216 protein-coding genes, 1 tRNA gene and 2 pseudogenes (2 of these 219 only partly in view) are annotated in these 230686 nt (G+C 65.6%); 142 read left to right on the top strand and 77 right to left on the bottom strand.

Translation table 11 applies throughout. The features are described from left to right. The 4 genes from rfaE2 to ADBZ9K_RS12290 all read right to left on the bottom strand — a co-directional run. Positions 1–312, bottom strand: the beginning of a protein-coding gene (gene rfaE2 / locus ADBZ9K_RS12305; RefSeq protein WP_526620609.1) for a D-glycero-beta-D-manno-heptose 1-phosphate adenylyltransferase. Its footprint begins 1254 nt before the window's first position; 312 of the gene's 1566 nt are visible here — the first part of the coding sequence; it begins with the start codon at positions 310–312; its stop codon lies beyond the left edge, outside the window. A 9-nt stretch (positions 313–321) separates the two neighbouring features. Beyond that, complete coding sequence (locus ADBZ9K_RS12300) at positions 322–957, bottom strand: D-sedoheptulose-7-phosphate isomerase (RefSeq protein WP_526620607.1); 636 nt, start codon at positions 955–957, stop codon at positions 322–324. A gap of 391 nt (positions 958–1348) precedes the next feature. Beyond that, complete coding sequence (locus tag ADBZ9K_RS12295; protein WP_526620605.1) at positions 1349–2275, bottom strand: glycosyltransferase family 9 protein; 927 nt, start codon at positions 2273–2275, stop codon at positions 1349–1351. 471 nt (positions 2276–2746) lie between these two features. Beyond that, a complete protein-coding gene (locus ADBZ9K_RS12290; protein WP_526620603.1) occupies positions 2747–3931 on the bottom strand; it encodes a glycosyltransferase family 4 protein in 1185 nt (394 codons plus the stop codon). A 534-nt stretch (positions 3932–4465) separates the two neighbouring features. Between ADBZ9K_RS12290 and ADBZ9K_RS12285 the strand changes: the two genes are divergently transcribed. Continuing rightward, positions 4466–5542 (top strand): glycoside hydrolase 5 family protein, encoded by a 1077-nt coding sequence (locus ADBZ9K_RS12285; RefSeq protein ID WP_526620602.1) that lies wholly within the window; start codon positions 4466–4468, stop codon positions 5540–5542. A gap of 128 nt (positions 5543–5670) precedes the next feature. On the opposite strand, the gene ADBZ9K_RS12280 is transcribed toward ADBZ9K_RS12285, so the two are convergent. From ADBZ9K_RS12280 to ADBZ9K_RS12225, 12 genes and pseudogenes are all read right to left on the bottom strand, one after another. Then, on the bottom strand, positions 5671–7125 hold the full coding sequence (locus ADBZ9K_RS12280; protein ID WP_526620600.1) for a tyrosine-protein kinase domain-containing protein: 1455 nt from the start codon (positions 7123–7125) through the stop codon (positions 5671–5673). Between the two features lie 420 nt (positions 7126–7545). Beyond that, positions 7546–9291 carry a DUF4012 domain-containing protein gene (locus ADBZ9K_RS12275; protein ID WP_526620598.1) on the bottom strand — a complete coding sequence of 582 codons (1746 nt, stop codon included), beginning with the start codon at positions 9289–9291 and terminating at the stop codon, positions 7546–7548. Positions 9292–9509: 218 nt separating this feature from the next. Next, positions 9510–10010, bottom strand: coding sequence for a hypothetical protein (locus ADBZ9K_RS12270; RefSeq protein WP_526620596.1), 501 nt, complete (start codon positions 10008–10010; stop codon positions 9510–9512). 219 nt (positions 10011–10229) lie between these two features. Continuing rightward, the gene (locus ADBZ9K_RS12265) at positions 10230–11288 is read right to left on the bottom strand and encodes an alpha/beta hydrolase (protein ID WP_526620594.1); all 1059 of its coding nucleotides are present in this window, start codon (positions 11286–11288) and stop codon (positions 10230–10232) included. Positions 11289–11309: 21 nt separating this feature from the next. Further along, complete coding sequence (locus ADBZ9K_RS12260) at positions 11310–12521, bottom strand: RNA polymerase sigma factor (RefSeq protein ID WP_526620592.1); 1212 nt, start codon at positions 12519–12521, stop codon at positions 11310–11312. Next, positions 12522–13219 (bottom strand): annotated as a pseudogene (locus ADBZ9K_RS12255) (YciI family protein). A 170-nt stretch (positions 13220–13389) separates the two neighbouring features. Then, positions 13390–14283, bottom strand: coding sequence for a cyclopropane mycolic acid synthase family methyltransferase (locus ADBZ9K_RS12250; RefSeq protein WP_526620590.1), 894 nt, complete (start codon positions 14281–14283; stop codon positions 13390–13392). 140 nt (positions 14284–14423) lie between these two features. Next, a complete protein-coding gene (locus tag ADBZ9K_RS12245; RefSeq protein WP_526620588.1) occupies positions 14424–15308 on the bottom strand; it encodes a cyclopropane mycolic acid synthase family methyltransferase in 885 nt (294 codons plus the stop codon). A 139-nt stretch (positions 15309–15447) separates the two neighbouring features. After that, positions 15448–16365 carry an alpha/beta fold hydrolase gene (locus tag ADBZ9K_RS12240; RefSeq protein WP_526620586.1) on the bottom strand — a complete coding sequence of 306 codons (918 nt, stop codon included), beginning with the start codon at positions 16363–16365 and terminating at the stop codon, positions 15448–15450. Beyond that, positions 16365–17711 (bottom strand): ABC1 kinase family protein, encoded by a 1347-nt coding sequence (locus ADBZ9K_RS12235; RefSeq protein WP_526620584.1) that lies wholly within the window; start codon positions 17709–17711, stop codon positions 16365–16367. Before ADBZ9K_RS12235 ends, ADBZ9K_RS12240 begins: the two co-directional genes overlap by 1 nt. 95 nt (positions 17712–17806) lie before the next feature. Beyond that, the gene (locus ADBZ9K_RS12230; protein ID WP_526620582.1) at positions 17807–18400 is read right to left on the bottom strand and encodes a DinB family protein; all 594 of its coding nucleotides are present in this window, start codon (positions 18398–18400) and stop codon (positions 17807–17809) included. A 10-nt stretch (positions 18401–18410) separates the two neighbouring features. After that, the gene (locus ADBZ9K_RS12225; protein ID WP_526620933.1) at positions 18411–18923 is read right to left on the bottom strand and encodes a DinB family protein; all 513 of its coding nucleotides are present in this window, start codon (positions 18921–18923) and stop codon (positions 18411–18413) included. Positions 18924–18985: 62 nt separating this feature from the next. Between ADBZ9K_RS12225 and ADBZ9K_RS12220 the strand changes: the two genes are divergently transcribed. The 5 genes from ADBZ9K_RS12220 to ADBZ9K_RS12200 are packed head-to-tail and all read left to right on the top strand — an operon-like array spanning position 18986 to position 26559. Beyond that, a complete protein-coding gene (locus tag ADBZ9K_RS12220; protein WP_526620581.1) occupies positions 18986–19939 on the top strand; it encodes a helix-turn-helix transcriptional regulator in 954 nt (317 codons plus the stop codon). Positions 19940–19994: 55 nt separating this feature from the next. Further along, positions 19995–20762: an endonuclease/exonuclease/phosphatase family protein gene (locus tag ADBZ9K_RS12215; protein ID WP_526620579.1), complete on the top strand. Its 768-nt coding sequence runs from the start codon at positions 19995–19997 to the stop codon at positions 20760–20762. Positions 20763–20789: 27 nt separating this feature from the next. Continuing rightward, a complete protein-coding gene (locus ADBZ9K_RS12210) occupies positions 20790–24989 on the top strand; it encodes a glycoside hydrolase family 38 N-terminal domain-containing protein (protein ID WP_526620577.1) in 4200 nt (1399 codons plus the stop codon). After that, positions 24986–25621 carry a DUF7158 domain-containing protein gene (locus ADBZ9K_RS12205; protein WP_526620575.1) on the top strand — a complete coding sequence of 212 codons (636 nt, stop codon included), beginning with the start codon at positions 24986–24988 and terminating at the stop codon, positions 25619–25621. Before ADBZ9K_RS12210 ends, ADBZ9K_RS12205 begins: the two co-directional genes overlap by 4 nt. Next, positions 25621–26559 carry an ROK family protein gene (locus tag ADBZ9K_RS12200; protein WP_526620573.1) on the top strand — a complete coding sequence of 313 codons (939 nt, stop codon included), beginning with the start codon at positions 25621–25623 and terminating at the stop codon, positions 26557–26559. Before ADBZ9K_RS12205 ends, ADBZ9K_RS12200 begins: the two co-directional genes overlap by 1 nt. Before the next feature lie 34 nt (positions 26560–26593). Here ADBZ9K_RS12200 and ADBZ9K_RS12195 read toward each other — a convergent pair whose 3' ends face one another. Further along, positions 26594–27478: a type IV toxin-antitoxin system AbiEi family antitoxin gene (locus tag ADBZ9K_RS12195; RefSeq protein WP_526620571.1), complete on the bottom strand. Its 885-nt coding sequence runs from the start codon at positions 27476–27478 to the stop codon at positions 26594–26596. Positions 27479–27822: 344 nt separating this feature from the next. On the opposite strand from ADBZ9K_RS12195, the gene rplJ reads away from it, so the two are divergent. The 7 genes from rplJ (at position 27823) to ADBZ9K_RS12160 (ending at position 42679) form a co-directional block, all read left to right on the top strand. Then, positions 27823–28359: a 50S ribosomal protein L10 gene (gene rplJ, locus ADBZ9K_RS12190; protein ID WP_526620570.1), complete on the top strand. Its 537-nt coding sequence runs from the start codon at positions 27823–27825 to the stop codon at positions 28357–28359. A 35-nt stretch (positions 28360–28394) separates the two neighbouring features. Further along, positions 28395–28781 carry a 50S ribosomal protein L7/L12 gene (gene rplL / locus ADBZ9K_RS12185; protein WP_526620568.1) on the top strand — a complete coding sequence of 129 codons (387 nt, stop codon included), beginning with the start codon at positions 28395–28397 and terminating at the stop codon, positions 28779–28781. 199 nt (positions 28782–28980) lie between these two features. After that, positions 28981–30030 (top strand): ABC transporter ATP-binding protein, encoded by a 1050-nt coding sequence (locus ADBZ9K_RS12180; protein ID WP_526620566.1) that lies wholly within the window; start codon positions 28981–28983, stop codon positions 30028–30030. 30 nt (positions 30031–30060) lie between these two features. Beyond that, positions 30061–31515 carry a PE domain-containing protein gene (locus tag ADBZ9K_RS12175; protein WP_526620564.1) on the top strand — a complete coding sequence of 485 codons (1455 nt, stop codon included), beginning with the start codon at positions 30061–30063 and terminating at the stop codon, positions 31513–31515. Between the two features lie 101 nt (positions 31516–31616). Next, a complete protein-coding gene (locus ADBZ9K_RS12170; RefSeq protein ID WP_526620562.1) occupies positions 31617–34790 on the top strand; it encodes a lipocalin family protein in 3174 nt (1057 codons plus the stop codon). Positions 34791–35174: 384 nt separating this feature from the next. Further along, the gene (rpoB, locus tag ADBZ9K_RS12165) at positions 35175–38666 is read left to right on the top strand and encodes a DNA-directed RNA polymerase subunit beta (protein WP_526620560.1); all 3492 of its coding nucleotides are present in this window, start codon (positions 35175–35177) and stop codon (positions 38664–38666) included. Positions 38667–38725: 59 nt separating this feature from the next. Beyond that, complete coding sequence (locus ADBZ9K_RS12160) at positions 38726–42679, top strand: DNA-directed RNA polymerase subunit beta' (RefSeq protein WP_526620559.1); 3954 nt, start codon at positions 38726–38728, stop codon at positions 42677–42679. 53 nt (positions 42680–42732) lie between these two features. On the opposite strand, the gene ADBZ9K_RS12155 is transcribed toward ADBZ9K_RS12160, so the two are convergent. Then, complete coding sequence (locus tag ADBZ9K_RS12155) at positions 42733–44229, bottom strand: FAD-binding oxidoreductase (protein WP_526620557.1); 1497 nt, start codon at positions 44227–44229, stop codon at positions 42733–42735. A 109-nt stretch (positions 44230–44338) separates the two neighbouring features. On the opposite strand from ADBZ9K_RS12155, the gene ADBZ9K_RS12150 reads away from it, so the two are divergent. Further along, positions 44339–45091: a deoxyribonuclease IV gene (locus ADBZ9K_RS12150; RefSeq protein ID WP_526620555.1), complete on the top strand. Its 753-nt coding sequence runs from the start codon at positions 44339–44341 to the stop codon at positions 45089–45091. Between the two features lie 40 nt (positions 45092–45131). Here the strand turns inward: ADBZ9K_RS12150 and ADBZ9K_RS12145 are convergent, their stop codons facing one another. Next, the gene (locus ADBZ9K_RS12145; protein ID WP_526620554.1) at positions 45132–45467 is read right to left on the bottom strand and encodes a cupin domain-containing protein; all 336 of its coding nucleotides are present in this window, start codon (positions 45465–45467) and stop codon (positions 45132–45134) included. Positions 45468–45528: 61 nt separating this feature from the next. Here ADBZ9K_RS12145 and ADBZ9K_RS12140 point away from each other — a divergent pair, with 61 nt between their 5' ends. The 5 genes from ADBZ9K_RS12140 (at position 45529) to ADBZ9K_RS12120 (ending at position 50956) form a co-directional block, all read left to right on the top strand. Further along, on the top strand, positions 45529–47157 hold the full coding sequence (locus tag ADBZ9K_RS12140) for an acyl-CoA dehydrogenase family protein (RefSeq protein ID WP_526620553.1): 1629 nt from the start codon (positions 45529–45531) through the stop codon (positions 47155–47157). An 88-nt stretch (positions 47158–47245) separates the two neighbouring features. After that, positions 47246–48157 (top strand): enoyl-CoA hydratase/isomerase family protein, encoded by a 912-nt coding sequence (locus ADBZ9K_RS12135; RefSeq protein ID WP_526620552.1) that lies wholly within the window; start codon positions 47246–47248, stop codon positions 48155–48157. Further along, positions 48157–48894 (top strand): PaaX family transcriptional regulator C-terminal domain-containing protein, encoded by a 738-nt coding sequence (locus ADBZ9K_RS12130; RefSeq protein WP_526620550.1) that lies wholly within the window; start codon positions 48157–48159, stop codon positions 48892–48894. Before ADBZ9K_RS12135 ends, ADBZ9K_RS12130 begins: the two co-directional genes overlap by 1 nt. Before the next feature lie 8 nt (positions 48895–48902). Beyond that, positions 48903–49658, top strand: a complete 756-nt coding sequence (locus ADBZ9K_RS12125) for a crotonase/enoyl-CoA hydratase family protein (protein ID WP_526620548.1) — start codon at positions 48903–48905, stop codon at positions 49656–49658. Between the two features lie 191 nt (positions 49659–49849). Then, the gene (locus ADBZ9K_RS12120) at positions 49850–50956 is read left to right on the top strand and encodes a glycosyltransferase (protein ID WP_526620547.1); all 1107 of its coding nucleotides are present in this window, start codon (positions 49850–49852) and stop codon (positions 50954–50956) included. Positions 50957–50991: 35 nt separating this feature from the next. On the opposite strand, the gene ADBZ9K_RS12115 is transcribed toward ADBZ9K_RS12120, so the two are convergent. Next, positions 50992–51558 (bottom strand): SecDF P1 head subdomain-containing protein, encoded by a 567-nt coding sequence (locus tag ADBZ9K_RS12115; protein ID WP_526620545.1) that lies wholly within the window; start codon positions 51556–51558, stop codon positions 50992–50994. A gap of 1599 nt (positions 51559–53157) precedes the next feature. On the opposite strand from ADBZ9K_RS12115, the pseudogene ADBZ9K_RS12110 reads away from it, so the two are divergent. Then, positions 53158–54003, top strand: a pseudogene (locus tag ADBZ9K_RS12110) (hypothetical protein); the annotation flags it as partial. A gap of 36 nt (positions 54004–54039) precedes the next feature. On the opposite strand, the gene ADBZ9K_RS12105 reads toward ADBZ9K_RS12110, so the two are convergent. The 4 genes from ADBZ9K_RS12105 to secD all read right to left on the bottom strand — a co-directional run bounded on the left by ADBZ9K_RS12105 (position 54040) and on the right by secD (position 61989). After that, positions 54040–57567, bottom strand: coding sequence for a hypothetical protein (locus tag ADBZ9K_RS12105; protein ID WP_526620543.1), 3528 nt, complete (start codon positions 57565–57567; stop codon positions 54040–54042). 1311 nt (positions 57568–58878) lie between these two features. Then, positions 58879–59172 (bottom strand): hypothetical protein, encoded by a 294-nt coding sequence (locus ADBZ9K_RS12100; protein ID WP_526620944.1) that lies wholly within the window; start codon positions 59170–59172, stop codon positions 58879–58881. Beyond that, positions 59123–60028 (bottom strand): glycosyltransferase, encoded by a 906-nt coding sequence (locus ADBZ9K_RS12095; protein ID WP_526620542.1) that lies wholly within the window; start codon positions 60026–60028, stop codon positions 59123–59125. The genes ADBZ9K_RS12100 and ADBZ9K_RS12095 overlap by 50 nt, the downstream gene beginning before the upstream one ends. 461 nt (positions 60029–60489) lie before the next feature. Further along, positions 60490–61989 (bottom strand): protein translocase subunit SecD, encoded by a 1500-nt coding sequence (gene secD, locus ADBZ9K_RS12090; protein WP_526620931.1) that lies wholly within the window; start codon positions 61987–61989, stop codon positions 60490–60492. A 376-nt stretch (positions 61990–62365) separates the two neighbouring features. Between secD and ADBZ9K_RS12085 the strand changes: the two genes are divergently transcribed. Further along, positions 62366–64024 (top strand): tetratricopeptide repeat-containing glycosyltransferase, encoded by a 1659-nt coding sequence (locus ADBZ9K_RS12085; protein ID WP_526620540.1) that lies wholly within the window; start codon positions 62366–62368, stop codon positions 64022–64024. A 69-nt stretch (positions 64025–64093) separates the two neighbouring features. Here the strand turns inward: ADBZ9K_RS12085 and ADBZ9K_RS12080 are convergent, their stop codons facing one another. Both ADBZ9K_RS12080 and ADBZ9K_RS12075 read right to left on the bottom strand, forming a co-directional pair. Continuing rightward, positions 64094–64933, bottom strand: a complete 840-nt coding sequence (locus ADBZ9K_RS12080; protein WP_526620538.1) for a CgeB family protein — start codon at positions 64931–64933, stop codon at positions 64094–64096. A gap of 74 nt (positions 64934–65007) precedes the next feature. Next, positions 65008–65406: a DUF3060 domain-containing protein gene (locus ADBZ9K_RS12075; protein WP_526620536.1), complete on the bottom strand. Its 399-nt coding sequence runs from the start codon at positions 65404–65406 to the stop codon at positions 65008–65010. Positions 65407–65620: 214 nt separating this feature from the next. Between ADBZ9K_RS12075 and ADBZ9K_RS12070 the strand changes: the two genes are divergently transcribed. The 8 genes from ADBZ9K_RS12070 to ADBZ9K_RS12035 all read left to right on the top strand — a co-directional run bounded on the left by ADBZ9K_RS12070 (position 65621) and on the right by ADBZ9K_RS12035 (position 73333). Continuing rightward, positions 65621–66259, top strand: a complete 639-nt coding sequence (locus ADBZ9K_RS12070; RefSeq protein WP_526620534.1) for a TetR/AcrR family transcriptional regulator — start codon at positions 65621–65623, stop codon at positions 66257–66259. Positions 66260–66616: 357 nt separating this feature from the next. Further along, the gene (gene rpsL, locus ADBZ9K_RS12065) at positions 66617–66991 is read left to right on the top strand and encodes a 30S ribosomal protein S12 (RefSeq protein ID WP_036343468.1); all 375 of its coding nucleotides are present in this window, start codon (positions 66617–66619) and stop codon (positions 66989–66991) included. Next, a complete protein-coding gene (rpsG, locus tag ADBZ9K_RS12060) occupies positions 66991–67461 on the top strand; it encodes a 30S ribosomal protein S7 (protein WP_078017994.1) in 471 nt (156 codons plus the stop codon). Before rpsL ends, rpsG begins: the two co-directional genes overlap by 1 nt. An 82-nt stretch (positions 67462–67543) precedes the next feature. Continuing rightward, complete coding sequence (gene fusA, locus ADBZ9K_RS12055) at positions 67544–69646, top strand: elongation factor G (protein ID WP_526620531.1); 2103 nt, start codon at positions 67544–67546, stop codon at positions 69644–69646. 92 nt (positions 69647–69738) lie between these two features. Further along, positions 69739–70929 (top strand): elongation factor Tu, encoded by a 1191-nt coding sequence (tuf, locus tag ADBZ9K_RS12050; protein WP_526620529.1) that lies wholly within the window; start codon positions 69739–69741, stop codon positions 70927–70929. A 113-nt stretch (positions 70930–71042) separates the two neighbouring features. Then, positions 71043–71351: a hypothetical protein gene (locus ADBZ9K_RS12045; RefSeq protein WP_526620527.1), complete on the top strand. Its 309-nt coding sequence runs from the start codon at positions 71043–71045 to the stop codon at positions 71349–71351. Positions 71352–71443: 92 nt separating this feature from the next. Then, complete coding sequence (locus tag ADBZ9K_RS12040) at positions 71444–72295, top strand: SHOCT domain-containing protein (protein ID WP_526620525.1); 852 nt, start codon at positions 71444–71446, stop codon at positions 72293–72295. Between the two features lie 183 nt (positions 72296–72478). Continuing rightward, positions 72479–73333, top strand: coding sequence for a mycofactocin-coupled SDR family oxidoreductase (locus tag ADBZ9K_RS12035; RefSeq protein WP_526620523.1), 855 nt, complete (start codon positions 72479–72481; stop codon positions 73331–73333). A 26-nt stretch (positions 73334–73359) separates the two neighbouring features. Here ADBZ9K_RS12035 and ADBZ9K_RS12030 read toward each other — a convergent pair whose 3' ends face one another. From ADBZ9K_RS12030 to ddaH, 4 genes are read right to left on the bottom strand one after another with little or no spacing between them, the layout of a single operon-like run. Beyond that, the gene (locus tag ADBZ9K_RS12030; protein WP_526620521.1) at positions 73360–74241 is read right to left on the bottom strand and encodes a universal stress protein; all 882 of its coding nucleotides are present in this window, start codon (positions 74239–74241) and stop codon (positions 73360–73362) included. After that, positions 74238–75728, bottom strand: a complete 1491-nt coding sequence (locus tag ADBZ9K_RS12025; protein ID WP_526620519.1) for an amino acid permease — start codon at positions 75726–75728, stop codon at positions 74238–74240. Before ADBZ9K_RS12025 ends, ADBZ9K_RS12030 begins: the two co-directional genes overlap by 4 nt. Before the next feature lie 32 nt (positions 75729–75760). Further along, positions 75761–76993 carry an ornithine--oxo-acid transaminase gene (gene rocD, locus ADBZ9K_RS12020; protein WP_526620517.1) on the bottom strand — a complete coding sequence of 411 codons (1233 nt, stop codon included), beginning with the start codon at positions 76991–76993 and terminating at the stop codon, positions 75761–75763. Further along, complete coding sequence (gene ddaH, locus ADBZ9K_RS12015) at positions 76990–77835, bottom strand: dimethylargininase (protein ID WP_526620515.1); 846 nt, start codon at positions 77833–77835, stop codon at positions 76990–76992. The genes rocD and ddaH overlap by 4 nt, the downstream gene beginning before the upstream one ends. 124 nt (positions 77836–77959) lie before the next feature. Here ddaH and ADBZ9K_RS12010 point away from each other — a divergent pair, with 124 nt between their 5' ends. After that, positions 77960–78406 (top strand): Rv2324 family transcriptional regulator, encoded by a 447-nt coding sequence (locus tag ADBZ9K_RS12010; RefSeq protein ID WP_526620513.1) that lies wholly within the window; start codon positions 77960–77962, stop codon positions 78404–78406. A gap of 61 nt (positions 78407–78467) precedes the next feature. Next, the gene (locus tag ADBZ9K_RS12005) at positions 78468–79643 is read left to right on the top strand and encodes an NAD(P)/FAD-dependent oxidoreductase (RefSeq protein ID WP_526620511.1); all 1176 of its coding nucleotides are present in this window, start codon (positions 78468–78470) and stop codon (positions 79641–79643) included. A 126-nt stretch (positions 79644–79769) separates the two neighbouring features. On the opposite strand, the gene mftR is transcribed toward ADBZ9K_RS12005, so the two are convergent. Then, positions 79770–80399 (bottom strand): mycofactocin system transcriptional regulator MftR, encoded by a 630-nt coding sequence (gene mftR / locus ADBZ9K_RS12000; RefSeq protein WP_526620509.1) that lies wholly within the window; start codon positions 80397–80399, stop codon positions 79770–79772. A gap of 92 nt (positions 80400–80491) precedes the next feature. Between mftR and mftA the strand changes: the two genes are divergently transcribed. From mftA to ADBZ9K_RS11960, 8 genes are all read left to right on the top strand, one after another. Then, entirely contained in the window at positions 80492–80587 is a 96-nt protein-coding gene (gene mftA / locus ADBZ9K_RS11995; RefSeq protein ID WP_135426842.1) for a mycofactocin precursor MftA, read from the top strand. Beyond that, positions 80572–80904 carry a mycofactocin biosynthesis chaperone MftB gene (gene mftB, locus ADBZ9K_RS11990; RefSeq protein WP_526620506.1) on the top strand — a complete coding sequence of 111 codons (333 nt, stop codon included), beginning with the start codon at positions 80572–80574 and terminating at the stop codon, positions 80902–80904. The genes mftA and mftB overlap by 16 nt, the downstream gene beginning before the upstream one ends. After that, positions 80901–82127, top strand: a complete 1227-nt coding sequence (mftC, locus tag ADBZ9K_RS11985) for a mycofactocin radical SAM maturase (RefSeq protein ID WP_526620505.1) — start codon at positions 80901–80903, stop codon at positions 82125–82127. The genes mftB and mftC overlap by 4 nt, the downstream gene beginning before the upstream one ends. Positions 82128–82129: 2 nt before the next feature. Further along, complete coding sequence (gene mftD, locus ADBZ9K_RS11980; protein ID WP_526620504.1) at positions 82130–83323, top strand: pre-mycofactocin synthase MftD; 1194 nt, start codon at positions 82130–82132, stop codon at positions 83321–83323. A 125-nt stretch (positions 83324–83448) separates the two neighbouring features. Further along, positions 83449–84192, top strand: a complete 744-nt coding sequence (gene mftE / locus ADBZ9K_RS11975; protein ID WP_526620502.1) for a mycofactocin biosynthesis peptidyl-dipeptidase MftE — start codon at positions 83449–83451, stop codon at positions 84190–84192. Then, positions 84189–85601, top strand: coding sequence for a mycofactocin biosynthesis glycosyltransferase MftF (gene mftF / locus ADBZ9K_RS11970; RefSeq protein WP_526620500.1), 1413 nt, complete (start codon positions 84189–84191; stop codon positions 85599–85601). The genes mftE and mftF overlap by 4 nt, the downstream gene beginning before the upstream one ends. A 4-nt stretch (positions 85602–85605) precedes the next feature. Beyond that, the gene (gene mftG, locus ADBZ9K_RS11965; protein ID WP_526620498.1) at positions 85606–87042 is read left to right on the top strand and encodes a mycofactocin dehydrogenase MftG; all 1437 of its coding nucleotides are present in this window, start codon (positions 85606–85608) and stop codon (positions 87040–87042) included. 114 nt (positions 87043–87156) lie between these two features. Continuing rightward, entirely contained in the window at positions 87157–87813 is a 657-nt protein-coding gene (locus tag ADBZ9K_RS11960) for a TetR/AcrR family transcriptional regulator (protein WP_526620497.1), read from the top strand. Here the strand turns inward: ADBZ9K_RS11960 and ADBZ9K_RS11955 are convergent. Further along, positions 87779–89029: a cytochrome P450 gene (locus ADBZ9K_RS11955; RefSeq protein ID WP_526620496.1), complete on the bottom strand. Its 1251-nt coding sequence runs from the start codon at positions 89027–89029 to the stop codon at positions 87779–87781. The two genes, ADBZ9K_RS11960 and ADBZ9K_RS11955, sit on opposite strands and share 35 nt — an antisense overlap. A 141-nt stretch (positions 89030–89170) precedes the next feature. Between ADBZ9K_RS11955 and ADBZ9K_RS11950 the strand changes: the two genes are divergently transcribed. After that, complete coding sequence (locus tag ADBZ9K_RS11950; RefSeq protein ID WP_526620494.1) at positions 89171–90793, top strand: carboxylesterase/lipase family protein; 1623 nt, start codon at positions 89171–89173, stop codon at positions 90791–90793. Here ADBZ9K_RS11950 and ADBZ9K_RS11945 read toward each other — a convergent pair. Genes ADBZ9K_RS11945 through ADBZ9K_RS11925 form a run of 5 tightly spaced genes read right to left on the bottom strand, consistent with a single transcriptional unit; the run spans position 90790 to position 94419 of the window. Continuing rightward, positions 90790–91398, bottom strand: coding sequence for a TetR family transcriptional regulator (locus tag ADBZ9K_RS11945; RefSeq protein ID WP_526620493.1), 609 nt, complete (start codon positions 91396–91398; stop codon positions 90790–90792). The two genes, ADBZ9K_RS11950 and ADBZ9K_RS11945, sit on opposite strands and share 4 nt — an antisense overlap. Then, the gene (locus tag ADBZ9K_RS11940) at positions 91395–92183 is read right to left on the bottom strand and encodes an SDR family NAD(P)-dependent oxidoreductase (protein ID WP_526620491.1); all 789 of its coding nucleotides are present in this window, start codon (positions 92181–92183) and stop codon (positions 91395–91397) included. The genes ADBZ9K_RS11945 and ADBZ9K_RS11940 overlap by 4 nt, the downstream gene beginning before the upstream one ends. Next, positions 92167–92637, bottom strand: a complete 471-nt coding sequence (locus ADBZ9K_RS11935) for a VOC family protein (protein WP_526620489.1) — start codon at positions 92635–92637, stop codon at positions 92167–92169. The genes ADBZ9K_RS11940 and ADBZ9K_RS11935 overlap by 17 nt, the downstream gene beginning before the upstream one ends. Positions 92638–92640: 3 nt before the next feature. Further along, on the bottom strand, positions 92641–93702 hold the full coding sequence (locus ADBZ9K_RS11930; protein WP_526620487.1) for an NAD(P)H-dependent amine dehydrogenase family protein: 1062 nt from the start codon (positions 93700–93702) through the stop codon (positions 92641–92643). 54 nt (positions 93703–93756) lie between these two features. Next, positions 93757–94419 (bottom strand): hypothetical protein, encoded by a 663-nt coding sequence (locus tag ADBZ9K_RS11925; RefSeq protein WP_526620485.1) that lies wholly within the window; start codon positions 94417–94419, stop codon positions 93757–93759. Positions 94420–94814: 395 nt separating this feature from the next. Here ADBZ9K_RS11925 and rpsJ point away from each other — a divergent pair, with 395 nt between their 5' ends. The 26 genes from rpsJ (at position 94815) to rplO (ending at position 111574) form a co-directional block, all read left to right on the top strand. After that, complete coding sequence (rpsJ, locus tag ADBZ9K_RS11920; RefSeq protein ID WP_003883485.1) at positions 94815–95120, top strand: 30S ribosomal protein S10; 306 nt, start codon at positions 94815–94817, stop codon at positions 95118–95120. A gap of 19 nt (positions 95121–95139) precedes the next feature. Then, positions 95140–95793 carry a 50S ribosomal protein L3 gene (rplC, locus tag ADBZ9K_RS11915; protein WP_526620484.1) on the top strand — a complete coding sequence of 218 codons (654 nt, stop codon included), beginning with the start codon at positions 95140–95142 and terminating at the stop codon, positions 95791–95793. Then, entirely contained in the window at positions 95790–96443 is a 654-nt protein-coding gene (rplD, locus tag ADBZ9K_RS11910) for a 50S ribosomal protein L4 (RefSeq protein ID WP_526620483.1), read from the top strand. Before rplC ends, rplD begins: the two co-directional genes overlap by 4 nt. Beyond that, entirely contained in the window at positions 96443–96745 is a 303-nt protein-coding gene (gene rplW / locus ADBZ9K_RS11905; protein ID WP_526620482.1) for a 50S ribosomal protein L23, read from the top strand. The genes rplD and rplW overlap by 1 nt, the downstream gene beginning before the upstream one ends. A 30-nt stretch (positions 96746–96775) precedes the next feature. After that, the gene (gene rplB, locus ADBZ9K_RS11900; RefSeq protein WP_526620481.1) at positions 96776–97615 is read left to right on the top strand and encodes a 50S ribosomal protein L2; all 840 of its coding nucleotides are present in this window, start codon (positions 96776–96778) and stop codon (positions 97613–97615) included. Positions 97616–97628: 13 nt separating this feature from the next. After that, positions 97629–97910 (top strand): 30S ribosomal protein S19, encoded by a 282-nt coding sequence (gene rpsS, locus ADBZ9K_RS11895; RefSeq protein ID WP_003892827.1) that lies wholly within the window; start codon positions 97629–97631, stop codon positions 97908–97910. Further along, positions 97907–98416: a 50S ribosomal protein L22 gene (gene rplV / locus ADBZ9K_RS11890; protein ID WP_526620479.1), complete on the top strand. Its 510-nt coding sequence runs from the start codon at positions 97907–97909 to the stop codon at positions 98414–98416. Before rpsS ends, rplV begins: the two co-directional genes overlap by 4 nt. Beyond that, entirely contained in the window at positions 98416–99261 is an 846-nt protein-coding gene (gene rpsC, locus ADBZ9K_RS11885; protein WP_526620478.1) for a 30S ribosomal protein S3, read from the top strand. The genes rplV and rpsC overlap by 1 nt, the downstream gene beginning before the upstream one ends. Before the next feature lie 2 nt (positions 99262–99263). After that, the gene (gene rplP, locus ADBZ9K_RS11880) at positions 99264–99680 is read left to right on the top strand and encodes a 50S ribosomal protein L16 (RefSeq protein ID WP_078018035.1); all 417 of its coding nucleotides are present in this window, start codon (positions 99264–99266) and stop codon (positions 99678–99680) included. Next, positions 99680–99913 (top strand): 50S ribosomal protein L29, encoded by a 234-nt coding sequence (rpmC, locus tag ADBZ9K_RS11875; protein WP_526620476.1) that lies wholly within the window; start codon positions 99680–99682, stop codon positions 99911–99913. Before rplP ends, rpmC begins: the two co-directional genes overlap by 1 nt. After that, positions 99913–100209: a 30S ribosomal protein S17 gene (rpsQ, locus tag ADBZ9K_RS11870; protein WP_526620475.1), complete on the top strand. Its 297-nt coding sequence runs from the start codon at positions 99913–99915 to the stop codon at positions 100207–100209. Before rpmC ends, rpsQ begins: the two co-directional genes overlap by 1 nt. Before the next feature lie 114 nt (positions 100210–100323). After that, a complete protein-coding gene (locus tag ADBZ9K_RS11865) occupies positions 100324–102339 on the top strand; it encodes a hypothetical protein (RefSeq protein ID WP_526620473.1) in 2016 nt (671 codons plus the stop codon). 90 nt (positions 102340–102429) lie between these two features. After that, positions 102430–104778, top strand: a complete 2349-nt coding sequence (locus ADBZ9K_RS11860) for an arylsulfatase (RefSeq protein WP_526620471.1) — start codon at positions 102430–102432, stop codon at positions 104776–104778. Between the two features lie 21 nt (positions 104779–104799). Next, on the top strand, positions 104800–105510 hold the full coding sequence (locus ADBZ9K_RS11855) for a hypothetical protein (RefSeq protein WP_526620470.1): 711 nt from the start codon (positions 104800–104802) through the stop codon (positions 105508–105510). Between the two features lie 4 nt (positions 105511–105514). Next, a complete protein-coding gene (locus tag ADBZ9K_RS11850; protein ID WP_526620469.1) occupies positions 105515–106396 on the top strand; it encodes a formylglycine-generating enzyme family protein in 882 nt (293 codons plus the stop codon). 98 nt (positions 106397–106494) lie between these two features. Then, positions 106495–107067, top strand: coding sequence for a putative endonuclease domain-containing protein (locus ADBZ9K_RS11845; RefSeq protein ID WP_526620467.1), 573 nt, complete (start codon positions 106495–106497; stop codon positions 107065–107067). A 249-nt stretch (positions 107068–107316) separates the two neighbouring features. Beyond that, complete coding sequence (gene rplN, locus ADBZ9K_RS11840; protein WP_526620466.1) at positions 107317–107685, top strand: 50S ribosomal protein L14; 369 nt, start codon at positions 107317–107319, stop codon at positions 107683–107685. Continuing rightward, a complete protein-coding gene (gene rplX, locus ADBZ9K_RS11835; protein ID WP_135426876.1) occupies positions 107686–108003 on the top strand; it encodes a 50S ribosomal protein L24 in 318 nt (105 codons plus the stop codon). 5 nt (positions 108004–108008) lie between these two features. Continuing rightward, on the top strand, positions 108009–108572 hold the full coding sequence (gene rplE / locus ADBZ9K_RS11830) for a 50S ribosomal protein L5 (protein ID WP_526620465.1): 564 nt from the start codon (positions 108009–108011) through the stop codon (positions 108570–108572). 4 nt (positions 108573–108576) lie between these two features. Continuing rightward, a complete protein-coding gene (locus tag ADBZ9K_RS11825) occupies positions 108577–108762 on the top strand; it encodes a type Z 30S ribosomal protein S14 (RefSeq protein WP_047329118.1) in 186 nt (61 codons plus the stop codon). 85 nt (positions 108763–108847) lie between these two features. Then, the gene (rpsH, locus tag ADBZ9K_RS11820) at positions 108848–109246 is read left to right on the top strand and encodes a 30S ribosomal protein S8 (protein WP_135426878.1); all 399 of its coding nucleotides are present in this window, start codon (positions 108848–108850) and stop codon (positions 109244–109246) included. 13 nt (positions 109247–109259) lie between these two features. Then, positions 109260–109799, top strand: coding sequence for a 50S ribosomal protein L6 (rplF, locus tag ADBZ9K_RS11815; protein ID WP_526620463.1), 540 nt, complete (start codon positions 109260–109262; stop codon positions 109797–109799). Between the two features lie 3 nt (positions 109800–109802). Further along, the gene (gene rplR, locus ADBZ9K_RS11810; RefSeq protein WP_526620462.1) at positions 109803–110210 is read left to right on the top strand and encodes a 50S ribosomal protein L18; all 408 of its coding nucleotides are present in this window, start codon (positions 109803–109805) and stop codon (positions 110208–110210) included. Between the two features lie 25 nt (positions 110211–110235). Continuing rightward, positions 110236–110949 (top strand): 30S ribosomal protein S5, encoded by a 714-nt coding sequence (gene rpsE / locus ADBZ9K_RS11805; RefSeq protein WP_526620460.1) that lies wholly within the window; start codon positions 110236–110238, stop codon positions 110947–110949. A 2-nt stretch (positions 110950–110951) separates the two neighbouring features. After that, entirely contained in the window at positions 110952–111134 is a 183-nt protein-coding gene (gene rpmD, locus ADBZ9K_RS11800) for a 50S ribosomal protein L30 (RefSeq protein WP_167105928.1), read from the top strand. Beyond that, positions 111131–111574 (top strand): 50S ribosomal protein L15, encoded by a 444-nt coding sequence (gene rplO, locus ADBZ9K_RS11795; RefSeq protein WP_526620458.1) that lies wholly within the window; start codon positions 111131–111133, stop codon positions 111572–111574. The genes rpmD and rplO overlap by 4 nt, the downstream gene beginning before the upstream one ends. A gap of 46 nt (positions 111575–111620) precedes the next feature. On the opposite strand, the gene ADBZ9K_RS11790 is transcribed toward rplO, so the two are convergent. Beyond that, positions 111621–112547, bottom strand: coding sequence for an LLM class flavin-dependent oxidoreductase (locus tag ADBZ9K_RS11790; protein ID WP_526620457.1), 927 nt, complete (start codon positions 112545–112547; stop codon positions 111621–111623). Positions 112548–112606: 59 nt separating this feature from the next. Between ADBZ9K_RS11790 and sppA the strand changes: the two genes are divergently transcribed. After that, positions 112607–114415 carry a signal peptide peptidase SppA gene (gene sppA, locus ADBZ9K_RS11785; RefSeq protein WP_526620455.1) on the top strand — a complete coding sequence of 603 codons (1809 nt, stop codon included), beginning with the start codon at positions 112607–112609 and terminating at the stop codon, positions 114413–114415. Between the two features lie 74 nt (positions 114416–114489). Here sppA and ADBZ9K_RS11780 read toward each other — a convergent pair whose 3' ends face one another. The 5 genes from ADBZ9K_RS11780 to ADBZ9K_RS11760 all read right to left on the bottom strand — a co-directional run bounded on the left by ADBZ9K_RS11780 (position 114490) and on the right by ADBZ9K_RS11760 (position 119482). Beyond that, positions 114490–115458 (bottom strand): amidohydrolase family protein, encoded by a 969-nt coding sequence (locus ADBZ9K_RS11780; protein ID WP_526620453.1) that lies wholly within the window; start codon positions 115456–115458, stop codon positions 114490–114492. A 185-nt stretch (positions 115459–115643) separates the two neighbouring features. After that, positions 115644–116561 carry a class I SAM-dependent methyltransferase gene (locus tag ADBZ9K_RS11775; protein ID WP_526620452.1) on the bottom strand — a complete coding sequence of 306 codons (918 nt, stop codon included), beginning with the start codon at positions 116559–116561 and terminating at the stop codon, positions 115644–115646. Between the two features lie 161 nt (positions 116562–116722). Next, positions 116723–117646 (bottom strand): class I SAM-dependent methyltransferase, encoded by a 924-nt coding sequence (locus ADBZ9K_RS11770; RefSeq protein ID WP_526620451.1) that lies wholly within the window; start codon positions 117644–117646, stop codon positions 116723–116725. A 7-nt stretch (positions 117647–117653) separates the two neighbouring features. Continuing rightward, positions 117654–118559, bottom strand: coding sequence for a class I SAM-dependent methyltransferase (locus ADBZ9K_RS11765; RefSeq protein WP_526620449.1), 906 nt, complete (start codon positions 118557–118559; stop codon positions 117654–117656). After that, positions 118556–119482: a class I SAM-dependent methyltransferase gene (locus ADBZ9K_RS11760; protein ID WP_526620929.1), complete on the bottom strand. Its 927-nt coding sequence runs from the start codon at positions 119480–119482 to the stop codon at positions 118556–118558. Before ADBZ9K_RS11760 ends, ADBZ9K_RS11765 begins: the two co-directional genes overlap by 4 nt. A 271-nt stretch (positions 119483–119753) precedes the next feature. Here ADBZ9K_RS11760 and secY point away from each other — a divergent pair, with 271 nt between their 5' ends. From secY to map, 3 genes are read left to right on the top strand one after another with little or no spacing between them, the layout of a single operon-like run. Then, positions 119754–121079: a preprotein translocase subunit SecY gene (gene secY, locus ADBZ9K_RS11755; RefSeq protein WP_526620447.1), complete on the top strand. Its 1326-nt coding sequence runs from the start codon at positions 119754–119756 to the stop codon at positions 121077–121079. Next, positions 121076–121621: an adenylate kinase gene (locus ADBZ9K_RS11750; protein WP_526620445.1), complete on the top strand. Its 546-nt coding sequence runs from the start codon at positions 121076–121078 to the stop codon at positions 121619–121621. Before secY ends, ADBZ9K_RS11750 begins: the two co-directional genes overlap by 4 nt. A 6-nt stretch (positions 121622–121627) precedes the next feature. After that, positions 121628–122425 carry a type I methionyl aminopeptidase gene (gene map / locus ADBZ9K_RS11745; RefSeq protein WP_526620443.1) on the top strand — a complete coding sequence of 266 codons (798 nt, stop codon included), beginning with the start codon at positions 121628–121630 and terminating at the stop codon, positions 122423–122425. A gap of 87 nt (positions 122426–122512) precedes the next feature. Here map and ADBZ9K_RS11740 read toward each other — a convergent pair whose 3' ends face one another. Further along, entirely contained in the window at positions 122513–124462 is a 1950-nt protein-coding gene (locus ADBZ9K_RS11740) for an acetoacetate--CoA ligase (RefSeq protein WP_526620441.1), read from the bottom strand. Positions 124463–124778: 316 nt separating this feature from the next. On the opposite strand from ADBZ9K_RS11740, the gene ADBZ9K_RS11735 reads away from it, so the two are divergent. After that, the gene (locus ADBZ9K_RS11735) at positions 124779–126023 is read left to right on the top strand and encodes an FAD-dependent oxidoreductase (RefSeq protein WP_526620439.1); all 1245 of its coding nucleotides are present in this window, start codon (positions 124779–124781) and stop codon (positions 126021–126023) included. A gap of 168 nt (positions 126024–126191) precedes the next feature. Here the strand turns inward: ADBZ9K_RS11735 and ADBZ9K_RS11730 are convergent, their stop codons facing one another. After that, positions 126192–126836: a TetR/AcrR family transcriptional regulator gene (locus tag ADBZ9K_RS11730; protein WP_526620437.1), complete on the bottom strand. Its 645-nt coding sequence runs from the start codon at positions 126834–126836 to the stop codon at positions 126192–126194. Between the two features lie 260 nt (positions 126837–127096). Between ADBZ9K_RS11730 and ADBZ9K_RS11725 the strand changes: the two genes are divergently transcribed. The 6 genes from ADBZ9K_RS11725 (at position 127097) to ADBZ9K_RS11700 (ending at position 134056) form a co-directional block, all read left to right on the top strand. After that, positions 127097–128197, top strand: coding sequence for an LLM class flavin-dependent oxidoreductase (locus ADBZ9K_RS11725; protein ID WP_526620435.1), 1101 nt, complete (start codon positions 127097–127099; stop codon positions 128195–128197). An 82-nt stretch (positions 128198–128279) separates the two neighbouring features. Continuing rightward, a complete protein-coding gene (locus ADBZ9K_RS11720; protein ID WP_526620433.1) occupies positions 128280–129344 on the top strand; it encodes a 3-isopropylmalate dehydrogenase in 1065 nt (354 codons plus the stop codon). Positions 129345–129356: 12 nt separating this feature from the next. Next, complete coding sequence (locus ADBZ9K_RS11715) at positions 129357–130979, top strand: FAD-dependent oxidoreductase (RefSeq protein WP_526620432.1); 1623 nt, start codon at positions 129357–129359, stop codon at positions 130977–130979. Between the two features lie 16 nt (positions 130980–130995). Further along, positions 130996–131835: an alpha/beta fold hydrolase gene (locus ADBZ9K_RS11710; RefSeq protein WP_526620430.1), complete on the top strand. Its 840-nt coding sequence runs from the start codon at positions 130996–130998 to the stop codon at positions 131833–131835. Between the two features lie 93 nt (positions 131836–131928). Beyond that, positions 131929–133023 carry an NAD(P)H-dependent amine dehydrogenase family protein gene (locus ADBZ9K_RS11705; protein ID WP_526620428.1) on the top strand — a complete coding sequence of 365 codons (1095 nt, stop codon included), beginning with the start codon at positions 131929–131931 and terminating at the stop codon, positions 133021–133023. Positions 133024–133054: 31 nt separating this feature from the next. Continuing rightward, complete coding sequence (locus ADBZ9K_RS11700) at positions 133055–134056, top strand: LLM class flavin-dependent oxidoreductase (RefSeq protein WP_526620426.1); 1002 nt, start codon at positions 133055–133057, stop codon at positions 134054–134056. Between the two features lie 177 nt (positions 134057–134233). Here the strand turns inward: ADBZ9K_RS11700 and ADBZ9K_RS11695 are convergent, their stop codons facing one another. Then, entirely contained in the window at positions 134234–134743 is a 510-nt protein-coding gene (locus ADBZ9K_RS11695) for an Lrp/AsnC family transcriptional regulator (protein ID WP_526620424.1), read from the bottom strand. Positions 134744–134900: 157 nt separating this feature from the next. On the opposite strand from ADBZ9K_RS11695, the gene pdhA reads away from it, so the two are divergent. The 3 genes from pdhA (at position 134901) to ADBZ9K_RS11680 (ending at position 138407) form a co-directional block, all read left to right on the top strand. Further along, a complete protein-coding gene (gene pdhA / locus ADBZ9K_RS11690) occupies positions 134901–135998 on the top strand; it encodes a pyruvate dehydrogenase (acetyl-transferring) E1 component subunit alpha (RefSeq protein WP_526620422.1) in 1098 nt (365 codons plus the stop codon). A 77-nt stretch (positions 135999–136075) separates the two neighbouring features. Beyond that, entirely contained in the window at positions 136076–137044 is a 969-nt protein-coding gene (locus tag ADBZ9K_RS11685) for an alpha-ketoacid dehydrogenase subunit beta (protein ID WP_526620927.1), read from the top strand. A gap of 1 nt (position 137045) precedes the next feature. Then, positions 137046–138407 (top strand): 2-oxo acid dehydrogenase subunit E2, encoded by a 1362-nt coding sequence (locus ADBZ9K_RS11680; protein WP_526620421.1) that lies wholly within the window; start codon positions 137046–137048, stop codon positions 138405–138407. 7 nt (positions 138408–138414) lie between these two features. Here the strand turns inward: ADBZ9K_RS11680 and ADBZ9K_RS11675 are convergent, their stop codons facing one another. From ADBZ9K_RS11675 to ADBZ9K_RS11665, 3 genes are all read right to left on the bottom strand, one after another. Then, positions 138415–139908, bottom strand: coding sequence for a PPE family protein (locus tag ADBZ9K_RS11675; RefSeq protein WP_526620419.1), 1494 nt, complete (start codon positions 139906–139908; stop codon positions 138415–138417). A gap of 113 nt (positions 139909–140021) precedes the next feature. Further along, the gene (locus ADBZ9K_RS11670; RefSeq protein ID WP_526620417.1) at positions 140022–141755 is read right to left on the bottom strand and encodes an ABC transporter ATP-binding protein; all 1734 of its coding nucleotides are present in this window, start codon (positions 141753–141755) and stop codon (positions 140022–140024) included. Further along, the gene (locus ADBZ9K_RS11665; RefSeq protein WP_526620415.1) at positions 141752–143530 is read right to left on the bottom strand and encodes an ABC transporter ATP-binding protein; all 1779 of its coding nucleotides are present in this window, start codon (positions 143528–143530) and stop codon (positions 141752–141754) included. The genes ADBZ9K_RS11670 and ADBZ9K_RS11665 overlap by 4 nt, the downstream gene beginning before the upstream one ends. A gap of 225 nt (positions 143531–143755) precedes the next feature. Here ADBZ9K_RS11665 and ADBZ9K_RS11660 point away from each other — a divergent pair, with 225 nt between their 5' ends. Beyond that, positions 143756–144424, top strand: coding sequence for a TetR family transcriptional regulator (locus ADBZ9K_RS11660; RefSeq protein WP_526620414.1), 669 nt, complete (start codon positions 143756–143758; stop codon positions 144422–144424). After that, positions 144417–144815 carry a hypothetical protein gene (locus ADBZ9K_RS11655; RefSeq protein WP_526620412.1) on the top strand — a complete coding sequence of 133 codons (399 nt, stop codon included), beginning with the start codon at positions 144417–144419 and terminating at the stop codon, positions 144813–144815. Before ADBZ9K_RS11660 ends, ADBZ9K_RS11655 begins: the two co-directional genes overlap by 8 nt. 140 nt (positions 144816–144955) lie before the next feature. Here the strand turns inward: ADBZ9K_RS11655 and ADBZ9K_RS11650 are convergent, their stop codons facing one another. Further along, positions 144956–145615, bottom strand: coding sequence for an FMN-dependent NADH-azoreductase (locus tag ADBZ9K_RS11650; RefSeq protein ID WP_526620410.1), 660 nt, complete (start codon positions 145613–145615; stop codon positions 144956–144958). A 56-nt stretch (positions 145616–145671) separates the two neighbouring features. Next, positions 145672–146082, bottom strand: a complete 411-nt coding sequence (locus ADBZ9K_RS11645; RefSeq protein ID WP_526620409.1) for a nuclear transport factor 2 family protein — start codon at positions 146080–146082, stop codon at positions 145672–145674. A 425-nt stretch (positions 146083–146507) separates the two neighbouring features. On the opposite strand from ADBZ9K_RS11645, the gene ADBZ9K_RS11640 reads away from it, so the two are divergent. From ADBZ9K_RS11640 to ADBZ9K_RS11545, 20 genes are all read left to right on the top strand, one after another. Continuing rightward, positions 146508–147938, top strand: coding sequence for a protoporphyrinogen/coproporphyrinogen oxidase (locus ADBZ9K_RS11640; RefSeq protein WP_526620407.1), 1431 nt, complete (start codon positions 146508–146510; stop codon positions 147936–147938). Positions 147939–147993: 55 nt separating this feature from the next. Further along, the gene (locus ADBZ9K_RS11635) at positions 147994–149148 is read left to right on the top strand and encodes an alpha/beta hydrolase (RefSeq protein WP_526620405.1); all 1155 of its coding nucleotides are present in this window, start codon (positions 147994–147996) and stop codon (positions 149146–149148) included. Positions 149149–149191: 43 nt separating this feature from the next. Then, the gene (locus ADBZ9K_RS11630) at positions 149192–149821 is read left to right on the top strand and encodes a VOC family protein (RefSeq protein WP_526620404.1); all 630 of its coding nucleotides are present in this window, start codon (positions 149192–149194) and stop codon (positions 149819–149821) included. Beyond that, the gene (locus tag ADBZ9K_RS11625) at positions 149793–150350 is read left to right on the top strand and encodes a hypothetical protein (RefSeq protein WP_526620402.1); all 558 of its coding nucleotides are present in this window, start codon (positions 149793–149795) and stop codon (positions 150348–150350) included. Before ADBZ9K_RS11630 ends, ADBZ9K_RS11625 begins: the two co-directional genes overlap by 29 nt. Before the next feature lie 84 nt (positions 150351–150434). Next, entirely contained in the window at positions 150435–151655 is a 1221-nt protein-coding gene (locus ADBZ9K_RS11620) for an acyl-CoA dehydrogenase family protein (RefSeq protein WP_526620400.1), read from the top strand. A gap of 16 nt (positions 151656–151671) precedes the next feature. Then, complete coding sequence (locus ADBZ9K_RS11615; protein ID WP_526620398.1) at positions 151672–152211, top strand: flavin reductase family protein; 540 nt, start codon at positions 151672–151674, stop codon at positions 152209–152211. Positions 152212–152801: 590 nt separating this feature from the next. Then, positions 152802–153572: an MlaE family ABC transporter permease gene (locus ADBZ9K_RS11610; protein ID WP_526620396.1), complete on the top strand. Its 771-nt coding sequence runs from the start codon at positions 152802–152804 to the stop codon at positions 153570–153572. Beyond that, complete coding sequence (locus ADBZ9K_RS11605) at positions 153569–154417, top strand: MlaE family ABC transporter permease (RefSeq protein WP_526620395.1); 849 nt, start codon at positions 153569–153571, stop codon at positions 154415–154417. The genes ADBZ9K_RS11610 and ADBZ9K_RS11605 overlap by 4 nt, the downstream gene beginning before the upstream one ends. A gap of 4 nt (positions 154418–154421) precedes the next feature. Then, positions 154422–155792, top strand: coding sequence for an MCE family protein (locus tag ADBZ9K_RS11600; RefSeq protein WP_526620393.1), 1371 nt, complete (start codon positions 154422–154424; stop codon positions 155790–155792). A gap of 28 nt (positions 155793–155820) precedes the next feature. Beyond that, the gene (locus ADBZ9K_RS11595; protein ID WP_526620392.1) at positions 155821–156849 is read left to right on the top strand and encodes an MCE family protein; all 1029 of its coding nucleotides are present in this window, start codon (positions 155821–155823) and stop codon (positions 156847–156849) included. Beyond that, positions 156846–158216 (top strand): MCE family protein, encoded by a 1371-nt coding sequence (locus ADBZ9K_RS11590; RefSeq protein WP_526620925.1) that lies wholly within the window; start codon positions 156846–156848, stop codon positions 158214–158216. Before ADBZ9K_RS11595 ends, ADBZ9K_RS11590 begins: the two co-directional genes overlap by 4 nt. Continuing rightward, the gene (locus ADBZ9K_RS11585) at positions 158213–159553 is read left to right on the top strand and encodes an MCE family protein (RefSeq protein WP_526620391.1); all 1341 of its coding nucleotides are present in this window, start codon (positions 158213–158215) and stop codon (positions 159551–159553) included. The genes ADBZ9K_RS11590 and ADBZ9K_RS11585 overlap by 4 nt, the downstream gene beginning before the upstream one ends. Next, a complete protein-coding gene (locus ADBZ9K_RS11580) occupies positions 159550–160680 on the top strand; it encodes an MCE family protein (RefSeq protein ID WP_526620389.1) in 1131 nt (376 codons plus the stop codon). Before ADBZ9K_RS11585 ends, ADBZ9K_RS11580 begins: the two co-directional genes overlap by 4 nt. A gap of 1 nt (position 160681) precedes the next feature. After that, the gene (locus tag ADBZ9K_RS11575; protein WP_526620387.1) at positions 160682–162154 is read left to right on the top strand and encodes an MCE family protein; all 1473 of its coding nucleotides are present in this window, start codon (positions 160682–160684) and stop codon (positions 162152–162154) included. A gap of 32 nt (positions 162155–162186) precedes the next feature. Beyond that, positions 162187–162684 (top strand): Rv1363c family protein, encoded by a 498-nt coding sequence (locus tag ADBZ9K_RS11570; protein WP_526620923.1) that lies wholly within the window; start codon positions 162187–162189, stop codon positions 162682–162684. 284 nt (positions 162685–162968) lie between these two features. Continuing rightward, a complete protein-coding gene (locus ADBZ9K_RS11565; protein WP_526620385.1) occupies positions 162969–163613 on the top strand; it encodes a CAP domain-containing protein in 645 nt (214 codons plus the stop codon). A 164-nt stretch (positions 163614–163777) separates the two neighbouring features. Beyond that, positions 163778–164497, top strand: coding sequence for a siderophore-interacting protein (locus ADBZ9K_RS11560; protein ID WP_526620383.1), 720 nt, complete (start codon positions 163778–163780; stop codon positions 164495–164497). Between the two features lie 132 nt (positions 164498–164629). Continuing rightward, entirely contained in the window at positions 164630–165145 is a 516-nt protein-coding gene (locus ADBZ9K_RS11555; protein ID WP_526620381.1) for an RNA polymerase sigma factor, read from the top strand. After that, the gene (locus ADBZ9K_RS11550; protein ID WP_526620379.1) at positions 165142–165870 is read left to right on the top strand and encodes an anti-sigma factor family protein; all 729 of its coding nucleotides are present in this window, start codon (positions 165142–165144) and stop codon (positions 165868–165870) included. The genes ADBZ9K_RS11555 and ADBZ9K_RS11550 overlap by 4 nt, the downstream gene beginning before the upstream one ends. 14 nt (positions 165871–165884) lie before the next feature. Then, positions 165885–166382 (top strand): MarR family winged helix-turn-helix transcriptional regulator, encoded by a 498-nt coding sequence (locus ADBZ9K_RS11545; protein ID WP_526620377.1) that lies wholly within the window; start codon positions 165885–165887, stop codon positions 166380–166382. 9 nt (positions 166383–166391) lie between these two features. On the opposite strand, the gene mmsB is transcribed toward ADBZ9K_RS11545, so the two are convergent. From mmsB to ADBZ9K_RS11520, 5 genes are all read right to left on the bottom strand, one after another. Then, positions 166392–167261 (bottom strand): 3-hydroxyisobutyrate dehydrogenase, encoded by an 870-nt coding sequence (gene mmsB, locus ADBZ9K_RS11540; protein ID WP_526620375.1) that lies wholly within the window; start codon positions 167259–167261, stop codon positions 166392–166394. Between the two features lie 13 nt (positions 167262–167274). After that, positions 167275–168441: an acyl-CoA dehydrogenase family protein gene (locus ADBZ9K_RS11535; protein WP_526620374.1), complete on the bottom strand. Its 1167-nt coding sequence runs from the start codon at positions 168439–168441 to the stop codon at positions 167275–167277. 7 nt (positions 168442–168448) lie between these two features. Continuing rightward, positions 168449–169969 (bottom strand): CoA-acylating methylmalonate-semialdehyde dehydrogenase, encoded by a 1521-nt coding sequence (locus ADBZ9K_RS11530; protein WP_526620372.1) that lies wholly within the window; start codon positions 169967–169969, stop codon positions 168449–168451. 167 nt (positions 169970–170136) lie between these two features. After that, the gene (locus ADBZ9K_RS11525) at positions 170137–170865 is read right to left on the bottom strand and encodes a GntR family transcriptional regulator (protein ID WP_526620370.1); all 729 of its coding nucleotides are present in this window, start codon (positions 170863–170865) and stop codon (positions 170137–170139) included. Positions 170866–170908: 43 nt separating this feature from the next. Further along, complete coding sequence (locus ADBZ9K_RS11520; RefSeq protein ID WP_526620368.1) at positions 170909–171991, bottom strand: hypothetical protein; 1083 nt, start codon at positions 171989–171991, stop codon at positions 170909–170911. 232 nt (positions 171992–172223) lie between these two features. Between ADBZ9K_RS11520 and ADBZ9K_RS11515 the strand changes: the two genes are divergently transcribed. Genes ADBZ9K_RS11515 through ADBZ9K_RS11475 form a run of 9 tightly spaced genes read left to right on the top strand, consistent with a single transcriptional unit; the run spans position 172224 to position 179333 of the window. After that, a complete protein-coding gene (locus ADBZ9K_RS11515) occupies positions 172224–172793 on the top strand; it encodes a nuclear transport factor 2 family protein (RefSeq protein WP_526620366.1) in 570 nt (189 codons plus the stop codon). After that, positions 172790–173665, top strand: coding sequence for a fumarylacetoacetate hydrolase family protein (locus ADBZ9K_RS11510; RefSeq protein ID WP_526620364.1), 876 nt, complete (start codon positions 172790–172792; stop codon positions 173663–173665). Before ADBZ9K_RS11515 ends, ADBZ9K_RS11510 begins: the two co-directional genes overlap by 4 nt. After that, on the top strand, positions 173665–174102 hold the full coding sequence (locus tag ADBZ9K_RS11505; protein WP_526620362.1) for a RidA family protein: 438 nt from the start codon (positions 173665–173667) through the stop codon (positions 174100–174102). Before ADBZ9K_RS11510 ends, ADBZ9K_RS11505 begins: the two co-directional genes overlap by 1 nt. Beyond that, positions 174086–174496: a cupin domain-containing protein gene (locus ADBZ9K_RS11500; RefSeq protein ID WP_526620361.1), complete on the top strand. Its 411-nt coding sequence runs from the start codon at positions 174086–174088 to the stop codon at positions 174494–174496. Before ADBZ9K_RS11505 ends, ADBZ9K_RS11500 begins: the two co-directional genes overlap by 17 nt. Before the next feature lie 37 nt (positions 174497–174533). Then, positions 174534–175754: an aromatic ring-hydroxylating oxygenase subunit alpha gene (locus ADBZ9K_RS11495; RefSeq protein ID WP_526620360.1), complete on the top strand. Its 1221-nt coding sequence runs from the start codon at positions 174534–174536 to the stop codon at positions 175752–175754. Positions 175755–175784: 30 nt separating this feature from the next. Next, complete coding sequence (locus ADBZ9K_RS11490; protein ID WP_526620359.1) at positions 175785–176618, top strand: ABC transporter permease; 834 nt, start codon at positions 175785–175787, stop codon at positions 176616–176618. Positions 176619–176651: 33 nt separating this feature from the next. Continuing rightward, a complete protein-coding gene (locus tag ADBZ9K_RS11485; RefSeq protein WP_526620357.1) occupies positions 176652–177749 on the top strand; it encodes an ABC transporter substrate-binding protein in 1098 nt (365 codons plus the stop codon). Further along, a complete protein-coding gene (locus ADBZ9K_RS11480; protein WP_526620356.1) occupies positions 177749–178576 on the top strand; it encodes an ABC transporter ATP-binding protein in 828 nt (275 codons plus the stop codon). The genes ADBZ9K_RS11485 and ADBZ9K_RS11480 overlap by 1 nt, the downstream gene beginning before the upstream one ends. Then, on the top strand, positions 178569–179333 hold the full coding sequence (locus ADBZ9K_RS11475) for an ABC transporter permease (protein WP_526620354.1): 765 nt from the start codon (positions 178569–178571) through the stop codon (positions 179331–179333). The genes ADBZ9K_RS11480 and ADBZ9K_RS11475 overlap by 8 nt, the downstream gene beginning before the upstream one ends. A 12-nt stretch (positions 179334–179345) precedes the next feature. Here the strand turns inward: ADBZ9K_RS11475 and ADBZ9K_RS11470 are convergent, their stop codons facing one another. After that, on the bottom strand, positions 179346–180026 hold the full coding sequence (locus ADBZ9K_RS11470) for a response regulator (RefSeq protein ID WP_526620352.1): 681 nt from the start codon (positions 180024–180026) through the stop codon (positions 179346–179348). Beyond that, positions 180023–181555 carry an ATP-binding protein gene (locus tag ADBZ9K_RS11465; protein WP_526620350.1) on the bottom strand — a complete coding sequence of 511 codons (1533 nt, stop codon included), beginning with the start codon at positions 181553–181555 and terminating at the stop codon, positions 180023–180025. The genes ADBZ9K_RS11470 and ADBZ9K_RS11465 overlap by 4 nt, the downstream gene beginning before the upstream one ends. A 105-nt stretch (positions 181556–181660) precedes the next feature. Here ADBZ9K_RS11465 and ADBZ9K_RS11460 point away from each other — a divergent pair, with 105 nt between their 5' ends. The 4 genes from ADBZ9K_RS11460 to ADBZ9K_RS11445 all read left to right on the top strand — a co-directional run bounded on the left by ADBZ9K_RS11460 (position 181661) and on the right by ADBZ9K_RS11445 (position 186249). Continuing rightward, positions 181661–183034 (top strand): dicarboxylate/amino acid:cation symporter, encoded by a 1374-nt coding sequence (locus ADBZ9K_RS11460; protein ID WP_526620349.1) that lies wholly within the window; start codon positions 181661–181663, stop codon positions 183032–183034. Between the two features lie 377 nt (positions 183035–183411). Next, positions 183412–183485: transfer RNA gene (locus ADBZ9K_RS11455), tRNA-Leu, on the top strand. 597 nt (positions 183486–184082) lie between these two features. Then, entirely contained in the window at positions 184083–185327 is a 1245-nt protein-coding gene (locus tag ADBZ9K_RS11450) for a hypothetical protein (protein ID WP_526620347.1), read from the top strand. A 355-nt stretch (positions 185328–185682) separates the two neighbouring features. After that, a complete protein-coding gene (locus tag ADBZ9K_RS11445) occupies positions 185683–186249 on the top strand; it encodes a dihydrofolate reductase family protein (RefSeq protein WP_526620345.1) in 567 nt (188 codons plus the stop codon). 21 nt (positions 186250–186270) lie between these two features. Here ADBZ9K_RS11445 and ADBZ9K_RS11440 read toward each other — a convergent pair whose 3' ends face one another. Further along, positions 186271–186771: a hypothetical protein gene (locus ADBZ9K_RS11440; RefSeq protein ID WP_526620344.1), complete on the bottom strand. Its 501-nt coding sequence runs from the start codon at positions 186769–186771 to the stop codon at positions 186271–186273. A gap of 349 nt (positions 186772–187120) precedes the next feature. Here ADBZ9K_RS11440 and ADBZ9K_RS11435 point away from each other — a divergent pair, with 349 nt between their 5' ends. The 3 genes from ADBZ9K_RS11435 to ADBZ9K_RS11425 are packed head-to-tail and all read left to right on the top strand — an operon-like array spanning position 187121 to position 189018. Further along, positions 187121–187594 (top strand): MaoC family dehydratase, encoded by a 474-nt coding sequence (locus ADBZ9K_RS11435; RefSeq protein ID WP_526620342.1) that lies wholly within the window; start codon positions 187121–187123, stop codon positions 187592–187594. A 48-nt stretch (positions 187595–187642) separates the two neighbouring features. Then, positions 187643–188350 (top strand): esterase/lipase family protein, encoded by a 708-nt coding sequence (locus ADBZ9K_RS11430; RefSeq protein ID WP_526620340.1) that lies wholly within the window; start codon positions 187643–187645, stop codon positions 188348–188350. Beyond that, entirely contained in the window at positions 188350–189018 is a 669-nt protein-coding gene (locus tag ADBZ9K_RS11425; protein ID WP_526620338.1) for a flavin reductase family protein, read from the top strand. Before ADBZ9K_RS11430 ends, ADBZ9K_RS11425 begins: the two co-directional genes overlap by 1 nt. A gap of 24 nt (positions 189019–189042) precedes the next feature. On the opposite strand, the gene ADBZ9K_RS11420 is transcribed toward ADBZ9K_RS11425, so the two are convergent. After that, the gene (locus ADBZ9K_RS11420) at positions 189043–189942 is read right to left on the bottom strand and encodes a LysR family transcriptional regulator (protein ID WP_526620336.1); all 900 of its coding nucleotides are present in this window, start codon (positions 189940–189942) and stop codon (positions 189043–189045) included. A 205-nt stretch (positions 189943–190147) separates the two neighbouring features. Here ADBZ9K_RS11420 and ADBZ9K_RS11415 point away from each other — a divergent pair, with 205 nt between their 5' ends. After that, positions 190148–191632, top strand: a complete 1485-nt coding sequence (locus ADBZ9K_RS11415) for an NF038122 family metalloprotease (RefSeq protein ID WP_526620334.1) — start codon at positions 190148–190150, stop codon at positions 191630–191632. Between the two features lie 40 nt (positions 191633–191672). Here ADBZ9K_RS11415 and ADBZ9K_RS11410 read toward each other — a convergent pair whose 3' ends face one another. The 6 genes from ADBZ9K_RS11410 to ADBZ9K_RS11385 are packed head-to-tail and all read right to left on the bottom strand — an operon-like array spanning position 191673 to position 198140. Beyond that, positions 191673–192560, bottom strand: a complete 888-nt coding sequence (locus ADBZ9K_RS11410) for an ABC transporter permease (protein WP_526620332.1) — start codon at positions 192558–192560, stop codon at positions 191673–191675. After that, positions 192557–193519, bottom strand: a complete 963-nt coding sequence (locus ADBZ9K_RS11405; RefSeq protein ID WP_526620330.1) for an ABC transporter permease — start codon at positions 193517–193519, stop codon at positions 192557–192559. Before ADBZ9K_RS11405 ends, ADBZ9K_RS11410 begins: the two co-directional genes overlap by 4 nt. Beyond that, entirely contained in the window at positions 193516–194658 is a 1143-nt protein-coding gene (locus ADBZ9K_RS11400; protein WP_526620328.1) for an ABC transporter substrate-binding protein, read from the bottom strand. Before ADBZ9K_RS11400 ends, ADBZ9K_RS11405 begins: the two co-directional genes overlap by 4 nt. A gap of 50 nt (positions 194659–194708) precedes the next feature. After that, a complete protein-coding gene (locus ADBZ9K_RS11395) occupies positions 194709–195860 on the bottom strand; it encodes an ABC transporter ATP-binding protein (RefSeq protein ID WP_526620326.1) in 1152 nt (383 codons plus the stop codon). Then, positions 195857–197509, bottom strand: coding sequence for an amidohydrolase (locus tag ADBZ9K_RS11390; protein ID WP_526620324.1), 1653 nt, complete (start codon positions 197507–197509; stop codon positions 195857–195859). Before ADBZ9K_RS11390 ends, ADBZ9K_RS11395 begins: the two co-directional genes overlap by 4 nt. Before the next feature lie 4 nt (positions 197510–197513). Then, positions 197514–198140, bottom strand: a complete 627-nt coding sequence (locus ADBZ9K_RS11385; protein ID WP_526620322.1) for a helix-turn-helix domain-containing protein — start codon at positions 198138–198140, stop codon at positions 197514–197516. A 232-nt stretch (positions 198141–198372) separates the two neighbouring features. Between ADBZ9K_RS11385 and ADBZ9K_RS11380 the strand changes: the two genes are divergently transcribed. Both ADBZ9K_RS11380 and ADBZ9K_RS11375 read left to right on the top strand, forming a co-directional pair. Continuing rightward, entirely contained in the window at positions 198373–199275 is a 903-nt protein-coding gene (locus ADBZ9K_RS11380; protein ID WP_526620320.1) for an NAD-dependent epimerase/dehydratase family protein, read from the top strand. 63 nt (positions 199276–199338) lie between these two features. Continuing rightward, positions 199339–200157: a glycoside hydrolase family 16 protein gene (locus ADBZ9K_RS11375; RefSeq protein WP_526620922.1), complete on the top strand. Its 819-nt coding sequence runs from the start codon at positions 199339–199341 to the stop codon at positions 200155–200157. A 27-nt stretch (positions 200158–200184) separates the two neighbouring features. Here ADBZ9K_RS11375 and ADBZ9K_RS11370 read toward each other — a convergent pair whose 3' ends face one another. The 3 genes from ADBZ9K_RS11370 to ADBZ9K_RS11360 form a co-directional block, all read right to left on the bottom strand. After that, positions 200185–200916, bottom strand: coding sequence for a hypothetical protein (locus ADBZ9K_RS11370; RefSeq protein WP_526620318.1), 732 nt, complete (start codon positions 200914–200916; stop codon positions 200185–200187). Between the two features lie 101 nt (positions 200917–201017). After that, the gene (locus ADBZ9K_RS11365) at positions 201018–202334 is read right to left on the bottom strand and encodes a H(+)/Cl(-) exchange transporter ClcA (protein WP_526620316.1); all 1317 of its coding nucleotides are present in this window, start codon (positions 202332–202334) and stop codon (positions 201018–201020) included. A gap of 185 nt (positions 202335–202519) precedes the next feature. Next, the gene (locus ADBZ9K_RS11360) at positions 202520–203635 is read right to left on the bottom strand and encodes a PE-PPE domain-containing protein (protein WP_526620314.1); all 1116 of its coding nucleotides are present in this window, start codon (positions 203633–203635) and stop codon (positions 202520–202522) included. Between the two features lie 330 nt (positions 203636–203965). Between ADBZ9K_RS11360 and gjpA the strand changes: the two genes are divergently transcribed. The 4 genes from gjpA (at position 203966) to ADBZ9K_RS11340 (ending at position 206982) form a co-directional block, all read left to right on the top strand. Beyond that, positions 203966–205189, top strand: a complete 1224-nt coding sequence (gene gjpA, locus ADBZ9K_RS11355) for an outer membrane porin GjpA (protein ID WP_526620312.1) — start codon at positions 203966–203968, stop codon at positions 205187–205189. Between the two features lie 64 nt (positions 205190–205253). Beyond that, positions 205254–205748, top strand: a complete 495-nt coding sequence (locus tag ADBZ9K_RS11350) for a VOC family protein (RefSeq protein ID WP_526620310.1) — start codon at positions 205254–205256, stop codon at positions 205746–205748. A 68-nt stretch (positions 205749–205816) separates the two neighbouring features. Next, a complete protein-coding gene (locus ADBZ9K_RS11345) occupies positions 205817–206602 on the top strand; it encodes a hypothetical protein (protein WP_526620308.1) in 786 nt (261 codons plus the stop codon). Beyond that, on the top strand, positions 206599–206982 hold the full coding sequence (locus ADBZ9K_RS11340; protein ID WP_526620306.1) for a hypothetical protein: 384 nt from the start codon (positions 206599–206601) through the stop codon (positions 206980–206982). Before ADBZ9K_RS11345 ends, ADBZ9K_RS11340 begins: the two co-directional genes overlap by 4 nt. A 3-nt stretch (positions 206983–206985) precedes the next feature. Here the strand turns inward: ADBZ9K_RS11340 and ADBZ9K_RS11335 are convergent, their stop codons facing one another. After that, the gene (locus tag ADBZ9K_RS11335) at positions 206986–208011 is read right to left on the bottom strand and encodes an acyl-CoA dehydrogenase family protein (protein ID WP_526620304.1); all 1026 of its coding nucleotides are present in this window, start codon (positions 208009–208011) and stop codon (positions 206986–206988) included. 77 nt (positions 208012–208088) lie between these two features. Here ADBZ9K_RS11335 and ADBZ9K_RS11330 point away from each other — a divergent pair, with 77 nt between their 5' ends. Then, complete coding sequence (locus ADBZ9K_RS11330; protein ID WP_526620302.1) at positions 208089–209234, top strand: GDSL-type esterase/lipase family protein; 1146 nt, start codon at positions 208089–208091, stop codon at positions 209232–209234. A gap of 11 nt (positions 209235–209245) precedes the next feature. Here ADBZ9K_RS11330 and ADBZ9K_RS11325 read toward each other — a convergent pair whose 3' ends face one another. Next, positions 209246–210280, bottom strand: coding sequence for a CobW family GTP-binding protein (locus tag ADBZ9K_RS11325; protein ID WP_526620300.1), 1035 nt, complete (start codon positions 210278–210280; stop codon positions 209246–209248). A 155-nt stretch (positions 210281–210435) separates the two neighbouring features. Here ADBZ9K_RS11325 and ADBZ9K_RS11320 point away from each other — a divergent pair, with 155 nt between their 5' ends. Next, a complete protein-coding gene (locus tag ADBZ9K_RS11320) occupies positions 210436–211182 on the top strand; it encodes an SDR family NAD(P)-dependent oxidoreductase (protein WP_526620298.1) in 747 nt (248 codons plus the stop codon). On the opposite strand, the gene ADBZ9K_RS11315 is transcribed toward ADBZ9K_RS11320, so the two are convergent. Next, entirely contained in the window at positions 211179–211667 is a 489-nt protein-coding gene (locus tag ADBZ9K_RS11315) for a MarR family winged helix-turn-helix transcriptional regulator (protein ID WP_526620297.1), read from the bottom strand. The two genes, ADBZ9K_RS11320 and ADBZ9K_RS11315, sit on opposite strands and share 4 nt — an antisense overlap. A 178-nt stretch (positions 211668–211845) precedes the next feature. On the opposite strand from ADBZ9K_RS11315, the gene ADBZ9K_RS11310 reads away from it, so the two are divergent. The 12 genes from ADBZ9K_RS11310 to ADBZ9K_RS11255 all read left to right on the top strand — a co-directional run bounded on the left by ADBZ9K_RS11310 (position 211846) and on the right by ADBZ9K_RS11255 (position 224211). Continuing rightward, positions 211846–212637 carry a DeoR/GlpR family DNA-binding transcription regulator gene (locus ADBZ9K_RS11310; RefSeq protein WP_526620295.1) on the top strand — a complete coding sequence of 264 codons (792 nt, stop codon included), beginning with the start codon at positions 211846–211848 and terminating at the stop codon, positions 212635–212637. Further along, on the top strand, positions 212634–213740 hold the full coding sequence (gene galT, locus ADBZ9K_RS11305; RefSeq protein WP_526620294.1) for a galactose-1-phosphate uridylyltransferase: 1107 nt from the start codon (positions 212634–212636) through the stop codon (positions 213738–213740). The genes ADBZ9K_RS11310 and galT overlap by 4 nt, the downstream gene beginning before the upstream one ends. Beyond that, positions 213737–214855, top strand: a complete 1119-nt coding sequence (locus ADBZ9K_RS11300; RefSeq protein WP_526620292.1) for a galactokinase — start codon at positions 213737–213739, stop codon at positions 214853–214855. The genes galT and ADBZ9K_RS11300 overlap by 4 nt, the downstream gene beginning before the upstream one ends. 9 nt (positions 214856–214864) lie before the next feature. After that, positions 214865–215539, top strand: coding sequence for a cysteine hydrolase family protein (locus ADBZ9K_RS11295; protein WP_526620290.1), 675 nt, complete (start codon positions 214865–214867; stop codon positions 215537–215539). After that, positions 215532–215993: a nuclear transport factor 2 family protein gene (locus ADBZ9K_RS11290; RefSeq protein ID WP_526620288.1), complete on the top strand. Its 462-nt coding sequence runs from the start codon at positions 215532–215534 to the stop codon at positions 215991–215993. The genes ADBZ9K_RS11295 and ADBZ9K_RS11290 overlap by 8 nt, the downstream gene beginning before the upstream one ends. A 33-nt stretch (positions 215994–216026) precedes the next feature. Further along, positions 216027–216665 (top strand): pyridoxamine 5'-phosphate oxidase family protein, encoded by a 639-nt coding sequence (locus ADBZ9K_RS11285; protein WP_526620286.1) that lies wholly within the window; start codon positions 216027–216029, stop codon positions 216663–216665. 5 nt (positions 216666–216670) lie between these two features. Further along, a complete protein-coding gene (locus ADBZ9K_RS11280) occupies positions 216671–218431 on the top strand; it encodes an MOSC domain-containing protein (protein ID WP_526620284.1) in 1761 nt (586 codons plus the stop codon). 204 nt (positions 218432–218635) lie between these two features. Then, positions 218636–220597, top strand: coding sequence for a glycoside hydrolase family 2 protein (locus ADBZ9K_RS11275; RefSeq protein WP_526620282.1), 1962 nt, complete (start codon positions 218636–218638; stop codon positions 220595–220597). A 43-nt stretch (positions 220598–220640) separates the two neighbouring features. After that, on the top strand, positions 220641–220976 hold the full coding sequence (locus tag ADBZ9K_RS11270) for a hypothetical protein (RefSeq protein WP_526620280.1): 336 nt from the start codon (positions 220641–220643) through the stop codon (positions 220974–220976). A 105-nt stretch (positions 220977–221081) separates the two neighbouring features. After that, positions 221082–221366 (top strand): hypothetical protein, encoded by a 285-nt coding sequence (locus ADBZ9K_RS11265; RefSeq protein WP_526620279.1) that lies wholly within the window; start codon positions 221082–221084, stop codon positions 221364–221366. A gap of 183 nt (positions 221367–221549) precedes the next feature. Then, positions 221550–222308, top strand: a complete 759-nt coding sequence (locus ADBZ9K_RS11260; protein WP_526620920.1) for a DUF427 domain-containing protein — start codon at positions 221550–221552, stop codon at positions 222306–222308. 328 nt (positions 222309–222636) lie between these two features. After that, positions 222637–224211, top strand: a complete 1575-nt coding sequence (locus tag ADBZ9K_RS11255; RefSeq protein WP_526620277.1) for a hypothetical protein — start codon at positions 222637–222639, stop codon at positions 224209–224211. Positions 224212–224240: 29 nt separating this feature from the next. Here the strand turns inward: ADBZ9K_RS11255 and ADBZ9K_RS11250 are convergent, their stop codons facing one another. From ADBZ9K_RS11250 to ADBZ9K_RS11235, 4 genes are all read right to left on the bottom strand, one after another. After that, positions 224241–224663 (bottom strand): organic hydroperoxide resistance protein, encoded by a 423-nt coding sequence (locus ADBZ9K_RS11250; protein ID WP_526620275.1) that lies wholly within the window; start codon positions 224661–224663, stop codon positions 224241–224243. A 16-nt stretch (positions 224664–224679) separates the two neighbouring features. Next, positions 224680–225111: a MarR family winged helix-turn-helix transcriptional regulator gene (locus ADBZ9K_RS11245; RefSeq protein WP_526620273.1), complete on the bottom strand. Its 432-nt coding sequence runs from the start codon at positions 225109–225111 to the stop codon at positions 224680–224682. Positions 225112–225204: 93 nt separating this feature from the next. Beyond that, complete coding sequence (locus ADBZ9K_RS11240; protein ID WP_526620271.1) at positions 225205–226326, bottom strand: hypothetical protein; 1122 nt, start codon at positions 226324–226326, stop codon at positions 225205–225207. 119 nt (positions 226327–226445) lie between these two features. Continuing rightward, positions 226446–227093, bottom strand: coding sequence for a DUF3060 domain-containing protein (locus tag ADBZ9K_RS11235; protein WP_526620270.1), 648 nt, complete (start codon positions 227091–227093; stop codon positions 226446–226448). A gap of 121 nt (positions 227094–227214) precedes the next feature. On the opposite strand from ADBZ9K_RS11235, the gene ADBZ9K_RS11230 reads away from it, so the two are divergent. The 3 genes from ADBZ9K_RS11230 to ADBZ9K_RS11220 all read left to right on the top strand — a co-directional run bounded on the left by ADBZ9K_RS11230 (position 227215) and on the right by ADBZ9K_RS11220 (position 230679). Continuing rightward, the gene (locus ADBZ9K_RS11230; RefSeq protein WP_526620269.1) at positions 227215–228447 is read left to right on the top strand and encodes an MFS transporter; all 1233 of its coding nucleotides are present in this window, start codon (positions 227215–227217) and stop codon (positions 228445–228447) included. Between the two features lie 691 nt (positions 228448–229138). Further along, a complete protein-coding gene (locus ADBZ9K_RS11225; RefSeq protein WP_526620268.1) occupies positions 229139–230266 on the top strand; it encodes a YncE family protein in 1128 nt (375 codons plus the stop codon). A 23-nt stretch (positions 230267–230289) separates the two neighbouring features. Beyond that, positions 230290–230679, top strand: a complete 390-nt coding sequence (locus ADBZ9K_RS11220; protein WP_526620266.1) for a nitroreductase/quinone reductase family protein — start codon at positions 230290–230292, stop codon at positions 230677–230679. 3 nt (positions 230680–230682) lie between these two features. Here the strand turns inward: ADBZ9K_RS11220 and ADBZ9K_RS11215 are convergent, their stop codons facing one another. Then, positions 230683–230686, bottom strand: the 3' end of a protein-coding gene (locus ADBZ9K_RS11215; protein WP_526620264.1) for a hypothetical protein. It continues 311 nt past the right edge of the window; the window shows 4 of its 315 coding nt (coding positions 312–315); the start codon falls outside the window, past its right edge; its stop codon occupies positions 230683–230685.

The raw sequence follows: 230686 nt of genomic DNA, 5'->3' as shown, positions 1-230686 counted from the left end.
ACCGACGCACGCGACATCTGCGTCAAAGGCCGACACGTTGCGGACTACATTGCCGGCGCCACCGAGAGCCGTCATTTCGCTGCTGAAGCGAAGCACCGGGACCGGTGCTTCGGGCGAAATCCGTTGTGCGTCACCGTAGACGAAGCTGTCCAGCATCACGTCGCCTACCACCACGATGTGCTGATCTGGAAACCGGTCGATGAAGCGGGTGAGATGTCCGGCATCAAAATCCAAGAAACCCTGGCTGTCGGTCATTCCGCCGTGTCCGAGTGGACCGCTCTTGCCCGTCGCATGGGAACTACCAGCGCTCACGGGCGTACTCTAGACAAGTCCGAGCCGTTGCTCGAGCGCACCGCACAAGAGCTGTCCGAGAGTAATATGCATCTCCTGGATGCGCGCGGTATCAGTTGACGGCACCACAAGGAGAACATCCGTCTCATGTGACATCTCGCCGCTAGTGCCTCCCGTGAATCCCGCCGCCACGAGTCCGCGCTCGCGCGCGGTCCTCAGCGCCCGCAGAACGTTGGGACTTTTCCCGGACGTTGAGATGCCGAGCGCGAGGTCCCCGGGCCGACCGATGGCCTCGATCTGACGGGAAAAAATTGCGTCGAAGCCTATGTCATTGCCGGCGGCGGTTAACGTGCTGGTATCCGTTGTCAGCGCGAGGGCAGCAATGGCAGGGCGATCGGCGTGAAACCTGACGGTTAGCTCCGTGGCAAGGTGCTGGGCATCGCCCGCACTGCCCCCATTGCCGAAGAACAGAATCTTGCCACCACCGCGAATCGTGGTCTCCCACGCCCCTAGCATCTCGGCGAAGGGATCTGCGAGTCTGGTTCGCACCTCCTCGGCTACCGCAAGATGTGCTCGCATGCCTTCCTGGAAGTACTCGAGCAGAACCGCGTCTCCAGCCGTCGTTGGAACGGCATTTGCCTCCGCAAGTCGATCAGCATCTGCCATCGGAACCCCCTTCTCCACGCCCTAGTGGATAACGTGCTCACGGTAACCTGTTGCTGCTGCTCACCACTGGGATCTTGGCGCGCAGGCGATATGTCCTTAAGCTGAATTCGTCGTCCGTCCAAGACTGCGGCGCATACCACTTCAGCCTGGCTCGAACCGGGATCGCGCGAAGAATTGTTGCAGCGCCCTCTGCCCGCTGACCCTAATCTGGCGGCCATGACACGAGGTATTGCCGCGGGCACGATGTCGAGCCTATCCGACCGATCGCTGTCCGGCCTGTCCAGACTCGGCTACGCCATCGGAGTTGGTGAACCGCGCCAAAGGCAGAGTGGGTCGCCTTGCTCTAGTGCCCGAAGGTGACGGTCATAAGCGCAATCGAGCGATCTTCTCGCTACTCTCTTGGGGGCAGTTCGTCAAGAAACGTAGTCAACTCGGCTTCAATGTACTTCGCAGTGGGATCAATACCCATTTCCGTTAGAACCCTGACTGGGGTGGCGAATGGATTCCAGCTTCTAACGTAGCGATATGCAACACCCCCAAACCCGGCAGTATAGCCGCTCGACGTCCAGATCAATTGGGGCGTTCGACACAATGTTGCTAAATGCATTACCCCAGATGAGGGGCCGACACATAATCTGGAGCTTGCCAATACGGAACACAGGTACTCGGTTTCGATTCCTCGTAGGTCAGTTACATTTTCCGGACAGTAAGAAAGTTCGGGAATTCCTACAGCGGCAAGTCTAAGACCATCAAGACTCTGGCAAACTTCATCCCACCGGTCTTTAGGCCAGTTCCTCAGGTGCTTTTCCGTGTTGCCCGTCAACACGGGAATATCTCTCGCATGTATCACCACGTCATAGGCATTAGCTTGGCGGTACACGCCAAAGGGAATGAACGCCTGATCGAAATTACTCCGCAACTCAAGGCACCGATTGTCGGCGACTAACAGATCACTGTGGGGAAACTGTAGTGCCCACTCATTGTAGTTAAAACCGTGCAACTCGTACGCGTCTGTGTCCCACGAGGCGCAATCGACCGCGTTGAACTCCGATGCGAAATCTTGGTAAAAATAGTGGGATGAAGTTCTGCCGAATACAACCGTTTCGGTATAAAACTTCGCAAGCTGCCTCACATATCCCTGCCACTGCATTAGTTCCCAACCAAACTCACCGAGAAATGGTCCGGCGACGAGACGATCGCTGCCGGCTAGTCGGTTCAGGTCGAGGGGGGAGTCTTGAGACGGGGTCGGTATCTTTGTAACATCGTATCCGGCAAGCTGGATAGCCTTCTTTACCGCTCGCTTTATTGGCTGCGTCATAGTTCTGATTCCGTGTTGAGAGTCTCCGCAAACTTTGATGCGCGTTGTCGGGTACTGTACCTTATTATGGGTATCGCTGCGCTACTTGGGTACCCGTTCCGGCTTCGCGAAAGTCTAGCGCTTCAAAGATAGCAATGCCCAAACTATACGCCGACTGAAATTCATCGCTAGCTCAGCCCGCACCTCCTGTTATGCTTGACCGGCGGACTTCCAAGGGGCATTCCGCTCTGCTATTGCCGGCGATTAGTGTGGCCTATATCGAGCTCGCCATTCTCAACGAGCACTCCATTAACGCAAAGTGGAGCGCAACTCCTAGCATGCCCAGAACCCGCGGCCCCGGGGCAATCCACATGGGCTCTTCAACTTCCGTTGGTGTATGCTAAGTCGTTCGCGCTTTGCTGTATTTCGACGATAGTCAATTCTCTTGACGGAAATGCGGCTCTGGGCATCGCATTTCCGGCGTTGGTAGAGTCAATGATCCCAGTTTATGGCGGCAGTGTTTTCGACTATGCTTCTAATCTTCTCCACTGTTCGGTCTCCGTCTCCGAACCCCCGTCGAGACTGCTGACGGTCGGCCGCAGATCGTCCCAGTTCCTGAAATTTGCTGTCATCGGTGCCCAGGGAGACAAGCGCAGAAGTAAGCGCTTCGACCGATGGCTCGACCGCGATGCCGCCACCTGCCTCGAGGATCTCCGCTGTGCCGCCTGCGCGATAACCCAGAACAGGTGTACCAACAGACAACGACTCGGCAGTTACTCGCCCGTATGCCTCGTTTCGCGAGCAAACCAAACTGATGTCGGCCGAGGCAAAGACGCTCAAAGGATTCATGGTCACACCACGGTGGCGGATAAAATCGGCAGAGCCCAGGGATTCAATAAGGGAGTTCAATCTTTCGAGCTCCTGGGGGTCTGCATTCCCGTATAAATCAAACGTGAGCGGCACTCCTTCGTTTCGCGCGGCGCTCACGGCGCGGACGGCGTCTTGCTGGCCCTTCTCGTCCGACAAGCTCCCGAGCATGACCACCCGTCTCAATTGCTCGCTGCGATGCGCCCTATCAGTTCCGGTATCTCGCGGATCGCCAATGTCGGGCGGCTCGATGAGTGACGATCCTCCGTATTGATCTGCAGCGAATCTCGATCTTGCGACTGTCACGGTTGCCATAGATTTGACGAATTTGATGATCCACGACTTGGGTAACGTCGATTTTATCTCCGGGTTGTGCCGAATGCTCTCACTGAGAAACACCACTAATGGCGCTCTCGCCAACTTGGTGGCCAACATAGGAGTGGGAATTACGGTTGACATCACGTAAACCGCCGTGGGACGTGCTCGCGCGATCGCTGGCCACCATTGGACCGTCTGAACAAGCGCCTGGACAGTTTTTAGCAGGCCCCGCAAGCCGGCGTGATCCCAGCCCATCCACCACTGAGCCTTGAGGTACTTCACTTCGATGCCTTCGATGCCCTCGAGCAATTCTAGAATCGGTCCAGTCCATGGAAGGAAAACCGTCACACGTGCATGCTGCCTCCTGGCAGCCCGGATGAGTGCGACTGACGACCGCTCGACACCGACCACGCCGGCAGAATGAAAAACGAAGACAATATGCTCGGCGCCCTCTTTGATTGGGATCCGCTGTTGGATTTTCACATCACGCATCTGAGCCCTATATCGGTCGCTCCGCTCGAGCGGAATTTGTGAGTGGTCTAGCTTCTGGTATCGGTGTTCGAGACTGCACGCCCAGCCGCTGGCTTCACTCGGGCGTCATCGAGTAGTTCCACATCTCCCTCTAGATTCGATCAATTTACCCTCTTCGCTCGTGGAGGATGCGGGACGTCTTGAGCGTACGTCGATCCGCTGTGCCATCGGTGGAGAGACGCCGGTAGGCATTTCGATGGGCTATAGGGGAGGAGCTTTCGTCTCGAGAACCATCCGGAGGCCCACCTCCTCGCCGGGGCTACGTACTCAGCGTCGCCCAGCTGCCGCAACTCCCGCATGGTGAGAGCGGGGCTCGGCACCGGCCGCATGGACAATTCCAGCAATTGTGTGCCGCTATGCGTCCGCCATTCCCCGATCCAATCGGGGTCAGATACATCCAAGGTGACGCGGGTCACGCTGGCATACCGGCGGATAACGCCTGGAAGCAGATGTCAACACCGTGCAGTGTCCACCACCTGCTTTAGGCTGGTGTTTGTGCCTGTGCCGGAGATTAATCGTCGCAACATGCTGCTGATGACAGGAATTGGGACGCTGGCAGCCGCAATGGGCATGCCGGACGCGAGAGCGGACGGGGCGCGAACCTACTCATTGAGTGATCGGTTGCCCCCGACGGTCCGGTTGCGCGGATCGAACATCGTTTGCAACGCCAATCCCCTCGGCCGGCCGTGGAACACCTACGGTGACACTATATGGGCCGCCATGTGGACCGCATGGGACTGGGAGAATTGGATCAAACCGCAGATCGATGACGCCGCCGTCGTTGGTAACGCGGTTCGGCTATGGGGGAGCACTCAGACCTTCCTGTCGGGCAGCATCACGGAGGACACGTACTTCGCCCAGTGGCGCCAGATGTTGGATTACTGTGCGGGCAAGAACCTTTACATCCTTCCCGCCGGCAGCGACATACAAGATAATTTTGAGCACCCCCTAACCAGCGAAAAGGCAGTATCCCATTACGCCGTTTGGGCTGACATGCTCTCCGACTATCCCGGCGTGATCGGCCTGGACCTAATGAACGAAGCGTGGTCGCTGCCGATCAAGGATCACGTCGACTACGACTGGTTGCTCACGACCCTGCGCGGATGTGCCGACTCGGCGCATTCCTCCGGGTTACCTGTAACAGTGAGCTTCCCGCTCTTCGATGCCAGCGCGTGGTCGTGGAGTCCCACGGGCCCCAACCCTGCCGGTGGCATGTTCGCCAAATGCCCTGTCGACCCATTCTTCGAGTTGAGCGATTACCTCGATATTCACCTTTACGCCGCTGGTACCCCTGACGACCTGGCGTCGACCTACGAAAATTCCTGGGCCGCAGGTAAACCCATGGTCTTCGGGGAGTTCGGCATCGGGGCCGACAAGCCAGCTACCGAGCGATCCGACTTCTACGATATGGTCGAGAAGCTCGTGTCGGCGCATGATGACCATGCGGGGGCGATCGCTTGGTCGTGCTATGACGTCAACACCACGAGCAACGTATGCGGGTTGTATTCCGCACCTGGTGTGTTGCGTGATGACATTGCCGAGCCGTTCGCCACTTTCCCGATGTTCAGATAGCTCGTCCCGAGCCGGTTTGCTAACTTCCCAAGACCGGTGTCCGTCAAAACTCGGCAGTCGACGTTGGTTCACATGATGCGGCAGCGCATTGCAATCGCACGCAGTCCGGTACAGCGTTCCAGGCAGATCTACCGTCGATCTTCAGGCGACGCACGCAGGGACGGATCCGCGTCGGCAGACGCTACGGGGTTACCGTCCGGTCGATTCTCCGTCGGCTGCTTCGCTGAACCTTCCGCTGCGTAATAGCTGTAGCTATAGCCATACGAGTTCGTGCCGCGCGTGGGCGTTAACGTGAAGACGGCGCCGAGAAGTGGAGCGCCGACATCCCTGAGGCTCCTGACGGCGTGTGCCAGCTGGTCACGTCTGGTGTCGCCGAATCTGGCCATGATCATCACACCGTCCGCAGTCGCGGCCAGGACTGCCGCGTCGGTAACCGCAAGCAGAGGTGAGGAATCCACAATCACGTAATCGAACTGTGAGCGTAGTTCTCCTAGTAACTTCTGGGCCGCCAACGACCCCAGTAGCTCACTTGGGTTTGGAGGAATGGGACCCGAAGTTAGGACGCTCAGGCGGTCGAAACGTGTCTTCTGCAAGGCGTCGTTGATGGAGATCCCGCCGCTTAACACTGTGCTGAGTCCGACGGAGCCGACCACATCAAGGTATTTGTCGAGCATAGGCCGCCGCATATCACCATCGACAAGCACCACATTGTGCTGAGCCTCTGCCAATGCCAGCGCGATATTGATCGCAGTCGTCGATTTGCCTTCACCAGGCATCGGACTTGCGACGACAATTAGCCGGGGCGGGTTATCAACGGCCAGAAACTGAAGATTGGTCCGAAGTTTCCGAAATGCTTCGGCGATCCCGGAGTTATCGCTTTCAAACCGGATCGCAGGTTCCCTACGACGAACCTTGTCAAGCGGGATGCTGCCGACGAGGCCAACCTCCGTGACTTGTTCGAGTGTCTCTTGGCTGTTGACAGTGTTGTCCAGAATGTTGCGAAGAACTGCTAGTCCCATTCCCAGTAAGAGTCCCAAAGCTAGGCCGATGCCGATGTTACGCGCTGTCCTCGGGACCACTGGATGGTCGGGAACCGACGCACGTTGTTCCACGACAACGCGAGCATCGGCTTTTCCACCCTGGTTTGGGGTTTCCAACTCGCGAACCATGACCACAAATTCATCGGATAACGTATTCGCGATGTCGCGAGCACGAACAGGGGAGGTGTCAAGAACATCAACGTCGATGAGAACCGTATCTAGCTTTGCGCTAGCCCTAACCTTGCCCGCGAGCTCTTTGGCTGATATATCGAGCCCCAGCTTGTCGACAGTTCGCTGAGCTAACGTCTCTCCAGTGAGTAGTTCGGTGTACGACTTGACCCGCTCCTGGTAAAAGCGGTTCCCCTGGTAGATGTCAGATAGCGAAGAACCCGCCGAGGTGGAAACGAAGAGCCTTGTCGACGCTTTGTATAACGGAGTGGTCAACAAAGTCGTCACGATGGCGGCTAGTACCGTGACCAACATGGTCACCAACACGGTCACCCACCGAGTTCGCAGTACCTTGAGGTAGTCCTGCAGGTTCAAAGCCGCTCCTTTACTTGGCTGCTCAGCGGTCGCACATTTAAACAGCTAAACGATGCCGGCGAGCGGTGAAGAACTCGACAGGCATGCCTATTCATGTGGTGATCCACCGGTTGTGCAGCAGACTCTTGAAGTAATCAAAAGTTGCGAAGGCTACCGCTGGTCGGCGGTGTCCTTGCTCAATAATCAGGCACTCGATCACCCCTGTCGCTGCGGGCCGGACTACGGTCGAACGAAGCAAACGCGAAGCGCAGTTGTCATCGATGCAAGTCTGCAGCCCATCTACGAGGACGTTGCCTGGCCTCCGTGAAGTGAGTGATGCGGTCCGTCTAGAAGCCAATCTTGAGCGGGTAGCCCTGTCGGAAGTGTGGTCTCCGATTGCGCGAAATCGGGATCGCCCGTCGAGTGCGGTACGTCTGATAGCTACTTGTTGCATACCGGCACCGATACCTTCGGGACAACGTTGTCGGCCAGCGGCTGAACAGGAACCCGCGCCTCGCCTGGAGACGCCGGCTCGGAGAGTCGGAAGACCAGTTCAACTGTCTTGCCCGGGTGGATGCTCACCGGCGTATCGAAGCTCGGGTGCCCCCGTTCGGTTGCTCCGAAGACGGTGCTCCGCTTTCCGTCGATCAGGACGCTGAGTACCTTCGCACCCTGGGTTGTCAGAAGGCGGACTGTGGTGATCATGGTGCCCCGTGGATCGACAAGGGGGAACCCAGGAAAGAATCCCAAATGCCCCGCAACATAATCCGGCAAGCCCGCGGCGTCCTCGGGTGAGAGTTTGTTGGTCAGCCGGACCGTGACTGTGGACATACGAGTATCGCCATCGCAACCGTCCGCGACATATTCGATCTTGCGATCCAGGTAATAATCCATCTTGTTACCGGCGAGGTTGTTGAGGACGACCTCGGCATACGGGGACGGATCATCGGGAATGATATGAGCTAGCGGCGTCTCTTCCAGAAGCTTCTGGTCCTCCGGTGACGAGCTCCACATAGAGATCCTGCGCTCGCTGACTGCTCTTCCCAGGGCGTCGAGCAGCTTTCGCGGTGATTCCACCGGCTTGGTGATCTTCTTGACCACCTCGTCTGCAATTGTCTGCAGGAAGCGCTTCCGCGCAGGCTGATCGGTGGGGAAGCGGATATAGACGGTGGACTCGGTCAGTTGGACGACATTGTCTTTCGTCACCGTCTCGCCGTCTGCCAGCGTGATCGGCCCGGTGGCACCGAGGATGTAACTGAGAGCAATTGGGTCTAACGCGATGGCTCCATCGACGCGCATGCCGGACTGCTGCTCCCACATCGACTTCCAGATTTGGGCAGCGTAGGGGAAATGGGAGCTGGTATTGCTATTCCGGTAATCAGTGGTCGGGTTGAGGTATCCGTACTCTTGGTCGAAGTCGGGATTGATACTCATTGGTGTGAACGGCTTATTGAGCTCGGTGTTGGGTCCCAATGACTCAACACTCGGCTTGCCGTTGTCGAACCGGAGTACTCCGAACCCGCCCATCAGTCCGCCAGTGCCTCGGGCTTCGGCGTTGGTTTGGAATCCCATGAAATAGGTGCGCGGGCCGTCGGCGCCCATCAGCGATGGAGCCAGCTGTGCGGCAAGGGCCGTATTGCCCAGCACGTTTGCGATGTCAGATGCCTGCGACTGCAGTTGCGATCGGGCTTCACCCAACACGGCAACATAGCGTGGTTCGGGAATTGCTCGTGCGGCAGCGGCGAGGCGAGCCGCGTTTGCCGCGATCTTACTCAAGACGGGTTCTTCTGCTCGGAGTGCCTGCACGTCAAGCCGGCCGTTGGCGAGCAATTGATTCGGCGCGATCGTTGTGCCGGCGTCGGCGGCGGGTTTCAGGACATCCGCGGCCAGGCCGAGCACGACGTCCGCTATCTGTTGTCCGGTCAGGAAAGGGCTGCCCAACCACGGCAGAGACGAAGCGATAGCCCACGGGATAGAGTGTGTCGCGTCGCGCGCCGCGTGCGCATGAGCTTGCGCGTCGGCCGCAAAGCGTGATGCGTCCCCGGTGTTTCCTTGGAGCAGTGCATCTTTGGTTTGGTGGGCACTGGCACGGGCGCGCTCGAGGTTTGTCTTCGCGACGTGCGCTTCGAACCCGAGCCAGCACGCGGCGGCAACGATAACTCCGAGCACTGCGAGTGTGGACCACACGACACTGCGTCGCCTGAACCAGCGCTGCTCCCCGCTATCGTCTCCTTCGGTCTCGTCACGGGACGATCGCGGAGAAAAGAATTTCACTCAGTCAGTTCCCATGCTCCGGTGTGCGCTGCGCAAGCGGGGGCAGCGACAAGTACGTTGGCCAACACCAAAAACGGCTCACCGGCTGTTGGGTTGGCAACAACTGGCGAGCCGTCTTCCGAAGCTATGTATTAGACGTACGCCCCGTTGCCGGTGGCTTTGGCAACGGCGTCTGCGCCTTCTTTGATAGTTGCGCCGATCTGCGAGATGAAGTCGCCAAGTGGCCCGGGCAGAGCGTCACCGATCGCCGTGACGACGCCGGCTGTGATCGCGAGTGTGACCCACACGACCGCGCCGCCGGCTTGCACCAATCCGACAACGACCGATTCCGCACCGCTTGCGATCCCTTGGACCGCCAGCCGCAAGGCGCAGGCGATGGTTTCCGTGTCGCAAACGGGAGTCGATGCGTTAGCAGAAGCAGCTGCCTGCGGTATCGGGCGTGCCACGACGACGGGCTGGAGCAATTGCTCGGCGGAATTGCCGATACCCTCGGCGAACGACACCAGGCTCGGCGCCGCATGGGCGGCCACCGGCGTGATCGTGGCGGCGGTAGCGATTGCGAGGGCTGCAGTGCCCACCTGAAACTTCGTCGACATCGCCGAAAACTTGCCGGCGTAGGCTGCAGTGCTCATTAGCTCCCCTTGAGATTCGACCCAAAATCTAGTTCCATGGTGCGACATAACGAACGTATGGAACCTGAGAATTCCGATACGAAAACTATGGCATACGGGTGAGGTCATGTCAACGCGAAAACTGCCTTTCGCCTGGCTTTTTCCGGTCGAACGGTCGGTTTCGCACGCCGGCCGAGTGACTGGCCTCCTCAGGTTTCACGCGCATCCCTAAGGTCCCTATCATCCCAGCGACCACGCAAATCCCACTATATCCCGCACCGTCGCGCCGAAGATCTCCGGCATCGCCGCCGGGAACAGCAGGTCACCGCCGTGGCAGGTCCCCACGACGATCCGACCCGCCGCCGGCACCCCGGCGGCAAGCAGGCGACGGTAGTACAGGAGCCCCTCGTCACGCAGCGGATCCAATTCGTTCACCGAGATCACATGTGGTGGTAGCCCGACCAGGTCGGCATCGGTGGCCACGCCGGCCCAGCACGTCGGGTCGTCGACGTGCGCCTTGTCCGGGTCATAGATCGACCCCAGCAACGCAGCCTGCTGGCAGCTGATGAAGTAACCGTCATTCTCCCGCAGCGACGGCAGCTCCTCCGGATAGTCCAGCCAGCGGTTGGAGATGTACGGGCATTGGGCGTACGCCCCGGCGATCTCGCCCAACCACCCCTCTCGCTTGGCCTTGTGGACCACGGTCAGCGTCAGGTTCCCGCCGCCTGACTCGCCGGCCACGATCAGGTGGCTGACGCCGAGCTCCGCGGCATTGGCGTAGACCCATCTGGTGGCTGCTGCGCAGTCGCTCAGCCCGGCGGGGTACGGGTGGACGCCCAGCCGACCGCCGGAATTGCGGAACTCCACCCCGACGACCACCAGCCCGGTGGCGGCCAGGCTCTCCCGCAGGTGCCGGTACGCCGCGTCGGCGGCGCTGCCGATCGCCATCCCGCCGCCGTGGAAGTGCACGACCGCCGGCAGCGGGCCGCCCACCCGGTCCGGCCGGCTGATGAACAACGTCAGCTCGTCGCCTTCCCCGCCCGGGATCGTCACCGTCGTCGAGGTGACCCCGGTCGGTGCCGGAGCGGCCAGGGCGAACACGTCGAACACCCCGCCGATCGCCTCCTCGGCGGCCGCGGCATATGCCAGCCGGTCGGCCAGGGGTGAGTCCAGGGTCAGCGGCGCGTCGGGTAGGACGTCGGCCAACCCCAGTGGGGCGAACGCCGCCACCATCCGCGGGTCGGACCGGGGATCGGTCCCCAGCGTGCACGTCGGGTCGGCGAGACGGCCAGCAAGCATGAGCCAGACCCTAGCCCTCGATCACCCGCCGCATTCGGTGATTCGCCGACGGAGGAATTCACTCCCGGGCTCAGAGCCGTTGAGTTCCAGCGCCTTCCGATACCACTGGACCGCCTCGCCGTGGCGTCCGGCCCGGCGCAGCAGATCCGCGCGCACCGTCGGCACCAGATTCGACTGGGACAGCCTCGGGTCGCGTGCCACGTTCTCCAGCTCGGCCAAGCCAATGTCCGGGCCGTCGCGCAATCCGATCGCCAACGCCCGGTTCGCCCGAACCACCGGCGAGTTCGTCAGCTGCAGCAACCGGTCGTAGGCCCGGCAGATCGTGACCCAGTCCGTGCGCTCCCAGCTCGGCGCCGTCGCGTGCACCGCGGCGATCACCGCTTGCGGAAGGTAGGGACCCGACGCCCGCTCGGCCTGACGCAGTTCATCCAGCCCGCGCGCGACCTTGCTCCGGTCCCACCGCCGCCGGTCCTGCTCCGGTAGCGGCACCAACGCACCGGATGCGTCCACCCGGGTCGAACGCCGCGAATCATGCAGCAGAACAAGCGCATACAGGGCGTGAGTCTCGGGTGAATCAGGCATCAGCGAGCGCAATTCGCCGGCAAGCCGAACCGCTTCGTCGCATAGTTCGTCGCGGATCGCCGACGGGCCCGCCGTCGACCAATATCCCTCGGTGAACACCGAATAGATGCACGACAACACGTGTGGAGTGCGCTCGGCCAGCAGTTCCGGCGGCGGTACCCGCAGCGGGATGTTGGCGTGGCGGATCTTGTATTTGGCCCTGGTGATCCGCTGAGCCACCGCGGCCTCGCTGACCAGCAGCGCCCGCGAGATTTCGGGAACTGTCAGACCCGATACCAGCCGCAGCGTCAGTGCCAGCTGGGAAAGGCGTTCCAGCGAAGGGTGCGCGCAGGTGAACATCATTCGCAACTCGTCGTCGCGCACGCGGTGTGGGGCCTCGCCGATGCCGGCTGCGGCGATCATTTCAGCCGCCAATTCCTTGCCGGGACGGGCCAACTCGCGCCGCAGGCGATCCCTGGCCCGGTTACGGGCCACCGTCACCAGCCACGAGCCGGGGTTGTCCGGCACCCCGTCGCGGGGCCAGCTGCGTAGCGCCTCGGCGCAGGCCTCCTGGACGGCGTCCTCGGCGACAGTGAGATCACCCGACCACCGTGCCAGCGCGGCAACCGCCGGACCCCACTCCCGTCGAAAGACCCCGTCCAGGGAACCCATCTACAGCCCGGACACACCCGCCAGTCGGCGCAGGTACACCGCCGTTGCGGGGATCATCGACGCGACCTTCGTGGCCTCGTCGCGGTCGGTGGCGGACAGAACATAGAACCCGTTGGCCACCTCGGCGCCCTCGGCGTACGGCCCGTCAGTCAACAGCACCTCGCCGTCGCGCACCCGCACCGTCGTCGCCGTCGACGGCAGGTGCAGCGGCGCCCCGCCGAGGATGTGCGATCCGGCAAGCTGCCCGAACTCGACATGGCGGCGGGCCCCGGCCTCCCATTCGTCGCTACCAGGGGCGACCACGCGATCGGCCGGTTCGAGCAACAGTGCGAACCAATCAGCGTCCGTCGTCGCACGCCCGATCGGATTCCAGTGCACCATCGGCCACACTTCGACACAGCCGTGCGTGGCGGCCGGGATCTGACGGGCCAGTTCCAATGCCTCGTCGAGGTTGTCGGCCTCGAACACGTAATAGCCACCGCCACCTCGGCACCTTCGGCGTACGGGCCGTCGGTGACCACCGGTGCGTCGGCACCGCCGCTGATCCGCACCCCTTCGGCGGCCGAACCCAGCGCGTCACCGGCAAGGACCGCGGCTGCCTCACGAGCGTGGAAGTCGCCGTAAGCCTGCACCTCACGCGCGGCTTCTTCGGCGGTGAGAGCGCGCTCTTCTCCTTGGAGCAGTGCGAAGTAATACATGACGATGTCCCTCCCAGGGCAGGGGAGCGAAACCCGGCTGGTTGCGCTCTCTACCTGTCTGACGAACAGGGGCCCCGCAATCCGACATGAGCGCCGAGATCGACGTTGTGGCGCGTCTTACTCGAACTAATTCTGCCGTTTGTCGGTTTGGGCGCAGAGGCACCGCACGGTTACGTGACTGCGCCCGGCTTCAGGTACGTAACCAAGCTGACGTCGATCGATTCGTCGAGGTAGTAGTACTGGCAACCGGTCAGGTACCGCATGTAGTTGTCATAGCTCTCGACCCCGGCCGCCGCGATGGCCTCGTCCTTGTGCTGCTCGAGGCGCGCGGCCCAGATACCAAGCGTTTTGATGTAGTGATTGCGCAGGGACAGCGGTTCGGGCACGACGAATCCGGCCTTCTCCCCGTGCGCGACCAGCATCTTGGTGCTGGGGATGCGGCCACCCGGGAAGATCACGTCGACCATGAACTTGGCGAAGCGGGCCAACTCGAACGTCAGCTTCCTGCCACGGGCAATCAGGTCGTCCGGGTGGTAGCCGCAGCTGCTCTGGATGGTCATGCGGCCGTCGTCGGGCAGGATGTCGAAGCACCGCTGGAAGAAGTCGTCGAAGCGCTCGAAACCGAAGTGCTCGATGGCCTCGATCGAGACGATCCGGTCCACCGGCGAATGGAACTGCTCCCAGCCCTCGAGCCGCACGTCGAAGGTGCGATCGCTGTCGATGCCGGCCAGCAGCTGATCGCAGTAGGCCTTCTGGTTCTTCGACAGGGTCAGCCCGATGACGTTGACGTCGTACTTCTCCATCGCGCGCCGCAGCGTCAGTCCCCAGCCGCAGCCCACCTCGAGCAGGGTCATCCCGGGCTTGAGGTCCAACCGATCGAGGTGCTGGTCGACATTGGCGACTTGGGCTTCCGACAGAGTGGCATTCGGGCCGGTGAAGTATGCGCAGCTGTACTTGCGGGTCGGATCCTGAAACACCCCGAAGAAGTCATCCGAGAGGTCGTAATGCGCCTGGATCTCTTCGAAGTGGGGCCGCATGTCCTTGGTTTCAGTTGCCTCGGGCATGAGTGATTACGCCTTCCTGATGGTTCTTTTTCTCTCTTCGCACCACGGCCCCCGCATGTGGTGGCATTTGCGCGCCAGTATGCACCATGTGATCTGGACCATACCGTCTTGCCCTGACGGAACAGCCGCCAAACCGCCCGTTAACTGGACGTTTCTTTCGGCTGCTTCTCCAACGTGAACTGATCGACGTCGATGTAGCCGACCCGGAATCCGCGCGCACATCCGGTGAGGTACTTCATGTATCGCTCGTAGACCTCCTCGGACTGCACATGGATCGCCTGTTCGCGGTTGGCTTCCAGCGCTTCGGCCCAGCAGTCCAGTGTGCGCGCGTAGTGCGGCTGCAGCGACTGAACCCGGGTCAGCGTAAAGCCGGCCCTGGTCGCATGGTCCTCGACCTTCTCGACCGTCGGCAACCGGCCGCCGGGGAAGATCTCGGTGAGCATGAACTTCGCGAAGCGGGCCGCCTCGAACGTCAGCGGAACCTTCTTCTCGGCCATCTGGTCAAACGTGAAGGACGTGATGGTGTGCAGCAGCATCACTCCGTCGTCGGGCAATGCCTTGGTGGCCATGGTGAAGAAGTCGTCGTACCGGTCGAAGCCGAAGTGCTCGAACGCGCCGATCGAGACAATCCGGTCGACCGGCTCGTCGAACTCCTCCCAGCCCTTGAGCTCGATCCGCTTGGTTCGCGAGCTGTTCGAATCGGCGAAGACCCGCTCGACGTGGTCACGTTGGTTCTTGCTCAAGGTCAGCCCGATGACGTTGACGTCGTAGTTCTCCAGGGCGCGCAACATGGTTGCGCCCCAGCCGCATCCAACGTCGAGCAGCGTCATGCCGGGCTGCAGGCCCAGCTTGCCCAAGGCTAGGTCGATCTTGGCCAGCTGGGCTTCTTCCAAGGTCATGTCATCGCGCTCGAAATAGGCGCAGCTGTAGGTCTGGGTGGGATCGAGGAAGAGCCGAAAGAACTCGTCGGACAGGTCATAGTGGGCCTGGACATCCTCGAAGTGAGGTGTGAGCCGTTTGGGCATAGAGGTGTGCCTTTCGCATCGAATGCTTCAGGCAGCAACCACGTATCCCCCCCGACGGGATTGGCGATCACCGCGTTTGCACAATCGATGCTAGCTCGTCGTGCGGAGCGGTGGAAACGCCAAAACGGACGGAAATTAGCTAGCTGACCTCGGCAAACGTGGTCTTGAGCTCACCGACGATGTCGTCCCACAAGGCTTCGGGGAGGTCATGAGCCATACCGTCGTAGAGGGCTAGCCGGGCATTCGGAATTGCCGAGGCGATCGAACGTCCACCCGAGGGCCGCATCAGCTTGTCGGCGCGGCCGTGGATGACGACGGTCGGTGCGCTGATCTGACGGTCATAGCCTTTCAGGCTTCCGCTGCCCAACACCGCGCCGAAGTGCCGTGCGATGCCTTGTGGGTAGTGCGCTCGCTCGTAGGCCTCGATGGCATCGGCGCGCGCCTGCTCTTCGGATACCGGGTAGCCCGGGCTGCCAATGATCTTGCCCACCTTGATCGCGTTCTCGATGATCACCTCGCGCGGCGAGTCCGGCGACGGGCCGGTGATCAGCGACAGCAGCGCCCGCGGCGCCGGCGGAGGCAGGAACGCAGAGTTGTTGGAGGAGAAGATGATTCCCAGAGCATTCGTCCGGTGGCTGTGTCGGGCCGCGAAGATCTGAGCGATCATCCCGCCCATCGACGCGCCGACCACATGGGCCCGATCGATGTCGAGGTGATCCAACAACCCCGCGGCGTCGTCGGCCATGTCCTCGAGCGTGTACACCGATTGGCTGGGCCGGCCGAGGAAGGACCGCGCCAGATTGGGCACCAGCGCCCCGTCCGCGCGTCGGCCGTGCAGCTTGGACGACAACCCAACGTCCCGATTGTCGTAGCGGATCACCCGGTAGCCCTGGTCGATCAACTTCTCGCAGAAACCGTTGCGCCACAACAGAAGTTGCGCACCCAACCCCATCACCAGCAGCACCGGCGGGTCGCCGGGGTTGCCCAGGTCTTCGTAGTAGATCTCCAGGTCGTCGCCGTGCCAGGTGATCGGTGCGGTGCCGGTGCGGATGTCCATCAGACCTCGACGTCGCTCTGGTGTTCGCGGCTGACCTCGACCATGAAGTTGGCGAAGTAGCCGGAGAACTGCGGATCGCTCATCATCTGCCAGTTCGGCGCCAGCAGCTTCATGTAGCGCTCGACGTAGAGGAACTGCTTGCCGATCAGCACCAGCTCGCGCGGCAGCTTGACGTCATAGGCGTCGGCCAGCGTCGAAAGCTGCTTGCCGATATCGGCGTAGGACATGTCACCGAGCGTCTTCAGCGTCAGCGGGGTGGCGAACGCTTCGAGGTCCTTGGCTGCCTGCGCTTCGGGCTTGACCGTTCCCACGGCACCCAGCAGCACCACGATCTTGCCCGCGGCGGCATGGTCCTTCTTGACCAGCAGGGCATAGATCAGCTCACGGAGCAGCCAGCGGGTGCGCGGGTCGACGCGGCCCATGATCCCGAAGTCGAGGAACACGATGCGGCCGTCGTCGTCGACCAGAAGGTTGCCCGCATGCAGGTCGCCGTGGAACAGGCCGTGCCGAAGGCCACCCTCGAAGGTGGAGAACAGCAGCGCCTTGACCAGCTCGGTGCCGTCGAAGCCCTTTTTGCGGATCTCCTTGACGTCGTCGATGCGCACCCCGTGCACCCGCTCCATCGTCAGAACCCGCTCGCTGGTGAACTCCCAGTGCACCTGCGGGACCCTGATGTTGCGGCCCAGCGGCGAGCCGTGCAGACCCGACACCCACGCTTCCATCGACTGTGCCTCGATACGGAAGTCGAGTTCTTCGGCAAGGTTGTCGGAGAAGTCGGCCACGACGTCCTGTGCCGAGAGCCGGCGACCCAGTTTGACCAGCTCGACGACCTGGGCGAACCGCTTCAGGATCTGCAGATCAGCGGCGACGCGGCGGCGGATTCCGGGGCGCTGGATCTTGACGACGACGTCCTCACCGGTGTGCAGCGTGGCGAAGTGCACTTGGGCGATCGACGCCGACGCGAAGGGCTCCTCTTCGAACGTCGCGTACAGCTCGGCCGGCGTGGCGCCGAGTTCCTGCTTGAACAGCCGGTGCACCTCGGCGGTGTCGGCCGGCGGAACCGAGTCGAGCAGGCCGCGGAACTCCCGGCTCAACGGCTCGCCGAACGCCCCCGGGCTGGAGGCGATGATCTGACCGAACTTGACATAGGTGGGGCCGAGGTCGGCAAAGGCCTGCGGAATCTGTCGGATGACCTTGTCCTGCCAGCGGCCACGGCCGGACAGGTTGGTGAGCACACGTGCACCGGTGCGGGTGAGCTGCCACCCTGTGACTCCAATGCGGGCCGCCTCGACCGGCAACGGAACGCGATCGAGCTTGGCTACTTCGCGGTGTTTGGTCGAACTCATTCTTGCCAGTGTGCCAAACCGGTCGTCAATACCACCAATTTTGCGCTGGCGCAGCGATGCCGGTCACAGCGTGATGTTTGCCAACGAGCCCGCTGTCACGCCGGAGTCCACGGCGTCAGCCACGGCTGTGGAGCCATCTTCTCCGCGGCCGCCACCAGTTCGTACATCGTCGCGCCGTCGATGCTCTCGCGAATGATGTCGGCATGCCCGGCGTGCCGGGCCAACTCGGTGATCAGGTGTCCCAGCACCCAGCGCACCGACCACGCCTCGACATCGCTGGGGAACCACGGTGCATCCCGCGGCACCGGTACCGCGGCGTCGAGGTCGGCCGTGTCGATCAGCCGCAGCGTCGCGACGTTCTGGGCTTCAAACGCCTCCAGGAGCTGCCCGAGGGTTTCGTCGGGCAGCATCACGTACTCGTCCTGGTACTCCTGCACCCGCTCCTCGAACGGGCGGCCGTCGGGTGGCGGCGCCTGCGGTGCCGACGCGACCCGTTCCGCCCAGCTGCGCTGGACCCCGGTGGCGTGTTTGAGCAGTCCGCCGATCGAGAGTGCGCTGACCGTCGGGGTGGATCGGGCCTGCTCGTCGGTGAGGCCGTAGGCGACGGCGACGAAGGCGCTCTGGTGGTAGGCCAGGAACTCGCGTAGGGCATGGCGCTCGTCGCGGACGGGTGGGGCAAGCGTGGGCATAGGGTTTCCTCTACTTCGAGTGGGTGTATAAGTCACGCAGACAAGCGATTTCGGCGCCGTGGTGAATGACCTCGCGGTTGATGTGCAGGATCAGCTCGGACAACGCGTAGTCGGCGTAGGGCCCCTCGGCCGGCCCGCAGGCTCGGCTCAGCTCGTCGTCGCTCAGCGCGGCGACGCCGGTGATCCAAACCCGGTATGCCTCATCGAGCTGGGCCAGTGCCGTGCCGGCATCGGTGGCGTAGGGCCAGCTCTGATAGTCGGCGGGCGGGCCGCCGAAGTGCGAGCGGTTGCGCATCGCGAGCACACCGACGATGACGTGGGCCAGCCGCCAGGCGATCGTGGTGAACGGCGCGGGCTGCGGGGGCGGGTAGGCGAAATCGACGTGCCCGCCGGGGTGCACGCTCCAGCAGCCGGCCACCGGCTCCCAGAAGTACTCGTCGTCGGTCAGGCCGTCCAGGCGCGGCCGCAGCGCGGTGCGCCAGTGCCAGTCGAGCTGGTCGGCAAGTTGGGTGGTCCACCTCATGGCATTCACACTGTCACCTATTGCGGACAGTTTCTGTCCGCAGATTGGAGGAGACTGCAGGGATGGCGCAGACGACGAGCCGGGTGCTCCAGCTGCTGGGGCTGCTCCAGTCCCGGCGGGTCTGGTCCGGCCCGGACCTTGCCGAGCGGCTCGGCGTCACCACCCGCAGCGTGCGCCGCGACATCGAGCGGCTCCGCGACCTCGGCTACCCCGTGCACGCCAGCACCGGGCACGGCGGTGGCTACCAGCTCGGTGCCGGCGCGGCCCTGCCGCCGTTGCTGCTCGACGCCGACGAGGCGGTCGCGATGGCGGTGTGCCTGCGGCTGGCCGCCGGCGGCAGCGTCGCCGGCGTCGGGGAGTCGGCGCTGCGGGCGCTCAGCAAGCTCGATCAGGTGATGCCGGCGCAACTGCGCACCCAGGTCGCGGCCGTTCATGACGCCACCGTCACCCTGACACCCGCCGCCGAATCGCCGGTCGACCCGGAGGCGTTGATGACGCTGGCGCGGGCCTGCCGCGACCGGGAGCACGTCACGGCCGACTACGTCGACCGCGCCGGCGCGCCGAGCAGTCGCCGACTCGAGTGCTACCACCTCGTTACCACCGGGCGCCGCTGGTATCTGCTGGCCTACGACCGCGATCGCGAAGACTGGCGCAGCCTGCGGCTGGACCGGATGGCCGAGGTGCGGGCCCGCGGCACCACCTTCACCCCGCGACCGGCCCCCGACGCCGCCGAGTTCATCGGCCGCGCCATCACCGTCTCGCCCTACCGTCACGTCGCACGCGTTCGTTACCAGGCATCCAAAGATGTTCTGGCTCAGCATTTCTGGCCCACGACTGCAACCGTCGAAGCGGACGGATCCGACGCCTGCATTGTGGTTGCCGGGGCCGATGACCCGTCGCAGCTCGTGGCGCATCTGGCCATGCCCGGCATTGCGTTCGAGGTGCTCGAACCCGTGGCGGTCGCCGACGCCGCGGCGGCGATGGCCCAGTTGTTGAACCGCTCGGTCCGGCGGTGAGGACGAGCGAGCGATCGCAGGGCTTCAATCGGACCCATGCGGGTACCTGGTAGCCATGCGGCTGGCCACCTTCAACATCCTGCACGGGCGCAGCCTGCACGACGGCCAGGTGAACCTGGTGCGATTGGCGGAGTGCATCCGCCGGCTCGACCCCGACGTGCTGGCCCTGCAGGAGGTCGACTGCGAGCAACCGCGCTCGTCGCTGGCCGACCTCACCGCGATCGCGGCCGCGGCGATGGGCGCCAAGGCGCATCGGTTCGTCGCAGCGATCGCCGGCACGCCCGGCGCGACGTGGATGGCCGCAACCGGGAGTGAGCAGCCGGGCACGTCGGCCTACGGGATCGCGCTGCTGTCGCGTTACCCCGCGATCTCGTGGCAGGTGCTGCGGTTGCCGCGGATACCGGTTCGCTTCCCGCTGTATCTGCCCGGCCCCCGTCGGGTGCAGCTGGTTGACGAGGAACCCCGCGCGGCAATGGTCGCCCAACTGGACACCCCGTTGGGGGTGATCACGGTGGCCAACACCCACCTGTCGTTTGTCCCGGGCTGGAACCGCAGGCAGCTGTATCACCTGATGCGCGACCTGCGCGGCCTGCCGGGGCCACGGGTGCTGATGGGTGACCTCAACATGTCAGCAGCCGGATCGATCCGCTGGACCGGGCTGCGGCCGCTGGGCATCGCGCCGACGTTCCCGGCGCAGTGCCCGAACCGCCAGCTCGACCACATTCTCACCGACGAGGACGGCCTGGTCGCCAGCCCGGTGGCCACACCGTTGCTGTCGATCTCCGATCATCGTCCCCTCGTCATCGACGTGTCGCTCCGCTGAACCGTGGCTGGGCCGTACATTGCTCGCGTGCGTGTGACCTCCGCGGAGTCGACGGAGCTGTTCGTCGGGCCGCCCGACGCGCCGCTGCAGCTGGTGCGGGTCGGTTACCGCGGGGCCGCCGGAACCGAGGCCGTGCGGGTCTACGGGGACGGGTTGGGGTCCGACGAAACCGTGGTGCGTCCCGGCAGTGGGGCCGTCGAGGTCGCGGTCCGGGTCACCGGGCCGGTCGTCGGCCAGCGGCGCGCGGCGCGGGTGGCGGTCGGCTCCGCCGAGCTCGGTTTCGAGTTCACCGACGCCGAGCCGGGCTGGTCGATGTACATGATCAGCCATTTCCACTACGACCCCGTCTGGTGGAACACCCAGGGCGCCTACACCAGTCAGTGGACCGAGGACCCGCCAGGGCGGGCCCGGCAGAACAACGGCTTCGCCCTGGTGGCCGCGCACCTCGACATGGCCCGTCGCGATCCGGACTACAAGTTCGTGCTGGCCGAAGTCGACTATCTGAAGCCCTATTTCGACACCCACCCCGAAGACCGGGCCGACCTGCGCGGGCTGATCGCCGACGGGCGCGTGGAGGTGATGGGCGGGACCTACAACGAACCCAACACCAACCTGGTCGGCGCGGAGACGGCGATCCGCAACTTCGTGCACGGTGTCGGCTATCAACGCGACGTGCTGGGCGCCGATCCGGCCACCGCGTGGCAGCTCGATGTGTTCGGCCACGATCCGCAGTTCCCGGGGATGGCCGCCGACGCTGGACTGACGTCGAGCTCGTGGGCCCGCGGTCCGCACCACCAGTGGGGGCCGATGGCTTCCCACGACGGCCACGCCGGTGACCCGAGGCGGATGCAGTTCCGCAGCGAGTTCGAGTGGATCGCACCCTCTGGTGTCGGGCTGCTGACCCACTACATGCCGGCCCACTACTCGGCGGGCTGGTGGATGGATTCCGCGGCGTCGCTGGCCGAGGCCGAGCAGGCGACCTACGAACTGTTCGCCTCGCTGAAATCGGTGGCACTGACCCGCAACGTGCTGCTGCCGGTCGGCACCGACTACACCCCGCCCAACACGTGGGTCACCGAGATCCACCGGGACTGGAATTCGCGCTACACCTGGCCGCGGTTCATCTGCGCACTGCCCCGGGAGTTCTTCGCCGCCGTGCGCGCCGAAACATCCGAACGCGGACTGACGCCCTCGCCGCAGACCCGCGACATGAACCCGATCTACACCGGCAAGGACGTCTCCTATATCGACACCAAGCAGGCCAACCGTGCCGCCGAGGACGCGGTGCTGGGCGCCGAGCGGTTCGCGGTATTCGCGGCGCTGCTCGCGGGGGCGCGCTACCCGGAGGCCGCGTTGGCCAAAGCCTGGGTGCAGCTGGCCTACGGAGCTCACCACGACGGCATCACCGGCTCGGAGTCCGATCAGGTCTACCTCGACCTGCTGACCAGCTGGCGGGACGCATGGGAACTCGGCCGCACGACGCGCTCCGCCGCGCTGCGCCTGCTCTCGCAGGCGGTCGCCGCTGATCCCGGGACGGTCGTCGTATGGAACCCGTTGGGGCACAGTCGAACCGATATCGTCACCGCGCAGCTGCCGGAACCGATCGGTCCCGGCGCTGCGGTGCTGGACGCCGCCGGCCAATCGATTCCCGCGGTCGTCTCCGGCGACGGCCACCAGGTCAGCTGGCGGGCCGCCGACGTCGCGTCACTCGGCTGGCGCAGCTACCGGCTGATCCCGACCGACGAGGCCACCGGATGGCAACCGGTCGACGGGCTGCAGATCGCCAACGGCCACCACCGGCTGCGGGTCGATCCCACCCGCGGTGGCGGGGTGGTCTCGCTGGTCGAGCTGGCCGCCGACCGCGAGCTGGTCGCCGCGGGCCGGGTCGGCAACGAGCTCGCCGTCTACGACGAATACTCGGCGCACCCGCAGGCGGGGGAGGGGCCGTGGCATCTGCTGCCGGCCGGGCCGGTGCTGTGCTCCTCAGCCGCCGCCGCGGAGTCGGTTCAGGCCTATCGCTGCCCGCTGGGTGAGCGCCTCGTCGTGCGCGGCCGCATCGGTGAGGTACTGAGTTACACCCAGGTGCTGACCCTCTGGCACGGTATCGACCGGGTCGACACCAGCACCACGATCGACGAGTTCACCGGCGTCGACCGGCTGGTGCGGCTGCGCTGGCCGTGCCCGATTCCGGGCGCCCTGCCGGTCAGCGAGGTCGGCGACGCCGTCATCGGGCGTGGCTTCGGCTTGCTGCACGAGCACGATTCGGGCCAGGACGTCGCCGTCGACTCCGCGAAACACCCATGGACGCTGGACAATCCAGCGCACGGTTGGTTCGGGCTGTCGTCGGCCGCGCGGGTCCGAGTCGGTGAGCGTTGCCGTGCGATATCGGTGGCCGAGGTTGTGGTTCCGGCCGAGGACACGACCTGGGCCCGTGAGCTGATGGTCGCGTTGGTGCGGTCCGGGGTCACCGCCACCTGTAGCAGCGCCGTCCAGCCGCGCTACGGCCACCTCGAGGTCGACTCCAACCTGCCCGACGCACGGATCGCGCTCGGCGACCCCGACGACAACGCGTTCACCGCCGCGGTGCTCGCGGCCGCCGATGACACCTACACCGTCGAACTGCACCGCCAGCTCTCGGCCACCGGGCAGGCGCGGGTGTGGGTGCCCGCCGCCGAACCGCTGGAACGGGTGTGGCGTCCCGACGCCGACCTGCGCGACACCCGCGCCCTGCCGGTGCTCATCGTCGCCGGGAACGGGACCTCCGGACTGGCCGACGCGATCCGCGCCGTCGTCGCCGATCTCGACGACGCGCAGATCGAGGTCAGCCAGGACGCGCCCGCGGGCCTGGGGGAATTCGAGTCGCGCACCGTCGCCCTGCTGAACCGGGGGGTGCCCGGATTCGCGATCGAACCCGACCAGACCCTGCACAGCTCCCTGATGCGCTCCTGCACGGGCTGGCCGTCCGGAGTGTGGATCGACCCGCCGCGACGCGCGGCCCCCGACGGGTCCAATTTCCAGCTACAGCACTGGACGCACACCTTCGACTTTGCGCTGGTAAGCACCCCGGGTGACTGGCGATCGGGCGGAATATCAACGCGCAGTGCCGAATTCAACCATCCCCTGGTGTGCGTTGTGGCTGCCGACGCAGCCGGTGCGCTGCCTGCCGACGGCTCGCTACTGCGTATCGAACCCGCCGGCGTGGTGCAGCTGGCGGCCCTCAAGATCGGCGGCAACCCCAGCGCCACCGGCAGCTCGGCGGCCGTCGACCCCGAAGACGTCACCATCCGGCTGGTCGAAACCCGCGGCGGCCCAGCGGAGGTCGGTATGACCTGCGGGGTCGGTACGGTGTCGGCCGTGGTGTCGGCCGACCTGCTGGAAACACCGCGCGGCAACGGCGAGCCGCCATTGCGGATGCACGGCTACCAGATCGCCACGCTGCTGGCCCGGCTGGATGTGCCGACCGTCCTCGACGCGGACGGCGCGGCCCTGGCGCCCGACAGCGAGGAGGCCCAACCGCTCTACGCCCGCTACTGGCTGCACAACCGCGGACCGGCCCCGCTCGGCGGGCTGCCCGCCGTCGCGTATCTGCACCCCGAGACCGTCACCGCCGAACCGGGAGAGACGGTGCGGCTGCGGCTCACCGTGGCCAGCGACTGCAGCGATGCGACGCTGGCCGGCACCGTACGGCTGCGCGGCCCCCGCGGATGGACCGCCGGACCCGGCGAGCTGGCATTCGAACTGCCCACCGGCCACCACCGTGAGGCCGACATCGTCGTCACCGTCCCACCCGACGCGGCACCCGGCGACTATCCGGTGCGCGCCCAGCTGAGGCTGGCCGGGGACGTGCCGGCGGCCTGGCGGCAGACCGTCGAGGACGTCTGCATCGTCTCGGTCGGTGCCCCCGGCGAACAGCTGGTGCGGCTGGTCACCGAGCCGTCCGATGTCGTCGTCGCGGCCGGCGACCGCGCCCGGTTGGCCGTCACCGTCGGCAGCGAGGCTTTCGCCGACCTCGCGCTCGAAGCGCACCTCATCAGCCCATGGGGCACCTGGGAATGGGCGGGCCCCGCGGCGCGCGGAGCGGTGCTGCGGGCCAGGTCCAGCGTCGAGGTGGCCTTCGACATCGCCCCGCCGCCGTGGGCGATGCCGGGCCGGTGGTGGGCGCTGATCCGCATTGGGTGCGCAGGCCGGCTGCTCTACACCCCGGCCGTGGCGGTGACGGTCCGATGAGCCTGGCCGCCACCGTCGCCGGGGTGGGCGTCGACGCCGGCGAAGTCGACGCCCGCGAGGCCGCCCTGCGGGCCGCGCCCCAGGTCGCGGCCCTACCCCGGCCCGGCACCAGCCAAGGGCGGCAACTGCGGCGCTGGCTGACGCAGCTGGTGGTCACCGAGCGGGTGATCGCGCATGAGGCTGCGGCGCTCGGCGTCACCGTCACCGCCGCCACCCCCGATGAAGCGGACCTGCTGCCGGATCCGGCCGCGCGGCTCGAGATCGGCAGCGTTGCCGCCGCGGTCCTGGCCGATCCGGTCGCCCGTGCGGTGTTCGCCCACGTCACTCAGGACATCGACGTCGACGAGGAGACCGTCGCGGCCTATCACGCCCGCAATCCGCGCCGATTCCAGCGTTTTACCGCCGGAGCCGCACGCGTCCCGGCATCCGGGGCCGCCGGCGGCTGGCGGGTGGCCGCCGTTACCGAGCTGGCCGAGGTGCGGCCGCTGATCGCCGCCCACCTGCGCGGGGCGGCCCGCCGACGCCGCTTCCGGATGTGGCTCGACCAGCGCCGCGCCGACCTCGTCTGGCTGGCACCGGGCTACGAACACCCCGGCGACCCGCGCCAACCCGACAACACCCACCAACACTGATGAGCGTCCTGGTTCTCGACATCGGAGGCACCAAAATCGCCGCCGGTCTCGTCGACCGCGACGGCCAGCTGCGCTTCGAGACCCGCCAGCCCACCCCGCGCACCGACGACCCCGAGCAGGTGTGGGCCGCCGCCCGACGCACGATCACCGACGCGCTCGCCGAGGCCGGCGGCGCCGTCGACGGCGTTGGCATCTCCTCGGCCGGCCCTATCCACACCGCCGACGGCACCGTCAGCCCGGTCAACATCACCGCGTGGCGAGGCTTTCCGATCCGCGACCGGGTGGCCGCCACCGTCGGGGATGTCCCGGTCCGCCTCGCCGGGGACGGGCTGTGTATGGCGCTGGGTGAACACTGGCGCGGCGCCGGAGAGGGCGCGGCGTTCCTGCTCGGCATGGTGGTCTCCACCGGAGTCGGCGGGGGACTGGTCCTCGACGGCGCGCCCTATAGCGGACGGACCGGGAATGCGGGCCACGTGGGGCACGTCATCGTCGACACCGACGGACCGCCGTGCAGTTGCGGCGGCCGCGGCTGCGTCGAGGCGATCGCCAGCGGCCCGCACCTGGCGGCCTGGGCGCGCGAGCAGGGCTGGACCGGCACCGACGCCAAAGAACTGGCCGCCGCCGCCGCGTCGGGCAACCCGGTTGCCCGGCGCGCCTTCGACCGGGGAGCACGCGCGATCGCGGCCATGATCGCCTCGGTGGGCGCGGTGTGCGACCTGGACCTCGTCGTCGTCGGCGGTGGAGTCGCCAAGGCCGGACCGGTGCTGTTCGACCCACTACACGAGGCCCTGCACGCCTACGCCGGGCTGGACTTCCTGTCCGGCCTGAGCGTCGTGCCCGCCGCACTCGGCGGGGAGGCCGGGCTGGTCGGTGCCGCCGCGTTGCTGCGCGGCCCGGTCAGTTATCCCCGCGAGCAGACGCACAATCGCACTGGCTGAGCAATTTTCGTGCGAGTCTGCGTCTGCTCGCGGGTCAGGCCACGCGCGCTCGGTCGAGATGGCGTGCGATCCGCTGGGCCAGGCGTTCGGGCCGGCGTCGTACGTCATTGACGACAATGGGCACTACCGTCCAGCCGACTTCCTGCACACCGGCCAGCCTGGACTTGTCCCTGAGCATTTCAGTCCTGCCAGCGTGCCATTCGACGCTGTCATATTCAGCCGCGACTTGAGCATCCGGCCAGGCGAAATCGACTCGCCATCGCTGTCCGTCGGCACCGTGGATCGTGTACTGCAACTCCGGTATCGGCAGACCGTGGTCGATCATGGCGAGCCGGGCTTCGCTTTCCATGGCGGACTCTGAACGCGCGTCGGCGAAGGGAAGCAACCCACGTGCTGCCGCGATGCCGCGTCGCCCCTGCTGACCCCGAACCGCGCGGTCGAGGTCGTCGCGGGTGCACCAGCTCGAGCGCAGCGCGGCGTCGAACGTGGCGAGCGCCCGCGGTCGGCTCAGCTGGCGTGCCACCTCGACGGCTGTCCACGCCGGGGCGGTCGCCGACCGGCTGGCGACCCACTGCACCGGTGCGCCGGTTCGCTGGTGAACCACCAAACCCGTGGTGGTTCGCATCCGAACGCCTGGATCCAGAACGTGAACCGATGTTGTGTTCTCGGTGTCGAAGCCGTACAGCGCGGCGGCGGTGCCCATGCAGGCCACCGCTGCTTGCCCCATGAGCAGGTCCAACGCAGCCAGCCGGCCGAGTAGATCTGGCCTGGTGTGCGCATAGACGCCGTACCAAACGCGGAACAGACTGCCCTTGCGAACCTGCACGTCAAGCTGCTGACGGGTCATTACCGCCAACAGCTGCGCGGTCGTGGCGAGGCCACCATTGCGGTCGAAAACGTCGGCGACGCCAGGTTTCACAGAACGAGCATCGGGCGGCGATCCGATTCAGGTTTGCACCCTGACGCTGGTCCTGTGGATAGTTTGCTCGCGCCGCGGGGCGCATGGGCGGCGGGGACCGCGTTTTGGCTGATCGCGGGAGCCACGCTATCCTTGTCGAGTTCCACCGAAGACCGTCGGTCACCGAGCAATCGGTTGAAGGTCCGGGATATCCCGGCGACCCACGCAGGAGGACGAGGCTCGACCGCTGCGCGTCAGCGGTTATCTGCACGCCCCGGCCATTCTGCGTCCGGGGCGTTCGTCATTTCCTGGCCCGGCCTGCGTTCGAGGTGGTGCACCCCTGTACCCACCACAAGGAGGCATGTATGGCCAAGGCTGACAAAGCCACCGCGGTTGCCGACATCGCCGAACAGTTCAAGGCCTCGACGGCCACTGTCGTCACCGAGTATCGCGGCCTGACCGTGGCCAACCTGGCCGAGCTGCGTCGCTCGCTCGCCGGCAGTGCCACCTACACGGTCGCCAAGAACACGCTGGTCAAGCGTGCCGCGGCGGAAGCCGGGATCGAGGGGCTCGACGAACTGTTCGCCGGTCCGACCGCCATCGCGTTCGTCAACGGAGAGCCCGTCGACGCCGCCAAGGCGATCAAGAAGTTCGCCAAAGAAAACAAGGCCCTGGTCATCAAGGGCGGCTATATGGACGGCCGGGCGCTGACCCTCTCCGAGGTGGAGCGCATTGCCGACCTGGAGTCGCGCGAGGTGCTGCTGGCGCGTGTCGCCGGTGCCCTGAAGGCAAAGCAGGCCCAGGCCGCAGCACTGTTCGCGGCGCCCGCGTCCCAGGTCGCCCGCCTGGCCGCAGCTCTGCAAGAGAAGAAGGCCTCGGAAAACTCCGAATCCGCCGCCTAAGAACCCCACCACACCGATAAAGAAAAGGAACCACCATGGCAAAGCTGTCCACCGAAGAACTGCTCGACGCGTTCAAGGAACTGACCCTGCTGGAGCTCTCTGAGTTCGTGAAGGCCTTCGAGGAGACCTTCGACGTCACCGCGGCCGCCCCGGTCGCCGTCGCCGCCGCCCCGGGTGCCGCTGCCCCGGCCGAGGCCGCCGAGGAGCAGTCGGAGTTCGACGTCATCCTCGAGGCCGCCGGTGACAAGAAGATCGGCGTCATCAAGGTCGTCCGCGAGATCGTCTCCGGTCTGGGCCTCAAGGAGGCCAAGGACCTCGTCGACGGCGCTCCCAAGCCGCTGCTCGAGAAGGTCGCCAAGGAAGCCGCCGACGACGCCAAGGCCAAGCTCGAGGCCGCCGGCGCCACCGTCAGCGTCAAGTAGTTCTGACTACGCAAAATCCCCCGCGGGCACACGGTGCCCGCGGGGGATTTTTCGTTCGATCGGCTTCCATGTCCGGCCTCCGGGATTGTCGATCACAGGTCGGCGCACAAACTCCGTGGCGCCAATCGGCGTGCGCTACAGTGACTCAAACCACAGGCCAACGCGGCGGTGGTGATCGGTGTGGGCGGAAGGATCTCGCGTGGGCATTGGTATTCAGGTCGAGGGATTGACCAAGTCGTTCGGATCCCAGCGCATCTGGGAGGACGTCACCCTGGACATCCCCGCCGGCGAGGTCAGCGTGCTACTTGGTCCGTCCGGTACCGGTAAGTCGGTGTTCCTGAAGTCCTTGATCGGTCTGCTGCGCCCCGAGCGCGGCAAGATCATCGTCGACGGCACCAACATCATCGAGTGCTCGGCCAAAGAGCTCTACGAGATCCGCACCCTGTTCGGCGTGATGTTCCAGGACGGTGCGCTGTTCGGCTCGATGAGCCTCTACGACAACACCGCGTTCCCGCTTCGTGAGCACACGAAGAAGAAGGAAAGCGAGATCCGCCAGATCGTCATGGAGAAGCTGGACCTGGTGGGTCTGGGCGGGGACGAGAACAAGTTCCCCGGTGAGATCTCCGGCGGTATGCGCAAGCGCGCCGGCTTGGCCCGCTCGCTGGTGCTGGACCCGAAGATCATCCTGTGCGACGAGCCGGACTCCGGTCTGGACCCGGTGCGTACGGCCTACCTGAGCCAGCTGCTGATCGACATCAACGCCCAGATCGACTGCACCATTCTGATCGTGACGCACAACATCAACATCGCCCGAACCGTGCCCGACAACATGGGCATGTTGTTCCGCAAGCACCTGGTCATGTTCGGCCCGCGCGAGGTGCTGCTGACCAGCGATGAGCCCGTCGTCAAGCAGTTCCTCAACGGTCGCCGCCTCGGCCCCATCGGCATGTCCGAGGAAAAGGACGAGGGCACGATGGCCGAGGAGCAGGCGCTGGCCGATGCCGGTCATCATGACGGTGGCGTGGAAGAGATCGAAGGTGTGCCGCCGCAGATCCAGGCCACTCCGGGTATGCCTGAGCGCAAGGCGGTCGCCCGCCGGCAGGCGCGGGTGCGCCAGATCCTGCACACCCTGCCCCCGGTCGCACAGCAGGCCATCCTCGACGACCTCGAAGGCACCCACCAACTGCCCACCCACACCTTCGTCGGCGAGCCTGCTCACGCCGTCCACCACGAGGACGGCGACAAGTAGCTCCGAGCTTGACGACCTCGAAGGCGCCCAGTGCTCGCTGACCGGCGGGTGTGGTGGGCGGCGGTGGCCGTCTTCGCCGGGATGGGTGCGGCCCTACTCTGCGGGGCCGGCAGCGCGATGGCCGACACCGGCGGCGCCCAGCATGCCGGGGATTCCGGGGGCTCGACGTCGGAACCCTCGACCCCGTCAGGCACCTCGTCGCCGGCCAAGGCCGCGACCGGTAAGCGCCGCGCCGAACCCGCCGCCGTTGTCTCCGGGTCCCGCAGCCCCAAGCCCATCGCACGGGCAGCGGCCACGGTCGTGGCGCCGACAACCGGGAAGGTGGCACCGAGGAGCGCTCTGACCCCGCAGGTCACGGCGCCAATCACGCCACCGCCAGCGGTGGGCACCAGCGCGCGGGCCGCGGCGTCGATCAGCACCGCCCAGGCGGTGGTGACGCCGCCGGGCACCAACGGCGTCACCGGCGTCAAGGTCGGCCATTCGACGCTGACGATCCCGATCGGATCGGGCTTCCAGGCGCCGGCCGACTGGTACTTCCCGACCCAGGCCGACGGCAGCGTGCAGGCCAATGGGGTCATCTGGCTGCAGCACGGCTTCCTCGCCGACAAGGCCTACTACTCCGCGTTGGCCACCACCCTGGCCAACGACACCAACAGCATCGTGGTGGCGCCGACACTGCCGTCGTTCCCGTCGCTGACCTGTGGCGGCTGCACGCTCTACGGCGCACCCCTGCAACAGGCCGCCGCGACCATGTTCCTCGGCGAGCGGCCGGAGCTGAACATCAGCGCCAGCCAGGCCGGCTACCAGGGCACCCTGCCGCAGGACTTCACCCTCGCCGGGCACTCGGCCGGCGGCGGCTGGTCGGTCTCGGTCGGCGGCTACTACGTCGACGCGCTGGCGCCCGGCGAGGACAACCACCTGCTCGGGGTGGTGATGTACGACGGCGTCAACATGAATGGCACCCTGCCGCAGGCGATCACCAGCCTGGACAGGCTCGACATCCCCGTCTACCAGATCGCCGCCCCCGCCCAGGTGTGGAACACCTTCGGCACCACCACCGATCAGTTGCTCGCGCTGCGACCCGATCAGTTCGACGGCGTCGTGCTGACCGACGGCTCGCACGTCGACTCGATGCTGGGCAGCAACCCGATCGTCGACTTCTTCGCCCAGCTGGTCACCAAGCCCTCCCCGGCCGGCAACACCGCGGCAGTCGGCACGCTGAGTGCGGGCTGGATCAACGACTTCTACGCCGGCGCGGGACCCCAGGCCCCGCTGTACGGGCTATACGGGACGGCCGGTCAGCCGATCATTCTGGGCGACGCGTCCGCAGTCGTTCTGCCGACGCCGCTGGCCAGCCAGCTCGGACCAATCGAAATGCTGATGAAGGCCTGGACGGCGTTCGTCATGCCCCTGCTGTTCGGCGGCTCCTCGAGCACTGCCCCGATGGCCTCCGCACCGCCCGCCGCGACCGCCGTCGCTGCCTGACGAATCGGTGACGTCCCGCTCCGGTTGACCGGATTCCGCGGACGGCCCGGCCGGTCACTGAGTACGTTTTGCCGATCGTCACTACGGGAAGCGGGTCGAGGATGACGCAGCGGCAGGTTGTGTTGGGCACGGGTGCGATGGTCCTGGGTCTGGGGGCGGCCCTGCTGTCCGGGCCGGCGCTGGCGCACGCTGACAGCGGGGGAGCAGACGACGGCTCCGGTGGGGCAGCAGCGTCGTCCGACACCTCGAGCCCCGCGCGCGGAAAAGCGACCGCAACCAGCCGCCGCGCGCAGGCCGCCAACCGCTCGGACAGCACGGTGGCGGGCGCGCGCCCGGGGCGCTCCTCGGCCAACCGCGCGACCGCGAAGGCCACCGCGGCGACCCGCGCTACACCCAGCTCGACGGCGAGCCCGGCAGAGGCCACGCCCGAACCTGCCGCCGTCACCGAGACGGCGACCACCGCGACGGCGACCACCGAGGCGTCGGCCGCCGCGTCCGCGCCGAGCGCCCCCACCGAGCCGGCATCGGCGGCCTCCGGGTTGGGGGTGTCGCGTCGCGCCGCCGTGGCCGCCGCCCGTCAGGCCCAGATCGACCAGCTGATCGCCTCGGCCGGCTCTGCCACCGCGGCATCGGGTGCGCTGCCCGCCACCGGCCTGGCCGCCGCCGCGCTGCTCAACCTGCTCTCCGGGGTGGCCGTCCAGACGCGTGAGGTCGAGTCCGCCGCCGCGCCGGTGGCCAGCACGGCGACCTTGCCCGTCGAACCCACCAACGGGGTGACGGGTGTGCAGGTCGGCCACTCCCAACTGGAGATTCCCGGCGCGTTCATCGGCAACACCGTCGCCACCGACTGGTACTTCCCGACCCAGGCCGACGGCAGCGTGCAGGCCCAAGGGGTGATCTGGCTGCAGCACGGCTTCGGCGCCACCAACACCTTCTACTCCGCGCTTGCCACGAATCTGGCCTTCACCACCAACAGCATCGTGGTGGCCCCCACGCTGTCGTCCATCCCGATCACCTTCTCCGGTGGCTGCCTCACCTGCACCTCGACCCAGCAGGCCGCGGCCGCCATGTTCGAGGACCCGACCCGATCAGCACTGACCGACAGCGCTGTCGCGGCCGGATACACCGGCGCCGCGCTGCCGACCCGCTTCGTGCTGGCCGGCCACTCCGCCGGCGGTGGGTTCGCGACCGCGGTCGGAGCGGACTTCCTCACCGACAGCCCCGACATCGAGGACGCCAACCTGCTCGGCGTGGTGATGTTCGACGGCGTCTCCAACGGGGCCCTCGACGGCACGTTCGCTCAGCAGGCGGCCGAGCTGGGCGCGGCGGGCAAGCCGATCTATCAGATCGCGGCACCGGCACAGAGCTGGAACCTGTTCGGCGCGACCACCAACGTGCTCGCCGCGACACTGCCCGGCGACTTCATCGGCGTCGTGCTGCAGGGCGGCTCGCACGTCGACTCCATGCTCGGCGTCAACCCGCTGTTCGACGCCGTGCTGCAGCTGGTGACCAAGCCCGTGCCGGCCGGCAACACCGCCGCCACCTACACCCTGAGCACCGGGTGGATCAACGACATGTACGTCGGCGCGACCCCGCAGGCGCCGCAGTACGGCCTCTACGCCGCGTCCAACCAGCAGATCATCATGGGGCCCACCGCGGCCGTCGGCCTGCCCGCCGCACTGGCCAACCAGCTCTCCTTCGGCGACAAGATCGTCAAGAGCCTGATCGACGCCGTCGGCGGCCTCTTCGGGTTCCAGCTGCCCGAACCGGTCAACAGCGGCGACAACGGGTTGAACCCGAACACTCCCGTCGCGGCCGTGGGCAACGGCGTCACCGGGGTGCGGACCGGCTCCGCCGTTCTCGATATCCCTTGCGGCCCTAACGGTTACGCCGCCCCGGCCAACTGGTACTTCCCGACGCAGGCCGACGGCACCGTCGCGGCCAACGGCGTCATCTGGCTGCAGCACGGCTTCCTCGGCTTCAACGACTGGTACGGCGACATGGCCCAGCAGCTCGCCCAGGAGACCAACAGCGTCGTCGTCGTCCCGAACATCTTCTGGTTCGACACCCCGCTGTGCCCGGGCTGCTACCTGGGCGGAGCACCGATGCGCGAAGCCGTCGCCTCGATGTTCGAGGGCAGCCGCTCGGCGCTGAACATCAGCGCCAACGCGGCCGGGCTGCAGGGGACGCTGCCGGAGAAGTTCATCCTCACCGGCCACTCCGCGGGCGGGAACTTCGCCACTGCGGTCGGCGCGCTGATCACCGAGACCGATCAGGTCGACAATCTGCTCGGGGTGGTCATGTTCGACGGCGTGTCCCGCGACCCGTTGTTCACCGATTCCCTGACCGCGCTCGACGGGGCGGGCATCCCGGACTACCAGATCGCCGCGCCGCCCCAGCAGTGGAACGCCTACGGGACGGCCACCGAACTGATGTACGGGTTTTACGGTCCCGACCGGTTCTACGGCGTCCAGATCGACAACGGCTCGCACACCGACGTCATCGAAGGCGACAACCTGTTTGCGTGGCTGGGTGCGATCGCCAGTGCGATCATCGTCAAGCCGTCTCCGCCGGGAGCCAAGGATGCGGTCCGGACCTTCGCCACGGGCTGGGTCAACGACATCTATGCCGGCAAGGGGCCGACCGACCCGGTGTATGGCATCTACGGCAGCCCCAATGACGGCACCTACGTCCCCAACCAGCCGATCGTGCTGGGGCCGGCCGGGGCGACCACGTTGCCCGCCCCGCCGCCGGTGACGGTCAATCCCAGCCTGCCGCCGGACCAGAACTACCTGGGGACCTGGTACGAGCAGGGCAGCGTGCGGCAGTTCTTCTCCATCGGGCTGGTGAACACCAAGGCGCAGTACAGCCTCAACACCGACGGCACCATCCGGGTGCAGAACTCCGGTAACTACTTCGTTCCCGACGGCCCCGCGGTCAACATCGTCGGCCAGGCGGTTCCGGTCAATGCCTTCAACACCCGGCTCAACGTCGGCTTCTTCTTCGGTACACCCAGCAGCGCCGAACCGGGCAACTACTGGATCCTCGACTACGCCCCCGACTACAACTGGGCCATCGTCAGCGACCCGAGCGGTTACAGCGGTTACATCCTGACCCGTGAGCAGACCATCACCGATGCCGAGTACGACGACTTGGTGGCGCGGGCCAGGCAGCTGGGCGTGTGGGGCGCGATCCTGCGGACCCAGCAGTATCCGACGACCACCGCTGCGTCGCTGCTTGGACCCGCGGACGTGCCGGCAAGCGTTGCGGTGTGACGAGCAAACCGGACTGGCGTGGATTTCCCACGCCAAATACCGCGTCAACGCTTGACGGAAAGCCGCAAACGGGTCAGTCTGTTGACCAGCATGTGTGTACGGGTAGCTAGATCGCCAGCCAGCGTCAGTGCTCCCAGCACGCGGTTGTTGAGGAATGCGCCGTTCTGCGCTATTGTTGGACGTTGCGCTGGCTGCCTCCTGCCCACCTCAACCTGCACCTGACACCGCGGTCCCTAGCCTGAGCCTGACTTTCCAGCTCAGAGACCTATGTGCGTGTCGTGTGTTCGGGGACAGGGCCTCGAGTAGGCCAGCCGAACCGACGCAGATATCGCGGCCATACGGACCATGTCCGGACAGTCGCATTAGGTGCTGGAAGGATGCATCTTGGCAGTCTCTAGCCAGAGCAAAACGACTACTACTTCTAACTCCGTTCCCGGAGCACCAAAACGAATTTCGTTCGCCAAGCTGCGCGAGCCCCTGGAAGTACCCGGGCTTCTCGACGTTCAAACGGAGTCGTTCGAGTGGCTGATCGGCTCGCCGCGCTGGCGCGGAATCGCCGAGGCGCGCGGTGACATCAACCCGGTGGGTGGCCTCGAAGAGGTCCTCGCCGAGCTGTCGCCGATCGAGGACTTCTCGGGGTCGATGTCGCTGAGCTTCTCCGACCCGCGTTTCGACGAGGTCAAGGCTCCGGTCGACGAGTGCAAAGACAAGGACATGACGTACGCGGCCCCGCTGTTCGTCACGGCCGAGTTCATCAACAACAACACCGGCGAGATCAAGAGCCAGACGGTCTTCATGGGTGACTTCCCGATGATGACCGAGAAGGGCACCTTCATCATCAACGGCACCGAGCGTGTCGTGGTGAGCCAGCTGGTCCGTTCGCCGGGTGTGTACTTCGACGAGAGCATCGACAAGTCCACCGAGAAGACGCTGCACAGCGTCAAGGTGATCCCCGGCCGCGGTGCGTGGCTGGAGTTCGACGTCGACAAGCGCGACACCGTCGGTGTGCGCATCGACCGCAAGCGTCGTCAGCCGGTCACCGTGCTGCTCAAGGCGCTCGGTTGGACCAACGAGCAGATCCGGGAGCGCTTCGGCTTCTCCGAGATCATGATGTCGACGCTGGAGAAGGACAACACCGCCGGCACCGACGAGGCGCTGCTGGACATCTACCGGAAGCTGCGACCGGGCGAACCCCCCACCAAGGAGTCGGCGCAGACCCTGCTGGAGAACCTGTTCTTCAAGGACAAGCGCTACGACCTGGCCCGGGTGGGTCGCTACAAGGTCAACAAGAAGCTGGGCCTCAACGCCGGCCAGCCGATCACCAGTTCGACGCTGACCGAAGAGGACATCGTCGCCACGATCGAGTACCTGGTGCGCCTGCACGAGGGCCAGACCACGATGACCGCCCCCGGCGGCGTCGAGGTCCCGGTCGACGTCGACGACATCGACCACTTCGGCAACCGTCGCCTGCGGACCGTCGGCGAGCTGATCCAGAACCAGATCCGGGTCGGCCTGTCCCGCATGGAGCGTGTCGTCCGCGAGCGGATGACCACGCAGGACGTCGAGGCGATCACGCCGCAGACCCTGATCAACATCCGTCCCGTCGTGGCGGCGATCAAGGAGTTCTTCGGCACCAGCCAGCTGTCGCAGTTCATGGATCAGAACAACCCGCTGTCGGGTCTGACCCACAAGCGTCGTCTGTCGGCGCTGGGCCCCGGTGGTCTGTCCCGTGAGCGTGCCGGCCTCGAGGTCCGCGACGTGCACTCCAGCCACTACGGCCGGATGTGCCCGATCGAGACCCCGGAAGGTCCGAACATCGGCCTGATCGGTTCGCTGTCGGTGTACGCGCGGGTCAACCCGTTCGGCTTCATCGAGACGCCGTACCGCAAGGTGGTCGACGGTGTGGTCACCGACGAGATCCACTACCTGACCGCCGACGAGGAGGACCGCCACGTCGTGGCGCAGGCCAACTCGCCGATCGACGAGAACAACCGGTTCACCGAGAACAAGGTGCTGGTCCGCCGTAAGGGTGGCGAGGTCGAGTACGTCAGCGCCATCGAGGTCGACTTCATGGACGTCTCACCGCGCCAGATGGTGTCGGTCGCGACGGCGATGATCCCGTTCCTCGAGCACGACGACGCCAACCGCGCCCTGATGGGTGCCAACATGCAGCGCCAGGCCGTTCCGCTGGTGCGCAGCGAGTCACCGCTGGTGGGCACCGGTATGGAGCTTCGCGCCGCGATCGACGCCGGTGACGTCGTCGTCTCGGAGAAGGCGGGCATCGTCGAGGAGGTCTCGGCGGACTACATCACCGTGATGGCCGACGACGGCACCCGGCACACCTACCGGATGCGCAAGTTCGCCCGCTCCAACCACGGCACCTGTGCCAACCAGCGTCCGATCGTGGACGCCGGGCAGCGTGTCGAGGCCGGCCAGGTCGTCGCCGACGGGCCGTGCACCGAGAACGGTGAGATGGCACTGGGCAAGAACCTGCTCGTGGCGATCATGCCGTGGGAGGGCCACAACTACGAGGACGCGATCATCCTCTCCAACCGTCTGGTTGAAGAGGACGTGCTCACCTCGATTCACATCGAAGAGCACGAGATCGATGCCCGCGACACCAAGCTGGGCGCCGAGGAGATCACCCGGGACATCCCGAACGTCTCCGATGAGGTGCTGGCCGATCTCGACGAGCGCGGCATCGTGCGCATCGGCGCCGAGGTCCGCGACGGCGACATCCTGGTCGGCAAGGTCACTCCGAAGGGCGAGACCGAGCTGACCCCGGAGGAGCGGCTGCTGCGTGCCATCTTCGGTGAGAAGGCCCGCGAGGTTCGCGACACCTCGCTGAAGGTGCCGCACGGCGAGTCGGGCAAGGTCATCGGCATCCGGGTGTTCTCCCGCGAGGACGACGACGAGCTGCCCGCCGGCGTCAACGAGCTGGTCCGCGTGTACGTGGCCCAGAAGCGCAAGATCTCCGACGGCGACAAGCTCGCCGGGCGCCACGGCAACAAGGGCGTCATCGGCAAGATCCTGCCGATCGAGGACATGCCGTTCCTTCCGGACGGCACCCCGGTGGACATCATCCTGAACACCCACGGTGTGCCGCGTCGTATGAACATCGGCCAGATCTTGGAGACACACCTCGGGTGGGTGGCCAAGGCCGGCTGGAAGGTTCCCACCGATGGCGGGGCCACCCCGGAGTGGGCGGGCAATCTGCCCGAGGATCTGCTGGAGGCGCAGCCGAACAGCATCGTCTCCACCCCGGTGTTCGACGGTGCCCGCGAGGAGGAGCTCCAGGGTCTGCTCGGGTCGACGCTGCCCAACCGTGACGGCGAGGTTCTCGTCAACGCCGACGGCAAGGCGCGGCTGTTCGACGGCCGCTCCGGCGAACCGTTCCCGTACCCGGTGACGGTGGGCTACATGTACATCCTCAAGCTGCACCACCTGGTGGACGACAAGATTCACGCCCGCTCGACCGGACCGTACTCGATGATCACCCAGCAACCGCTGGGCGGTAAGGCGCAGTTCGGTGGTCAGCGGTTCGGTGAGATGGAGTGCTGGGCCATGCAGGCCTACGGCGCGGCGTACACGCTGCAGGAGCTCTTGACTATCAAGTCCGACGACACCGTCGGCCGGGTCAAGGTCTACGAGGCGATCGTCAAGGGCGAGAACATCCCCGAGCCGGGCATCCCCGAGTCGTTCAAGGTGCTGCTCAAGGAGCTGCAGTCGCTGTGCCTCAATGTCGAGGTCTTGTCTAGCGACGGTGCCGCGATCGAAATGCGTGACGGTGATGACGAGGACCTGGAACGCGCTGCCGCGAACCTGGGAATCAACCTGTCCCGCAACGAATCTGCATCCGTCGAAGATTTGGCCTGATCGCGGCGCGGCCGCGGCTTTAGTTAGTTTTCTAGTCCCGAAAGGGGAAAGGGAGTTACGTGCTAGACGTCAACTTCTTCGATGAACTCCGGATCGGCCTGGCTACTGCTGACGACATTCGTCAGTGGTCCTTCGGCGAGGTCAAGAAGCCGGAGACCATCAACTACCGCACCCTCAAGCCGGAAAAGGACGGCCTGTTCTGCGAGAAGATCTTCGGACCGACTCGCGACTGGGAGTGCTACTGCGGCAAGTACAAGCGGGTCCGCTTCAAGGGCATCATCTGCGAGCGCTGCGGCGTCGAGGTCACTCGCGCCAAGGTGCGTCGCGAGCGGATGGGCCACATCGAGCTGGCGGCTCCCGTCACGCACATCTGGTACTTCAAGGGCGTTCCGTCGCGGCTGGGGTACCTGCTGGACCTGGCCCCGAAGGATCTCGAGAAGATCATCTACTTCGCGGCCTACGTGATCACCGCGGTCGACACCGAGATGCGCCACAACGAGCTCTCCACCCTCGAAGCCGAGATGGAGGTCGAGAAGAAGGCCGTCGCGGATCAGCGTGACGCCGACCTGGAGGCCCGGGCTCAGAAGCTCGAAGCCGACATGAAGGAACTCGAGGACGACGGTGCCAAGTCCGACGTCAAGCGCAAGGTGCGGGACGGCGGCGAGCGTGAGATGCGTCAGCTCCGCGACCGGGCCCAGCGCGAGCTGGACCGGCTCGACGAGATCTGGACCACCTTCACCAAGCTGGCCCCCAAGCAGCTCATCGTCGACGAGAACCTTTACCGCGAACTCGTCGACCGCTACGGCGAGTACTTCGAAGGTTCGATGGGCGCGGAGTCGATCCAGAAGCTCATCCAGAACTTCGACATCGATGCCGAGGCCGAATCGCTGCGCGAGACGATCCGCAGTGGCAAGGGGCAGAAGAAGCTTCGTGCCCTCAAGCGGCTGAAGGTCGTCGCGGCCTTCCAGACCAACCGCAACTCGCCGATGGGCATGGTGCTCGACGCGGTTCCGGTGATCCCGCCGGAACTGCGCCCGATGGTTCAGCTCGACGGTGGCCGCTTCGCCACCTCCGACCTCAACGATCTGTACCGCCGCGTCATCAACCGCAACAACCGCCTCAAGCGACTGATCGACCTCGGCGCGCCCGAGATCATCGTCAACAACGAGAAGCGGATGCTGCAGGAGTCGGTGGACGCGCTGTTCGACAACGGCCGTCGTGGCCGGCCGGTCACCGGCCCGGGCAACCGTCCGCTGAAGTCGCTGAGCGATCTGCTCAAGGGCAAGCAGGGCCGGTTCCGTCAGAACCTGCTCGGCAAGCGCGTCGACTACTCGGGCCGTTCGGTCATCGTGGTCGGCCCGCAGCTCAAGCTGCACCAGTGTGGTCTGCCCAAGCTGATGGCACTCGAGCTGTTCAAGCCGTTCGTGATGAAGCGTCTGGTCGACCTGAACCACGCGCAGAACATCAAGAGCGCCAAGCGGATGGTGGAACGCCAGCGTCCGCAAGTGTGGGACGTGCTGGAAGAGGTCATCGCCGAGCATCCCGTGCTGCTGAACCGTGCACCCACCCTGCACCGCCTGGGTATCCAGGCCTTCGAGCCGCAGCTGGTGGAGGGCAAGGCCATTCAGCTGCACCCACTGGTCTGCGAGGCGTTCAACGCCGACTTCGACGGCGACCAGATGGCGGTTCACCTGCCGCTGAGCGCCGAGGCGCAGGCCGAGGCCCGCATCCTGATGCTGTCCTCGAACAACATCCTGTCGCCGGCGTCGGGCAAGCCGCTGGCCATGCCGCGTCTGGACATGGTCACCGGTCTGTACTTCCTGACCACCCTCATCAAGGGTGAGAAGGGTGAGTACACCGCGGCTGCCACCGACACACCGGAGAGCGGTGTGTACAGCTCGCCGGCCGAGGCCATCATGGCGATGGACCGCGGTGTGCTCAGCGCTCGGGCCCAGATCAAGGTGCGTCTGACGCAGCTGCGCCCGCCGCACGATGTCGAGTCCGAGCTGTTCGGTGAGAACGGCTGGCGCCCGGGCAATGCCTGGACCGCCGAGACCACGCTGGGTCGGGTGCTCTTCAATGAGCTTCTGCCGCAGGGGTATCCGTTCGTCAACGAGCAGATGCATAAGAAGGTCCAGGCCCGGATCATCAACGACCTGGCCGAGCGCTACCCGATGATCGTGGTCGCGCAGACCGTCGACAAGCTCAAGGATGCCGGTTTCTACTGGGCCACCCGCTCGGGTGTCACCGTCTCGATGGCCGACGTCATCGTGCCGCCGGAGAAACAGGAGATCCTCGAGCGCTACGAGGCCGAGGCCGAGAGCATCGAGAAGAAGTACCAGCGCGGTGCTCTGAACAAGCAGGAGCGCAACGACGCCCTGGTCGAGTTGTGGAAGGAAGCCACCGAAGAGGTCGGTAAGGCCTTGGAGGAGCACTATCCGGAGGACAACCCGATCATCACGATCGTGAAGTCCGGTGCTACGGGTAACTTCACCCAGACCCGCACCCTGGCTGGCATGAAGGGTCTGGTGACCAACCCGAAGGGTGAGTTCATCCCGCGGCCGATCAAGTCCTCGTTCCGCGAGGGCCTGACGGTGCTGGAGTACTTCATCAACACCCACGGCGCTCGAAAGGGTCTGGCGGACACCGCACTTCGTACCGCTGACTCGGGCTACCTGACCCGTCGTCTGGTGGACGTGTCGCAGGACGTGATCGTCCGCGAGCATGACTGTGGCACGGAGCGCGGCATCATCGTCGAGCTCGCCGAGCTGCAGGGAGACACCCTCATCCGCGATCCGCACGTCGAGACCTCGGCGTACGCCCGCACGCTGGCCGCTGACGCGGTCGACGAGAAGGGCAACGTGATCGTCGTGGCCGGACACGACCTCGGCGATCCGGCGATCGACGCCCTGCTGGAGGCCGGCATCACCTCGGTCAAGGTCCGCTCGGTGCTCACCTGCACCAGCACCTCGGGCGTGTGCGCGATGTGCTACGGCCGCTCGATGGCCACCGGCAAGCTGGTGGATATCGGCGAGGCGGTCGGCATCGTGGCTGCCCAGTCCATCGGTGAGCCCGGTACTCAGCTGACCATGCGCACCTTCCACCAGGGTGGTGTGACCGGTGGCGCCGACATCGTCGGTGGTCTGCCCCGTGTGCAGGAGCTGTTCGAGGCGCGTGTTCCGCGGAACCGCGCACCGATCGCCGATGTCGCGGGACGGGTGCAGCTCGAGGAAACCGACAAGTTCTACAAGATCACCATCGTTCCCGACGACGGGAGCGAGGAGGTCGTGTACGACAAGCTCTCCAAGCGGCAGCGGTTGAAGGTCTTCAAGCACGACGACGGGACCGAGAAGCTGCTGGTCAACGGCGACCACGTCGAGGTGGGCCAGCAGCTCCTGGAGGGCTCGGCCGACCCGCACGAGGTGCTTCGTGTCGAGGGCCCGCGCAAGGTTCAGATCCACCTCGTCAAGGAGGTGCAGGAGGTCTACCGGGCGCAGGGTGTGTCGATCCACGACAAGCACATCGAGGTCATCGTTCGCCAGATGCTGCGTCGCGTCACGATCATCGATTCGGGTGCGACGGAGTTCCTGCCCGGCTCGCTGACCGAGCGCGGCGAGTTCGAGTCCGAGAACCGTCGGGTGGTTGCCGAGGGCGCAGAGCCCGCGGCCGGTCGTCCGGTGCTGATGGGTATCACCAAGGCGTCGCTGGCCACCGATTCGTGGCTGTCGGCGGCGTCGTTCCAGGAGACCACTCGCGTGCTGACCGATGCGGCGATCAACTGCCGCAGCGACAAGCTGCAGGGTCTGAAGGAGAACGTGATCATCGGCAAGCTGATCCCGGCTGGTACCGGTATCAACCGGTACCGCAACATCCAGGTGCAGCCGACCGAGGAGGCCCGGGCCGCCGCGTACACGATCCCGTCCTACGAGGATCAGTACTACAGCCCGGACTTCGGCCAGGCCACTGGTGCCGCGGTTCCGCTGGACGACTACGGCTACAGCGACTACCGCTAGTCAGTCAAGGAAGGAGCCCCCGCATTCGCGGGGGCTCCTTTCTTGTTTGCTTGTCACTCCGGGATGCTCTGGGCATATCTGAACAGACCCTTCGGGTCGTACTTCCGCTTGACCTGGCGTAAACGGTCGAAGTTCGCACCGTAATAGGCTTGTTGCCAATCCTTCTGGGCCGAATACGGCCAGTTCTGAAAGCTGCCTGGTCTGGTGAAGCCCGAGATGAAGTTGAATGTCTCCTGCGTCCAGTCGAGCAGGTCACGCTGCATGGAGCGCGGCTGATCGTGCCACCAGACTGCGGGACGGAGGAGGTGGTTGTCGGAGCGATGTACATATGCCATCGCATTGGGCGCGACGCGATTTGCCTGCCCGCCGCTCCAACACATCAGCCGCACTTCGGCATTGGCATCGTCCGTCCCGCCGGGCGCGGACGCCACCCGATCGACCAGGGCCGCCAGATGGTCGAGCGAAATCGGCGCATCGGTAAATCGCGAGCACTCCTCGAGCCCATGCTTGCCCATCTTGGGGACAGCCAACCAGTTGAGTTGGGCGTCCCAGTAGTCCATTTCATCTACGGTCACGTCGGTCGGGCGCTGAGTGAGGACCGGTGCAAGCAACTCCCGCGCTGTCTTCGCGTCACCCTGGAAGCATCCGACGATCGTCAGTTCCGGGAATGCCACCGGATTCCCAGGGGTCGGCTCGTTGTCAGGGCCGAGCCGTCGTTTGTTGGTGACGCCGGTGAAGCCGGACAGCTCGTCGGGTGCGGTGAGCATGAGCCGGTCGAAGGCGGACCAGGCGGGCACGATTGCCTCCTTACCGCTGAACTGCATGCTGTAGACGGTGATGGTCTTCTTCGGTATCTCCAGCAGTTGGAACGTCAACGATGTGTTGATGCCGAAGTTGCCGCCGGCCGCACCACGTAGCCCCCAGAAGAGATCGGAGTTGGCCGTGGCGCTGGCTTCGACGATCTCACCGTTTGCAAGGACGAGTCGGGTCGATTCCAGGTGGTCGCACGTCAGTCCCGCCCAGCGGGTGTTGTCGCCAATACCGCCGCCCAGGGTCAGTCCGGCGACACCAACGGTCGGGCAGGTACCGATCGGCAGCATGAGAGGACCGCCCTGCAGAGCTGAGAGCAGGTTGCTATTCAGTGCTCCCGAATCGAGTGTGACCCGCTGGGCCTTGGAATCGACGGTGACCTTGTTCATCGCGGTTGTCTTGATAAGCAACCCCTCGGTGGTCGAGGCGCCGATGTAGTTGTGTCCACCCCCGCGAGCAACAGGCTGCACACCATTTTCGACGCACCACTGGACACAGGTCCGGACATCTTCTGGAGTCCTGCACAGGGCGATCGCCCGGGGAAGCACCGATTCGTAACGATCATTGGCGGGCAGGTTCTCTCGCGCGAACCTGGAGTCGAACGGCTCGATCACAGACCCGGTAAGTCGGCGCTTGAGATCTTTGATGTCCGGTGGCGAGGAGTCTGAGCAGCCGGCGAAGGCGAGGCCCGCTCCGACCGCGGTGCTAGCGGTGAAGAACTGCCGGCGAGTCACATTCATTCTGCCGCCGCCTGTCGCGTAGTGGTTCGTGTGCGGCGATCGTCGCAGAAATTGTCGCCGGCGTCAGGGGCAACCGCAATTTGCATCCGCCCGGCCTAGACTGGGCGGCGTGCTGATCGGTTCTCATGTCCGCTCTGAGGACCCGCTGGCGGCTGCGCTGGGCGAGGATGCCGAGGCGGTGCAGTTTTTCCTCGGCGATCCGCAGAGCTGGAAGAAGCCCGAGCCTCGGGAGGATGCCGAGTTGCTGCGCGCGGCACCGATCCCGCTCTACGTCCACGCGCCGTATCTGATCAACGTGGCCTCGGCCAACAACCGGGTGCGCATTCCGTCGCGCAAGATCCTGCAGGACACCTGCGACGCCGCCAGCGAGATCGCCGCGACGGCGGTGATCGTCCATGGCGGTCACGCCGACGACAACGATATTGAGGCCGGCTTCGAGCGCTGGGCCAAGGCACTAGCCCAGCTGCAGACCGACGTCCCGGTGTACCTGGAGAACACCGCCGGTGGTGATCATGCGATGGCCCGCCACTTCGACACCATCGGCCGGCTGTGGGAAAGCATCGGTGACACGGGCATCGGGTTTTGCCTCGACACCTGCCACGCGTGGGCGGCCGGCGAGGAGTTGGTCGACGCCGTCGAACGGATCAAGGCGATCACCGGCCGCATCGACCTTGTGCACTGCAACGACTCCCGCGACGCCAAGGGATCGGGCGCCGACCGGCACGCGAATTTCGGTGCCGGACAGATCGATCCGCAGCTCTTGGTGGCTGTCGTCGAGGCGGCCGATGCCCCGGTGATCTGTGAGACGGCCGACGAGGGCCGCAAGGACGACATCGCCTTCCTGCGCGGACATCTCGGCTAACCGGTGCGGCCCCGGTGGAGCTTCTAGGGCCGACTCCCGGCTAGGTCAGATACACCTTCCGCAGCGTCTCGGTGACTGTCCACACCGTCTTGGTACCTGCCGCAAAGCGCACCACGTCGCCGCGCGCGAGCGTCAGAGTTGGACTGCCGTCGTCAAACTCGACCGTCGCTGCCCCCGAGAGCACCACGAACAGCTCCTCGGCCTCGACGTCGCTCATCACCCCGGGGGTCATCTCCCACACCCCGACTTCGAGCCCGCCGAACTCTCCGAGTGTGGCCACCCCGGTGCGCGGTTCGCCGGCCACGGTCTGATCAGCGGACACGGGCTCGTGCTCGAGCCACTCGATGGCGGCATGGACGACAGAGTTTTGCTTCACGAGAGCAGGATGCCATATTACGGATCTTGTGCAACTGTTGGAAAAGTGTAACAGTGGTGTCATGTCGGACACCCATGTCGTCACCAACCAGGTCTCGCCGCTGCTGGACCACAACCCGGCAACGTCGCCCGTCTTGGTCGAGGCACTCATCCGCGAGGGCGGACAGTGGGGCCTCGACGAGGTCACCGAACTTGGCGCCCTCTCAGGCAGCGCCCAGGCCCAGCGCTGGGGCGACCTCGCCGATCGCAACTTGCCGATCCTGCACACCCACGATCGCTACGGTCACCGAATCGACGAAATCGAGTACGACCCCGCCTATCACGAGCTGATGCGCACGGCCATCGCCCACGGCTTGCACGCCGCGCCGTGGGCCGACGACCGTCCCGGTGCCCACGTGGTTCGCGCGGCCAAGATGTCGGTGTGGACCCCCGAGCCCGGGCATGTCTGCCCGATTTCGATGACCTACGCCGTCGTGCCCGCGCTGCGCCACAACCCTGAGCTGGCTAAGGTCTACGAGCCGCTACTCACCAGCCGCGAGTACGACCCGGAGCTGACGGTGCCGGCCACCAAGACCGGTATCACTGCCGGCATGTCGATGACCGAGAAGCAGGGCGGATCCGACGTGCGGGCCGGAACGACCCAGGCCATCCCCAACGGCGACGGCAGCTACAGCCTCACCGGCCACAAGTGGTTCACCTCGGCGGCGATGAGCGACATCTTCCTGGTGCTTGCGCAGGCCCCGGGTGGGCTGAGCTGCTTCATGCTGCCGCGTGTGCTGCCCGACGGCACCCGCAATCGGATGTTCCTGCAACGGCTGAAGAACAAGCTCGGCAACCACGCCAACGCCTCCAGCGAGGTCGAGTACGACGGTGCAATCGCGTGGCTGGTGGGTGAAGAGGGACGCGGTGTCCCCACGATCATCGAGATGGTCAACCTCACCCGGCTGGACTGCACCCTGGGCAGCGCCACCAGCATGCGCAGCGGACTGACCCGTGCGGTGCATCACGCCCAGCATCGAAAGGCGTTCGGCGCCTATCTGATCGACCAACCGTTGATGCGCAACGTGCTGGCCGACCTCGCCGTCGAGGCCGAGGCGGCCACCATTGTGGCGATGCGGATGGCCGGTGCCACCGACGGTGCCGTCCGTGGTGATGAGCGGGAGACCCTGCTGCGCCGGATTGGGTTGGCGGCTGCCAAATACTGGGTGTGTAAGCGTGCCACCCCGCACGCCGGCGAGGCGATGGAATGCCTGGGCGGCAACGGCTACGCCGAAGACTCCGGCATGCCGCGGCTCTACCGGGAAGCCCCGCTGATGGGCATCTGGGAAGGCTCGGGCAATGTCAGCGCACTGGACACGTTGCGCGCGATGGCAACCCGGCCGGAATGCGTCGAGGTCCTCTTCGACGAGCTCGTTACCACCGCCGGCCAGGATGCCCGGCTCGACGGGCATGTCGCCGAATTGCGCGCGGAGCTGCACAACACCGAGGCCGTCGAGTACCGGGCCCGCAAGGTCGCCGAGGACATCACGCTGGCGCTGCAGGGCTCCCTGCTGGTTCGCCACGGCCACCCAGCGGTAGCCGAGGCGTTCCTGGCCACCCGAATGGGCGGTAACTGGGGTGGCGCGTTTGGCACACTGCCCACCGGGCTGGACTTGGCGCCGATCCTTGAACGCTGCCTGGTGAAGGGATGATGTCCGCGCCGCGAGTGTGCGCTCTGATCCGCCCCGGGCGGCGTGTTGCGGATGAAACCGCACAGTCGACGTGGAGGGGGAGGCCGGCGTGACCGAGGAGCTCACGACGATGACCTACGAGGTCACCGATCGGGTTGCGCGGATCACCTTCGACCGCCCCGACAAGGGCAACGCAATCGTCGCCGACACCCCGCTGGAGTTGGCGGCACTCGTCGAGCGGGCCGACCTTGACCCCAATGTCCACGTCATCCTGGTGTCCGGCCGGGGTGAGGGGTTCTGTGCGGGATTCGATCTGAGTGCCTATGCCGACGGGTCCTCCTCGGCCGGTGGAAGCGGCCATGCGGGTACCGTTCTCGACGGCCGGACGCAGGCGGTCAATCACCGTCCGGACCGGCCGTGGGATCCGATGATCGATTACCAGATGATGAGCCGGTTTGTGCGCGGCTTCTCCAGCCTGATGCACGCAGACAAGCCGACCGTGGTGAAGATCCACGGTTACTGCGTGGCCGGCGGTACCGATATCGCGCTGCACGCCGACCAGGTGATCGCCGCGGCCGACGCCAAGATCGGCTATCCGCCAACCCGGGTGTGGGGTGTGCCCGCCGCCGGCCTGTGGGCCCACCGGCTCGGTGATCAGCGGGCTAAACGTCTTCTGCTGACTGGGGATTGCATCACCGGCGCGCAAGCCGCCGAGTGGGGCCTGGCGGTCGAGGCGCCCGACCCAAAGGATCTCGACGAACGTACCGAGCGGCTCGTCGAGCGCATCGCGGCCATGCCGGTCAACCAGCTGATCATGGTGAAGCTCGCCATGAACACCGCGCTCTACCAACAGGGCATCGCGACCAGCCGCATGGTCAGCACGGTGTTCGACGGCATCGCGCGGCACACCCCGGAGGGCCACGACTTCGTCGCCGATGCGCGCGCCCACGGGTTTCGTGCGGCGGTACGCCACCGCGATGAACCGTTCGGCGACTACGGCCGCAGCGCGTCTGGAGTGTGATGGCTCCCGAGGCCTTGTCCAAGATGACCGCCCGCTCGGTGGTTCTGAGCGTTCTCCTGGGCGCCCACCCGGCGTGGGCGACCTCGGCCGAACTATTGCACCTGACAGCGGATTTCGGCATCCGCGAGCAGACGTTGCGGGTGGCTCTGACGCGGATGGTCGCCGCAGGTGACCTGGTGCGCTCCGACGACGGCTATCGGCTCTCGGACCGGCTGACCGACCGGCAGCGCCGCCAGGACGACGCGCTGAACCCGCGTACGCGCCACTGGGACGGAAGCTGGATAACCTTGGCCATCATCGCAGTGGGCATGGATGCGCGGGCCCGCGCCGCGATGCGGAACACCCTGCAGATCAAGCGGTTTGGTGAGCTGCGCGAAGGCGTCTGGTTGCGACCTGACAACCTCGACGACGAGCTCCCGGCCGAGGTCATCGACCGGGTGCGGGTGCTGCACGCGCATGATGACGACCCGGGTGAGCTAGCGCAACGGCTGTGGGGCCTGGGCGGCTGGTCGCGCACCGGCCAAGGGCTGCTCGTCGGCATGGCAGCCGCACGAGACATCCCGCAGCGGTTCGTCGCGGCCGCGGCGATGGTGCGCCACCTGCTGACCGACCCGGTGCTGCCGGATGAGCTGCTGCCGCCGGACTGGCCGGGCGCCGAGCTGCGCAAGGTCTACGCAGATTTCGCCGCCGAACTGGGTGCGCGGCGCGACGAGGCTCGACTGGTGGAGGCGAGATGAGCGCGGATATGACATCGGTGAGAGTCGAACGCAATGGCGCGGTGACGACGGTGATCCTGGACCGGCCGCATGCCCGTAACGCCGTCGACGGCCCCACCGCGATGGCGCTGTTCCACGCGTTCGAGGAGTTCGACCGCGACGAGTCGGCCTCGGTGGCGGTGCTCTGGGGTGATCACGGAACATTCTGTGCGGGAGCAGATCTGAAGGCAATCGGCACGCCGGACAGCAATCCGACGCATCGGACCGGCCCCGGACCGATGGGGCCCAGCCGGATGGTGTTGTCCAAGCCGGTGATCGCCGCGGTCAGTGGCTACGCCGTGGCCGGCGGCCTCGAGCTGGCATTGTGGTGTGACCTGCGGGTGGCGGAGGAGGATGCGGTATTCGGGGTGTTCTGCCGCCGCTGGGGGGTGCCGCTCATTGACGGCGGCACCGTGCGTCTGCCGCGACTGATTGGGCATAGCCGGGCGATGGACTTGATCCTGACCGGCCGGGCGGTCGACGCCCAGGAGGCGCTAGCGATCGGGCTGGCCAACCGGGTGGTGCCCCGGGGGCAGGCGCGGCGAGCCGCCGAGCAGTTGGCCGGCGAGCTGGCGGCGCTGCCACAAGGGTGCCTGCGCTCGGATCGCCTGTCGGCGCTGCATCAATGGGGGCAATCAGAGTCAGAGGCCATCGACTTCGAGTTCGCCAGCCTCTCGCGGGTGGCAGCCGAGTCGCTCGCCGGCGCAAAGCGGTTCGCCGACGGTGCAGGACGACATGGCCAATAGGGTTAGCCGAGGGTCATCTGGACGGGGCGCGGTGTTCGCCCACCGCCAGATGGTGCCCACCATAATCAGATCGACCTTGTAATCTGTCCGATTCAACTTCCTTTAGTGAGGTGGGTATGGGACCCGAAGTTGGATCATCGAACACAACCCCGCCGGCAGGCGGGAGTCCTCACCCGGCGATCTGTCTCAACATGATCGTCCGCAACGAGGCGCACGTTGTTTGTGAGGTCCTCGACGCGGTGGCTCCATTCATCAGCTATTGGGTCATTGTGGACACCGGTTCCGGCGACGGAACCCAGGAGCTGATCCGTGCCCACATGGCAGACCTCGGGATAGTCGGTGAACTGCACGAGAGGCCGTGGAAGGACTTTGGCCACAACCGGTCTGAGGCCCTGGCTCTGGCACAGGGCCACGGTGACTACATCTGGGTCATCGATGCCGACGACATGGTGGTCGGGACGCCAGACTTCAGCGATCTGACGGCCGATCTGTACAACCTGGCGTACGGCGAAGTCTTCCGCTACTGGCGCCAGCAGTTGTTCCGTGATGGCCTTCCCTGGCGGTATGTGGGTGTCGTGCACGAGTACCCGGCATGTGATGCCCCGTTCGTCGAAGCGCGCTTGGAGGGCGCCTATCGAATCGAGTCTCGTCGCTTAGGCAGTCGCAATCTCGACCCGAAGAAGTACGAACGAGACCGCGATCTACTGCTGGCCGCGGTGGAGCGCAACCCCGATGATGCACGCGCGGTGTTCTATCTGGCCCAAACGTATTTTGATCTGGGCGATTTCGGTAGTGCCCGGTACTGGTATGCCCGTCGGGCGCAGATGGGCAATTTTGCCGAGGAGGTTTACTTCTCGTGGTTCCGAGTCGCCGAAGCGATGCAGTGTCTGGGCGCACCGTGGCCTGAGGTCTTGGACGCCTACCTCAAGGCATGGGCGTGTCGCCCCACGCGGGCAGAGCCGTTGTACGCGATTGCCCGTCGGTACCGCACTGAGGGGGAGTATCAGCTGGGCTATTTCTTTGCCGAGAGTGCGGCTCGTATCCCGTTGCCAACACAGGATGCGCTGTTCATCGGGGCCGACGTCTACATGTGGCGTGCGCTCGATGAGCAGGGCGTTTGTGCATCGTGGATCGGCAGGAATGCTGAGGCGTTGGCCATCTTCGACCGCTTGCTAGCCGGAGATTTCCTTTCGGACGAGCAACGCGCGCGGGTTACGGCCAACCGTGACTTCTGCATCAGGCAGTTGGCCGCGTCCGACGATGCTGCGCGCCATGAGGCGGCAGATGTCTCATACTGAGCGGCGCGTTGTCGGCCCACCTCGCGTGTGTTTGATCAGCTGGCGTCGCGCAAGGTGCGCGCCATCTGTTCGGCTTGCTGAGGTGTCAGGTCGCCGAACAGCTGAAGATCTTGGCTTTCGAGCGGAGCGGAGATCTTGGCGGCCCACACGACCGCGCTGCCTCTGACGAAGGCCGCCTGCGTGCCGATGTGGTCGGCGCTGAACTGGCCGAGTTGGCTGGCGGATGTCGGGGTCATGGTTACCTGCACCAGTTCGACGCCGGTTATCGGATTGCGTACGGAGGCTACGTTGGTCAGGTCGACGCTTAGTGCCTCGGGCCCGAGTTCGTAGATCGACGTTCCGGCAAGATCGCATACCCGCAGCGGCTGTCTCGGTAGGACTTGATGTGCCGGCGGGCACTGGGGCGGCGCAATGGCCGAGGTGCTCACCACCGGACGCACCGACAACGGCTTGAAGTTGGGCAGTGGTGCGGTCGTCGAGGCTGCCGCTGATGTGGCGTGAAGGTCGCGGGTATCGAGCGCTGAGACCAGTCTGGTGAATTGAGGTGAAAGGGTTGCGACAATGGACAACACAGCCATGAGGGCGAAGAAAACCCGCCACATGCGATGTTGTGTAGCCCGCGGCACCTCTGCACGCTACATCTACGACAGCAGGAAGTGCGCTTGATCCGTGACACGGTGGTGTCGCGGTCGCAGATTCTCGGACGGATCACCCGACGGTAGGTGGTGAACGACGGTAGGCATCGCCGAGCCGGCAACGGACTTCCTGATGCCTGTCCGCGGCGGGGTGTCGGCAGGTGGGTCGGCATTCGCCCGACATGCTAAGTGGCGTAGCCGACTTCGTTGGAAATGACAATATGTCATTTATGTGGTCTACTTCTAAATCGCGAGCGCTGTTTTGTCGGTTGGTGCGACGTACGGGGTGAGGGGTATTGGTGCACGATCTGAGCCGACCGGCGTTGTGCTCGGCCCGCCGCGCCATCTCCCGTTTGGGTGTGCGGAGTGTCGCACTGTCTTTTGTTCGGCAGCCGGCGAAATGGTAGGGAATTGGGCTGAAATTCAATCGAAGCGAGTCCGACGCATTTCAGCGCGGGGGCGGCAACATCGCCGTGCGCACCCTCTGATCGGCTGCCCATCCAGTTGGTCAGTCTTGGCCAAAAGCTCTGTAGGGCAGGCGCGCCGACCCTGGGGCAAATCTCGAGCCATGGGGGTTGCGCGCCGGATCGAGACGCACGCCGGAGCGCGTGCCGAAGGACTCGCTTCCGTCGGCCGCCGCCGCTGTGTTGTCGCACTGTCCTGCCATTGGGTCGAAGAAACGCAATCGCCGAATAATAACGCAGACGCTAATTACGTGGTCTAATTTTGCCTCGGGCCTTGTGCTAGGGGTCCGCAGGGTGCACGGGGTGAGGAGTGGCGGTGCCTGATCGGGTTTCGTCGGGAGAAGAAATTTCGGGTCGTTCGGGTGGTGCCGCGGGGACGCGTCCACCCGGTGAGGGGCACCGCAGGCTGTCGGCAGGTGGCAGTGCGGCGCGGTTCGTGGGTCGTGTTGGCGCGCTGGCTGTCGCGTTGGGTATTGGGTCGGCGATCGTCGCGGTCCCTGTCGTCGTGGCCGATCCGACGGGAACAGGTGGTTCCTCGGGGTCGAACTCCGGCCCGGCGAATCCGGGTTCTTCGCGGCAAGGAGACGCCAAAGGCTCACGCCGCCAGCCCAAGCCCCCGTCTGCCCGGCCCGGTCCGGTAGCCGGATCGCCCGGTCGTGGCCCGTCAGGGGCGGATGCGGGTAACACGGACTCGTCGGATTCGCCACCGGCAGCGGGAGGGTCGACTGGTCCCGCATCCACTGGCGGGAGTTCGGCCCGGACCGCACATCACCCTGCCCGTGGTGTCGATGAGGGTAACTCTTCTGCGGCAACGGATTCGACATCGCCGGGTGGCGGGGCCGTGCCGGCGCCCTCGGGGAGTAGGCCCACCTCTGCGGCGGTGATGATTCCCACTCCGAGGCCTGGGAACGCCGGCGGCGGGGATCAGCCGGGACCCGAGCCGTTGATGTGGGCGGCGTTGGCGGTGGCCCGTCGGGAATTGGGAGGGCAGGAATCACCCGCCAAACCGGCGGCGGTGTCAGGTACTAGTGAGCCCCTTGACCCGGTGGCAAAAGTTACCAGTGCGTCGGCGGCGGTGGCGTCTGATCCCGTCTCCAGTTTCATCCGGATTTTTATCGGTAATGGGACTGCCGATAACCCCAATGCGGGCATCTTGATTGGAAATGGTTACTCGTGGACGTCGCAGACTTGTACGACCGGTTCGTGTAACGGTGGCTCGGCTGGGCTGATCGGCAATGGCGGCGATGGCTACAACGGTGGCAACGGTGGCTCGGCGGGATGGTTCGGCAACGGTGGCGCCGGGGGCGCAGCTCTAACTCCGGGCGGTACCGGCGGTGCCGGCGGTCGGGGCGGGTTGTTTTCTGGCAGCGGCGGTGCTGGCGGTGCCGGCGGTGATGCGGAGGAGACCGGGAACGGCGGTACCGGTGGTGCCGGCGGGGGTACTGGGCTGCTGTCCTTGTCGGGTACCGGCGGCAAGGGTGGAGCCGGTGGCGCCGGGTCGGCGAGCGGCGTTGGTGGAGCGGGTGGTGACGGCGGTTCCGCCGGATTCTTGGCGATTATCAGCGGCGGTGGTGCTGGCGGCAACGGCGGCAACGGAGGTGTTGGCGGCACTGGTGGCGCTGGCGGGTCGGCCGGTTGGATCGGCAACGGTGGGGCTGGCGGCGCCGGTGGTGCTGGTGATGCTGGCGGCGCTGGTGGCAATGGTGGTTCAGCAGACTGGTTCGGCAATGGTGGGGCTGGCGGCGTGGGCGGTGCCGGCGGTGGAGATGGCGGCCGTGGCGGCCGTGGCGGACTTCTCCTCGGCGACGGTGGTCCTGGCGGCAACGGCGGTACCGGCTCAGCCGGGCAGGCAGGGGCTACTGGCGCTGGCGGTGCGGATGGCAACGGCGGTGGCGGCGGCGGTGGCGGCGGCGTAGGCGGCAATGGCAGTCCCGGTGAGCCGGGTGGCCGGGGCGGCGCAGGTGGCGACGTTGGGCTGTTGAATCTATTCGGCAGCGGCGGCAGCGGCGGCAGCGGCGGCACAGGGGGTGCTGGTGGTGCCGCCGGAAACGGCGGACCCGGTGGAAGCGGGGGCCCCGTCGGTGCCAACGGCGGCGCGCCAGGCAACCCTGGAGCCGGTAGTGCGGGCGGCGCAGCGGGTTCGGCCGGCCGGAGTGGCGTTTTTGGGCGTCCTGGCACCGCAGGCACAACCGGCGGACGAGGCGCTACTGGTGCAAACGGAACGCCCGGCACGACCGGTGCAAGTGGTCCTCCCGCCCCCGCCGGGCCGACGGGTGCGACTGGTGCCACGGGTGCCACGGGTGCGACGGGTGCGACCGGTGCGACGGGTAACACCGGCGCTACGGGTGCGACGGGTAACACCGGCGCCACGGGCGCCACGGGCGCCACGGGCGCCACGGGTGCGACGGGTGCCACCGGTGCCACGGGTGCGACGGGTGCCACCGGTGCCACGGGTGCTGTGGGTGCCACGGGCGCCTCCGGCGCCACGGGTGCGACGGGCGCCACCGGCGCCACCGGTGCCACGGGTGACACGGGTGCCACGGGTGCTGTGGGTGCGACCGGTGATACCGGGGCCACCGGTGCTGTGGGTGCCACGGGTGATACCGGGGCCACCGGTGCTGTGGGTGCCACGGGTGATACCGGGGCCACCGGTGCTGTGGGTGCCACGGGTGATACCGGGGCCACCGGTGCTGTGGGTGCCACGGGTGATACCGGGGCGACGGGTGCTGTGGGTGCGACCGGTGATACCGGGGCGACGGGTGCTGTGGGTGCCACGGGTGATACCGGGGCGACGGGTGCTGTGGGTGCGACCGGTGATACCGGGGCCACCGGTGCTGTGGGTGCCACGGGTGATACCGGGGCCACCGGTGCTGTGGGCGCGACGGGTGATACCGGGGCCACCGGTGCTGTGGGTGCGACCGGTGATACCGGGGCCACCGGTGCTGTGGGTGCGACCGGTGATACCGGGGCCACCGGTGCTGTGGGTGCGACGGGTGATACCGGGGCCACGGGTGCTGTGGGTGCCACGGGTGATACGGGCGCCACGGGTGCTGTGGGTGCGACCGGTGATACCGGGGCGACGGGTGCTGTGGGTGCGACCGGTGATACCGGGGCGACGGGTGCTGTGGGTGCCACGGGTGACACGGGCGCCACCGGTGCTGTGGGTGCCACGGGTGATACCGGGGCGACGGGTGCTGTGGGTGCCACGGGTGATACCGGGGCGACGGGTGCTGTGGGTGCCACGGGTGACACGGGCGCCACCGGTGCTGTGGGTGCCACCGGTGATACCGGGGCGACGGGTGCTGTGGGTGCGACCGGTGATACCGGGGCCACCGGTGCTGTGGGTGCCACGGGTGATACCGGGGCGACGGGTGCTGTGGGTGCGACGGGTGATACCGGGGCGACGGGTGCTGTGGGCGCGACGGGTGATACCGGGGCGACGGGTGCTGTGGGTGCGACCGGTGATACCGGGGCCACCGGTGCTGTGGGTGCCACGGGTGACACGGGCGCCACCGGTGCTGTGGGTGCGACCGGTGATACCGGGGCGACGGGTGCTGTGGGTGCCACGGGTGATACCGGGGCCACCGGTGCTGTGGGTGCCACGGGTGATACCGGGGCGACGGGTGCTGTGGGTGCGACCGGTGATACCGGGGCGACGGGTGCTGTGGGTGCGACCGGTGATACCGGGGCCACGGGTGCTGTGGGTGCCACGGGTGCGACGGGCGCCACCGGCGCCACCGGTGCCACGGGTGATACCGGGGCGACGGGTGCTGTGGGTGCCACGGGTGACACGGGCGCCACCGGTGCTGTGGGTGCCACGGGTGATACCGGGGCCACCGGTGCTGTGGGTGCCACGGGTGATACCGGGGCGACGGGTGCTGTGGGTGCCACGGGTGATACCGGGGCGACGGGTGCTGTGGGTGCGACCGGTGATACCGGGGCGACGGGTGCTGTGGGTGCCACGGGTGACACGGGCGCCACCGGTGCTGTGGGTGCGACCGGTGATACCGGGGCGACGGGTGCTGTGGGTGCCACGGGTGACACGGGCGCCACCGGTGCTGTGGGTGCCACGGGTGATACCGGGGCGACGGGTGCTGTGGGTGCCACGGGTGACACGGGCGCCACCGGTGCTGTGGGTGCCACGGGTGATACCGGCGCCACCGGTGCGACGGGTGATACCGGGGCGACGGGTGCTGTGGGCGCGACCGGTGATACCGGGGCGACGGGTGCTGTGGGCGCGACGGGTGACACGGGCGCCACCGGTGCCACGGGTGATACCGGGGCGACGGGTGCTGTGGGCGCGACGGGTGATACCGGGGCCACCGGTGCTGTGGGCGCGACGGGTGATACGGGCGCCACCGGTGCTGTGGGCGCGACCGGTGATACCGGGGCGACGGGTGCTGTGGGTGCCACGGGTGACACGGGCGCCACCGGTGCTGTGGGTGCGACCGGTGATACCGGGGCGACGGGTGCTGTGGGTGCCACGGGTGACACGGGCGCCACCGGTGCTGTGGGTGCCACGGGTGATACCGGGGCGACGGGTGCTGTGGGTGCCACGGGTGATACCGGGGCGACGGGTGCTGTGGGTGCGACCGGTGATACCGGGGCGACGGGTGCTGTGGGTGCCACGGGTGACACGGGCGCCACCGGTGCTGTGGGTGCCACGGGTGATACCGGGGCGACGGGTGCTGTGGGTGCGACCGGTGATACCGGGGCCACCGGTGCTGTGGGTGCCACGGGTGACACGGGCGCCACCGGTGCTGTGGGTGCGACCGGTGATACCGGGGCGACGGGTGCTGTGGGTGCCACGGGTGATACCGGGGCCACCGGTGCTGTGGGTGCCACGGGTGATACCGGGGCGACGGGTGCTGTGGGTGCGACCGGTGATACCGGGGCGACGGGTGCTGTGGGTGCGACCGGTGATACCGGGGCCACGGGTGCTGTGGGTGCCACGGGTGCGACGGGCGCCACCGGCGCCACCGGTGCCACGGGTGACACGGGCGCCACGGGTGCTGTGGGTGCCACGGGTGATACCGGGGCCACCGGTGCTGTGGGTGCCACGGGTGATACCGGGGCCACCGGTGCTGTGGGTGCCACGGGTGATACCGGGGCCACCGGTGCTGTGGGCGCGACCGGTGATACCGGGGCCACCGGTGCTGTGGGCGCGACCGGTGATACCGGGGCCACCGGTGCTGTGGGCGCGACCGGTGATACCGGGGCGACGGGTGCTGTGGGTGCGACCGGTGATACCGGGGCCACGGGTGCTGTGGGTGCGACCGGTGATACCGGGGCCACGGGTGCTGTGGGTGCCACGGGTGCGACGGGCGCCACCGGCGCCACCGGTGCCACGGGTGACACGGGCGCCACGGGTGCTGTGGGTGCCACGGGTGATACCGGGGCCACCGGTGCTGTGGGTGCCACGGGTGATACCGGGGCCACCGGTGCTGTGGGTGCCACGGGTGATACCGGGGCCACCGGTGCTGTGGGCGCGAACCGGTGATACCGGGGCCACCGGTGCTGTGGGCGCGACCGGTGGATACCGGGGCCACCGGTGCTGTGGGCGCGACCGGTGATACCGGGGCCACCGGTGCTGTGGGCGCGACCGGTGATACCGGGGCGACGGGTGCTGTGGGCGCGACCGGTGATACCGGGGCGACGGGTGCTGTGGGCGCGACGGGTGATACCGGGGCGACGGGTGCCACGGGTGATACCGGGGCGACGGGTGCTGTGGGCGCGACGGGTGATACCGGGGCCACCGGTGCTGTGGGCGCGACGGGTGATACCGGGGCGACGGGTGCTGTGGGTGCCACGGGTGACACGGGCGCCACCGGTGCCACGGGTGATACCGGGGCGACGGGTGCTGTGGGTGCCACGGGTGATACCGGGGCGACGGGTGCTGTGGGTGCGACCGGTGATACCGGGGCGAACGGGTGCTGTGGGCGCGACGGGTGACACGGGCGCCACCGGTGCCACGGGTGATACCGGGGCGACGGGTGCTGTGGGCGCGACGGGTGACACGGGCGCCACCGGTGCCACGGGTGATACCGGGGCGACGGGTGCTGTGGGCGCGACGGGTGACACGGGCGCCACCGGTGCCACGGGTGATACCGGGGCGACGGGTGCTGTGGGCGCGACGGGTGACACGGGTGCCACCGGGGCGACGGGTGCCACGGGTGATACGGGTGCCACCGGGGCGACGGGTGCCACGGGTGATACGGGTGCCACCGGGGCGACGGGTGCCACGGGTGATACGGGCGCCACCGGTGCGACAGGTGCAACGGGTCCGCAGGGTGATACCGGTCCGCAGGGTGATACCGGTCCGCAGGGTGACACGGGTCCGCAGGGTGACACGGGTCCGCAGGGTGATACCGGTCCGCAGGGTGACACGGGTCCGCAGGGTGATACCGGTCCGACGGGTCCGCCAGGTAGCTCGGGTCCCTTCGGGTAGTCGCCGCGAATAGGGGAGTCAGTGGTTATTGACGCTGGGCGGTGAAGGCTTGCGGTGTCGGATTCGGCACCGAAGCTTCACGCCCGGCGTCGCCACGAGACTGGTTTGGTCGGGCGACCATCATTAGCCGTTGGGTCGATTCGATTCGCTGCCGACTTCAAACTGGATGTCCTGCAGCACCTTTGCGCGCAGTCCGGGGCGTCCACCCGTCGCCGGTAACTCTGCCGCCGACCCGCGCTCGGCAATGCACAACGACGCTCTGCCAGAGCCGACACGCGCGGGAGGTGCCCTGGGTGTGGGGTGTGCCGCTGTCGAGGAGCCAATGTGACTGCGGATGTACCGCGATCGTGTGCGGTGGTTCGGGTGGGTTGCGGCTCAATCTGGCCGCTTGGATGAATCACGTTGATCGCGCAGTTTCATCTCAGCGAGCTCCAGATTCTTGCGCAGTCGCGGATTATCTGGTTCTAGCTCCAGCGCCTTTGCCGCGTATTCGCATGACCTCTCGTAGAGGCCGAGCCAGTAGGTCGCAAGGGCGCCAAGGTCGTAGGGGCTGTTTCCCCAAGCCCCCATTTCCTGCAGGTATCCAGCTCTGCCCCGGTCGTTAATTGGCAGCATTTTCTCAACCATCAGCAGCACCAATGTCCAATCGGACGACAAATAGCCCAGCATTGCCATGTCGTAGTAGGGCTCTCGAGAGTCGGGGCACTCCGCAATCGCTCGGTAGAGCCAACACTCGGCTTGTTTCACATCCTTTTTTGGCCCGACAACTCCTGGCGATGAAGCGCATCGCCGCACAGCGCTCCACGTCCCATTGCTCGGCCAGACTCAAATAGCGTTCCATGGTGGCAATAGCGTCATCGTGCCGTTCGTGGAAAAAATACTCTCGCCCAAGCCAGAAGATGGTTTGCCCATCAGTGGGATTCTCTTCCGCGGCTAGCTCCAGGAGCGGAAGGTATTGCGATCGGGACTTTGTTCGATCGGGATAGTGGTGAAGCACCACACCTTCGGCCCAGATGCTTGCCTCCGGTTCTTGTCCCTCGAACCTGAGCTTTTCGTGTACTGGAGAGACCCACCTGTAGCCTCTCCGGCTGTGTATTTTCTCCTTGAAGGAGGTCTTCCCTGGAGACCCATCTGAGGCGTGATCCCAGACATAGCTATACCGCGCGCGTCTAGTGTCCGGCTGCCACGCTTCGACGAGCTTGTCTCGCCAGCCAGGTTCGAAGACCTCGTCTAGGTCAATACAAACGCACATGTCAATATCGCCCGGTATGTAGTCCAAGGCGAGATTGCGAGCAGTATCAAACCGCCAGGGGTCTACGACAGCCTCGTAGACGTGCGCGCCGCGACTTCGGAGTTTCTCGACTGTGGTATCGGTTGAACCGGTATCGACAACGATCACCAGGTCCGCTTCTTGCGCCGCGTCCATCCAGCGGTCGACAAATTTCTCCTCATTCTTGCATATTGCATATATGCAGACCCTGTAGTCGTTAATGAGGTGCCTCCTTTGCAAACAAATCCGTTCCATCGTTGGTTCTCGAACCGAATCCGTCAGATGAAATTACCGCGGCCATATGGCGCAACACGGTTCGGTGTGTCGACTCTGCTTGAAGCCATGACCGCGCGATCATGCGGAGCCCATCACAACTCCTGAATGTGGCCGCAGTCGCCGCCATTGACAGAGCGAACCTCGTTGGGTGGGTACTCCGACTTCGGCAGTAATCGATCGATCCGTCCCCGTCCCGTTCGTAGGCTGCCGAGCCAGGTGGCCCGGTGAGGGCCGGGATGGTTGCTGGCCCGTACCGCCACAGCCGGTGGGCGCTCGCGGTGTGGTGCTGCGCGGTGCCCCCCGGCTGACTGACATTCATAACCAACTTCCCAACCCTTGCGTGATGCACCGGGTATCGGCTGGGGCCGGCGATGCCCGGTGATGGCGACGGAACTTGGATTCCAGCATGAAGTACTCGGGCAACGCCGTTCATCTGCCACTTAGTGCTTCCGATCTGTGGCGGTGGTGCGAAATCGCGAAATCATGAGCATCAACGGCGCTGTGACCGTGGAGACCACGACGACGTCAATGACGGTGGTGAGGCCAAGGGTAAAAGCGAAGCCTCTCACCTGACCTACTGCCAGAACGTAGAGGACGACAGCGGCGAGGAAAGTAACTGCATTACCCGACAGGATTGTCTTGCGGGCACGAATCCAGCCGCGTGGCACGGCTTCCCAGAAGGTAGTGTTGCGCCTGCGCGTCTGGTCCTTGATTCGTTCGAAGAGGACCACGAATGAGTCAGCCGTCGTGCCGATACCGATGATCAAACCTGCGATCCCGGCCAAGTCGAGGGTGTAGTTGATGTATCTACCCAGCAGGACCAGGATGCCGAACACCAGGGCGCCGGAGACGACGAGGGAAAGCACCATCAACAAGCTCAACACCCGGTAATACAACAGCGAGTAGGCCATGACGAGGGCCAGCCCGATCGTGGCCGCGACCAAACCTGCACGCAGGGACGTCAAACCCAATGTGGGTGAAACGGTTTCAGCTTCTGACGTCTCAAAGGAGAGTGGTAGCGAGCCGTACTTGAGGATGTCGGCGAACTGTTTGGCTGACTCCGCCGTGAACCCTTTGCTGCCGCTGTCGATCTTGGTATGCCCATTGGTAATGGGCACGCGGATCTGGGGCGCGCTGACAACCCGCGAATCGAGGGTGAACGCTACAAGCTTGCCCACGTTGTTGGTGGTGAAGTTGGCCCAGGTAGCGGTCGCCTCCGGGTTGAACGTCAGGCTGATGGCATAGGCCCAGATGTCTTGGTCGAGTGAGGCGCTCGCGTTCGTGATCTGCTCACCACTGATCATCGACGGGTCGAGAACGTAGACCTCCTTGTGGTCGGCCGAGCAGGTCACCAGAGGTAGTTCAGGATCGTCACGCCCCGCGAGTATGTCCTCTTGGTCGCATCTACCGGCCATGTACCGGACCGCCAGTTTCTGGACGTCCGGGTCAGAGCTCTGGCGTAGTTGCATCTCGTGTTTGATTCGTGCGGTGAGGTTTTCGCGCGTCTCTGCGTCGGTAGAGGGTGGGCCGCCGGGAGGTGACTTCTGGGGTGCCGCTGCGGGGGTGGGTTGACCGATAACCGGCCGGATGTAAAGGCGGGCAGTCTGCCCTAGGTTGCGGACTTCGCTGCCGCCTTCGCCGGGAACAGTGATTACCAGGTTGTCGCCGTCGATCACGACTTCTGATCCCGCCACGCCAAGGCTGTTCACCCGCGCACTGATGATCTGCTGGGCTTGTCGCAGAGCTTCCCGGCTGGGTGGGCTTCCCTCGAGGGTGCGCGCCGTCAGGGTGACACGGGTTCCGCCCTCGAGGTCGATACCGAGCTTGGGCGTGGGTTGTCTGTCGCCGGTAAGAAACACCAGGAGATAGATTGCGACGAGCACGGTCACAATAAGCGTCAGATAGTGATGCGGCTTGAGCGACAACGGGGTCGGCACCACAGCGTCATTGGACGCTAGATCGCTGTCGGTGGGGATTTCTGCTCCAATCGTGACCAGGTGTACCGGCGAACTCATTGGCGCCTTCGCGCACAGGCTACGCGGGCACGGGCCGGGGCCTGCAGCGTTACAGCAGACGTTGCTGCACCTGAACGCTGCAAGCAAGGCCAGGCCGACGTGTGTCGCATGTCAACATGCGTAGGACAGGCCCTGGGCAATGCCTGTGCCCGGCTGTGTCGGGTGGCATCACACATCAGCTATCGCAAACTGATTGTCGATGACGCGGAACGCCCCGGTGCCCTTGTAGCATGACCCTGCTACGGGCTCCGATCTGGCTGGACGGGGAAAAATGGCCAAAGCTCCCACGGTGTGTTTGAACATGATCGTGCGTAACGAATCACATGTCATCCGTGAACTGTTCGATTCGATCGCGCCATTCATAACGACGTGGGTGATCGTCGATACCGGGTCGGACGACGGTACCCAGGAGCTGATCCGCAGTTACTTCGCCGAGCGTGGAATACCAGGTGTCCTGCACGAGCGGCCGTGGTGCAACTTCGGCGCCAATCGCACCGAAGCGTTCCAACTTGCCCAGGGGCACGCCGACTACATCTGGACAGCGGATGCCGACGACGTTGTCGTCGGCACGCCAGATCTGCGCAATTTGACCGCTGATAGCTACAAGGTGCCCATCAAGTACGGGGGCATGTTGTATCACCGACGACACGTGTTCCGTGCCAGGCTGCCGTGGCGTTGGGTGGGAGTGGTGCACGAATACGTCACCTGCGACTCCCCGGTCGTCGAGGCTCGATTGCCGGGAGGCTTCTGGATCCAAGCTCGCACAGCGGGTGCACGCAGCCGTGACCCCGAGAAGTACCTGCGCGACGCCGAGCTGCTGCTGGCCGAGGTGCAGCGCAATCCGGCCGACGCTCGATCGGTGTTCTATCTGGCTCAAAGTTATCGCGACTATGGCGATTTGCGATCAGCACGGCAGTGGTACGCCAAGCGAGCCGAAATGGGAGGCTGGCCCGAAGAAGTCTTCTGGTCCCTGCTTCGCATTGCGGAATGTATGGCCCGACTGGACGAACCGTGGCCTCTCGTGCAGGACGCCTATCTCAAAGCCTGGGCCTACCGGCCCGTCCGAGCCGAGCCGTTGTGTGCCATCGCCACGCACTATCGCTCCAACCGGGAGTGGCAGTTGGGCTATCTCTTCGCCAAAGCGGCCAGCGAGATTCCGCTGCCAGACGACATCCTGTTCGTTCGTGAGCGCGTCTACGACGTCACGGTTGTCGACGAACTGGCGATATGCGCCTCCTGGTTGGGTAAGCACGAGGAATCCTTCTCTGCCTGTCAACGATTGTTGGCCCGCGACGATCTCGACGACAGGACGCGTAATCGTGTGGTCTCCAATCGCAGCTTCGCTGTCCCTGCCATGCTCGATCGCGCCAAGGCGTACCCGAAGACGCTGGCGCACAGCCTGATCCCCGGCTCTGCGGAGTCCGAGGTCACCGCAACGGTCCTCGCCGGGGACGACCGCATCGAAACGGAACTCACCCTCAACTCGTTTCTCAACTGCTGCACCGACATCGACCGGGTCGGCCGCTTTTTGCTAGTCGATACTGGCCTCAGCATGGCCGACCGCACCTGGCTGGCCGAGCGCTATCCATTCCTGGAGATAACGCCAGGCCGCGTCGTCGACCCAGCAGCAATTCACACCGCGATCGGAAGCCGCTTCTGGCTCGATCTTGGCCAGGGCTGGCAGTTCTTCGCTCCGGAGCCCCTTGTCGGCCGACTTACCGCCATCCTCGATACCGAGTCGGCTCTCTACCAGGTCGGCCTTAACTTGGGTGACGCCAGCACACCCGACAGCAAGTCGGCGCCGCAGAGCATCGTGCGCAGCCAACCGGACACGGGCCGCTACACGCTGACGGACAATCCTGCGACCGGCCCCGCGATGTATGACACCAACCGAATCGCGGACCCCAACCGCACTACCGCCACTTTGGCTGAGATCATCGCCGCCAAGCAACAGCGCTGAGCAGTGATGCGCCAAGAACCGCGAAGAACCGGGACGAACAAGGTTGTCCGGCCACGAGCAGCCGTGACCTCAGCCGATGTCTGCGGTCACGATCGGTCGCAGGATGTCGGCCTGGCTGCGAGCGGAGAAAATTCGGTGTCCCTGTTCGGCAAGCTCGCGTCGGGCTCGTTCGTCGCCAAGCAGCGCAGCGCAGCGATCGACTAGCCGGTCGTAGTCGGCGAACGCCACCCCCGATTCGAGGCTGTGCTCCTGCGCCAGATCGGCGCCGCGTTCGGAGACCACCGCACGCTTGTTCGCAAGGAGGTAGGAAACCCGGACTATTTCGAAGACCTTGGCCTCGAAATAATGGATATTGATAATGATCTTTGAGCGGGCGATCCACGCATCCCGGGCGGCACCATAAACTCCGAAAATCGATTCGACGCGAAAACCCCGTGCTCGCAATTCCTGCAGGACAGCAAATCGACGTTCGTTGGTCGAGCCGTAGAAGAGCACGTCGATGTCCTCGGGCTCGGGGGTGATCCGGGCCAGTTCGGGGACGTACCCGATCGGAACGTGCGTAGGCCGGGGCACGCCCCTGGCGACGAGCCGTTCGATGTTGGCCTGGCTGTAGTCCCAGACTGGGTGGTGCTTGAACAGCTCGAACAGCGAACTCGTCATCCATACCGAGTCGTCATCGACCTGTTCGAGGTTGTACAGAATGGCCCCTTCGGGAGGTTGCAAACCAAATCTGTTCAGCAGGTTGGAGCCGAGCACAATGGTACGGCGATCGACGAGATCGAGACGATCGGTCAGAATGCAGTCATGGCCAAGAGCCAGCAGAGCGTAGTGCAGTCCCTCCGCGACCTCAGCAAACGCTCCGCTATGTGCGTAGCCGGGCGCTGACACCACCGCGACCGCAAATTTCACACGCTGCAACTTAACAGAATGTGCAAGTGGCCTCTATTGGCATGGCCCTAGGTCACCGGCACCGCCCGAGCGCTTTAACTCTTGTTGATGGTGTTGCCGGAGCCGAGGTTGTTGACCTTCGGATCGCCTTTGTAGGTGACGGTGTTGTTGAGGCCGACAACGGAGAGCTCGTTGTCGATCTTGTCGAAGGTGATCTTGTTGTCCGCGCCGCCGATGTTCACCGATGCGCAGGAGCCCTTGACCGTCAGGGTGTTGTTGGACCCGCCGACGTTGAGTGACTTGCCGTCGGCGCAGTCGATCTCGGTGGTGGTGCCGAACGAGCCGTAATTGATCGTGTTGCCCACTTCGACCTGAGCGCCCGACTTCCCGGCGGTGGCCGTCGGTGAGGTGCTGTCGTTGCTGGTGGATCCGCAGCCTGCCAGTGTGAGGGCGGTCAGAACGCCGATACTGGCGATCAGGGTGGGGGAGTGCATCGGAGAACTTCCTTCGGTGTCACGTGGTGTCACGCCGGACCGTCTGATCCTGACCGTTGACCGTGCTGTCGTCCTCGACGTTATCGGCGATCACCGTGGGTGTCACCGTTCTCCGGTGCGTACCCCCGGCTGCCTCGAGCTGGGCTGGAGGCCACGGGCGTGGCCCTCGGTCAACTACAGTTCTTCGACGATCCACATAGTGAAGGGCTTATCGATGCCATCTCAGCCGGAAGCGGACGCGGCGGGCGGCCGGCCGCGCGCCGGGGGCCGAACGCCGGCGAGGTCCGCCAAGCTCAGCCGCGACGTCATCGTCAATGCGGCGTTGACGTTCCTGGACCGTGAGGGCTGGGACGGGTTGACCATCAACGCGTTGGCCAACCAACTGGGCACCAAAGGCCCGTCGTTGTACAACCACGTGCACAGCCTGGAGGACCTGCGTCGCACCGTGCGGATGCGCGTGGTCGACGACATCCTGCAGATGCTGTCCACCGTCGGTCAGGGCCGGACTCGCGACGATGCGGTGATGGCCATGGCCAGTGCTTACCGCAGTTACGCCCACCACCACCCGGGCCGCTACTCGGCATTCACCCGGATGCCGTTGGGCGGGGACGACCCCGAATACACTGCCGCCTCGCACGCCGCCGCGGCGCCGGTCATCGAGGTGCTGGCGTCCTACGGGCTGGCCGGCAATGCCGCGTTCTACGCCTCGTTGGAGTTTTGGGCCGCGCTGCACGGGTTTGTGCTGTTGGAGATGACCGGGGTGATGGATGAGGTGGATACCGACGCGGTGTTCTCCGACATGGTGCTGCGCCTGGCCGCGGGCATGGCGCACCGCGACGGCGCCAGCGGCTGAGGCCCCCGACGAGACTCCCCGCGGACGACGGCGACGGGCACCCGATAACCGTGCTGTTGGGAACCACTCCCGCCATTCACGCGTTGACCTGCGGTAAGGCCCGGTGAGAGCCCCGTACGCCGAGTTTGGAGGGGCGTGCCGCGCCTGGTATCGTAGAAGCTCGTGCCTGGCCAATAGGGGCGCAAGCGGGGACGCATGCGCGCACGCCGGGCCAATTCGCATGTCCAGTATGCATCGGATTCGACCGATGCACAGTGCGTGCGACACGCCCGGCCGCGGGGGACGCGGTGGGGCGGAAACTGCAGTACAGAGACTTGAAGATCGCTGAAAGACGAACGAGAGACAGAAAGCCGGTACATGCCAACCATTCAGCAGCTGGTCCGCAAGGGTCGCACCGACAAGGTCGCGAAGGTGAAGACCGCGGCCCTAAAGGGCAGCCCGCAGCGCCGCGGCGTGTGCACCCGCGTGTACACGACCACCCCGAAGAAGCCGAACTCGGCGCTTCGCAAGGTCGCGCGCGTGAAGCTGACGACCGGCGTCGAGGTGACCGCCTACATCCCCGGTGAGGGCCACAACCTGCAGGAGCACTCCATGGTGCTGGTGCGCGGTGGTCGTGTGAAGGACCTCCCCGGCGTCCGTTACAAGATCATCCGCGGCTCGCTGGACACCCAGGGTGTCAAGAACCGCAAGCAGGCCCGTAGCCGTTACGGCGCGAAGAAGGAGAAGAGCTGATGCCACGCAAGGGCCCCGCTCCCAAGCGTCCTCTCGTCAACGACCCGGTCTACGGGTCTCAGCTGGTCACCCAGCTGGTCAACAAGGTGTTGCTGGACGGCAAGAAGTCGCTGGCTGAACGCATTGTCTACGGTGCGCTCGAACAGGCCCGCGACAAGACCGGCACCGACCCGGTCATCACCCTCAAGCGTGCGCTGGACAACGTCAAGCCGGCCCTGGAGGTCCGCAGCCGCCGCGTCGGTGGTGCCACCTACCAGGTGCCCGTCGAGGTTCGTCCGGATCGCTCCACCACGCTGGCCTTGCGCTGGCTGGTCAGCTTTTCCAAGGCGCGCCGCGAGAAGACCATGATCGAGCGGCTGGCTAACGAGATCCTCGACGCCAGCAATGGCTTGGGTGCCGCAGTCAAGCGGCGTGAGGACACCCACAAGATGGCCGAGGCAAACCGGGCCTTCGCGCACTACCGCTGGTGATTACCCCGCCGTCGGCATGCGCAGAGGCTTGCGCGCGGCGACTTAACACCGAACTAAGAAGCGAAAGAGTGGGAATTTAGCCGTGGCACAGGACGTGCTGACTGACCTGAACAAGGTCCGCAACATCGGCATCATGGCGCACATCGATGCCGGCAAGACGACGACAACCGAGCGCATCCTCTACTACACCGGTATCAGCTACAAGATCGGTGAGGTGCACGACGGTGCCGCCACGATGGACTGGATGGAGCAGGAGCAGGAGCGGGGTATCACCATCACCTCGGCTGCGACCACCTGCTTCTGGAACGGCAACCAGATCAACATCATCGACACCCCGGGACACGTCGACTTCACCGTCGAGGTGGAGCGCAGTCTGCGCGTCCTCGACGGTGCCGTGGCCGTGTTCGACGGCAAAGAGGGTGTGGAGCCGCAGTCCGAGCAGGTCTGGCGGCAGGCCGACAAGTACGACGTTCCGCGTATCTGCTTCGTCAACAAGATGGACAAGATCGGCGCGGACTTCTACTTCTCGGTGAAGACCATGGAAGACCGGCTCGGCGCCAACGTCATTCCGATCCAGATCCCGATCGGCTCCGAGGGTGACTTCGCCGGCGTCGTCGACCTGGTCGAGATGAAGGCCAAGGTGTGGAGCGCCGAAGCCAAGCTCGGCGAGAAGTACGACGTTGTCGACATCCCGGCCGATCTTCAGGAGAAGGCCGACGAGTACCGCACCAAGCTGCTCGAAGCCGTCGCCGAGACCGACGAGTCGCTGCTGGAGAAGTATTTCGGTGGCGAGGAACTCTCGGTCGACGAGATCAAGGGCGCGCTGCGCAAGCTGACCATCAGCTCGCAGGCGTACCTGGTGCTGTGTGGCAGCGCGTTCAAGAACAAGGGCGTGCAGCCCATGCTCGACGCGGTCATCGACTACCTGCCCTCCCCGCTCGACGTGCCCCCGGCCGTCGGCCATGCGCCGGGCAAGGAAGACGTCGAGGTCATCCGCAAGCCGTCGGTCGACGAACCGTTCTCGGGGCTGGCGTTCAAGGTGGCCACGCACCCGTTCTTCGGCAAGCTCACCTACGTCCGGGTGTACTCCGGCAAGGTCGATTCCGGCGCCCAGGTCATTAACGCGACCAAGGGCAAGAAGGAGCGTCTGGGCAAGCTGTTCCAGATGCACTCCAACAAGGAGAACCCGGTGGATACGGCCTCGGCCGGACACATCTACGCGGTGATCGGTCTGAAGGACACCACCACGGGCGACACCTTGTGCGATCCGAACGATCAGGTCGTGCTGGAGTCGATGACGTTCCCCGATCCGGTTATCGAGGTCGCCATCGAGCCCAAGACCAAGAGCGACCAGGAGAAGCTGAGCCTTTCGATCCAGAAGCTTGCCGAGGAGGATCCGACCTTCAAGGTGCACCTGGATCAGGAGACCGGCCAGACCGTCATCGGCGGCATGGGCGAGCTGCACCTGGACATCCTGGTGGACCGCATGCGTCGCGAGTTCAAGGTCGAGGCCAACGTCGGCAAGCCGCAGGTGGCCTACAAGGAGACCATCAAGCGCCCGGCCAAGAACGTCGAGTTCACGCATAAGAAGCAGACCGGCGGCTCGGGCCAGTTCGCGAAGGTCATCATCGATCTGGAGCCGTTCGTCGGCGAGGATGGTGCGACCTACGAGTTCGAGAACAAGGTCACCGGTGGCCGCATCCCGCGCGAGTACATCCCGTCGGTGGATGCTGGTGCGCAGGACGCCATGCAGTACGGCGTGTTGGCCGGCTACCCGCTGGTGAACCTGAAGGTCGTGCTCCTCGACGGTGCGTACCACGACGTCGACTCGTCGGAAATGGCATTCAAGATCGCCGGTTCACAGGTCTTGAAGAAGGCTGCCGCGCAAGCACAGCCGGTCATCCTTGAACCGATCATGGCCGTCGAGGTCACCACACCCGAGGACTACATGGGTGACGTGATCGGCGACCTGAACTCCCGCCGTGGTCAGATCCAGGCCATGGAGGAGCGCAGTGGGGCTCGCGTCGTCAAGGCGCAGGTGCCGCTGTCGGAGATGTTCGGCTATGTCGGCGACCTGAGGTCGAAGACACAGGGCCGGGCTAACTACTCCATGGTGTTCGACTCGTACGCCGAAGTTCCGGCGAACGTGTCGAAGGAGATCATCGCGAAGGCGACCGGTCAGTAGACCGGCGCCTTGGCGGACCACACAACTGAACACTCAATCACTGCAATACATCTGCTTTTACAAAGCACCAACAAGTCCAGGAGGACACAGAAGTGGCGAAGGCGAAGTTCGAGCGGACGAAGCCGCACGTCAACATCGGGACCATCGGTCACGTTGACCACGGCAAGACCACGCTGACTGCAGCAATCACGAAGGTTCTGCACGATAAGTACCCCGATTTGAACGAGTCGCGCGCATTCGACCAGATCGACAATGCGCCCGAGGAGCGTCAGCGCGGTATCACCATCAACATCTCCCACGTGGAGTACCAGACCGAGAAGCGTCACTACGCGCACGTCGACGCCCCCGGTCACGCTGACTACATCAAGAACATGATCACCGGTGCCGCCCAGATGGATGGCGCGATTCTGGTGGTTGCCGCCACTGACGGTCCCATGCCGCAGACCCGTGAGCACGTGCTGCTCGCTCGTCAGGTCGGTGTGCCCTACATCCTGGTCGCCCTGAACAAGGCCGACATGGTCGACGACGAAGAGCTGCTCGAGCTCGTCGAGCTGGAGGTCCGCGAGCTGCTGGCCGCCCAGGAATTCGACGAGGACGCCCCGGTGGTCCGGGTGTCGGCACTGAAGGCCCTCGAGGGTGACCCGACTTGGGTCAAGAGCGTCGAGGAACTGATGGACGCGGTCGACGAGTCGATCCCGGATCCGGTCCGCGACACCGACAAGCCGTTCCTCATGCCTGTCGAGGACGTCTTCACCATCACCGGCCGTGGCACCGTCGTGACCGGTCGTGTCGAGCGTGGCGTGATCAACGTCAACGAAGAGGTCGAGATCGTCGGCATCCGCCCGGGTGTCACCAAGACCACCGTCACCGGTGTCGAGATGTTCCGCAAGCTGCTCGACCAGGGTCAGGCCGGCGACAACGTCGGTCTGCTGGTCCGTGGCGTCAAGCGCGAGGACGTCGAGCGCGGTCAGGTTATCGTGAAGCCCGGCACCACGACCCCGCACACCGAGTTCGAGGGCAGCGTCTACATCCTGTCCAAGGACGAGGGCGGCCGGCACACGCCGTTCTTCAACAACTACCGTCCGCAGTTCTACTTCCGCACCACCGACGTGACCGGTGTGGTGACGTTGCCGGAGGGCACCGAAATGGTGATGCCCGGCGACAACACCGACATCTCGGTGAAGCTGATCCAGCCCGTCGCCATGGACGAGGGCCTGCGTTTCGCGATCCGCGAAGGCGGCCGTACCGTCGGCGCCGGCCGGGTTACCAAGATCATCAAGTGATCTCCAGCTAGACACGACAGCGGCGCTCACCTTCGGGTGGGCGCCGCTTTCGTTTGTTCGCGGGGCCGACGACGGGGCTGTTATGCTCTGGCATCTTCACAGCGGGTGGGCAGATGGACGACGATTTTCAGCCACGGCCGTACCCGCCGTCGGTTGTCGCCGGCGGCGCGGCACTGGTCGTCGTCCTCGGCGCGATCGTGGTGTCGGTCCTGATGGTCAGCTCCGCGAGCGTCGATGTTCCTCGCATATCGCCGCAGGCCCGCACCCCGCAACCCACGTCGACGAGCGCCGCCGTTCCGGCCAGTCCGACTGCGGCGGCCGTGGCCGGACAGCCGGCGGCCCCGACCGGTTCGGACGGTTTCTTGGACGACCTGATCCCGAAGTTCCCGGCACTGGATCGGCTGACGCTCCCCTCGCCGTGAACCGGCGGGACGCATCGGTCATCGGGTCCGAAGTCAGGGCGTTGGCGTTACCCTGAGTCCGGGCGTGTGCGGCTCGAGAAGGGGCATGGCAAATGTTGGGTCGCTATCTCAAGGCGCAGCTGACGGTGCTGCTGTTCGGGGGACTCGTCGGTCCGATCTTCCTGATCGTCTATTTCGCTCTCGGCCCGATGGCACGTCCCTACCTGAACTGGATGTTCTGGGTCGGGTTGCTGATCACCGCCGCGGACGTGCTCGCCGCCCTCTGGCTCACCAATGCCGGGGCCAAATCGGCAGCCAAACACGAGCAGCTGACCCAGCGCGGTGTGCTGGTGCTCGCGCAGATCACCGGGATCTCCGACACCTCCTGGTTCGTCAACGATCAACAGATGATCAAGGTGAACCTGCACTTCGACGTGCCCGGTCAGCCGGGCTTCGAGGCACAGGAGACGATGGCCTCCAGCCCGGTTCGCATGCAGATCCTCAACGCCCACAAGGTGGTGGCACTCGTCGAGCCGGGAACGCAGAAATATGAAATTGATTGGAATGCAAGCGCTTTGATTGCCGGAGTGGTTCCCGCGCAGTTCACCCTGGCCGAAGACAACAAGACCTACGACCTGCGCGGGCAGGTCGGGCCGCTGATGGAGATCATGCAGATCCTGCGGGCCAACAACGTGCCGATGAACGGCACCATCGACGTCCGGTCCAACCCGGTGGTGCGCCGGCAGGTGATGGACGTCGTCCGTCGTGCCGCGCCCGCCCAGGCCGCCCCGCCCGCCGCCACACCGGCGCCCGCTCCGCCACCGATGCCGCAGCCCTATCTGCCGCAGATGCCGGAGCTTTCCACCGCGCAGCGCCTGCAGGAGCTCGAGACGCTGCGTGCCACCGGCACGATCACCGAGGCCGAGTACACCGCCAAGCGCCAGCAGATCTTGTCCGAACTGTGATCGCGGCCGGCGGTATGAGCCGCCCCGCCCAGGCCTACGGGGTTCGGCACGCTTGCCGTTGGGACTCGGTCGACTTCTGGCTCCGGCGTGAGGTGGGGACATCTAGAACGCGTTCCAGTTCGGCTGCTAGCCTGACGACGATGCGGGCCGTCGGCGGCCTGAGGACGAGTACAGGAGTGGTCAATGGGAGCATCGTCGGGGACGCTTGACGGACGAGTGGCATTCGTGACTGGGGCCGCCCGCGGCCAGGGGCGGGCGCACGCGGTGCGCCTGGCCCAGGAGGGTGCCGACGTCATCATCTCCGACATCTGCGCCACCGTCAGCGACACTGTCCCTTATCCCGGAGCCACCTCCGAGGAGCTGGCGGAGACAGTGCGGTTGGTGGAGGAGCAGGGCCGCAAGGTCCTGGCCCGCGAGGTCGACGTCCGCGACGACGCCGCACTGCGCCAGCTGGTCGCCGACGGTGTCGAGCAGTTCGGGCGGCTCGACGTGCTGGTCGCCAACGCTGGTGTGCTGTCCTGGGGCCGGCTGTGGGAACTCACCGATGATCAATGGAACACCGTCATCGACACCAATCTCACCGGCACGTGGCGCACCCTGCGCGCCGTCGTCCCGGCGATGATCGAGGCGGGCAACGGCGGCTCGATCATCGTGGTGAGCTCGTCGGCGGGGTTGAAAGCCACGCCCGGAAACAGCCACTACGCCGCGTCCAAGCACGGTCTGACCGCGCTGACGAACTCCCTTGCGCTGGAAGCTGGTGAGTACGGAATCCGGGTCAACTCCATCCATCCGTACTCGGTGGCCACCCCGATGACCGAAAACGACGCCATGATGGGGGTTTTCGCCGCGCATCCGAGCTATCTCCATGGGTTCGCGCCGATGCCGTTCCTGCCGACCGGTCAGAGCGCGACCGGCAAGCGCTCCGACTTCATGAGCGTCGAGGAGGTCGCCGACGTCGTGGTGTGGCTGGCCGGCGATAACTCCGCGACGTTGTCCGGTTCGCAGATCAGCGTCGACCGCGGCGTGATGAAGTACTAGCGGCTACGTCGGCGCTGGCGATCGGCTCAGCCCGGCAACACCAGGACCGGAACGGGACTGTGCCGCATGATCTTCGAACCGCGCGAGCCGAGGAATACCCGGGCGACTTCGCCGCGCGGTGAGGTGCCCAGCGCCAGGACCTCGCCGTCCTCCCACTCGGCGGCATCGAGCGCCTGATCCCACCCGTTGCCGCTGACCACCTGCAGCACGGTGTCTTCGCCTACCACGCCATCGTTGCGCATCTGCGCCAGCAGCTCGCGGGCCTGGGTTGCCCACGCAGCCAGGATCGAATCCTCGGCGTGCAGGCCGACTTCCGGCGGGTACATCGTGCGGCCCCGCACCGCGAAGGTGATCACCCGCAGCGGCACGTCGAACTGCGTGGCCAGGTCGGCGACTCGCTTGACGACGTGCACCCCCTCCGGCGTGCCGGGGAAGGCGCAGGTGATCCGGGTGAGCCTGCCCGAGCGGGCGCCCCGGTAGCCCCGCGGGGCGATCGCCACCGGTACCGGCGACGAGTGCAGCATCCGGTCGGCTGTGGACCCCACCACCACCTGACCGAGCTGGCCGTTGGAGGAGGAGCCCAGCACCAGCAGCTCTGCTTCGAGTTCCTCGACCACCTCGACGAGCCCGCCGGACACCGAACGGTGTGCGTGGCTGTGATAGTTGATGGTGAGGTCGTCGGAGAGGTTCGCCAGGTAGCGCCGTGCCTCGGCGGCCGAATCAGCGGCCAACTGATCGGCCCACGCGGCGTATTCGGCGTCGATGCGGGCCGGCGACGGTGTGGTCCACGGTTTGGGCACGATCGTCGCCACGGTCAGGGACGTGCGCATGGTCCGCGCCGCGCCGACCGCCAGATGCAGGGGGGCGGTGCCACTCTTACCGGCCAGGTACCCGACTACCACCGTCATGATGCGTCCCGGGGCGGGGTGATGACCTCGACGTCTTCGATTCCGGCACTGGCGATCACGCCGTCGCCACCGCCGTTGAGTGCACTGTGGTGCCGTCCCCAGACGAAGTAGAACACCAGCACCACTGCGACCCAGCCGGAGAACGCGATCCAGGTGTACCAGTGCAGGCTGAACAGGATGTAGGCGCAGGCCAGCACCGACAGCACCGGGGTCACCGGATAGCCCGGCACCCGGAAGCCGCGCGGCAGATCGGGTTCGCGGACCCGCAGGATGACCACACCGACCGAGACGACGATGAAGGCGACCAGGGTGCCGATCGACACCATGTCGGCTAGGTAGTTCAGCGGCACGACGCCGGCGAGGATGCTCACCACGATCGCCACGATGACGGTGTTGTTCACCGGGGTCATGCTGCGGGTGTTGACTTGGGCGAACATCGACGGCAGCAATCCGTCGCGGCCCATGGCGAACAGGATCCGGGTCTGGCCGTACAGGGTCACCAGGGTCACCGAGAAGATCGAGATCACCGCGCCGGCTGCCAGCACGGTGCCCCAGTAGTGGCCGTCGGTGACGGTGTCGAGGATGGTGGCCAGGCCCGCTTCCTGTCCCTCGAATTCGGTCCAGCTCTGTGCGCCGAGGGCTGCCACGGTAACCAGGATGTAGACCGAGGTGACGGTCACCAGCGCGGCGAGGATGGCCCGTGGCATGGTCTTCTGCGGGTTCTTGACCTCGTCGCCCGCGGTGGACACGGCGTCCAGGCCGATGTAGGAGAAGAAGATCGTCCCGGCGGCCGAGCCGATCCCGGCGACGCCCAGCGGGGCGAAATCGGCGAAGCGGTCGATATCGAAGGCGGTGAACGCGATCACCGCGAACATGACCAGCACCCCGAGCTTGATCAGCACCATCACGGTGTTGACGGTGGCCGACTCGCTGGCTCCCCGGATCAGCAGCAGCGCGCACATGACGACCAGGACCACCGCGGGAAGGTTGACGACGCCGGGCGCGGTGTCCCAGGGCGCCGCTGAAATTGCTTGGGGCAAATGGTGTCCGAAGAAGTTGTCCAGCAGCTTGTTGACGTACTGACTCCAGCCGACGGCGACGGCCGCGGTGGACACCCCGTATTCGAGCAGCAGGCAGGCGGCTACGCCCATGGCCACCACCTCGCCCAGGGTGGTGTAGGCGTAGGAGTAGGTCGAGCCGGACACCGGAACCGCCGAGGCCAGTTCGGCGTAGCACAACGCCGCCAGACCCGCCGCGATCCCGGCGATCAGGAAGGACACGACGACGCCGGGCCCGGCTTCTGGAACCGCCTCGGAGAGCACGAAGAAAATACCGGTACCCACGGTGGCGCCGACGCCGAACATCGTCAGCTGGAAGGTGCCGATACTCCGCTTGAGGTTGTTGGAGGCGCCGTGTGCGACCGGGGCGCCGAGGACGGGCCGTCGTCGCAGCATCTGCTCGGTCAGGTTGATCGGCGGGGCCGACATGTGCGCCTCCTAGGTGGCGAAGATTTAGCCGATTATGAGCCCGCCTCGGCTAATACGCTCGCGAACTGGTCAACAGCCCAGTCGATCTCCTCGGCGGTGATCACCAGTGGGGGAGCAAACCGCAGCGTCGAGCCGTGGGTGTCCTTGACCAGCACACCCCGCTCGGCCAGCGCCAGGCTGAGCTTTTTGCCGCTGCCAAGACGGGGGTCGATGTCGACGCCGGCCCACAATCCCATGCCGCGTACCGCCAGGACGCCGCGGCCGATCAGCGAACGCAGTCGGGAATGCAGGTGTAGGCCGAGTTCGGCTGAGCGGGACTGGAATTCACCCCGGCTGAGGATGTCGACCACGGTCGAGCCGATGGCCGCGGCGAGCGGGTTACCGCCGAAGGTCGAACCGTGTTCGCCGGGGTTGAGCACCCCGAGCACGTCTCGGTTGGCCACCACCGCCGACAACGGAACCACGCCGCCGCCGAGGGCCTTGCCGAGCAGGTAGATGTCGGGCACCACCGCCCAGTGGTCACAGGCGAAGGTGTGCCCGGTGCGGGCCAGGCCGGATTGGATTTCGTCGGCGATCAGCAGCACGTTCTGCTCGGTGCACACCTGGCGCAGTCGCGGCAGGTAGTCGTCGGGCGGCACGATGATCCCGGCCTCGCCCTGGATCGGTTCGACCAGCACCGCGACGGTGTGCTCGTCGATGGCGGCCGTGACGGCGTCGACGTCACCGAAGGGCACCGAGCGGAATCCCGGGGTGAAGGGACCGAACCCGCCGCGCGCGCTGGGATCGGAGGAGAAGCTGACGATGCTGATGGTGCGGCCATGGAAGTTGTTGTCGGCGACGATGATGTTGGCCATGCCCTCGGGGACGCCCTTGATGTCGGCGCCCCACTTGCGGGCTACCTTGAGACCGCTTTCCACGGCCTCGGCGCCGCTGTTCATCGGCAACACCATGTCTTTGCCGCACAGCCCGGCCAGTGCGGCACAGAACGGGCCGAGTTGGTCGGAGTGAAACGCCCGGCTCACCAGGGTCAGCTCATCGAGCTGACGGTGGGCGGCGGCGACGATCTCGTCGTTATGGTGGCCGAAGTTGACCGCCGAGTAGGCGGCCAGGCAGTCGAGGTAGCGGCGACCTTCGACATCGGTGATCCATACGCCCCTGGCGCTGGTCGCCACCACCGGCAGCGGTGAATAGTTGTGCGCCACATAGGCGTTGTCCAGGGCGATGGCGTCGGCCGTTGCACTCGTCATGGCGTCGGCAATCGTCATGAAAACACCTCCAGTGTGCAGCATTTGACCGAGCCGCCGCCCTTGAGCAGTTCGGAGAGGTCGACACCGATGGGGTCGAAGCCCGCTTGGTGTAGTTGCTCGGCGAAACCGGTTGCCTGGGCGGGATGAACGACATGCTTGCCGTCGGACACCGCGTTGAGGCCCAGGACATAGGCATCGGTGCTGGAGACCTCGATGGCGGTGGGGAAGAGCTCGCGCAGCCGGGATTGCGCGTCCTCGGTGAAGGCCGGGGGGTAGTAGGCGATGGTGGTGTCGTCGAGCACGGTCAGCGCCGTGTCGAGGTGGTAGAAGCGTGGGTCGACGAGCTCGAGTGAGATCACCGGCATTCCGGTGATCGCGGCCACCTCGGCGTGCGCGTGGTGGTGGGTGCGAAAACCGGTGCCCGCCAGAATCGTTGCGCCGACGACCAGGAGATCACCCTGTCCTTCGTTGACGTGGCTGGTGTGCACCGGTTGGTGGCCGCGCTGGTCCATCCAGGCGGCGTAGGCGGCCGACTCACCGTGGCGTTCGGCGTGTTTGAACCGGGCGACGATCGCGCAGCCGTTGATGATCAATCCCGCGTTGGCGGCGTAGACCATGTCGGGCAGGCCCGGCACCGGGTCGACGAGGTCGACGGAGTGGCCGAGCCGGCGGTAGGTGTCGCGCAGGTTCTCCCACTGCGCGACGGCGAGTTCGACGTCGACCGGGGTGGTGGTGTCCATCCACGGGTTGATCGCGTACTCGACGGTGAAGTAGGTCGGCGGGGTCATGGCGTAGTGGCGAAGTCGCTGGGCGCGCGGTGTCGTCGTCGACGGTGCGGCGACATCGGGGGATATCGTCATGAATCAACGATATGGGGCAGTCTGCACGCAAACAATCGACAGTCATTGCGTGTCTATGGTCGATTTCTTGCGTCACAGCTAGCATAGCGGTGATTTGTTGCGCCGCGACCGGAAGGGTTGCCGAATGGACCGGCTGGACGACACCGACGAGCGGATTCTGGCTGAGCTGGCCGAGCATGCGCGCGCCACGTTCGCCGAGATCGGAGCCCGGGTGAACCTGTCGGCCCCCGCGGTCAAGCGCCGGGTGGACCGCATGATCGATAGCGGGGTCATCCGCGGCTTCACCACCGTCATCGACCGCAGCGCGCTCGGCTGGAACACCGAGGCCTACGTCCAGGTGTACTGCCACGGCACGATCGCACCAGATCAATTGCGCCAGGCCTGGATTGACATCCCGGAGGTGATCAGCGCCGCCACCGTCACCGGCACATCGGATGCGATCCTGCATGTCCTGGCTCGTGACATGCGCCATCTTGAAGCAGCCTTGGAGCGGATCCGGTCCAGTGCCGACATCGAGCGCAGCGAGAGCATCGTGGTGCTGTCCAACCTGATCGACCGTTCGCCGGCATGAACCCGGCCGGTAAGGGCGGGCTGGGCGCCACTTTCCGGCGCCAATCGTGTAAGAACACCACGTGAGCGAACATGGGATCGTCATCGTCGGCGGCGGCCTGGCCGCGGCCCGGTCTGCCGAGCAGCTGCGCAAGTCGGGATACACCGGCCCGATCACTCTGATCAGTGACGAGACGCACCTGCCCTACGACCGTCCGCCGCTGTCGAAGGACGTGCTGCACGCCGACCTGGACGACGTGGCCCTCAAGCCCGCCGAGTTCTATGCCGAGAACGACATCACCGTGCGCCTGGGCAACGCGGCACGATCGCTGGACACTGCCGCGCGTACGGTGACCCTCGCCGACGGCTCGGTCGTGGGCTATGACGAGCTGATCATCGCGACGGGCTTGGTGCCCAAGCGCATTCCGTCCTTCCCCGATCTCGACGGCATCCGGGTGCTGCGCAACTTCGACGAGGCGCTGGCGCTGCGCGCCCACGCGGCCTCGGCCCGGCGTGCGGTGATCATCGGCGCCGGCTTCATCGGCTGTGAGGTCGCCGCCAGCCTGCGCAAGCTCGGGGTCGACGTGGTGCTGGTGGAGCCGCAGCCGGCGCCGCTGGCCTCGGTGCTCGGCGAGCAGGTCGGCAATCTGGTGACCCGGCTGCACCGCGCCGAGGGCGTCGACGTGCGCACCGGCGTCGGGGTGGCCGAGGTCCGCGGCGATGGCGGCCGGGTGAGCGCCGTCGTGCTCTCCGACGGCAGCGAGCTGGCCGCCGACCTGGTGGTGGTCGGCATCGGGTCGCGCCCGGCCACCGAATGGCTGGACGGCAGCGGCGTCGAGGTCGATAACGGAGTGGTCTGCGATGAAGCCGGCCGCACCAGCGCGCCAGGCGTGTGGGCGCTCGGCGATGTCGCGTCGTGGCGTGATGCCACGGGCCATCAAGCGCGGGTGGAACATTGGAGCAACGTCGCCGAGCAGGCCCGGGTGATCGTCCCGGCGATCCTCGGACAGGAGCCGCCGTCGGTCGTCGTGGTGCCCTATTTCTGGAGCGATCAGTACGACGTCAAAATCCAGTGCCTCGGTGAGCCCGAGGCCACCGACATCGTGCACATCGTCGAGGACGACGGCCGCAAGTTCCTGGCGTTCTATGAGCGTGACGGCGTGGTGGCCGGTGTGGTCGGCGGCGGCATGCCCGGCAAGGTGATGAAGACGCGCGCCAAGATCGCCGCGGGCGCGCCGATCGCCGAGGTGCTGGGCTGAGTCTCGACGCCATCGACTGTGTAAGCGCGGCGTCGACTGTGTAAGCGCGGCGTTGACTGTGTAACCAGGGCGTCGGAGTCGACGAAATCCCGCCACAGGCGCACAGTCGACGCCGTCACCGCACGGTCAGGAATCTTCTCCGCGGCCGCCCACACCGTCGATCCCGTGCGCGACGGCGTCGAAGGCGTTGCCGAGGGCTTGCGGCAGGGACACCGCGTCGTTGGCCAGCCAGTACTCGTAGGCCGAGAGCGCGACCCCGAGCATGAGCCAGCCCACCGATTGGGGCACCAGGTCGCCGGCTCCGAAACCGCTGCGCGTCGCCACGAAGTCCGCCACGACCCCGCGCCAGCCGGCATACATGGTCATCGAGTACGCCTGCAGTTCGGCAGTCTGCAGGATCACCCGCATCCGCTGGCGGTGCCGTTCGGTTTCGGACTCGTCAAAGGTGTTGAACGCCAACAGCGCTGACCGCAGCGCCGCGCTCATCGGGGTGTGCGGGTCGGCCCGGTCGAGCAGGTCGCGGAAATGCTGGAGGTGGGTGTCGAAGTCCCCCCACGGGATCGCGTTCTTCGACGAGTAGTAGCGGAACAGGGTGCGGCGGGCGATACCGGAGGCCTGGGCGACGTCGTCGACGCTGACCGAACCGAAACCATAGGTCGCAAACAGGTCCAGCGCGACGTCGGTGATGTGGTCTTGGGTGGTGGATCGGCGCCGGCCCACCCGCGGCCCCGGTACAGCGGTCGGACCATTCGTCATCGACCCACCTCTTCCTTTTCGGCACTCGATGCCATATTCTTGCGATCTCGATCACAATTGTCGAGAACCTAGGCAACGAAAGGGTGCTTTTCATGGAGCCGAGCCACGCAGCCGAGACCGAAACCGAGCTGGTGACCGAGACGCTGGTCGAAGAGGTCTCCATCGACGGGATGTGCGGGGTCTACTGACCGTGCCCGCCCACACTGTGGGCGATCCAGCTGTGGCCGGGTCGGGATTCGACCCGGCACTCAGCTGGCGTCTGCATCCACAGGTGGCGGTGCGCCCAGAGCCGTTCGGCGCGCTGCTGTACCACTTCGGCACCCGGAAGCTGTCGTTCCTCAAGAACCGGACGATCCTGGCCGTGGTGAACTCACTGTCCGACCACCCCGACGTGCGTTCCGCACTGCGGTCCGCGGGGGTCGACGAGCCCGACGAGGCGCCCTATCTGCACGCCCTCGGCGTGCTGGTGACCTCGAACATGTTGATCTGCAAGGATTCCCAATGACTTCGGTGGCACCGGTACCCCGGCTGATCGAGCAGTTCGAGCGTGGCCTCCAGGCCCCGATCTGCCTGACCTGGGAACTGACCTACGCCTGCAACCTGGCCTGCGTGCATTGCCTGTCGTCCTCGGGCAAGCGCGATCCCCGCGAGCTGTCGACCGACCAGTGCAAAGCGATCATCGACGAGCTCGAGCGCATGCAGGTCTTCTACGTCAACATCGGCGGCGGCGAGCCCACCGTGCGCCCGGACTTCTGGGAGCTGGTGGACTACGCCACCGCCCACCACGTAGGGGTCAAGTTCTCCACCAACGGGCTGCGGATCACCCCGGAGGTGGCGGCCCGGCTGGCCGCCAGTGACTACGTCGACGTGCAGATCTCACTCGACGGGGCCACCGCCGAGGTCAACGACGCGGTCCGCGGCGAAGGCTCGTTCGAGATGGCGGTGCGCGCGCTGGAGAACCTGGCCGCGGCCGGCTTCGCGGACGCCGCCGAGTCGACGATGCCGTCGAGGTACGAGACGGAGGAGGAGCGAGGCAGAAGGCCGAAGATCTCGGTGGTCGTCACCCGGCACAATGTCGACCAGCTCGATGACTTCAAGGCGCTAGCCGACCGCTACGGCGCCACCCTGCGCATCACCCGCCTGCGCCCCTCCGGACGCGGCGCCGACGTGTGGGACGAGCTGCATCCGACGCCCGAACAGCAGGTGACCCTCTACAACTGGCTGGTCGCCAAGGGGGAAGGAGTGCTGACCGGTGACTCGTTCTTCCACCTATCCGGGCTCGGCGCACCCGGTGCGCTGGCCGGTCTGAACATGTGCGGCGCGGGCCGGGTGGTCTGCCTCATCGACCCGGTTGGTGACGTCTACGCCTGCCCGTTTGCGATCCACGACCGATTCCTGGCCGGAAACATCGCCCGCGACAACGGTTTCGACAACGTCTGGAAGAACGCACCGCTGTTCCGTGAGCTGCGTGAGCCGCAGTCGGCCGGCGCCTGCGGCAGCTGCGGGCACTACGACGCCTGCCGGGGCGGCTGCATGGCCGCGAAGTTCTTCACCGGACTTCCGCTCGACGGCCCCGACCCGGAGTGTGTCGAGGGGTATGGGACACCCGCCCTGGCCCTCGAACGTGACAAGCCCCGGCCCAGCGCCGACCACTCCCGCGGCAAGCCGATCATGCTGACCCTGTCCACCCGGCCGCCGGCCAAGCCCTGCAACGAAAGTCCGATCTAGTCATGGCACGTGACATCTGGTTCGAAACCGTCTCGATCGCGCAGCAGCGCGCCAAGAAACGGCTGCCCAAATCGGTCTACCTGGCCCTGATTGCGGGCAGCGAGAAGGGCCTGACCGTCTCGGACAATGTCGAGGCCTTCGGTGAGCTCGGGTTCGCCCCGCACGTCATCGGCGCCTGCGAAAAGCGGGACCTGGCAACAACGGTCATGGGCCAGGAGATCTCGCTCCCGGTGATCATCTCCCCGACCGGTGTGCAGGCCGTACACCCCGACGGCGAGGTCGCGGTCGCCCGCGCAGCCGCCGCCCGCGGCACCGCGATGGGACTGTCCTCGTTCGCCAGCAAGCCGATCGAAGAGGTCGTCGCCGCCAACCCCAAGACCTTCTTCCAGATCTACTGGCTGGGCGGCCGGGACGCGATCGCCGCTCGCGCCGAGCGGGCCCGGGCGGCCGGCGCGGCGGGCCTGATCGTCACCACCGACTGGAGCTTCGCGCACGGCCGGGACTGGGGCAGCCCGAAGATCCCCGAGCGGATGGACCTGCTCACCACGGTGAAGATGATGCCGGAGGGCCTGGCGCGACCGCGCTGGTTCCTGGAATGGGCCAAGACCCTGCGTCCACCGACGCTGAGCGTGCCCAACCAGGCCGGGCCGGGCGAGGCCGGTCCGCCGTTCTTCAACGCCTACGGCGAGTGGATGGGCACCCCACCGCCCACCTGGGAGGACATCGCCTGGCTGCGTGAGCTGTGGGGCGGGCCGTTCATGCTCAAGGGTGTGATGCGCGTCGACGACGCGAAACGTGCTGTCGACGCGGGTGTTTCGGCAATCTCGGTGTCCAATCACGGCGGCAATAACCTGGACGGCACCCCGGCCTCGATCCGGGCGCTGCCGGCGATCGCGGAGGCCGTCGGCGACCAGATCGAGGTGTTGCTCGACGGCGGTGTGCGCCGGGGCAGTGACGTGGCCAAGGCGGTGGCGCTGGGCGCCCGCGCGGTGATGCTCGGGCGGGCCTATCTGTGGGGCCTGGCCGCGGCTGGGCAGACGGGTGTCGAGAACGTCCTGGACATCATGAGCGGCGGTATCGACTCGGTGCTGCGCGGTCTGGGGAAGGCATCGATCCACGACCTGACACCCGAGGATGTCCTCATGCCGGACGGCTTCACCCGCGCGCTCGGCGTGCCCGGCGGCGGGGCGCACTGACCCGCACCCCCGCGGTCCCGTGGGGCTGGCGTGACTGACGGGACGGCGGTAAACCCGCGGACGGGTCGGCTCGTCCCGAATGCGAAAGAAATCCGTCTACTCCTCGAACAATTGGCGCACGGCAGGTGAATTCGGCCTACCATCGGCGCGTGGCTTTCCGGAGCGAGTTGGGCGCAAAGACGTCGAGGCAGCTCCGCGATACCGCGCCGACGATCTTGATCCCGGTCGGTTCAACCGAGCAGCACGGTCCGCATCTGCCGTTGGACACCGACACCCGGATCGCGACGGCAGTGGCCCGTGCCGCCGCCGATGAGCTGAACCGGCCCGATCACGATCAGTACCTGCTGGCCCCCGCCATCGCCTACGGCGCCTCCGGTGAGCACGAGGGCTTCCCCGGGACGGTCTCCATCGGCACCGAGGCGCTGACCACCGTGCTGCTCGAGTACGGCCGCTCCGCATGCGGCTGGGCCGGGCGGATCGTCTTCGTCAACGGGCACGGTGGCAATCTCGAGGCGCTGCGCGCTGCGGTGGTCCGGCTTCGGGTCGAAGGCCGCGATGCCACCTGGTGCCCGTGCCTGGCCGCGGGCGGCGACGCGCACGCCGGTCACACGGAAACGTCGGTATTGCTGCATATCTCACCGGCAGAGGTGCACACCGATGCCTGGTGTAGCGGTAATCGTGCGCCGCTGGCTACCCTTTTGCCGCAGATGCGGCACGGGGGGGTGGCCGCGGTAAGTGAGGTGGGCGTGTTGGGCGATCCGACGACGGCGACTCCGGTGGAGGGTGCGCGGATCTTCGAGCAGATGGTCGATGAGTGTTGGCGACGGATCGACCGGTGGGCACCGGCCGATGACGGGATGCTGACATGACGCAACCCCGGTTACCCGACGGCTTCGCCGTGCAGGTCGACCGCCGGGTTCGCACATTGGGAGCCGGCTCGGCCCTGCTCGGCGGTTCCCCGACGCGGCTGCTGCGGCTGGCGCCGTCGGCCCAGACATTGCTGGACGGCGGGCGCCTCGAGGTCCGCGACGCCGTGAGCGCCCAGCTGGCCCGCACCCTGTTGGACGCGACCGTCGCGCATCCGCGCCCGGCCGGCGGTCCGTCGCACCGTGATGTCACCGTGGTCATACCGGTGCGCGACAACCCTTTTGGGCTCTATCGGCTGGTGATGTCCTTGCGCGGCATGCGCGTCGTGGTGGTCGACGACGGCTCGAGCACCCCGGTGCAGCCGGGTGACTTCGCCGGTGCCCGCTGTGAGGTCGAGGTGCTGCGGCACTCGCGCAGCAAGGGCCCCGCGGCGGCCCGCAACACCGGACTGCGGGCATGCGGCACCGATTACGTCGCGTTCCTGGACTCCGATGTCGTCCCGCGGCGCGGCTGGCTGGAGGCCTTGCTCGGCCACTTCTGCGACCCGGCGGTGGCGCTGGTCGCCCCCCGCATCGTCGGGTTGGGCCACAGCGATCAACTGGTGGCCCGCTACGAGGCGGTGCGCTCGTCGTTGGACCTGGGCGAGCAGGAGGCACCCGTCGTGCCCTACGGGCCGGTGTCCTATGTGCCCAGCGCGGCGATCATCTGCCGGCGATCCACGCTGCTCGAGATGGGCGGCTTCGACGAGACGCTGTCTGCCGGTGAGGACGTCGACCTGTGCTGGCGGCTCATCGAATCGGGGTCCCGGCTGCGCTATGAGCCCATCGCGCTGGTCGCCCACGAGCACCGCACCCAGATGCGGGCGTGGCTGGGCCGCAAGGCCTTCTACGGAAGCTCGGCCGCCCCCCTGTCGATCCGGCACCCGGACAAGACGGCCCCGGTGGTCATCTCGGCCTTGAGCCTGCTGGTGTGGTTGCTGATGGCGCTGGGGTCGGTCTCGGGTTACCTGGCGTCGCTGGTGTTCGCCGGGGTCACCACCCGGCGGACGGCCAAGGCCATGCAGAACACCGACGCCGGCATCGCCGAGGTGGCGGTCCTGGCGCTGCGCGGTATCGGTGCGGCCGCACTCCAGCTGTCCTCGGCGATATGCCGGCACTACTGGCCGCTGGCCCTGGTGGCCGCGCTGGTCTCCCCGCGCTGTCGCCAGGCGGTGCTGGTGGCCGCTGTGGTCGACGGCGTGCAGGACTGGATCAGCCGCAACCGCAACACCGACGCCGAGGGCAAACCGATCGGCCTGCTGGCCTATCTGCTGCTCAAACGCCTCGATGACCTGGCCTACGGGGCCGGGTTGTGGACGGGTGTGATCCGGGAGCGCACGCTGCGGCCGCTCAAACCGCAGATCAAAACCTGATCTGGTGGCCGAGGACACCCACCACAGCGACGTTCTGATCGTGGGCGCCGGTAGCGCCGGATCCGTTCTGGCCGAACGTCTCTGCGCCGATCCGGCCCGTCGCGTCACCGTCCTGGAGGCCGGACCTGGTCCGGCCGCGCCGGGGGTTCGCGGGTTCACCAGCAACGGGCTCCAGCTACCGATCGGGGCCGCCAGCCCATTGGTTCAGCGCTACCGCACCCGGCTGACCGACGACCCACCCCGGCCCGCCGAGATCGTGCGGGGCGCGACCGTGGGTGGCTCCGGGGCGGTCAACGGTGGTTACTTCTGCCGCGCCCTGCCCGCGGACTTCGACGAGCCCGCGGTGCCGGGCTGGTCCTGGTCGGAGGTGCTACCGCATTACCGGGCCATCCAAACCGACCTCGACTTCCCCGAGCAGGCTGACGGCGGGCCGATCACAATCCGGCGCACACACGAACTCGTCGGCAGCACAGCGGCTTTCGTTGCCGCCGCACGTGCGGCGGGCCTGCCCTGGCTCCCGGACCTCAACGCCGAGCCGATCGGTGACAACGCGCCGCCCGGCGTCGGTGCGGTGCCGTTGAACATCGTCGACGGTGTTCGGGTCGGCCCCGGCGCGGCCTTCCTGGAGCCCGCCATGCCCCGGCCCAACCTGAGCGTGCTGCCCCGGACCCGGGCGCTGCGGGTGCTCATCGCGGGTAACCGTGCCGTCGGCGTCGAGGCGATCGGGCCGGGCGGGCCGGTGACCCTGACCGCCGACCGTGTCGTGCTCTCGGCGGGCGCCGTCGGTTCGGCGCACCTGCTGATGCTCTCCGGCATCGGGCCGGCGGCGGCGCTGCGCAGCGCAGGCGTCCCGGTGCTGGCGAACCTGCCGGTGGGGCAGCGGACGTCCGATCACCCCGAGTGGGTGATCCCGACGACGTGGAGTGTCGCGGCCCAGCGTCCGGTGCTCGAGGTGGTCCTGGTGACCGGCGGGCTGGAGATCCGGCCGTACACAGGCGGTTTCATCGCGATGGTCGGGGACGGGACGGCCGGCCGTCCGGACTGGCCGCATCTGGGGGTGGCCCTGATGCGGCCCCGCTCCCACGGCAGGGTGGCGCTGCTGTCGGCGGATCCCCAGGTGCCGCCACACATCGAACACCGCTACGACAGCATCGCCGACGACGTGGCGCAGTTGCGCCGGGGTTGGCGGATGGCCACGGAATTGCTCAGTAGCACAACCGAACTCGGTGAACCGATGTGGTCGACGTCGCAGCATCTGTGCGGCACCGCCCCGATGGGCGGCGACGGCGACGAGCTGGCCGTCGTCGACCCGCACTGCCGGGTGCGGGGGATCGACGGGCTGTGGGTGGTGGATGGTTCGGTGCTGCCCCGGATCCCCGGGCGTGGTCCACACGCCACCATCGCGATGATCGCTCATCGTGCCGCGGAGTTCATCGGCTAGCCGTTCGGCCGCCGGGCGAGACGCGGCCAGGATGGCGGTCGGTACCCTGGTCGGGCCGGATCAGGGTGTCCAGCCGGGTGCGGCATCCGAGGAACCTGACGGAAGGGCTGGGGTATGACGGGCCGACGCAGCGATCCGCGACCTGCGCGGTCACGCGCCCGGCTGCTGGACGCGGCAACAGCATTGCTGAGGTCGGGCGGTCCCAGCGCGGTCACCGTCGATGCGGTCACACGTGGGGCGAACGTCGCGCGCGCGACTCTGTATCGGCATTTCCCCAGCGGCAACGACCTGCTGGCGGCGGCGTTCCACAGCCTCATCCCCCCGGCGCCGATGCCACCTGAGTCCGGTTCGCTGCGGGACCGCCTGGTGGCGCTGGTCCAGGCGCAGGCCGATCTGATCGCCGAGACGCCGGTGCTGTTGACGGCTACCTACTGGCTGGCGCTGGGCCCGGACATGGAGCGGTTGCCTGGTACGGCGGACGGCGCCGAGAGTCCGGAGGTGCGTACGCTCCGCGAACGGGTCGCCCAACAGTACGGCGCACCGTTCGATGCGATCTTCGACAGCCCGGACGCGCAGGCCGAACTCGTCGAGGTGGACCGTGCCCAGGCCATGATGCTGTTGATCGGCCCGGTGGTCGCCGGCCGGATCAGCACCCTGGCCGACTTCGACTACCGCGACTGCGCGCGAGCCGCGGTGGACGGCTTCCTGGCCGTACACCGCAAGCCCGCGGCCGCGATCACCTCAGTTCGACCCGAATCGGCAGGTGCTTGAGGCCGCCGACGAAGGTGGTGGCCATCAATTCGGGCTCGCCGGCCAGTTCGATGGATTTGATCCGCGGGATCAGTTCGGTGAAGAAGCTGTTCATCTCCATCCGGGCCAGCGAGGCGCCCAGGCAGAAATGGACGCCGTAGCCGAACGACAGGTGCTTGTTCGGGTCGCGGCCGACATCGAATTTGTCGGCGTTGGCGAACACCTCTTCGTCGCGGTTGCCCGAAACGTAGGTCAGGTGAACGGCTTCGCCCTTGGCAATCTTCACGCCGCGTACTTCGGTGTCCTCCTGCGCGGTGCGCATGAACTCCTTGACGGGCACCACCCAGCGGATCATCTCCTCGACCGCGGTGCCCATCAGCGACATGTCGTTTTGCAACCGGGCCAGCTGGTCGGGGTGCTCGAGCAGCGCCCGCAGGCCACCGGCGATGCCGGCGCTGGTGGTGTCGTGTCCGGCGCTGGCCACGATCACGTAGTAGGACAGGGTGTCCATGTCCGACAGTGGCTCGCCGTTGATCTTGGCGTTGGCGATCGCCGAGGCGAGGTCCTCGGTGGGATTCGCGCGGCGTGAGGCCGTCAGTGCCGAGAAGTAGTTGAAGAAGTCCATCAGTACCGCGAGCATGTCGTCGACGTCGCCGCCGCGCTGGAACTCCTCGTCGTTGCCGCCGAACATCTCCTGGGTGAGCTTGAGCATGCGCGGGAAGTCGGAGTCCGGCAGGCCGAGCATGGTCAGGATGATGTAGAGCGGGTAGTTGACCGCGATCTCGGTCATGAAGTCGAGTTCGGGGCCCTTCTCGGCCATCTTGTCGACCCAGATCTTGGCGAGCTCGTCGCAGCGGGCCTTGAGTGCTTTGAGCACCTTGGGCCGAAACCAGTCCGCGCCGACCTTGCGCACATCGCGGTGGTGCGGGTCGTCCATGTGGATCAGGGTGCGCAACCCGGTGCCGGCCTCGAGGTCGCGCAGCAGCTTGTCGTCGGCCTCGGTGATGGCCAGCAGCGGGCGGGGATAGTTCGTGAACAGGTCGTTCTGCCGCTCGATATCCATGATGTCGGCGTGCTTGGTGATCGCCCAGAACGGCCGGTAGTCGTCGACCTCGACCCAGGAAACCGGAGCATGGGCGCGTAGGTGAGCCAGCGCTTCGTGGAGCCGCTTCTCGTCGGTGTAGGCCTGCGGGTCGGCCAGAACACGGGCAGCGGGGTCCATGATCCGGGTGGTCATACAGGGTCTCCTCAGCTCACTGATCCAAAACTTGACGGGTGTCAGGTTAGTAGTGTGGGTGATCGCCACCCAGAGCGGAAGGCATTTCGGGCGATTGGGGTCGGAAGTCCCTGCCCCGGCTTCCGCGTACCCTCGGTTCCTGTGCCGTCCCGTGTGTCTCGTCGAATCCGGGCGGCCGTTGCGGTCCTGGTAACACTGTTGTTGGTCGCCGGCTGCGCCCGGGGTGATGGCACATCTGAACCTGCGCAGGCCGCCACGTTCGCGCCCCAGCCGGCCGTGGTGCACACCACCGGCGGCGCGGTTCGCGGCGTCGCCGCCCCGGGATACCGGGCTTTCGACGGCATCCCGTATGCGGCGCCGCCGGTGGGGCCGTTGCGGTGGCAGCCCCCACAGTCTGCCGCGCCGTGGCCAGGGGTGCGCGACGCCACCAAGCCCGGCCTGCGCTGCCCCCAGGACATCCGCAACGACCCCGACTACGGCCGGCCCACCGGCGAGGACTGCCTCAATCTCAACGTCTGGACGCCCGACGGTGCCACCCCGTCGAACCGGCTGCCAGTTCTGGTGTGGATCCACGGCGGCGGATTCCTCAACGGCAGCGCCGACATCTACGACGCGCGGTGGATGGCGACGCAGGGGCGCATCGTCGTCGTCACGGTCAACTACCGGCTGGGGACGCTGGGCTTCCTGGCGCACCCGGCGTTGAGCCCCGGCCGCGATATCGGCAACTACGGCCTGGCCGACCAGCAGGCCGCGCTGCGGTGGGTGCGCGACAACGTCGCCGAATTCGGTGGCGACCCAACCAAAGTGACCATTGCCGGTGAATCCGCCGGTGCGATGTCGGTGTGTGATCACCTCGTCGCGCCGGAATCGGCGGGCCTGTTCCGCGCTGCGATCCTGCAGAGTGGGCCCTGTCAGGCCCAGGCCGCCCGGCCCACCGCCGAGCGGGTCAGCTCCGAATATGCGGTGGGTGTCGGCTGCACCGATCCCGCGACGGTCGCGGCGTGTCTGCGGGCGCTGCCGGCCCGCGCTATGCAACGGCCGCCGTTCTACGTCGGCTTCGGTCCGGACGAACTGACCGGGCCCGTCACCGGAACCGCCCGGCTGCCGGTCGACCCGATGACCGCGTTCGCCGGGAACCAGCTGCCCCGCATACCGGTGCTGATCGGCAGCAACGGTGACGAGTTCGCGATGTTCGCCGCGATCCAGTACCTCAAGGAACGTCGACTACGTCCGTACCGGGAGCTGCTCGCCGCTGCCTTCGGCGCCCACGCGGCCGCGGTGGCCCAGCGCTATCCCGTCGAGCGGTTCGGCGGCAGCGTCGGCCTGGCCTACTCCGCTGCGGTCACCGACAGCGTATTCGCCTGCCCGGCAGACCGAGTCGCCTCCGGCCTGGCGCACACCGGGCCGGTGTACGCCTACGAATTCAACGACCGGACCGCGCCGGCCCCCGATCCGCTGCGACTGGCGCCGTTCCCGGTGGGGGCCAGCCATTCGCTGGAGTTGCGATACCTCTTCGACGTCGGCGGCGCGCCCCCGCTCGATCCGGCGCAGCGCCGGCTCTCCGACCAGATGATCGCCTACTGGAGCCAGTTCGTGAAGACCGGCGCGCCCGACGTGGTGGGGGAGCCCGCCTGGCCCCAGCTCGGTACCGACCCGAGCACCGCCGAGCGGATGTCGCTGCAGACCGGAAAGCTCTCGATCACCACCGATTTCAGCGCCCGCCACCAGTGCCCGTTCTGGGCGTCGCTGGCGGGGCTCCGTTAGCCGCTCCAGCGCGGGTGGGCGACGACGGCCAGTGCCTCGGCGACATCGGCGGCCAGTGCCCGGCGTCGCGAATCGCGGATCCACTGCGCAAAGGCGAAATCAGCAGCGGCAAAGGACAACTGGACCAGCAGTCCCGGCCGGTTGTCCTCGGCGGGATCCACCCCCATCCGGGTGGCGACCAGCTCGACCAGCCGGGAGCGGTCGGCCGCGGCCAGCAGCGTGGCGCGGTCGAGCAACTCGGGAGCGGTCAGCATCGCCGCCCGCCACGTCTGCAGCTCGGCGTCGTCGAACGAACCGACCCGGCTTACGATCGCGGCGCTCAGCGCCGCCTCGGGTGCTTCGTCGGCCGGTCGCCGTGCCAACAGTGCTGCGATCGCGGCGTTTCCGCGCTGGACCGCGCCCAGCAGCAGGTCCTCCTTGGCTGCCACGTGGCGAAAGAACGTCCGGGGCGACACCGAGGCCTCGGCCGCGATGTCCTCGGTGGTGACGTTGGCGAATCCCCGAGCCGCGAAGAGGCGGTAGGCAGCCGCATGGATGTCGGCGCGCACCTGGGCCCGCTGCCGGTCACGCAGAGTCGGCGGCCGCTCGGCGGGCGGGGTGCTCACCGGAACGATCCCATCCCGCCGTCGATGTGGATGGTCTGTGCGGTGAGGTAGGACGCGTCGGCGCTGACCAGGAAGGCCACCACCGCACCGATGTCGGAGTGGGTATCGCCGATGCGCCGCAACGGAATACCCTTCACGATCTTGCCGTAGACATCGGGGAACTCCGCACTCCAGTTCGCGACGCCGTCGGAGCTGGCGAACGGGCACACCACGTTGACCCGGATGTTGTCGCGGCCCCATTCCAGGGCGGCGACTTTGGAGATGCCGCGGATCGCCTCCTTGGCTCCCGCGTAAGCGCCAAACGTTTTCTGGCCGCCGGTGCCGCTACCGGATCCGAAGTTCACGATGGATCCGCCGCCGGCGGCCTTGAGTATCGGATAGGCCGCCTGCATCAGAAAGAACGTGGCTCGTGCCCCGGTGTCGAAGACGAGGTCGAAGTCATCCTGGGTGATCTCGCCGAAGAGCTTGGGCTCATTGGTGGCGATCGCGTTGTTCACCAGCGCGTCGAGCCCGCCCAGCACCTCGACTGCCCGGTCGATGATGCGCTGGTAGCTGGACCGGTCACACAGGTCGGCCACCAGGGCAGTGGCGCGTTCGTCGGCGTCGAACGCCGCGGCCACATCGGTCACCGCCTGATCTCGGTCGACCAGCAGCACTGCCGCGCCGCGTTCGAGCAGTGCCGCGGTGATGCCCTTGCCTACACCGCGTGCGGCGCCGGTCACGATCACCCGCAAGCCGGCCAACGATCTTGCGTGCCAATAGGTGTGATCACCGTGTGGGGCCACGATGCAACTCCTCCGGTGTTCGTGCGGCACCGGGGAATTCGATGAACTCCACGGCGGTGCCGTCGGGATCCTTGACGAAGAACATTCGCACCCCGGCGATCTCGAACGGCGCCTGGTCGGGGTGGTAGCCGGCCTCCTGAACTCGGCGGTACGTGGCGTCGAGGTCGGTAACCGACAGCGAGATGTTCTGGTTGCCGATGACGGACCGGCGGGTCGGCCGGCTGTCGGGTCCCAGCGACAGCAGCTCGAGCATGACCCCGCCGACCAGACCTCCGACGACGCGGCCCTGGTGTCCGGCATCGCCGCCGAGCGCGTGATCGAAGGGGGCACCCGCCATGGACTGGTCGAAGACCACGTCCATGCCGAGCAGCCCGCGGTAGAACTGCAGCGATCGATCCATGTCGGTCACGCCGACCACCAGGTGGGAAAAGCGAAGGTCACCAAGGGTTTCCACGGCTTACCTGGCTAGGTCGGGGGCGGCGCGGCCGGCGATCAGTGGCAGGTCCAGGTAGGTCTTGATGCCGGGGCCGGCCTCGCAGACGTACGGAATGGCGCTGATGCAGTGGTTGGCGGTGACCACCACACCCGGGTTGCGCTCCAGACCCTCGGCGACGGTCTCGGGTTGCAGCCCTTTGAAGGTCAGTAGCACGTCGGGATCGCCGGTGACCTGTACCTCGAAGCGTTCGCCTTTCTCGCCGATCGTCCACGGCGGGTCGAGTTCGACTTCGCACATCAACCAGTTGACGGCGGCGGTGACCACCGGTTTGTCGTCGACGATGGCCTCCCACCGGAAGCGGCGTGCGGCCACCGTGCCGGCTTCCATCGGGACAACAAGTTCGTCGGTTCCGGTGACCGCGACCGCCACTTCCTGGGTCGAACGGATGCGGGGCTCGCTGCGAAAGCCGAGTTGGTCGGCGACCATGCGCACCGACTGTTTGAATCCGGCCTCCAGCAGGGCGGCCATCGGGCCGCTCATCGCCTGCTCAGGAGTCAGGCCGAATCCCATCACCTCGCGCACCACCAGCGGTGCGTTATAGGTGCGGATGTCGGAAAACTCCTCGGCGCGGACGTGGGTGATCGCTGACGTCAGCGCCGAGATCATGAGCGGGAAGCGCTCGGTGATGCCGCCCGGGTGTATCCCGGAGCCGTGCAGGGTGGCGTTGCCGGCCGCGCAGGCTTCCTCGAGGGCCTGCACCGCGGGGCTTTGCCGGTCCGGATAGACCCAGCCGACCGGGGTCACCACGTTTTTGCCCGACCGCAGGATCTTGGCGACGACCTGCTCGTCGGGCAGCAGGGGGGAGTACATGACGCAGTCGGCGTCCAGCGCCAGCAGTTCGTCGATATCGGTGGTCGCCGCGACCCCGGTGGGGGCCTCGCCGATCAGCTCACCGACGTCGCGTCCGTTCTTGTCGGCGCTGTGCACCCAACAGCCCACGAGCTCGAGCTCGGGATGTCGCAACACCCCCTGGATTGCTGCCTTACCCACACCGCCGGTTGCCCACTGAATCACGCGATACATCTCGGCATCGTATGCCGAGTTGGCAGTGACTGTCAGAAGAATGCATGGGGATCGCTATCCCTGGACCGGTCCGTCGATGAAGCGCTGGAACCGGTAAGGCCGGTCGAAATACGCCCGCTCTTCGTCGGTCTGTTTGGTGATGATGACGCAGTTCTGGCCATAGCTGACCGTGGAAATCCCCAGCCGGTTGTTCCCGCCGGAGAACTCCGCGTTGACCTGGTCGATCAGCCTGGTGGACGCCTCGATGGCGTTGAAGAAACCGATCCGGTACCCATATACGGCGGAGTCTGGATGCCAGTAATTGCATTCGACATCTTCAATGATGTAGACCCCGCCCGGTTCGAGCAGGTTCGCGAAGAGGTAGTGGAAGCATTCGAACTGGTGGACGGGGTGGTGGCTGCCGTCGTCGACGATCAACCGGGCCGAGCCCACCACTGCGGCGGTCCGCTGCAGATCCTCGCGGTTGCTCTGGTCACCCTGCACGACCTCATGGCGCCCGAACGTGCCCGAGGTACTGATATCCATGGCGACGATCCGGGCCTGGGGGAAGTACTCCTCCCACATGCGGGCCGACTCGCCGCGGTGGTAGCCGATCTCGAAGACGGTGAACGCCTGCTCGCGCAGCGGCTCGAGGAAGCGCGGGTAGAAGTACTGATAGCCGTGGTGGCTGACCTTGTCGGTTCCGTGCTTCCTGCCCAGTTCAGCGAAACTTGACACGGGCCGATCCCCGGCGGAATCGCTATCGTGGGATTCGCCGAAAGCACCAGCGCTGGCGGTGACGGTCGGATTTGGTTCGCGGTCCACTCTCAGGCATACTATTCGGGTTGCCTTGAGCCGGGTTCGCTTCCCATTCGGGAGCGTGCCGCCCAAGGTGTACGACCGGCGCCCACACGGGCGCGTCCGGTCCCATCCTCGGAGCGCGACGGATTTTCTCCGCCCCTGCGAGGCTGCGTGAGGGCGACACACCCGACCGCGGGGGCCGGTGCACCAGGACAGGTAAAGAGCGGCGGCGACAGCCAGCGCTGGGTGTTTGGCCAGACGGCCCGACACACGCAGCGCATGACCACCGTGTCCCCTTGCGGGGACCAAGCAGGAATGAAGGTAGGAGAAGCGTGGCGGGACAAAAGATCCGCATCAGGCTCAAGGCCTACGACCACGAGGCCATTGATGCCTCGGCGCGCAAGATCGTGGAGACGGTCACCCGAACCGGTGCGAGCGTGGTTGGTCCGGTGCCGCTGCCGACGGAAAAGAATGTGTATTGCGTTATCCGCTCCCCGCACAAGTACAAGGACTCGCGGGAGCACTTCGAGATGCGCACACACAAGCGACTCATCGACATCCTCGACCCGACGCCGAAGACCGTTGACGCACTCATGCGCATCGATCTGCCGGCCAGCGTCGACGTGAACATCCAGTAGTAGGGGAGTCGACGAACAAATGGCGAGAAAAGGCATTCTGGGCACCAAGCTGGGCATGACCCAGGTGTTCGACGAGAACAACCGGGTTGTCCCGGTCACGGTCGTCAAGGCCGGACCCAACGTGGTGACCCGCATTCGCACGCCCGAGCGTGACGGCTACAGCGCTGTGCAGCTGGCCTACGGCGAGATCAGCCCCCGCAAGGTGAACAAGCCGGTCAGCGGCCAGTTCGCCGCCGCCGGGGTCAACCCGCGCCGGCATCTGGCTGAGCTGCGTCTCGATGACGAGGCCGCCGCTGCCGAGTACGAGGTCGGCCAGGAGCTGACGGCGGAGATCTTCGCCGACGGCGCCTACGTCGACGTCACGGGCACATCCAAGGGCAAGGGCTTCGCCGGCACCATGAAGCGTCACGGCTTCCGCGGCCAGGGCGCCAGCCACGGCGCGCAGGCCGTGCACCGCCGGCCGGGCTCGATCGGTGGCTGTGCCACCCCGGGTCGTGTCTTCAAGGGCACGCGGATGTCGGGCCGGATGGGCAGCGACCGTGTCACCACGCAGAACCTGTTGGTGCACAAGGTCGATGCCGAAAACGGTGTGCTGCTGATCAAGGGCGCTGTCCCCGGTCGCACCGGCGGACTCGTGGTAGTTCGCACGGCAGTCAAACGAGGTGAGAAGTGACTCTGAAGATTGACGTCCACACTCCGGGTGGCAAGAAGGACGGGAGCGTCGAGCTACCGGCCGCCCTGTTCGACGTGGAACCCAACATTGCGCTGATGCACCAGGTGGTTACCGCGCAGCTGGCGGCCAAGCGTCAGGGCACGCACGCGACCAAGACGCGTGCGCAGGTCTCCGGCGGCGGCAAGAAGCCCTACCGGCAGAAGGGGACCGGTCGTGCCCGTCAGGGTTCGACCCGCGCCCCGCAGTTCACCGGTGGCGGTGTCGTGCACGGCCCGCAGCCGCGCGACTACAGCCAGCGCACCCCCAAGAAGATGATCGCTGCCGCGCTGCGCGGCGCGTTGTCGGACCGGGCGCGCAATGAGCGGATCCACGCGGTGACCGAGCTGGTGAGCGGGCAGACCCCGTCGACCAAGAGCGCCAAGGCGTTCCTGGCGACGCTGACCGAGAACTCCAAGGTGCTGGTCGTGATCGGCCGCAGCGACGAGGTCGGTGCCAAAAGCGTGCGCAACCTTCCCGGTGTGCACGTGATTGCGCCGGATCAGCTCAACACCTACGACGTGCTCAACGCCGACGACGTGGTGTTCAGCGTGGAAGCGCTGGATGCCTACATCGGCTCCAACACCAAGCAGGAGCAGGAGGTTTCGGCCTGATGGTGAACATCACTGACCCCCGCGACATCATCCTGGCGCCGGTCATCTCCGAGAAGTCCTACGGGCTGATCGAGGACAACGTCTACACGTTCATCGTTCGCCCCGACTCGAACAAGACCCAGATCAAGATCGCCGTTGAGAAGATCTTCAAGGTCAAGGTCGACTCGGTGAACACCGCCAACCGGCAGGGCAAGCGCAAGCGCACCCGGGCCGGATACGGCACGCGTAAGAGCACCAAGCGCGCGATCGTGACCCTGGCCCCCGGCAGCAAGCCGATCGACCTCTTCGGAGCACCGGCCTAAGCCGGCAACGAAAGAACTCAGGACTAGAACATGGGAATTCGCAAGTACAAGCCGACGACCCCCGGTCGCCGCGGTGCCAGCGTCTCCGATTTCGCCGAGATCACTCGCTCGACTCCGGAGAAGTCGCTGATCCGTCCGCTGCACAGCACGGGTGGACGTAACGCGCACGGCCGAATCACCACCCGGCATAAGGGCGGTGGCCACAAGCGTGCCTACCGAGTCGTCGACTTCCGTCGCCACGACAAGGACGGCGTCAACGCCAAGGTCGCGCACATCGAGTACGACCCGAACCGCACCGCGAACATCGCGCTGCTGCACTACCTGGACGGCGAGAAGCGCTACATCATCGCGCCGCAAGGTCTCAAGCAGGGCGACATCATCGAGGCCGGGGCCAACGCCGACATCAAGCCCGGTAACAACCTGCCGCTGCGCAACATCCCGTCCGGCACCGTGATCCACGCCGTCGAGCTGCGTCCCGGCGGCGGGGCCAAGCTGGCCCGTTCGGCCGGCTCGAGCATCCAGCTGCTGGGCAAGGAAGGCGCCTACGCCTCCCTGCGCATGCCCTCGGGTGAGATTCGCCGCGTCGACGTGCGCTGCCGCGCCACCGTCGGCGAGGTCGGTAATGCCGAGCAGGCCAACATCAACTGGGGCAAGGCCGGCCGCATGCGGTGGAAGGGCAAGCGCCCGACCGTCCGTGGTGTCGTCATGAACCCGGTCGACCACCCCCATGGTGGCGGCGAGGGCAAGACCTCCGGTGGTCGCCACCCGGTCAGCCCCTGGGGTAAGCCTGAGGGCCGTACCCGTAAGCCAAACAAGCCGAGCGACAAGCTCATCGTCCGACGCCGGCGCACCGGCAAGAACAAGCGCTAGGCGGGAGTAGAAGATGCCACGCAGCCTGAAAAAGGGTCCGTTCGTCGACGACCATCTGCTGAAGAAGGTCGACGTTCAGAACGAGAAGAACACCAAGCAGGTCATCAAGACCTGGTCGCGTCGTTCGACCATCATCCCCGACTTCATCGGTCACACCTTCGCCGTCCACGACGGGCGCAAGCACGTGCCGGTGTTCGTCACTGAGGCGATGGTCGGCCACAAGTTGGGCGAATTCGCCCCGACGCGGACGTTCAAGGGTCACATCAAGGACGACCGGAAGAGCAAGCGCCGATGAGCACCACTGTTACCGAATATCCGTCTGCGACCGCCGTCGCGCGCTTCGTGCACGTCTCGGCCAGCAAGGCGCGCCGGGTGATCAACCTGGTGCGCGGCAAGTCGGTCGAAGAGGCGCTCGACATCCTGCGGTGGGCGCCGCAGTCCGCCAGCGAGCCGGTCGCCAAGGTGATCGCCAGCGCGGCGGCCAACGCGCAGAACAACAACGGCCTGGATCCGGCGACGCTCGTGGTCGCCACGGTCTACGCCGACGAGGGCCCGACCGCCAAGCGCATCCGGCCGCGCGCGCAGGGTCGCGCCTACCGGATCCGCAAGCGCACCAGCCACATCACTGTGATCGTGGAGAGCCGTCCGGCGCGTAATGAGCGTGCGTCGACTTCGGCCAGTGCCGCTCGCTCGCGGCGCGCCCAGGGCAGCAAGGCCGCTTCGGGCAGCGTGAAGAAGGCGGCCGCCAAGGCTCCCGCCGCCAAGAAGACGGCCGACCAGACGAAGGAGGGCTCGGAGTAGTGGGCCAGAAAATCAATCCCCACGGCTTCCGGCTCGGTATCACCACCGACTGGAAGTCCCGTTGGTACGCCGACAAGCAGTACGCGGACTACGTCAAGGAAGACGTGGCGATCCGGCGGCTGCTGGCCACCGGTCTCGAGCGCGCCGGCATCGCCGATGTGGAGATCGAGCGCACCCGTGACCGGGTTCGCGTTGATATCCACACCGCGCGTCCGGGCATCGTCATCGGCCGCCGCGGCACCGAAGCCGACCGCATCCGGGCCGACCTGGAGAAGCTGACCGGCAAGCAGGTTCAGCTCAACATCCTCGAGGTCAAGAACCCCGAGTCGGTGGCACAGCTGGTCGCCCAGGGTGTGGCCGAGCAGCTGAGCAACCGCGTGGCGTTCCGCCGTGCGATGCGCAAGGCCATCCAGTCGGCCATGCGCCAGCCCAACGTCAAGGGCATCCGCGTGCAGTGCTCGGGCCGCCTCGGTGGCGCCGAGATGAGCCGCTCGGAGTTCTACCGTGAAGGCCGCGTGCCGCTGCACACGCTGCGCGCCGACATCGACTACGGGCTGTACGAGGCCAAGACGACGTTCGGCCGCATCGGTGTGAAGGTGTGGATCTACAAGGGCGACATCGTCGGTGGCAAGCGTGAGCTCGCCGCTGCCGCACCTGCCGCCGATCGTCCGCGCCGCGAGCGTCCGTCGGGCACCCGCCCGCGCCGCAGCGGTGCATCGGGCACCACCGCGACGAGCACCGAAGCCGGCCGCGCCGCTACTGAGGAGACCGCGGAGTCCGCGGTTCCGATGACGGCGGAGGCTCCGGCTGTCGAGGCGCCCGCCGCTGAGAGCACGGAGAGCTAGACATGCTTATTCCCCGCAAAGTTAAGCACCGCAAGCAGCACCACCCCAAGCAGCGTGGTATTGCCAGCGGCGGCACGTCGGTGACGTTCGGCGACTACGGCATCCAGGCACTGGAGCACGCTTACGTCACCAACCGGCAGATCGAGTCCGCTCGTATCGCCATCAACCGGCACATCAAGCGTGGCGGCAAGGTGTGGATCAACATCTTCCCGGACCGTCCGCTGACCAAGAAGCCGGCTGAGACCCGCATGGGATCCGGCAAGGGCAGCCCCGAGTGGTGGGTGTCCAACGTCAAGCCGGGCCGCGTGCTGTTCGAGTTGAGTTACCCCGATGAGAAGATCGCCCGGGAAGCACTGACCCGCGCGATCCACAAGCTGCCGATCAAGGCACGCATCGTGACCCGAGAGGAGCAGTTCTGATGGCCGTGGGCGTCAGCGCCGGCGAACTGCGCGAACTGACCGACGACGAGTTGACCGACAAGCTGCGCGAGTCGAAGGAAGAGCTGTTCAACCTGCGCTTCCAGATGGCCACCGGGCAGCTGGACAATAACCGTCGACTGCGCACCGTGCGTCAAGAGATTGCGCGCATCTACACGGTGCTGCGTGAACGTGAACTGGGTCTGGCCTCCGGACCCGCTGGTGAGGAATCGTGATGGCAGAGACTAAAGGCCCCAACTACACTCCGCGGACCGAAAAGCCCCGTAACCGTCGCAAGACGGCGATCGGCTACGTCGTGAGCGACAAGATGGAGAAGACCATCGTTGTCGAGCTCGAGTCGCGCGTGCAGCACCCGAAGTACGGCAAGATCATCCGCACGACCAAGAAGGTCAAGGCGCACGACGAGGATGGTGTCGCCGGTGTCGGCGACCGCGTCTCCCTGATGGAGACCCGTCCGCTGTCGGCCACCAAGCGCTGGCGCCTCGTGGACGTTCTCGAGAAGGCCAAGTAACTCCGCAGCACCCAAAACCTACCGCCGGCTTTGTCCGGCGGTAGGTTTTCATTACGCTGGCGTAAATTACTGGTTCGCGGATGTCAGGAGATCGAACTGCCTACGATTCGTGCGATGCAGTGGTCAGCACTACGCCGACTCGGGGCGGTCACCGGTGTTGTCGCGACGTTGCTGTGCACGGCACCGGGCGCATTCGCTGAGCCAGGCCCGCCGCCCGTCGACATCGGGGGCGCAGTCCTCGACGCGCCGACGTTGTCGTTCACCGATCTGGGCGCGCAGAGCACGGTGTCGTTTTACGGCGGCACGAGTTCGGCCGAGGTGTCCTTTCCGGTGCCGGCCGGCCTGACGCCGACCGCGCTGAACGTGACCCTGGACCTCCCGTTCACCATCCGCTCCGGCCAGGTCACCGTGAGCCAGGGCGACCGGCTGGTCAGCAAGCAGGGGTTGCCGGTGGTTGACCTGGCACCACTTGTTATTCCGCTGTCCGGGGTCGAGGTCGTCGGCAACGTGGCCACGGTGACGCTGACGCTGACGGCCCTGCCGGAGGACGGCTATTGCCTGGATCGGCTCAATCCGATCGACCTGATCAATGGCTCGGTCACCTTCGCCGGCGCCGAGACCCCGCCGGGTACCGTGGCCGACTTCCTGCCGCCGCTGCTGCGCAAGCTCACCATCGGGGTGCCGGCCAGTCCGTCGCGGGCGGAGTCCGATGCCGCAGTCCAGCTGGCCGCCGCGCTGGTGAAGCGGTACGGAAGCCAGCTGGCCGACGTCGAGGTGGTCTCGCTTCTTGACGGGGCGACGACGGTTCCCGTCCCCGGCGCGCCGCTGGAACGCCAGGTCGTCATCAAGGAAGGCCCCGACGAAGCCGTCGCGCTGTCGGGCACCGTGGGTGTTCCGCAGCTGGTGATCTCCGGCCCCGCCGACAAGCTCACCGATGAGACCCGACTTCTCACCGACGGCGCACTGAACTTGGCGGCGGCGCCGCGCGTGGTCCCCGAGAACCTGGGATCGGCTCGGTTGGTGCGGCTGCCCGGTGACCAGACGACGGTGGCGCAGCTGGGCCAGACCAATCTGACCTCGACCGGGGTGTCTCCCCAGGTGAACATCGGGCTGGATCAAACCCGGTTCGGCCGCGCGGTGCAGGGGATTCGGGTGCACGTGACGGGTACGTACACCCCGTTGCCCAACACGTACGGGGCGCAGGTCAGCGCCGCCGTCAACGGCGAGACCATCGATTCGTGGCCCACCGACGCGGCCGGCGCCATCGACCGCTGGATCGACGTACCCGACCGGCTGTTGACCCGCTATACCGAGCTGCAGGTGTCGGTGAACACCACCGGCAACATCGGCGGGTGCAACGACTACCGGCCGATGACGCTGGCCATCGCGGGCAGCAGCGTCGTGCAGACCACCCCGGCCGTTCCGCCCATCCCGCCCGGCTTCGGCTCGTTGCCGCAGGCGCTGATGCCCACCATCGAGGTCGGCATCGGCAAGGACGCGTTCGCCGACACCGTGCGCGCCACGCAGATCCTCGTCGGTCTGCAACGGCTCAGCGCACTACCGCTGCGCACGGCGGTAACGTCGCTGGATCAGGCCCGTGCCGGCCAGGACCCGGCCGTCCTGATCAGCGCCGACGGGTGGACGGACGGCTCCATCACCCTGCCGGTCAGCGCCAATGCGGGTCGCATCACGCTGGCGGGTCAGGGCCCCGAGGACGAGGCCACGCTCAACCTCGACCCGGGCGTGCAGTTCGGGTCGCTGCAGACGGTGTTCGACGGACGTCGCTCGCTGCTCATCGCAACGTCGAACGGTGCCCCGGGTCAGCTCGACGAGCTGTTGCGGTGGATGAATGCCGACCGGTCCCGGTGGCCGCAGTTGCGGGGCAGTGCCATCGTCGCCATCGCGGGTCGGACCCCCGCCATGGTCGCGGGTCGCTCCCCGGTCAGCGTGTACGGTCCGGCCACGCCGGCACCCGAGTCCAGCGCGACGGCATCCGGGCGCTACCGCTATGACTCGGCGTGGTGGGTGGCCGCGGCTGTGGTCGGCGTGGCCGCCGTGGGGGCCGGTGCGATCGTGCTGAGCGCCCGGCGCTCACCGGACGCCGAAGCCAACCACCGCCGGGACGGCTGACCCTCCGTCGGCCGGTGTTTCGACACAGCCGGCTATGAGCTGGCGCAGGTATTGTCCGTGTCCGGGCGACTCGACGACTGAGGAGAGCGTATGACGACGGAGTTCAACGGCAAGATCGAACTGGACATTCGCGATTCCGAGCCCGACTGGGGCCCGTACGCCGCACCCAAGGCTCCCGACGATGCGCCCAATGTGCTCTACCTGGTCTGGGACGATATCGGCATCGCGACGTGGGACTGCTTCGGTGGCCTGGTGCAGATGCCGGCGATGTCCCGCATCGCCGAGCGGGGGGTGCGGCTGTCGCAGTTTCACACCACGTCGCTGTGTTCGCCGACCCGCGCGTCGCTGCTCACCGGACGCAACGCCACGACGGTGGGCATGGCGATGGTCGAGGAGTTCACCGAGGGTTTCCCGGGCAACAACGGCCGCATTCCCGATGACACCGCGCTGATCTCGGAGGTGCTCGCCGAGCGCGGTTACAACACCTATTGCGTCGGCAAGTGGCATCTGACGCCCATCGAGGAGTCCAACCTCGCCGCCACCCGGCGGCACTGGCCGCTCTCGCGCGGTTTCGAGCGGTTCTACGGATTCCTGGGTGGGGAGACCGACCAGTGGTACCCCGAGCTGGTCTATGACAACCATCCCGTGGAGGCGCCGGCGACGCCGGAGGAGGGGTATCACCTCTCGAAAGACCTGGCGGACAAGACGATCGAGTTCATTCGCGACTCAACGATGGTCGCCCCGGACAAGCCCTGGTTCACGTATCTGTGCCCCGGTGCCGGTCACGCGCCGCACCACGTCTTCAAGGAGTGGGCCGACCGCTACGCCGGCACCTTCGACATGGGCTACGAGCGGTACCGCGACATCGTGCTGGAGAACCAGAAGAAGCTCGGCATCGTGCCGCCCGACACCGAACTGTCCGCCGTGAATCCCTACGGGGACGTCACCGGCCCCAACGGCGAACCGTGGCCGCTGCAGGACACCGTGCGCCCGTGGGATTCGCTCTCCGACGAGGAGAAGCGGCTGTTCGCCCGGATGGCCGAGGTGTTCGCCGGCTTCTTGTCCTACACCGACGCCCAGATCGGCCGAATCCTGGACTATCTGGAGGATTCGGGTCAGCTGGACAACACGATCATCGTGGTGATCTGCGACAACGGCGCCAGCGGTGAAGGCGGGCCCAACGGGTCGGTCAACGAAGCCAAGTTCTTCAACGGCTTCATCGACACCGTCGAGGACAGCATGCGGCTGTTCGACGAACTGGGCGGTCCGACGACCTACAACCACTACCCGATCGGGTGGGCGATGGCGTTCAACACGCCCTACAAGCTCTACAAGCGGTACGCCTCGCATGAGGGTGGCATCGCCGATAGCGCAATTGTGTCCTGGCCCAACGGTATTCCCGCCCACGGCGAGGTCCGCGACAACTACGTCAACGTCTGCGACATCACCCCGACGATCTATGACCTGCTGGGCATCACCGCGCCCGACGCGGTGAAGGGTATTTCCCAGAAGCCACTGGACGGCGTGAGTTTCAAAGCCGCACTTGAGGATCCGGTGGCCCAGACCGGTAAGGAAACCCAGTTCTACACCATGCTGGGCACTCGTGGCATCTGGCACAAGGGCTGGTTCGCCAACACCGTGCACCCCGCCGCCCCCTCGGGCTGGTCGCACTTCGATCAGGATCGCTGGGAGCTCTACCACATTGCCGAAGACCGAAGTCAGTGCCACGACCTGGCCGCCGAGCATCCCGACAAGCTCGCCGAGCTCCAGGCGTTGTGGTTCTCGGAGGCCGAGAAGTACAACGGACTCCCGCTTTCTGACCTCAACGTCTTCGAGATGGTCGGGCGCTGGCGCCCCGGCCTGGCCGGCGATCGGAGCAGCTACGTCTACTACCCACACACCGCTCCGGTGTCGATGGGTGCCTGCGTCATGATCGGCGGCCGCTCGTTCTCCGTTCTGGCCGAGGTGAGCATCGACGGCCCCGATGTCGAGGGCGTATTGCTTAAGCAGGGCGCCGGCCATGGCGGGTACGTGTTGTTCGTGGCCGACGGCCGGCTGCAGTTCGTCTACAACTTCTTCGGCGAGCTGGAGCAGCGACTGATCGCACCCGACCCGCTGCCGATGGGCCAGCACATCCTGGGCGTCGGCTATGCCCGCACCGGGGTGGAGGGCACCCACACCCCCGTCGGCGACGCCACCCTCTACGTCGACGGCACTGCGGTCGCGACGCTGCCGGGCGTCAAGGCCCACCCGTTCACCTTCGGGCTGGCCGGTGGTGGGGTCAGCGTCGGCCGCAATCTGGGACAGCCGGTATCGGTGGCCTACCAGGCGCCGTTCAACTTCCGCGGTGGATCAATCGCGCGGGTGGTCGTCGACGTATCCGGCAGCCCCTACGTCGACGCCGAGCGTGAACTCGCGGCGGCCTTCGCCAGGGACTGACAGCCACGTCATACTGGGGGAGTGACTCGGCTGGTGTGGACCGCTGCGGCGGTGGTCTTGCTGGCCGCTCCCGGTGTTGCCTCATGTGCGCGCGACAGCGGCGGAACGCCGGTGCGGGCCGAATCATCCACGTCGAGGACCACGTCGAGCACCCTGACGTCGAGCACCCCGACCTCGGCCGCATCGACCGACGCCCCCGAATCGGCGGAGCCGGGTGTGCTGGAAACCACCCGCGAACCCGTGCCGCCCGACGCGCTGGTGTGCCTGCAGAAGGCAACTGGCCCGACGGCGGTGGCCACCGTCGCCGACCCGGCTGCGCCCCGGGTCACGGTGGCGGTGCCACCGGGGTGGTCGACGAGCCCGGGCAGCGGTGACGTCGGCGCGCTGCTGGCCGGTCCCGACGACATGATCGCCCAGGTGACGATCACGGCCACTCCGCTGGACGCGGCCGCCGCCTTCACCCGCTACTCCGACGACGTGATGGGCAAGTATCCGATCAGCACGCTGAGCCTGCTGCCCGGCGACTTCTGCGGATACAGCGGGCAGAAGCTGATGGGCACGTGGGCCCAAGATCCCGACCAGTCCTTCGAGTACCGGGACCGCATCGCCCACATCTGGACCAACAGCAAGAACTATCTGGTCGCCGTCCATGTCGAAGCGCCTTCGGGCACAGCGGGTTTCGACACCGCCGCGTCGGTGTTGACCGGCGAATTCAGCATCGTCATACCCTGAACCCATGCTCACCGCGCTCGTTGAGGTGCCTGGCGGGTCGTTCCGGATGGGATCGACCAGCTTCTATCCCGAGGAAGCACCGATCCACACCGCGAGGGTGAATCCGTTTGCGATCGAGCGCCACCCGGTGACCAATGCGCAGTTCGCCGAGTTCGTCGCCGCGACCGGCTACGTCACCGTCGCCGAGCGGCCACTCGACCCGGCGCTGTACCCCGGCGTTGCCGAAGCCGATCTGCTGCCCGGCGCACTGATCTTTCGCCCCACCCCCGGCCCGGTCGACCTGCGCGACTGGCGGCAGTGGTGGGACTGGGCCCCCGGCGCACACTGGCGCCGACCGTTCGGTCCCGGCAGCGGCATCGAGGACAAGCCCGAACATCCCGTCGTGCAGGTGGCCTACCCGGACGCGGCGGCGTACGCGGCGTGGGCCGGGCGCCGGCTGCCCACCGAGGCCGAGTTCGAGTACGCGGCGCGAGCCGGCGCCGACACCACCTACGCCTGGGGAGACGAGCCGACCGTCGACGGTCAGCTGATGGCCAACACCTGGCAGGGGCGCTTTCCCTATCGCAACGACGGCGCGCTGGGCTGGGTCGGCACCTCACCGGTGGGCACGTTCCCGCCGAACGGCTGGGGCCTGATGGACATGATCGGCAACGTGTGGGAGTGGACGACGACGCCGTTCTCGGCGCACCACCTCGGAGAGCAGGCCAACTCCTGCTGCCCGCCGCCGGCCAACCCGGACCCGAGCGTCAGCCAGACCCTCAAGGGTGGCTCGCATCTGTGCGCCCCGGAGTACTGCCACCGCTATCGACCGGCGGCGCGCTCGCCGCAGTCCCAGGACAGCTCGACGACGCACATCGGTTTCCGCTGCGTGGTCGACCTGAGCTGAGTCCAGCCTGTCGTTATCGACACGTCCACTCGTCGCACTTTCGCTCGATAACTACAGCCTCGGCACGATGTGTCGGTACCGGTTGCGAACATTCCGCCATGCGCAAGCTCATCGTCGGCAGTCAGGCCCAGCAAGCGGGAGTCGTGACGGAGTATGAGCTGCGTCGGGGATACGTGCGTATGCACCGCGATGTCTATGTGCCCAAGGGATATTCGCCAACTCTGGTCGATGCCATCGACGGTGCGTGGTTGCGTTCCGGCCGAAGGGGCGTGGTCGGTGCCGCCTCCCCGCAAGAGACTCGTTTACGGCTGCTGTATCTCGACGCGGGGTTTCCCCGGCCGACCACACAGATCGCTGTGTTCGAAGACCGGTGGAAGGTTCTGCGCACCCTTGATATGGGCTGGGAAGAATTCATGGTTGCCGCCGAGTACGACGGTGATCAACACCGAACTGACCGCGTGCAATACGTCAGGGATCAACGTCTGATGCCGAAGGTTGCGCGGCTGGGCTGGGATGTCATCCGGGCAATCAAGGAGGATCGCGACGTAGAGATCCTCGACTGCACATACTTGTCCCTGGTCCGGCGCGGGTGGAACGGTCAGCTGCTCCGGCCCCGGCGGAACCGCTGGTGGCGACCACCGATGGCACTGCGAGATGCGGCGAACCTGTAGTTGGCGAGGGCTCCGCCCCCGCACTTCGCCTCGGTAACTACAGTGTCGCCGGCGGGGCTGAACTGCACTGATTTGGAGCTTTCCCGCTCGTCACCTAGTATTTAGGGGTTGCCTAGGGCAGACCTCGGCTGACGGTTGACCGTTGGCCCCGCGTGCTCTTGGGTGACAAAGACCGCGCACGACAGGTTCCCTTTGGGTTGCCTAGAAGGATTTTGCCGTGCACACAGTTACCAGATCCAAGGAGATCTAGTGATTCAGCAGGAATCGCGGCTCAAGGTCGCCGACAACACGGGTGCCAAGGAGATCTTGTGCATCCGTGTGCTGGGTGGCTCGTCTCGGCGCTACGCCGGCATCGGTGATGTCATCGTCGCGACCGTGAAGGAAGCCATCCCCGGCGGCAACGTCAAGCGCGGCGACGTGGTCAAGGCCGTGGTCGTTCGCACCGTCAAGGAGCGTCGCCGCGCCGACGGCAGCTACATCAAGTTCGACGAGAACGCCGCCGTGATCATCAAGAACGACAACGACCCGCGTGGTACCCGCATCTTCGGCCCGGTCGGGCGCGAGCTGCGCGAGAAGCGCTTCATGAAAATCGTCTCGCTCGCCCCGGAGGTGTTGTAAGTGAAGGTCCACAAGGGCGACACCGTGTTGGTCATCGCCGGTAAGGACAAGGGCGCCAAGGGCAAGGTCCTCAAGGCATACCCGACCCGGAACCGGGTGCTCGTCGAGGGCGTCAACCGGATCAAGAAGCACACCGCGCAGTCGGCCAACGAGCGCGGCGCATCCTCGGGCGGCATCGTCACCCAGGAAGCGCCGATCGACGTCTCCAACGTGATGGTCGTCGACTCCGACGGCACACCGACCCGTATCGGCTACCGGGTTGACGACGAGACCGGCAAGCGGGTCCGTATCTCCAAGCGCAACGGCAAGGACATCTGAAGGCGATGACGACTGTAGAAAAGGTTCAGCCCCGGCTGAAGACGCGCTACCGCGAGGAAATCAAGGACGCGCTCAACAAAGAGTTCAACTACGCCAACGTGATGCAGATCCCGGGCGTGGTCAAGGTCGTCGTGAACATGGGTGTCGGTGACGCCGCCCGCGACGCCAAGCTGATCAACGGCGCGGTCAACGACTTGGCGCTGATCACCGGCCAGAAGCCGGAGATCCGCAAGGCCCGCAAGTCGATCGCTCAGTTCAAACTGCGTGAGGGCATGCCGATCGGTGCGCGGGTGACCCTGCGCGGCGACCGGATGTGGGAGTTCCTCGACCGGTTGGTCTCCATCGCGCTGCCCCGTATCCGCGACTTCCGCGGCCTGAGCCCCAAGCAGTTCGACGGGCACGGCAACTACACCTTCGGGCTCGCCGAGCAGTCGGTGTTCCACGAGATCGACGTGGATTCGATCGACCGGCCCCGCGGCATGGACATCACCGTCGTCACCTCGGCGACGAACGACGACGAAGGTCGGGCGCTGCTGCGGGCGCTGGGCTTCCCGTTCAAGGAGAACTGAGCAGATGGCAAAGAAGGCGCTGGTCAACAAGGCCAACAAGAAGCCGAAGTTCGCCGTGCGGGCGTACACCCGCTGCAACCGGTGCGGTCGTCCGCACGCCGTGTACCGCAAGTTCGGCCTGTGCCGAATCTGCTTGCGTGAGATGGCCCATGCCGGCGAACTGCCCGGCGTGCAAAAGTCCAGCTGGTAACAGACCACTACAGAACAGGTGCGCAGCAGGCCCGGCGGAAATTCACCGCAGGGAACCGTTGCGAGGAAGGTAGACAGGCCCAGTCATGACCATGACGGACCCGATCGCAGACTTCTTGACACGTCTGCGCAACGCCAATTCGGCGTATCACGACGAGGTGACCCTCCCGCATTCGAAGATCAAGGCGAACATCGCCGAGATCCTCAAGAAAGAGGGCTACATCAGCGACTTCCGCACCGAGGATGCCCGGGTCGGTAAGGCGCTGGTCGTTGAGCTCAAGTACGGCCCCAACCGGGAGCGCAGCCTTGCCGGGCTGCGTCGGGTGTCCAAGCCCGGTCTGCGGGTGTACGCGAAATCCACCAATTTGCCGCGGGTTCTCGGCGGGCTGGGCGTGGCGATCATCTCCACGTCTTCCGGCCTGCTGACCGACCGCCAAGCCGCCCGCCAGGGCGTCGGCGGCGAAGTCCTCGCGTACGTGTGGTGAGGGGATAGCAGACATGTCGCGTATTGGTAAGCAGCCGGTGGCGATTCCCGCCGGTGTTGATGTGACGATCGACGGTCAGAACCTGTCGGTCAAGGGTCCCAAGGGCACCCTGGAGTTGGCGATCGCCGAGCCGATCACCGTGGCGCGCAACGACGATGGCGCGATCGTGATCAGCCGGCCCGACGACGAGCGGCGCAGCCGTTCGCTGCACGGACTCTCGCGCACCCTGGTGTCCAACCTGGTGACCGGTGTGACCGAGGGTTACACCACCAAGATGGAGATCTTCGGCGTCGGTTACCGCGTGCAGCTCAAGGGCAACAACCTCGAGTTCGCGCTCGGATACAGCCATCCCGTCGTCATCGAGGCCCCCGAGGGCATCACCTTCGCGGTGGAGACGCCCACCAAGTTCTCGGTCTCGGGTATCGACAAGCAGAAGGTCGGCCAGATCTCGGCCAACATCCGTCGGCTGCGGCGCCCTGACCCGTACAAGGGCAAGGGCGTGCGCTACGAGGGTGAGCAGATCCGCCGCAAGGTCGGAAAGACAGGTAAGTAAGCCATGGCTCAAGCACAGAAGGCAGCCACCGATCGCACCCCGGTCGGCACGAGCGTCTCGGCCGCGCGCCGGGTTTCGCGCCTCCGGCGGCACAACCGGCTGCGTAAGAAGGTCGTCGGTACCGCCGAGCGGCCCCGCCTCGTGGTCAACCGCTCCTCGCGGCACATCCACGTGCAGCTGGTCAATGACGCCGAGGGCACCACGCTGGCCGCTGCGTCGTCCATCGAGGCCGATGTCCGCGCCGTCGAGGGTGACAAGAAGGCCCACAGCGTCCGTGTCGGACAGCTGATCGCCGAGCGCGCCAAGGCCGCCGGCATCGAGGCCGTCGTGTTCGACCGCGGTGGCAACACCTACGGCGGCCGCATCGCGGCGCTCGCCGACGCGGCTCGCGAGAACGGACTCAAATTCTAATGATGAACAACGGAAGGACCGCATGATGGCGGAGCAGACCGCAGCCGGCAGCGCGCCGGACACCGGGGCCCCCTCAGCCGGCACCCGTACCGACGTACAGCGCAGTGGCGGACGTGGCGACCGCGGTGGACGTGGTGGCCGCGACGACCGCGGTGACCGCGGTGGACGTGGTGGCCGCGACAGCGGCGAGAAGAGCAACTACCTGGAGCGCGTGGTCACGATCAATCGTGTCTCCAAGGTGGTCAAGGGTGGCCGCCGGTTCAGCTTCACCGCGCTGGTCATCGTCGGCGACGGCCACGGTCTGGTCGGTGTCGGCTACGGCAAGGCCAAAGAGGTTCCCGCCGCCATCGCCAAGGGCGTGGAGGAGGCTCGCAAGAACTTCTTCCGAGTGCCGATGATCGGTTCCACCGTCACGCACCCGGTTCAGGGTGAGGCTGCCGCCGGTGTGGTCATGCTGCGTCCGGCCAGCCCGGGCACCGGCGTCATCGCCGGTGGCGCGGTGCGCGCGGTGCTGGAATGTGCGGGCGTGCACGACGTGCTGGCCAAGTCGCTGGGCAGCGACAACGCGATCAACGTGGTGCATGCCACCGTTGCCGCGCTCAAGCTGCTGCAGCGTCCCGAAGAGGTGGCCGCCCGGCGCGGACTGCCGATCGAAGATGTTGCGCCGGCTGGCATGCTGCGCGCACGTCGGGAAAGCGAAGCGCTGGCCGCTGCGGCCGCGCGTGAAGGAAGCGCATAACGATGGCAGAGCTGAAGATCACTCAGGTGCGCGGCACCGTCGGCACACGCTGGAATCAGCGTGAGAGCCTTCGGTCGCTGGGCCTGAAGAAGATTCGCCAATCGGTGGTTCGCGAGGACACCCCGCAGACGCGCGGACTGATCAAGGTCGTGCACCACCTCGTAGAGGTCGAGGAAGTCAAATGAGCGTTATCAAACTCCATGACCTGAAGCCGGCGCCCGGCTCCAAGACCGCCAAGACCCGCGTGGGCCGCGGCGAGGGCTCCAAGGGCAAGACGGCCGGTCGCGGAACCAAGGGCACCAAGGCGCGCAAGAACGTGCCGTCCACCTTCGAGGGCGGGCAGATGCCGATCCACATGCGGCTGCCCAAGCTCAAGGGCTTCCGCAACCGGTTCCGCACCGAGTACGCCGTGGTCAACGTCGGCGAGATCGACAAGGCCTTCCCCGAGGGCGGCACCGTCGGTGTCGGCGACCTGGTGGACAAGGGCCTGGTTCGTAAGAACGTGCTCGTCAAGGTTCTCGGCGACGGCAAGCTGTCGGCCAAGGTCGACGTGACGGCGCACAAGTTCAGCGGCAGCGCCCGCGAGGCCATCACCGCCGCAGGCGGTTCGGCCACCGAGCTGTAAGCACTCGATGAAAAAGCCCCCGCCTCGGCGGGGGCTTTTTTCGTTGTCAGCTCAGCTGCGGAATGACCTCGGCGGCAAGGCGTTCCATCTGCTCGCGGTCCTCGGCGACATCGACGCCGACCGGGTGCAGCAGCAGCGTCTGTGCTCCGGCGTCGATCACCTCCCGCAGACCGCGGACGACATCGGCCGGTGTCCCCGACACCGGAGCGGCTTCGAAGCCGGTGGTCGTTCCATAGATCCGGTCGAGCCCGGCCATGACGCGCTCGCGCGCCCGGGCGGCGTCGTCGTCGACGATGAGGTACACCCGCTTGCCGATCCTGAACCGGGCCGGATCCTTGTGCTGCTTGGCTAGTTCGGTACCCAGCGTTTGGACGGCGGCGGCGAACGCCGGCGTGCTCGACGCGCCGGCCCCCATGAACGCGTCGCCGTGGCGGACGGCGCGGGCTAGCGAGCGGGGCGCCTTGCCGCCGAACCAGATCGGCGGGTGCGGACGCTGCACGGGTTTCGGTGCGATGGGCAGATCGTCGACGGTGCGAAAGCGCCCGTGGAATGTCACCCGTGGCGCATCCGACCAGGCTGCCTTCATCAGTTCCAGGCCCTCGGTGAATCTGGTGACGAAGGTGGCCGGGTCGACGCCGAAAGCCTCGAAGTCGTGCCCGCCCCCGCCGGTCGCAACCCCCAGTTCGAGGCGGCCGTGGCTGAGCCGGTCGACCGCGGTGACCGCCGACGCCAGCTGCAGGGGGTCGTGTACGGAGGTGATCAGCACGGCCACCCCCAGGCGCAGGATGGTGGTACCGGCCGCCGCCCAGGCGAGCAGCTCCAGCGGGGCGATCATCGGTGCCGAGCCGATGACTTCTTCCATGACCCAGCCGCCCTCGAACCCGAGCTGTTCAGCGCGGGTGAGGTAGCTTCGCAGCCCGTCGGCGTCGAAGCCGTTGGCATCGAACTGCGGGATCGAGATGGAGAACTTCACCGCTCCACCCTACGAGTGGGCCGACGGGTACCGGCGGCAGCGCCGGTAGCCTCGACAGTATGTTCGCCTTCCTGCCCGGCATCCCGGGTGCCGACGACATCCGCGACGCGCTGCGACGCATCGACACCGCCCGCCACCACGGTGTGCCCGACGGCTGCATCCTCGAATTCGATGTGCAGTCCGTCCCGCCGGAGACCGGCGGCTTCGATCCGCTGACGTTCATCACCGGCGGTGGACGCCCGCTGCTGCTGCGCGACGCCGTTGCCGCGCTGCACCGGGCGGCCGAGGATCCGCGGGTGGCTGGGCTGGTGGCCCGGGTGCAGCTCGCGGCCGCCCCGCCCGGGCCGGTGCAGGAGCTGCGCGCGGCGATCGCCGCCTTTACCGCGGCCAAGCCGGCGGTGGTATGGGCCGAGACCTACCCCGGCACGCTGTCGTACTACCTGGCGTCGGCATTCACCGAAGTGTGGCTGCAACCGTCGGGCACCGTCGGCCTGGTCGGCTTCGCCACCAACGCGCTGTTCCTGCGCGACGCGCTGGACAAGGCGGGTATCGAGGCGCAGTTCATCACCCGCGGCGAATACAAGTCGGCGGCGAACCTCTTCACCCAGGACCACTACACCGACGCCCACCGCGAGGCCGATTCCCGGCTGATCGAAAGCCTGCACACCCAGGTGTGGCAGGCCATCGCGGAGTCGCGGCACATCGACGTCGCGGCGGTGGATGAACTGGCCAACCGAGCGCCGCTGCTGCGCGACGATGCGGTCACCGGACACCTGGTCGATCGCATCGGGTTCCGCGACGAGGTATACAGCCGGATCGCCGAACTCGTTGGTGTGCAGGGAATTTCGCCGGAGACCGGTGACGCCGACACCGCCGACAACGCTCCGCCCCGGCTGTACCTGTCCCGGTATGCCCAGATCCGCAAGAGCGGTTCCCCGGTGCCGATGCCGGCGCTGCCGCCCCTCCCGGGCCGCAAGAAGCGCCCGAAGATCGCGGTGGTGACGGTCGCCGGATCGATCGTCAGCGGCCGGGGCGGCCCACAGGGGCTGCCGCTGGGGCGCCCCAGCGCCGGTGGCGACACGATCGCCGCGGCGCTGCGGCAGGCCGGGGCCGACGAGGACATCGCCGCGGTGGTGCTGCGCGTCGACAGTCCCGGCGGAGCGGTCACCGGCTCGGAGACGATCTGGCGAGAGGTGACGCGGGTTCGGGCCAAGGGCAAGCCGGTGGTCGCCTCGATGGGCGCGGTGGCTGCCTCGGGCGGCTATTACATCGCGATGGGCGCCGATGCGATCGTCGCCAACCCCGGCACCATCACCGGGTCGATCGGGGTGTTGACCGGCAAGCTGGTTGCCCGGGAGTTGAAGGACCGCCTCGGGGTTGGCTCGGATAGCCTGCGCACCAACGACAATGCCGACGCCTGGTCGGTCAACGCGCCGTTCACCCCGGAGCAGCACGCCCTGGTGGAGGCCGAAGCCGACCTGTTCTACACCGATTTCGTGCACCGGGTGGCCGAGGCCCGCCACATGTCGGTCGAGGCGGTCGACGCGGTGGCGCGGGGCCGGGTGTGGACTGGGGCCGACGCGCTGGAGCACGGACTGGTCGACGAGCTCGGCGGCCTTCGGACAGCGCTGCGGCGGGCCAAGGTGCTTGCCGGCATCGACGCCGACGCCGACGTCGAGCTGCTCGGGTACCCCTCGAACTCGCTGCGGGATTTCTTGCGGCCCAAGGAGTCGTCTCAGCCGGCGGCGGCGTCGCTGCCGGAAGCCGTTGCGGCCGTGCTCGGCCAGTCGGTCCGGGGCGTGTTGGACCAGGGAGAGCGGGCGCTGACCGGCACCAGCGTGCTGTGGCTGGGAGACAGCCGCTTTTAGGGGTCGGATCCGGCATGCGCGCCGGTGGCATTCCGTTGCCGGCCATCGACCTCCGTGGCCACGGCCACCTGGTGTCACTGGTGCTGAGCGGCGGCGAGCCGGGGGAACAGAACAGAAGTTGCGGCGTCGGGTACCAGGGCGAATTCCGCTTCGGCCAGGGAGGGAGCCTGCGCGAGCGCGCCTGCAAGGGCGATCGCGGCCGGAGCCGGGGTGAAGGGAAAATCACTGCCGTAGAGCAATTGTCGGGAACTGGCCACCGCCAACAACGCTGGCAGCGCGACGGGCAGTGGTATGCCGGCCAGATCGTAATAGAGCGAGCCGAGCACCTCTGGAACATTGATGGGAGTCGAACCGGTGACCGCGGAGATGGCCGCGACTCGGTGTGCCACAACCGGCAACACCGCACCTGCGTGTGGCACGATCCAGCGAATCTGCCGATACCGTTGCACCGTTCCGGACAGGATGAGATCGACCACGCAGCGGGTGGTGTCGAAGAGGAATTCCAACATGGGCCGCGGTCTCCCGAGCGCGGTCACCTCCCACGCCGGCGGAGATGTCGGATGCAGCAGGACCACAGCTGCCCGGGCGTCCAACTCGGCCATCACCGGAGTAAACGCTGTGTCGCTGAGGTAGCGGCCGTGGTAATTCGTCTTCAGCGCAACGGCATCGGCACCCAGGTCGTCGTAGGCACGGGTCAGCTCTAGCAGTGCCCCGTCGAGGTCGGGAAGGGGAAGTACGGCGGCCAACCCGAAGGTCGCTGGACGTCCTGAAACAATATGTGCACCAGCATCATTGACGTGGGTCGCCAGCTCGCGCGCCGCGGCGTTCATGCCGAGCTCGTTCGCGCCGAAATGTACGCCTGGCGATGAGATGGACAACACCGCGGCCGCGGTGCCGCTTTGGCCCATGACGTCAACCGCCGCCTCGACGCTCCATTCGGGGATTGCTGGCATACCGTCGGGATGACCATGACCGGCCATCTGGCATTCGCGTCGGTACCGGGGTGTCACGTAATGTGCGTGGACGTCCAGCCATCCGGACATGCCGGCTCCCTTGCTTCACCCGACTACGTTGACTGCGATCATGCCATGAACCGCCGAGCTGACATCAGTGTCGAGAGCCGCGAGCGCCTGTTGGTCGCGGGCTGAAGCATGTTCGCTCGATAGTCAACGGGCCGGCACGGCCAAAGGGCCGTCCAGCGACGCGACGCCGGCCTGCCGTGGACCCCTCAGCCCAGTGTGGCGCTGACGTAGACGATCTCGCCGAACGGGTTGTTGTCGTCGTCCTGTTTGGGCGGAGTCGCCAACCCGTACCGCACGAACAGCTCATCGTTCGGGATGCCGGTCACATCCCATCCCTTGCCGCGCAAATACTCCATCACGTGGCTACGCGGTCCGGCGTACACCAGGGATCCCATGTCCAGATCAAGTCCCTGTTCACGGGCCCTGGCCGTCATCTCAGAGCCCTTCTCTGGGTCGAAATCCATGATCCCCGGCACATATTCGGTCGCTACGGTGCTGCTTGGCGCGCTCAGAGTGGTGATGGTGTCGAACAGACGGTCTTGAGCCTCGGGAGGCAGATACACCAATAGGCCCTCGGCCACCCATGCGGTGGGCGCGCTGGAGTCGAAGCCCGCGGCGCGCAATGCGGCGGGCCAGTCCTCGCGTAGATCGATGCCGACAGTCTGGCGTTGTGCGGTCGGCTGGGCGCCGAGACCATCGAGCACACCGGTCTTGAAGTCGATCACTTGCGGTTGGTCGATCTCGTACACGGTGGTGCCGGCCGGCCACGGCAGCCGGTAGGCGCGGGCGTCCAGCCCCGAAGCGAGGATCACAGCCTGCCGGATTCCGCTACCGGTCGCCGAGATGAAGTACTCGTCGAAGAACTTCGCGCGCACGGCCATTCCGTCGATCATCGCCTGCACCCGCTCGGGGCTGACATCGTCGAAAAGTGACGCGTCGAGCTTGCCGTCGATCATCTTGATGAAGAAGTCGATACCCACCGCCCGGACCAGAGGATCGGCGAACGGGTCGTCGATGAGGTGGCGGGGGTCCTTGGTGGCCAGGGCGCGCCCGGCGGCCACCGCTGTTGCGGTGGCGCCGACGCTCGAGGTCAGGTCCCAGCTGTCGTTGTCGGTGCGGGCCATGAATGCTCCTACTGCAGGTGTGCGCAGATGTACTGCATGCCGGTGAACTTCTGTGCCATGTCGTCGTCGTGATGTTCAAAACTGTCAAAGCCGTTGTCCGCGAGCAATCCTGGTCGTCGATGAGAGTCCCAGGTCCCAGGTGTCTGCGTTCGTCCGTGCCATCACTCGGTCCCGGTGAGGTGCGCCGTAAGGTATCCGCTGGTGTCGCTGAACTGAGCCAGCATCGCATCCTCGGGAAGCTCGAAGCCGTTGTCGGCGTAGGCCTCCCGGGTGGTCCGGGTGCTGATCTTCCAGCCCCGTTCGGCCAGGTAGTCGCCGGCGGCGTTGCGTTCGCCGGTGTAGAACAGCGCCGGTAGGTCGATGTCGGAGCCGATCCGCGTCGACCAGTCCTTGAACCGTTGCACCAGGCTGTTCGGCAGGGTAGTGCCCGCGGCCATGAACTCGGTGGCGAACCGGCTGCCGGGTGCCGACAGGTCGGTGACGCTGTCCAGCAACCGGTCCTGGGCATCGGGCGGCAGGTAGATCAACAATCCCTCGGCGATCCACGCGGTCGGCTGGGTGGTGTCGAAACCGTTGTCGCGCAGGGCCGTGGGCCAGTCGTCGCGCAGGTCGATACCGATGGCGCGGCGCTGCGCGGTCGAGGTCGCCCCGAGGTCGGCCAGTACCTGGGTCTTGAACTCGATCACCTGTGGTTGGTCGAGTTCGAAGACGACCGCGCCGGCCGGCCAGCTCAGCCGGTAGGCCCGGGTGTCCAACCCGGAGGCCAGGATCACCGCCTGGCGCACCCCGTCGCGGGCGGCGTTGGTGAAGAAGTCGTCGAAGAAGCGGGTCCGCACCGCGATCTGTTCGGTCATCCGCTGCCGGCTGAGCATCGGATCGTCCTCGACGCTCGCTTCACCACTGGCCAGCCGGATCAAGGGTTCCACCCCGACGGCCTTGACCAGGGGATCGGCGTACGGGTCGTCGATCAGGGCGTCGGGTCCACGGGAGGCCAGCGCCCGGGATGCCGCAACGGATGTCGCGGTGGCTCCCACGCTGGAGGCCAGATCCCAGGTGTCGCCGTCGTGCCGGATCGAGTCGCTCATGGTGGTGTCACTTCCGAATCGCGGTGACGGACAGCGAGTTGCGCAGCCCGGAGCTGAGCTCGCCGTCGGGGAACGTTCGGCCGTAGGTGGCGAACATCTCGGGACGCGTTCGCGCGCCGACGTCCCAGCCACGGGCCTGCAGGTAGTCCACGACGGCATTGCGTTCACCGGTGTAGAACAGGTCGGCCAGGTTGAGGTCCAGCCCCAGTTCACGCCACCGGTCGCTGACCCTGTTGCTCCGGTCGGCCAGACCCGCCCCGGCGTCGGGGTGATACTCGGTGGCCAGCCGGCTGCCCGGCGCGGACAGGGCGGTGATGCTGTCGAACAGCCGGTCCTGCGCCTCCGGCGGCAGATATACCAGCAGGCCCTCGGCGCTCCACGCGGTTGGGGCGGTCTCGTCGAAGCCGTTGGCACGCAGCGCGGCCGGCCAGTCTTCGCGCAGGTCGATGCTCACGGTGCGCAGCTCGGCGGTGGGGGAGGCGCCGAGCCCGGCCAGCGTGTGCGTCTTGAACTCGATGACCTTGGGCTGGTCGATCTCGAAGACCACGGTGCCCGACGGCCAGTTCAGCCGGTAGGGCCGCGAGTCCAGCCCGGAGGCCAAGATCACGGCCTGTCGCACGCCGGCCTCGGTCGCGTCGGTGAAGAAGTCGTCGAAGAAGCGGGTGCGTACCGCCATCACGTCGGTCATCGTCCGCGCGGTGCCCTCGGGGTCGACGGCGGCCAGGTCGATCTCGCCGTCCACCATTCTCGTGAACAGCTCGATGCCGACCGCGCGCACCAGCGGCGCGGCGAACGGGTCGTCGATGATCGCGTCGTCCTCCCGGCTGGCGAGGGCGCGCGCGGCCGCCACCATGGTGGCGGTGGCACCCACGCTGGAGGCCAGGTCCCAGGAGTCGGCGTCGGCGCGGGTCATCGGGCACCGCCGAAGGTGGCGCTGATGTAGGAGAGCTTGCTCATCGGTTCGTCCTCCTCGAAGGTGTCCCGCCTGCCGGCGCTCAGCAGCTCATTGACCGAGGCGTTGCTGACCTGCCAGCCGTGGGCGGCCAGGTAGGTCCCGGGCTCGTTGCGATCGCCAAGGTAGACGAGGTCGCCGAAATCCAGGTCGAGCCCCTGGTCGCGCCAGTGGGCGGTGATGGCTTCCATCTGCTCGCGGGACTCGTCTTGCTCGTCCGGGCTCATCGGGGGTGCGCAGTCGATGGCGACCCGGCTGCCCGGTGCGGACAGTTCGGTGATGGTGTCCAGTAACCGGTCCTGCGCCTCCGGCGGTAGGTAACCCAGCAGCCCCTCGGCGCTCCACGCCGTCGGCGCCTGCGGGTCGAAGCCGGCGTCCTGCAAGGCGGCAGCCCAGTCGTCGCGCAGGTCGACGGCGACGGCGCGGCGGTCGCAGGTCGGGGCGGAGCCCTGGGCGGCGAGCGTTTCGGTCTTGAACGCGATGACGTCGGGCTGGTCGATCTCGAAGACGACCATGCCGGCCGGCCAGTTCAGTCGGTAGGCCCGGGCGTCCAGGCCGGAGGCCAGGATCACGGCTTGCCGGACTGCGGCGTCGGCTCCGGCGAGAAAGAACTCGTCGAAGAATTTGGTCCTCACCGCCATGTTGTCGGTCAACCGGCTCGCGCCCATGGCGGTCTGGTCATCGGCGGCGGGGAGGTCGCCGCTGGCCATCCGGGTGAAGAAGTCGACCCCGACGGTACGTACCAGAGGCTCGGCGAAGGGGTCGTTGATCAGGGGGTCGGGTTCCCGGCTCGCCGCGGCTCGGGCGGCGGCCACCAGGGTCGCGGTGGCGCCTACGCTCGAGGCCAGATCCCAGGTGTCGTTGTCGGTCCGTGTCATCGTCAGCCCTCGCTCCAGCGATTTTGCTTAGCTTGTATAACCAGTATCGACTGTACGCCCTTCTCGCTGTGTTGCTGCTGTGAGCGGGAGCGGCGGCGGGACGGTGCGCGGATTGCCGCCCTGCCTGGGCCAACTGTTACTCTCGTAGACTGTTTGAACGCGTGATGCCGCAGGTGAGAAATTGGCGGCGATCAACGCAAGGCAGGAATACCCGAACGCTGGCCAGTCCAGCCCCATTGGCACGCTGAGACTCCAGTCCGGCTGCCCAGGAGGAAGAGTGCTCTCGGCTTTCATCTCTTCACTCAGGACGGTCGACCTGAGGCGGAAGATCCTGTTCACCCTGGGCGTCGTCATCCTTTATCGGGTCGGCGCGTCCCTGCCGTCCCCGGGTGTCAACTACCGGAACGTCCACCAGTGCATCGAGCAGGTGAGCGGTGGCGCCGGGGCTCAGATCTACTCGCTGATCAACCTGTTCTCCGGCGGCGCCCTGCTGCAGCTGACGGTGTTCGCGGTCGGCGTCATGCCCTACATCACGGCCAGCATCATCGTGCAGCTGCTGACGGTGGTGATCCCGCGCTTCGAACAGCTGCGCAAAGAAGGTCAGGCCGGTCAGGCCAAGATGACCCAGTACACCCGCTACCTGGCGATCGCGCTGGCCATTCTGCAGGCCACCAGCATCGTGGCGCTGGCCGCCAACGGTGGCCTGCTGCAGGGCTGCACGCTCGACATCATCCCGGACCAGAGCATCTTCGGCCTCGTCATCATCGTGCTGGTGATGACCGCTGGTGCCGCCCTGGTGATGTGGATGGGCGAGCTGGTCACCGAGCGCGGCGTCGGCAACGGCATGTCGCTGCTGATCTTCGCCGGCATCGCCGCCCGCATCCCGGCTGAGGGCAAGAGCATCCTGGACAGCCGCGGTGGCCTGGTGTTCGCCGCGGTCTGCGCGGCAGCGCTGATCATCATCATCGGCGTGGTGTTCGTCGAGCAGGGCCAGCGGCGCATCCCGGTGCAGTACGCCAAGCGCATGGTGGGCCGGCGGATGTACGGCGGCACCTCGACCTATCTGCCACTGAAGGTCAACCAGGCGGGCGTTATCCCCGTCATCTTCGCCTCGTCGCTGATCTACATCCCGCACCTGATCACCCAGCTGATCCAGAGCGGGCGCAGCACACCTAGCAACGGGTGGTGGGACCGATTCGTCGCCAACTACCTGACCAACCCGGCCGACCCGGTCTACGTCGGCATCTACTTCGGCCTGATCATCTTCTTCACCTACTTCTATGTGTCGATCACGTTCAACCCTGACGAGCGTGCCGATGAGATGAAGAAGTTCGGTGGCTTCATCCCCGGTATCCGTCCGGGCAAGCCCACCGCCGACTACCTGCGCTATGTGCTGAATCGGATCACCCTTCCCGGCTCGATCTACCTGGGTGTCATCGCCGTCCTGCCCAACGTGTTCCTGCAGATGGGCAACGGCGGCGGCGTCCAGAACCTGCCGTTCGGCGGTACCGCGGTTCTGATCATGATTGGCGTCGGTCTGGATACCGTGAAACAAATCGAGAGCCAGCTCATGCAGCGCAACTACGAAGGGTTCCTGAAGTGAGAATTGTTTTGCTGGGACCGCCCGGGGCGGGCAAGGGCACTCAGGCGGTCAAGCTGGCTGACAAGCTCGGGATCCCACAGATCTCCACCGGCGATCTGTTCCGGCACAACATCAGCACCGGCACCGAGCTGGGCCTGGAAGCCAAGAAGTATCTCGACGCGGGCGACCTCGTCCCAGCGACCCTGACCAATGCCCTGGTCGACGACCGGCTCGATCAGGACGACGTCGCCGGCGGGTTCATCCTGGACGGTTTCCCGCGTTCGGTCGAGCAGGCCGAGGCGCTGAAGCAGATGCTCGAGCGACGCGATCTCAAGCTGGACGCGGTGGTCGAGTTCAGGGTTCCCGAGGACGAGCTGGTCGAGCGCCTCAAGGGCCGCGGCCGCGCCGACGACACCGAGGACGTCATCCGCAACCGGTTCAACGTCTACCGCGACGAGACCGCCCCGCTGCTGGACTACTACCGCGATGAGCTCAAGACGGTCGACGCCGTCGGCAGCCTCGATGAGGTGTTCGCACGGGCATTGCGCGCACTCGGTCGCTGATTCTCGATGGTCTCGCTGCCCGGCCTGCGTAACCGCAAAACCGTCCCAGCCCGCACCCCGGGTGAACTGGATGCGATGGCCGCCGCCGGCGCGGTGGTGGCCGCCGCGCTGCGCGCGGTCCGCGAAGCCGCCGGCCCCGGGGTGTCCACCAAGGACCTCGACGACATCGCCGAGACGGTGATCCGCGACGCCACGGGCATCCCGTCCTTTCTGGGCTACCACGGTTTTCCGGCCAGCATCTGCTCGTCGGTCAATGACCGCGTGGTGCACGGCATTCCGTCGCCCGACGAAAGGCTGGCCGAGGGCGACCTGGTGTCCATCGACTGCGGTGCGATCATCGACGGCTGGCACGGCGACGCCGCGGTGACCTTCGGGATCGGCACGCTGATCGAGATGGACGAGGCGCTATCGGCGGCCACCAAGCAATCGATGGAAGCCGGCATCGCGGCGATGGTGCCCGGCAACCGTCTCACCGATGTCTCGCATGCGATCGAGATGGGCACCCGCGCGGCCGAACGGACCTACGGCCGGCGGTTCGGCATCGTCTCCGGCTACGGCGGACACGGCATCGGGCGGCAGATGCACATGGACCCGTTCCTGCCGAATGAAGGCCAGCCCGGACGCGGCCCGCACCTGGTGGTGGGCTCGGTCCTGGCGATCGAGCCGATGCTGACCCTGGGCACCACCAAGACCCGGGTGCTGGCCGACGAGTGGACCGTCGTCACCGCCGACGGAACCCGGGCGGCGCATTGGGAGCACACCGTGGCCGTCACCGACGACGGCCCGCGCATTCTCACGGTCTGATCTGCACCGAGCCCCGGCCTAAGTTGCATCTGAGCGCCGGGCTTGTAGTGGGAATGAGGCAGGGGGGCTCGCCCTGGCTCGGCTGACTTACCACTGGTGCTCCTGCCCTTGCTGCCGGTACCAATCGATGATGTCCGGAATGTCGATTGACTGCGGGTCCAGGGAGACATCGGCATGTCCAGCGAGGATCGCGGTGATGGGCACTTCGAGCTTCTTGCCTGTGCGTGTGCGTGGGATACCAGGTGCCTCGATCACCTCATCGGGAACGTAGCGTGGTGACAGGTTCGTCCGGATCGTCTGACGGATCTTCTCGCGTAGTCGGTCGTCAGCCCGGATTCCCTGCGCCAGCGTGACAAAGAGCGGCATCCAGTAGGCCCCGTTGGGGCCGTTGACGCCGAGAACGAGCGCATCGTCTATCTCGTCCAGAGCTTCCACGATCTCATAGATGTCGGCTGAGCCCATCCGGATGCCCTGGCGGTTCAACGTCGCGTCACTGCGGCCATGGATGATCAGGGAGCCATGCTCGGTGATCTGAACCCAGTCCCCGTGACGCCACACATTCTGCGCTTGCCCGTCAGCCCACTCGTACTCGAAATACGCAGCGCGATAACGCGCCCCGGAATCGTCGTCCCAGAATTTGACCGGCATGGACGGCATCGGCTGAACCACGACCAGCTCGCCGACCTGGTTGACGCGTTCTGTTCGTTGCGGCGACCAGCTGTGCAAGTCCACGCCCAAGAAGCGAGCTGGCAACTCGCCGGGCATTGCGGGAACACCGGGCGTTCCACCGGCGAAAGCGGTGCAGACGTCGGTTCCTCCACTGATGGACGAAATCGCCACGGTATCGCTAACCTGTGTGGTGATCCACTGGAAGAGGTCTGGAGGTAGGGGCGAGCCTGTGCTTCCAATGGTTTTCATCCTGCTGAGGTCGTGACTGGTGCCAGGAAGGAGGCCAGCCTTGCACGACGCCTGCAGATAGGCCGGACTGGTGCCGAAGTACGACACTCCCAAGTCGGCGACGAGTTGCCATAGCCGCTCTGGTCCCGGGGACAGCGGGTTGCCGCTGTAGCAGACAACTGTGGAACCGACGAGCAGCCCGGCGGCCCGGAAATTCCACATCATCCAGGATAGCGCCGTCTGCCAGAAAAACCTGTCACCTTCGCCAAGATCGCCGTGCAGCGCAACAGCTTTGAGGTGTTCAAGCATGATTCCGCCGTGGCCGTGCACAATCCCCTTGGGGCGTCCAGTCGTACCTGAGCTGAACAGCACCCAGAGCGGGTGGGCGAAGGGTACTTGCTCTACCTGAAGTTTGGTGGGGTTGGAGAACAGTTCGGTGTATGTCTGTTCGATACCAATGGCCTTCGGCGCGTTGGGAAGAAGCCGTTGAAGCTCGGCGTTGTCCGATCGCTTGTCGATCCAGCGGTTCTTGTAGCGATACCCCACCGAGGTGAACAATGCTCTCGGCTTGAGTTGCGCCAGACGAGCGGCCGCGCCTTGTGGAGCGTAATCTGCGCCGCACGCGGACCAAATAGCACCGATCGCCGCGGTCGCGAGGAAGGCGACGATCGCCTGGGGAACGTCTGGAAGGTAGGCGGCGACCACGTCGCCGCGTCTCACGCCAGCTGCACGTAAGATTTCGGAAACCGCCGCGATTCGAGAAGGCAAGTCGCACCAAGGGATTTCGGTACGACCGCCGTCCTCGTCAATGCCGATGATCGCGGGTCCAGATAGGTTGGTGTGGCGCAGCACGAGATTGACATAGTTGAGATCCACGCCGGGGAACCACGATGCCCCCGGCATGGTGGCGTCGGCGAGAACCCCCTTCCGGCCGTCCAGCGGTGCTGTAGCGGGTATGGCGAAGAACTCCCAGACGGCGCGCCAAAATGCGGGAATCTGCTGAGTGGACCAACGCCACAAGTCGTCGTAGCTGGCGTTCGCCGGCGCGTCGTATCGGTCCGAGGCAAAGGAAGCAAACCGTGACAGCTGGCTGCCATGTGCGCATCGCGCGCCATCCAACGACGCGTAGTTGCTGGTCACGTCCCTCCCCTAGGTAGGTCTCGCCGGTGGAGAACATCTGTCTAATACAAAACGATCACACAGATGTACTAGTTGCGTGTCGGATCGTAGTTGAGCGATGCGCGATGAGCAACGGTCTTTGGTGAGGCGCGTAGCGGGAGAATTTCTTGCCGCGGTTCGCAGGCTGGGTCATCGCCGGGCTCTGACGTATCGGGGTTCGCGGGCAAGTCCCGCGGGGTGGTGATGCCGCTGGGTGCCGGCGCTCGCCGGGTTGGAACACAGTCGTCTTACACGAATGCCTTGCACAAACGTTCTAGGCTTGTGTAACGTCGCCCACATGAGTGATACGCCAGCCGGTCGAGGCACAAGGGTTCTCATCGTCGGTGCAAGTATCGGGGGGCCGGCCCTGGCTCACTGTCTGCATCACTACGGCTTCGACGTCACGGTCATCGAACGGGCCACGGAATTGCGGCCAGGAGGCCAAGCGGTCGACTTTCGCGGTGTCGGTTACGATGTGCTGCGCTACATGGAACTGTTCGACGCAGTCTGGCAGGCGCGGACGCGGACCGAGAAGCTCATCTACGTTACCGCTGACGGCAAGGAATTCGCCACTCAGCGAGCTGATGACTTCGGCGGGAACGGCTTCATCGCCCCGTTGGAGATCTTGCGCGGGGACCTTGCCGCCGTCTTCTATAACGCCACACGCGACAAAGTGAACTATGTCTTCGGTGAACAAGTCGCAGAGCTGCATCAAGACGCGACCGGCGTGGACGTGACGTTCCAGTCCGGTGCGCAGGACCGTTTCGACCTGGTTGTCGGAGCTGACGGACTGCACTCCGGCATTCGTTCGTTGGTGTTCGGTCCCGAAGCGAACTTCGTGAAGTACCAGGGCACCAGTATTGGGTTCTTCAGCTGCCCGAACTACCTTCATCTCGACAGCGTGATGGTGGCCTACAACGAAATCGGAATGGGCGGCGGCCTTCGTGCGATTCAGGACAACGACCGCGCATCGGCGTTGTTCGCCTTCCAAGGTGACAACACCGAATATCGCCTTTCCCGCGAGGAGCAGAAGGCGAGGGTGCGGGAGCGCGTCCAGAGTTCGTCATGGATCGAGACATCTCGGATGCTCGACGAAATGGACGCATCCGAAGACTTCTACCTCGATTCGGTCAGCGTCGTAGAGATGGATCGCTGGTCCAAGGGACGGGTCGTGCTGCTGGGCGACTCAGCACACTGCGCGTCACCGGCCTCTGGACAGGGCACCAATCTGGCGGTCGTGGGTGCCTACATCCTGGCGGGTGAACTGGCCTTGGCCCGAGGAGACCACCAGCGCGCATTCGCCAACTACGAGCGCCATTTGCGGCCTTGGGTATTAGAGAATCAAAAAGAGGGTAAGAGCAACGTCAAGTTCCTCACCCCGCGCAATCGTCTTGACGTCGCCCTGCTCTACGGAGTCCAGTGGTTGCTGCCGAAGCTGCCTGGCCGGACCTGGTTGATGACGCAGATTATCAACAAGAACGTCCAGGCAATTGAGCCGCCCAATTACGATCGACTGCTTCCTCGGCAGACAACCACGACGTGAGTGCGTAGAGGGCTCGTGGGCACAGAGCCCATGGAGCATGCTGGATCCACGAGGGCGATCCGCTACGGAGGTGATCGTCGCTGATCGCGCCACTGTGTGATAGCGGTCCGGCCACCGGACGGTGGCGCGCCAACTGAGACGAGCGCCAACTGAGACGAGCTGAGTGCGCTACGAAGCAGATCGCGTAGTTCGGGACCGCTTGCGCTTTGACGAGGGATCATCGGCGTGATGATCGCCTTGCGCTTGCGCCGCGAGATGGCGTAGGCCGCGGGCGAGCTGCTCGGGTGTGGGAGCAGTGTCCGGGTCGAGCAAGTACTGCAGCATGACGCCAGCGAGAAGCGCGTAGTAAAGCGAACCTTCGGTCTTGATCTGTTCTTCGTCGACCCGGTCTTCGTCTACGCCGTCGAACGCAGTCACCAACCCGAGCCGGGCCAGCGCCGCTGTCTTCATCAACGTCGGCTTCAGCTCAGGGACGTGTTCGACCTGTGACAGCAAGTCGACTGAGGCCGCCCACAGCTCACGTTCACTCCGTAGCGATTCCGTCACGCGTGTGAAGGTGTCGGTGAAACGCTTGATAAACGACTCGCCGGGGCGCACGTCGTCCTTCAAACGCAGTAATGCCTCCCGGCACCAATGTTCCTGGGCGGTGAAGACGGCTTCATTGAGAAGCTGCTGGACGGTGCCGTAGTGGTATCCGATAGCGGCCAGGCTGGTGCCCGCTTCGGCCGTGATGTCACGGGCGGTCGTCCGGGCGTACCCCTTTCGGGATAGGCAGGTGATCGCGGCGTCGAGAAGCGCCTCTTTGTTTCCCACCTTAGGAAGGATAGCACAGCTGTCTCACACTAAACGATTGTCTGACACAATTCGCTTGCACAATTGTACTAGACCTGCGTAGTGTGCATCACACAGGCAGCGTCGTCCGGCGAATCCCATCTTCAGGAACCCCGCGTCAGCGCCTGACTTGATGATCTCGATGGAGAGGACACCGTATGCCTGCCGAGGATCTCTGGGTTGATGTACCGATCTTCCACAGCCGCTATCAGCCTCTGAGCGCCACTGCGGAAGTTGCTCGGATGCTGTACGACAGCGGTGCCGTCGACTCGGTCGCCATTCACGATCAGATGGTGTTCTTCGGCCCGCCCTCGCTATGGACTGCCGACACCGCGCCGCTGGCGGCCGTGTTGCCCGATCTGGATTCCTGGGCTGACCCGTACCAAGCGCTCGCATACATCGGTGCAAGAGTGCCCGGGCTCGGTCTGTGCACGACGAGTGACGCAGTGCGGCGCGGGCCTGCGGAGTTCATGCAGTCATTGCTGACACTGGCTGATGTCAGCGGCGGCAAGTGCATAGTTCAGATGGGTGCGGGAGAGATCAAGCAATGTAAACCCTATGGGCACAAGAGATCCGAAGGCCTCAAGCGACTGGAGGATATGATGGGGATCTACCGCAAGTTCCTTGATTCCGAGACTCCGATCGACTACGACGGAAACATCTGGAAGTTGCGGAACGCGTGGATCGGTGGAGCCCGGGCAAACCGACCCCAACTGTGGGCGCTCGGTGACGGTCCCAAGCTGCGCGATATCGCGACCAGTTACGCCGACGGGTTCTGTTCGGTAACCCCCTTTGGAATCCCCAGGCCCGAATTGGCGGCCAAAGCGATTACTGAAATGAAGCAACAGTTGGAAGACAAGGGCCGCGACCCCGAGAAGTTTGGGTTCGGCGTCTGGTGCCCGACGTTGCTCCACGAGGACCACGACGTCATCCGCCGCGGCCTCGAGGTTCCGTATCTGAAGTGGATGTCGGCAGTGCTGGGTCGGATGAATCAGGCCGCGTGGGCCGACGAGGGTCTGCCCTCTCCGATGGGCGACAAGTGGCACTACGCATTGCACTTGCTCCCGCTGGAGTTCACTCAGGCTGAGATCGACGACGTGCTGAACCGAACCACACCCGAGCATTGCTGGCGATCGTGGTTGACCGGCAGCCCCCAGGAAGTAGCCGCGACGATCCAGCCCTACCTTGAGGCGGGTGTGAATTACGTTCAGCTGGTTGATGTCATGCCGATGGCACTCGAGCCCGAGGAGGCTCCGCAATCGTTGGGGCGGACCATCGAGCTGGCCCAGCGGCTCAAAGCCAGTGCTTCGGCCAACGTCCTGGCCGAGACGGCGGCCATGTGATCGTGGGTGGTACGCAGATGACCTGCAGGGATCGGGTCGCCGGTGCCATCGGCGCTGCGGCCCAACGGACTGGACGAATCTCGTGAACATCGGTGTGCTTCCCGGGGACGGTATTGGCCCGGAGGTGATGCGCCAAGCGCTACAGGTACTTGCGGCTGTGCGCCCCGACTTAGATACCACCACCTATGATTTCGGAGCCGATCGGTATCTACGGACCGGAGAACTGCTGCCGGGCAGTGCGATCCGAGACCTCAAACAGCACGATGCGCTGCTCCTCGGTGCTGTCGGCGACCCGTCAGTGCCCAGTGGGGTACTGGAGCGGGGACTGCTTCTCAAGCTGCGCTTCGCACTGGATCATCACGTCAACCTTCGCCCTGCCAAACTCTTCGCCGGCGCGCCCGGCCCACTGGCCGGACACCGCGACATCGACCTTCTGGTCGTGCGCGAAGGAACTGAAGGCCCTTACACCGGTACCGGCGGATCTATCCGGGTCGGCACCCCGCACGAAATCGCCACCGAAGTAAGCACCAATACCCGATATGGTGTTGAACGGGTCGTTACCTACGCCTTCGAGGAAGCCGCCGCCCGGCGAGGGCATCTGACGCTGGTGCATAAGACGAATGTCCTCCGATTCGCCGGCGAACTCTGGACGCGAACCGTCGATGACGTTGCCGCGAGGTATCCTGCCGTAGCGGTCAGGTACATGCACGTAGATGCAGCGACGATCCATCTCGTCAACCGACCGTCTCAGTTTGACGTGATCGTCACCGATAACTTGTTCGGCGACATCCTCACTGACCTGGCCGCGGGAATCACCGGGGGGATCGGGCTAGCGGCGTCGGGCAATATCGATTCGAGCGGCGCCAATCCGAGCATGTTCGAGCCGGTGCACGGCAGCGCACCCGATATCGCAGGGCAGAACGCCGCCGATCCCACCGCCGCGATCTTGTCGGTGGCGCTGATGCTCAGACACCTCAAAGACACGGTCAACGCGGAGATCATCGAGGACGCGGTGACTACCGACCTAGCAACAGCGGGCCGAAGGTCCGGAGAACGCACTACCGTCCAGATCGGCTCGGCGATCACGGAGTTAGTCGGGGAGCGACTGAAATCTGCTGCAGGCCAACCTGTCCAGAGTCGCGGATAGGGCGACCAAGCGATGAGTAGTGTCATCGAGACCCCGGTCCTGATCGCCGGGGGTGGCCCCGTTGGGATGGCGCTCGCCCTGGATCTGGACTTCATGGGGACCGCCTGCTTGATTGCGGAGCGCGAGTCCGCGACAGCTGCGGTACTGGCCACCAAGGCGGCCATGGAAAACGAGCGCACCATGGAGTTCTGCCGTCGGTGGGGACTGGTCGATCAGATCGCGTCGGCATTTCCGGCCGACTACCCCCGTGACAACATCTTCATCACGGGCGGGATCAACGGCCGCCTCATTGGCCGGACACCGGTTCCCTCGGCCAACGAACGCGGAGTCCCGCACACCGGACCGGAAATGCTGCGGTTCTGTGATCAGCACGTATTCGACCCGATTCTGGCCAACGCGGTCAAGGCCTCCGAGCACGCGACGATGCGATACAGCGCTCGGCTCGAGAGTTTCACCCAGGACGATGGCGGGGTCACCGCGACGCTCGTCGACGATACGACTGGGCAGTCGTTGACGGTGCGATCCCAATATCTGGTGGGCTGCGACGGCGCGGCGAGCGCGGTACGGAAGATGCTGGGCATCCCTTTTGCTGTGATCGCGCAGATGGACTTCTCGTTGAGCATTCTGCTGCGGATTCCGAACCTCGAGCAGCACCACCCGTACGGCCCCGTTGAACGATTCATCATGATGGGTTCTGAAGGCGCATGGGCGAATCTGACCATGATGAACGGTGTCGACCTGTGGCGCCTCACGGTTGTGGGAAGCGAAAATGCGCTGGATGCGCAGAGCTACGACTACGAGGCGGCGGTCCGCCGTGCCCTCGGCGATGGCGTCCCCCACGAGGTGCTGCGTCTGGTGCCATGGCGGCGCTCGCAGAGTCTGGCCGGCAGCTACCGCATCGGCCGAGTGCTGCTTGCCGGCGACTCGGCGCACACCACCTCGCCCACAGGTGGGCACGGGCTCAATACTGGCATCGCCGACGCCACTGACGTGAGCTGGATGCTCAACGCACTAATCGACGGGTGGGGCGGTGACCGTCTGTTGGACGCCTACACCGCCGAACGTCGACCAGTGGCCCTACGCAACTTCTCCTCCGCAACGCAAAACTACCGGATCTGGCGCTCGGACAACCTCATCCACATTGATGATCCCGACGCTCGCGGCGAGGCGACGAGGCGCAACATGGCTGACATCTTCGCGGTGGGGCTCCAGCAGGAATGGTTCTCACAAGGAATCGCCATGGGCTACAACTATGCTCAATCGCCGATTGTCGCCTCTGACGAAACGCCGGAGCCACCTGACCACCCGAGTATCTACGTTCCGACGGCCCGGCCGGGGCACCGCGCCCCGCATGCCTGGCTGCCCGATGGGCGGTCGACGTTGGATCTGTACGGGCGTGGCTTCGTCCTGCTCCGCTTTGGCGGAGACGGCCCGGACGCCGCGGTTCTACAGGGCGCCGCAGCCGCGCTCGGTGTGCCCTTGACGATTGTCGACATCGACCAGCCTGAGATCGCCACGCTGTACGAGCGGCGCCTGGTCCTGGTCCGGCCCGATGGCATGGTCGCCTGGCGAGGCGATTGTCTACCCGGTGATGTCACCACATTACTCAACACCGTCCGAGGATGGTCAGGCTAGACCGCTGGAGGTCTTGGTGCAGGAAGCGCAGAAATTTCTCGATGTCGATGGCATCACCACGTGCTACTACGAAGCCGGTGAGGGGCCGGTGGTCGTGTTGCTCCACAGCGGAGAGCACGGGGCGAGCGCCGAAATCACCTGGGAGAGGAACTTTTACACGCTCGCGAACGAGTATCGGGTGATTGCGCCGGACTGGCTCGGCTACGGCAAGACTGACAAACTCTATGATTTCGTCAGCGGGACACAACGGCGCATCAATCACATGCAGAGCTTCTTGAGGGCGATGTCGGTGGACACTGCCCACTTTGTGGGCAGTTCGATGGGCGGTGCGATGTTGCTGAAAGCCCTTTCCGACGAACCGGGGAGCTTTCCCGCCGCATCGTTGACCCTCATCGGTGCCGGCGGCGATTCGCCCGATAGCGCGGCCCGGCGCGCCTTGATCGACTACGACTGCACCTTCGACGGCATGCGCAGGGTTGTTGAGGCACTGTTCGAAGATCCGGCAATCACCAAGGACGAGAGCTACATCCGGCGCCGTCTGCAGCTCAGTCTGGAGCCCGGCGCATGGGAGTGCGCGGCCGCGGCCCGACTGAAGAACCCTCTCGTGCCACCGCGGAAAGATACCGGGCAGATTGACACCACCCGATATGAGGCGCTGACGTTGCCAGTGCTTGTCATCGCCGGTGACAACGACAAGATCAAAGAGAAGGGTTACGGGCCCAAGGTCCTCAGCAAGCTCCCCGATGGAGAGCTCTATACGGTCCCAGGCTGCGGCCATATGCCGAACATCGAGAGCCCCGAGCTGGTGAATCGCCAGCTGCTGCAATTTTTCGAGCGTGTCGATGGCGCACGATAGCTCATCGATGTCGAGACGCATGCAAAGGCCAGAACCCCGTTCGATGAGCTATGCGGTGTTCGAAGCAGTGTCAACGTCGAGACAAAGGAGTGCATGTTGACGAAAAAGATCAAGGTGGCAGTGTGGGGGGTCGGCGGCATCGGGGGGTGCGCGGTCAGAGAGCTCGTCCGGATACCTGACGTCGAGCTAACGAGCGTGCTTGTCTACAGTGACGAGAAAGACGGCAAGGATGTCGGCCTGCTGGTGGGCCTTGACGCGGTCGGTGTCGAAGCGACCAAGGATGTATCGCGCTTCCTGGCCGACAAGCCCGATTGTGTCTTCTTCGCGGCCCGCGACTTCGGCGACTTTCGTGGTGATGCGGACATCCTGATGCTCTTGGAGGCCGGGATCAACGTGATCACCCCCCTGCCGTATCAGTACCCCGATATTCGTGGAAAAGCGGTCGCCGAGAAGTTCGAAGCCGCGGGGAGAAAAGGTGACGCGACTCTGTTCGGCACCGGCATCAACCCGGGCTTCATGTTTGAGCGGCTCGGGGCCGCGATGACCTCACTCTCGCATGAGATTAGGTCTGTTCGTCAATGCGAGTACTTCAACTGCCAACACATGGAGAATCCTGCCGAGACGCTCAAGATCATCGGATTTGGCACAACTCCGGAGGAGTTGGAACACAACGTCGACGGTGTCCAGTTTCCCGACAACTATTTGCGGCAGGAAATTGCCCAGATGGCTGACCATCTGGGCATCGAACTCGACCGCATAGAGCGCACACCTCACCACGTTTTCTCCGAGGAGGCCTTCGACGTTCCGGGAATATTCCCAATAGCGCGGGGAACTGCAGCGGTAATCTCCTACCGGTGGACGGGCTACACCCGAGGGGAACCGTGCCTTTCAACCCAGACGGTGTGGTACATCCACGAACGCGTTCGTCCAGCAGCGGCAATCAGCGATGATTGTTGGATTATCGATATCGAGGGCCGGCCGTCGTCCCGGGTCGTCATAGACCTGAAGGGGTCGTTCGAAGATGACCTCGCCTTGCTCCCAGACAATCCAACTCCCACCGGGTTTTTCGCGACGGTGGTCGCGATGGTCAATGCAATTCCACGTGTCCTTGCTGCGGAACCTGGTGTCCTGACCCTCGCGCCACCGGAAATCGGTTGGCGAGCTTCAGGATTGAATGGGAGATCCTAGCATGTCCAAAATTGGCGTGACAATGCCTGGGTTGAACCAGCCGATCGATGCATTCCCCAAGATGGCGAAAATGGCAGAGGATGCCGGATTCGACTCGGTTTGGGATTACGAGTTCTACCGGAATCCGTTCGTGATTCACGGAATGACTGCTCAGGTGACCAGTCGCATCGCGCTGGGAACCGGACTTGCCGCTGCGGCCGGGCGAAGTCCCTTCGAGATGGCCAATGCCGCGGCCGATGTCGACGAAGCGTCTGGTGGACGCGCGATACTTGGTGTGGGCATCGGTGCTGGTGCCTTTACCGACCTGCTCAATGGCGCTGACAGCACTAGTCCGGCCGCACGCATGCGTGAGTACGTCGAGCTGCTACGTCGAGTCTGGGCCTGGAGCGACGGAGAGGGAGCGGGAGGCGAGTCATATGGAGGGCGGTACTACAGCTTCACCGCGCCTGAGATCAATCCCTTCGGCCGACGTGCACTGACGCGTCCGCGCATCCCGATCTATCTCGGCGCGCTGCGGCCAGCGATGGCAGGGCTTGGAGGTGAGATCGCCGATGGTGTGCTGGGTTTCATGCTTCCGCCCAAGTACCTGCGAGAGGTGTTCTTACCCGGTGTGGCAGCTGGTGCACGTAAGGCCGGCCGGAATCCGAATGACATCGACGTGGCGAGCGAGACGGTGTGCAGTGTGTCCGAGGATCGTGACGAGGCCTATCGCCGCGCCCGCTTCCAAGTTGGTATCTACTTCTCACACCCGGTATGCACCCCGATGGCCGCGCACATGGGTCTCATCGACAAACGCGACAAGTGTCTCGAGGCCTTGATGACGAAGGGCCCGGAGGCACTCGTGGATGTCGTCGACGATGACCTCGTCGATACGTTCAGTATCACGGGAACACCAGACGAATGCCGCAGCAAGATCAAGGACTTCGAGGATTGCCTACCTCATATCCTGCTGCACCCTCCTTACATGCCGGTGCTCTCCACCGAGGAGACCACGGATGCCTTTACCAATATCGTGAACACCTTCGGACGCTGAGATGGTGACGGCCAGGCGGTCCTGAGGTCAGCACCGGCTTTCTGGGCCGGCGCCGACAAGGCAGATTGTCAGCGGAAGAGGATGAAGTCGACGCTGTGGTAGTAGCGGTCGTGGCCGCGCTCGACATCTGTCCCTCGTCGATACGCCGGCCGGCAACGGTCGCCGTGACCACCTGCCCTACGTGAGGTCGGGGGATGGGGTTGAGCGGCCCCACCCCGACTCTCGTGTGGCGTTGTCGAGTAGGGGGCCCACCCGGAAGGGCAACGGCGTGGTAAGAGCAAGTGTGGTGCTGGAATGGGTCACGCCCGGGATCGCGGTGACCTGCAGGATCAGCTGTTGCAACTCCGCCTGCGTGGCGGTAGCTACCTGCACCAATAGGTCCTCGCGGCCGGTTGTCGCGTGCACCTGTAACACCTGCGGCAATTCGGCCAGGTCGTTGACGACTGCCGGCAAGCTGCGCTGCTCGATCTCCAGAGCCAAGAACGCTTGGACCGCGAATCCGCCTTCGGACAAGTCCAGCGCGACGGTGTATCCACGCAGTAGCCCGGAGGCCTCCAAGCGGCGCAGCCGGGACTGCACGGTATTTCGCGAAACGCCGACCATCGCCGCCATCTCGACGACTCCGACTCGTGCATCGCGTTCCAACATCGCAAGCAGGCGGGCATCGAGTCGGTCGAAACTGATCATTGCAATCACCTCCCCAAGCCCCAGAACACGTCAGCGTGTCCGAATGTCTAGTTGTAGCCGATTCTGTTGACCCAAGCGTAATGGCAAGTCACGCTGAGAGATACATATTGGTACGCCGCAGATCGCCGAAGCGTAGACCGACGTGAGGAGCAGAGGAATGTATGCCGAGGCCACGCTTGACGCCAATGGGATCGACCTGCTGCCCGTCACCCACATCGCGCCGGACGGATCGGCCACCGAGGACAACCGTTACCGTCGTGACCTTCCCGAGGAAACTCTCTGCTGGATCTACGAGATGATGTTCGTGACAAGAGAAGTTGACGCGGAGTTCGTCAATTTGCAGCGTCAAGGTGAGCTCGCGTTGTTCCCGTCGTGTCGCGGGCAAGAGGCCGCACAGATAGGGGCGGTCGGTGCACTGCACAAGACGGACTGGCTCTTTCCGCAGTACCGTGAACTCGGCGCGTTCCTGATACGGAACATTCCACCGTCGAGTGTTGCTGCGGCATGGCGTGGAACGTGGCACGGTGGATTGTATTTCACCGATAAGTACTGTGCGCCTATGTCGGTGCCGATCGGCACGCAAGTTCTGCACGCGGTTGGGTCGGCCATGGCTTCGACTCGGCTCGGGGACGATAGTGTCTCGGTGGCGTTCCTCGGTGATGGAGCCACGAGCACAGGCGACGTACACGAGGCGATGAACTTCGCGTCGGTCTTCAAGGCTCCTTGCATCTTCTACGTTCAGAACAATCACTGGGCAATCTCGGTTCCGCTAGCCAAGCAGATGGCCGCACCGTCGATCGCTCACCGCGCGATCGGATACGGAATTCCCGGAGTGCGTGTAGACGGGAATGACCCACTGGCGTGCTACGGGGTAACCGCGCACGCCGCCGCCCGGGCGCGCGCAGGTGGGGGACCCACTCTGATCGAGGCAGTCACCTATCGCCTGGCTCCGCACACCACCTCTGATGACCCCAAGCGCTATCGGAGCGAGTCCGAAGTCGAACAGTGGCAAGCGCTCGATCCGTTGCCTCGATACCGTAGCTATCTCCAGCACCGCGGAATCTGGTCGGAGAAACTAGAAGGTCGGGCTAAAGCTCGTGCTCAAAGGTTGCGGAATGAGCTTCGCGACAACACATTTGCACGCGATGATTTTTCCCTGACAGATGTCTTCGATATGACCTATGCCGAGCCGCCGTTGAGCCTTGTCAAGCAACGTGATGAGTTGCTCGCCGAACTCACGAAGGAAAGTGCATGACCGAGACGATTGCCGCCCCACGGATAGGTTCAGCGGCCCAGGAACCAGATCCGGCCCCGTCGACCATCACGACGACGATGGTCGGTGCCATTAACCGCAGCCTCCACGACGCGCTGGCCAACGACGAGCGCGTTGTGGTCTTCGGTGAGGACGTCGCGATCCAGGGTGGGGTTTTCCGGGTCACCGAGAACCTCGCGTCCGACTTCGGCCCGCAACGCTGCTTCGACACGCCCCTGGCTGAATCGGCCATCATCGGCGTGGCGATCGGGATGGCGACGCGGGGTCTGCGTCCGGTCGTGGAGCTGCAGTTCGACGGCTTCTCGTACCCCGCGTTCGATCAGATTGTGAGCCATCTGGCCAAGTACCGGCTTCGTACCCGAGGTGCCGTCGGCATGCCGGTGACCATCCGCATACCGTCGTTCGGTGCGATAGGCGCAGCAGAGCATCACTCCGAGTCGACGGAGACTTACTGGGTTCACAGCGCTGGACTCAAGGTCGTCGCGCCCTCCGATCCAGCGGACGCTTACTGGTTGCTCCGCCACGCCATAGCGAGCGACGACCCGGTGATCTTCTTGGAACCCAAACGCCGGTACTGGCGCCGCGGCCCAGTCAATCTCCATGATCCGGCACCGCCGATCGGGCAGGCCACGGTTCCTCGGGTCGGTGATGATCTGACTGTCATCACCTACGGCGGACTCGTCGTCACCGCGCTTGAAGCCGCCGAGGTCGCCGCCCGGGACATGCACTGCAGTGTGGAGGTTATCGATTTGCGGTCCCTGACTCCGTTCGATATGGACACTGTGGTTTCCTCCGTTCGAAAGACGGGCCGGTGCGTGGTGATGCACGAGGGGCCAAGAACTCTGGGTTTCGGCGCTGAGGTTGCGGCACGGATTCAGGAAGACCTCTTCTACGAGCTCGAGGCACCGGTGTTGCGCGCAACCGGCTTCGATACGCCGTATCCGCCGGCGCGTCTGGAAAAGCAATGGTTGCCCGGGGTCGACCGGCTTCTGGACTGCGTGGAATCAGCTATGGCGCATGGGAACTGACATGACTGACAGCATTCGCACGTTTCTCGTTCCTGACCTCGGTGAAGGACTCGAAGAGGTCACCATCGTCGAGTGGGACGTCTCCGCCGGCGACACAGTCGATCTCAACCATCAGCTCTGCACGGTCGAAACAGCCAAGGCCGAGGTGGAAATACCAAGCCCTTACGCCGGGCAGGTGGTCGAGCGCTTCGGCGACCCCGGCGATACACTCGAGGTCGGAACACCGCTGATACGGATTGATGTAGCGCCGGCCCAATCTCCCGCAGCATCGTCGGTCGACGAGGCCACCGCGGCGGCTACCGGTAGCGGCAATTCCTCGCCGTCCCCGGACGGCAGCACTGAGTTACCCACCCACAGCACACCCTCTGAGGTCGGAGGTGAAGTGGCCCCGTCGGCCGAAGGCGAGAAGGCGGAGCACAACAGCCGTACCCCTTTGCTCGTCGGATACGGGGTCGATACGGACATCGACGTCAGCCGGCGCAGCAAGCGTTCTCCGACGACGGCCCGACCGAGGGCGAAGCCGGCGGCGCGGCAGTTAGCACGCGATCACGGAATCGATCTCACGCAGCTGACCACTGGCTCAGGCATCGATGGCGCGATCACGCGTACCGATGTGGAAACTGCCATCAACGGAAGTGTTCCGGCGCCGCGGGTCGCCGATGAGCCGGCTGCAGTTATCGAGGTGCGAGGTGTCCGTGCGCGGATCGCCGATCGAATGACGTTGTCGCGTAGCACGATCCCCGATGCACACGCCACGGTCGAAGTCGACTGTTCTCAGCTGCTCGAATTGCGATCGGCTCTCGCGGAGGGTTCGAACGGGATCAAACTGTCCCCGTTCACCCTCATCCTCCGGCTCCTGGTCGGGTCGCTGCAACGCCACCCGCTGCTCAATGCCCGTTGGAGCGACGTTGATGGGCAAGTTGCTATCCTGACCCAACCCTCGATCAATCTCGGGTTCGGGGCGGCGACCCCTCGTGGTCTGATCGTTCCCGTGGTCGCACATGCCGAGCGCCTGTCCACTGCCGAACTCGCGGTCGAAGTTCAACGCCTCGTCCTCGGCGCGCGCGAGGGTTCGCTTCGTCCGACCGAGCTCACCGGATCCACCTTCACGGTTTCCAACTTCGGTGCGCTCGGGCTGGACGACGGAGTGCCGGTGATCAATTACCCCGAAGCGGCAATCCTCGGCCTCGGAGCTATCCGCGATCGTGTTGTCGCCGATCAGGGAACGGCAGTCGTCCGCCCGATGATGACTATGACGTGCGCTTTCGATCACCGAATCGCCGATGGCGCCGACGTCGCGGCATTTCTGGTCGATCTGAAGACGCACATCGAAAGGCCCGAGCTGGCACTGCTGCACCTCTGAGCAGACATCAGTCGTTGCGGCCGTTCGCCGAAGGCTCACCGGGGTGCGCTTCCCCCCAGGTCGTGGGGAGAACGGGCATCGTGTGAATGCGGTCGTCGCCGGCTGCGCGTTCGATCAGGCCGGCGGCGGGCGCGGCAGACGTGGTGCTGGGAAGAACTCCTGCGGCTCCGAGATGGCCGGCGCCATGAGCGCTGCCCGCGCGGGCCTTTCCGAGTTCACCAGCGCATCCGGTGGATTCGGATGTCACGGCCGAGTCCATGCCGATCGACTGTGGTGTCGGGTCATTGGCCCGCCGTCGCCGACGCCGGGCGCTAGACCGAGACTCGGTAGCTGTGCTCGCAGCGGGCCACACTCCTGACGCTGGTGCCCGGGACGTACTGCCCTCACTGAGAGTAGGGCCGAAGGTGGCGGCGGGTGGTTCGTCTCCTGCGGTCGCCGCGAGGTAAGGCAGGAGGGTCGTTGTGGTCACTGGTGATGGTGCTGGCGCGGAGCCTGGCGCAGCGGATCCTGTGGTTGTGGTCGTGGCGGTACCGGGGGATGCCGAGGCGACCGGGGCTTGCCAGTTCGGGCGGTCTACTCTGCCGGTGTCAACGCCATGCTGCATGCCGTCCTCGGCGTGTGCCGGTCCGTCGGATACTTCCGGAACTTGCAGCACGGCTCCCACCACGAAAGGCAGCCAGATCGCCGTCGATCCGAGGATCAGCGCCCAACTGATGGAACCCCCGATGCTGTGTGCGGTGAAGTACACAACAAACAACAGGAGTAACAGCGGCCCCCATGTGACCAGAGCGCCAAGAGGATTCATTGCGATGTCGGTGAGTATTCTTCGGAGCGTGCCCAGCGGGTCACGGAGGAAGTTCTCTAGTTGGCTGGCAATGCTGTCGCTGGTGTTCAGAGCCGAACCTTCTGCCGCGCCCTGGGCTTGTGCCAGCAGGCTGGCAAAGCCGATTCTCGCCGCGTCAAGTGTCACGATCAGCGGTGCTGGAACGACGGGCTGCGCCGACGCCATCGCCGCGGTTGAGACCTCCTGGTAGACGTCCATCGTGACTGCGGCCTGGATCCACATCCGTGCGTAATCAGCTTCGTTCACGGCAAGTGGAATCGTGTTGATGCCAAAGAAGTTGGTAGTCAGTAGTGCGCCGTGGATCGCGTGGTTTGCCGCCAACTCGCCTAGGGTCGGCATCGTGGATACAGCGGTGGTAAATGCGGCCGCACACGTTTCGAGCAGTGTCGCATTGTTAGCACTTGTCGCGCTCATATGATCCAGCCATGCGAGGAACGGGGTATGGCTGGCGACGTATCGAGCGGCACTTGGTCCCTGCCAGGCGCCGGCCTGCACTGTGCCCAGGATGTCCGCCAACTCCCTTGCTGTATCAGAGTATTCGCGTGACAGTTGCTGCCATTGCGCTGCGGCCGCACCGAGCGGTCCGGCACCCGGCCCGGCGGCGAGGAGCGTTGAATGTACCTCCGGTGGAGATGCCATCCAGATCGGTCCGGTCATGCGATGCTCCCTGCGGCGAGGCGGGTCATCGACAGAGAATGAGCTTCGGTCTGGTAATTCACGGTGACAGTTACCCTCTCGGAACGAAACGTCGGTTGGTGAGATCCGGGCAGTCAGTGGGGCTTGACCAGTCGCCAGCCTCGGGCGCGGTCCAGTTCGCGCCAAAAGGACGCGTACTTTCCGTCGAGGGCGAGAAGGTCCTTGTGGTTGCCGCTTTCAGTGATCCGTCCCTCATCGAGCACGAGGATGTGGTCCGCCGCAGCGATCGTCTGCAGGCGATGTGCGACGACGATCAACGTGCGATCGGACGTCAGGGCACTGAGGGCTTCCTGGACGAGTGCCTCATTCTCGGGATCAAGAGCAGCCGTGGCTTCGTCGAGCAAGACGATTGGGGCGTCCTTGAGGATTGCCCTGGCAATGGACACGCGTTGGCGCTCACCCCCGGAGAGGGCCGAGCCGCCCTCGCCCACCTGGCAGTGGATACCTCCCGGCATCCGCTCGATCATCTCGTCGACGCGGGCCAGCGCCACCGCCCGATCGAGCTCCTGCTGGCTCGCCTCGGGTTTGGCCAACAGGATGTTGTCACCGATGGTGCCCGAGAAGAGATAGACATCCTGGAAGACGAACGAGAGTTGGCTCATGAGTTGGTGCGGGGTCAAACTGGCGATGTCCACGCCACCGATACGAATGGCACCGGCCGTGGGGTCCCAGAAGCGTCCGACGAGCCGGGTAATCGTCGTCTTGCCCGAACCGGAGGGTCCGACCAATGCTGTCATGCTGCGCGCAGGCGCACGGAAGCTGACATCGCTCAGCACCGCGCGGTGATCATCGTACCGAAAGGTGACATGGTCGAATTCAATGGTGGAATCGGTTGGCACCGAGACTGATCGGCCATTAGTCGGGAGCGGCTGTGTCGCAAGGATGTTCTCCATGCGTTGGAGGTTGTTGCGGATGACCCGCAGGCCCGCGGAAAGATCACCCGCGTCGAGCATTGGCTGGACATACCTGGTGGTGAGGACCAGCAGGGCAATGAACCACGACGGCTCCAGGGCGCGGCAGAGCATCAGCGCTATTCCGGCGAGCAGGATGACAGTGAACGCAGCCTGCACGATGAGTCCAAATCCGAATTGGGCCAGGGTTACCCGAGTGACCATTTGGCGGTCGGCATCGCGCTGTGCGAGCAGTGCGTCGTCGAGAAGGCGCAGACCGTCGCGGCGACGACCGAATGCGCGCAGCACGGGCTGGGCTTGCGCGAACTCGACCAAGCGATTGGCGGTTTCGACTGCGGCATCGTGGGTGCGGGAGTCAGTGGAACCCAGTAGCCGGCCCGCGGAGAAGTAGGCAAGGGCGATCACGGGTGCGGTGAGACCGGCAACGACCGCTAGGCGCCAGTCGAAGAAGAACATCGACACGACGACGACTGCCGGGGTGACGAAGGTATCGACCAGGGGTCGCAGAAGATTCGTCGGGAATCCCATGACGTCCAGAACACCCGACGATACAGTTTTCGCCGTTAGCCCGACACGGCCGGGAGTGAACCAGCCCAGCGGAAGTTGAGCGATATGGTCACCCAAACGCTGCCACAGATTGACGGCCATGAGCCGTGAGGCGTCGACGGACGCCAGTTTCGTTCGGTAGGTCACGACTGCATAGATGGTGAGTAGGACGATCTCCGCCACGAACCACCGCCATACCGTGGGCCAGTCCGCCGCGATGAGAGCGGTGAGCAGCGGCACGATCAGTGCGAACGCCAGTCCCTGTACGGCGGCGCCGGCCACTAGTCCGGCCAATAGCTTTCGCAAGGCGCTGGCGTCAGGTCCGAGGATGCGGAGAAGCTGGCGAATCATGCGAAGATCCCTTTCGCCGAGGTGTTTTCAGTGGGGCGATTGGGTCTTAGGTCGGCTCGGGAGTGACTGAGCCACATCCGGGCGTAGACCCCATTGCGTCGGAGTAGCGAGTCGTGGGTGCCACTCTCGGCGAGTCGTCCGTGATCGAGCACAATGATGTTGTCGACGTGTTCGATGGTAGAGAGGCGATGGGCGATCACGAGCAGCGTACGGCCGGCTACCAATTCGGCGAGGGCGTCCTGAATCTGAGCCTCGGACTCGGGGTCGGCGAACGCTGTTGCTTCGTCCAGGACTAGGATCGGCGCATTGGCGAGTAACGCCCGTGCAATCGAAATACGTTGTGCCTCACCGCCGGAGAGCACCGCATCTTCGCCGACAACGCTGTCGTAGCCGCGGGGTAGCTCCATTATCCGATCGTGGATCTGTGCAGACCGCGCTGCTTCGTACACGGAATGCATCGTGGCGTCTGGGCGAGCGATCCTCATGTTGTCCAGCACGCTTGACCGGAGCAATTGCACGTCCTGAAACACGAAACTGATGTGTCGGAACAGCTCGTCGGAACTGATGCGGCGGATGTCGACGCCGCCGAGCATGATCTGACCTTGGTTCGGATCCCAGAATCTAGGGATCAACCGCGAGATTGTCGACTTGCCCGACCCGGAGTGCCCGACCAGCGCGGTCGTCGTTCCCGGCCTCATCTGGAAACTGATGCGGTGGAGGGCCTGATGCGCTCCGTCGTAGCTGAAACCGACGTCACGTAGTTCCAACACCTCACCTGCGGGCAGGGTGGTCTCTTCAGGTTCTTCCAGAACTGGGGTCTGCAGCAGCTGCTGCACCCGGATAGCGGCGGCTTGGGCCTGCTGCGTTGCCGTCAGCGCGAACCACATCCCGAACAAGGGGCCGGTGATGCCAAGGCCGAGAATTGCAAATGCGATGACATCGGCGGCGTCCGCCCATCCGAGTTGGGCCAGGAGGGTTCCGCTCCCGACGACGACGACCAGGGATGTGATCGGAGCGAGCGTGACATCGCCGGCGGTAGTGGTCTTACGCGATCCCATGACCATGCCCCAGAAGAAGTCGACGAAGGATTGTGTGCGATCCCGGAATCGCTGATAGGCGCGGCCTGTCTGACCGAAGGTCTTCACCACCGAAATGCCTTGCATGAACTCGACACCGGCCGTCGAGACTTGCTCCATTGCCGTGGAGTATTGATCCAGCTGGCCTTTGCCTGCCGACAGTTGCCGGGAGTACAGGTAGAAACCCAGGAGGAGAGGAATCAGTACCGCCAGGGTCAGCGCCCAGTTGACCGAGAAGAGATAGGCGAGGGTCGCCAACGGCACGACGATCGCGTTGGTCAGTTCCAGCTCTGCGTGGGAGACCAGGTGATGCATGGCCGCCACGTCGTCGGCCACGCCTTTCTTGATTGCACCGGCACTGCGTTGGGTGAACCATCCCAGTGGTGCGCGTTCGAGCCGCGATGCAAGCCTGCGTCGCAACAGGTACTGCAGGTCGTTGTCCGCGTAGTGGGTGAGTGCCCCTGCCGCTAGTGTCGCGATTGCGCGCACCAACAGTGCGGTCAGCGCGATGGTGCTCCAACGCCACAACTCGTCCGGCCGAGACAGGCCCTGTTCGACGAGGGATCTCGACAGCGACGCGACCGCGATAAAGGGCACCACGGATGACGCGGCGGCCACAGCCTGGATCGCGATGGCGACGACGAGTTGGACCCGGATCGGGCGGAGTAGACCCAGTAGTGCTTTGACCTGCTCCGTCACCGTGGGATTGCCTGCCTGCGACGAAACGTGCGGTGAACGAGACCTGGCCATGAAGAACCTTCTTACTGACATACTGAACGTTCAGGATGTAAAGTAGGTTAGGCTATGCATACTAGGACGGCAAGGGCTTGGTTGGGCGTCTCAACCGGCACCGTGCCGGCATCTCCGATTCACGGAAGGGCGTCGATGACTAGACGGGATCAATCGGACCGCACCAAACTGCTAGTGATCGCCGCCGCGGCAGAGGAGTTCGATGCCAACGGATATGCGGGGGGCAGTATCGGCGGTATCGCGGCGCGACTCGACATGACCAAAGGCGCAGTCGCCTATCACTTCGCGTCGAAAGCCAGCCTTGCGGCTGCAATTATCGATGAGGAAGTCAAACAGATGCGTCAGATGGTCGACGACATCGACGGGCGCGGTCTCCGGGGGGTCAATGCCCTGGTCGCAGCGGTACGCAGCATTATCGCTCGAGCCGATACGGATGTCGTGTTCCGAGCGGCTTACCGCTTGAACAGAGAACACTCGGCGATCGACACACATCTTCGTCGTCCACACCTGCTTTGGATCGGCCACATGGAACGGTTCCTCGATCAAGCCAAGGCCGACGGCGAGGTGCATAGCGACCTGGATGTTGCTCATGCTGCACGTGCGGTAGCGGCGATGTTCCTCGGCGAGTATCAACTTTCCCGCGAACTCGACCGGCTCGGAAAGAACTCCGACGACATGGCTTCCGCGTGGACCTACCTGCTGGCTAGCTTTACCGTTGACCCCCGCCAGATTCGCGCGCTCGTCGACGCGTACGACCTTCGAACAACTGAGGCTCGCGCTCACCAGAACCTTTGCGACGCAACGATGTTGTCGATGCAAGCGCAGCCTGCCAGCCATGGATAGCGAGCAATCGTTTGCGCGCTGGCCGACAGTCGAACTGGACGTCACGCATAGTAGCCCGGAGTTGGTCGCCCAGATCGTCTTCGAAACATTGCGCGAAGCGACTCGACGTCGGCAGCCGTTTGCCGCTCTGATCGCAATGCCGAAGATCACTCGACCGCCGAGGCCGGTCGGTGGCGTCGGCCAGTTCTTCCGGATGCTCACCGAACTCAGGCCGGGCGTGAGGCGGTACTGCCGCGGTGTCGCATTCGTGATCTCGACCGATGCTCACGCCGTTCATCTGAAAAGCATTGGTGCCGCGGGCCGATTGTGGGGAATTGCGACAATGGGAACCGATGACGTGATGGCAGCTAGGGCGTGGATCGACGCGCAACTTGTCGAACGCAGGTCGTAATCAGTGCCGACGGCTGACATCTGGTCCGCCGCATTCGTGGCCGGTAACGGGAGGGCGCAGCGATCGTCACCAGGTGGGCCTGCTGTGTCACCGGGTGACGGCGGGTCGGGTGTTACTGGCCCGATGACACAGCAGGCAGATCACACAGAGGGCTGTGATGCCAGCCAGTCCGCGATGTTCTTCGCCTCGGCACGCGCGCTGCGGTGTGCGTAGGCAAGCGATGCCTCGTAGTTCTCGCGGAACCCAGCCAAGTGCGGATCAACGGTTGCCATCGTCATTTCCGGAAGGATGGTCCGCATGTCCAAGCCCAGACATTGGGAACTGCCCAGGATGGCGGCCAGGGTGGGCACGACGAAATCCATGCCATGATTCGGAGTCCCCGCGCCGTATCCGCCGCCGCGTGCGGAGATGACGACCGCTGGGCGGCCCGCCGCTGGCGGGCCGGTTTCGCCGAGGGACACCGTGCGCCCGACTGCCACAACCTGATCGATCCATGCTTTGAACACCGATGGGACCGAGAAGTTGTACATCGGAACGGTAAACAGATAAGCGCCGGCACCGAGAAATTCGCCGATGAGCTCATCTTGAATCGCTGCGGCGGCGGCCTGTTCGGGCGTGAAGCGGTCTCGGTCCACCATCCGGGCGCTGATACCTGCGGCGCTCAGATGTGGTGCAGGCGTCACCGACAGGTCCCGGTGCACGACGCTTCGCGGCCACGTGGCCAGGAAACTACCGGCCACCGAACGCGAAACCGACGTGTCGGGACTGGATGACGAGTCGATGTGAAGGAGATAGCCCACCGATAGCTCCTCTGCCGGGTTGAGCCCGTCGCCGATTGACGGTTATCGGACAGTGATTAGGACTCCGCGGGCTGGGCGAAGGTTCGAGCCGCGAGGTCACTATCGAAATAGTCGCGGAAAGCGATGATCTTCCCGTCGCGGATTTGCAGCGCCCAGTGATAGGTGTTGTTGTAAGGGCGGCCATCGATCGTGCGGGCGCTTCCCACGCCCTCGATATGAACGCGATCGTCTTCAGCGGTAACCGACCGTAGGGAGAATGAGACGCCACCGGGAATGACTTGCTGCATCGACGGTAGTTCGGCTGCCAGGTCCGCCTTGGACTTCTTGCCGGCGATGAAATGCTCGCCAGGAGTTTCGAAGTCGACGTCATCGGCCATGTAACTCAAAAATTTCTCGGTGTCGAGTCTGCCTAACGCCTCGATCGCGTCGCGGGCAATTTGCTTGTTCACTTCCAGTGACGATGACATCTCCAGACTTCCTTTCGATATGACGATCAGTGACGTGCCTGTGGATCCGGCAGGCCGGTCACCGCCTCACGGCAGCGCTCGGGCCGGTGGTCGGGCGGTGAAGCCTGCGTCAAGGCAGACGCCTCGGTTGCTCCCGGCGCCATGTCGGCCGCACGCTCTCGCATCTGGGCTGCGATCCCGGACCACCGTGACGGACACTAGCACATATGTCTCACACGACTTGTTCAAACGTTTAACTGACACATCCGTTCCATGGCGGAGGCGGGGCGGCTGCTGCTCTAGTAGAGATGCCGACCCGCCGACCGGGGCGAACGCACGCAACGTGCGAGTCCGGGCAAACCGTCGGCGCGCTGCTATGCGACAAGTACAACTGTCTGACACAGAACACTTGCACATCCGTTCTAGCGGGGTGTAACGTCCGTCTCATGCGCGATGATGCCGAGGCAAGGGTTCCACTGAAAGCAGTCGTCAGCACCAAGGATCACGCCGGGGTGCGGGGCATCGGGCCTGCCGACACTCGACCCGCAAAGACTGCGGCGGTCATCGGTGCCGGACTGTCGGGACTGACTGCCGCGTATCGACTGCAGGAAGCCGGGTGGCATGTCGATGTCTTCGAATCCGAGAGCGAAGTCGGCGGACGCACGAAAAGCGTGAGAGCACAGGGGTATTTGGTCGATACTGGCGCTTCGGCGCTGCCGGAGAGTTATACCGCTTACATTGACCTGACCAGCGATCTGGGCGTACGCGATCGGGTGGTGCCCGCCTCGCCTTACATCGGCATTCTCCGAGACGGACATGTCCACCTGCTGGATCTCGGCCACATGGTGCGTTCTGGCCTTTCGACCAAGCTGCTGTCCTGGCAGGCGAAGGTGAAATTGGGGCGATTGGGCAAAGACCTCATCCTCGCCAAGTCTCGAGGACAGCTGGTCGAGGGAGATCTCAGCAAGGCGGCTCCCCTGGATACCGAAACTGCGCGCACCTACGCGCTGCGCGCGCTCAGCGAGGAAATCGACAGCTATCTCTGCGAGCCGATCGTGCGGACGATGCTGATCGCCAACACCGACAAAGTGAGCAAGGTGGAGTTGTTCAACGGGTTGGCCAACGCATTCAACGCACGGATCTACGCCGTGGAGGGGGGCGTCGGCTACGTGCCGCATCTGTTGGCCAGTCACCTCAACATCACGTTGGAGGCCGAGGTCACGAATGTTTCTGAGCGGGGATCCAAGGTCGTCCTCGAACTCAACCACGAAGGACAGAATCAAGTCCGCGACTACGACGTTGCTGTGATCAGCACGCCATTGCCCATCGCGACTGCGATCTGCCCAGACCGCGCAGACTTGCTCAACCCGCTGAATCAGGCGCTGGGCTACACCCAGGCGATTACTGTCGGAGTGGGAACGAGGGTACGTCCGGACAACCCCGCGATGCTGCTCCAGCTGCCTTCGGTTGAAGACCCTGAGATCGGATGTATATTCCTGGAGCACAACAAGGCTCCTGACCGCGCCCCCGCCGGGCGCGCACTGTTCGGATGCTGTTGGGAAACCAGTGCGTCCGGCAAGTGGATGTCGGCATCGGACGAGCAGATCGTAGAGCAGTCGGTTCGGTCTCTGCATCGCGCATTTCCCGAAATCACCAGCGAGACCGTCGAGTTCAGCCATGTCACACGGTGGAATAGAGCGCTGGTGTTCACCAAGATGGGTGCCTATCGGCGCATTGGTGAATTCCACGCCGCACTCAACCCGCACGACCGCATTCAGTTCGCAGCAGATTACATGTCCAACCCTGGCCAGAACACCGCAGTGGTGTGGGGTAACCGGACCGCAGAGCGCGTGATCGCTGCGCACGGTGTCCGATGAACAATCTGCTCAGGCGCACACCTGTGATACGTCAGCAACGAGGGGGCACGGTCCGATGACCGCCAACGACCTGCAAGACCGACTCCTCGGTATCCCGATGTACGCATCCAGCGGCGTCGATGTGTATTCAGGTGTCGCTCGCGCCTCGGGACGGATCTGGGGTCGCGAAGTTCGCGCCATCGGTCCTCGCCCGTCGACAGCCGTTGTGTTGGTTCATCCGACGTCGAATTTCCTTGGGCACTACCTGCTCGAGCGCTTGGCCCCCCAGGGCGTAGCGGCAATCGGACTCTGCACTCGGTACGTCGGTAACGACAGCACGTTACTCATGGAGAACTGCGTTCTCGACGTCGCCGCGACGGTGAAATACCTGCGCGAGGACGGCTACGACAACGTTGTGTTGCTTGGCAACTCGGGTGGTGGAGGTCTGGCACCCCTGTATCAGTCGCAGGCTCGCCATGCGACGATCACCGCCGCTCCGGGGGGAGGCGGGCCGGACCTGACCAAGGCCGACCTCTCGCCGGCGGATGCGTTGATCCTGCTGAACGCTCACCCCAGTCGTGCGTTGCTCCGCACGGAGTGGCTGGATCCGGCCATCACCGACGAGAGCCAGCCCTTCGATCGTGATCCAGAGCTGGACATGTTCGACGAGCGTCACGGCCCACCCTTCTCCGACGAGTTCATGAAGCGGTTCCGGGCAGCGCAAGTTGCACGCAACCATCGCATCTCGGCGCAGGCGAGGCTGTGGCTCGAGGAGGTCGACAAGCGATTCGACGGGCAGCTCAATGACTTTCCCTTCGTGGTGCACGGCACCACTGCCGATCCGCGGTTTCTCGACTTGAGTATCGATGCCAATGACCGCGCCTACGGCGCGACGTTCTGGGGACCGCCGGCAGCATCAAACTACCTGCCGGCGTCCCTGGGACACTACTGCTCGGCGCGCTCGTGGCTGAGTCAATGGAGTCTGCAGGACTCACACGCCGGCGTCCACAACATCAAAGATGTTGAGGTTCCCGTTCTTCTCATGACGGGTACCGGCGACCCGAGCGTCCTACCGTCGCACGTCGCAATGTTCGAGGAAGCGCTGACTGGGTCGGACTACCAACGCGTCGACATTCCCAAAGGCACCCACTACTTCCAGGGCCAACCGGAACTCATGGATCTCGTCGCCCAGGAGATCGGCGGCTGGCTGCGTAGTCGACGCCTCGCATGAGTACTGGTGCACACGGACCGCAACACGGAATCGGAGGACTTACATGACGATCTTAGAAACCAATCCTGCCGCCGACGCAACGGCGACCGAGGTCGGCGAGGCTCGAATGCCGAAGATGCTGAGTCATCTGGCATACGTCACACCGGATGCCAAGGCGACCGCAGACTTCTACACAAATGTCATGAAGATGGAGTATGTCAACGGTCTGATCGACGACAACGTCACCTCGACCGGCGATCCAATCGTCTACTTCCACATCTTTTTTCGAATGGCTGACGGATCGACCGTCGCGTTCTTCGAAGCCCCGGATCTGCCGGCACGAGCGCAACCTGCGCACCCCGTCTACCGCCTCTTCGACCACCTGGCGCTGCAGGTCGAGACTCCTGCGGATGTCGATGCCTGGAAAGTGCACCTAGAACAGCACGGCATCGAGGTGGTCGGGCCCACCGACCACGAGATCATCTACAGCATCTACTTTTACGACCCGGTCAACGACATCCGACTGGAGATCACGGCGCACACCGACGACTCGTGGAACAACAGTGGTGACCTAGCCGCACAGCAGATGGACGTGTGGGAGCGCGCCAAGGCAGAGGCCCGCGAGCTGGGGTTGCCGGCGGCGGCCCGGATTCAAGCGATGCTCGATGCGCGCCGCACCAAGTCCCCAAAGTGATCACCCCATACCGTCAGGAGAACAACCAGTGATTTGCCATGTATCAGTCGAAGCAGACAACCCCCGGGAAGTCGCCGAGGCGCTCGCCGAAATCTGGGCAGGTGTCGCAACACCCTTCCCCCCAGTAGTCGAAGGTGCCTGGATCGCCATGGCCAAAGGAAACCTCGGCACTGCCGTCGAGGTCTATCCCCGCGGCACCGATCTCACCCGGCAAGACGACGATGCCCCGCCGGAGTCGATTCGGTCAGCCTTCTACGGCATCCCCGGTGAACGGGTAGGGCCGAGTAACGCGACGCATCTCGCAATCAGCACCGACCTGGATGAAGACGCGGTCTTGGCGTGGGCACGCCGCCAGGGGCTGGACGCCAATGTTTACCGCCGCGGCGGCGCGTTCGGGGTGATCGAGGTGTGGATCGAGGATCGACTGATGGTCGAGATCCTCACTCCCGAAATGCAGGCAGAATACCGCGCATTGATGAACATCCCAGCGTGGACAGGACTGCTCAAGCAAATCGGAGTCAGCAGCTGATCGGCTGCGCTTCCTCCGCGGCACATGGTCCCGCGGGCACAGAGAACCGTCCACCAGTATTGCCCCGGAAGGGAACGAAGTTACATGACGATCACCGATGACGTGACTCGCGGCGATAACAGTAAGCAAGCCTCATCGGCTGACCTTGAGCGGTTGGTTGCCGCCGCGCGGGAGATGCGACCGCGGCTTCTCGAACGTGCCCCGGAAGCCGAGCGGCAGCGTCGGCTTCCCCAGGCGACGATCGACGAATTACACGACAGCGGGCTCGTCAAGTATTTCACCCCGGCTCGTTGGGGTGGCTTCGGCGGCGACGTACGGGGTCAGTTGGCGATCAGCACCGAACTGGCGAAGGGATGTCCGTCGACGGCTTGGGTCTACACCTTGCTGTGCTACACCACTGCCTTCGCTGGTTCGTTCCTGGGGGAGGAGGGTGCTGGTGCGGTGTACTCCTCAGAGCGACCGACTGTCTGCGGGGTGGCTGCCGCGACAGGCCAGGCTGTCCCGGTAGACGGCGGCTATCGGGTCACCGGCTCATGGGGATTCACCAGCGGATGCCTGCATGCCGAGTGGATCATGGTCAACGCCGAAGTGGTGAACGACGTCGGCGAGGCGGTCGATCAGGTCGTGCTCTTCATGCCAATGTCTCAACTCACCATCAAAGACACCTGGTACGTGGTCGGAATGCGGGGCACCGGATCGAACACTGTCGTTGCCGACGACCTTTTCGTACCATCGTCGATGTCAATGCTCCTACGGGAACGCATTGCGGCGGAGGCCAACCACCGCCCCGATGTCGAGGCCGTGGACCGGATACCCTTCGCCCTGCTGTTCAGCGTTGGACTGATGGGTCCCACACTGGGAATGGCCGCGACGCTCCTCGAGTTGGTGTCGGCGAACGCCCACAAGCGCGGAATCTCGTACTTCAACTTCGACAAGCAGACGGATAGCGCGGTGACCATCGAAACCATCGGGGAAGCGGCGATGCAGATCGATACAGCCTCGCTGCATGTCCAGCGTGCGGCAACTGTTCTCGATGTTGATACGCGCCACGGTCAACTGTCGTTGCCCGTCCGCGCCCGCTGCCGCGCTGATTCGGGACATGCCAGTGAGAACCTCCGCCAGGCGGTGGGAACTTTGATGTCGATAGCGGGCGCCTCGGCGTTCGCCGAATCCAGTCGGCTGCAATCGCTTTGGCGTGATATCAACGTTGCCAGCCGGCACGCATTTGTCAACACAAAACCCCTCTACGAGACCTATGGTCGGGCCTTGCTCGGGGTTGAGCCCAATATCACCAACTTTCTTTGATGCGGGGAGCACGTCTATGGCTGATACCACGCATACGACGGCTTCTACGGTGTTGACCGAGGGCGAACGCGGCGCCTGCCGCGATGCAAGGACGTTGCGCAGCGCCTTTGCGCTGTTCCCCAGTGGGGTCGCGGCCATCTGCGGTATCGTCGATAGTTCGCCAGCTGGTCTGGTGGTAAGCTCGTTCACCTCGGTATCGCTGGACCCGCCGCTGGTCTCGGTGTGCATCGCACACACGTCGACTACTTGGCCAAAACTACAACTCTTGGACAAGCTTGGCATCAGCATCCTGGCCAGCGAACACACGAGCGTGGCAGTGGATCTCGCATCTCGGGCCGTTGATCGCTTCACTCGTGTCGACTGGACACCGACGGATGAGGGCGCTGTCTTCATCAACGGTGCCACGCTGTGGATCGACGCCAAAGTGGTCGACCGGGTCGCGGCGGGAGATCACGACATCATCATCTTTGGCGTCCATGCCGTGCGAAGCAACGCGATGCCAAACCCACTGGTGTTTCACCGAAGTCGGTATCACGACTTGCCATCAGCTGGCTGATAGCCGATAGGGGGCGGGTTTAGCCACGGCACGCCGCCCGTCTAATCGCCAAACATGGCGGGCGCTAGGCCCGCTGCGCCCGCATCGATGTGGCGTTGGGACCTTCGCCGTCACGTATGCCATCGGCAGCGCTGCAGCGCTGCAGCGCTAGCGAAAGAATCTGTGCGGGTTGCGCATCCGAGAAGTCATCCAGGCTGTCTCCTGCCCACCTTGGTCAGGTACCACGAAATTCGATTGAATCAAACATTCGTCTTACACAGTGTGCTTGCACATTCGTTCTACACGGGTGTAACGTGCGTCACCATGACGAGGAAGGGTGTCTCAGCGCATATGGACGAGAGTTTGCGCGGGGTCGGTCAGCGCGTGAGGGCAGCTGTTCGGATCGCCGTCCTTTCCCGGGACGATGTGCACTATCCGCCACCGTCGCGCGGGGCCAGCGAACGGGCCGTAGGTAGCCAGCTCTTCGCCGCGCATTCGTGTCGCGCACGTGCAGAAGGACGCCAGCTCGGAAGTAACTCTTGCGCAGCCAGTCCGAGTAATCCCACGAGATCCGAGTCGGCGTCCGGGCACGACCGCGCCAAGGTGTGCGTATGAGTTTCTATGGGCTCACGAAACCCATGTGGGGCATCGGCCAGTTCTTTGCAATGGCGTACGAGACGCTGATAACGCTGTTTCGAAAGCCCTTTGCGTGGCGGGAATTCGTGTTGCAATCATGGTTCGTCGCGCGGGTGTCACTTCTGCCTGTGGTACTCCTGGCGATTCCCTTCACTGTATTGCTGGTGTTCACCTTCAACCTGCTGTTGGCTGAGTTCGGCGCTTCCGACCTCTCGGGTGTGGGTGCTTCGGAGGGCTCAGTGACCCAAATCGGCCCTATTGTCACCGTTCTGGTGGTGTCCGGCGCTGGCGCGACTGCAATGTGCGCCGATCTGGGCGCACGAACCATCCGTGAGGAGCTCGATGCGTTGCGGGTTATGGGCATCGACCCGATTCAGTCACTGGTTGTTCCCCGTGTGCTGGCAGCAACATTTGTCGCCGTGATGCTGTCCTCGCTGGTGATTCTCGTGGGGATTGTTGGTGGCTTCGTGTTTTCGGTGTACGTCCAGAACGTCACACCCGGTGCGTTCGCGGCTGGTATGACATTGATCACCGGCCTCGCGAAAGTGGTGGTCGGGATGGTCAAGGCCGCCCTCTTTGGGTTGGCTGCGGGTCTGATCGCCTGCTTCAAAGGGATTTCGGTGGGTGGAGGTCCCGCCGGGGTGGGCAACGCTGTCAACGAGACCGTCGTCTACACCTTCGTGGCGCTATTCGCGATCAACATCGTCATTACATCGATCAGCGTGCAGGTGGTGGGAACGATATGAGCGTTCCGACCGGCGTTCACCCCCGTGCCGCGCGTATCGTCCGCAGTTGGATCGACGGCTGGAATCACATCGGTGTCCAAACGTCCTTCTACGTCCAGACCCTCCGTTCGATCGGAGACGCACTAGTCCACTACAAGGTTGAAGTACTGCGTTTGATAGCTCAAATGGGCTTGGGCGTGGGCGCTTTGGCCATCATCGGTGGCACCGTGGTCATCGTGGGATTCCTGACCATCGCGACGGGGTCGTTAGTCGCCGTCCAGGGTTACAACCAGTTCTCCGAACTCGGCGTTGAGGCCCTCACGGGCTTTGCGTCGGCATTCTTCAACGTCCGGCTGATAGCCCCTGTGACTACCGGAATCGCTTTAGCGGCAACGATAGGCGCTGGATCGACCGCTCAGCTAGGCGCAATGCGGATCAGTGAAGAGATCGATGCGTTGGAGGTCATGGGGATTCGCTCGGTCGCCTACCTTGCTGCCACGCGTCTCGTCGCCGGCATGATTGTGGTTGTCCCGCTGTATTGCGTGGCGGTTTTGATGTCGTTCTTGGCGGCTCGATTTGGCACCACCTTCATCTACGGACAGTCGACCGGCGTGTATGACCATTACTTCAAGACATTCCTCAATCCAGAGGACCTGATCTGGTCTTTTCTCGAGGCGCTCGCCATGGCGGTGGTGATCCTGCTGGTTCACACCTACTACGGGTTCACTGCATCAGGAGGGCCGGCTGGTGTGGGTGAAGCCGTCGGCCGCGCGGTCCGCACGTCAATGGTCGTTGCGGCTGTGGTGACGATGCTCGTTTCGCTGGCTATCTACGGTCAGTCTGGCAACTTCCACCTGTCCGGCTAGCGGCATGCACTCACCTAAGCGTCACCTCGCCCCCGCATGGTGGACAGCGATTCTCGTAGCGTTCTGCTGTGGACTAATCGCGGTCTGTGCCGCCGCCTTCGCCGGCACATTCCGGTCCTTCGTCCCGGTGACCGTCATGTCGGACCGAGCTGGCCTGGTCATGGAGCCCGGTGCAAAGGTGAAGATGCGTGATATCGAGGTCGGCCGCGTCGCCGGTGTCACCTCGACTCCCGCCGGAACGGCCGGCCTACAGCTCGAGATCTTTCCCGATCAAGTCAGGTTCATACCGTCGAACGTCGAAGCCGAGATCAGGGCGACCACGGCGTTCGGTGCGAAATACGTTGATCTGATGGCGCCGAGTAATGCTAGTGCGCAACGCATTACGGCTGGCGAGGTCTTGCAGTCGCGTAATGTCACCGTCGAGGTCAACACCGTCTTCGAGAACCTCACACAAGTGTTGCGGCAGATCGACCCCGCCAAGCTCAACGCAGTACTCAGCGCGTTTGCCGACGGCCTGCGCGGACAGGGGCAGCGCATCGGTGAGGCGACGACTGACACCACTGAAGTCCTGGCGGCGATCAACCCTCGTATGGATACCGTCGACAAGAACTGGCAGTCGCTGAAGGGGTTCGCCGATACCTACAGCGTTGCCGCACCGAACATCATCGCAACCTTGCGGGCCGCCACGACTACCAGCAACACGGTGAACGCGCATGCGTCACAGTTGGATGCACTTCTGTTGAGCACTGTCGGCTTCTCGCAAGCGGGTATCGATCTGCTGGTACCCAACGCAAGCCAGATCGTCGACGCTGTCGATCTGTTGCTGCCGACCACGGATCTGCTGATGAAATACAACCCTGAATACACCTGTCTGCTGACCGGCGCGAAGTTCCTCGTCGACAACGGTGCACGAGCGGCCGTCGGTGGAAACGGAAAGTCGATCATCCTCGACGGTGGGATGCTCTTTGGCGACGACCCATATCGGTATCCCGACAACCTCCCGATCGTCGCGGCCAAAGGCGGCCCAGGAGGCAAACCTGGATGCGGATCACTGCCCGACGTTGCGCAGAACTACCCAGTGCGCCAGCTGATCACCAACACTGGGTGGGGCACCGGACTCGATGCCCGCCCGAACCCGGGTATCGGGCATCCATGGTGGGTGGACTACTTCCCCGTCACACGAGCTGTCCCCGAGCCACCGAGTTTCCGTGGCGAAGGGCCGCCGGCGATCGGACCGGTGCCCTACCCGGGAGCGCCACCCTATGGCGAATCACTGTATGCGCCTGACGGCACACCGCTGTGGCCGGGTTTACCGCCGGCACCGCAAGCGTCGCAAGCAAATCCGCCAGATCCTTCCGCCCCGCCCACACCATGACGGAACCACGATTGCAAGGAACGTGCCAATGAGAGGTAACCTGCGGGGCGCCGCCATTCGACTGGCGATCTTCACGTCGGTGTGCGCGTTGGCTATCTTCTCCATGGTCATGGTTTATGGTCAGCTCCGTTTCGACAACGACCGCTCGTACCGGGCCGCCTTCACAAACGTCAGCGGGTTGAAAGACGGCGACTTTGTGCGTATCGCCGGTGTCGAAGTGGGCAAGGTCGAACATCTCGCGATGAATGACGCCCACGAAGTTCTCGTCGACTTCACCGCTGACGAGACTGTCGTGCTCACCGAAGGCACCAGAGCTGTCATTCGATTCGACAACCTGATCGGCGGTCGCTATCTGGAGCTTCAGGAAGGCGCTGGAGGTCTCAAACGGCTCGCCCCCGGTGCCACTATTCCTCCTGACCGCACTGCACCCGCACTGGATCTCGATGCGGTCATCGGGGGATTTCGCCCGCTGTTTCGCGCGCTCGAGCCTGACCAGGTCAATGCGTTGACAGGGCAGCTCATCGCTGCCGTCCAAGGCCAAGGGCCCACGATCAACTCGTTTCTGGCCAGCACTGCGACGCTCACCAGCACCCTGGCCGACCGGGATCAGCTGATCGGACAGGTGATCACCAATCTCAACACCGTGCTCGGGTCGCTCGCCGATCAGAGCGGCCAGTTCGCCAAGGCCGTCGATTCGCTGTCCCAACTTGTCCACGGACTCGCGGCGCGCAAGAGCGATCTGGTTAATGCGATCGCCCACACCAACGCCGCAGCCAGCAGCGTCGCCGATGCGCTTGAAGAAGCACGGCCACCGCTCGCCGAGACCGTGCATCAGACCGACAGGACCGCGGGAAACGTTCTGGCCGATCACGAGTATCTCGACCACATCATCAACACACTTCCCGACACGTATCAGATCCTGGGTCGGCAGGGGATTTACGGCGACTTCTTCACGTTCTACATCTGTGATGTCTTGGCGAAAGTGAACGGCAAGGGCGGAAACCCAGTGTTCGTCAAGCTTGTCGGCCAAGACACCGGGCGGTGCGCGGCGAAGTGAAAACCTACTCCAATCGCAAACTGCTGGCCATCGGGATCACTGCGATCCTGCTGATCGCCTTCGCCGTCTGGCTGCCGTTCAATTACACCAAGGTTCCTCTGCTACGCCCGGGGAAGGACTACGCTGCCTACTTCGCTGAGGCGAGCGTCCTGAAAGCTGGCGAGCCCGTGCAAGTGTCGGGCATGCAGGTCGGCAAAGTCTCCAGCATCGAGCTTGACGGCAACAGAGTGATCGTCCGATTCGACGTCGACAAGCACATCCGGCTCGGCAACCGAGCCGAAGCGGCAATCAAGACGCGTGGCCTGCTGGGGGCCAAAGTTCTCGAGATCACGCCGCGTGGTGAGGGCGAGTTGACGGGGCCGATTCCCGTGGAACGCACCACACCCGCGTACGAGTTGCCCGACGCGCTAGGCGAGTTATCCACCACACTCGGTGATCTCAACACCGGGCAGCTCTCCCAGTCCTGGCAAGTACTCGCCGACGCCTTCAAGGACACCCCACCGGAGCTCCGCGATGCTACCGAAGGCGTCGCACGTCTCTCGAAGACGCTCAACGCGCGAGACGTCCAGCTGCGCGACCTGCTGGCCAGGGCCAACAGGGTGACCGGCGTTCTAGCCCAGCGGACCGATCAGGTGGTGAGCTTGATCGCTGACACGAACGCGTTGCTCACCGAACTGAACAGTCAAAGTGCTGCGGTCGACAACATCTCGGGCAACGTCTCGGCGCTGGCACGGCAGCTCAGCGGCCTCATCAACGACAACAAAGGACAGCTACGCCCAGCACTGGAAAAGCTGAACGGCGTTCTGGCGATCCTCGACAACCGCAAAGACCGCATCACCAAAGCCATCAAGATGCTCAATACGTACATGATGTCGCTCGGCGAGTCGCTGGCCTCGGGCCCGTTCTTCAAGACCTACGTGGCCAACCTGCTGCCCGGACAATTCGTGCAGCCATTTGTCGACGCGGCCTTCTCCGATTTGGGCCTTGACCCGAATGTGCTTGCACCATCGAAACTCAACGATCCCCAGGTCGGTCAGCCGGGGACGCCCGCACTGCCGGTCCCGTATCCCCGCACCGGGCAGGGCGGCGAGCCGAGGATGACGATTCCCGACGCGATCACCGGCAACCCTGATGACCGCGGCTGCGGGCCAGCGGGGATCCCGCTGCCTGGTCCCACCGGCTGTTATCCCTACCGGGAGCCCCCTCCGGCGCCACCCCCCGGCGGACCACCTCCGGGTCCACCTGCCGTCTCCCCTGGCGAGGAGAACACGCCCGAGCCAACACCGAGCCCGGTCTACGTCCCAGCGCCTAACGAGGTGTCCGCGCCGCCAACGACATCGCAACCGGCACAAGGAGGACAGCCATGACGGCGGGCAAGCTTCGGGTTGGTCTGGCGATCGCACTGGCTGCGCTCCTGGCGTGCGGGCTGGTGCTGGCTACCCGTTCGGTGAGCCAGGCCGGCCGAGTCCACGTGATTGCCTACTTCGACAACAGCAATGGGATCTACCCGGGCGATGATGTGTTGATCCTCGGGGTTCCCGTCGGCAAGATCGACTCCATCGAGCCTCAGCCGATGCGTGCCAAGATCAGCTTCTGGTTCGACAGCAAATACCAGGTTCCCGCCGACGCAAACGCGGTTATCATCTCACCGCAGTTGATCACCGCACGCTCGATCCAGCTGACTCCCACCTATGCCGGCGGACCGTCGATGATCAACGGCGCGGTGATCGAGCAAAACCGCACTGCCGTACCGGTGGAGTGGGACGACCTGCGTCAACAGCTCAACAAGTTGACCGAATACCTGCAGCCCACTGAGCCGGGCGGTGTCAGCACGTTTGGTGCGTTGGTCAACACCGCGGCAGGAAACCTGCGCGGCCAGGGTGCCAACATCCGTGACACCGTCATCGAACTCGCCCAGGCGATTTCGACGCTCGGCGACCACAGCGGTGACATCTTTACGACCATCAAGAATCTCGCCACCTTGGTCAGTGCGTTGCACGACAGCGCCGGTCTGATGGGCGAACTCAATACCAACCTCGCCGCAGTCACCGCGTTGCTGGCCAATAGCCCCAATGAGGTTGGACAGGCCGTCTCGGACATCAACACCGCGATCGGAGACGTCGACAGCTTTCTGGCCGAGAACAAGGACGCGCTGGGAACGACATCGGACAAACTCGCCGCGGTGACATCGTCGGTCGTCGGCAGCCTCGATGACATCAAGCAGACGTTGCACGTCGCGCCGACCACGATCGCCAATGCCGTCAACATCTTTGAGCCTGCTCATGCTGCGATGACCGGGGCGCTTGCGGTGACCAACTTCTCCAATCCCATCATGTTCCTCTGCGGCGCGATCCAAGCTGCATCGCGTCTCGGTGCTGAGCAGTCGGCGAAACTATGTGCGCAGTATCTGGCGCCGATCTTCAAGAACCGTCAGTACAACTTCCCGCCGATTGGTCTCAATCCGATCGTCAACAACCAGGCGCGCCCCAACGAAATCACCTACAGCGAAGACTGGTTGCGTCCCGATTACGTCCCACCTGCGCCCGCGCAGTCGTCGGTGTCTCCACCCGACCAAGGTGCGCTCCCACCGGCTGAGCAAACGCCGCCGCTGTCGGCAGAAGCGCCCCCGCCTGGTGACGCTTCTGGTGGCGATCCCACAGCCGGATTACGCGGTTTGATGCTCCCTCATGGGAGCGGATCATGATGCGAAGTGCACGGCAGCTCATCACGCTCCTGATGCTTGCGGCCACGATGTCGACCGGGTGCGATTGGCGCGGTGTCAATTCACTGTCCCTTCCCGGCACTGCCGGGGGCGGCCCGGGGTCCTATGAAGTACAGGCGCAGCTACCCGACGTGACCAATATCCAGCCAAACTCGCGCGTTCGGGTTGGTGACGTGATGGTGGGCAACGTCACCAAGATCGAACGTCAGGGCTGGCACGCCTTGGTCACGATGCGTCTCGATGGCGACGTGAACCTGCCCGAAAATGCCACTGCCAAAATAGGCCAGACAAGTGTGTTCGGCTCGCTGCACGTCGAGTTGGCTCCGCCGGCCGGCGTGGTGCCGCAAGGCCGCCTGCATAACGGCTCCTTGATCCCTTTGGCTTCCACCGGGGCGTACCCCAATACGGAGCAGACGTTGGCGGCGGTGGCGATGCTGCTGAATGGCGGCGGGTTGGGGCGTGCGCAAGAGATCACGAAAGAACTCAGCACCGCTTTTACTGGCCGCGAACAGGACTTGCGCAGTCTGTTGGATCAGATCAACCAATTCGTCGGGCATGTCCGTGACCAGCAGGATGACATCATCGCGGCGTCGGACAGCCTCGACCGCGTTGCTGGCCAATTCGCTGCCCAACAGCCTGTGATGGACGCGGCGGTCCGCAGCATTCCCGACGCCCTTGCGGTGCTGAATCACCAGCGCGACAAGTTGGTCGAAGCCTTCGACCGGTTCGGCAAGTTCAACGCCGTCTCGCAAGATCTCATCAGCCGAACTCGAGACAAGTTCGTCCAAGAGCTCAAGGACCTCGGGCCAGTGCTTGATTCGTTGGGCAACGCGGGCCCTGCCCTGACTCGATCGCTGAGCGCTTTCACGACTTACCCGTGGATCAACGAGACCGTCCCCAACTGGTTCCGCGGTGACTACGCCAACCTGACTCTGATCCTCGATCTCACCCTGAGCCGGTTGGATACGTCCTTCTTCACAGGCACTCGATGGGAGGGCGACCTGACCAGACTGGAGATGCAGTGGGGCCGAACCATAGGCCAGCTCCCTAGTCCGGCCACGATCGGCAATCCGCTGGTAGTCCCCTATCACCTCAACCAGGGGCCGTGACGTGCATCTGAACTCGCGCATCAAGATCCAGCTGGCAATTTTCACCCTTATCTCCGTCGTGGCGGGGGGCGTCATGATCTTCGGCTACATCGATGCACCGGCAATGGTGGGTCTGGGCCGGTATCGTGTGACGGTCGAATTGCCCAGTGGCGGTGGTCTTTACCACCGTGGGAATGTCACCTACCGCGGTACCGAAGTTGGTTACGTCGAAGACGTCCGGCTCACCGGCACTGGCGCCGAGGCGGTACTTTCATTGAAGTCGGGCACTCGCATTCCGGCAGACTTGACTGCTCAAGTGCACAGCGTCTCCGCTGTCGGGGAACAGTACGTCGCACTTACTCCGCTAAGTGCGGATGGGCCGGACCTCGCGAACGGTGACGTGATCCCGCTGAGCCGCGCGTCGGTGCAACCGCAGGTCAGCACGTTGCTCGACGACGTCAACCGGGGATTACAAGCGATTCCTCAGGACGACCTCAAGACGGCAATCGACGAAAGCTACACCGCATTCGGGGGGCTGGGCCCAGAGCTCTCGCGGATCGTCAAGGGCTCCACATCATTGGCCATCGATGCCCACGCAAACCTGCAGTCGCTGCTCACCGTCATCGACGAATCCGGGCCGGTGCTGGACTCTCAGACCGGCACTGCCGACGCGGTCAACGCGTGGGCGGCACATCTCGCCACGATCAGCGATCAGCTTCATACCAACGACGCTGCGGTCGCCGGGATTGTGGAGAAGACAGGTCCAGCAGCTGAGCGGGGGCGCCAGCTGTTTGAACGCCTGTCGCCCACTGTGCCCGTCATCATGTCCAACCTGGTGAGCGTAGGCAAGGTCGCGGTCACTTATCAGCCGGCGATCGAACAGATCCTGGTTCTGGTTCCCCAGGCCATCGCCAACTCTCAGGCCGGTTACGTCGCGAGTCGAAACACCAAACAGGACATCACCGGCCCGATGCTCGACTTCAACCTGAACCTCAATCTCCCCGCCCCCTGCACCACCGGGTTCTTGCCCCCTCAACAGCAACGCTCGCCGAGCTTGGTCGACTACCCCGACCGGCCGGCCGGTGATCTGTATTGCCGCATACCGCAGGACGCGCCCAACGCCGTGCGCGGCCTGCGTAACCTGCCCTGCCTCACCCGTCCCGGTAAGCGCGCCCCCACGGTGAAGATGTGCGAAAGCGACCAAGAGTATGTCCCACTCAATGACGGCAACAATTGGAAGGGAGATCCCAACGCAACACTGACCGGGCAGGGTGTTCCGCAACTGCCGGTGGACCGATCCGCGCCCCCCAGCAGCGCGCCCGCACCGGTGCTGCCCAGTGCAGCAACCCCACCGCCGGTCGCGGTGGCACCCTACGACCCGGCGACCGGCGCCTACGTCGGCCCGGACGGACACGTCTACACCCAGGCTGACCTGGGACCCGCGAAGGAGAACCAAACGTGGCAATCGATGCTGACACCAGCGTCGGCGCCGTAGCCGACACGTCTTCGGCGTTGCCGACCGCGTCCATGGGGTCGGGATGCTTTGCACCGGAGGATGATCCGTTCGATTCGGGACTTGATGATTCTGGTTCGGTCACCGAAGTCTCCCCGAAGGGCGACGGATCCGGAAGCTCCTTGGTGATCAGTTCTCCGCGGCGCTCACCGCTGCGAGCCACAGCCTGTTTCGGTGGTCTGTCAGTGATGGCATTGTGCGGGCTGACGAGCTGGTTGAGAATCCTTGCGTACCAGCAGCATCAGCAACTCCAGCAGCGGGCACTCTTTCTGGAGATCGCCCGCCAGGGAGCGGTGAATTTGACCACCATCGACTGGCAACATGCCGACAGCGATATCCAACGCATCCTCGACTCATCCACCGGATCCTTCCGGGAGCAATTCGAGCGGCGGTCCGACGCGCTGATCGACGTGGTCAAGCGGGCGCAATCGAAGTCGCAGGGGGCGGTCAGAGAAGCCGGAATTGAGTCTGTGATCGGGCAACTGTGCCCGCGGCGGCGTTGGTGTCGATGACTGAAAAGCGCGCTGTTGTATTGGTTTTCGTCGATCAGACGACACATCGGTAATTGCCCGCATACCAACAGCGCCTCGAGTGTGCGCGTGTCTCTGGACAAGGTCGGTGAAAAATGGCTCATTTCACAGTTCGACCCGCAGTAGGGGAGTACCCGAGGTGCTACGCGGACATGCCACGGCCAACGGCAGGCGCTCTCGGCAGGAGCCGCCCCGGCGTTGCTCTGGCATTGAAGCAATTCGGCTAGTGATCGTCGACCGCAGAGGCCTTGACCGAAGGAGAACCTATGGCTATCAACATTTCCTGGCGTGTGGTCACTGGCTCGACGGTGGCGATCACACTAGCCGCAATCTGGGCAGGACCGTCGATTTCGCTCGCACACGCGGATAACAAGCGACTCAACGACGGTGTGGTGGCGAATGTGTACACCATGCAACATCAAGCTGGTTGCACCAACGGCGTGATGATCAACCCGCAATTGCAACAGGCTGCGCAGTGGCATGCCCAGGACATGATGAATGACCGTGCGCTGGATGGCGATATCGGGTCTGACGGCTCGACGCCGCAGAGTCGCGCCACCGCCGCGGGCTTCCACGGTACGGTCGCCCAGACGGTCGCGGTCAACCCGGCGCTAGCCATGAGCGGGATCGAACTTCTCAACCAGTGGTACTACAACCCGGCGTACTTCGCGATCATGTCCAACTGCGCCAACAATCAGATCGGGGTGTGGTCGGAAAACGGTCTTGACCGCACTGTGGTGGTCGCTGTCTATGGTCAATCTGATCCGCCGGTGGACGTTCCCGATAACAAGAGCGGCGGCATAGATCCGAATCCGGACTACGACGCCAGTGACGAGATCGAATACGGCCTGACGTGGCTTCCGTGGATCTTGAGGGGCGTCTATCCACCGCCGGCCTACCCGCCCCAGTAGTGCAACAAGCTCAGTGTCTCGAGCAGGTGTGCCGGTGCTACTGAGGTTGGCCGTCGGGGAACGGAATGTCATGCGCATTGCCGCTTACGGCTTGACGGGTGCCTGGTAATCAGACAGCCTAGATAGTGTTAGGATAGGCTAACCTATTTACGAGGAGAATTTCGATGGTCGCGCTGACTGCCCGCGTCGCGGATCTCGTGAGCGATGTGTTGCTGACATCTGCTGGTGTGACACATGTCGACACGCTGGCATCGAATATCGTCAGGGTCGAGTTGAAAAGCGATGCTTTCCGTGGCGCCGTTTGGGTTCCGGGATCAAAACTGCAGTTCCGTCCGGCCCGGGGCGCTTTCCAGATGCGCACGTACACGCCGACCCGGTGGGATGCGGAGAACGGTCTCACTGAAATCATCGGCTACACGCATGGAGAGGGACCGGCTTCTGGCTGGTTCCGCAAGGTTTCTGTGGGTGACGTCTGCGAAGTCTTCGGGCCCCGGCATTCGATCGATCTGCGCGACCTCGCTGGAGAGGCGGTGTTCGTCGGCGACGAATCCAGCCTGGGCCTGGCGTGCGCGCTGCGCACCATGCATACCGACGCTCACATCATCCTCGAGTCGATCAACCCGTCAGCATTGATCGCCGTACTGGACGAACTGGGTTTTCGCAGGCAGCACTGTGTCGTGGTGCCCACGGAGGAGAGCCGAGAGGCGCTACTGCAGGCCGCGGCAGATGCGGCCCACAGCTGCCGCGCGGCATTCGATCTCGTTGTCAGTGGTGATGCGGCATCGGTGCACGCAATACGGCGCGGTGCGCGGCAGTGGGTCACCAAACCCCGAAAGGTAAAGGGCAAGGCCTACTGGGCGCAGGGTCGCACCGGTTTGGAATGAGCAGGACGCGCCCGGCGCGGACCGTCACATCGAGGGCGCGAGAACCCGGGCAGCTTGCAGCATTGTCGGCCGGCACCAGACACTTGAACCAAGCGTACGCATATTTCGTGTCTCCTCCGGAGGTGTCTTCCCATGGACGATCCGGAGGCCGGGCTGATGCGAGTGCTGTACCGCGATCACGCCGCTGCGCTGTGGCGCTACGCGGTGCGGCTCACCGGCGACCCGGTGCGCGCAGAAGACGTGGTCCAGGAGACCCTGCTGCGAGCCTGGCAGCATCCCGAGGTGGCCGAGAACGCTGAACGTTCGGCGCGGGCGTGGCTGTTCACCGTCGCCCGCAACATGGTCATCGACGAGCGCCGCAGTGCCCGCTTCCGCAAGGAATCCGACTCGCTGGACGTCCCCGGCGCACCCGACCGGGCGGGTCCCGACGAGGTCAACGCGGCGCTGGACCGGCTGCTGCTGGGCGACGCCCTGGCCCAGCTCTCCGCCGAGCACCGCGCCGTGATCCGACGGTCCTACTATCTGGGCTGGTCCACTGCACAGATCGCGGCGGATCTGCAGATCGCCGAGGGGACGGTCAAGTCGCGGCTGCACTACGCCGTGCGTGCCCTGCGGCTCACCCTGCAGGAGATGGGGGTGACCCGATGACCCACGCCGACCCCTACGAATTGTGGGATGCCGCCTACGTGCTGGGCTCGCTGTCGAGTAGCGAACGCCGGGAGTACGAGGCGCACCTGAGCGGATGCCCGCTGTGCCGCGCGGGGGTCTCCGAGCTCAGCGGGATGCCCGCGCTGCTGGCGATGCTGGGCCCGGACGAAGTCGCGTCGATCGACGAGGGTGGTCTGGAGCCGCCGCCGATCCGCGCCGAACTCCTCGACGAGGTGCTGCTCAAGGTGCGCAGTCGCCGCAGTCGGGCCCGTTGGGTCACCTGGGCGGTCGGGCTGGCCGCCGCCGCCGTGCTGGCCGTGGGGATGGTCCTGGCGATCAGGCCCGCCCAGCTCGGGGTGACCCCGAACGACGCGGGCAGCAGTGCGGTCGCGCTCGATATGACTCCGACGGCGACGCCGTCGGAGTTCGATGCCACGGTGGTGCTCCGCAGCGAGGGTTGGGGCACCCACGTCGAGATGACGTGTACCTACCGCGAGGAGCTGGGTGCCCGCGGGGCAGACGGGGGCGACGAGCTGGCGATGTATGCGGTCGGGCGGGACGGCACCCGGGTCCAGCTGGCGACCTGGATGGCGGTGCAGGGCGCTACCGCCTCGCCGTCGGGGAGCACCTCGATGCCGATCGGTGAGATCGCTGCGGTGCAGGTAGTGTCGGCCGACACCGGGGATGTGCTGTTACAGCGCAGCCTGTTTAGGCCGCGGGCGTAGGGCACTATTGGCGGATGCCAGCCGAAAAGCGGGATCCGATTGCCTCGGCGCGCGCCAACTGGGAGCGGGCCGGCTGGGGTGATGTTGCCGAAGGCATGGTCGCGGTCACCTCGGTGATGCGGGCACACCAGATTCTGCTGGCCCGTGTGGAGACCGCGCTGCGGCCCTATGACCTGAGCTTCTCCCGGTTCGAGCTGCTGCGGCTGCTGGCCTTCAGCCGTACCGGTGCGCTGCCGATCACCAAGGCCTCCGACCGCCTGCAGGTCCACGTCACCAGCGTCACCCATGCCATCCGCCGGCTGGAGGCCGACGGGCTGGTCAAGCGGGTGCCTCATCCGACCGACGGGCGCACCACACTCGTCGAGATCACCGACCTCGGGCGCTCGACGGTCGAGGACGCCACCGCCACGCTCAACGAGCAGGTGTTCGCCGAGATCGGGATGTCGCCGCAGCAGGCACAGGCGCTGGTGTCCTCGATCGAGACACTGCGCCACCACGCCGGCGACTTCTAAGCTGCCGTCTCAGCGCAGCGTCTCGATGACGGCGCTGAAGTCCAGGTCGGCGTGCTCTTGGGCGAACTTCGCGTAGATCTCGGCGGCGTGGGCGCCCAGCGGAGCCGAGGCGCCGGTGGAGGAGACCGCGTCCATGGCCAGGCCCAGATCCTTGTTCATCAGTGCGGTGGCGAATCCGGGCTTGAAGTCGTTGTTGGCCGGGGAGGTCGGAACCGGTCCTGGCACCGGGCAATTGGTATGTACCGCCCAGCAGTTGCCGGTGGCGCCGGTGATCACGTCGAACAGTGACTGCGCCGACAGGCCCAGCTTCTCGGCCAGTACGAACGCCTCACCGACGGCGATCTGCTGCACGGCCAGGACCATGTTGTTGCACAGCTTGGCGGCCTGGCCCGCGCCGGAGGCGCCGCAGTGGATCACCTTGCTGGCCATCGGATCCAGCACCGGTCGCGCGTTGTTCAGGGCGTCGGTGTCGCCGCCGACCATGAAGGCCAGCGTGCCGGCGGTCGCGCCCTTGATGCCACCGGAGACCGGGGCGTCGAGCTGGGTCATACCGGCGGCCGCGGCTTGGGCGTTGACCTCGCGGGCGTCGGCCACCGAGATGGTGGAGGTGTCGATGAATAGCGTGCCAGGTTTGGCAGCCGGAAGGGCTTGGGCATAGCAGGATTTCACGATCGCGCCGTTGGGCAGCGAGGTGATCACCACGTCAGCGCCGGCAACGGCCTCGGCGCCGGCGTCGAACACCGTCGCCCCCTTCTGCTCGGCGGCCGCACGCAGCTCGGGCACCGGGTCGAAGCCGCGGACGGGGTAGCCGGCGTTGACCAGGTTGGCCGCCATCGGGCCGCCCATGTGGCCCAGCCCCAGGAACGCGATCGTCGTCATCGGGTCTCTCTTCCTATGTCGATGCGCGCACGCGGACGGCCTCGGCCCGCCCGATGACCACGCGCATGATTTCGTTGGTGCCCTCCAGGATCCGGTGCACCCGCAGGTCGCGGACGACCTTCTCCAGCCCGTACTCCCGCAGGTAGCCGTAGCCGCCGTGCAGTTGCAGCGCCTGGTCGGCCACCTCGAAGCAGGCGTCGGTGACATAGCGTTTGGCCATCGCGCACAGTGCCACCTTGTCGGGTTCGCCGTTGTCCAGTGCAACTGCCGCGCGCCACAACATCAGCCGCGAGGTCTCCAGCGCGGTGGCCATGTCGGCCAGGGTGAAGCGGATCGTGGGTTCGTCGAGCAGCGCGGCGCCGAAGGCCTGCCGGTCGGCCAGGTAGGCGCCGGTCTTGTCGTAGGCGGCCTGGGCGCCGCCCAGCGAGCATGCCGCGATGTTGAGCCGGCCGCCGTTGAGGCCGTTCATTGCGATGCCGAAGCCGGTGCCCTCGCCCTCGGGGCCGCCGAGCATCGCCGACGCCGGCACCCGTACTCCGTCCAGGATCACCTGGGCGGTGGGCTGGACGTTCCAGCCCATCTTCTCCTCGTTGGCGCCGAAACCCAGCCCCGGCGTGCCCTTTTCGATGATGAACGCCGAGATGCCCCGTGGACCGTCGGCACCGGTGCGGGCCATCACCACGTACACGTCGGAGACGCCCGCCCCGGAGATGAACTGCTTGACGCCGTCGAGCACGTACTCGTCGCCATCTCGGACGGCCTTGGTGCGCAACGCCGCCGCGTCCGAGCCGGCACCCGGCTCGGTGAGGCAGTAGCTGGCAATGGCCTCCATCGACGCCAGCCGGGGGATCCACGACGTGCGCTGGTCGGCGGTGCCGTAGGTGTCGATCATCCACGCGCACATGTTGTGGATCGAGATGAAGGCCGCCAGCGCCGGGTCCGCACCCGCGAGCTGCTCAAAGATCCGGACCGCGTCGATGCGCCGCAGGCCGCTGCCCCCGACGTCGTCGGCGCAGTAGATCGCCGCCATCCCCAGCTCAGCGGCCTCGCGGAGCACCTCGACCGGGAATTGCTTGGTGTGATCCCACTCCAAGGCCTGCGGGGCAAGGCGTTTGGCGGCGAACGCGGCCGCCGTCTCGGCGATGACCCGTTCGTCGTCGTCGAGGGCAAAAGGACTCATTGCCCCTCTATTTCATTGTGGGGATGACGAACTCGGCGCCGTCCTTGATGCCCGACGGCCAGCGTTCGGTCACTGTCTTGGTCTTGGTGTAGAACAAGATGGAGTGCGGGCCGTGCTGGTTGAGGTCGCCGAAGCCGGACCGCTTCCAGCCACCAAAGGTGTGGTAGGCCACCGGAACCGGGATCGGCACATTGACCCCGACCATGCCGACCTGGACCCGGGAGACGAAGTCGCGGGCGGCGTCGCCGTCGCGGGTGAAGATCGCCACGCCGTTGCCGTATTCGTGCTCGGTCGGAAGCCGAAGGGCGTCTTCATAATCGGCGGCACGCACGATGCACAGCACGGGACCGAAGATCTCGTCGGTGTAGATCGACATGTCGGTGGTGACGTGGTCGAAGAGCGTGGGGCCGATGAAGTAGCCGCCCTCGAGGCTTGCGTCGCCGAAGGTCAGCTCGTCGGCGCCCTTCTCCCGCCCGTCGACGACGATCTCGGCTCCGGCGGCCACGCCGGCGTCGATGTAGCCGCGGACCCGCTCGAGTGCGGCCCCGGTGACCAACGGGCCGTAATCGGCCTTCGGGTCCAGGGAATGCCCGACGCGCAGGTTGTTGATCCGCTCGACGAGCCTGGCTCTCAAGCGGTCCGCTGTTTCTTTGCCGACGGGCACCGCGACGCTGATCGCCATGCAGCGCTCACCGGCGCTGCCGTAGCCGGCGCCGATCAGGGCGTCGACAGCCTGGTCCAGGTCGGCGTCGGGCATCACGATCATGTGGTTCTTGGCGCCGCCGAAGCACTGCGAGCGCTTGCCGTTGGCCGCCGCGGTGGAATAGATGTACTGCGCGATGTCCGAGCTGCCGACGAAGCCGACGGCCTTGATGTCGGGGTGGGTCAGGATGGCGTCGACGGCTTCCTTGTCGCCCTGCACCACCTGGAAGACACCGGCGGGCAGGCCGGCTTCCAGGAACAGCTCGGCCAGGCGGACCGGCACCGAGGGATCGCGCTCGGAAGGCTTGAGGATGAAGGCGTTGCCGCAGGCCAGGGCCGGGCCGGCCTTCCACAGCGGGATCATCGCGGGGAAGTTGAAGGGGGTAATACCGGCGACCACGCCGAGCGGCTGGCGGATGGAGTAGACGTCGATGCCGCCACCGGCGCCCTCGGTGAACTCGCCCTTGAGTAGGTGCGGGATGCCGATGGCGAACTCGATGACTTCGATACCGCGCTGGATGTCACCGAGGGAGTCGGCGACGGTCTTGCCGTGCTCGATGGACAGCAGCTCGGCCAGTTCATCGCTGTTGGCGTTCACCAGCTCGATGAACTTCATCAACACCCGCGCGCGGCGCTGCGGGTTCCAGGCCGCCCATTCCTTCTGCGCCTCGACGGCCGAGGCGACCGCCGTGGCGACGTCGGCGGTGCTGGCCAGGAGTACCTGGGCCTGCACTTCGCCGGTGCTGGGGTTGAGGACGTCGGCGGTGCGCGTGCTGTTGAGGTTGCTGCGCTTGCCGTCGATGAAGTGCTGGATGGTTGTGCTCATGAACTGCCCCTTGGCTGACCTGGCCGCTGAATACTAGGAGATCCTAGTATTTGGCGACAGGTGCCCGCAAGGGCGCAGCGGGGACTGGCGTGACCATCGAGTCAGAACTGAGGGTGACGAGTTGCTGGGCGGATTGCGATCTGTGTTCTGACTCGTTGAGCGCGACGTCAGCCGACGGTGAGCTGCTCGCCCTCGGGGAGCTGGCTTCGCAGCGCGGACGCCGCGACCGAGGCCGTGTCGTTGAGGTGTCGCACCATGATGGCGGTGACCGCGTCGGCATTGCGCGTGCGGTAGGCGGCAATCAGCGCATTGTGGTCGTCGCGGGCGCGTTTGCGTCGCTCCGGATCGGTCTGCACGGAAATGCCGACGTACAAGGCTGATACGTCCGATAACCGGCGCAGGAAGCTGCGCAGATGGGGCTGGCTCGGCGTTCCGTCGAGAACCGCGTGGAGTTCGCGGTTGGCATCGACCCACTCCGAGTCGCTCATCCGCAGCGTCATGGTGCGGGCGATCTTGTCGGCCCGGTCCAGGTCCTCGTCGGTGATCGTCGCGATGCGTTCGCGGATCGCCAGGGGCACCAGGACGCGGCGCAGTTCGTAGATCTCTTCGAGCTCGTCGAGGGTGACGCCGTGGACGGTCGCGCCGCGGAACGGGTCGAAGTCGACCAGTCCTTCGTTCTCCAGCTCGCGCAGCGCCTCCCGCACGGGCGTGACGCTGACGTTCATGGTCTGGGCGAGCTCGACCTGGATGAGGTGGGTGCCGCTGGGCAGTACCCCGGAGACGATCGCCTGACGCAGCCGGTCGGCGACGTCACGATGGGCGGTGCGGGCGGTGCTGAGGCCGAGCCCGGGCAGCCGCGGCTTCGACTCCTTCTGAGTACTTCTCGTCGCCTTCACTGCGTGGCGCCTTCCTCGGTGGTGGTCGGATCCAGTCGGCGGGTCACAGGAAGAAGCCGCGGCCGTGTTCGTAGACCGCGACGGTGGTGCCCGAGAGGGGGATGCCCAAGAAGGCGGCCCGTCGTGCTTCCTGACCGGGCCATAATCCCACAGGCCCGGTGCTGCGCGGGTCGACGATGATCGTGGCGTCGGCCAATCTGGCCGCTGGTTGGAAGATCGCGGCGGCGGCGCTCGTGGCCTTCTCGATCGCGGTGGCGAGCTCGAGTGCGCCCTGCTCGACCAGCGTGAGCAAGGCCGGCAGTAGATGCTGTTGGATTTCGAGGCCCGGGCCGGTGTTGCCCAGTATCGGTGCGTTGTGGTCGCTGGCGATCAGGTCCACCTCCTCTGCCAGTACGGTCAACAGGCTGGTTCGGGCCCCTCCGCCCGGAACGGGCGGCAGCACATGGAGTTCGGCGGGCCGCTCGGGGGGCAGTTCGAGAAGGAAGTGCGGGGATGTCTGGCAGCTCGAGTTGGGCCGGGCCCGCACCTCGTCGGCCATGGACTTGCTGATGGTGTGGCGGAAATGTACCGGGCCGTCGGAATCGAGCACCTCCCGATAGGACTGCTCGTCGTAGAAGTAGATGGCGGCGCGACATCCCGATGCCCAGATCGCCTCCAGGTTCGTCCAGAAGTGCGGGTCGTTGGAGTAGATCTTGATCATCGGCGCCCACGTGGTGCGGATCTGCTCGCCGAACTTGTCCAGCCAATTGGCGAACTCCGCGCTTGACGGGGCGTCGGCGATCGAGAGGATCGGCAGGATACGGGGAAAGTCGGTCGCGGCGAAGAAGGCCGTGACCGCGTCGAGGTCGAGGGACTGCACGTCCTGCCACGACACGGCGGTGTTCAGGGAGGTGACCCCGCCGGCGAGCGCACGCCAGCGATCCGTCTCGCGAACGCCGCGTCCCAGGACCGGAAGGTGGGCATCGGCGTCGAACAGGCCGGGCAGTGCCCACAGTTCGGAACCGTCGATCACCGACCGGCCCGAGCCGCCGGAGGGCGTTGACACGTCGAAGGTGACGTCGGACCGCTGTCCGGTGAACGGGTCGAGGACGTCGGTCAGTTGGACCGGTGTATGGGTCTCGGGCACGGATACCACCGTTCGGGTTCGAGGAGGGTCAGGGGCCGTGGGACAGATTTTATAGGATCTGGCTTACTCGACGCTTGGCTGTCCATCGCACGGGGACGGCGACCCCTTGTCGGGGGTGGCCAGACTGAAGCATCTCTGACCTTGCAACACAGTCTATTTCGCGCGGGTAAACTTCGTGTTTACTACCATCCCGCGGGTGGACGGCCGGGTGTAGCGGTGGTTCACTTTTTATATGTTGCGAGAAACGGCGGACCCGGCGGGCGCTGCGCCGACGGCCGCCGCCCTCCTCGGGCGGCTCGACGCCCTTGAGTCCCAGGACGCCATCCGCCGACTCAAAGCCGCCTATATGCAGGGCCTCGACGACCGGCTACGAGGCGTGGTCGGCGATCTCTTCTGGGAGGACGCGATCTGGGAGGGGCTGCCCGACCGGCCGTTGGAAGGGGAACAGCCCGCTCGCGCCGGGGAGTGCATCCAGGGGCGTCAGGCCATCGCCGAGTCCTTCATCGCGGCCGCTGCCGCGATGTCGTTCACCGCGCACTTCCTGACCAACGAGGACATCACGGTCGACGGCGATCATGCCGTCGGAAAGTGGAAGTTGTTGCAAACCTGCAACTCTGGGCGTGATCGTGCCTTCTGGCAGGCGGGTATCTACATCGACGATTTCGAACGCAGGGACGGCGTCTGGAAGTTCTCGCACCTGCGTCTGGCGCTGGACTTCCGCACCCCCTACGACGAGGGCTGGCTGGCCACCCGGATGTGGGATCCCCCCACGCCCACCCGACTAAAGGAACCACCCGGATGAAGATCGCGCGCTTCCATCACGCCGGTACCACGATGACCGGCGTCGTGACAGACGCTGCCGTTCAACCCGTTCGGCAGTCGCTCGACGAGCTGATCGCGGGGTCGGCTCCCGAGCCTCTGACCGGCGGGGACGGCGCACTGATTCCGTTGGTCGATGTCGAGTTGCTGGCGCCGTTGACTACCACCTGTCGGGGTGTGCTCTGCATCGGTATCAACTACTTCGAACACCAGCGGGAGTCGGCCGACGTCTTCGTCGCCGAGGTGCCTGACCATCCGATCGTCTTCTTCAAGACCACGGCCGCGGTGACCGGGGCCTACGCCACCCTCAACCTGACCCCTGCGATCTCGACCGAATTCGACTGGGAAGTCGAGCTCGGCGTCGTCATCGGTCGCGCAGGCCGCAACATCCCGCGAGAACGGGCTGCCGACTACATCTTCGGCTACACCGTGGTCAACGACATCACCGCGCGCGACGTCCAACACCGGCACAAGCAGTGGCACCTGGGTAAGAATGTCGACGGGTCGACGCCGATCGGGCCCTGGATCGTCACCGCCGACGAGGTGGGCCATCCGCCCGAGCTGGACATCGCACTGCGGATCAACGGCGACCTGATGCAGCAGGCCAACACCCGCGACATGATCTTCCCGATCGCCGAACAGATCGAAGTGATCTCCCAGTACGTAGCCTTGCGTCCCGGCGACGTGATCGCCACCGGCACACCCTCGGGTGTCGGCTTCGCGCAGACACCGCCGCGGTATCTCGCCGACGGCGACATCGTCGAGACTGTCATCGACGGGATCGGCACCTTGCGCAACCGGGTCATCGCATGCACCAACGAGTCGATGGTGGCCGTCTCGGGAGCGGGATCCTGATGGGCGCCAATACTGTTGCCGGAACCGGCGGCAAGACGGTCGGCTTCTATTCGCCGGCGGTGATCTGCCCCCCGTCGGCGTCGCTGGTACTGGTCAGCGGCGTGCTGTCGGTCGACCGCGACGGCGCGACGGTGGGCGCGGGCGATTTCGAGTTTCAGATGCGCACCGTCTTCCGGCTGCTGGGCGAGACCCTGTCGGCGGCAGGAAGCTCCTTTGGCGAGCTGGCCAAGATGACGACCTACCTGGTCGACCCCGGACACATCGACGACTTCTACCGGATACGCGAAGACATCTTCGCCGAGCTCTACCCGCGACGGCACCCACCGGGCAACACCCTTCTGGTCGTCGCGCGGTTGGTACGCCCTGAGTTTCTGATCGAAATCGAAGGAATCGCAACAACTCACCAGCCGGGAGTCACCGATGAGTTCGTCAGCTGAACAGACCGCCTTCCCCAGTGGCAGCCGCGTGGTCAGCGCCGCGGCCATGGAAGCCGACAACGCCGCCGACGCCGGGGGCGCCTCGGGGGCGCTCTCCCGCGGGACGGCCGCCGCGGCGGGCGGGATGTGGATGGGAGTCAGCGCGCTTCCTCCAGGCCATCACTCTGTGGCCCATCATCATCAGGGGCAGACGACCATCGTCTGCATCATCTCCGGTGTTATGCGGTTCCTGGTCGAGGGACCCGACGGTGAAGAGGACTTCACCGCATCAGCCGGCCAAATCGTGGTCGTGCCAGGCGGTTTGGTGCACCGTGAAGAAAACCCCGGCGACGTTCCGTGCCTGTGCGTGGTGGCGCGAAATGCCGAAGAGCCCGCCGTCGTCAATGTTGCCTGAGTGGATCCCCAACCACCCTGTCCTAGGAGCCTCCGTCATGAACCAGCTGTCCGCCCAACTGCACGACATCCTCGGCGCGCTGGATGCCGAATCGACCGACTACACCACTGCGCGCACCATGCCGGCCGGTGTTTACACCTCCGAGGAGTTCTACGAGTTCGAGAAGGAGGCCGTCTTCGCCAGGGAATGGCTCTGTCTGGGTCACGTCAGCCAGATCCCCAACGAGGGTGACTACTTCACCATCCAGGTGGCCGACGAGCCGCTGATCGTGGTCCGCGGTGCCGACGGCGTGGTACGCGTGATGTCGTCGATCTGCCAGCACCGGGGATACCCGGTGACCGTCGACGGTGACAAGGGCAATGCCAAGCAGTTCCGCTGTGCCTACCATTACTGGGCCTACGACCTCAAAGGCGATCTGGTCTCCGCACCCGAGATGACGCGCACCTGCCCGTTGGCCGAGTTGCGAAGCGAGACCGCGTTGCCGCAGCTGAAGGTCGAAATCTGGTTCGGGATGATCTTCGCCAACATGAACCCCGACGCGGCTCCGCTGGCACCGACGTTGGGCAAGCTGGGCGCCGAGATGGAGGCCTACGACGTCGGCAATCTCCAGGTCGTCAAGACCATGGAATACAAGAACCAGCCGTGGAACTGGAAGGGCATGCACGAGAACGCCCTCGAGCCCTACCACACCTCGTTCGTGCATCAGGGTTACCACGACATGGCACCGGCCTCGATGGCCGAGTTCCTGCCCTGGGATGACACCGACGGGCAGGTCATGCACCCCACCCACTACCGCTGGATGGACGCCGGGTTCAACCCCACCGGCAAGGTGATCCTGCCGGTGCTGCCCAATCTGTCCGAGGAGCGCCGCAAACGTATTGTCTTTGCCTCGGTGCTGCCGACGGTGTTCTTCGCGCTGAGCCCCGATCAGGTCTTCTACTTCCTGATCACCCCGGAGTCGGCCAATTCGATGACCCTGCGGATGGCGTGGCTGTTCCCCGAAAGTTCCATCAAGTCACCGGGTTTCCAGTGGGCGTTCGACATGCAGAACGCTGTCAACGAGGTGATCAACGAGCAGGACATCTACTCCAACACCCGCATGCAGTGGGGACAGCGCTCCCGGTATGCCAAGCGTGGTCGCTACAGCTGGCAGGAAGGCACTCTGCCCCAGATGAACCGGTGGCTGACGCTGCGCTATCTGAAGTACGCCGCCGAACTCGACCCGCGCTACGCAGACCTGCTCGCCACCGTCGGCTGAGCGGGACACCGAATCCGTGACGGAGCCAGCGTGACACAGCTCGTCGTGGGCGTCGACCCCGCCGTCGCACCGACATCGGCGGCGCGACGGGTGACATCGCCGCGCCGCAAGGCAGTCGGCCGGGTGACCCACGCCGTCCTGGACGCACTGTGGCCGTTGGCGCTCCTGCTGCTGGCATGGTGGTTGTGGGTACGTCTGGCGGACCTGCCACCGGCGGTCGCCCCCGACCCGACGGATGTGCTGGCCTACATCGCGCAGCAGCCGAGGAGCTTCGCGGCCGACGCCTGGCACACCATCGAGGTGGTGGTCGGCGGCATGGTGCTCGGGGTTGCGGCCGGAGCGCTGTTGGCCACGGTGTCCTGGTTCTCGCCGGCCGCGCGGGCGATGATCAGCGGTCCCGCACTGTTGACCCAATGTCTACCCGTGGCAGTGATATCACCGATCCTGGCAAGGGTTTTCGGGTACAGCACGACCACGATCGTGATCATCACCGCGTTGATCGCCTTCTTTCCCGTTCTGGTGTTCACAACCTCGGGACTGTTGGCGGTGCCGCCTGGGTCGTCGGACCTGTTCACCGTGCTGGGGGCGCAGCGCTGGCAGCGGTTCATCCGATTGGCCGCACCGGCGGCGTTGCCGCGCACCCTTGTCTCGCTGCGACTGTCGATCGTCGCCGCCGTTGCCGGCGCCATGCTCGCGCAATGGATCATGGGTACCGACGGGCTCGGCTACCGGCTGATCGTGGCGCAGTCCTCGTACCGGACGGCAGAAGCATGGGCCTGTTCAGCAGTGTCGATCGCCCTGTCGGTTCTCCTCTACTCCCTGGTCGCCAGCCTGTGTCGTCTGGTCAGCGAGCGATTCGACTAACCCCACCACTTCGACCCACGATCTGGAGCACCCATGTCAGTCAACTACTCTCGCCGAGTCCTTCCTGCCCCGGTGTCTCGCCGGATGTTCCTCGGTGCCCTCGGCATGGGCGGCGTTGCCGTTGCGGCGACGCCGCTGCTGGCCGCTTGCGGATCCCCGAGCGGGGGCGGTTCGTCGGCCACCTCAGCCGCCGGGTCATCGGGGGCAGCGGCCACCAACCTGTCGATCCAATTGGCGTGGGTCCCTGACACCGAATACGCCCCGCTGTTCCTGGCCGATACCAACGGCCACTACAAGGCCGAGAATGTGGCGGTCTCGTTCATTCCCGGTGGTTCGGACATCGGCGCCATTGAAGGCATCGTGGCCGGTGGCAAAGCCGACATCGGGATCGCCACCGACATCACGACGGTGGTCGCCGCTGCCGCCGACGGCAACCCGTTGGTCAACATCGGTGCGCTCTACCAGAGCAATCTCAACGTGCTGATGTCCAGCTACAAGGCGCCGATCAACACGGTCGCCGACCTCAAGGGAAAGCGGATGGGCGGACCGCAGGGCATACAGAGCAAGTTCGACGCCATCTTCAAACTCAACGGCATGGAGCCGGATTACACCTTCATCCCGACCGGATACGGCCCGGATGCGTTGATCAACGGCGACTGTGACGTACTCGCCGGTTTCATCACCGACGAAGCGCTGTCCTACAAGGCGGCCGAAGGGCACATGCCGGGAATCCTGTCGTTCACCGACGCGGGCCTGCCGGCCTACACCCTGCCGATCTTCGTCACGGCCGATACGTTGCACCACAAGCGCGACGCCCTGAAGGGGTTCCTCGCGGCGACCTTGAAGGGCTTCGCCGAGGACATCGCCGACCCGACGACCGGCCCGAAGCTCGCCGTCGACACCTACGGCAAAGATGCCGGCCTGTCGCTGGACAGTGAAATCGAGCACAACGCCGCGTATGTGCCGCTGGCCAGCAGCGAGGGCACCAAGGAACACGGCCTGCTGTGGATCGACGAAACCTATCTTGCCGGGCCGATTTACAAGGGCATGGCAGCCTCCGGACTGAAGACGACCGACGTCAGCAAGGTGGTCGACATGTCATTGCTGCGTGAACTGCACAGCGGCTCATAGTGACTGTCACTGCGCACGGACCTGACGGACAACAAACCGTCCGTGGCGCCGCGATCGACATCGACTACGTCGGCAAGGTGTACCCGATGCGGCGGGGGCGTTCGGTGCAGGCGATTCGCGACGTCGCGCTGAAGGTCAAGCCCGGCGAGTTCATCGCTCTCATCGGCCCATCGGGGTGTGGAAAGTCGACCCTGCTGCGGATGATCGCCTCGTTGGAGGAGCCGACCACCGGTGCGGTTCGGGTCGGTGGTGCCGAGCCGCGTGAACTGGCCGCTAAACACCGCCTCGGGGTGGCCTTCCAAGACAACGCGTTGCTGCCGTGGCTGACGGTCTACAACAACCTCGCCCTGCCGTTCCGGGTGGCGCGCCGGCGCGTGGACAAACAACGAATCACCGAGCTCATCGCCCTGGTGGGCTTGTCGGGTTTCGAAGATGCCCGGCCCAAGCAGCTGTCCGGTGGTATGCGCCAACGGGTTTCGATCGCCCGTTCGATCATGTTGGAGCCGGAGGTGCTGCTGCTCGACGAGCCGTTCGGCGCGCTGGACGCGGTCACCCGGCGTCGGTTGAACGCTGAGCTGCAACGGATCTGGATGGCCGACCCGGTCACGACGGTGTTGGTGACCCATGACGTCGACGAGGCGCTGCTGCTGGCCGACCGCGTCGTCGTCCTCTCCCCGCGGCCGGGGCGGGTCAGCAAGATCCGGGATGTCCCGTTCGCCCGGCCCCGCACCACCGAGGTGACCCGTTCACCGGAATTCCATGCCATGGTCGATGAATTGACCGCCGACCTCGACACCCTCAGCGCCAGAACGGATGGCGATGGCTGAGGCGGGGGTGGACCGGGCGGTCAGCGCACGGGTCTACGCCGGGATCGGCCTGCTCGTCATGGGAGTGGTGTGGCACGTCGCCGCGGTGTCCCGGGTCTTCGGGTCGACGGTGTCCTCGCCCGTGGCCGTGCTGCGGGTGCTCGCGGACGGCAAGCGCCGCGCCACCCTCGCCGAGGGGGTCAGGGTCACCATGCTGGAGTCGCTTCAGGGCTTCACGTGGGCGTTGGTGGCCGCTGCGATCGTCGCCCTGATTGCAACGCTGGTGCCCGTCGTGCGGCGCGGCAGTGACCAGCTCGGCACCATCGAGAGTGCCATCCCGTTCGTGTCGCTGGCGCCGATCCTGCTGGCGTTGTTCGACCGTGACATGGTGCCGTCGGCCATGGCCGCGTGTACCGCCTACTTCCCGCTGTATCTGGCCTTCGTGTCGGGCCTGGCCGCCGGCCCGCGCAGCGCGATCGATCTGCTCTCGGTGCTTGGGGCCTCCCGATGGTCGGTGTTGCTGCGGGCCCGGATTCCTGCCGGACTGCCGGTGCTGACCACCGGCATGAAAGTGGCGATGCCGCTGGCGATCGTCGGTGCGGTGATCGGTGAATGGTTCGGCAGCAACGGGGGTGTGGGCCCGATCTTGCTGGTTGCGATGCGCAACTATCAGATGCCGACGATGTGGGCGGCCGTCGTAGCCACCATGGCGCTGGCGTTGGGCCTGTACGGATTGTGCGTGCTTGTCGACCGGATCGTCGTCACCCGGTTCGGATGACTGTCCGGCGGCTCAGCGCCACTGGTACCGGGTGGATGGCCGGCCGGTTTTGCCGTATTCGGTGAGGCGGGTGAGCGTGCCGTCGTCGGCGAGGCGTTCCAGGTAGCGCCACGCGGTGACCCGCGAGACGCCCACCAGTTTGGCCGCCTCGTCGGCGGTCAGGCCTTCGGCGCGGTCGCGGACGGCGCGGGCGATCCCGTCGGTGGTGGCCGGCGCCGCCCCCTTGGGGGAGACCGTCTTGTCGGTGCTGACCCGTAGTTCGGCCAGCGCCCGGTCCACCTCGGCCTGGCTGGCCGCGTCGGTGCCGGCCGGCAGCGCGGTTCGGTAGCGGCGGTAGCGCTCGAGCCGGTCCCGGAACGCCGCGAAGGTGAACGGCTTGAGCAGGTAGGCCAGCGCACCGTGGGCGACCGCGGCGCGCACCATCTCCAGGTCGCGCTCGGAGGTGATCGCGATGATGTCGGGAGCCGGGCGCAGCCCCGACAGCGCCGAGGCCAGCGCGATGCCGCTGGCATCCGGAAGGCCGAGATCGAGCAGCACCAGGTCGACGGGCGACTCCGCCTCGGCCGCGATCCGCATCGCCTCGCGCGCGGTGTGGGCCACACCGGCGACGGTAAAGCCTTGCAGCCGAGTCAGATACGTGCGGTGCGCCTCGGCGATCAGCGGCTCGTCTTCGACGATGAGCACGGTGATCATGGGATGGTCACCGTCACCACCGAGCCGTAGCTGACGTCGGCGCTCAGGGTGCCGCCGTGGCGGTTGACGATCTGGGCGACCAGCGCCAGTCCCAGGCCCTGGTGTCCGGCGTCGCCGCCGGATTTCGTCGAATAGCCGCGCTGTATCGCGCGAGTGAAGGTGTCGGGGTCCATCCCCGGGCCGCTGTCGGCGACCTGGATCGCCAGCCGCTGATCGGTCTGGGTGACGGTGACCTCCACCCACGGGTCGTCGCGGTCGCAGGCGTCCATCGCGTTGTCGATGAGGTTGCCCAGCACGGTGACCATTTCCTGCGGACTCAGCAGCGACTCCGCCGGAAGGTGGGTCTCCTCGGTGATCGTCAGCTCGACGCCGCGTTCGTCGGCTTCGGCGGTCTTGCCCAGCAGTAGCGCCACCAGGGCTGGTTCGCCGACGGCGTCGGAGATCCGGTCTACGAGCTGCTGGGACAGCGCCAGCTCCTGGGTGGCGAACTTGACGGCGTCCTCGGGGCGGCCCATCTCGACCAGCGTCACCACGGTGTGCAGCTTGTTGGCCGATTCGTGGGCCTGGGCGCGCAGTGAGTCGGCGAACACCTGCAGCGAGCTCAATTCGCCCAGTGCGCCTTGAAGTTCGGTGCGATCGCGGATGGTGACGACTTCGGAGTCCGATGTCCTCACCTGGGAGCGGTTGACCACCAGCACCCGCTCGTCGGTGAGCCGGACCTCGTCGCGCACGCCGGGATCGTTGCCGCGCAGGAACTCCGGGAGATCAGCGTGGCTGATCGGGCCGGCGGGCAGGGCCAGCAGCCGGCGGGCTTCGTCGTTGACCAGGGCCACCTTGTCGTGGTCGAGGACGATGAGGCCCTCGGAGACCGCGTGCAGGATGGCGTCGTGGTGGTCATACATCACCCGCAGCTCGTCGGGCGCCAGCCCGCGGGTCTGGCGCAGGATGCGCCGGCGGATCGCCCAGATGCCGACGAACGACAGTGCCAACGCCGCAACGCCGACACCGGCGATCGTCAGCCACTGCGAACGCCAGCGCGCGGCCAGGCTTTCCGTGGTGATCCCGGCGGCCACCAGCCCGATGATCTGACCTTGCCCGTTGCGCACCGGGGCGATGGTGCGGATCGACGGGCCCAGCGTGCCGGTGTAGACCTCGGTGAAGGTTTCGCCGCGCAGCGCCGGCTCGATGGTGCCGATGTAGTGTTCGCCGATCAGATCGGGGTTGGTGTGGGTGAACCGGGTGCGGTCGGGGGCCATGACCGTGATGAACGCGATGTCGGTGCCCTTGCGGATGGCCTCGGTGACCGGTTGCAGAACCTGTGCGGGGTCGCCGTTTTCGATGGCATGGGCGGTGGAGGGGGAGTCGGCCAGGGCGATGGCGATGGCGGTTACCTTCTGGCGGGTCGCCTCGTCGCCGTCGCGGCGGGCGTCGAAAAGGGCGACGGCGCTACCGGCAAGCACCACCAGCACGATCACCGCGGCCTGCAGGGCGAACGCCTGCCCGGCCAGCGAGCGGGGAAGTACTGCCATTGCTCACCTTCGCGTTGAACGTAATGAACTAAAGCGTGACCTGGCTCACGTTGCGTTCGACCATCCTTGCAGAAGCATTGCAGCTGACTTGGAAGGAAACCGCTCATGACCACGGTTCTGAATCGTCCCGGGGGCGACGACACGCCCGCCCCGCCCAAGCGCCGCGATCGGACCCACTGGCTGTACCTGGCGGTCATCGCCGCGGTCATCGGCGGTGTGATCGTCGGGCTGGTCGCTCCGTCGGTGGGCAAGGAGGTCGGCGTTCTCGGCACGATGTTCGTCAGCCTGATCAAGATGATGATCACTCCGGTGATCTTCTGCACGATCGTGCTGGGCATCGGGTCGGTGCGTAAAGCCGCCACGGTCGGCAAGGTCGGCGGGCTGGCGTTCGGCTACTTCCTGGTGATGTCGACGATCGCGCTGGCCATCGGCCTGCTGGTGGGCAACCTGCTGCATCCCGGCAGCACGTTGAAGCTGTCGGAGTCGGCGGCCGGCAAGGGCGCCGAGCTGGCCGAGAAGGCCCACGAGTCCGGCGGGGTGATGGACTTCATCCAGCACATCATCCCGACGTCGTTGTTTTCCTCGCTGACCGACGGCAACGTGTTGCAGGCGCTGTTCGTGGCGCTGTTGGTCGGCTTCGCCATCCAGGCGATGGGGAGCAAGGGCGAGCCGATCCTGCACGGGGTGGAGCACCTGCAGCGGCTGGTGTTCAAGATCTTGGCGATGGTGTTGTGGCTGGCGCCGATCGGTGCTTTCGGCGCGATCGCCAATGTGGTGGGTCAGACCGGCTGGAGCGCGGTGACCAACCTGCTGACGTTGATGTTCGGCTTCTACGTGACGTGCATCGTGTTCGTCTTCGTGGTGCTCGGGGCGCTGCTGCGGATGGTATCGGGAGTGTCGATCTTCAAGCTTGTGCGCTACCTGGCGCGGGAGTACCTGCTGATCTTCGCGACATCGTCCTCGGAGTCGGCGCTGCCGCGACTGATCGCCAAGATGGAGCACCTGGGTGTTCAGCAGAGCACGGTGGGTGTTGTTGTGCCGACCGGATATTCGTTCAACCTCGACGGCACCGCGATCTATCTGACGATGGCCTCGCTGTTTATCGCCGACGCACTGGGCAGCCCGCTGTCGGTGGGGCAGCAGATCGGTCTATTGGTGTTCATGATGGTGGCGTCCAAGGGCGCGGCCGGGGTCAGCGGGGCGGGGCTGGCCACGCTGGCCGGCGGGCTGCAGGCCCATCGCCCCGAGCTGCTCGACGGGGTGGGGCTGATCGTCGGGATCGACCGGTTCATGTCCGAGGCGCGAGCGGTGACCAACTTCTCCGGCAATGCGGTGGCCACCCTGCTGGTCGGCTCGTGGACCAAGACCGTCGACATGACCAAGGTCAACTCGGTGCTGTCGGGTAAAGAGCCGTTCGACGAGGTCACCATGCTCGACGACCACGCGTCGTCGCAGCCCAAGGAGGCGATGGCCGCCTGATCCAGTGCTCACGACACCCCGGGACGGCCCTGCCCCCGGGGTGTCGTGCTGCTCAGGTCGTGGCACGGAAAAAGCCCGGCTGGTCGGGGGGGTCGCCGGGCTTTTCCGCGAACTTGGGGGCCGAAGCCATTAGGTCGCACTTCCCACCATAGCGCGGGCGGGGGCGCTGATTATCTGTCGAGTGCGTCAAATGTGCCTTGCTGCAAGGGTTTTAGTGTGAATCGGCAGGTGAGGCGGGTGGGAAATCCACAGGATGTTCTCAGGGCCGGTGGTTGGCGGGCGCATCGTGGTCGACGGCGCGGCCGCGTGGGCCGTGGTGGTCACCCGGGCCGCGCGGCGCACGCGATAACCTCTGAACCGCGCCGATCGGTCGATTGGCCCCCATAGCCCAATTGGCAGAGGCAGCGGACTTAAAATCCGCACAGTGTCGGTTCGAGTCCGACTGGGGGCACTCACTACCGACGTGCCTTGGGCCTCTTCACCGCCGGCCACCCCGCGAAGATGAAGAAGTCCACCGCCCTGGTGCGGCATATCCGACGACGGTCGCGACGGTGCGCCTAGGCCACTGCGCATCATGGATTTTCGGCAGCTCAGCAAACTCGCTCTGGCCTTCGTTTCGACCACGCGGGATGGTCGGGGTCGAGCAGGTGCGCGGCTCTGCGCTCCACCGCGGGCCGCCGCCGAGTGTGGCGCTCCGGCCGCCTCGCTGTCGGCCCACCGCGCAAACAATCTGCAATTTACATAAGCCGGATTATGCTACTGAAAAGTAACTTCGTAGGCGGCCTCAGCAAACAGTTGTATCTTACCCGTCAGTAAGGTGACGAGTTGGAGACGGTAGCTGATCACCGCCCGCCGTTCATCGGCCGGCAACGGCTCGAAGCTGTCAACGGTGGCCTGAACGGTGCATAAGCTGGGCAGATCCAGAACCTAGTCCAGCTATCTGGGCTGGTTCGGGGTCCAAAAAAGTTTCCGGAAAGCACTTCTTACTGACGAGTAAGGTGCGGTACGTTGTGGCGCTTAGGGGGTAATTGTCAGTCGAAGGAGAGTCATGAACGCTGCTGTTCGTCCGTACGCCACCGCTGGTGTGGCGCTCTTGGGAGCGAGTGTCATTGCGATTTCACCGCTGGCGCCTTCTATGCCGGATGTCCAGGCCATGCAGCGATCGGTGTCGTCGGTCGGTGTCGAGCTCAGCGCCGCGGTAAACCCGATCGAGAACTGGGTACAGGTTTTCCAGAAGTCCGCAGCAAATCTTGGTGCAATCGGCCAGCAGATCCTCGACAGTCCCGCCCCGATCCTCAATCAGATCGTCGCCAACCAGATCGCCAGCCTGAAGGCCTTGCAGACGGCCTTCAACAACAACGCGGCAACCGTCAAGCAGATCTTCGACGGCGCCCCGGCTGCGATTGACACCGCTCGCGACCAGCTCCAGGCCGGCAATATCGTCGGCGCCGTCGACACCATCAACAACACCATCGTGATCCCGCTCGCGCTGGCGGCCGTTACGGCAGTGTCTGATTCGACGGTCCCGCTGGTCAACACGGTGAACAACTTCGCCAAGGCATTCGCCACACTGCCCAACGCGGTGTACCAGGTGGTGCTGCCCATGACCTTCCCGCTGCTGTCGACGATCAACGTCGTTGTTCAGGCAACGCAGGATGTGTATGACGGAGTGGTCGCCTCCGACCCGGGCGCCGTCATCAACACTCTGGTGAATCTCCCCGCGAATCTGGTCGACGGCTTCCTCAACGGCTCGGGCACGGTCCTCGGATTCCTGCCCGCCCCAGGCCTGCTGACGCCCTACAGTCCCGACTTCGGGTTCCTGGCCAGCGGACCGATCTCCAGCCTGATTCAGCTGCGCGACGTCATCGCCCAAGCCATCGGAGCCACCCCGCCGTCGGCAGCAGCCGCCAGTGCGGCGGCAGCGGTACCCGCCGCCGCCAAGACGGTCACCCTGTCGACCGCCGCCCCGGAGGTTCTCGGCAAGGCGGGGTCGGCACGTAGTGCCACCAAGGTGGTATCGGAGAGCGCGGCGGTGCCCGCCGCAGCCGAGACCACCGAGGCCGACGCGACCGAATCCGCCACTGGCAGAACCGGTTCCACGTCGAGCAGCACCAAGGCCACCCCGGCCGTGACGGCCGCTCCCGCAACCGATTCGGCCAGCGGCGGTTCCGATTCTTCGTCGAGCGGCACCAAGACGGGACCGTCAGCGACCGGCGGACACGATTCGAAGGCCAGCACCGGCAAGGCGGGCTCGTTGGGCAAGTCCGGCAGGTCCGCTAAAGCCAGCAAGTAAGTCTGACCTCGTAGCGCCAGTCGGCCCCTGATGAGGGGGCCGGCTGGCGCCTTGGATTTCATGTGCGGCACCGCGCCCGTGTGTCGGCAATGAGTGGAACCGCTGCCCACTCGGGCGCCGCAGCGCCGAAAGGCAAGGTCGCGCCACCGTCGACCACGACGCCCCCACCGTCACCTGCGGCGGCAACACCTGCAAATGGCTTCAGGCGCACACCGTCTACGACCCCACCGGGACACCGCCCAGCACGCCCGCGCTCTGGGCGAAGATCTGACGACGGGCTGCCGAATCGATCGGTTAGCCGATCTCAACGCGTGGCGTCGCGATGAGTTTTGCCTGCCGGTGCAGTCTGATCTGCATGGGCAGACTCATCTATGGCTTCAACGTCTCGGTGGACGGGTACATCGCCGACGCGCAAGGCAACATCGACTGGTCCGAGCCGAGCGAAGAGCTGCACCAATACTGGAACGACTTCGAGCGGGAGACCGCCCTGTCGTTCTACGGGCGGCGGCTCTACGAACTGATGTCGGCGTACTGGCCGACCGCCGACCAGGCCCCGGACGCCAGCCCTCTGATCGTCGACTTCGCCCGCATCTGGCGCGACATGCCCAAGGTGGTGTTCTCGCGCACGTACACGTCCGTCGATTGGAACTCCCGCCTGGAACGCGGCGACCCGGTCGAGGTGGTGAGGACGCTGAAAGGCGAAACCGAGGGCGTACTAGAGGTGGCCGGCGCGACGCTGGCCGCTCCGATCGTGCAGGCCGGACTGGTCGACGAGTATCGGATCGTGGTCGCGCCCATCGCCGTCGGCGGCGGCACACCGTTCTTCCCGACGCTGCCGTCATGGATGTCGCTGCGACTGTTGGAAAACCGAACCTTCCCGGGGGGCACGGTCCTGCTGCGCTACGAGGCGAAACACGACTGATCGGACACACAGCCAGCCGAGCTACGGGTAGCCCAGACTCCAGCCTCGATAAATCCAGCCGTATCCCACGTGGGGGCTCGGCAGGATCTGAATGTTGTGCCCGTCGCCGTACCCTCGTTTGAGTCCCTGGACGCCGCCGGAGATGTAGGTCCCGTCACCGCGGGCGATGTCGATGTGGGCGCCGTACGGGCTCTTGCTGAAGACGAGTGCCCCCCGCGGGGCATTCATGTCGGTGTGTAGCTGGCCTTCTCGAAGAAGGGTTTGGTACATGGTTTCTGCGGCGCCGTCCCAACCGTACTGAGCCTGCGACACGCCGTAGGCGTAGGCCACGAAAGCCTCGCATCCGTACGGGCCGAACATGTCTGACCCGAGCGCACTCTCGGCCTTGGCGATCGCCACGTCTGCGCCGGGGATCGGGTCAGCGGCGATTCCGGGGATCGGGTCAGCGGCGGCACCGGGTGCGAATAACAGGGCGACAGCCAGCAGGGAGGCAGACAGTAACGAACATGTGCGGGCGTTCAACTCGTGGCTCCGTTTCCCAACAACCATGGTGGCCTCGTCAGTGGGGCCGTGATTCGGCCGGTGCGAGCGTGCGGCACTCGCTGCAGATAAATTAGCGGCTCGTTCAGGTTTTGTTCAGATACCCGGGGCGGCGGTCATTGAAACTGCTGGTCAACCGGGTCGGTCGCATCGGGCTTCACTCCACCACTAGGCTGCCTCCCGCGGACGCGACCGATCGGCAACCCCTATGGCAGGGCGCGCTCATTCCGATTGGACAGCACCGTCTGAGTTGGGCAGCGTTGAAGAGGTCATCAATGCGGGTCAACACCGGCCGGCCTGTCCGACGAGATGCTCCGAAGGAGATCGCTGCGTGCCGCAATCCGAGTTCTCGGCCGACGACTTCACTCTGGTAGAGCCGAAGACATTCGATCAGCTCAAGGTCGGCGAGATATTTCGCGCACCCAGCAGGACCGTCACCGACGCGCACGCCTCGGCGTTTCAGGCGGTGTCGGCCGACAACCACCCGGTGCATTACGACGTCGAGTGGGCTCGCGCGCACGGCCATGTCGCCCCGGTGGTGCATGGCCTGCAGGTGCTGGCATTCACCGCCCCTGGCGCCACGCTCTTCCCGCACATCATCGGCGAGGTCTTCGTCAGCTTCGAGACCGTGTCCTGCCGATTCCTGGGCGAAGTCCACTCCGGCGACACGTTGTACCCGCAGCTTGAGATCACCGCCTTGACCGACACCGGTGGACTGGGCCGCGTCACCACCGCGGCGACCGTTCACAATCAGCGGGGCGAATTGGTGCTCGATGGTCAGCACACCTACCTGCTGCGGCGGTGAAGCGACATCGATCGATCCAGATTCCGCACTATCGAGGAGCTGCACACCATGTCCCAACCGACTGTCGTCCTGGTCCACGGCGCTTTTGCCGATGCATCCACCTACGCTCCGGTCACCAAAGCGCTTCTCGATAAGGGCATTTCGGTGGTGGCGCCCGCGGTGCCGAATCGCAGCCTGCTCGGCGACGCACGCGAGATCCGGTTCGTTGTAGAGCAGATCGACGGCCCCGTCGTACTGGTCGGGCATTCCTACGGTGGCGCCGTCATCACGGTGGCCGGAGCCGCCGACAACGTCGTGGGCCTGGTCTATCTGGCCGGTTACGCCTTGGAGGAGGGCGAAAGCCTCAGCGAACTGCAGGGCCGGTTCCCGGATTCGGAACTACCGCCCGCGCTGGTCCAGACCAGCGTGCCCGCATCGGTTTCCGGTGAGGACCGAGTCGACGTCACGGTGGTGCCGGAGCGTTTCGGTCCGGTGATCGGCGCCGACGTCGATGCCGGTCTGATTGCGACACTGGCAGTTTCGCAGCGCCCGCTGGCCGCCGCCGCCTTCGTCGAACCCGCGCCCGTCGCGGCCTGGCGGTCGAAGCCCGCCTGGGCCGTGGTCGCCACCGCCGACCATGCGATCAACCCGGAAGTGCAACGTTTCGGGTACCAACGAGCCGGCGCGATCGTCACCGAGGTCGATTCGTCGCACCTGGTGACGGTGTCTCACCCCGACGAGGTCGTCGCGGTGATCGGTGCGGCGGTCGCCGGCTGATGACCTCCGAGGACACGCATTTCTACCGAACCGTCGACGGGCACGGGCTGCCGCACGATCCGTTCAACGCTATCGTCGGTCCCCGCCCGATCGGTTGGATCTCAACCCGCGGGGTCGACGGCGTCGCCAACCTGGCGCCCTACAGCTTCTTCAACGCCTTCAGCTATACCCCGGCACTGATCGGGTTCTCGTCGATCGGCTGGAAGGACACGGTGGCCAACGTCGAGGCAACCGGTGAGTTCGTCTGGAACCTGGCCACCCGCCCGCTGGCCGAGGCGATGAATCTGACGTCGGCCTCCGTCGCGTCCGCGGTGGACGAATTCGCGGTCAGCGGTCTGACGGCCCAGCCGAGTCGGCTGATCAGCGCACCCCGGGTTGCGGAGAGTCCGGTGAACTTCGAATGCAGACTGACTCAGCTCGTTCGACTGACCGATGTCGACGGAGCTGAGTCGGCGAGCTGGTTGGTGATCGGGCAGGTGGTCGCTGTCCACATCGACCGGACATTGTTGGTGGACGGAATCTACGACACCGCCGCCGCCCAACCGATCCTGCGCGCCGGGGGACCGGCCGCCTACGCGGCCATCACACCCGAGGCGATGTTCAGCATGACCAGACCCGACGACCGACCCAACCCGCAGGAGCGCCATGCCGGCCATCACCACCAATGACGGCGTCGAGATCTATTACATGCCTCACGCCGATTCGCGGGCCGCGGTGCTGAATTCCTTCCAGACGCCGAAGAAGGCCTGCGTGGCTGCGCTGGGCTCGATGTCGTTGCGCCACACCAGGATCTTGTCGAAATCGACCGTCGGAGTCAGCGAGCGGACGACGAGGTCGGGGCAATCCTGCAGGGCAGGATCGGAATCCGCGCAGATCGCCACGCCCACGCCCTGACGGGCGAACGCGATCTGCAGTCGAACGTCATTGGCGACATAGTTGATGGTGACGTCGGCGCCGCTCCCGGCGATCGCCGCGTCCAGGCGTGATCGCAGGGCGCTCGAGCTCGGGTAGGTGATCACTGGGCGGCCGGCGAGCGCGGTGATGGCAACGGGTCCCTCGAACGGGAACGTGGCCGGGTCGAAGACGGCCACCAGGTGCCCGGAGAACATCGGCGCACTCGCAATCGTGGCGGGCAGGGTTCCGTGCGGTCGGGCGATCACCGCGGCGTGCAGCCGGCCCTGTACCACCATCTCCAACAGCGGTGTACTTGTCGCCTCGGTCAGGTGCACGTCGATACCGGGGTGGGCTTTTCGGAGCGCGCCCAACAGCACTGGGATCGAGGTATTTTCGACGCCGCCACCGGTTCCGAATCGGAACTCTCCGCGAAGCAGGCCGGCGCGGGCGGAGAACTCAGCCTTGGCGTTCTCGGCGGCTGCCAGGCATTGCCGGGCATACGGCAGGAGGATATGGCCGCCGTCGGTGAGCGTCACGCTGCGTGCGGCGCGGTCGAACAGTGGTTCTCCCAGCTCACGTTCCAGCGCATTGATCTGGCCACTGATCGTCGGTTGCGTGACGTGACAACGCTGCGCCGCGCGGGTGAACGACAGCTCGTCGGCCACCGCGACGAAGTACTCCAAACTACGAAGGTCCACCCGCTAAGGATGACGCACATGCCGCCGCGACTTCGGATCCACTCTTCTGACAGCATTTTCCCAGCTAGTGCAGGGCGAGTTCCTGTGACAATAAGGCGTGGCAGGTCGGGGTCGGGGTAGTCGGACGGGCCGCGCCGCGTACCGGCGGATCGAGCCGTACACCTGGTTGGGCGCTGGTGCGGTCACGCTGGGTCTTGGTGCAGCGATGGTCAGCGGGGCTGGGGTGGCCCATGCCGACGGCACTGCGTCGCCGAGCCATGCCAGCAAGCCCGCGTCATCCAAGCCCGCGTCATCCACCGGAGCCCAGCGCGGTCGGCCCGGCAAGCCGCCCCAGGCTTCCGGGGCGACCGCGCAGGCCAAGCAGCCAGGCGCCGGCACCACGACGTCGACCGGCCGCGCCGCCAGCCCGGGTGTCCGAACCGCCACCGTCACCGCGCCCCCTCGGCTCCCGGCCGCGGCGCTGACAAGACCCGCCGCAGTAGCGAACTCACTCGTCGGTCTGCTCGCCGGTGTGCTGTCGGCGTTCGGGCTGAACACACCGACGGCGCCGGCCAACCCGCTGGGCGGGTGGGTGTGGGGGGCATTGCGCAGCGTCGAGACCCGCTACGGGCTGGTCCCGGTGGCGGGGACCCCGACGGTGGGGACCCCCAACCTCACGACCGGGGTGGTGACCGGCACGGTGGGCTTCTCCGAACCGGCCGGACAACCTCTCACCTACGCCGTCTCCACCAACCCCGCGCTCGGAATCGTTACCGTCACCGCGGCGGGTGCATTCACCTACACGCCGACCACCGCTGCACGGCTGGCCACCACCGACACTTTCACGGTGACTGCCAGCGACGGGGTGGCCGCCACCAACGAAGCCGTCACCGTCCCGGTCATCGGAAAGGCCGCCCCCGCCGTCACGACCGACCCTGGCCTGACCGGCTTGGTGATCAATCTGATCTGGGATTCCAGCGTCGCCAGCGCACCAACGTCCTTCAAGCCGACGGTGCAGCGGGCCGCCCAGATCATCGAGGCGACCGTCACCAACAGCATCACGGTGAATATCGCGGTCGGCTATGGGGAGATCGATGGCACCCCCATCGGCTCGGGCACATCCGAGGGCGAGGCGCTGGGCGGCCAGCAGGAAAGCTACGCGACGGTCAAGCAGCAGCTCAGCACGTGCGATACGACCGCTCTGGGGCAGTCGGTGGTCGCCTACCTGCCCACGTCCAACCCGTTCGGATCGCTCACCTACGACGTATCCGCAGCCCAGTTGAAGGTCTTCGGCGTTGTCCCGGCGAACGGGACGGAACTCGATGGTGACGTCGGTTTCTCCACCGATTGGCCCAGCTCCGACCTGCTCGCGGCGGCGCTCCACGAACTGACCCACGCGATGGGCCGGAACTCGGGCTGGGGGTCGGCGGCCGACGGCCATGACGTCACACCGATGGATCTCACCCGATACTCGGCCCCTGGCGTGCTGGTGTGCAACGGCTCCACCGCCACCACGGCACACCTTCAGTACTTCTCGGTCGACGGCGGCACCACGGCGCTTGCCGACTACAGCGACACCTCGGACTACGGCGACTGGGCGACCAACAGCCTGACGGCCACCGATCCGTTCAATGCCTATGTGGAAACCAATTCCGACTCGTTGACCAGCGTCGACATCGCAGCGCTTGACGCGATCGGCTACACCACCTGACGTAAGCACTTGTGGGGCAACATATCAGCGGCGGCCGCCGTCATTTCCCCACCATCGCGCCGGTCAGGCTGGCGGCGCCATCGGATCCGCTCGGATCTCGGCGCAGTATCACCGCAGCGATACCGAGAACGATGAGGGTGAGCACCAGCACCAGCGTGGACATCGCGGCAATCTCTGGCCGCAGCGACGCCTTCAGCGACGCGAAGACGTACACCGGCCACGGCGTCGAACCCGCGACCGAGACGAACGACGAGACGACGGTGTTGTCGAGGCTGAGGGTGAAGGCCAGCAGCGCACCCGATATGACAGCAGGTCGGATCAACGGCAGCGTGATGTCGGTGAACCGCCGGAACGGCGGAGCGTACAGGTCGGCGGCGGCCTCCTCGAGAGTCTCGTTCATCCCGGTCACCCGGGCCCGCACGATGAAAGTGACCACCGCGCTTGCGAAGAGAGAATTGCCGATGATGAGGCGCACTTGACCGATATTGAAGCCGGCGATTCCCCAGTCAACCCCGAGGGTCACGAACCAGGGGAGCAGCGAGATAGCGCTGACGATCTCCGGAGTGACCATCACCAACCCCAGCAGCACCAGCAGCGCCGGGGCCCACCAGCCCGGCCGACGCGCTAGAGCGATGCCGGCGAAGGTGCCGAGCGCGGTGGCGACGACGGCGGTGCCGGTGGCGGTGATCAGCGAGACAGTGATGGAGTTGGTGATCGCCGGATTGCTCAGCGCCGCAACATAGGGCTGGAAGCTGAATCCTTCGAACGTCTGCAGGGTGCGCCCGGAGTTGAACGAGAACACCACGATGACGATGATCGGGAAGAAGAGGAACACCAGGCTCAGCGTTCCCCAGACGTTCAAGAAGGCGTCGGCGGGACGGATTCTGCGCCGCCGACGGGGGCCCGCCACCGGTGCTGACCCGGTCATACGGACTCCTTCGCCGGGAGCTTCAGAGAGGTCATCGCGGTGGCGAGGCGACCGACCGCCTTCAGGAGCCCGCCGACCACGGCGCTCGTCCCAAAGATGGCCAGCATGAGCAGAACTGCCATCGCTGCGCCGAGTGCCCAGTTCTGGGCACTCTGGAACTGCGCGGCCACCATCTGGCCGACCATGCTGCCGCTGGCGCCACCGAGAACGGTCGGGGTGATGTAATCGCCCATCAGCGGGACGAAGACCAGCAGCAGCCCGGCGGTCGCCCCCGGCGCAGCCAACGGAACCGTGATGCGCCACAGCGTGTCCCACGCCGTTCCGCCGAGGTCACGACTGGCTTCGAGCAACTTCGGATCGAGACGCTCGAGCGCCACATACAGGGGCAGGACCATCAGCGGCAGGTAGTTGTAGACCACGCCGAGCTGGACCGCGGCCGAGGTGTAGAGCACGTGCAGAGGCCCGTCGGTCAGATGTGCCCACTGCATCGCCTTCGACACGAAACCCGAAGGACTCAAGGAGATTTGCCATCCGATGGTCCGGACGAGGAAATTCGTCCAGTAGGGGATGAGGACCAGGGCCAATACCACACCGCGCCATTTCGGGGCCAGCTTGACCGCCATCCAATAGGCCATCGGAAACGCGATCACCAGGCAGATCACCGTTCCCACCGCCGCGATCTTCAGGGTGCGAAAGAAGATCGCGAGGAACGTGGCTGACGCGGCCTCGTGGTAGCGGTCGAAGGAAAGGACGTCGTTGGCATGGGTGACGTAGATGCCCGGCTTGTAGCCGAAGCTGTACCAGACCACCAACGCGATGGGCAGGAGGAAAAACATCAGCATCCAGATGCTGATGGGCAGAGCGCCGAGCCATCCGGGCAGCTGTAACCGCCGGGAGCGCTGCGGATGAGCCGCACCGGTTGCCGCCGTCGCCGCGTCCTGCTCGTGCACGGCGGTCACTTGCCCGCCGCAGCCTTGAGTTCGTCGTAGATGGCGATGATCTGGCCGTCGGCCGAGGTCATCTGGCTGTAGATCAGCTTCTTCATCACGTCATCGCTGACGAAGACCAGGTCGGGCCGCTTGATGTCGGCCTTCTTGGCTGCCTCCTCGATCCCGTTGATTCCGGTGTTGTAGCCGATATAGGTGAGCTCCTTGAGGGAGACGACCGGGTCGAGCACGTAGTTGATGAACTCATATGCGGCGTCCTCGTGCGGTGCACCCTTGACGATCGCCCAGTTGTCCTGCCAGAGGTTCGCCCCCTCCGAGGGCCAGACGAACTTGTACTTGTCGGGTTCGGCGTTGGCAAGGATGCCCAGGCGGGCATCGCCGTTCCAGCAGTGAATCAGGGTGCGGGCCGACGACGAGATCGAGGCGTTGGTCGACGATTCGAAGGCTTGCACGTGCGGAGCGATCTTCTCGAGAATGAACGAGCGATAGGCGGCGATATGGGCGGGATCGGTTGTGTTGGGGTCGATTCCGTTGGCATAGAAATAGGTGAAGGCCACTTCGCCCTGGTCCTCCAGCAGCGACGTACTGCCAGACGCCTCCTTCTGCGCGGCGTCGAGGAAGTCGGCCCAGGAGGTCAGATCGCGCTTGATGACGGAGGTGTCGTAGACGTAGCCCGTCGAGCCCCAGTCCTTACAGACGCTGTACTTGTTGCCGGGGTCGAACGGCGTATTGACGACTTTCGCGTTGAGGTTTTTCATGTTGGGCAACTTGGCGTGATCGAGTTCAGTGAGCAGGCCGCCGGTCGCCATCTGTTGAATGGAGGAGTGGGTGGGCACACAAATGTCGTAGCCCGTCGTGCCCTTGGCCGCACTGAGTTTGGCGATCATCTCCGGGTTCGAGCCGTAGGAGTCGAGAGTGATCTTGGGGCCCTTGGCGGCGGTGAAATCGGTCAGCACGGCGGGGTCGTCGTATTCGCCCCAGGTGTAGATGTTGAGGCCGCCCGACGCTGAGCCGCCGCCCGGCGACTTGGAGCATGCGGCGAGTACGGCGCCGACCCCGAGCGCCGCGGTTCCGCCCAGGAACGTGCGGCGGCTGAGTCTGCTCTTCATTGCCTCGGGCACGAGAGCCCGAATGTTCTGCGGCTGATTCATGTTCTGCTTCCGGGTCGAATGGAGAGGGTGGGTAGGTCGGGGGCGGACGGCTAGGACGTGAAGATGCGGACGGCGTCGGCCGACCATGAACACAGCACGGGCGATCCGAGTTCGGTGGGCGGGTTGGCGGCGCGCGGCAGGCGGGCCAGGATCTGGTTGTCGTTCGGTGTGTGGATGACCAATTGCAGGCTGTGACCGAGTTCGGACACCCCGAGCAGGGTGCCGCCGATCGAGTTGACCGGGCTGGGGGATTCAGGAGCCACGGTGCTAGCCGGGGTGGTGACGGTCACCGACTCCGGCCGTATCGCTGCGGTGACCTGCGCGCCGCTCGAGGCCGGGACGCTGCCCTTGACGGGGCGTGCGGAGAACAGCGACAGACCGGCGGTCTGCACGCTGACCCCCGCGCTGTCGAAGCGGGAGATGGTGCCGTCGAAGGAGTTCTGCCGGCCGATGAACCCGGCCACGAATGCCGACTCCGGCGCATCGTAAACATCTGAGGCCGTGCCGATTTGCTCGATCCGTCCGTCCTTCATCACCGCGATGCGATCGCTCATCGACAGGGCCTCCTCCTGGTCGTGAGTGACGAAGATGAAGGTTGTGCCGACTTCACGCTGCAGCAGCTTCAGCTCGACCTGCATCTCCTCGCGCAGCTTGCGGTCCAGGGCGCTCATCGGCTCGTCCAGCAGCAGGACGGCCGGCCGGTTCACCAGGGCCCGGGCCAGGGCGATGCGTTGCTGTTGGCCTCCGGAGAGCTGCGCCGGCTTTCGGCCGGCGAAGGCGCCCATTCTCACCATCTCGAGGGCGCGGCTCACTCGTTGGGCGACTTCGGCTTTCGGTACACCCGAGAGACGCAGTCCGTAGGCGACGTTGTCGGCGACCTTCATATGAGGGAACAGCGCATAGGCTTGGAATACCGTGTTCACCGGCCGCTTATGCGGCGGTAGGTCCTCGACGTGGCGGCCCGAGATCTGGATGGAACCGTCGTCGGGAAGCTCGAATCCCCCGATCAGGCGAAGCGTCGTCGTCTTTCCGCATCCGCTCGGTCCCAGCAGGCTGAGGAATTCGCCTGCCTGCACGGTCAGGCTGACGTTGTCCACGGCAACAGCCGGCCCGTAATACTTGCTCAGCGAGCGGAGTTCGACGGCGCCGGGCGCAGCGGTCAGCGGCGCTCGGGCTTCGGTGGCCAGATTCACGGTGGTCATGCCGATACCAGGGACGACGTCGCATCGTAGACGACTTCGCCGCCGACGATAGTGTAGGCGACTGTGGCGGAACCGATCTCGGCGACTGGAGCGGCGAAGATGTCACGGTCGAGAATCACGATGTCGCCGGCCTTGCCGAGTTCGATGGTTCCCGAGCGCTGCTCGTCGTGGTTGAGGTAGGCCGTGCCAAGGCTGTGCGCTATCAGCGCGTCGGCCAGAGACAGCGCCTGCTCGCCGAGGAAGGGCAGCTCCGCCGGGCCGGTCGCTCCTGCGGGTGCTCGGTTTACGGTCGTGTGGATGATCTCCAGCGGGTTGGCCGTGCTCACTGGCCAGTCGCTTCCGGAGGCCAGCAGCGCCCCCGCCCGCTGAAGTGTCCCGAACGGGTACTGCCAGGCGGCCCGGCGAGGGCCAAGGAACGGGATCGTCAGCACGTCCATCTGGGCCTCGTGCCTGGCCCACAGCGGTTGCATGTTGGCCACCACGTTGAGATCGGCGAACCGGCGGATGTCATCGGGGTGGATAACCTGGATATGTGCCAGCGTATGGCGAAGGTCGCTGTCCCCGTTGGCCGTACGGGCCGCTTCGACCGCATCGAGCGACTCCCGTACAGCCCGGTCGCCGAGGGCGTGGAAATGGAGCTGGAAGCCCAGGGCATCGAGCTGGACCGAGATCTCCTTGAGGGTGGTCGGGTCGACGAAGCTCTTGCCCATGTTCTCACCGGGGCAACCGCACGAGTCCAGATACGGCTCGAGCATTCCCGCTGTGAAGTTCTCGGCCACACCGTCCTGCATGATCTTGACCGCCGTGGCCCTGAAGCCACTGGCAAGGGCGCGCGTGCGCTTGGCGACGAGTTCGGGAATCTGCTCGAATCCCCGATTGCGGTCCCACCACAGAGCACCGACGACGTGCGCCTTCAACACGCCGGATGCCGTGGCACGCAGGTACGAATCGAGAGGGTCGGGGGTGTCATTCGTGGCGCCGACGATGGCGTCTTGCCAGGCGGTCACCCCCCACGCGAACAGCTGCTGCTGGGCCAGCTTCAGGGCCTCGTCCAAGTCGTCCTGACTCGGCAGCGGAACATGCCGTGCGACGAGCTGCATGGCGCCTTCCTGCAGCGTGCCGATCGCGTGTCCGTCGGCATCGCGTTCGATGCGACCGTCGAACGGATCCGGCGTCGTGTCGTCGATGCCCGCGATCTCAAGAGCTTTCGAGTTGACCCACGCACCGTGACCGTCGCGGTTGGGGAAGTAGGCGGGCCGGTCGGCGACGATGGCGTCGAGCGCTGCGGCGGTCGGCAATCCGCCGGGAAAGGAGTCCATCGACCAGCCGCCGCCGCTGATCCAGTCCAACTCTGGATGGGCCGCCGCGTATTCGGCGATACGGGTGAGGTATCCGTCGGCGGTGACGTACGGGGTCAGATCGCAGGCAAGCATGTCCAGACCGGCGTGGTACGGGTGAATGTGGCTGTCCTGAAAGCCCGGGGAGACGAGCCCGCCGCCCGCGTTGATCTCGGCGGCTCCGGTGGAGGTGAGCGCGGTGGCGCCGATCGCGGTGATGATGCCGTCTTCGACAAGGACCGGCTCCTCGACGATGCCGGCGGGGGTGAAGACGTGGCCGCCGGTGATGAGCAGGCGGTTGGGAGTAGCCATGGTGTCAGTCCTTCATGTCGTGCGTGGTCGGTGCGCTGAGCGGAGTGGCGTCGATGGGCGGAGTGACATGCGCGGTGATCCACATGGCCTGGGCCGGAGTCGCACCGATGTTCACCGCACGGTGCGGAACCGAGGAGAGATACTCGACGCTGTCTCGGGGTCCGAGGATCAGGGTCTCGGAGCCGATCGAGATTTCGATGTGGCCACTGAGTACGTAGAACAGCTCTTGCGCGTTGTCGTGTGCATACGGTTCGGGTCCGGTCGAGCCGCCCACGTCGAATGTGCCTTCATACACTTCGAGCTGTTGGATCGGTGGCCGTAACAGCAGCAGTTTCTGCAGTCCGCTATCGCCGGAGAACAGGGGTCGTTCGTGTGCCCGTAGCACCGGCCGCGCTACGGGCGCTTCAGCTGAGAGCAGGTCCGCCGCTGAGACACCAACGGCCGCGGAGATGCGCTTGAGCACTCCAACAGAGACGCCGCATTTGCCGTTCTCGAGCTGACTGATGAATCCCGCGCTCACCGATGCCCGAGCCGCTAGTTCCCGTGTCGACAGTCGGGCACGCTCACGGGTCTGCCGGAGCCGAGTTCCGAGCATTTCGCGAGCCGCCACGTCGACGTCGGAGACGGTCACCGGGGTTTCAGTAAACACATGCCTCGATTCGCTAAGAGCGACTTAACAAGTCGCTTACTGCCGAACGTATGGCGGGTGATTCGACCGCGCAACACGGGGCGTGCGGAAACCTGAACTCTTAACACGAGCGAAATTCAAGGCCCGATATGCGCTTGCTGTTGCGTCCGCGGGGCCTGCGGCTAACCCGGCCAAAACCGCTGTCACGAGCCCGTCGACTGCCTACCATCAGCCGATGCGTGGATCGAAAATCCTGATCACCGGAGCAACGGGCCAGGTCGGCGTCCCCGTCGCCGAGGCCTTCGCGGCCGACAACGAGGTGTGGGGCATTGCCCGTTTCACCGATTCGGCGGCGCGGGAGCGTCTCGAGAAGGCCGGTGTGCGCTGCCAGAGCGCCAACATGGCGGCGGGGGACTTCACCGGGGTGCCGTCGGACTTCGACTACGTGCTCAACCTGGCGGTGGCCAAGAGCGGTCGGTGGGACAAAGACCTCGCTGCCAATGCCGAATCGGCGGGCCTTCTCATGGCGCATTGTCGAAGCACGAAGGCCTTCCTGCACTGTTCCTCGGGTGCCGTCTACGATCCGCCGGACGACGAGCGCCGCACCGAACGCACCGTTCTGGGCGACAACCACAAGCCCCTGCTGCCCACCTACTCCATCACCAAGATCGCCGGGGAAGTCGTCGTCGCGACCATGGCGCGTGCACTGGGAATACCGGCCACCATCGCGCGCCTCAACGTCCCCTACGGCGACAACGGCGGATGGCCGCTCTTGCACCTGGACATGATGCTCGGCGACATGCCCATCCCCGTTCCGCCCGGCGGACCTGCGGTCTACAACCCGATCCACGAGGACGACATCATCGCGATGATCCCGAAACTGGTTGAGGTGGCGTCAGTTCCGGTCACGATCGTCAATTGGGGTGGTGATCAATTCGTCAGCCTGCAGGAGTGGTGCGCCTATCTCGGCTCGCTCGTCGGCAAGGTACCGGTGTTCGAGGAGACCGAGCAGACGCTGCGTGGGAATCCACTCGACGTCACCAAGATGCATGAGCTGATCGGAACCACGACCGTCGACTGGCGCGACGGAATGCGTCGGATGGCAGCCGCGTTCCACCCGGAGCTGATCGAGCACTAGCTGAATTCGGCGCTTCAGCTGTCCGCATCAGGCCGGTGACCTTAAAGTCGAGCCGTGCCCGAATTGGACCGCCGAAGCATGATGGTGATGTCGGGGCTGGGCCTGCTGGCCGCCGCGATCCCGCTCCCGAGCGCCGAGGCGAGTCCGTCGCCGCGCCCTGGGGCCCCATCAAACTATGTATTCCAGGACGACTTCGACGGGCCGGCGGGCTCGGCGCCCAACCCGGCGAACTGGTCGGTGCAGAACTGGCAGGACGACGTGTGGCCACCGGTCGACAGTCAGTACCGCGACGACCGGCGAAACGTCTTCCTCGATGGAAACTCGAATCTCGTGCTCATGGCCACCCGGGAGGACGATCAGTACTTCAGCGGCAAGGTGCGGGGCAACTGGCGGGTGCCCATGGGCCACACCTGGGAAGCGCGCGCCAAGCTCGACTGCCTGACCTCGGGCGCCTGGCCCGCGTACTGGGCGGTGAACGAAGATCCCTTGCCTGACGGCGAGGTCGACATCTTCGAGTTCTACGGCAACCGCAGTTGGGCTCCGGGAACCACGGTCCATGCAGCGTCGAACGGCAAGACGTGGGAAAGCAAGTCGATCGCCGGGTTGATCGACGGCGCCTGGCACACCTGGCGGATGCGCTGGGACGCCGACGGCTTCAAGTTCTGGCGAGACTATGTCGACGGCGCGGCGCCGTACTTCACCGTGCCGCCGAAGCCCATACCGGTCCACGGCAATCCGACCGACCTGCGCTGGCCGTTCAACAATCCCGGCTATTGGATGTCGCCGATGTTCACCCTCGCGGTCGGGGGTCCTGGCGGCGGCGACCCGTCCCTGGGCACCTTTCCGGCGGCTCTGCTCGTCGACTGGATCCGCATCTGGTAGCGACGCCGCCGTCGAGGTCTAGGTGTGCTAAGAGCAGCCGCCAACGGGTGTGGTGACCACCAGATTGTCGCCACCACTGGCGTCGGCGTGCGATCCGCAGTAGGCCTTGGCCTCGTTGTTGTTGCCGTTGCCCGCGAATGCCACGCTGTTGGTGCCGTCGGCGGTAGCGGTGTTGAATTCACCACCACCGCTCACGGTGGCCGTGCCGCCGTTGGTTGCTTCCGCGGTATTGAATCGTCCACCGGAAACCGTTGCAGTGCCGCCATTGTCGGCCCGCGCGACGACAAAGACACCGCCCTCGGCGGTTGCCGTGCTGTTGTTATCGGCAGAGGCGAGGTTCAAGACGCCTCCGCTTGCCTTGGCGGTGCTGTTGTGGTCGGCGACGGCGACATTGAACAGGCCGCCACCGGCGTATGCGGTGCTGCCGGCCCCCGCGAGCGCCAGGTTGAATCCCGGTTCGGAGGTCGCCGTCGCGGTCCCGGACTGGTACACGCTGACTCCGTTGAACGACATGGCGAAATCGAGATTCGGCGTGGGCGTGTTTGCGGCCCGCGCCCGGGAGGCGGTGCTGATGCTCTTCGGTCCCGCTTGGGCAGCGCCCCTGGCGCTGTTGGCGGAGGCCTGTTTCTGGGGGCTGCCCGAGCCGGCGGACGGAGCGGCGAGGGCGGTGGGCGCGCCGACGCCGAGAGCAATCAGCGGACCACCGATGCATACCGCGCAGATCTTTGCTACCGAGAATGGGGAGTAAGTCGACGACACGATCTGATCCTTAATTGTCTTGGCGGGCCCCAACCCGACCGTGATGGTAGTCACAAAGTTACGGCTAGGCAAATAACCATGCGGTAGCTGTGTCGCATCGTTCAGTCCGCTTCGGGGGGCATGCGCGCGCGCAGACTGTCGTAGATCGGCGGCGATCCGACGAGATAGGCGGCCAGTACGGCGGCGGCGGTCGCGGCCATCATCGGCACCGCCACCGACGTCGTCGCCGTCATTTCGATGACGATCACGATACCGGTCAGCGGTGCGCGCACCGCGGCTCCGAACAACGCCGCCATGCCGACGAGCGCCATCGGAATGGTCAGCGCTGCAAGGCTTCCCGGCCACATCAGGTTGAGAACCCCGACAAACAGCACGCCCCACAGCGCACCCAGCGCAAGCAGGGGGGCGAACAGTCCACCGGGGGTGGCCGCGGAGTACGACAGCGGCCCGGCGACGAAGCGAACCAGGAGGTAGCCGACGACCACCGGCAGCACGATGTGTTGTCCGCCGACGATCAGCTGGGTCAGGGTGTCACCACCGCCGACGGCCTGCGGGTAGACGAACATGGCCAGCCCGATGATGGCGCCGATGATGGTCGCCTTTGCGACCTTTGGGATGCGGCGAAACGCGGCGACACGGTCCAGGAACCACAGGACCAGCCAGCTGTATGCCGCGCCCAGGCAGCCGGTCAGCAGGCCGAACACTACGAAGAGCGGCAGCCAGGCCAGGTTGGGCGCGTTGGTGGGCACCACGACGAAATCTGGACGATTTCCGAGGACGAAACGCGCACAGGCGACGGCGGTGACGGCCGCGAAGAGGGTCGCCAGCATCGTCTTGACCCGGAAGGACCTGGTCACCTCCTCGAGGGTGAACAGGACGCCCCCGATGGGCGCATTGAACGCGACGGCCAGCCCGGCACCGCCCACGGCGGTCTGCATCATTCGCACCTCGGCGTCGGGTAGTCGCGCCCGTCGCGCCGCTTCGGCGCCGATCGCCGCTCCCATGTGGACGGTCGGCCCCTCGCGCCCCAGCACGAGGCCGGACCCTATGGCCAGCACGCCGCCGATGAACTTCGCCGGCAGCAGGCGAATCAACGGCGGCTTCGCCTCGCGGCGGAATACCGCCTCGACGTGTTGGATGCCGCTACCCGCGGCCAACGGCATCCACTGCACGATCAGCGCCGCGAGCGTGGCGCCGATCGCGGCGGCCGCGATCGGCACCAGCCACCCCGGCCCGGGCAGCTGATGCGCCCAGTCCACCAGATCGAGGCGCAGCCGATCGGCCCATTGCAGACACCAGCGGAAGGCGCCACCGACGAACCCGATGACCACCCCCGCGACCACCGCGGTACAGCAGATGAGTACCGATCCCCGCATCGAGTCATCGGGCAGATCGGGGTCGGCAGCCGGCTGCGTCATCGAACTCGGTAAGCCGGTCGGTCCGGACTGCGGCCGTTCCTGCCGGGTACGTGCACGGGCAACCGTCTCCTTCGCCGCCGGGTAGCGAGCCCAGTGCACACTTCGCGACCCCAATCAGTGGGGTGCTCGTGCCCTGATCGCCAGTGACGACAATTGTGCCGGTTGTCGAAGAACCGTGTGCTGCCCTACCCGCCAGACCTCGCGCCGGTCCGCGCGCGCTTGCTGGCGGCCTTGCCGGAGGGGGCAGCGGTCGCCTTGGCGGCCGTCGGTGCGGCGGCGGCCTTCTTGGCTGCCCTCGGCTTCGCCGATGCCGACGCCGACGCCGCTGTTACCGACGTGGTGGTGACGGGGGTGGGCCGGACCGAGGTCCCGACATCGCGGGGGTCGTTGCGGTAGTACGCGGAGTCGATGATCGGCCGCAGCACCGTGGTGAGGTTGTCGATGACCTCCTGTGACACGCCCAGTTTCTTGAGTGGGCGCAGCAGCGGCAGGTCCGCGGTGGGCACGAGGTAGGTGGTGGTGGTCCCGCCCGCGGTGTTCACCGAAACGGTGATGTTCTTCGACGGCACCTGGCTCAGGTCGGCGAACATGGCGTCGTAGTGCACCGAACCCCACTCATCCAGTGCGTACTGGTCCACGATGTCTTCGGGAATGATCTGCTGGAGCAAGCCGGTGCCGGCCAGTGCGTTGAGATCGGCCAGCACGTTCCACCACCGGTCGGGCCAGTCGCCGATGCCGTCGTACTCACCCTTCACCACGAGCACGTTGTACTTCGTCACCGGAATCTGCGGGACGTAGTCGAAGATCGGGAGCTTCACTCCTGGAAAGAACCGGAATGCCCCGCGGTTGGCGTCGCCCATCACCACGAAGGAGAGTTCGTCGGCCGGCGGGGCCGTCGGATCGTTGGCCAGGCGCCGCATCTCCTCGTCGACGACCAGCGTGGTGCCGGAGGCGCCGACGACGATCTTCTGTCCGGGGGTGTTGCGGATCGCGACGTCCATGTTCTCGAGGCCGACCGCGACCGACTCGCCCAGCGTCAGCGTGCCGTTCCACGGCGCCATCTGACCCGGCCACGGCAGGCCCACCAAATGGTCCTCGTTGGCGAAGCGACCCGCGAGGACCCGCTTCATGAGATCTGTGTCGACGTCCTCGTAGCCGAGTCCGCCCATCGCCAGGACGGTGGCGCTCAACATCACCGGAGCTGTCAGCGCCGTCGCGCGAAGGTTGGGGCCGGCGACGCCGACCGTGATCGAGGCGGTGACGGCCACTCCCGCCAGTAACGCCGCTGTCCGCCGAGCCACCGTATCTACCATGATCTACAAACCCCCTTCTGCGGCGGCCTCCCCAGGCGTCCGCAAACCCCGAGCGAATTGTGTCAAACAACAGACCCGGGTCCAAGGGTCTTTCGGCCCGGACTGGCAAATGTCGTCTCCGCATGGGGTTGCCATACTGTCGGCGGCGGTTGCCGCCGAGGCGGTTGTACCGCGCTGATCAGGGCCGATCGGCATCGGCAAGCGGGCCAAGATCGGCCCGTCGGATTCCCGGTATTCCTCGCGATTTCAAATTCGTCGCCGTCACTTCTCCGATACGGTTCTCGTGGGTCAGGGGTGGCACAACGACGGGGAATCAACATGCTTGCAACCTCTCGACCTTTCGTCGCCGCGGGTGTGGCCATGGTGGGCGCCACCGCCATCGCGATAAGTCCAGTTACGCTGCCGCAGCTGGACATTCGCACCGAGGCGGCAATCCACCTGACGGCCAGTCCCGAGTGGCAGGACGTCCTGTCCACGGCAGGGCAGAACGCCTCGGCCCTGCTCAACGCGTGGCTTGCGGCGCCCGCGCCGATCCTGCAGCAGATCGTCGCCAACCAGCAGAAGTATCTGTCCGAATTGCCCGACCTTGCCCGCATCGGTAGCCAGCTCCAGGCCAATGTCCAGCGCGCGCTCGGCGTTGTGTCGGCGGCAGACCCCACCACCTTGGACGGCACCCACCGAACCCTCTATGAGCTGCTGCCGGCCGTCCTGCAACTCCCCGGCATCCCGACCCTGTTGCAATTCACCATCTCTGCGACCGGCCAACAACTGCTGGCCGTCTCGACGACGGCGCTGAGCGGGGTGCTGCTCGGCCTAGCCGGACCCGTTCTGGGCCCGCTGATGGTGCTGCAATCCAGCCTGGGGCAGATCGCCGCCGGTGTGAGCGCGCAAACCCCGGATTTGGCAGGTGCAGTGAGCACGTTGGCCGCCATCCCGGTGGCCATGACCGACGCGTTCCTCAACGGCGGGCAGCGCGTCGACCTGACCGCGCTGGCGCAGGCCCTCGGACCGTCGATCGGCGTCACCTTCCCCGACGGCGTACAGGTGGGCATCGCCCTGGGCGGTCTGCTCAGTCCGGGCGGTTCGATCTTCAACGCCCTCGATCTCGCCTACGACAACAATCTGCTGGGCGTGCTGCACATTCACGTTCCCCTCGCGACCGGAACGGGCGTCGGACCACTCGGGGCCATGAGGGAACTGGCCGAGGCGATCGCGAAGGCCATTGGGTGGAACGGCGCCCCCAGCACGTCGGCCGCGCGAAGCGCCTTGGCTGCTGCCGATGAGGTGCCCGCCTCGGTGTTGAGTTCCACCCCGAAGCCCGCCCCGGTCCGCGCCGCCGTCGCGGCCGACATCGCCGCCGGCGGCCCCAGCGGCACGGCTAGATCGGCAAGGCACCGTGATGTGTTGGCAGACAACGCAAGCCATCCGCGCACCGCTGCGGCGGCCAATCGCTCCGTGGGTGGCGCTCAGCGCGAGAACTCTTCGACGGCCACGTCGGGTCGGCCGTCGACCGCGATGTCGAAGCGCACCGCCACCCGGTAACTCCGCTCCCGGTCATCGGTACTGACGCCGGCTCGGCGCAGTCGCGTTCTGTCACACTGCGCGCATGATCCAGGGCTTCTCGCATATCGGCATCTGTGTGACCGACCTCGACCGTTCGATCCGCTTCTACACCCAGGTCTTCGGCTTCGTCCAGCTCTACCAGCTCGACTTCGACAACAACGAAGTCGCCGCGACCATGGAGCAGGAGGGCCGATTCCGCTCGGCGATGCTCATCCGCGACGACATTCGGATCGAGCTGCTGCAGTGGGTTGACGTCCCGATGACCGGATCGGGGCAACGTAAACCGATGACCGAGCTCGGCTTCACCCATCTGTCGTTTCGGGTCGAGGACGTCGACGGCCTGACCGAGGCCATCGTCGCCGCGGGCGGGCAGCTGGTGGAGTCCAGCCGGACCGTCCTGGGTGACGTTGCCGACCCCACGTCTGGCCGGTTCATCTACCTGACCGACCCCGACGGCACCCGCATCGAACTCATGCAGAACGTCCCGGACCTCGCCGGCATCAACCCGGCCGATATCGCCGCCGCAGCCAGCGGATAGCCGAACGACTCGGGTCCGCCTCGGCGCGCCAGGGCGGCGATTCGGCAGACGCGAGCGATGATACGGGTGTGTCTGCTGATGCCAATGTGACTAATGTGGAGCCAACGGCCGAGCAGTCGGATGGGCAACCCACCCCGCCGCTCGCAACCGACGTGCCGGCCGTCGAGCCTTCGAACACCGCCGAGGCGGCAGCCGTCACCGCGCCGAAGCGTTCCTGGTCGATGCCGAAGTCCCCGGTCACCCGTAAGCACGCCGACCAGCTCGGCCGCGCCGCGCTGATCGCCGTCACCGCCGTCGGCAAGGCGATCGCCGCCGTCGCCCGATTCGGCGCGGGCGCCATCCGGCGGCTCTGGCACATGGCCGAGGCGGTTCCGCCGGCTCTGCAGCTGTTCGGCGTCGCGGGCACCCTCATGCTGCTCGGGGTGGTCGGCGCGATCGCGCTGGACACCACCCTCGGCTTGGTCTGCACCGTGGTGGTCATCCCGGTCTCGGCCGGCATCCTCGGGGCGCTTGGGCATCGCTGGTACAGCGGGCTGACCTCGACGACCCCGGCTCAGGCCGGCATCCACTCGGCCCCGCCGGTTGCCTCGGACCTGCAGCGCGCGGTCGAATACGTCGACAAGAAACTGGCGGTGGCGCTCAGCTCGTTCGGCACCGATCACCACCAGCAGGCAGTGATCGCGCTGTTCCAGGCCAAGACGGCCGTCGAACTCACCCTGGGAGCCGAACAGGACACCGCGGGGGACACCGACATCCCGTTGCGCGCCGACGACTACGGTCTGCGGCCGCGGATCCGGGCCGGCTCCGGATCGACATCGGCCCTGCGAGAAAGCAATTCGTTGGCGGCATCGTGACCCGGGGAACCATCACCGGGCAGGTCGCGCTGATCGAGGATGACCACACGCTGGTCATCAACCGCGGTACCGAAGCCGGGGTCATGGTTGGCATGGTGTTCGCCGTGGACTCCGACACCGGCCCGGTGATCACCGATCCCGAGTCCGGACGGGAACTGGGCCGACTGCGCCGGGAGAAGCTGCGGGTGCGGGTTTTCGACGCGCAGCCCCTGTTCGCCCGGGCGCACACCTTCGTGATGACCGATGACTTCTACGGTCTGCTCGGCATCCCCTTCACGGCGCGGCAGCCCGAAGACGTTGTCACTGTCGACGTCGGCGACGCCGTCGAGCTGGTCGGCGATGCGGGCGCGTACCGGGCCGAGCTCAGCGGGACGCGCTGACCCTTATTCGTGCGACATCTGGTTGATCAGTGAGCGTTTGAGCTCTGGCCGGCTGGCGGCCACCAGGGTGAACAGTGCCGAGCGGGCCAGCAGCTGGGCGGGTGCCGAGCGCAGCAATGCCGGCCCGCCGGACGCCGCGACCAGTGCACCGGCGGCCCGGATGGCCAGCTCACAGCCCTCGGCGCGAGCCTGCAGCAACCGCGAGCCGTCGCCCAGGCCGGCGTCGAGCCGCTCCCGCACCGCATCGGCCTGGCGGCGCAGCGCGGCTGCCGCGTCGTCTTCCCCGGCATCCTCGAGCAGCAGTACGCAGCGGCGGACCACGCCGATGGGCAGCGTCGCATTGAGCCGCGACCCGAAATTCTGGTTGGCCATGAAGTCCGCGCGCGAGACCCGGCTCACGATGCGGTCGTCGGGCACGATCAGGCCATCGACCTCCAGCGCCACCGTGCGGGAGGCGTCGGCGACGAACAACGGCTGGGGTGTCACCGCGGTGATCCCCGGTTGCTCGGCGGCGGTCACCAAACCCGCAACGATGTCACCGGATTCGACGTCGCCGGCCGAGATCTGGATGACGTCGATGACACCCCAGCCGCTGACGAAGGGCGCGTGCCCGGACAATCGCCACCCACCGCTTAGCCGCTGCGCGCGCATCCGGGGCGGCACGGGTACTGCCCCGGCGTAGGCGACGCCGCCGCGGATCCGCCCGGCGATGGCACCCGGAGCGATCTCGTCGCGTAGGGCGTGGTTGTCCGAGACGGACAGGGCGGCGAGCATCCCGTGGTGCTGCACCCAGGTGAACGCGGTGGCCAGACAACCGCTGGCCATCGTCTCCAGGATCTCGATGATCTCGGGCAGGCCCAGCCCCGGGCCGCCGATGCCGGCGGGTGCGGCGATCCCGTACAGCCCGGCCTGCGCCAGTGTCTCCCAATGGGTGTTGGGAACCTGGCCGGTCCGGTCCACCTCCAGCGCCGAAGAAAACAACACCGTGTCGGCGATCTCATGCGCCCGTTCGACCAGGTTCGATGCCACGGTCTTGACGGTAGCGGGCCGCGACGGCATTCACCCGTGTGGTCCCGCCGCGTGGCGGCCAGGGGAGAATCGTGCAGATGTCGTCGTTGCTGCCCGTCCCGATCACCGCGAACCTCCTACGCGGGGCGTACGAACTGGAAGAAACCGCGCAGGGGTTGTTGCCGCACCGGCTGCCTCGCTGGGCGCGGTCCCAATGCCCGGATCCTCAGCTGGCCATGGCCGAATCCCAGCCCGCCGGGATTCGGCTGGCCCTGCGCACCCGCGCCTCGGTGATCGAACTCGATGCGCTGCGCACCCGCCCGGCCTACCGCGGCCTGCCGCAGCGCCCAGATGGCATCTACGACGTGCTGGTCGACGGTCGACTGACGGCCCAGGCCTCACTGACCGGCGGCAACGTGCTGATGATCGACCCGGCAACAGCGACGGTCGACAGGCAGGCCGGACCGATCGGCACCGTCCGCTTCGCCGGGCTGCCTGGACGGCTCAAGGACGTCGAAATCTGGTTGCCGCACAACGAGATCACCGAACTGATCGCGCTGCGCGGTGATCAGCCGATCGAGGCGTGCCCCACCCACCGCCGGGTGTGGTTGCATCACGGCAGCTCCATCAGCCACGGGTCCAATGCGCTGCACCCCACCGCGACCTGGCCGGCGCTGGCGGCAGCCATCGGCGGCGTCGACCTGATCAACCTCGGGATGGGCGGGTCGGCCCTGCTGGACCCGTTCACCGCCCGCGTGATGCGAGACACCCCAGCCGATCTCGTCAGCGTCAAGCTCGGGATCAACATCGTCAACGCCGACGTGATGCGGCGGCGCGCATTCGGCCCCGCCGTCCACGGCTTCCTCGACACGATCCGCGAAGGGCATCCATCCACTCCGATCGTCGTCGTCTCGGCGATCCACTGTCCCATCCACGAGCACACGCCGGGTCCGGTCGCCCCGGAGTTCGACGGCGAGACACTGAGATTCGTCGCGACCGGGGACCCCGCCGAACAGGCGGCCGGAAAGCTCACCCTCAGCGTGATTCGCGACGACCTCGCCGCCATCGTGCGCCAGCGCAGCGTTCACGACCCACATCTGCGCTACCTCGACGGGTGTGATCTCTACGGTCCCCGGGATTCCGCGGAATTGCCCCTTGCCGACAACCTGCACCCAGGGCCGGACGCGCACCGCCGCATCGGTGAACGTTTCGCCGCCGCCGTCTTCGAATCCACACCGAGCTGAGGCTGCCGACCTCAGGCACCGAGGTGGCGGCGTAACCGGCGGGTCGCGCTCTCGGACGCCGGTCCGGCGGCGGGCCGGAGGGCATCGCCGATCCTGGTCCGCACCGTGTCGGTGTCGAGGTGCATCCCAATGGCGACCAGGCACTGCTCGGACGGTGCCGAGGCCGCGCGGCGGGCGATCCGGACCACGGGCCCCACGACATTGACGACGTAGGTCCGGATCGCGGAGCGTTCCCGCACGGCGATCGACCCCTTCATCCGGTAGACCCCGGCGGGAGGATTCTCCAACAACTCGACCAGCAGTCCCGGGTCGACCGGCTCGTCGGCGATCACGGTGACCGCGTCGGCGTGCACGTGCGTGGCCGCAGGTTCGTCGATGAGCGCGTCGCGGAAGGACAGCTGACCGGTCTCGTCGGTGGCCGCGGCAACGTCGTAGAGCAGTGCGGGGTCAATCTGGCCGTCGACGGCACCGATCACCTGCGCGCGTGAATTGCGTTCGCGCACCCGCTCTTCCACTCGCCGTACGGTCTCGGTACGGTCCTGTGGGGGGATCTGGTCGAGCTTGTTGACCACCACCAACGTCGCGGCGCCGTATCGGGCCGGCGCGATGCCGCCGCGGTCGACGGTGTCGAAGTGGCGGGCGGCGTCGACGACATCGACCACGCCGCCGTCGCGCACTCCGGCTACTTCGCTGAACCCGATGATGCGGGCGAGCGCGGCCGGGTCGGCAATCCCGCTGGCCTCGACGACGATGGCGTCGAGGCGCAGCCTCGGGTCGGCCAGCTTGGCCAGCGCGGCGTCGAGTTCGCCGTCGTCCGGCAGGCAACAGATGCATCCGCCGGCGATGGACGCGGGTTCGTCAATCTGGCCGCTGACCAGTGTGGCGTCGACATTGATATCGCCGAAGTCGTTGATCACCACACCGATCCGGGCCTGCGGTGTCTGCAGGATGTGGTTGAGCAGTGTGGTCTTGCCGGCACCCAGGTGGCCGGTGAGCGCGATGACGGGGATGGCGGTGCTGCGGTCTCGTCGGGGCGTCGACACCATCCGGTGATGGTGCCACATCGCCGGCGGCCGGCCGGGGGCCCTCGCCCTGTCGCGGCGAAGCCGGTGGTCAGGCACCCGGGGGAATACCGTGACATGTCACGTAGTTGTGGGGTGGGTAGCAGTTCCACAGGTTCTCCCACGGGTAAGGAGCAGACATGACTCAGTTGAACGGAAAGACGGCGCTGGTCACCGGCGGTACGTCCGGTATCGGGTTGGCGACGGCGAAACGCCTCGCCGCCGACGGCGCGCACGTCTTCATCACCGGGCGCAGACCGGAGGGTGTCGACGCTGCCGTTGCCGCGATCGGCGCCAACGCGACGGGGGTCCAGGGTGACATCACCGATGCCGCCGACCTGGACCGGCTCGTCGAGGCGATCGTGCAGCGCGGCCGGGGTCTGGATGTCGTCTTCGCCAACGCCGGGGGCGGTGAGTTCGCCACCCTGGAAGACGAGACACCCCAGCATCTGACCGATACGTTCAATCGCAATGTCGGCGGCACCGTCTTCACCGTGCAGAAGACGCTGCCACTGTTGAACGAGGGCGCCTCGATTGTGCTCGCCGGTTCGACTGCGGCCTCTGCCGGCGTCCCCGCCTTCGGCGCCTACGCCGCATCGAAGGCGGCGATCCGTTCGCTGGGTCGTACCTGGGCCGCCGAGCTGGTGGGTCGCAAGATCCGCGTCAACACGGTGGTGCCCGGCCCGGTCGAGACGCCGGGTCTTGCGGGTTTGGCGCCGGGTGGGCAGGAGCAAGCGCTCCTCGACGGACAGGCCGCAACCGTGCCCATGGGCCGGCTCGGCCATCCTGACGAAATAGCTTCCGCCGTAGCTTTTCTCGCCTCCGACGCGAGCAGCTTCATGACCGGCTCGGAGATCGTTGTCGACGGTGGCTCGCGCCAGGTCTAGTCAGGCCGTGGCAACGTGCCCTCGCGCAGGATGTTCTCGTAGACGCATGCCAGGATGTCGGCCAGCTCGGCTTCCTGGCTGGCGTCGAGGTCGGAGAAGAACAATGTGCGAATCCACTCGGCGTGCCGGGGCGCGGCAGCCTGCAGCATGTCCCAACCCGTGTTGTTGAGTACCGCGTCGATAGAGCGGCCGTCGGTCTCGGAGGGCGCGCGGTCGATCAGACCCCGGCCCGCCATCCGTTGCAGGTGGTGGGACAACCTGCTGCGTTCCCAGCCGATGGTGGTGGCAAGCGCGGTCAGTTGTTGCCGACGCCCCGGTGCCTGGGACAGCGCATTCATGACCGTGTAATCACTGAGCGACAGCGCGCACTCGGCCAGCAACTGCCGGTTCATCTCGTATTCGAGGCGGTGATAGACGCGCATGTAGTTCAGCCACGTCCGCTGTTGGGATGCGTTGAGCGGATAGTCTTTACGACGCGCGGCCACGTAGCTGACTCCTCCAGAATTCGAGTGACTTGTCACGCATCTTATGTCCGCGGGCTCAGGCGCGGTTCGGAAAGTGCCCCACGGTCCCCACCGAAATCCCACATAATCAAACGCACTCGAGCAATAGAGCCCGAGAAAGATGTTTGATAATGTGCGATCCGGACGAGGAGGTGATCCGATGCTCGCCGAGCAACGCCGTCAGGCGATTCTGCAGGCGCTCGGCGCGCGCGGAGCGGTACGGGTGTCGGATCTGGCCACCGATCTCGCCGTCTCGGAGATGACCGTGCGCCGCGACCTCGACGTGCTTGACGAGCAGAACATGCTGCGCAAGGTGCACGGCGGAGCGGTTGCTCAGCACAACAGGGGCGAGGAGCCGCGGTCAACGGCGAAGGCCGGCCAGCAGCTCCCCGAGAAGGCGGCGATCGCCGCTGCGGCGGCGGCCGCCGTGCAGGACGGCATGACCATTGCGATCAGCGCCGGCACCACCACCACCGAGTTCGCCCGACGACTCCGTCAACGCTCCTCGATCACCGTGGTCACTAACTCCCTGAGCGTGTTCCACGTGCTCACCGAACCCGCCGATGAGGAGACCGCCGCTCCGGTGGTGTACCTCAGTGGCGGGGTGCGTACCCCGTCCGACGCCCTGGTTGGCCCCGTCGCCGACAATGCGATTGCGGCGTTCCGGGTCGACGCCACCTATCTGGGCGTGCATGGAATCGATCCCGACGCCGGACTGACGACACCGAACATCGCTGAGGCGCAGACCAATAGAGCCTTGATCAGTGTCGGGGCGCGCCTGGTGGTGCTGGCCGACCACACCAAGTACCGCGAAGTCGGCACCAACGTCTTCGCCAACCTCGGACAGGTCGGCACGCTCATCGTCGACGACGGCCTGGGTGATGCCGACCGGGTGGCGCTCGCCGGGCGCGTCGAGGAGCTCGTGATCGCCGGCGCGGGGACCCACCGATGAGCGCGGCGACCCCCACCCCGTGGATGTTGGCCGACGGGCGCGAGGAACTGTTCTTCGCCCTCCCGGGGCACCAGCCGGCGCCGGTGGCCGACCGGCGGCCGCTGCCGCGCCGCGGCGACCAGAGCACACAGCTGCGCTTCGACCGGCAGACCGGGCAGTGGGTGATCGTCGCCGCGCTGCGCCAGGACCGCACCTACAAGCCGGCGCCCGACGAGTGTCCGTTGTGCCCGGATCCGTCGGGCCTGGCGGGGGAGGTGCCTGCACCCGCCTACGACGTGGTGGTCTTCGAGAACCGATTCCCCAGCCTGGCCGGCGCAGCCGCACACCCTGGGCAGGCCTGCGACGTGCCCGGCACCGACGTCGGTTTTGTCGCCGCGCCGGGACACGGTCGCTGCGAGGTCATCTGCTTCTCCAGTGACCACCAGGGTTCCTTCGCCGGGCTGGCGCCGTCGCAGGCTCGCCTGGTCGTCGACGCGTGGCGCCACCGCACCGAAGATCTGCTGTCCCGGCCGGGCATCGCCCAAGTGTTCTGCTTCGAAAACCGCGGCGAGGACATCGGTGTGACGCTGACCCACCCGCATGGACAGATCTACGGCTACCCGTTCCTCACCCCGCGCACCACCGCGATGCTGGCCCGCGCCCGAGACCACGAGCACCGCACGGGGAGAAATCTGTTCGCCGACATCCTTGCCGACGAGGTCGGCAACGGCGCCCGGGTGATCGCCCGCAACGAGCTGTTCACCGCCTTCGTCCCCTTCGCCGCGCGGTGGCCGGTGGAAGTCCACATCTACCCGAATCGATTCGTGCACAACCTCACCGAACTCAACGAGACCGAGCTGAGCGGATTCGCCGCCCTCTACCTGGACGTGCTCGCCCGCTTCGACCGGATGTACCCGACACCCCTTCCCTACATCAGCGCTCTGCACCAGTACTCCGACACCGACACCCAGCGGCTGGGGTACTTCCACGTGGAACTGATGTCGGTGCGGCGCAGTGCCACCAAGCTGAAGTACCTGGCCGGCTCCGAATCGGCGATGGATGTGTTCATCAGCGATGTCACTCCCGAGGTTGTGGCGCAACGGCTGCGGGAGCTGGCCCGATGAGCGCGGGCGACGTGCATTACGCGGCGCCCGGCCGGATCAACCTGATCGGTGAGCACACCGACTACAACTTCGGGTACGCGCTGCCTATCGCGTTGCCGCAACGCACCGTTGCGCATTTTCGGCCCGACGGCAGCGACACCCTCACCGTTCGCAGTGATCGCGAGCGCGATCCGGTGCGAATCGCGGTGGCCACCCATCCCGGGGATGTCGACGGGTGGGCGGCCTACGTGGCCGGCGTCATCTGGGCGCTGGGCCAGGCCGGACACCGCGTCGGCGGGGGCGCCATGACGATCACCAGCGACGTGGAGGCCGGGTCGGGGTTGGCGTCTTCGGCGGCGCTGGGCTGCGCGGTCCTCGGCGCCGTCCTGACCGCAGCGGGGATCACCCCGGATCGTCTGGCGCAGGCGCGCATCGCCCAGCGTGCAGAGAACGAATATGTCGGTGCGCCAACCGGTTTGCTCGATCAACTCGCAGCGTTGTACGGGCAGCCGCGTCGAGCCATGCTGATCGACTTCCTGGACAGCTCGGTGCGCCCGGTTCTGTTCGACCCCGACACCGCTGGGCTGGCACTGCTGGTGATCAACTCCCGGGCCCAGCACCGCCACGCCGGCGGCGAGTACGCGGCACGGCGGGCTTCCTGCGAACGGGCGGCCCGCGACCTTGGCGTCGGCTCATTGCGTGAGGTGCAGCACCGCGGCATCGAGGTCCTCGACGCGGTGGCCGATCCGCTCGACGCCCGCCGCGCCCGCCATGTGCTGACGGAGAATCGCCGTGTGCTCGAATTCGTCGACGCTGTAGCGGCTTCCGACTTCGCTGGCGCGGGGACGATCATGACTGACTCGCACCGCTCGATGCGCGACGATTTCGCGATCACCACGGCGCAGATCGACCGGATCGCCGACGTGGCGGTGTCGGCCGGGGCGCTCGGTGCCCGGATGACGGGCGGAGGGTTCGGGGGTTGCGTGATCGCGCTGGTTGCCGCCCAGGACATCGAGGCGGTCGGTGACGCGGTCCGGCGCGCGATGAACGACGGCGGATACCGCGAGCCGGGCATCGCACGAACCCATGCCTCGGCCGGCGCCGGGCCCGCAGTGGTGGCGTCTCCTCCGGTGTAGTAATTGACAATGGACTATGACCCTGCCGATACGGCCGTCGTCGTCATCGACCCGCAGAATGATGTGCTCAGCCCGACTGGCAAGAACTGGGAGGTCCTGGGGGCCAGCGTGACCGAGAACGGAACGGTCGGGCACCTGGTGGACATCTTCACCGCCGCCAAGGCGGGCGGCTTCGCGGTGTTCATCTCGCCGCACTACTTCTATCCCACCGACCACCGGTGGTTGTTCAACGGACCGCTGGAGTCCGATGAACTACGCACCGACACCTTCGCCCGGCGCGGCGCCCTGACCCTGGACGGCTTCACCGGATCCGGCGCCGACTGGCTCGATGAGTTCAAACCCTTCATCGACGACGGGGCCACGATCGTGGCCAGCCCTCACAAGGTATGGGGACCGCAGACCAACGACCTGGTATTGCAACTCCGCAAGCGCAAGATCGCAAAGGTCATCCTGTGCGGCATGCTGGCCAACATCTGTGTGGAGTCCCATCTGCGCGACCTGCTCGAGCAGGGATTCGAGGTCGCGGTGGTGCGCGACGCCACCGCCGGCCCGAGACACCCCGAGCGAGGCGACGGCTACCAGGCCGCCCTGGTGAACTTCGCATTTCTCGCCCACGCTGTTCCGACGACGAATGAAGCGGTGGCAGCCATGACAACCCCCACGAAAGGTCCGGTCCGTGACTGAATCGCGCCCACCGTTTCCGCCCTACGACCTGCAGACCGCGCGGCAGAAAGTCCAGGCCGCCGAGGACGCCTGGAACACCTGCGATCCGCACCGGGTCAGCCTGGCGTACACGCCGGACAGCGTGTGGCGCAACCGGGACCAGTTCGTCACCGGGCGGGATCAGATCGTCGAGTTCCTCACCGCCAAGTGGCAGCGCGAACTCGACTACGCGTTGCGTAAGAGCCTGTGGGACTTCCACGGCAACCGGATCGCCGTCCGATTCCAGTACGAATGCCATGACGCATCGGGACAGTGGTGGCGCAGTTACGGCAACGAATTGTGGGAGTTCGACGACAATGGACTGATGCGCCGGCGGGAGGCCAGCATCAACGATGTCGCCATCGAAGAATCCGAACGGCGATACTTCGGTCCCCGCACCGACGCCGAACGTGGGCAGGACATCGCGTTGCAGTGACATCACCGCCGACGGCGCCCGATAGGAGACGACATGAGCAAGCGTTATGCCGCCATCGCGTTCACCGACAATGTCCGCGCTGTCCAGGCCGAGCACGGCAGCCAGGGCTTTTACGGACGCAAGTTCGTCGCGGGCAAGGCCACACCCGGCCCTGATCCGCTGACCGATCTCGAGAAGGACTACCTGCGCGAGCGCGACGGCTTCTATCTGGCCTCGGTGGGGGAGATCGGGTGGCCCTATGTGCAATTCCGCGGCGGACCACCAGGATTCGTCCACGTCCTCGACGACCACACCATCGGGTGGGCCGACTTCCGCGGCAACCTTCAGTACATCAGCACCGGCAACCTCACCGGTGACGACCGCATCGCCATCATCGCCCTCGACTACGCCCAGCAGCGCCGGCTGAAGATCTTCGGGCACGCCCGCATCGTCATGGCCGACGAGGACTCCGGCCTGATCGACTCCCTGGCCGACGAACGCTACGACGCCGTGGTCGAACGTGCCGTCGTGGTCAGCGTGGAGGCCTATGACTGGAACTGCCAACAGCACATCACCCCTCGCTACACCGTCGGCGAACTGGAGTCGGCGCTGGCGCCGATGCGTAGCCAGCTGGCCGAGCTGCAGGCCGAGAACGCCCGCCTGCGTGAGCAACTCGAGAACGCGGCCGGGTGACCACGATGGCCACCGTGATGTCGGTCAACGTCGGGATGCCCCGGGACGTCACCTGGAATGGCCGCACCGTGCACACCGGTGCATGGAAGGCGCCGGTGGACGGGCCGCGCACGATTCGGCGACTCAACGTCGACGGCGACGGTCAAGGCGACCTCGGTGGCCACGGCGGGGAGAATCGCGCGGTCCTGGTGTATCAGCGGGCCTCCTATCGCCATTGGGCGGACGTCCTGGGCCGTAGCGATCTGACCCCGGGAGTGTTCGGCGAGAACCTCACCGTCGACGGACTGCCCGACGACGAGGTATGCATCGGCGATCGGTACCGCATCGGCGAGGTGATCCTGGAGGTGACCCAACCGCGGGTCACCTGCTACCGCGTCGGGATGCGCCTCGGGGAACCGCGGATGGCCGCATTGCTGGTGTCCCATCACCGACCGGGCTTCTATTGCCGCGTGCTGGCCGAGGGCGATGTGCAGGCCGGTGCGGACATCGTGAAGATCGGCGACGGGCCGCAACAGGTCAGCGTCGCCGAGATCGACGCACTGCTCTACCTGCCGGGTCATCCCCGTGACGCACTCGAACGCGCCCTGCGCATTCCGGCGCTGAGTCCGGGATGGAAGACCTCGCTGCAGAGTCTGCTCGAGCAGGGCGCGGCGGAAGCCGGGCCGTCGGGCAACAGCGGACTGACCGGTATCGCCGCACCGCCGCCGGCCTGGCCGGGATTCCGCCCGCTGAAGGTGCGTGCGGTCCGCGACGTGAGCCGACACGTCCGTTCCGTCCTGCTGGCCGACCCCGGCGGTGCGCCGCTGCCGAAATGGTCTGCCGGACAATCCGTTGTGGTGCGTGTCCCCGCCGGGCCCGGCGGGGCGTCGTTGGTTCGCAACTACTCGCTGTCGAACGCGCCCGGGTTCGCTGACTATCGCATCGGGGTCAAGCGGGAACCGCAGGGGACCGTCAGCGGCTACATCCACGACCATATCGAGGCCGACGACCTCATCGAGGTGGCCGCACCACGAGGCAGCTTCTTCCTCGACGACGGCCGGTCACCGGTGGTGCTGATATCGGCCGGGGTGGGCGTCACGCCGGTGTTGTCCATGCTCTATGCACTGGCTCAGCGCGCCGATCGGCCGGTGTGGTGGCTGCACGGTGCACGCGATGGGTCGGAGTACGCCTTCGTGGCGGAGGTGCGAGACCTGTTGAAACGTTTGCCCGACAGCCGATCCCGCGTCTTCTACAGCAGGCCGGGTGGAGCCGACCGGGTGGGCGCCGACTACGACGAGGCGGGGCGGTTGTCCGCACAGGCCCTTCGCGAGCTGGGCTTACCGACCGAGTCGCAAGTATTCGTGTGCGGACCCGAGGTATTCATGGACGAGGTCACCGAAGGACTGGTCGCGTGTGGGATCGCGGCCGCGAACGTCCATGCCGAGCGATTCGGCGCTCACGCGGCCATCACGCCGGGCATCGCGGCAGCCGACATGAGGCCCCCGCATCTTCCCGACGGCCCGCCCGGGCCGGGACCCGCCGTCCAGTTCGCGCGCAGTGCGCTGACGGCACCCTGGCGCCCCACCGACGCCAGTCTGCTCGAATTCGCCGAGGCCTGTGACGTACCCACCCGATGGTCGTGTCGCACCGGGGTGTGTCACACCTGCGAGACCGCGCTGCTGTCCGGGCAGGTCCGCTACGACCCCGAGCCGCTGGAACCACCCGCCGAGGGGAACGTACTGGTGTGCGTGGCACAGCCTGCCGAGGACGTCGTCATCGACCTCTGAGTGCACCGAGACGGGTGCGGAAGGCATCGTCGTTGCGACCAATCGGTGACTCGCTCGGCGAGTCTGCGGCGATGTCGCCCTTTGAGGTGAAAACTGATCACCTTGAAGAGGTTTCGCGATACCGGTGATCGTGGTCGCTGTACAAGACGCGGCGCCGTGCGGGGGCGCGCGCCGCACGTAGGTCTCTACCGTGGGGGAACAGTCATGGCCGATGACATCGCGCCGCCGCAGCGCAGACGATCCCGGCTCCGCCGCGCGCGGCTGGGCTTGCTGGCAATGGTGTTGGCGTCGGCGGCTGTTGTCGCGGCCGGAAGTGCGCCGGCCAACGCGGTGGTGATGTGGCATCCGAAGGCTGCACCCATGCCCACTCCGTGGACCACCTTGGTGGGACCGGACAACGCGTTACCCGATTACCCGCGCCCGCAGATGACGCGCTCGGACTGGTTGAACCTCAACGGAGTGTGGGGTTACCTGGGCCGATCCGGGGGACCAATGTTGGCGGCGCCACCACCCCCGGCCGTATACCGCGAGCAGATTCTCGTCCCGTATCCGGTCGAGTCCGCGCTGTCGGGCATCGCCCGCCATGACGACGAGATGTGGTACCGCAAGGTCGTGAAGCTCCCGAGCGGTTGGCTCGGTCGGCACGTCCTGCTGCACTTCGGCGCCGTCGACCAGATCGCCACGGTCTGGGTGAACAACCGGCAGGTGGCCCATCACGAAGGTGGTTACACCGAGTTCAGTGTGGACATCACCGATGCGTTGCGGGGGACGGGCGCGCAGGAGATCACCATCCGGGTCCTGGATCGCAACGAGGCCAACCCGTTCCCGGTCGGCAAGCAACGCAACGACCCCGAGGGGCTGTTCTACACCGGCGCATCGGGCATCTGGCAGACGGTGTGGATGGAGCCAGTGCACCGCACCTACATCAACAAGCTCGACATCACCACGGAACTGACGAGTGTCATTGTCACGCCGCGGGTCGCCGGGACGAAGGGCCAGCGCACCATGGTGTTCGTCAGCGAGCCCGGCGGGCGTGTGGTCGCTGTTGCGTCCGCCGGGGCCGGTGACACGATCCGGGTGCCCATCCCCACTCCGCGCCTGTGGACGCCCGACAACCCATATCTCTACGATCTGCGGGTCGTACTGGTGAACCCGTCGGGCAAGGTTGTTGACGCGGTGTCCAGCTATGCCGGGCTGCGCACGATCGGCACCGTGCGCGACGCGCAGGGCAGGCCCCGAATCGCGTTGAACGGCAAGATCACCTTCCTGCATGGCCCGCTGGACCAGGGCTACTGGCCGGACGGCATCTACACCGCTCCCACCGACGAGGCGCTGAAGTCAGACCTGCAGCGGATCAAGGACCTGGGAATGAACTTCGTGCGCAAGCACGGCAAGGTCGAGCCGGCGCGGTGGTACTACTGGGCCGACAAGCTCGGGCTGATGGTGTGGCAGGACATGCCGTCCTTGGACGTGTCGCTTGATATCCCGGTCGGTCCCGCCCCGGAGCCCGCGCCCGCGGCGAAGGCGAACTTCGAGCGAGAGCTGCTGGCGATGATCGACCAGTTGCGCAGCGTGACGTCGATCATCGGCTGGGTCCCGTTCAATGAGGGCTGGGGCGAATTCGACACCGCCAGGATCGCCAACGTGGTGAAGGCTGCGGACCCGACGCGAATGGTGAACGCCAACAGCGGCGTCAACTGCTGCAAATCCCGCACGGACAGCAAAGCCGGCGACGTCTACGACGATCACACCTATGTCGGGCCCGGCCGTCCGAAGGTGCCCGCCGACCGCGGTAAGGCCCGCGAGAAGAACTCCGCTGTGGTGGACAACCGGGTGCGGGTCGACGGCGAGTACGGCGGCCTCGGATTGGTGCTGGACAAGAATCGGTGGCCCGGACGGGCACAGGCCTATGAGATGGCCGACAATCCCGCGCGCTTGACCGACCGCTACGTCCAGCTCAGCCGTGTGCTGGAAGACATCGTGCGCCGAGACGGGCTCTCGGGAGCCATCTACACCCAGACCACCGATGTCGAGAACGAGGTCAACGGCTTTCTCAGCTATGACCGGTGGCTGGTCAAGATGCCGATTCCGGTTGTTGCGGAGCGAAACCGGGCGGTCATCGCCGCCGGGACGCCCGGGTCGGAACCGCCCGACATCCGCCGGTGACTGGTCTAGCCTTGTCCACGACAGACAGGGAAGGGGTTCGGCTATGACGAGCCGAGGCAGTCTTGGGCTGGCGGCTGCGGTCTGCGCCGCGGCCATCGTCGGTGGTGCGGCCACCGCGCAGGCTGCCCCGCCCCCGCCAAGTCCCGATCAGGGCAGTGCGGAATGGACGATCACCGACGGCTACTTCCTCAAACAGATCGGGTGCACGCCGCAAACACCGGGCGACCCGCTGTCGATCACCTGGGACCCACCCGGCTTCATCCCGGGGTTCGGCGGGGGCGGAATGATCAACGACGCGAACCCGCAACTGGGTGGCCATTTCTCGGCCCACTGGGTGCCGGTCCCGGGCTATTGGGATGTCGAGTACGAGTTCTGCTGACGCCGAAGACCTTTTCCCAATGCTGTGGGACCTTCGACCGTAGTGTCAGAACACCTCCGCGGAATAGCGTCGATGACGGCACTACCCCGGAGAAAAGGACCCGATATGACCACTGAAACGCAAGCCGAACCGTCGCCGTCCACCGAGCTGCTCGAAGAGGTACACGAGTCGGCCAAGGTCGGCCAGAACGCTGCCGCCGACGCACTGCGGACTTTCCGCGAGGCGGTCAACGAAGCCGTGCCGGAGGCATTGCAGCCGCTGCGCACCAAGCTGGTCGACGCCGCGATCGACTTGGCCGACAAGCTCGTCACCGCTCAATATCAGTTCAACCGCAACCTCATCCGCAGCGCGGACCGTGTACTCGGATCCGCCCAGGACGAGAGCAAGTAGTTATCGCCTGCACTCCGATGAGGCGCTGATCACGCCGAAATCACCGCCGGACAGCACATTTCAGGTGTGCGGTCCGGCGGTGATCGACGTTGGGCGCCCGTCGGCCATACCCTGGCCGTGAGATGGCGGGTGACCCGATCCATGGCAAGGAGTCCGAACGTGAGCACAGCATCCGAGCGACCAGTGACCGATTATCCCCACTCGGCTGCCGCCCGCGGCCGGATCGAACCGGCGCCGCGGCGGGTCCGTGGCTTCGTGGACGATCAGCTGGTTTTCGACACGACGACGGCGCGCTACGTATGGGAGGTCCCGTACTACCCGCAGTACTACATACCGCTGGCCGACGTACGACCAGGATTCCTGCATGACGAGGACCATCCGCAGCGCGTGCAGTTCGGTGCGTCGCGAATGTTCACCGTGGCGGGGGAGCGCCAGAGGCACACTTCGGCCGCGCGGGTCTTCGATGCCGGCGAGGGCCCGGTCGCCGGCCTGGTCCGGTTCGAGTGGGCGGCACTGACCTGGTTCGAGGAGGACGAGCCGATCTACGGGCACCCGCGCAACCCCTACGCCCGGGTCGATGCGCTGCGCTCGCACCGGCACGTCACCGTCGAGCTCGACGGTGTGCTGCTTGCCGATACCGCAAGCCCGGTGTTGGTGTTCGAAACCGGTTTGCCGACAAGGTATTACATCGACCGTACCGACGTGGTGTTCGACCATCTCGAGCCGTCCGCTGCCCAGACGCTGTGCCCGTACAAAGGCGTCACATCGGGTTACTGGTCGGTGCGCGCCAACGGCGAACTACACGCCGACCTGGCCTGGACTTACAACACGCCGCTGCCGGCCGTCGCGCCGATCGCCAACCTGGTCGCGTTCTACAACGAGAAGCTCGACGTCACCGTCGATGGGGTGCGGCTGGCCCGGCCGACGACTCACTTCTCGTGATCGAGACGGGTACCTAGCGCCGCTCCGGTGGTTGCTTTGGGAGTCGGCGAAGCGTCCAGACCCACGGGCCGAGGTTTTGCTGCCGGGCCAAACTGGCGCTCAGGTTTTTCTCAGTATTGGCTGTTTTTGCACATCTGACCGTGTAGCATCTGGTCCGTCTGGGTGCCCAAACAACTGGCTGCGGGCCGTAACACGCATCAACCGAGGGGGAATTTTGAGCGTTCGAGTTTCGGCCAAGTCTTATCTGACAGCGGGTCTGGCGCTCACAACAGCAACCGCTATTGCATTTGCTCCCGCTGTCGTCCAGGAACCACCGAGGCTTCCCGCGTTGGCCACGGTCTCCGCGCCCGACATCGAGTTGGCGGCGGCCATCAGCCCCGCCGACATCCAACAGCTGATCGATGCGCTGGAGAACGCCGCCCAGACCGCGGTGACCGGCGTCCGCAACGCGGTGCTGCTCCCGTTCCAGGGTCTGGTCGACGTCACCACCGCCGCGCAAGACGCGAGCTCCCAGTTCTGGCAGATGCTCATCAACGCCACCGACAACCCGCAGTTGAAGACACTGTTGCAGGGGCTGCAGGGAGTCCAGTACACCAATCTCGGCTATCTGGTCGATGCTGCCGGCCAAATCCAAGACACCGCCGAGTTCTGGGTCGACGACATGGCCTCGCTGGTCCAGGACACCTTGAACGAGGCGATCTACTGGACCGTCACTTCCGTTGCCGGCGTCATCAACAACCCCCTGGCCCTTACCAGCTACACCGACCTGCTCAGTGCGGCCACCTACATCGGTTTCGATACGGTCGGCAACCTCACCTGGCTGGCCAACGACGCGATCCAAGCTCCTGCCCAGCTGCTGGACGCGGCTTACTCGGGCCTGACCTATGCAGCCGGCTACTCGGTGGCGAACTGGAGCGATTTCGTCGCCCAGACCCTGGGCGGGCTCGCCGCAGGCTCCGGCTCGCCGGTCGTGCAGGGCCTGACCAACGCCCTGCTCAGCCTGACCACCACACCGCTGTCGATTCTCGCCGCCGGTGCGGCCGACGTCTCGTACTGGACGCCGGTCTACACCGCGGTCATTCCCGTGCAGCAAGTCACCTACGCCGCCGCCACCGTCCTGTCGTCGCTGGCGTACGGCGCTTCGACCAGCATCGGTGACGCGATCGCGGCCATCGGCGCGGCCCCGCTGGACCCGGCGAGCTACATCACTTCGCTGCAGGGCTTCGTCACCGCAAGCTTCAATGACGGCAACGCGGTGATCTCGGCCGCGGACAGCCTCGCGCAGATCGCCCCGTGGACCTTTACCTCCATCGCACAGCCGACGGCCATCCTGCTCGATTCGCTGTCGCAAGCGGCCGGCCAGGCCGCTTCCGGACTGCTGGCCGCCGCCGGCGCACCGCAGGACGTGGTCGACGCACCAGCGAACTTCGCCAACAACATCTCCGATGCCGTGTGGAGCGCCGCCACCGCGGCCTCCAACGCGGCGGACTCGTTGTCCGCCGGGATCGACGACCTTGCCGATAAGGCCACCGAGGCCAACACCCAGATCGGGGAGCAGATCAACGCCTGGCTGGGTGGTCTCGGCGGCGCGCCGTCGGCGTCGGCCGCGGCACGCACCGCGAAGTCCGTACCCGCAGCCGTATCGGCGGCGGCCGACGAGGGATCTGCCCCCGAGACGGCACCCGCCGACGGCGCCGACAGCTCTGCCGATGTCGTCACCGCACCGAAATCCGCCGGTGCACGCAAACCCGCGCACTCACAGGCCGCGGACTCGCCGGCCAAGGCCGCGGCATCGAGCGCGGGCGGAAACAACTCCGGTGTAGGCGGTTCCAAGCGGGCGCACGGCGGCGGCGCCGGGTCCGATGGCGGAAGTTCCGCGAAGCGGCACGCAGCGGGGGAGTGAATCCCGCCGCTGCGTGACGGCCGGCTTGGTCAGTCGTCGGTGACGGTCAAGGTGACGTCGATGTTGCCCCGGGTTGCGTTGGAGTAGGGGCACACCTGGTGCGCCTTGTCGGCCAGCGCGACGGCCGTGTCATGGTCGACGTTGGGGAGCACGATCTCCAACTCGACGGCCAGGATGAAACCGCCCGCATCGTTGCTGCCCAGCGAGACCTTGGCTCCCACAGCCGAATCGGAGACATCGGCGTTTTCCTGGCGGGCCACCAGCCGCAGCGCGGAGTGATAGCAGGCGGCGTAGCCGACGGCGAAGAGTTGCTCGGGATTCGTGCCGACGCCTGAACCGCCCATCTCCTTGGGGATGCTCAGATCGACGTCGACCTTGCCGTCGGAGGTGCGTCCGTGTCCGTCGCGACCTTCGCCGGTTGCCAGTGCCTCCGCGGTGTACAGAACCTTCATGTCCCTTCCCTTCTGTTCATTCGTTGGCGAGCAGTGTGTCGCTCAGACGCAGTACCGCGTCGCGTAGAGCAACGATCTCGTCCAGGCTCATGTCCGACACCGCCAGTAGCCGCTCGGGAATGCAGGAAGCCTTGGTCTGCAAGCGTTTCCCGGTCGGAGTGAGGACCACGTCGACGCGACGTTCGTCGTCGGCGGCGCGTTCCCTTGTCACGTACCCGATCGCCTCGAGGCGCTTGAGCAGTGGCGAGAGGGTGCCCGAATCGAGGTGCAACCGCTGGCATATCCGACCGACACTGACGCGGCCCTCTTCCCACAGCACGAGCAGCACCAGGTACTGCGGGTAGGTGAGGTTGAGTTCGGCGAGCAGGGGGCGATATGCCGCCGTGACGGCCCGCGACGCGGAGTACAACGCGAAGCACAGCTGGTCGTCGAGACGGGGAGCAGTCACGCCGAGAAATATAGGACACAATCTAATTGTGCACAACTAAACGGGTGAAAAATCAACGGAACGGCCGGGGCCGTTCCGTTGATTTCCGGGTGGTTAGCTCCGCTTGCTGCCGCCGACGCCACCGGACTTCTTGGCGCTGGCTGCCCCCGCCGATGCCGAGCGAGCCTTGTTGCCGCCGGCAGGTTTCTTCGCCTGCTGCGCAGTCGCAGCAGGGGGAATGCTCAGACCGTTGATGTTGATCTGGCCCTGCTGCGCGAGCAGCGTCGCATTCTTCTGGAACAGTGACGCCGCCACTCCGAACACCCCGGCTTCGACCTGGTTGCCGTTGCCCAATACGTCCGCTGCCAGACCGATACCAGCGCTCGTGACGGTGTTACCAGTGCCGCCCACGCTGTAGGAAGCCGCGGCCAGGCCGCCGGTGACCGCATTCCCGCTACCGCCGGCATTGAGTGCGAGCCCAAGTTCCTCGCTCGCGACGGTGTTACCAGTGCCGCCCACGTTTAAGGAAGCCCCAGCTAAGGTGCTGCTGACGGTATTCCCGGTACCGCCGGCATTGAGTGCGAGCCCAAGAACATCACCGACGAGCGTGTTCTTGCTTCCGCCGATGTTGGCGACAAATCCGAGATATTCCGTGGAGAGCGTATTGCTCCGGCCGCCGATATTGACCGCGACGTTGCCGGATCCCAAGGTACTGACCTGGAGCTGGTCGCTAGAGGTGCCGTAGCCGAAGAGGTTCACCGCAATGTTCCCGACGCCGCCAGTCTCGATGATGCTGCCGGCGGTTGTCGCTCCCGGGGTGACATTGAGGGCAAAACTCAGACCCAGATTGCTGGCGGACGGGGAACCTAGTGTCGCCGCCACGCCGTTGGCGCCGATCTGGGTCGCGATGCTGAAGTGGCCCTGTGCGCTCGCCGAAGCGTTGGTGCCGAGGGCGGTGGCGAAGGTGAACAGCTGACTGGTCTGTGCGCTGGAACCGTTGCCGATGGCAATGGCGGTGCCGAAGAGTCCGGCGGCGTTGGCCGTGGCACCGTTGCCGATCGCGATGGCGATGCTGGTCGGGGAGCTCGTGCAGCTGGCGCTGTTGCCGATGCCGAAGAAGGAGGCGCAACTGGCGTTGGCGGTCGGGGCCGAACTCAGGCTGGTCATGGCCAGGGCACCAGCGGTCACGCCGGCGAGGACAACTGCGCTGCTGAACTTCTGTGTGGATGTGGCCATTAGCTCCCCCATGTCGGTGTTGACGTGAGGGAAACTTAACGCGCCGAGCGGTCGCCGGCATGGATCTTTGCTAGATTTTCGCCACCGTGCCGTCCGCGACCGCACGTCGAGTGCGATCCTCAGCCCTGCTCGACAGTGTTGGAGAACCCCGACTTACTGACCTCCGGCGAGCCTGAGTGGAACGTGACCTTGTTGTCCATCCCGGAGGCGTCGATGGTGTCGGCAGCGTCGACGATTACCACGTTGTTCATCCCGGACACCGTGAGCCGACGGCAGCGACCGGTGAGCACCACGGTGTTGTCCATTCCGCTGACGCTGACGACGCTGTCGTTGCAGGCGATCGTCTTGTCCTGGTTGATCCCCGCCACACTGATGTCACCACCTGGGGGCGCGGTCTGCACAGTGGCTGCCGACGTGGACGGCTGCTCCGGGAGTGCCGGGGTGGGTTCGGAGGGGCGGCTGGTCGGAGTGAACGGTCCGCCGCCGCCGGAGATACCGGGCGTCGTCGGCGTGCCCGACGACGAGCGGGTGGTTGTGAACAGGTTGGTGGCCACGATTGCCCCGCCGCCGACCAGCAGCCCAACGACCATCAGTGCCAGAACAATCCAGCCGATGCGCATCCCGGGCGAGGGCGAGGGCGGGGGCGGGGACGGTGCTGCCCAGCCGCTCGGGGTGGTACCGGTGCCCAGTTCGGTGGTGTGGGCCAGGTCGGTCAGGGGTCGCTCGAGTTCCTGGATCCGCTTTTCCGGATCGTCCTCTGGGTTCATCGGCGTGCTCCTCGGTCAGATCGTGGACAAGACTATTGCCCGCCGGAGGCCGTCGCGGGGGTTCGGCCCGGCCGGCCGGTATACCGTCCGCTCGACATAATCCTGCGGCGATGAGGGGCGAATGTCCGATGTGACAGCTGAGCACGAGCCGGGTCGTGCCTATCGCGTGCTGCTGGCGCAGGGCACGCTCTACACCACCGGCACACAGCTGGCCAACGTGTCGGTGGTGTTGCCGTTCATCTGCGCCCAGGAGGGCTACTACTGGGCGGCCGGTCTGCTCTATCCCGCCTACAGCGTCGGCATCGTGGCCGGCAACTCGTTGTCGCCCTACGTGCTGCAGCGGGCCCGTCAGCTCAAGCATTTGGTCATCGCCGTCACCACCGGCCTGATGGCTACGCTGGTGGTCGTCAGCGCCGTCTCGGCCTGGACCCGGCTGTTCATCGCCGGCATCTTCCTGTCGGTATCGCTGGCCAGCGGCGTCGTGTCCGGAATCTCCAAAGTCGCCTACTCCGAGGTCGTTTCGAGCAAACTCGAGGACCATCGCCGCAGCGATCTGGTGCTGACCCAGGGGGCCATCGGCGCCATCGGCGCCATCGCGACCACCCTGGTGCTGCTGCCGTTCTTGGCGCAGCGCGACCCGCAGCACAGCCACGTCGACCTGCTTTGGCTGGGCTCGTCCGGACTGCTCGCCGCGGCGATCGCCGCAGTGTTCATCGGGCCGGTGCCCGCTTCGGCCGAGACCAGGGTGACGTTCCGCGACACCTACCGCGACGGGATCCGCGCGGCGCGGTCGCAAGCGTGGTTCCGCCGCTACGCTCTGATCCAATTGCTGTTCGTCCCGGTCAGTTTGGGCACGTCGTTCTACAGCATCCACGCATCGGTCAACCACAGCGATACCGCGGGAAGCCTGCATGTGCTGGTGATCTCGTCAAGCATCGGCATGGTGGCCGGCTCGCTGTTCTGGCGCTTCGTCAGCCGCTATCTGGGCGTGCGCGGAATGCTCGTCAACAGCGCTCTGCTGGGCACCGCGGCGGCGGCGGTGTGCGTGGTCATGGAGTACCGCGACGACCTGAACCACATCTGGATCTACGGCATCGTGTTCATCCTGGCGACGATGGCCAACCAGGCGATCTTCAGTGCGGGCTTGGCCTGGGTCGGCGCCTTCGCCGCCGAGCATCACCGGGCCACCCTGCTCGGGTTCGGGTCGCTGTTGATCGCCGTCGAATCGTCGGTGCTCGGCGCGGCCTTGGGGGCGGTCGCGCAGAACGCCGCGGTCGTGGGTCCGATCATCACCATCCTGGTGCTCAACATCGTCGCCGGGATCGCCGCGGTGTGGGCCGCGCCGTCGAAGTAGCGCGCACACACCTCGGCAGCAGCAGTTCCGGACGACCACTGCTGGGCCAGCTCGGACGCGGCGCGGCACTGTCCACCGGCCATCATCTGATGAACAATCCCCGTGTCCCGCAGGAGGCGACGTTCTACGACTGGCCATCCGGCCTGCGTGGGAGGCAGCGATCCGGTGCGCAGTCGCGAAACCGTCGAACGGATGCTGTGATGTGGACCACTGGCGAATTGTTGAGACCCTCTCGCTAACACCGCCGATCAGCGAACTTGGCCGTGCTCAAGATCACTATCGGGACGCACCGCCGGAATTCAGGGTGCCGCGCATCGCCCTAATTTAAGGGATTTCCTTAATAATTTAGACGCTACTGAGGCATTGTGATTTGTGCCTCTTTTGCCCTTGGTGCGGTAAGAATTTCTCAGCAGCCCAGCTTAACGCCGGATCTTATCGTGATCTTGATAATTGGCATCACCGCACGTCAACGCGCATTTCACGGCCGGCTTCACGCTAATGCAACGAATTGATAACGGTCGCACCTTAGGGCTGGCTGAGACAACGGGCGCAGTTGCCAATTGGGTTCTGAAAAGCCGCTAATTCTCCGTGAATTGGCTCGCTACACTCGACGAGGACCGTTACCGCCAGGTAACGCGAAACGACTCAAGACAAAGCTCGGCTGAATCCAGGCCGACGGAGGTGCGAGACCATGGCAAACACAACAGGAGTTACGGAAGGTGCCGGTGTTGCGGTCGCCGAGCGGGTCGCTGCTGCCCACTCCCTGTGGTTGTCGTCGCTGCCGACGATTCGGCGCGCCCCCATCGGCGACCTGCTGCCGCAGCTGCTCGGTGGCCTCGCACTGGAGCCGCTGACCGAGCCGATCGCAGCACCCGTCGTCGCCGCCATTGGGACGCTCGCCGCCGGGCACGGACCCGTCACTGATATGGCTGTCAGCCCCGACGGTCGCTACCTCGTCACCGCTCACAACGGCGCCGACGTGGTGTGCCTCATCGACACCGCCACGCTGTCGCTGTCTGCCACCATCGACGGAATCAGCGCGCCAGGCGCCGTGGTCGTGGCCGGGCGCGCCTACGTCAGCGCGGCCTCCGATGACGAGGACGCCGTCGTGGCGGTCGACACCCGTACCGGTGTCCCGCTGGCAGCCAAGAAGTTCGACATGACCACCGGTGGCCTGGCCGTGAGCCCGGCCGGTGACGTGCTTTATGTCGCACGCACCGGCGAGGACGACGTCGATATCGCCGCCATCGACATCGAGTCCGGCGATATCACCGCGATCGCGATCCCGGCCGCGCCGGGAGCCTCCGTCGTGGCGCTGCGCATCAGCGCCGACGGAACCCGCCTGTTCGCCGCGCTGGTCGCCCCCGCCGGCGCCGCGCTGGCGATCGTCGACGCCCGGACTCGCCGCGTCGAGCGCACCGTCGCGATCACCGGTTCGATCGGCGATATCGCCGTGGCGGCGCACGGGCGTACCGTCTTTGCGACCGGCTGGGATGCCGAGTTCGGCGGCGCCATCCACGTGATCGACGTCGCCGGTGGACGGCTCACCGACACCATCGGGGTCGGCGGCATGCCCACCCAGCTGGTGCTCAGCCGCCGCGGGGAATGCGCCTACGTCGTGGACCGCGATGAGATCGCCGTCCTGTGCACCGCTACCTCGGAGATCGTCGACAGCATTGTCCTGGGCCCCGAGCTGTCCTGCCTGGCGGCCGACCCGGTGCGGGACCGGCTGTACGTGGCCGACTACGCCGGCGGAATCACCGCGCTGCGGATCGAGACGACGGCGAAACGCGCACAGCTGACCGCCGCGGCGTCCTGACCCGCGGCCTGCACCATCGCGTGATGGCCACAACTGCGCGGCAGCGCGTCGTCACCTTCATCCAGCGCCGGTTTGCCAATCCGCTGATGCGGGCCGTCCCGATCCAGACCCTCCTGGAGACAACCGGGCGAAAGTCCGGGCAACCGCGCCGTACCCCGATCGGCGGCCGGCTGGAAGGCAACTGCTTCTGGCTGGTCTCCGAGTTCGGTACGCGATCGCAGTACGTCCGCAACATTGCGGCCGACCCTCGGGTGCGGGTGCGCGTCGGCGGTCGTTGGCGCGACGGCATCGCAACCCTGTTGCCCGACGACGATGCGAAGGCCCGGCTGGCTTCCCTTCCCCGGATGAACAGCGCGGCGGTGCGCGCGATGGGGGACAACCTGCTCACCATCCGCGTCGACCTCGCCGGTTGAGCGCTAG

This window comes from Mycobacterium sp. (assembly GCF_965229265.1).
Lineage (GTDB): Bacteria > Actinomycetota > Actinomycetes > Mycobacteriales > Mycobacteriaceae > Mycobacterium.
The sequence above is the reverse complement of the archived record's forward strand: the minus strand, read 5'-3'. Positions and strand labels throughout refer to the sequence as shown.

What these genes read in the sequence shown, in the direction of transcription:
- ADBZ9K_RS12215 (WP_526620579.1), top strand. Translation starts at nt 19,995, where the DNA reads ATGCGGCTGGCCACCTTCAACATCCTGCACGGGCGCAGCCTGCACGAC.
- ADBZ9K_RS11560 (WP_526620383.1), top strand. Translation starts at nt 163,778, where the DNA reads ATGGTCGCGCTGACTGCCCGCGTCGCGGATCTCGTGAGCGATGTGTTG.
- ADBZ9K_RS11765 (WP_526620449.1), bottom strand. Translation starts at nt 118,559, where the DNA reads ATGACCCGCGCCGACGCCGACTCCTGGGACCTGGCCTCCAGCGTGGGT.
- rplJ (WP_526620570.1), top strand. Translation starts at nt 27,823, where the DNA reads ATGGCCAAGGCTGACAAAGCCACCGCGGTTGCCGACATCGCCGAACAG.
- ADBZ9K_RS12095 (WP_526620542.1), bottom strand. Translation starts at nt 60,028, where the DNA reads ATGGAACGGATTTGTTTGCAAAGGAGGCACCTCATTAACGACTACAGG.
- ADBZ9K_RS11390 (WP_526620324.1), bottom strand. Translation starts at nt 197,509, where the DNA reads ATGGCTACTCCCAACCGCCTGCTCATCACCGGCGGCCACGTCTTCACC.
- ADBZ9K_RS11770 (WP_526620451.1), bottom strand. Translation starts at nt 117,646, where the DNA reads ATGAGCGACTCGATCCGGCACGACGGCGACACCTGGGATCTGGCCTCC.
- galT (WP_526620294.1), top strand. Translation starts at nt 212,634, where the DNA reads ATGAGCGCGGCGACCCCCACCCCGTGGATGTTGGCCGACGGGCGCGAG.
- ADBZ9K_RS11850 (WP_526620469.1), top strand. Translation starts at nt 105,515, where the DNA reads ATGCTCACCGCGCTCGTTGAGGTGCCTGGCGGGTCGTTCCGGATGGGA.
- ADBZ9K_RS11280 (WP_526620284.1), top strand. Translation starts at nt 216,671, where the DNA reads ATGGCCACCGTGATGTCGGTCAACGTCGGGATGCCCCGGGACGTCACC.
- ADBZ9K_RS11415 (WP_526620334.1), top strand. Translation starts at nt 190,148, where the DNA reads ATGGTCAGCGGGGCTGGGGTGGCCCATGCCGACGGCACTGCGTCGCCG.
- ADBZ9K_RS11595 (WP_526620392.1), top strand. Translation starts at nt 155,821, where the DNA reads ATGAGAGGTAACCTGCGGGGCGCCGCCATTCGACTGGCGATCTTCACG.
- ADBZ9K_RS11475 (WP_526620354.1), top strand. Translation starts at nt 178,569, where the DNA reads ATGGCTGAGGCGGGGGTGGACCGGGCGGTCAGCGCACGGGTCTACGCC.
- ADBZ9K_RS11465 (WP_526620350.1), bottom strand. Translation starts at nt 181,555, where the DNA reads ATGGCAGTACTTCCCCGCTCGCTGGCCGGGCAGGCGTTCGCCCTGCAG.
- ADBZ9K_RS11320 (WP_526620298.1), top strand. Translation starts at nt 210,436, where the DNA reads ATGACTCAGTTGAACGGAAAGACGGCGCTGGTCACCGGCGGTACGTCC.
- ADBZ9K_RS11230 (WP_526620269.1), top strand. Translation starts at nt 227,215, where the DNA reads ATGTCCGATGTGACAGCTGAGCACGAGCCGGGTCGTGCCTATCGCGTG.
- ADBZ9K_RS12270 (WP_526620596.1), bottom strand. Translation starts at nt 10,010, where the DNA reads ATGAGCACTGCAGCCTACGCCGGCAAGTTTTCGGCGATGTCGACGAAG.
- ADBZ9K_RS11535 (WP_526620374.1), bottom strand. Translation starts at nt 168,441, where the DNA reads ATGAGTCCTTTTGCCCTCGACGACGACGAACGGGTCATCGCCGAGACG.
- ADBZ9K_RS11570 (WP_526620923.1), top strand. Translation starts at nt 162,187, where the DNA reads ATGGGGTCGGGATGCTTTGCACCGGAGGATGATCCGTTCGATTCGGGA.
- gjpA (WP_526620312.1), top strand. Translation starts at nt 203,966, where the DNA reads ATGCTTGCAACCTCTCGACCTTTCGTCGCCGCGGGTGTGGCCATGGTG.
- ADBZ9K_RS11655 (WP_526620412.1), top strand. Translation starts at nt 144,417, where the DNA reads ATGGATAGCGAGCAATCGTTTGCGCGCTGGCCGACAGTCGAACTGGAC.
- ADBZ9K_RS11775 (WP_526620452.1), bottom strand. Translation starts at nt 116,561, where the DNA reads ATGGCCCGCACCGACAACGACAGCTGGGACCTGACCTCGAGCGTCGGC.
- ADBZ9K_RS11300 (WP_526620292.1), top strand. Translation starts at nt 213,737, where the DNA reads ATGAGCGCGGGCGACGTGCATTACGCGGCGCCCGGCCGGATCAACCTG.
- ADBZ9K_RS11960 (WP_526620497.1), top strand. Translation starts at nt 87,157, where the DNA reads ATGACGGGCCGACGCAGCGATCCGCGACCTGCGCGGTCACGCGCCCGG.
- ADBZ9K_RS12130 (WP_526620550.1), top strand. Translation starts at nt 48,157, where the DNA reads ATGGCTCCCGAGGCCTTGTCCAAGATGACCGCCCGCTCGGTGGTTCTG.
- ADBZ9K_RS11845 (WP_526620467.1), top strand. Translation starts at nt 106,495, where the DNA reads ATGCGCAAGCTCATCGTCGGCAGTCAGGCCCAGCAAGCGGGAGTCGTG.
- ADBZ9K_RS12030 (WP_526620521.1), bottom strand. Translation starts at nt 74,241, where the DNA reads ATGACGGTGGTAGTCGGGTACCTGGCCGGTAAGAGTGGCACCGCCCCC.
- ADBZ9K_RS12075 (WP_526620536.1), bottom strand. Translation starts at nt 65,406, where the DNA reads ATGCACTCCCCCACCCTGATCGCCAGTATCGGCGTTCTGACCGCCCTC.
- ADBZ9K_RS12220 (WP_526620581.1), top strand. Translation starts at nt 18,986, where the DNA reads ATGGCGCAGACGACGAGCCGGGTGCTCCAGCTGCTGGGGCTGCTCCAG.
- ADBZ9K_RS11430 (WP_526620340.1), top strand. Translation starts at nt 187,643, where the DNA reads ATGTCCCAACCGACTGTCGTCCTGGTCCACGGCGCTTTTGCCGATGCA.
- ADBZ9K_RS11865 (WP_526620473.1), top strand. Translation starts at nt 100,324, where the DNA reads ATGCAGTGGTCAGCACTACGCCGACTCGGGGCGGTCACCGGTGTTGTC.
- ddaH (WP_526620515.1), bottom strand. Translation starts at nt 77,835, where the DNA reads ATGACGATATCCCCCGATGTCGCCGCACCGTCGACGACGACACCGCGC.
- ADBZ9K_RS12115 (WP_526620545.1), bottom strand. Translation starts at nt 51,558, where the DNA reads ATGTGGCGGGTTTTCTTCGCCCTCATGGCTGTGTTGTCCATTGTCGCA.
- ADBZ9K_RS11325 (WP_526620300.1), bottom strand. Translation starts at nt 210,280, where the DNA reads ATGGTGTCGACGCCCCGACGAGACCGCAGCACCGCCATCCCCGTCATC.
- mftC (WP_526620505.1), top strand. Translation starts at nt 80,901, where the DNA reads ATGACTTCGGTGGCACCGGTACCCCGGCTGATCGAGCAGTTCGAGCGT.
- ADBZ9K_RS11400 (WP_526620328.1), bottom strand. Translation starts at nt 194,658, where the DNA reads ATGAATCAGCCGCAGAACATTCGGGCTCTCGTGCCCGAGGCAATGAAG.
- ADBZ9K_RS11955 (WP_526620496.1), bottom strand. Translation starts at nt 89,029, where the DNA reads ATGACCACCCGGATCATGGACCCCGCTGCCCGTGTTCTGGCCGACCCG.
- rpmD (WP_167105928.1), top strand. Translation starts at nt 110,952, where the DNA reads ATGGCAGAGCTGAAGATCACTCAGGTGCGCGGCACCGTCGGCACACGC.
- mftA (WP_135426842.1), top strand. Translation starts at nt 80,492, where the DNA reads ATGGAGCCGAGCCACGCAGCCGAGACCGAAACCGAGCTGGTGACCGAG.
- ADBZ9K_RS12045 (WP_526620527.1), top strand. Translation starts at nt 71,043, where the DNA reads ATGGACGACGATTTTCAGCCACGGCCGTACCCGCCGTCGGTTGTCGCC.
- ADBZ9K_RS11425 (WP_526620338.1), top strand. Translation starts at nt 188,350, where the DNA reads ATGACCTCCGAGGACACGCATTTCTACCGAACCGTCGACGGGCACGGG.
- ADBZ9K_RS12240 (WP_526620586.1), bottom strand. Translation starts at nt 16,365, where the DNA reads ATGGACATCCGCACCGGCACCGCACCGATCACCTGGCACGGCGACGAC.
- ADBZ9K_RS11565 (WP_526620385.1), top strand. Translation starts at nt 162,969, where the DNA reads ATGGCTATCAACATTTCCTGGCGTGTGGTCACTGGCTCGACGGTGGCG.
- ADBZ9K_RS11780 (WP_526620453.1), bottom strand. Translation starts at nt 115,458, where the DNA reads ATGTCCGGATGGCTGGACGTCCACGCACATTACGTGACACCCCGGTAC.
- ADBZ9K_RS11605 (WP_526620395.1), top strand. Translation starts at nt 153,569, where the DNA reads ATGAGCGTTCCGACCGGCGTTCACCCCCGTGCCGCGCGTATCGTCCGC.
- ADBZ9K_RS11685 (WP_526620927.1), top strand. Translation starts at nt 136,076, where the DNA reads ATGGTCGGTGCCATTAACCGCAGCCTCCACGACGCGCTGGCCAACGAC.
- ADBZ9K_RS11270 (WP_526620280.1), top strand. Translation starts at nt 220,641, where the DNA reads ATGACGAGCCGAGGCAGTCTTGGGCTGGCGGCTGCGGTCTGCGCCGCG.
- ADBZ9K_RS11395 (WP_526620326.1), bottom strand. Translation starts at nt 195,860, where the DNA reads ATGACCACCGTGAATCTGGCCACCGAAGCCCGAGCGCCGCTGACCGCT.
- ADBZ9K_RS12230 (WP_526620582.1), bottom strand. Translation starts at nt 18,400, where the DNA reads ATGCCCACGCTTGCCCCACCCGTCCGCGACGAGCGCCATGCCCTACGC.
- mftD (WP_526620504.1), top strand. Translation starts at nt 82,130, where the DNA reads ATGGCACGTGACATCTGGTTCGAAACCGTCTCGATCGCGCAGCAGCGC.
- ADBZ9K_RS12025 (WP_526620519.1), bottom strand. Translation starts at nt 75,728, where the DNA reads ATGTCGGCCCCGCCGATCAACCTGACCGAGCAGATGCTGCGACGACGG.
- ADBZ9K_RS11285 (WP_526620286.1), top strand. Translation starts at nt 216,027, where the DNA reads ATGAGCAAGCGTTATGCCGCCATCGCGTTCACCGACAATGTCCGCGCT.
- map (WP_526620443.1), top strand. Translation starts at nt 121,628, where the DNA reads ATGGTCTCGCTGCCCGGCCTGCGTAACCGCAAAACCGTCCCAGCCCGC.
- ADBZ9K_RS11295 (WP_526620290.1), top strand. Translation starts at nt 214,865, where the DNA reads ATGGACTATGACCCTGCCGATACGGCCGTCGTCGTCATCGACCCGCAG.
- ADBZ9K_RS12100 (WP_526620944.1), bottom strand. Translation starts at nt 59,172, where the DNA reads ATGCTGGGCTATTTGTCGTCCGATTGGACATTGGTGCTGCTGATGGTT.
- ADBZ9K_RS12295 (WP_526620605.1), bottom strand. Translation starts at nt 2,275, where the DNA reads ATGACGCAGCCAATAAAGCGAGCGGTAAAGAAGGCTATCCAGCTTGCC.
- ADBZ9K_RS12260 (WP_526620592.1), bottom strand. Translation starts at nt 12,521, where the DNA reads ATGGGTTCCCTGGACGGGGTCTTTCGACGGGAGTGGGGTCCGGCGGTT.
- ADBZ9K_RS12070 (WP_526620534.1), top strand. Translation starts at nt 65,621, where the DNA reads ATGCCATCTCAGCCGGAAGCGGACGCGGCGGGCGGCCGGCCGCGCGCC.
- ADBZ9K_RS11625 (WP_526620402.1), top strand. Translation starts at nt 149,793, where the DNA reads ATGCGCGCCGCACCAAGTCCCCAAAGTGATCACCCCATACCGTCAGGA.
- ADBZ9K_RS12140 (WP_526620553.1), top strand. Translation starts at nt 45,529, where the DNA reads ATGTCGGACACCCATGTCGTCACCAACCAGGTCTCGCCGCTGCTGGAC.
- ADBZ9K_RS11495 (WP_526620360.1), top strand. Translation starts at nt 174,534, where the DNA reads ATGAACCAGCTGTCCGCCCAACTGCACGACATCCTCGGCGCGCTGGAT.
- ADBZ9K_RS11645 (WP_526620409.1), bottom strand. Translation starts at nt 146,082, where the DNA reads ATGTCATCGTCACTGGAAGTGAACAAGCAAATTGCCCGCGACGCGATC.
- ADBZ9K_RS12010 (WP_526620513.1), top strand. Translation starts at nt 77,960, where the DNA reads ATGGACCGGCTGGACGACACCGACGAGCGGATTCTGGCTGAGCTGGCC.
- ADBZ9K_RS11410 (WP_526620332.1), bottom strand. Translation starts at nt 192,560, where the DNA reads ATGACCGGGTCAGCACCGGTGGCGGGCCCCCGTCGGCGGCGCAGAATC.
- pdhA (WP_526620422.1), top strand. Translation starts at nt 134,901, where the DNA reads ATGTATGCCGAGGCCACGCTTGACGCCAATGGGATCGACCTGCTGCCC.
- ADBZ9K_RS11545 (WP_526620377.1), top strand. Translation starts at nt 165,885, where the DNA reads ATGCCAGCCGAAAAGCGGGATCCGATTGCCTCGGCGCGCGCCAACTGG.
- mftR (WP_526620509.1), bottom strand. Translation starts at nt 80,399, where the DNA reads ATGACGAATGGTCCGACCGCTGTACCGGGGCCGCGGGTGGGCCGGCGC.
- ADBZ9K_RS11695 (WP_526620424.1), bottom strand. Translation starts at nt 134,743, where the DNA reads ATGATCAGTTTCGACCGACTCGATGCCCGCCTGCTTGCGATGTTGGAA.
- ADBZ9K_RS12290 (WP_526620603.1), bottom strand. Translation starts at nt 3,931, where the DNA reads ATGCGTGATGTGAAAATCCAACAGCGGATCCCAATCAAAGAGGGCGCC.
- ADBZ9K_RS11930 (WP_526620487.1), bottom strand. Translation starts at nt 93,702, where the DNA reads ATGTATCGCGTGATTCAGTGGGCAACCGGCGGTGTGGGTAAGGCAGCA.
- ADBZ9K_RS11310 (WP_526620295.1), top strand. Translation starts at nt 211,846, where the DNA reads ATGCTCGCCGAGCAACGCCGTCAGGCGATTCTGCAGGCGCTCGGCGCG.
- rplO (WP_526620458.1), top strand. Translation starts at nt 111,131, where the DNA reads ATGAGCGTTATCAAACTCCATGACCTGAAGCCGGCGCCCGGCTCCAAG.
- rplE (WP_526620465.1), top strand. Translation starts at nt 108,009, where the DNA reads ATGACGACTGTAGAAAAGGTTCAGCCCCGGCTGAAGACGCGCTACCGC.
- rplF (WP_526620463.1), top strand. Translation starts at nt 109,260, where the DNA reads ATGTCGCGTATTGGTAAGCAGCCGGTGGCGATTCCCGCCGGTGTTGAT.
- rplP (WP_078018035.1), top strand. Translation starts at nt 99,264, where the DNA reads ATGCTTATTCCCCGCAAAGTTAAGCACCGCAAGCAGCACCACCCCAAG.
- ADBZ9K_RS11620 (WP_526620400.1), top strand. Translation starts at nt 150,435, where the DNA reads ATGACGATCACCGATGACGTGACTCGCGGCGATAACAGTAAGCAAGCC.
- ADBZ9K_RS12265 (WP_526620594.1), bottom strand. Translation starts at nt 11,288, where the DNA reads ATGCTTGCTGGCCGTCTCGCCGACCCGACGTGCACGCTGGGGACCGAT.
- ADBZ9K_RS12120 (WP_526620547.1), top strand. Translation starts at nt 49,850, where the DNA reads ATGATCGTCCGCAACGAGGCGCACGTTGTTTGTGAGGTCCTCGACGCG.
- ADBZ9K_RS11555 (WP_526620381.1), top strand. Translation starts at nt 164,630, where the DNA reads ATGGACGATCCGGAGGCCGGGCTGATGCGAGTGCTGTACCGCGATCAC.
- ADBZ9K_RS11715 (WP_526620432.1), top strand. Translation starts at nt 129,357, where the DNA reads ATGAGTAGTGTCATCGAGACCCCGGTCCTGATCGCCGGGGGTGGCCCC.
- rpsE (WP_526620460.1), top strand. Translation starts at nt 110,236, where the DNA reads ATGGCGGAGCAGACCGCAGCCGGCAGCGCGCCGGACACCGGGGCCCCC.
- rplR (WP_526620462.1), top strand. Translation starts at nt 109,803, where the DNA reads ATGGCTCAAGCACAGAAGGCAGCCACCGATCGCACCCCGGTCGGCACG.
- ADBZ9K_RS11250 (WP_526620275.1), bottom strand. Translation starts at nt 224,663, where the DNA reads ATGAAGGTTCTGTACACCGCGGAGGCACTGGCAACCGGCGAAGGTCGC.
- ADBZ9K_RS11460 (WP_526620349.1), top strand. Translation starts at nt 181,661, where the DNA reads ATGACCACGGTTCTGAATCGTCCCGGGGGCGACGACACGCCCGCCCCG.
- mftF (WP_526620500.1), top strand. Translation starts at nt 84,189, where the DNA reads ATGACGCAACCCCGGTTACCCGACGGCTTCGCCGTGCAGGTCGACCGC.
- ADBZ9K_RS12125 (WP_526620548.1), top strand. Translation starts at nt 48,903, where the DNA reads ATGACATCGGTGAGAGTCGAACGCAATGGCGCGGTGACGACGGTGATC.
- ADBZ9K_RS11640 (WP_526620407.1), top strand. Translation starts at nt 146,508, where the DNA reads ATGCGCGATGATGCCGAGGCAAGGGTTCCACTGAAAGCAGTCGTCAGC.
- ADBZ9K_RS11450 (WP_526620347.1), top strand. Translation starts at nt 184,083, where the DNA reads ATGAACGCTGCTGTTCGTCCGTACGCCACCGCTGGTGTGGCGCTCTTG.
- rplV (WP_526620479.1), top strand. Translation starts at nt 97,907, where the DNA reads ATGAGCACCACTGTTACCGAATATCCGTCTGCGACCGCCGTCGCGCGC.
- ADBZ9K_RS11530 (WP_526620372.1), bottom strand. Translation starts at nt 169,969, where the DNA reads ATGAGCACAACCATCCAGCACTTCATCGACGGCAAGCGCAGCAACCTC.
- ADBZ9K_RS11550 (WP_526620379.1), top strand. Translation starts at nt 165,142, where the DNA reads ATGACCCACGCCGACCCCTACGAATTGTGGGATGCCGCCTACGTGCTG.
- ADBZ9K_RS12035 (WP_526620523.1), top strand. Translation starts at nt 72,479, where the DNA reads ATGGGAGCATCGTCGGGGACGCTTGACGGACGAGTGGCATTCGTGACT.
- ADBZ9K_RS12250 (WP_526620590.1), bottom strand. Translation starts at nt 14,283, where the DNA reads ATGCCCGAGGCAACTGAAACCAAGGACATGCGGCCCCACTTCGAAGAG.
- ADBZ9K_RS11705 (WP_526620428.1), top strand. Translation starts at nt 131,929, where the DNA reads ATGTTGACGAAAAAGATCAAGGTGGCAGTGTGGGGGGTCGGCGGCATC.
- ADBZ9K_RS11275 (WP_526620282.1), top strand. Translation starts at nt 218,636, where the DNA reads ATGGCCGATGACATCGCGCCGCCGCAGCGCAGACGATCCCGGCTCCGC.
- ADBZ9K_RS11860 (WP_526620471.1), top strand. Translation starts at nt 102,430, where the DNA reads ATGACGACGGAGTTCAACGGCAAGATCGAACTGGACATTCGCGATTCC.
- sppA (WP_526620455.1), top strand. Translation starts at nt 112,607, where the DNA reads ATGTTCGCCTTCCTGCCCGGCATCCCGGGTGCCGACGACATCCGCGAC.
- rpsH (WP_135426878.1), top strand. Translation starts at nt 108,848, where the DNA reads ATGACCATGACGGACCCGATCGCAGACTTCTTGACACGTCTGCGCAAC.
- rpsQ (WP_526620475.1), top strand. Translation starts at nt 99,913, where the DNA reads ATGGCAGAGACTAAAGGCCCCAACTACACTCCGCGGACCGAAAAGCCC.
- ADBZ9K_RS11380 (WP_526620320.1), top strand. Translation starts at nt 198,373, where the DNA reads ATGCGTGGATCGAAAATCCTGATCACCGGAGCAACGGGCCAGGTCGGC.
- ADBZ9K_RS12040 (WP_526620525.1), top strand. Translation starts at nt 71,444, where the DNA reads ATGTTGGGTCGCTATCTCAAGGCGCAGCTGACGGTGCTGCTGTTCGGG.
- rpsL (WP_036343468.1), top strand. Translation starts at nt 66,617, where the DNA reads ATGCCAACCATTCAGCAGCTGGTCCGCAAGGGTCGCACCGACAAGGTC.
- ADBZ9K_RS11600 (WP_526620393.1), top strand. Translation starts at nt 154,422, where the DNA reads ATGCACTCACCTAAGCGTCACCTCGCCCCCGCATGGTGGACAGCGATT.
- ADBZ9K_RS12225 (WP_526620933.1), bottom strand. Translation starts at nt 18,923, where the DNA reads ATGAGGTGGACCACCCAACTTGCCGACCAGCTCGACTGGCACTGGCGC.
- ADBZ9K_RS11615 (WP_526620398.1), top strand. Translation starts at nt 151,672, where the DNA reads ATGGCTGATACCACGCATACGACGGCTTCTACGGTGTTGACCGAGGGC.
- ADBZ9K_RS12205 (WP_526620575.1), top strand. Translation starts at nt 24,986, where the DNA reads ATGAGCCTGGCCGCCACCGTCGCCGGGGTGGGCGTCGACGCCGGCGAA.
- rpsS (WP_003892827.1), top strand. Translation starts at nt 97,629, where the DNA reads ATGCCACGCAGCCTGAAAAAGGGTCCGTTCGTCGACGACCATCTGCTG.
- rplC (WP_526620484.1), top strand. Translation starts at nt 95,140, where the DNA reads ATGGCGAGAAAAGGCATTCTGGGCACCAAGCTGGGCATGACCCAGGTG.
- ADBZ9K_RS11505 (WP_526620362.1), top strand. Translation starts at nt 173,665, where the DNA reads ATGGGCGCCAATACTGTTGCCGGAACCGGCGGCAAGACGGTCGGCTTC.
- ADBZ9K_RS11365 (WP_526620316.1), bottom strand. Translation starts at nt 202,334, where the DNA reads ATGACGCAGCCGGCTGCCGACCCCGATCTGCCCGATGACTCGATGCGG.
- rplW (WP_526620482.1), top strand. Translation starts at nt 96,443, where the DNA reads ATGGTGAACATCACTGACCCCCGCGACATCATCCTGGCGCCGGTCATC.
- ADBZ9K_RS11220 (WP_526620266.1), top strand. Translation starts at nt 230,290, where the DNA reads ATGGCCACAACTGCGCGGCAGCGCGTCGTCACCTTCATCCAGCGCCGG.
- ADBZ9K_RS11630 (WP_526620404.1), top strand. Translation starts at nt 149,192, where the DNA reads ATGACGATCTTAGAAACCAATCCTGCCGCCGACGCAACGGCGACCGAG.
- ADBZ9K_RS11485 (WP_526620357.1), top strand. Translation starts at nt 176,652, where the DNA reads ATGTCAGTCAACTACTCTCGCCGAGTCCTTCCTGCCCCGGTGTCTCGC.
- ADBZ9K_RS11515 (WP_526620366.1), top strand. Translation starts at nt 172,224, where the DNA reads ATGTTGCGAGAAACGGCGGACCCGGCGGGCGCTGCGCCGACGGCCGCC.
- rplL (WP_526620568.1), top strand. Translation starts at nt 28,395, where the DNA reads ATGGCAAAGCTGTCCACCGAAGAACTGCTCGACGCGTTCAAGGAACTG.
- ADBZ9K_RS12235 (WP_526620584.1), bottom strand. Translation starts at nt 17,711, where the DNA reads ATGAGTTCGACCAAACACCGCGAAGTAGCCAAGCTCGATCGCGTTCCG.
- ADBZ9K_RS12200 (WP_526620573.1), top strand. Translation starts at nt 25,621, where the DNA reads ATGAGCGTCCTGGTTCTCGACATCGGAGGCACCAAAATCGCCGCCGGT.
- ADBZ9K_RS12155 (WP_526620557.1), bottom strand. Translation starts at nt 44,229, where the DNA reads ATGAATGTGACTCGCCGGCAGTTCTTCACCGCTAGCACCGCGGTCGGA.
- ADBZ9K_RS11670 (WP_526620417.1), bottom strand. Translation starts at nt 141,755, where the DNA reads ATGATTCGCCAGCTTCTCCGCATCCTCGGACCTGACGCCAGCGCCTTG.
- ADBZ9K_RS11330 (WP_526620302.1), top strand. Translation starts at nt 208,089, where the DNA reads ATGTCGTCGTTGCTGCCCGTCCCGATCACCGCGAACCTCCTACGCGGG.
- ADBZ9K_RS11585 (WP_526620391.1), top strand. Translation starts at nt 158,213, where the DNA reads ATGACGGCGGGCAAGCTTCGGGTTGGTCTGGCGATCGCACTGGCTGCG.
- ADBZ9K_RS11825 (WP_047329118.1), top strand. Translation starts at nt 108,577, where the DNA reads ATGGCAAAGAAGGCGCTGGTCAACAAGGCCAACAAGAAGCCGAAGTTC.
- ADBZ9K_RS11610 (WP_526620396.1), top strand. Translation starts at nt 152,802, where the DNA reads ATGAGTTTCTATGGGCTCACGAAACCCATGTGGGGCATCGGCCAGTTC.
- ADBZ9K_RS11225 (WP_526620268.1), top strand. Translation starts at nt 229,139, where the DNA reads ATGGCAAACACAACAGGAGTTACGGAAGGTGCCGGTGTTGCGGTCGCC.
- ADBZ9K_RS11680 (WP_526620421.1), top strand. Translation starts at nt 137,046, where the DNA reads ATGACTGACAGCATTCGCACGTTTCTCGTTCCTGACCTCGGTGAAGGA.
- ADBZ9K_RS11635 (WP_526620405.1), top strand. Translation starts at nt 147,994, where the DNA reads ATGACCGCCAACGACCTGCAAGACCGACTCCTCGGTATCCCGATGTAC.
- ADBZ9K_RS11265 (WP_526620279.1), top strand. Translation starts at nt 221,082, where the DNA reads ATGACCACTGAAACGCAAGCCGAACCGTCGCCGTCCACCGAGCTGCTC.
- ADBZ9K_RS11500 (WP_526620361.1), top strand. Translation starts at nt 174,086, where the DNA reads ATGAGTTCGTCAGCTGAACAGACCGCCTTCCCCAGTGGCAGCCGCGTG.
- ADBZ9K_RS11350 (WP_526620310.1), top strand. Translation starts at nt 205,254, where the DNA reads ATGATCCAGGGCTTCTCGCATATCGGCATCTGTGTGACCGACCTCGAC.
- ADBZ9K_RS11470 (WP_526620352.1), bottom strand. Translation starts at nt 180,026, where the DNA reads ATGATCACCGTGCTCATCGTCGAAGACGAGCCGCTGATCGCCGAGGCG.
- ADBZ9K_RS11240 (WP_526620271.1), bottom strand. Translation starts at nt 226,326, where the DNA reads ATGGCCACATCCACACAGAAGTTCAGCAGCGCAGTTGTCCTCGCCGGC.
- ADBZ9K_RS11725 (WP_526620435.1), top strand. Translation starts at nt 127,097, where the DNA reads ATGCTGTACGACAGCGGTGCCGTCGACTCGGTCGCCATTCACGATCAG.
- ADBZ9K_RS11580 (WP_526620389.1), top strand. Translation starts at nt 159,550, where the DNA reads ATGATGCGAAGTGCACGGCAGCTCATCACGCTCCTGATGCTTGCGGCC.
- rplB (WP_526620481.1), top strand. Translation starts at nt 96,776, where the DNA reads ATGGGAATTCGCAAGTACAAGCCGACGACCCCCGGTCGCCGCGGTGCC.
- ADBZ9K_RS11235 (WP_526620270.1), bottom strand. Translation starts at nt 227,093, where the DNA reads ATGAACCCAGAGGACGATCCGGAAAAGCGGATCCAGGAACTCGAGCGA.
- rpmC (WP_526620476.1), top strand. Translation starts at nt 99,680, where the DNA reads ATGGCCGTGGGCGTCAGCGCCGGCGAACTGCGCGAACTGACCGACGAC.
- ADBZ9K_RS12245 (WP_526620588.1), bottom strand. Translation starts at nt 15,308, where the DNA reads ATGCCCAAACGGCTCACACCTCACTTCGAGGATGTCCAGGCCCACTAT.
- ADBZ9K_RS11675 (WP_526620419.1), bottom strand. Translation starts at nt 139,908, where the DNA reads ATGACCGGACCGATCTGGATGGCATCTCCACCGGAGGTACATTCAACG.
- ADBZ9K_RS11445 (WP_526620345.1), top strand. Translation starts at nt 185,683, where the DNA reads ATGGGCAGACTCATCTATGGCTTCAACGTCTCGGTGGACGGGTACATC.
- ADBZ9K_RS12085 (WP_526620540.1), top strand. Translation starts at nt 62,366, where the DNA reads ATGATCGTGCGTAACGAATCACATGTCATCCGTGAACTGTTCGATTCG.
- rpsG (WP_078017994.1), top strand. Translation starts at nt 66,991, where the DNA reads ATGCCACGCAAGGGCCCCGCTCCCAAGCGTCCTCTCGTCAACGACCCG.
- ADBZ9K_RS11735 (WP_526620439.1), top strand. Translation starts at nt 124,779, where the DNA reads ATGAGTGATACGCCAGCCGGTCGAGGCACAAGGGTTCTCATCGTCGGT.
- mmsB (WP_526620375.1), bottom strand. Translation starts at nt 167,261, where the DNA reads ATGACGACGATCGCGTTCCTGGGGCTGGGCCACATGGGCGGCCCGATG.
- rocD (WP_526620517.1), bottom strand. Translation starts at nt 76,993, where the DNA reads ATGACGATTGCCGACGCCATGACGAGTGCAACGGCCGACGCCATCGCC.
- ADBZ9K_RS12170 (WP_526620562.1), top strand. Translation starts at nt 31,617, where the DNA reads ATGACGCAGCGGCAGGTTGTGTTGGGCACGGGTGCGATGGTCCTGGGT.
- ADBZ9K_RS12300 (WP_526620607.1), bottom strand. Translation starts at nt 957, where the DNA reads ATGGCAGATGCTGATCGACTTGCGGAGGCAAATGCCGTTCCAACGACG.
- ADBZ9K_RS11510 (WP_526620364.1), top strand. Translation starts at nt 172,790, where the DNA reads ATGAAGATCGCGCGCTTCCATCACGCCGGTACCACGATGACCGGCGTC.